216 protein-coding genes, 1 tRNA gene and 5 pseudogenes (2 of these 222 running past the window's edge) are annotated in these 223,703 nt (G+C 72.1%); 122 read left to right on the top strand and 100 right to left on the bottom strand.

Features of this window, described 5'->3' with window-relative positions:
* The 8 genes from ACZ466_RS13930 to ACZ466_RS13895 form a co-directional block, all read left to right on the top strand.
* Nucleotides 1-8,677, top strand: partial view of a WXG100-like domain-containing protein gene (locus ACZ466_RS13930; RefSeq protein WP_378280776.1) — the 3' portion only. 3,050 nt of this gene lie to the left of the window's left edge; 8,677 of the gene's 11,727 nt are visible here — the last part of the coding sequence; the start codon falls outside the window, past its left edge; its stop codon occupies nt 8,675-8,677.
* Nucleotides 8,674-9,156, top strand: a complete 483-nt coding sequence (locus ACZ466_RS13925; protein ID WP_378280777.1) for a DUF6301 family protein — start codon at nt 8,674-8,676, stop codon at nt 9,154-9,156. Before ACZ466_RS13930 ends, ACZ466_RS13925 begins: the two co-directional genes overlap by 4 nt.
* Nucleotides 9,157-9,591: a TY-Chap domain-containing protein gene (locus tag ACZ466_RS13920; RefSeq protein WP_378280778.1), complete on the top strand. Its 435-nt coding sequence runs from the start codon at nt 9,157-9,159 to the stop codon at nt 9,589-9,591.
* Nucleotides 9,592-9,653: 62 nt separating this feature from the next.
* Entirely contained in the window at nt 9,654-10,064 is a 411-nt protein-coding gene (locus ACZ466_RS13915) for a hypothetical protein (RefSeq protein ID WP_378280779.1), read from the top strand.
* A gap of 11 nt (nt 10,065-10,075) precedes the next feature.
* Entirely contained in the window at nt 10,076-11,506 is a 1,431-nt protein-coding gene (locus ACZ466_RS13910; RefSeq protein ID WP_378280780.1) for a glycohydrolase toxin TNT-related protein, read from the top strand.
* A gap of 32 nt (nt 11,507-11,538) precedes the next feature.
* Nucleotides 11,539-12,030 (top strand): hypothetical protein, encoded by a 492-nt coding sequence (locus ACZ466_RS13905; protein ID WP_378280781.1) that lies wholly within the window; start codon nt 11,539-11,541, stop codon nt 12,028-12,030.
* Nucleotides 12,027-12,848 (top strand): hypothetical protein, encoded by an 822-nt coding sequence (locus ACZ466_RS13900; RefSeq protein WP_378280782.1) that lies wholly within the window; start codon nt 12,027-12,029, stop codon nt 12,846-12,848. The genes ACZ466_RS13905 and ACZ466_RS13900 overlap by 4 nt, the downstream gene beginning before the upstream one ends.
* A 10-nt stretch (nt 12,849-12,858) precedes the next feature.
* Nucleotides 12,859-14,079, top strand: a complete 1,221-nt coding sequence (locus ACZ466_RS13895) for a hypothetical protein (protein ID WP_378280783.1) — start codon at nt 12,859-12,861, stop codon at nt 14,077-14,079.
* A gap of 1 nt (nt 14,080) precedes the next feature.
* On the opposite strand, the gene ACZ466_RS13890 is transcribed toward ACZ466_RS13895, so the two are convergent.
* The 4 genes and pseudogenes from ACZ466_RS13890 to ACZ466_RS13875 all read right to left on the bottom strand — a co-directional run bounded on the left by ACZ466_RS13890 (nt 14,081) and on the right by ACZ466_RS13875 (nt 17,567).
* Nucleotides 14,081-14,953, bottom strand: a complete 873-nt coding sequence (locus ACZ466_RS13890; RefSeq protein WP_378280784.1) for an immunity 49 family protein — start codon at nt 14,951-14,953, stop codon at nt 14,081-14,083.
* Between the two features lie 327 nt (nt 14,954-15,280).
* Nucleotides 15,281-15,714: pseudogene (locus ACZ466_RS13885) on the bottom strand (IS5 family transposase); the annotation flags it as partial.
* 250 nt (nt 15,715-15,964) lie between these two features.
* Nucleotides 15,965-16,699 (bottom strand): transporter substrate-binding domain-containing protein, encoded by a 735-nt coding sequence (locus tag ACZ466_RS13880; RefSeq protein ID WP_378280785.1) that lies wholly within the window; start codon nt 16,697-16,699, stop codon nt 15,965-15,967.
* 184 nt (nt 16,700-16,883) lie between these two features.
* Complete coding sequence (locus tag ACZ466_RS13875) at nt 16,884-17,567, bottom strand: hypothetical protein (RefSeq protein WP_378280786.1); 684 nt, start codon at nt 17,565-17,567, stop codon at nt 16,884-16,886.
* A 406-nt stretch (nt 17,568-17,973) separates the two neighbouring features.
* Here ACZ466_RS13875 and ACZ466_RS13870 point away from each other — a divergent pair, with 406 nt between their 5' ends.
* Together ACZ466_RS13870 and ACZ466_RS13865 are read left to right on the top strand one after the other, a co-directional pair.
* Nucleotides 17,974-18,162, top strand: a complete 189-nt coding sequence (locus tag ACZ466_RS13870) for a hypothetical protein (RefSeq protein ID WP_378280787.1) — start codon at nt 17,974-17,976, stop codon at nt 18,160-18,162.
* A gap of 179 nt (nt 18,163-18,341) precedes the next feature.
* The gene (locus ACZ466_RS13865; protein ID WP_378280788.1) at nt 18,342-19,463 is read left to right on the top strand and encodes a rod shape-determining protein; all 1,122 of its coding nucleotides are present in this window, start codon (nt 18,342-18,344) and stop codon (nt 19,461-19,463) included.
* A gap of 10 nt (nt 19,464-19,473) precedes the next feature.
* Here ACZ466_RS13865 and ACZ466_RS13860 read toward each other — a convergent pair whose 3' ends face one another.
* Entirely contained in the window at nt 19,474-20,283 is an 810-nt protein-coding gene (locus ACZ466_RS13860; RefSeq protein ID WP_378280789.1) for a transporter substrate-binding domain-containing protein, read from the bottom strand.
* Between the two features lie 128 nt (nt 20,284-20,411).
* Between ACZ466_RS13860 and ACZ466_RS13855 the strand changes: the two genes are divergently transcribed.
* Nucleotides 20,412-20,711, top strand: coding sequence for a YiaA/YiaB family inner membrane protein (locus ACZ466_RS13855; protein ID WP_378280790.1), 300 nt, complete (start codon nt 20,412-20,414; stop codon nt 20,709-20,711).
* A 66-nt stretch (nt 20,712-20,777) separates the two neighbouring features.
* Here ACZ466_RS13855 and ACZ466_RS13850 read toward each other — a convergent pair whose 3' ends face one another.
* The 9 genes from ACZ466_RS13850 to ACZ466_RS13810 all read right to left on the bottom strand — a co-directional run bounded on the left by ACZ466_RS13850 (nt 20,778) and on the right by ACZ466_RS13810 (nt 31,375).
* Complete coding sequence (locus ACZ466_RS13850; RefSeq protein ID WP_378280791.1) at nt 20,778-21,731, bottom strand: LamG-like jellyroll fold domain-containing protein; 954 nt, start codon at nt 21,729-21,731, stop codon at nt 20,778-20,780.
* A gap of 94 nt (nt 21,732-21,825) precedes the next feature.
* The gene (locus tag ACZ466_RS13845; RefSeq protein WP_378280792.1) at nt 21,826-23,925 is read right to left on the bottom strand and encodes a PQQ-dependent sugar dehydrogenase; all 2,100 of its coding nucleotides are present in this window, start codon (nt 23,923-23,925) and stop codon (nt 21,826-21,828) included.
* Nucleotides 23,926-24,012: 87 nt separating this feature from the next.
* Entirely contained in the window at nt 24,013-25,458 is a 1,446-nt protein-coding gene (locus tag ACZ466_RS13840) for a purine-cytosine permease family protein (RefSeq protein ID WP_378280793.1), read from the bottom strand.
* Nucleotides 25,455-26,270, bottom strand: coding sequence for a sugar phosphate isomerase/epimerase family protein (locus ACZ466_RS13835; RefSeq protein ID WP_378280794.1), 816 nt, complete (start codon nt 26,268-26,270; stop codon nt 25,455-25,457). The genes ACZ466_RS13840 and ACZ466_RS13835 overlap by 4 nt, the downstream gene beginning before the upstream one ends.
* Complete coding sequence (locus tag ACZ466_RS13830) at nt 26,267-27,424, bottom strand: dihydrodipicolinate synthase family protein (protein ID WP_378280795.1); 1,158 nt, start codon at nt 27,422-27,424, stop codon at nt 26,267-26,269. Before ACZ466_RS13830 ends, ACZ466_RS13835 begins: the two co-directional genes overlap by 4 nt.
* A complete protein-coding gene (locus ACZ466_RS13825) occupies nt 27,421-28,569 on the bottom strand; it encodes a Gfo/Idh/MocA family protein (protein ID WP_378280796.1) in 1,149 nt (382 codons plus the stop codon). Before ACZ466_RS13825 ends, ACZ466_RS13830 begins: the two co-directional genes overlap by 4 nt.
* A gap of 47 nt (nt 28,570-28,616) precedes the next feature.
* Nucleotides 28,617-29,447, bottom strand: a complete 831-nt coding sequence (locus ACZ466_RS13820; RefSeq protein WP_378280797.1) for an ABC transporter ATP-binding protein — start codon at nt 29,445-29,447, stop codon at nt 28,617-28,619.
* A gap of 20 nt (nt 29,448-29,467) precedes the next feature.
* The gene (locus ACZ466_RS13815) at nt 29,468-30,490 is read right to left on the bottom strand and encodes an ABC transporter substrate-binding protein (protein ID WP_378280798.1); all 1,023 of its coding nucleotides are present in this window, start codon (nt 30,488-30,490) and stop codon (nt 29,468-29,470) included.
* Between the two features lie 15 nt (nt 30,491-30,505).
* Nucleotides 30,506-31,375, bottom strand: coding sequence for an ABC transporter permease (locus ACZ466_RS13810; RefSeq protein WP_378280799.1), 870 nt, complete (start codon nt 31,373-31,375; stop codon nt 30,506-30,508).
* A 155-nt stretch (nt 31,376-31,530) separates the two neighbouring features.
* Here ACZ466_RS13810 and ACZ466_RS13805 point away from each other — a divergent pair, with 155 nt between their 5' ends.
* On the top strand, nt 31,531-32,646 hold the full coding sequence (locus tag ACZ466_RS13805; RefSeq protein ID WP_378280800.1) for a LacI family DNA-binding transcriptional regulator: 1,116 nt from the start codon (nt 31,531-31,533) through the stop codon (nt 32,644-32,646).
* On the top strand, nt 32,643-33,803 hold the full coding sequence (locus tag ACZ466_RS13800; protein ID WP_378280801.1) for a mandelate racemase/muconate lactonizing enzyme family protein: 1,161 nt from the start codon (nt 32,643-32,645) through the stop codon (nt 33,801-33,803). The genes ACZ466_RS13805 and ACZ466_RS13800 overlap by 4 nt, the downstream gene beginning before the upstream one ends.
* Nucleotides 33,804-33,860: 57 nt before the next feature.
* Here the strand turns inward: ACZ466_RS13800 and ACZ466_RS13795 are convergent, their stop codons facing one another.
* Nucleotides 33,861-34,004 (bottom strand): hypothetical protein, encoded by a 144-nt coding sequence (locus tag ACZ466_RS13795; RefSeq protein ID WP_378280802.1) that lies wholly within the window; start codon nt 34,002-34,004, stop codon nt 33,861-33,863.
* 306 nt (nt 34,005-34,310) lie between these two features.
* Between ACZ466_RS13795 and ACZ466_RS13790 the strand changes: the two genes are divergently transcribed.
* On the top strand, nt 34,311-35,165 hold the full coding sequence (locus ACZ466_RS13790) for a DUF2637 domain-containing protein (RefSeq protein ID WP_378280803.1): 855 nt from the start codon (nt 34,311-34,313) through the stop codon (nt 35,163-35,165).
* A gap of 131 nt (nt 35,166-35,296) precedes the next feature.
* Nucleotides 35,297-36,436, top strand: a complete 1,140-nt coding sequence (locus ACZ466_RS13785; protein ID WP_378280804.1) for a hypothetical protein — start codon at nt 35,297-35,299, stop codon at nt 36,434-36,436.
* A gap of 8 nt (nt 36,437-36,444) precedes the next feature.
* Here ACZ466_RS13785 and ACZ466_RS13780 read toward each other — a convergent pair whose 3' ends face one another.
* On the bottom strand, nt 36,445-37,668 hold the full coding sequence (locus tag ACZ466_RS13780; RefSeq protein WP_378280805.1) for a PucR family transcriptional regulator: 1,224 nt from the start codon (nt 37,666-37,668) through the stop codon (nt 36,445-36,447).
* 146 nt (nt 37,669-37,814) lie between these two features.
* Here ACZ466_RS13780 and ACZ466_RS13775 point away from each other — a divergent pair, with 146 nt between their 5' ends.
* The 12 genes from ACZ466_RS13775 (at nt 37,815) to ACZ466_RS13720 (ending at nt 51,151) form a co-directional block, all read left to right on the top strand.
* Nucleotides 37,815-38,162: a phage holin family protein gene (locus ACZ466_RS13775; RefSeq protein WP_378280806.1), complete on the top strand. Its 348-nt coding sequence runs from the start codon at nt 37,815-37,817 to the stop codon at nt 38,160-38,162.
* A gap of 71 nt (nt 38,163-38,233) precedes the next feature.
* Nucleotides 38,234-38,845: a 2Fe-2S iron-sulfur cluster-binding protein gene (locus ACZ466_RS13770; protein WP_378280807.1), complete on the top strand. Its 612-nt coding sequence runs from the start codon at nt 38,234-38,236 to the stop codon at nt 38,843-38,845.
* A complete protein-coding gene (locus ACZ466_RS13765; protein ID WP_378280808.1) occupies nt 38,842-39,858 on the top strand; it encodes an FAD binding domain-containing protein in 1,017 nt (338 codons plus the stop codon). Before ACZ466_RS13770 ends, ACZ466_RS13765 begins: the two co-directional genes overlap by 4 nt.
* Nucleotides 39,855-41,915 (top strand): xanthine dehydrogenase family protein molybdopterin-binding subunit, encoded by a 2,061-nt coding sequence (locus ACZ466_RS13760; protein WP_378280809.1) that lies wholly within the window; start codon nt 39,855-39,857, stop codon nt 41,913-41,915. The genes ACZ466_RS13765 and ACZ466_RS13760 overlap by 4 nt, the downstream gene beginning before the upstream one ends.
* Nucleotides 41,916-41,988: 73 nt before the next feature.
* Nucleotides 41,989-42,888, top strand: coding sequence for an oxygenase MpaB family protein (locus ACZ466_RS13755; RefSeq protein WP_378280810.1), 900 nt, complete (start codon nt 41,989-41,991; stop codon nt 42,886-42,888).
* A 12-nt stretch (nt 42,889-42,900) separates the two neighbouring features.
* On the top strand, nt 42,901-43,593 hold the full coding sequence (locus ACZ466_RS13750; protein WP_378280811.1) for a TetR/AcrR family transcriptional regulator: 693 nt from the start codon (nt 42,901-42,903) through the stop codon (nt 43,591-43,593).
* 136 nt (nt 43,594-43,729) lie between these two features.
* The gene (locus ACZ466_RS13745; protein WP_378280812.1) at nt 43,730-44,209 is read left to right on the top strand and encodes an SCP2 sterol-binding domain-containing protein; all 480 of its coding nucleotides are present in this window, start codon (nt 43,730-43,732) and stop codon (nt 44,207-44,209) included.
* 113 nt (nt 44,210-44,322) lie between these two features.
* Entirely contained in the window at nt 44,323-47,580 is a 3,258-nt protein-coding gene (gene fdh, locus ACZ466_RS13740) for a formate dehydrogenase (protein WP_378280813.1), read from the top strand.
* Between the two features lie 71 nt (nt 47,581-47,651).
* Nucleotides 47,652-48,533: a 4Fe-4S dicluster domain-containing protein gene (locus ACZ466_RS13735; protein WP_378280856.1), complete on the top strand. Its 882-nt coding sequence runs from the start codon at nt 47,652-47,654 to the stop codon at nt 48,531-48,533.
* A complete protein-coding gene (gene nrfD, locus ACZ466_RS13730; RefSeq protein WP_378280814.1) occupies nt 48,530-49,651 on the top strand; it encodes an NrfD/PsrC family molybdoenzyme membrane anchor subunit in 1,122 nt (373 codons plus the stop codon). The genes ACZ466_RS13735 and nrfD overlap by 4 nt, the downstream gene beginning before the upstream one ends.
* A 100-nt stretch (nt 49,652-49,751) precedes the next feature.
* Nucleotides 49,752-50,519 (top strand): SDR family oxidoreductase, encoded by a 768-nt coding sequence (locus tag ACZ466_RS13725; RefSeq protein ID WP_378280815.1) that lies wholly within the window; start codon nt 49,752-49,754, stop codon nt 50,517-50,519.
* On the top strand, nt 50,516-51,151 hold the full coding sequence (locus ACZ466_RS13720) for a TetR/AcrR family transcriptional regulator (protein ID WP_378280816.1): 636 nt from the start codon (nt 50,516-50,518) through the stop codon (nt 51,149-51,151). The genes ACZ466_RS13725 and ACZ466_RS13720 overlap by 4 nt, the downstream gene beginning before the upstream one ends.
* Here ACZ466_RS13720 and ACZ466_RS13715 read toward each other — a convergent pair.
* From ACZ466_RS13715 to kdgD, 4 genes are all read right to left on the bottom strand, one after another.
* Nucleotides 51,105-52,070, bottom strand: coding sequence for a 2-hydroxyacid dehydrogenase (locus ACZ466_RS13715; RefSeq protein ID WP_378280817.1), 966 nt, complete (start codon nt 52,068-52,070; stop codon nt 51,105-51,107). The two genes, ACZ466_RS13720 and ACZ466_RS13715, sit on opposite strands and share 47 nt — an antisense overlap.
* 2 nt (nt 52,071-52,072) lie before the next feature.
* Nucleotides 52,073-53,398 (bottom strand): enolase C-terminal domain-like protein, encoded by a 1,326-nt coding sequence (locus tag ACZ466_RS13710; protein ID WP_378280818.1) that lies wholly within the window; start codon nt 53,396-53,398, stop codon nt 52,073-52,075.
* An 82-nt stretch (nt 53,399-53,480) separates the two neighbouring features.
* Complete coding sequence (locus tag ACZ466_RS13705; RefSeq protein WP_378280819.1) at nt 53,481-55,013, bottom strand: aldehyde dehydrogenase (NADP(+)); 1,533 nt, start codon at nt 55,011-55,013, stop codon at nt 53,481-53,483.
* A complete protein-coding gene (kdgD, locus tag ACZ466_RS13700; RefSeq protein WP_378280820.1) occupies nt 55,010-55,927 on the bottom strand; it encodes a 5-dehydro-4-deoxyglucarate dehydratase in 918 nt (305 codons plus the stop codon). The genes ACZ466_RS13705 and kdgD overlap by 4 nt, the downstream gene beginning before the upstream one ends.
* Before the next feature lie 106 nt (nt 55,928-56,033).
* On the opposite strand from kdgD, the gene ACZ466_RS13695 reads away from it, so the two are divergent.
* The 8 genes and pseudogenes from ACZ466_RS13695 to ACZ466_RS13660 all read left to right on the top strand — a co-directional run.
* A complete protein-coding gene (locus ACZ466_RS13695) occupies nt 56,034-56,942 on the top strand; it encodes a LysR family transcriptional regulator (protein WP_378280821.1) in 909 nt (302 codons plus the stop codon).
* A gap of 179 nt (nt 56,943-57,121) precedes the next feature.
* Nucleotides 57,122-58,696 carry an ABC transporter substrate-binding protein gene (locus tag ACZ466_RS13690; protein WP_378280822.1) on the top strand — a complete coding sequence of 525 codons (1,575 nt, stop codon included), beginning with the start codon at nt 57,122-57,124 and terminating at the stop codon, nt 58,694-58,696.
* Nucleotides 58,697-58,706: 10 nt separating this feature from the next.
* Nucleotides 58,707-59,636 carry an ABC transporter permease gene (locus ACZ466_RS13685; protein ID WP_378280823.1) on the top strand — a complete coding sequence of 310 codons (930 nt, stop codon included), beginning with the start codon at nt 58,707-58,709 and terminating at the stop codon, nt 59,634-59,636.
* Between the two features lie 14 nt (nt 59,637-59,650).
* Nucleotides 59,651-60,610, top strand: coding sequence for an ABC transporter permease (locus tag ACZ466_RS13680; protein ID WP_378280824.1), 960 nt, complete (start codon nt 59,651-59,653; stop codon nt 60,608-60,610).
* Nucleotides 60,607-61,602, top strand: a complete 996-nt coding sequence (locus ACZ466_RS13675) for an ABC transporter ATP-binding protein (protein WP_378280825.1) — start codon at nt 60,607-60,609, stop codon at nt 61,600-61,602. The genes ACZ466_RS13680 and ACZ466_RS13675 overlap by 4 nt, the downstream gene beginning before the upstream one ends.
* A complete protein-coding gene (locus ACZ466_RS13670) occupies nt 61,595-62,584 on the top strand; it encodes an ABC transporter ATP-binding protein (protein ID WP_378280826.1) in 990 nt (329 codons plus the stop codon). The genes ACZ466_RS13675 and ACZ466_RS13670 overlap by 8 nt, the downstream gene beginning before the upstream one ends.
* A 240-nt stretch (nt 62,585-62,824) precedes the next feature.
* Nucleotides 62,825-63,055, top strand: a complete 231-nt coding sequence (locus ACZ466_RS13665) for a hypothetical protein (RefSeq protein WP_378280827.1) — start codon at nt 62,825-62,827, stop codon at nt 63,053-63,055.
* Nucleotides 63,033-63,188, top strand: a pseudogene (locus ACZ466_RS13660) (dipeptide/oligopeptide/nickel ABC transporter ATP-binding protein); the annotation flags it as partial. The gene ACZ466_RS13665 and the pseudogene ACZ466_RS13660, both read left to right, overlap by 23 nt.
* Nucleotides 63,189-63,361: 173 nt before the next feature.
* Here the strand turns inward: ACZ466_RS13660 and ACZ466_RS13655 are convergent.
* From ACZ466_RS13655 to ACZ466_RS13645, 3 genes are read right to left on the bottom strand one after another with little or no spacing between them, the layout of a single operon-like run.
* On the bottom strand, nt 63,362-63,616 hold the full coding sequence (locus ACZ466_RS13655) for a hypothetical protein (protein ID WP_378280858.1): 255 nt from the start codon (nt 63,614-63,616) through the stop codon (nt 63,362-63,364).
* On the bottom strand, nt 63,613-63,927 hold the full coding sequence (locus ACZ466_RS13650; protein WP_378280828.1) for a hypothetical protein: 315 nt from the start codon (nt 63,925-63,927) through the stop codon (nt 63,613-63,615). Before ACZ466_RS13650 ends, ACZ466_RS13655 begins: the two co-directional genes overlap by 4 nt.
* Before the next feature lie 4 nt (nt 63,928-63,931).
* Nucleotides 63,932-64,171, bottom strand: coding sequence for a hypothetical protein (locus ACZ466_RS13645; protein ID WP_378280829.1), 240 nt, complete (start codon nt 64,169-64,171; stop codon nt 63,932-63,934).
* A 168-nt stretch (nt 64,172-64,339) separates the two neighbouring features.
* Here ACZ466_RS13645 and ACZ466_RS13640 point away from each other — a divergent pair, with 168 nt between their 5' ends.
* The 3 genes from ACZ466_RS13640 to ACZ466_RS13630 are packed head-to-tail and all read left to right on the top strand — an operon-like array spanning nt 64,340 to nt 65,710.
* Nucleotides 64,340-65,164 carry a helix-turn-helix domain-containing protein gene (locus tag ACZ466_RS13640; protein WP_378280830.1) on the top strand — a complete coding sequence of 275 codons (825 nt, stop codon included), beginning with the start codon at nt 64,340-64,342 and terminating at the stop codon, nt 65,162-65,164.
* Nucleotides 65,161-65,370 carry a DUF397 domain-containing protein gene (locus ACZ466_RS13635; RefSeq protein ID WP_378280831.1) on the top strand — a complete coding sequence of 70 codons (210 nt, stop codon included), beginning with the start codon at nt 65,161-65,163 and terminating at the stop codon, nt 65,368-65,370. The genes ACZ466_RS13640 and ACZ466_RS13635 overlap by 4 nt, the downstream gene beginning before the upstream one ends.
* Nucleotides 65,371-65,425: 55 nt before the next feature.
* Nucleotides 65,426-65,710, top strand: a complete 285-nt coding sequence (locus ACZ466_RS13630; protein WP_378280832.1) for a DUF397 domain-containing protein — start codon at nt 65,426-65,428, stop codon at nt 65,708-65,710.
* 274 nt (nt 65,711-65,984) lie between these two features.
* Here the strand turns inward: ACZ466_RS13630 and ACZ466_RS13625 are convergent, their stop codons facing one another.
* From ACZ466_RS13625 to ACZ466_RS13600, 6 genes are all read right to left on the bottom strand, one after another.
* Nucleotides 65,985-66,440 carry a hypothetical protein gene (locus ACZ466_RS13625; RefSeq protein WP_378280833.1) on the bottom strand — a complete coding sequence of 152 codons (456 nt, stop codon included), beginning with the start codon at nt 66,438-66,440 and terminating at the stop codon, nt 65,985-65,987.
* Nucleotides 66,441-66,829: 389 nt separating this feature from the next.
* The gene (locus ACZ466_RS13620) at nt 66,830-67,162 is read right to left on the bottom strand and encodes a helix-turn-helix domain-containing protein (RefSeq protein ID WP_378280834.1); all 333 of its coding nucleotides are present in this window, start codon (nt 67,160-67,162) and stop codon (nt 66,830-66,832) included.
* A gap of 139 nt (nt 67,163-67,301) precedes the next feature.
* Nucleotides 67,302-67,694, bottom strand: a complete 393-nt coding sequence (locus ACZ466_RS13615) for a hypothetical protein (protein ID WP_378280835.1) — start codon at nt 67,692-67,694, stop codon at nt 67,302-67,304.
* 78 nt (nt 67,695-67,772) lie between these two features.
* Entirely contained in the window at nt 67,773-68,756 is a 984-nt protein-coding gene (locus tag ACZ466_RS13610; RefSeq protein WP_378280836.1) for a 2-hydroxyacid dehydrogenase, read from the bottom strand.
* Nucleotides 68,753-70,075: a glucarate dehydratase family protein gene (locus ACZ466_RS13605; protein WP_378280837.1), complete on the bottom strand. Its 1,323-nt coding sequence runs from the start codon at nt 70,073-70,075 to the stop codon at nt 68,753-68,755. The genes ACZ466_RS13610 and ACZ466_RS13605 overlap by 4 nt, the downstream gene beginning before the upstream one ends.
* Nucleotides 70,076-70,214: 139 nt before the next feature.
* The gene (locus tag ACZ466_RS13600; protein WP_378280838.1) at nt 70,215-71,048 is read right to left on the bottom strand and encodes an IclR family transcriptional regulator; all 834 of its coding nucleotides are present in this window, start codon (nt 71,046-71,048) and stop codon (nt 70,215-70,217) included.
* A gap of 143 nt (nt 71,049-71,191) precedes the next feature.
* On the opposite strand from ACZ466_RS13600, the gene ACZ466_RS13595 reads away from it, so the two are divergent.
* A complete protein-coding gene (locus ACZ466_RS13595; protein WP_378280839.1) occupies nt 71,192-72,013 on the top strand; it encodes a hypothetical protein in 822 nt (273 codons plus the stop codon).
* Between the two features lie 43 nt (nt 72,014-72,056).
* Here ACZ466_RS13595 and ACZ466_RS13590 read toward each other — a convergent pair whose 3' ends face one another.
* Entirely contained in the window at nt 72,057-72,788 is a 732-nt protein-coding gene (locus tag ACZ466_RS13590; RefSeq protein ID WP_378280840.1) for a choice-of-anchor P family protein, read from the bottom strand.
* A gap of 83 nt (nt 72,789-72,871) precedes the next feature.
* A complete protein-coding gene (locus ACZ466_RS13585) occupies nt 72,872-73,657 on the bottom strand; it encodes a L,D-transpeptidase (RefSeq protein ID WP_378280841.1) in 786 nt (261 codons plus the stop codon).
* Between the two features lie 191 nt (nt 73,658-73,848).
* Here ACZ466_RS13585 and ACZ466_RS13580 point away from each other — a divergent pair, with 191 nt between their 5' ends.
* The 13 genes from ACZ466_RS13580 to ACZ466_RS13520 all read left to right on the top strand — a co-directional run bounded on the left by ACZ466_RS13580 (nt 73,849) and on the right by ACZ466_RS13520 (nt 87,117).
* Entirely contained in the window at nt 73,849-74,340 is a 492-nt protein-coding gene (locus ACZ466_RS13580; protein WP_378280842.1) for a phage holin family protein, read from the top strand.
* A complete protein-coding gene (locus ACZ466_RS13575) occupies nt 74,337-75,428 on the top strand; it encodes a DUF3618 domain-containing protein (protein ID WP_378280843.1) in 1,092 nt (363 codons plus the stop codon). Before ACZ466_RS13580 ends, ACZ466_RS13575 begins: the two co-directional genes overlap by 4 nt.
* On the top strand, nt 75,425-75,685 hold the full coding sequence (locus ACZ466_RS13570) for a DUF4235 domain-containing protein (protein WP_378280857.1): 261 nt from the start codon (nt 75,425-75,427) through the stop codon (nt 75,683-75,685). The genes ACZ466_RS13575 and ACZ466_RS13570 overlap by 4 nt, the downstream gene beginning before the upstream one ends.
* An 8-nt stretch (nt 75,686-75,693) precedes the next feature.
* Nucleotides 75,694-76,695, top strand: coding sequence for a YihY/virulence factor BrkB family protein (locus ACZ466_RS13565; protein WP_378280844.1), 1,002 nt, complete (start codon nt 75,694-75,696; stop codon nt 76,693-76,695).
* Between the two features lie 53 nt (nt 76,696-76,748).
* A complete protein-coding gene (locus ACZ466_RS13560) occupies nt 76,749-78,029 on the top strand; it encodes a HEAT repeat domain-containing protein (RefSeq protein ID WP_378280845.1) in 1,281 nt (426 codons plus the stop codon).
* Nucleotides 78,030-78,077: 48 nt separating this feature from the next.
* A tRNA-Arg gene (locus ACZ466_RS13555) sits at nt 78,078-78,149 on the top strand.
* A gap of 1 nt (nt 78,150) precedes the next feature.
* Complete coding sequence (locus ACZ466_RS13550; RefSeq protein ID WP_378280846.1) at nt 78,151-80,454, top strand: transcriptional regulator; 2,304 nt, start codon at nt 78,151-78,153, stop codon at nt 80,452-80,454.
* A gap of 104 nt (nt 80,455-80,558) precedes the next feature.
* Nucleotides 80,559-81,374 carry an SAM-dependent methyltransferase gene (locus tag ACZ466_RS13545; RefSeq protein ID WP_378280847.1) on the top strand — a complete coding sequence of 272 codons (816 nt, stop codon included), beginning with the start codon at nt 80,559-80,561 and terminating at the stop codon, nt 81,372-81,374.
* A 25-nt stretch (nt 81,375-81,399) separates the two neighbouring features.
* On the top strand, nt 81,400-82,632 hold the full coding sequence (locus ACZ466_RS13540) for an ADP-ribosylglycohydrolase family protein (RefSeq protein ID WP_378280848.1): 1,233 nt from the start codon (nt 81,400-81,402) through the stop codon (nt 82,630-82,632).
* 104 nt (nt 82,633-82,736) lie between these two features.
* On the top strand, nt 82,737-84,164 hold the full coding sequence (locus ACZ466_RS13535) for an SPFH domain-containing protein (RefSeq protein ID WP_378280849.1): 1,428 nt from the start codon (nt 82,737-82,739) through the stop codon (nt 84,162-84,164).
* Between the two features lie 58 nt (nt 84,165-84,222).
* The gene (locus tag ACZ466_RS13530; protein ID WP_378280850.1) at nt 84,223-85,233 is read left to right on the top strand and encodes a LacI family DNA-binding transcriptional regulator; all 1,011 of its coding nucleotides are present in this window, start codon (nt 84,223-84,225) and stop codon (nt 85,231-85,233) included.
* A 58-nt stretch (nt 85,234-85,291) separates the two neighbouring features.
* On the top strand, nt 85,292-86,212 hold the full coding sequence (locus ACZ466_RS13525) for a pseudouridine-5'-phosphate glycosidase (RefSeq protein ID WP_378280851.1): 921 nt from the start codon (nt 85,292-85,294) through the stop codon (nt 86,210-86,212).
* A complete protein-coding gene (locus ACZ466_RS13520) occupies nt 86,209-87,117 on the top strand; it encodes a carbohydrate kinase family protein (protein ID WP_378280852.1) in 909 nt (302 codons plus the stop codon). Before ACZ466_RS13525 ends, ACZ466_RS13520 begins: the two co-directional genes overlap by 4 nt.
* On the opposite strand, the gene ACZ466_RS13515 is transcribed toward ACZ466_RS13520, so the two are convergent.
* Nucleotides 87,083-88,030 (bottom strand): nucleoside hydrolase, encoded by a 948-nt coding sequence (locus ACZ466_RS13515; RefSeq protein ID WP_378280853.1) that lies wholly within the window; start codon nt 88,028-88,030, stop codon nt 87,083-87,085. The two genes, ACZ466_RS13520 and ACZ466_RS13515, sit on opposite strands and share 35 nt — an antisense overlap.
* A 139-nt stretch (nt 88,031-88,169) precedes the next feature.
* Here ACZ466_RS13515 and ACZ466_RS13510 point away from each other — a divergent pair, with 139 nt between their 5' ends.
* Nucleotides 88,170-88,610: a DoxX family protein gene (locus ACZ466_RS13510; RefSeq protein ID WP_378280854.1), complete on the top strand. Its 441-nt coding sequence runs from the start codon at nt 88,170-88,172 to the stop codon at nt 88,608-88,610.
* 54 nt (nt 88,611-88,664) lie between these two features.
* On the opposite strand, the gene ACZ466_RS13505 is transcribed toward ACZ466_RS13510, so the two are convergent.
* Genes ACZ466_RS13505 through ACZ466_RS13480 form a run of 6 tightly spaced genes read right to left on the bottom strand, consistent with a single transcriptional unit; the run spans nt 88,665 to nt 94,183 of the window.
* Nucleotides 88,665-89,906 carry a cytochrome P450 family protein gene (locus ACZ466_RS13505; protein WP_464043581.1) on the bottom strand — a complete coding sequence of 414 codons (1,242 nt, stop codon included), beginning with the start codon at nt 89,904-89,906 and terminating at the stop codon, nt 88,665-88,667.
* Nucleotides 89,903-91,126: a cytochrome P450 family protein gene (locus ACZ466_RS13500; RefSeq protein WP_378287556.1), complete on the bottom strand. Its 1,224-nt coding sequence runs from the start codon at nt 91,124-91,126 to the stop codon at nt 89,903-89,905. Before ACZ466_RS13500 ends, ACZ466_RS13505 begins: the two co-directional genes overlap by 4 nt.
* Entirely contained in the window at nt 91,123-91,797 is a 675-nt protein-coding gene (locus tag ACZ466_RS13495; RefSeq protein WP_378287557.1) for a GTP-binding protein, read from the bottom strand. The genes ACZ466_RS13500 and ACZ466_RS13495 overlap by 4 nt, the downstream gene beginning before the upstream one ends.
* Entirely contained in the window at nt 91,778-92,140 is a 363-nt protein-coding gene (locus ACZ466_RS13490; protein ID WP_378287558.1) for a DUF742 domain-containing protein, read from the bottom strand. Before ACZ466_RS13490 ends, ACZ466_RS13495 begins: the two co-directional genes overlap by 20 nt.
* 52 nt (nt 92,141-92,192) lie before the next feature.
* The gene (locus tag ACZ466_RS13485; RefSeq protein WP_378287559.1) at nt 92,193-92,591 is read right to left on the bottom strand and encodes a roadblock/LC7 domain-containing protein; all 399 of its coding nucleotides are present in this window, start codon (nt 92,589-92,591) and stop codon (nt 92,193-92,195) included.
* Nucleotides 92,588-94,183 carry an ATP-binding protein gene (locus ACZ466_RS13480; RefSeq protein WP_378287560.1) on the bottom strand — a complete coding sequence of 532 codons (1,596 nt, stop codon included), beginning with the start codon at nt 94,181-94,183 and terminating at the stop codon, nt 92,588-92,590. Before ACZ466_RS13480 ends, ACZ466_RS13485 begins: the two co-directional genes overlap by 4 nt.
* Before the next feature lie 644 nt (nt 94,184-94,827).
* Between ACZ466_RS13480 and ACZ466_RS13475 the strand changes: the two genes are divergently transcribed.
* From ACZ466_RS13475 to ACZ466_RS13460, 4 genes are all read left to right on the top strand, one after another.
* Nucleotides 94,828-95,427, top strand: a complete 600-nt coding sequence (locus tag ACZ466_RS13475) for a TMEM165/GDT1 family protein (protein ID WP_378287561.1) — start codon at nt 94,828-94,830, stop codon at nt 95,425-95,427.
* 53 nt (nt 95,428-95,480) lie between these two features.
* Entirely contained in the window at nt 95,481-96,764 is a 1,284-nt protein-coding gene (locus ACZ466_RS13470; protein ID WP_378287562.1) for a YibE/F family protein, read from the top strand.
* 83 nt (nt 96,765-96,847) lie between these two features.
* Nucleotides 96,848-98,725 (top strand): CASTOR/POLLUX-related putative ion channel, encoded by a 1,878-nt coding sequence (locus tag ACZ466_RS13465; protein ID WP_378287563.1) that lies wholly within the window; start codon nt 96,848-96,850, stop codon nt 98,723-98,725.
* Nucleotides 98,726-98,906: 181 nt separating this feature from the next.
* Nucleotides 98,907-100,139: an aspartyl protease family protein gene (locus tag ACZ466_RS13460; protein WP_378287565.1), complete on the top strand. Its 1,233-nt coding sequence runs from the start codon at nt 98,907-98,909 to the stop codon at nt 100,137-100,139.
* 20 nt (nt 100,140-100,159) lie between these two features.
* Here ACZ466_RS13460 and ACZ466_RS13455 read toward each other — a convergent pair whose 3' ends face one another.
* Complete coding sequence (locus ACZ466_RS13455; protein ID WP_378287566.1) at nt 100,160-101,032, bottom strand: diiron oxygenase; 873 nt, start codon at nt 101,030-101,032, stop codon at nt 100,160-100,162.
* Between the two features lie 89 nt (nt 101,033-101,121).
* Between ACZ466_RS13455 and ACZ466_RS13450 the strand changes: the two genes are divergently transcribed.
* The 4 genes from ACZ466_RS13450 to ACZ466_RS13435 all read left to right on the top strand — a co-directional run bounded on the left by ACZ466_RS13450 (nt 101,122) and on the right by ACZ466_RS13435 (nt 104,231).
* Nucleotides 101,122-101,715, top strand: coding sequence for a TetR/AcrR family transcriptional regulator (locus tag ACZ466_RS13450; protein ID WP_378287567.1), 594 nt, complete (start codon nt 101,122-101,124; stop codon nt 101,713-101,715).
* A gap of 65 nt (nt 101,716-101,780) precedes the next feature.
* A complete protein-coding gene (locus ACZ466_RS13445) occupies nt 101,781-103,589 on the top strand; it encodes an alkyl/aryl-sulfatase (RefSeq protein ID WP_378287568.1) in 1,809 nt (602 codons plus the stop codon).
* Nucleotides 103,590-103,649: 60 nt separating this feature from the next.
* Nucleotides 103,650-104,018: a Rossmann-fold NAD(P)-binding domain-containing protein gene (locus ACZ466_RS13440; RefSeq protein ID WP_378287569.1), complete on the top strand. Its 369-nt coding sequence runs from the start codon at nt 103,650-103,652 to the stop codon at nt 104,016-104,018.
* A 36-nt stretch (nt 104,019-104,054) separates the two neighbouring features.
* On the top strand, nt 104,055-104,231 hold the full coding sequence (locus ACZ466_RS13435) for a hypothetical protein (protein ID WP_378287571.1): 177 nt from the start codon (nt 104,055-104,057) through the stop codon (nt 104,229-104,231).
* A gap of 170 nt (nt 104,232-104,401) precedes the next feature.
* On the opposite strand, the gene ACZ466_RS13430 is transcribed toward ACZ466_RS13435, so the two are convergent.
* Both ACZ466_RS13430 and ACZ466_RS13425 read right to left on the bottom strand, forming a co-directional pair.
* Complete coding sequence (locus tag ACZ466_RS13430; RefSeq protein ID WP_378287572.1) at nt 104,402-105,991, bottom strand: hypothetical protein; 1,590 nt, start codon at nt 105,989-105,991, stop codon at nt 104,402-104,404.
* A 294-nt stretch (nt 105,992-106,285) separates the two neighbouring features.
* Complete coding sequence (locus tag ACZ466_RS13425) at nt 106,286-106,744, bottom strand: ATP-binding protein (protein ID WP_378287573.1); 459 nt, start codon at nt 106,742-106,744, stop codon at nt 106,286-106,288.
* Nucleotides 106,745-106,855: 111 nt separating this feature from the next.
* Between ACZ466_RS13425 and ACZ466_RS13420 the strand changes: the two genes are divergently transcribed.
* From ACZ466_RS13420 to ACZ466_RS13410, 3 genes are read left to right on the top strand one after another with little or no spacing between them, the layout of a single operon-like run.
* Nucleotides 106,856-107,689, top strand: a complete 834-nt coding sequence (locus ACZ466_RS13420) for a helix-turn-helix domain-containing protein (protein WP_378287574.1) — start codon at nt 106,856-106,858, stop codon at nt 107,687-107,689.
* A complete protein-coding gene (locus ACZ466_RS13415) occupies nt 107,682-107,876 on the top strand; it encodes a DUF397 domain-containing protein (RefSeq protein ID WP_378287575.1) in 195 nt (64 codons plus the stop codon). Before ACZ466_RS13420 ends, ACZ466_RS13415 begins: the two co-directional genes overlap by 8 nt.
* A gap of 18 nt (nt 107,877-107,894) precedes the next feature.
* Nucleotides 107,895-108,290 (top strand): DUF6924 domain-containing protein, encoded by a 396-nt coding sequence (locus tag ACZ466_RS13410; RefSeq protein ID WP_378287576.1) that lies wholly within the window; start codon nt 107,895-107,897, stop codon nt 108,288-108,290.
* 24 nt (nt 108,291-108,314) lie between these two features.
* On the opposite strand, the gene ACZ466_RS13405 is transcribed toward ACZ466_RS13410, so the two are convergent.
* Nucleotides 108,315-108,695: an SMI1/KNR4 family protein gene (locus ACZ466_RS13405; protein ID WP_378287577.1), complete on the bottom strand. Its 381-nt coding sequence runs from the start codon at nt 108,693-108,695 to the stop codon at nt 108,315-108,317.
* 115 nt (nt 108,696-108,810) lie between these two features.
* On the opposite strand from ACZ466_RS13405, the gene ACZ466_RS13400 reads away from it, so the two are divergent.
* Nucleotides 108,811-109,470, top strand: a complete 660-nt coding sequence (locus tag ACZ466_RS13400; protein ID WP_464043574.1) for a hypothetical protein — start codon at nt 108,811-108,813, stop codon at nt 109,468-109,470.
* 4 nt (nt 109,471-109,474) lie between these two features.
* Entirely contained in the window at nt 109,475-109,822 is a 348-nt protein-coding gene (locus tag ACZ466_RS13395; RefSeq protein ID WP_464043572.1) for a hypothetical protein, read from the top strand.
* A 75-nt stretch (nt 109,823-109,897) separates the two neighbouring features.
* Here the strand turns inward: ACZ466_RS13395 and ACZ466_RS13390 are convergent, their stop codons facing one another.
* A complete protein-coding gene (locus ACZ466_RS13390; protein ID WP_378287579.1) occupies nt 109,898-110,302 on the bottom strand; it encodes a (R)-mandelonitrile lyase in 405 nt (134 codons plus the stop codon).
* Between the two features lie 15 nt (nt 110,303-110,317).
* A complete protein-coding gene (locus tag ACZ466_RS13385; protein WP_378287580.1) occupies nt 110,318-112,225 on the bottom strand; it encodes an aldo/keto reductase in 1,908 nt (635 codons plus the stop codon).
* A 117-nt stretch (nt 112,226-112,342) separates the two neighbouring features.
* Here ACZ466_RS13385 and ACZ466_RS13380 point away from each other — a divergent pair, with 117 nt between their 5' ends.
* A complete protein-coding gene (locus tag ACZ466_RS13380; protein WP_378287581.1) occupies nt 112,343-113,227 on the top strand; it encodes a helix-turn-helix transcriptional regulator in 885 nt (294 codons plus the stop codon).
* On the opposite strand, the gene ACZ466_RS13375 is transcribed toward ACZ466_RS13380, so the two are convergent.
* Nucleotides 113,212-113,532, bottom strand: coding sequence for an Atu4866 domain-containing protein (locus ACZ466_RS13375; RefSeq protein ID WP_378287582.1), 321 nt, complete (start codon nt 113,530-113,532; stop codon nt 113,212-113,214). The genes ACZ466_RS13380 and ACZ466_RS13375 overlap by 16 nt on opposite strands.
* 566 nt (nt 113,533-114,098) lie before the next feature.
* Between ACZ466_RS13375 and ACZ466_RS13370 the strand changes: the two genes are divergently transcribed.
* The gene (locus ACZ466_RS13370; protein WP_378287583.1) at nt 114,099-114,809 is read left to right on the top strand and encodes a hypothetical protein; all 711 of its coding nucleotides are present in this window, start codon (nt 114,099-114,101) and stop codon (nt 114,807-114,809) included.
* 232 nt (nt 114,810-115,041) lie between these two features.
* Here ACZ466_RS13370 and ggh read toward each other — a convergent pair whose 3' ends face one another.
* From ggh to ACZ466_RS13330, 8 genes and pseudogenes are all read right to left on the bottom strand, one after another.
* Entirely contained in the window at nt 115,042-116,460 is a 1,419-nt protein-coding gene (gene ggh, locus ACZ466_RS13365) for a glucosylglycerate hydrolase (RefSeq protein WP_378287584.1), read from the bottom strand.
* A 225-nt stretch (nt 116,461-116,685) separates the two neighbouring features.
* On the bottom strand, nt 116,686-117,750 hold the full coding sequence (locus tag ACZ466_RS13360) for an ABC transporter ATP-binding protein (protein WP_378287585.1): 1,065 nt from the start codon (nt 117,748-117,750) through the stop codon (nt 116,686-116,688).
* 7 nt (nt 117,751-117,757) lie between these two features.
* A complete protein-coding gene (locus tag ACZ466_RS13355; RefSeq protein WP_378287586.1) occupies nt 117,758-118,618 on the bottom strand; it encodes a carbohydrate ABC transporter permease in 861 nt (286 codons plus the stop codon).
* Entirely contained in the window at nt 118,615-119,499 is an 885-nt protein-coding gene (locus tag ACZ466_RS13350; RefSeq protein ID WP_378287587.1) for a carbohydrate ABC transporter permease, read from the bottom strand. Before ACZ466_RS13350 ends, ACZ466_RS13355 begins: the two co-directional genes overlap by 4 nt.
* The gene (locus tag ACZ466_RS13345) at nt 119,499-120,809 is read right to left on the bottom strand and encodes an ABC transporter substrate-binding protein (RefSeq protein WP_378287588.1); all 1,311 of its coding nucleotides are present in this window, start codon (nt 120,807-120,809) and stop codon (nt 119,499-119,501) included. Before ACZ466_RS13345 ends, ACZ466_RS13350 begins: the two co-directional genes overlap by 1 nt.
* Before the next feature lie 114 nt (nt 120,810-120,923).
* On the bottom strand, nt 120,924-122,123 hold the full coding sequence (locus ACZ466_RS13340) for an ROK family transcriptional regulator (RefSeq protein ID WP_378287589.1): 1,200 nt from the start codon (nt 122,121-122,123) through the stop codon (nt 120,924-120,926).
* 306 nt (nt 122,124-122,429) lie between these two features.
* A pseudogene (locus tag ACZ466_RS13335) lies at nt 122,430-122,693 on the bottom strand (MFS transporter); the annotation flags it as partial.
* Nucleotides 122,694-122,781: 88 nt separating this feature from the next.
* Nucleotides 122,782-123,477, bottom strand: a pseudogene (locus tag ACZ466_RS13330) (MFS transporter); the annotation flags it as partial.
* 72 nt (nt 123,478-123,549) lie between these two features.
* Between ACZ466_RS13330 and ACZ466_RS13325 the strand changes: the two are divergent.
* Nucleotides 123,550-124,356: an SDR family NAD(P)-dependent oxidoreductase gene (locus ACZ466_RS13325; RefSeq protein WP_378287591.1), complete on the top strand. Its 807-nt coding sequence runs from the start codon at nt 123,550-123,552 to the stop codon at nt 124,354-124,356.
* Nucleotides 124,357-124,369: 13 nt separating this feature from the next.
* Here the strand turns inward: ACZ466_RS13325 and ACZ466_RS13320 are convergent, their stop codons facing one another.
* Nucleotides 124,370-125,866: a serine/threonine-protein kinase gene (locus ACZ466_RS13320; RefSeq protein WP_378287592.1), complete on the bottom strand. Its 1,497-nt coding sequence runs from the start codon at nt 125,864-125,866 to the stop codon at nt 124,370-124,372.
* A 246-nt stretch (nt 125,867-126,112) separates the two neighbouring features.
* On the opposite strand from ACZ466_RS13320, the gene ACZ466_RS13315 reads away from it, so the two are divergent.
* A complete protein-coding gene (locus tag ACZ466_RS13315; protein ID WP_378287593.1) occupies nt 126,113-126,745 on the top strand; it encodes a hypothetical protein in 633 nt (210 codons plus the stop codon).
* Nucleotides 126,746-126,770: 25 nt separating this feature from the next.
* On the opposite strand, the gene ACZ466_RS13310 is transcribed toward ACZ466_RS13315, so the two are convergent.
* From ACZ466_RS13310 to fxsT, 7 genes are all read right to left on the bottom strand, one after another.
* Nucleotides 126,771-127,586 carry a patatin-like phospholipase family protein gene (locus tag ACZ466_RS13310; RefSeq protein WP_378287594.1) on the bottom strand — a complete coding sequence of 272 codons (816 nt, stop codon included), beginning with the start codon at nt 127,584-127,586 and terminating at the stop codon, nt 126,771-126,773.
* Between the two features lie 49 nt (nt 127,587-127,635).
* Nucleotides 127,636-128,733, bottom strand: a complete 1,098-nt coding sequence (locus tag ACZ466_RS13305) for an acyl-CoA dehydrogenase family protein (RefSeq protein WP_378287595.1) — start codon at nt 128,731-128,733, stop codon at nt 127,636-127,638.
* A gap of 4 nt (nt 128,734-128,737) precedes the next feature.
* Nucleotides 128,738-129,676, bottom strand: coding sequence for a VOC family protein (locus ACZ466_RS13300; protein WP_378287596.1), 939 nt, complete (start codon nt 129,674-129,676; stop codon nt 128,738-128,740).
* 26 nt (nt 129,677-129,702) lie between these two features.
* Nucleotides 129,703-130,476: an enoyl-CoA hydratase/isomerase family protein gene (locus tag ACZ466_RS13295; protein WP_378287597.1), complete on the bottom strand. Its 774-nt coding sequence runs from the start codon at nt 130,474-130,476 to the stop codon at nt 129,703-129,705.
* A gap of 14 nt (nt 130,477-130,490) precedes the next feature.
* Entirely contained in the window at nt 130,491-131,783 is a 1,293-nt protein-coding gene (locus ACZ466_RS13290) for an acyl-CoA dehydrogenase family protein (RefSeq protein ID WP_378287598.1), read from the bottom strand.
* Nucleotides 131,780-133,417: an AMP-binding protein gene (locus ACZ466_RS13285; protein WP_378287599.1), complete on the bottom strand. Its 1,638-nt coding sequence runs from the start codon at nt 133,415-133,417 to the stop codon at nt 131,780-131,782. Before ACZ466_RS13285 ends, ACZ466_RS13290 begins: the two co-directional genes overlap by 4 nt.
* Nucleotides 133,418-133,813: 396 nt before the next feature.
* Nucleotides 133,814-136,342: an FxSxx-COOH system tetratricopeptide repeat protein gene (gene fxsT / locus ACZ466_RS13280; RefSeq protein ID WP_464043563.1), complete on the bottom strand. Its 2,529-nt coding sequence runs from the start codon at nt 136,340-136,342 to the stop codon at nt 133,814-133,816.
* 868 nt (nt 136,343-137,210) lie between these two features.
* On the opposite strand from fxsT, the gene ACZ466_RS13275 reads away from it, so the two are divergent.
* Nucleotides 137,211-137,912, top strand: a complete 702-nt coding sequence (locus tag ACZ466_RS13275; protein WP_378287601.1) for a hypothetical protein — start codon at nt 137,211-137,213, stop codon at nt 137,910-137,912.
* A 56-nt stretch (nt 137,913-137,968) separates the two neighbouring features.
* On the opposite strand, the gene ACZ466_RS13270 is transcribed toward ACZ466_RS13275, so the two are convergent.
* On the bottom strand, nt 137,969-138,865 hold the full coding sequence (locus tag ACZ466_RS13270; protein ID WP_378287603.1) for a C40 family peptidase: 897 nt from the start codon (nt 138,863-138,865) through the stop codon (nt 137,969-137,971).
* A 326-nt stretch (nt 138,866-139,191) separates the two neighbouring features.
* Here ACZ466_RS13270 and ACZ466_RS13265 point away from each other — a divergent pair, with 326 nt between their 5' ends.
* Complete coding sequence (locus ACZ466_RS13265) at nt 139,192-140,211, top strand: SMI1/KNR4 family protein (protein ID WP_378287604.1); 1,020 nt, start codon at nt 139,192-139,194, stop codon at nt 140,209-140,211.
* Nucleotides 140,212-140,214: 3 nt separating this feature from the next.
* Here the strand turns inward: ACZ466_RS13265 and ACZ466_RS13260 are convergent, their stop codons facing one another.
* Both ACZ466_RS13260 and ACZ466_RS13255 read right to left on the bottom strand, forming a co-directional pair.
* Entirely contained in the window at nt 140,215-141,444 is a 1,230-nt protein-coding gene (locus tag ACZ466_RS13260; RefSeq protein WP_378287606.1) for a pyridoxal phosphate-dependent aminotransferase, read from the bottom strand.
* A gap of 51 nt (nt 141,445-141,495) precedes the next feature.
* Nucleotides 141,496-141,984 (bottom strand): NUDIX domain-containing protein, encoded by a 489-nt coding sequence (locus ACZ466_RS13255; RefSeq protein WP_378287608.1) that lies wholly within the window; start codon nt 141,982-141,984, stop codon nt 141,496-141,498.
* 262 nt (nt 141,985-142,246) lie between these two features.
* On the opposite strand from ACZ466_RS13255, the gene ACZ466_RS13250 reads away from it, so the two are divergent.
* The 3 genes from ACZ466_RS13250 to ACZ466_RS13240 are packed head-to-tail and all read left to right on the top strand — an operon-like array spanning nt 142,247 to nt 143,705.
* Complete coding sequence (locus ACZ466_RS13250; RefSeq protein ID WP_378287609.1) at nt 142,247-142,924, top strand: hypothetical protein; 678 nt, start codon at nt 142,247-142,249, stop codon at nt 142,922-142,924.
* Between the two features lie 50 nt (nt 142,925-142,974).
* Complete coding sequence (locus ACZ466_RS13245) at nt 142,975-143,319, top strand: hypothetical protein (RefSeq protein WP_378287611.1); 345 nt, start codon at nt 142,975-142,977, stop codon at nt 143,317-143,319.
* Nucleotides 143,320-143,357: 38 nt separating this feature from the next.
* Nucleotides 143,358-143,705: a VOC family protein gene (locus ACZ466_RS13240; RefSeq protein WP_378287613.1), complete on the top strand. Its 348-nt coding sequence runs from the start codon at nt 143,358-143,360 to the stop codon at nt 143,703-143,705.
* On the opposite strand, the gene ACZ466_RS13235 is transcribed toward ACZ466_RS13240, so the two are convergent.
* Together ACZ466_RS13235 and ACZ466_RS13230 are read right to left on the bottom strand one after the other, a co-directional pair.
* Nucleotides 143,695-144,522 (bottom strand): hypothetical protein, encoded by an 828-nt coding sequence (locus ACZ466_RS13235; protein ID WP_378287615.1) that lies wholly within the window; start codon nt 144,520-144,522, stop codon nt 143,695-143,697. The genes ACZ466_RS13240 and ACZ466_RS13235 overlap by 11 nt on opposite strands.
* A gap of 77 nt (nt 144,523-144,599) precedes the next feature.
* A complete protein-coding gene (locus ACZ466_RS13230) occupies nt 144,600-144,962 on the bottom strand; it encodes a hypothetical protein (protein WP_378287617.1) in 363 nt (120 codons plus the stop codon).
* Nucleotides 144,963-145,172: 210 nt separating this feature from the next.
* On the opposite strand from ACZ466_RS13230, the gene ACZ466_RS13225 reads away from it, so the two are divergent.
* Entirely contained in the window at nt 145,173-145,760 is a 588-nt protein-coding gene (locus tag ACZ466_RS13225; RefSeq protein ID WP_378287619.1) for a hypothetical protein, read from the top strand.
* Here the strand turns inward: ACZ466_RS13225 and ACZ466_RS13220 are convergent.
* The 3 genes from ACZ466_RS13220 to ACZ466_RS13210 are packed head-to-tail and all read right to left on the bottom strand — an operon-like array spanning nt 145,752 to nt 150,797.
* Nucleotides 145,752-148,742, bottom strand: coding sequence for a right-handed parallel beta-helix repeat-containing protein (locus ACZ466_RS13220; protein WP_464043558.1), 2,991 nt, complete (start codon nt 148,740-148,742; stop codon nt 145,752-145,754). The genes ACZ466_RS13225 and ACZ466_RS13220 overlap by 9 nt on opposite strands.
* Before the next feature lie 49 nt (nt 148,743-148,791).
* Nucleotides 148,792-150,144, bottom strand: coding sequence for a sensor histidine kinase (locus ACZ466_RS13215; protein ID WP_378286359.1), 1,353 nt, complete (start codon nt 150,142-150,144; stop codon nt 148,792-148,794).
* On the bottom strand, nt 150,141-150,797 hold the full coding sequence (locus tag ACZ466_RS13210; RefSeq protein ID WP_378286358.1) for a response regulator transcription factor: 657 nt from the start codon (nt 150,795-150,797) through the stop codon (nt 150,141-150,143). Before ACZ466_RS13210 ends, ACZ466_RS13215 begins: the two co-directional genes overlap by 4 nt.
* A gap of 206 nt (nt 150,798-151,003) precedes the next feature.
* On the opposite strand from ACZ466_RS13210, the gene ACZ466_RS13205 reads away from it, so the two are divergent.
* Genes ACZ466_RS13205 through ACZ466_RS13190 form a run of 4 tightly spaced genes read left to right on the top strand, consistent with a single transcriptional unit; the run spans nt 151,004 to nt 154,638 of the window.
* On the top strand, nt 151,004-151,552 hold the full coding sequence (locus tag ACZ466_RS13205; RefSeq protein WP_378286357.1) for a hypothetical protein: 549 nt from the start codon (nt 151,004-151,006) through the stop codon (nt 151,550-151,552).
* Nucleotides 151,549-152,688: an efflux RND transporter periplasmic adaptor subunit gene (locus ACZ466_RS13200; protein WP_378286356.1), complete on the top strand. Its 1,140-nt coding sequence runs from the start codon at nt 151,549-151,551 to the stop codon at nt 152,686-152,688. Before ACZ466_RS13205 ends, ACZ466_RS13200 begins: the two co-directional genes overlap by 4 nt.
* Before the next feature lie 31 nt (nt 152,689-152,719).
* Entirely contained in the window at nt 152,720-153,415 is a 696-nt protein-coding gene (locus tag ACZ466_RS13195; RefSeq protein ID WP_378286355.1) for an ABC transporter ATP-binding protein, read from the top strand.
* Entirely contained in the window at nt 153,415-154,638 is a 1,224-nt protein-coding gene (locus tag ACZ466_RS13190) for an ABC transporter permease (RefSeq protein ID WP_378286354.1), read from the top strand. The genes ACZ466_RS13195 and ACZ466_RS13190 overlap by 1 nt, the downstream gene beginning before the upstream one ends.
* Nucleotides 154,639-154,722: 84 nt before the next feature.
* Here the strand turns inward: ACZ466_RS13190 and ACZ466_RS13185 are convergent, their stop codons facing one another.
* The 3 genes from ACZ466_RS13185 to ACZ466_RS13175 all read right to left on the bottom strand — a co-directional run bounded on the left by ACZ466_RS13185 (nt 154,723) and on the right by ACZ466_RS13175 (nt 158,210).
* Nucleotides 154,723-156,369: an amidase gene (locus ACZ466_RS13185; protein WP_378286353.1), complete on the bottom strand. Its 1,647-nt coding sequence runs from the start codon at nt 156,367-156,369 to the stop codon at nt 154,723-154,725.
* Nucleotides 156,362-156,619, bottom strand: a complete 258-nt coding sequence (locus tag ACZ466_RS13180) for a hypothetical protein (RefSeq protein ID WP_378286352.1) — start codon at nt 156,617-156,619, stop codon at nt 156,362-156,364. Before ACZ466_RS13180 ends, ACZ466_RS13185 begins: the two co-directional genes overlap by 8 nt.
* 226 nt (nt 156,620-156,845) lie before the next feature.
* Nucleotides 156,846-158,210: an MFS transporter gene (locus ACZ466_RS13175; protein ID WP_378286351.1), complete on the bottom strand. Its 1,365-nt coding sequence runs from the start codon at nt 158,208-158,210 to the stop codon at nt 156,846-156,848.
* A gap of 218 nt (nt 158,211-158,428) precedes the next feature.
* Between ACZ466_RS13175 and ACZ466_RS13170 the strand changes: the two genes are divergently transcribed.
* Together ACZ466_RS13170 and ACZ466_RS13165 are read left to right on the top strand one after the other, a co-directional pair.
* Nucleotides 158,429-159,079 carry a HemK2/MTQ2 family protein methyltransferase gene (locus ACZ466_RS13170; protein WP_378286350.1) on the top strand — a complete coding sequence of 217 codons (651 nt, stop codon included), beginning with the start codon at nt 158,429-158,431 and terminating at the stop codon, nt 159,077-159,079.
* Nucleotides 159,069-159,281 (top strand): CDGSH iron-sulfur domain-containing protein, encoded by a 213-nt coding sequence (locus ACZ466_RS13165; protein ID WP_378286349.1) that lies wholly within the window; start codon nt 159,069-159,071, stop codon nt 159,279-159,281. Before ACZ466_RS13170 ends, ACZ466_RS13165 begins: the two co-directional genes overlap by 11 nt.
* Here ACZ466_RS13165 and ACZ466_RS13160 read toward each other — a convergent pair.
* Together ACZ466_RS13160 and ACZ466_RS13155 are read right to left on the bottom strand one after the other, a co-directional pair.
* The gene (locus ACZ466_RS13160; RefSeq protein WP_378286348.1) at nt 159,278-160,336 is read right to left on the bottom strand and encodes an iron-containing redox enzyme family protein; all 1,059 of its coding nucleotides are present in this window, start codon (nt 160,334-160,336) and stop codon (nt 159,278-159,280) included. The genes ACZ466_RS13165 and ACZ466_RS13160 overlap by 4 nt on opposite strands.
* Nucleotides 160,333-161,475 (bottom strand): carboxylate-amine ligase, encoded by a 1,143-nt coding sequence (locus ACZ466_RS13155; protein ID WP_464043550.1) that lies wholly within the window; start codon nt 161,473-161,475, stop codon nt 160,333-160,335. Before ACZ466_RS13155 ends, ACZ466_RS13160 begins: the two co-directional genes overlap by 4 nt.
* 186 nt (nt 161,476-161,661) lie before the next feature.
* Between ACZ466_RS13155 and ACZ466_RS13150 the strand changes: the two genes are divergently transcribed.
* A complete protein-coding gene (locus tag ACZ466_RS13150) occupies nt 161,662-163,173 on the top strand; it encodes an FAD-dependent oxidoreductase (protein ID WP_378286346.1) in 1,512 nt (503 codons plus the stop codon).
* A gap of 95 nt (nt 163,174-163,268) precedes the next feature.
* Nucleotides 163,269-165,491, top strand: coding sequence for a hypothetical protein (locus tag ACZ466_RS13145; protein ID WP_378286345.1), 2,223 nt, complete (start codon nt 163,269-163,271; stop codon nt 165,489-165,491).
* A 4-nt stretch (nt 165,492-165,495) separates the two neighbouring features.
* On the opposite strand, the gene ACZ466_RS13140 is transcribed toward ACZ466_RS13145, so the two are convergent.
* The gene (locus ACZ466_RS13140) at nt 165,496-166,377 is read right to left on the bottom strand and encodes an alpha/beta hydrolase (RefSeq protein ID WP_464043547.1); all 882 of its coding nucleotides are present in this window, start codon (nt 166,375-166,377) and stop codon (nt 165,496-165,498) included.
* Between the two features lie 61 nt (nt 166,378-166,438).
* Entirely contained in the window at nt 166,439-166,843 is a 405-nt protein-coding gene (locus tag ACZ466_RS13135) for an ATP-binding protein (protein ID WP_378286343.1), read from the bottom strand.
* Nucleotides 166,844-167,008: 165 nt separating this feature from the next.
* On the opposite strand from ACZ466_RS13135, the gene ACZ466_RS13130 reads away from it, so the two are divergent.
* From ACZ466_RS13130 to ACZ466_RS13110, 5 genes are all read left to right on the top strand, one after another.
* On the top strand, nt 167,009-167,803 hold the full coding sequence (locus tag ACZ466_RS13130; protein WP_378286342.1) for a helix-turn-helix domain-containing protein: 795 nt from the start codon (nt 167,009-167,011) through the stop codon (nt 167,801-167,803).
* Nucleotides 167,740-167,973: a DUF397 domain-containing protein gene (locus ACZ466_RS13125; protein WP_378286341.1), complete on the top strand. Its 234-nt coding sequence runs from the start codon at nt 167,740-167,742 to the stop codon at nt 167,971-167,973. Before ACZ466_RS13130 ends, ACZ466_RS13125 begins: the two co-directional genes overlap by 64 nt.
* Nucleotides 167,974-168,095: 122 nt before the next feature.
* A complete protein-coding gene (locus ACZ466_RS13120) occupies nt 168,096-168,281 on the top strand; it encodes a DUF397 domain-containing protein (RefSeq protein WP_378286340.1) in 186 nt (61 codons plus the stop codon).
* Between the two features lie 169 nt (nt 168,282-168,450).
* The gene (gene cutA / locus ACZ466_RS13115; RefSeq protein WP_378286339.1) at nt 168,451-168,783 is read left to right on the top strand and encodes a divalent cation tolerance protein CutA; all 333 of its coding nucleotides are present in this window, start codon (nt 168,451-168,453) and stop codon (nt 168,781-168,783) included.
* The gene (locus ACZ466_RS13110) at nt 168,783-170,291 is read left to right on the top strand and encodes a hypothetical protein (protein ID WP_378286338.1); all 1,509 of its coding nucleotides are present in this window, start codon (nt 168,783-168,785) and stop codon (nt 170,289-170,291) included. Before cutA ends, ACZ466_RS13110 begins: the two co-directional genes overlap by 1 nt.
* 1 nt (nt 170,292) lies before the next feature.
* Here ACZ466_RS13110 and ACZ466_RS13105 read toward each other — a convergent pair whose 3' ends face one another.
* On the bottom strand, nt 170,293-170,769 hold the full coding sequence (locus ACZ466_RS13105) for a MarR family winged helix-turn-helix transcriptional regulator (RefSeq protein ID WP_378286337.1): 477 nt from the start codon (nt 170,767-170,769) through the stop codon (nt 170,293-170,295).
* 111 nt (nt 170,770-170,880) lie between these two features.
* On the opposite strand from ACZ466_RS13105, the gene ACZ466_RS13100 reads away from it, so the two are divergent.
* A complete protein-coding gene (locus ACZ466_RS13100) occupies nt 170,881-172,014 on the top strand; it encodes an SGNH/GDSL hydrolase family protein (protein ID WP_378286336.1) in 1,134 nt (377 codons plus the stop codon).
* On the opposite strand, the gene ACZ466_RS13095 is transcribed toward ACZ466_RS13100, so the two are convergent.
* Nucleotides 172,009-172,569, bottom strand: a complete 561-nt coding sequence (locus ACZ466_RS13095; RefSeq protein ID WP_378286335.1) for a GNAT family N-acetyltransferase — start codon at nt 172,567-172,569, stop codon at nt 172,009-172,011. The two genes, ACZ466_RS13100 and ACZ466_RS13095, sit on opposite strands and share 6 nt — an antisense overlap.
* Before the next feature lie 124 nt (nt 172,570-172,693).
* On the opposite strand from ACZ466_RS13095, the gene ACZ466_RS13090 reads away from it, so the two are divergent.
* Nucleotides 172,694-172,846, top strand: coding sequence for a hypothetical protein (locus ACZ466_RS13090; protein WP_378286334.1), 153 nt, complete (start codon nt 172,694-172,696; stop codon nt 172,844-172,846).
* Between the two features lie 7 nt (nt 172,847-172,853).
* On the opposite strand, the gene ACZ466_RS13085 is transcribed toward ACZ466_RS13090, so the two are convergent.
* Entirely contained in the window at nt 172,854-173,639 is a 786-nt protein-coding gene (locus ACZ466_RS13085) for a glucose 1-dehydrogenase (RefSeq protein ID WP_378286333.1), read from the bottom strand.
* A 108-nt stretch (nt 173,640-173,747) separates the two neighbouring features.
* Here ACZ466_RS13085 and ACZ466_RS13080 point away from each other — a divergent pair, with 108 nt between their 5' ends.
* The gene (locus tag ACZ466_RS13080) at nt 173,748-174,395 is read left to right on the top strand and encodes a TetR/AcrR family transcriptional regulator (RefSeq protein ID WP_378286332.1); all 648 of its coding nucleotides are present in this window, start codon (nt 173,748-173,750) and stop codon (nt 174,393-174,395) included.
* A 50-nt stretch (nt 174,396-174,445) separates the two neighbouring features.
* Here the strand turns inward: ACZ466_RS13080 and ACZ466_RS13075 are convergent, their stop codons facing one another.
* Complete coding sequence (locus tag ACZ466_RS13075) at nt 174,446-175,210, bottom strand: peptidoglycan recognition protein family protein (RefSeq protein WP_378286331.1); 765 nt, start codon at nt 175,208-175,210, stop codon at nt 174,446-174,448.
* Between the two features lie 178 nt (nt 175,211-175,388).
* Nucleotides 175,389-175,781 (bottom strand): nuclear transport factor 2 family protein, encoded by a 393-nt coding sequence (locus ACZ466_RS13070; RefSeq protein WP_378286330.1) that lies wholly within the window; start codon nt 175,779-175,781, stop codon nt 175,389-175,391.
* 69 nt (nt 175,782-175,850) lie between these two features.
* On the opposite strand from ACZ466_RS13070, the gene ACZ466_RS13065 reads away from it, so the two are divergent.
* The 4 genes from ACZ466_RS13065 to ACZ466_RS13050 all read left to right on the top strand — a co-directional run bounded on the left by ACZ466_RS13065 (nt 175,851) and on the right by ACZ466_RS13050 (nt 179,430).
* Entirely contained in the window at nt 175,851-176,426 is a 576-nt protein-coding gene (locus ACZ466_RS13065) for a PadR family transcriptional regulator (RefSeq protein ID WP_378286329.1), read from the top strand.
* Nucleotides 176,427-176,572: 146 nt separating this feature from the next.
* Nucleotides 176,573-177,205, top strand: a complete 633-nt coding sequence (locus tag ACZ466_RS13060; RefSeq protein ID WP_378286328.1) for a helix-turn-helix domain-containing protein — start codon at nt 176,573-176,575, stop codon at nt 177,203-177,205.
* A gap of 173 nt (nt 177,206-177,378) precedes the next feature.
* Complete coding sequence (locus ACZ466_RS13055; RefSeq protein ID WP_378286327.1) at nt 177,379-177,801, top strand: hypothetical protein; 423 nt, start codon at nt 177,379-177,381, stop codon at nt 177,799-177,801.
* Nucleotides 177,802-177,891: 90 nt separating this feature from the next.
* Nucleotides 177,892-179,430, top strand: a complete 1,539-nt coding sequence (locus tag ACZ466_RS13050; RefSeq protein WP_378286326.1) for an FAD-binding oxidoreductase — start codon at nt 177,892-177,894, stop codon at nt 179,428-179,430.
* On the opposite strand, the gene ACZ466_RS13045 is transcribed toward ACZ466_RS13050, so the two are convergent.
* Together ACZ466_RS13045 and ACZ466_RS13040 are read right to left on the bottom strand one after the other, a co-directional pair.
* Nucleotides 179,417-180,403 carry a LysR family transcriptional regulator gene (locus tag ACZ466_RS13045; protein ID WP_378286325.1) on the bottom strand — a complete coding sequence of 329 codons (987 nt, stop codon included), beginning with the start codon at nt 180,401-180,403 and terminating at the stop codon, nt 179,417-179,419. The genes ACZ466_RS13050 and ACZ466_RS13045 overlap by 14 nt on opposite strands.
* A gap of 84 nt (nt 180,404-180,487) precedes the next feature.
* On the bottom strand, nt 180,488-181,084 hold the full coding sequence (locus ACZ466_RS13040) for an ArsR/SmtB family transcription factor (RefSeq protein WP_378286324.1): 597 nt from the start codon (nt 181,082-181,084) through the stop codon (nt 180,488-180,490).
* A gap of 198 nt (nt 181,085-181,282) precedes the next feature.
* Here ACZ466_RS13040 and ACZ466_RS13035 point away from each other — a divergent pair, with 198 nt between their 5' ends.
* Nucleotides 181,283-181,519, top strand: a complete 237-nt coding sequence (locus ACZ466_RS13035; protein WP_378286323.1) for a hypothetical protein — start codon at nt 181,283-181,285, stop codon at nt 181,517-181,519.
* Between the two features lie 252 nt (nt 181,520-181,771).
* Here the strand turns inward: ACZ466_RS13035 and ACZ466_RS13030 are convergent, their stop codons facing one another.
* The 4 genes from ACZ466_RS13030 to ACZ466_RS13015 form a co-directional block, all read right to left on the bottom strand.
* On the bottom strand, nt 181,772-182,530 hold the full coding sequence (locus tag ACZ466_RS13030; protein WP_378286322.1) for a class I SAM-dependent methyltransferase: 759 nt from the start codon (nt 182,528-182,530) through the stop codon (nt 181,772-181,774).
* Nucleotides 182,531-182,603: 73 nt separating this feature from the next.
* Entirely contained in the window at nt 182,604-183,650 is a 1,047-nt protein-coding gene (locus ACZ466_RS13025; protein WP_378286321.1) for a hypothetical protein, read from the bottom strand.
* Nucleotides 183,651-183,908: 258 nt separating this feature from the next.
* The gene (locus ACZ466_RS13020) at nt 183,909-184,823 is read right to left on the bottom strand and encodes an SAM-dependent methyltransferase (RefSeq protein ID WP_378286320.1); all 915 of its coding nucleotides are present in this window, start codon (nt 184,821-184,823) and stop codon (nt 183,909-183,911) included.
* Nucleotides 184,796-185,398 carry an ATP-binding protein gene (locus ACZ466_RS13015; protein ID WP_378286319.1) on the bottom strand — a complete coding sequence of 201 codons (603 nt, stop codon included), beginning with the start codon at nt 185,396-185,398 and terminating at the stop codon, nt 184,796-184,798. The genes ACZ466_RS13020 and ACZ466_RS13015 overlap by 28 nt, the downstream gene beginning before the upstream one ends.
* Before the next feature lie 276 nt (nt 185,399-185,674).
* On the opposite strand from ACZ466_RS13015, the gene ACZ466_RS13010 reads away from it, so the two are divergent.
* The 17 genes from ACZ466_RS13010 to ACZ466_RS12930 all read left to right on the top strand — a co-directional run bounded on the left by ACZ466_RS13010 (nt 185,675) and on the right by ACZ466_RS12930 (nt 201,884).
* Nucleotides 185,675-186,244 (top strand): hypothetical protein, encoded by a 570-nt coding sequence (locus ACZ466_RS13010; RefSeq protein WP_378286318.1) that lies wholly within the window; start codon nt 185,675-185,677, stop codon nt 186,242-186,244.
* A gap of 106 nt (nt 186,245-186,350) precedes the next feature.
* The gene (locus ACZ466_RS13005; RefSeq protein WP_378286317.1) at nt 186,351-187,862 is read left to right on the top strand and encodes a phytoene desaturase family protein; all 1,512 of its coding nucleotides are present in this window, start codon (nt 186,351-186,353) and stop codon (nt 187,860-187,862) included.
* Nucleotides 187,859-188,392 carry a fatty acid desaturase gene (locus tag ACZ466_RS13000; protein WP_378286316.1) on the top strand — a complete coding sequence of 178 codons (534 nt, stop codon included), beginning with the start codon at nt 187,859-187,861 and terminating at the stop codon, nt 188,390-188,392. Before ACZ466_RS13005 ends, ACZ466_RS13000 begins: the two co-directional genes overlap by 4 nt.
* A gap of 5 nt (nt 188,393-188,397) precedes the next feature.
* On the top strand, nt 188,398-189,135 hold the full coding sequence (locus ACZ466_RS12995; protein ID WP_378286315.1) for a TetR family transcriptional regulator: 738 nt from the start codon (nt 188,398-188,400) through the stop codon (nt 189,133-189,135).
* 571 nt (nt 189,136-189,706) lie between these two features.
* Nucleotides 189,707-189,964 carry an acyl carrier protein gene (locus tag ACZ466_RS12990; RefSeq protein WP_378286314.1) on the top strand — a complete coding sequence of 86 codons (258 nt, stop codon included), beginning with the start codon at nt 189,707-189,709 and terminating at the stop codon, nt 189,962-189,964.
* Nucleotides 189,964-190,611, top strand: coding sequence for an SGNH/GDSL hydrolase family protein (locus ACZ466_RS12985; RefSeq protein WP_378286313.1), 648 nt, complete (start codon nt 189,964-189,966; stop codon nt 190,609-190,611). Before ACZ466_RS12990 ends, ACZ466_RS12985 begins: the two co-directional genes overlap by 1 nt.
* Before the next feature lie 18 nt (nt 190,612-190,629).
* Nucleotides 190,630-191,589: an SGNH/GDSL hydrolase family protein gene (locus ACZ466_RS12980; RefSeq protein WP_378286312.1), complete on the top strand. Its 960-nt coding sequence runs from the start codon at nt 190,630-190,632 to the stop codon at nt 191,587-191,589.
* Nucleotides 191,586-192,002, top strand: a complete 417-nt coding sequence (locus ACZ466_RS12975) for a nuclear transport factor 2 family protein (protein ID WP_378286311.1) — start codon at nt 191,586-191,588, stop codon at nt 192,000-192,002. Before ACZ466_RS12980 ends, ACZ466_RS12975 begins: the two co-directional genes overlap by 4 nt.
* 235 nt (nt 192,003-192,237) lie before the next feature.
* Entirely contained in the window at nt 192,238-194,025 is a 1,788-nt protein-coding gene (locus ACZ466_RS12970) for an acyl-CoA dehydrogenase family protein (protein WP_378286310.1), read from the top strand.
* Between the two features lie 5 nt (nt 194,026-194,030).
* Nucleotides 194,031-195,809 carry a fatty acyl-AMP ligase gene (locus ACZ466_RS12965; protein ID WP_378286309.1) on the top strand — a complete coding sequence of 593 codons (1,779 nt, stop codon included), beginning with the start codon at nt 194,031-194,033 and terminating at the stop codon, nt 195,807-195,809.
* 194 nt (nt 195,810-196,003) lie between these two features.
* Nucleotides 196,004-196,585: a PadR family transcriptional regulator gene (locus ACZ466_RS12960; protein ID WP_378286308.1), complete on the top strand. Its 582-nt coding sequence runs from the start codon at nt 196,004-196,006 to the stop codon at nt 196,583-196,585.
* A 180-nt stretch (nt 196,586-196,765) separates the two neighbouring features.
* Nucleotides 196,766-197,305, top strand: a complete 540-nt coding sequence (locus ACZ466_RS12955) for an ATP-binding protein (RefSeq protein ID WP_378286307.1) — start codon at nt 196,766-196,768, stop codon at nt 197,303-197,305.
* Nucleotides 197,306-197,336: 31 nt separating this feature from the next.
* A complete protein-coding gene (locus tag ACZ466_RS12950; RefSeq protein WP_378286306.1) occupies nt 197,337-197,684 on the top strand; it encodes a hypothetical protein in 348 nt (115 codons plus the stop codon).
* A gap of 54 nt (nt 197,685-197,738) precedes the next feature.
* On the top strand, nt 197,739-200,441 hold the full coding sequence (locus ACZ466_RS12945; protein ID WP_378286305.1) for a sensor histidine kinase: 2,703 nt from the start codon (nt 197,739-197,741) through the stop codon (nt 200,439-200,441).
* The gene (locus ACZ466_RS12940) at nt 200,438-200,854 is read left to right on the top strand and encodes a roadblock/LC7 domain-containing protein (RefSeq protein WP_378286303.1); all 417 of its coding nucleotides are present in this window, start codon (nt 200,438-200,440) and stop codon (nt 200,852-200,854) included. Before ACZ466_RS12945 ends, ACZ466_RS12940 begins: the two co-directional genes overlap by 4 nt.
* A gap of 6 nt (nt 200,855-200,860) precedes the next feature.
* A complete protein-coding gene (locus tag ACZ466_RS12935) occupies nt 200,861-201,265 on the top strand; it encodes a DUF742 domain-containing protein (RefSeq protein WP_378286302.1) in 405 nt (134 codons plus the stop codon).
* Nucleotides 201,246-201,884 (top strand): GTP-binding protein, encoded by a 639-nt coding sequence (locus ACZ466_RS12930; protein ID WP_378286301.1) that lies wholly within the window; start codon nt 201,246-201,248, stop codon nt 201,882-201,884. Before ACZ466_RS12935 ends, ACZ466_RS12930 begins: the two co-directional genes overlap by 20 nt.
* Here the strand turns inward: ACZ466_RS12930 and ACZ466_RS12925 are convergent.
* Nucleotides 201,881-203,689: a class I SAM-dependent methyltransferase gene (locus ACZ466_RS12925; RefSeq protein ID WP_378286300.1), complete on the bottom strand. Its 1,809-nt coding sequence runs from the start codon at nt 203,687-203,689 to the stop codon at nt 201,881-201,883. The two genes, ACZ466_RS12930 and ACZ466_RS12925, sit on opposite strands and share 4 nt — an antisense overlap.
* Nucleotides 203,690-203,824: 135 nt before the next feature.
* Between ACZ466_RS12925 and ACZ466_RS12920 the strand changes: the two genes are divergently transcribed.
* Nucleotides 203,825-204,070, top strand: coding sequence for a DUF2630 family protein (locus ACZ466_RS12920; RefSeq protein ID WP_378286299.1), 246 nt, complete (start codon nt 203,825-203,827; stop codon nt 204,068-204,070).
* Between the two features lie 26 nt (nt 204,071-204,096).
* On the opposite strand, the gene ACZ466_RS12915 is transcribed toward ACZ466_RS12920, so the two are convergent.
* The 3 genes from ACZ466_RS12915 to ACZ466_RS12905 form a co-directional block, all read right to left on the bottom strand.
* The gene (locus ACZ466_RS12915) at nt 204,097-204,612 is read right to left on the bottom strand and encodes a hypothetical protein (protein WP_464043531.1); all 516 of its coding nucleotides are present in this window, start codon (nt 204,610-204,612) and stop codon (nt 204,097-204,099) included.
* A 103-nt stretch (nt 204,613-204,715) separates the two neighbouring features.
* Nucleotides 204,716-205,276, bottom strand: a complete 561-nt coding sequence (locus ACZ466_RS12910; RefSeq protein WP_378286297.1) for a hypothetical protein — start codon at nt 205,274-205,276, stop codon at nt 204,716-204,718.
* 373 nt (nt 205,277-205,649) lie between these two features.
* Nucleotides 205,650-206,933, bottom strand: coding sequence for an alpha/beta fold hydrolase (locus tag ACZ466_RS12905; protein ID WP_464043529.1), 1,284 nt, complete (start codon nt 206,931-206,933; stop codon nt 205,650-205,652).
* A gap of 133 nt (nt 206,934-207,066) precedes the next feature.
* Here ACZ466_RS12905 and ACZ466_RS12900 point away from each other — a divergent pair, with 133 nt between their 5' ends.
* Together ACZ466_RS12900 and ACZ466_RS12895 are read left to right on the top strand one after the other, a co-directional pair.
* Entirely contained in the window at nt 207,067-208,176 is a 1,110-nt protein-coding gene (locus tag ACZ466_RS12900) for a sensor histidine kinase (RefSeq protein ID WP_378286295.1), read from the top strand.
* Complete coding sequence (locus tag ACZ466_RS12895) at nt 208,173-208,835, top strand: response regulator transcription factor (RefSeq protein WP_378286294.1); 663 nt, start codon at nt 208,173-208,175, stop codon at nt 208,833-208,835. Before ACZ466_RS12900 ends, ACZ466_RS12895 begins: the two co-directional genes overlap by 4 nt.
* A gap of 54 nt (nt 208,836-208,889) precedes the next feature.
* Here the strand turns inward: ACZ466_RS12895 and ACZ466_RS12890 are convergent, their stop codons facing one another.
* Together ACZ466_RS12890 and ACZ466_RS12885 are read right to left on the bottom strand one after the other, a co-directional pair.
* Entirely contained in the window at nt 208,890-210,104 is a 1,215-nt protein-coding gene (locus ACZ466_RS12890; protein WP_378286293.1) for a cytochrome P450 family protein, read from the bottom strand.
* A 44-nt stretch (nt 210,105-210,148) separates the two neighbouring features.
* Nucleotides 210,149-210,898, bottom strand: coding sequence for a class I SAM-dependent methyltransferase (locus ACZ466_RS12885; RefSeq protein WP_378286292.1), 750 nt, complete (start codon nt 210,896-210,898; stop codon nt 210,149-210,151).
* A gap of 423 nt (nt 210,899-211,321) precedes the next feature.
* Here ACZ466_RS12885 and ACZ466_RS12880 point away from each other — a divergent pair, with 423 nt between their 5' ends.
* Nucleotides 211,322-212,746, top strand: a complete 1,425-nt coding sequence (locus ACZ466_RS12880) for an MFS transporter (RefSeq protein WP_378286291.1) — start codon at nt 211,322-211,324, stop codon at nt 212,744-212,746.
* Between the two features lie 482 nt (nt 212,747-213,228).
* Here the strand turns inward: ACZ466_RS12880 and ACZ466_RS12875 are convergent, their stop codons facing one another.
* Both ACZ466_RS12875 and ACZ466_RS12870 read right to left on the bottom strand, forming a co-directional pair.
* On the bottom strand, nt 213,229-213,741 hold the full coding sequence (locus ACZ466_RS12875; protein WP_378286290.1) for a hypothetical protein: 513 nt from the start codon (nt 213,739-213,741) through the stop codon (nt 213,229-213,231).
* Between the two features lie 344 nt (nt 213,742-214,085).
* Nucleotides 214,086-217,043: a DUF4132 domain-containing protein gene (locus ACZ466_RS12870; RefSeq protein ID WP_378286289.1), complete on the bottom strand. Its 2,958-nt coding sequence runs from the start codon at nt 217,041-217,043 to the stop codon at nt 214,086-214,088.
* Between the two features lie 109 nt (nt 217,044-217,152).
* Between ACZ466_RS12870 and ACZ466_RS12865 the strand changes: the two genes are divergently transcribed.
* Nucleotides 217,153-218,256 carry a hypothetical protein gene (locus ACZ466_RS12865; protein ID WP_378286287.1) on the top strand — a complete coding sequence of 368 codons (1,104 nt, stop codon included), beginning with the start codon at nt 217,153-217,155 and terminating at the stop codon, nt 218,254-218,256.
* On the opposite strand, the gene ACZ466_RS12860 is transcribed toward ACZ466_RS12865, so the two are convergent.
* The gene (locus tag ACZ466_RS12860; RefSeq protein ID WP_378286285.1) at nt 218,253-218,585 is read right to left on the bottom strand and encodes a hypothetical protein; all 333 of its coding nucleotides are present in this window, start codon (nt 218,583-218,585) and stop codon (nt 218,253-218,255) included. The two genes, ACZ466_RS12865 and ACZ466_RS12860, sit on opposite strands and share 4 nt — an antisense overlap.
* A gap of 59 nt (nt 218,586-218,644) precedes the next feature.
* Here ACZ466_RS12860 and ACZ466_RS12855 point away from each other — a divergent pair, with 59 nt between their 5' ends.
* Nucleotides 218,645-219,250 (top strand): hypothetical protein, encoded by a 606-nt coding sequence (locus tag ACZ466_RS12855; protein WP_378286284.1) that lies wholly within the window; start codon nt 218,645-218,647, stop codon nt 219,248-219,250.
* A 279-nt stretch (nt 219,251-219,529) separates the two neighbouring features.
* Here the strand turns inward: ACZ466_RS12855 and ACZ466_RS12850 are convergent, their stop codons facing one another.
* Nucleotides 219,530-220,171 carry a class I SAM-dependent methyltransferase gene (locus ACZ466_RS12850; RefSeq protein ID WP_378286283.1) on the bottom strand — a complete coding sequence of 214 codons (642 nt, stop codon included), beginning with the start codon at nt 220,169-220,171 and terminating at the stop codon, nt 219,530-219,532.
* A gap of 105 nt (nt 220,172-220,276) precedes the next feature.
* Nucleotides 220,277-220,930, bottom strand: a pseudogene (locus ACZ466_RS12845) (transposase); the annotation flags it as partial.
* 302 nt (nt 220,931-221,232) lie between these two features.
* Between ACZ466_RS12845 and ACZ466_RS12840 the strand changes: the two are divergent.
* On the top strand, nt 221,233-222,147 hold the full coding sequence (locus tag ACZ466_RS12840) for an IS982 family transposase (RefSeq protein ID WP_378293641.1): 915 nt from the start codon (nt 221,233-221,235) through the stop codon (nt 222,145-222,147).
* A 29-nt stretch (nt 222,148-222,176) separates the two neighbouring features.
* Here the strand turns inward: ACZ466_RS12840 and ACZ466_RS12835 are convergent, their stop codons facing one another.
* Both ACZ466_RS12835 and ACZ466_RS12830 read right to left on the bottom strand, forming a co-directional pair.
* Complete coding sequence (locus ACZ466_RS12835; protein WP_378292644.1) at nt 222,177-222,362, bottom strand: DUF397 domain-containing protein; 186 nt, start codon at nt 222,360-222,362, stop codon at nt 222,177-222,179.
* On the bottom strand, nt 222,353-223,159 hold the full coding sequence (locus ACZ466_RS12830) for a helix-turn-helix domain-containing protein (protein WP_378292642.1): 807 nt from the start codon (nt 223,157-223,159) through the stop codon (nt 222,353-222,355). Before ACZ466_RS12830 ends, ACZ466_RS12835 begins: the two co-directional genes overlap by 10 nt.
* Nucleotides 223,160-223,343: 184 nt before the next feature.
* Here ACZ466_RS12830 and ACZ466_RS12825 point away from each other — a divergent pair, with 184 nt between their 5' ends.
* A protein-coding gene (locus ACZ466_RS12825; RefSeq protein ID WP_378292640.1) for an ATP-binding protein crosses the window boundary here: on the top strand, nt 223,344-223,703 show its 5' portion. The gene runs 27 nt beyond the window's last position; 360 of the gene's 387 nt are visible here — the first part of the coding sequence; it begins with the start codon at nt 223,344-223,346; its stop codon lies beyond the right edge, outside the window.

The raw sequence follows: 223,703 nt of genomic DNA, 5'->3' as shown, positions 1-223,703 counted from the left end.
CGGACGCGACTCCGCTCCACCGGAAGCCGGCCCGGCTCCGCGTGCCCGCGGCGACGACGGCGACGGCACGCCACAGGACCCGCCGCGCCGCCCGGGCGACTCCGTCCGCGACAGCCCCGAGACCCGCGAACGCAAGCGCCAGGCCCTCGACTGGAGCAACTACTACCTGCGCGAAGGGCAGGCCGTCCGTCGCACGACCGCGCCGGACGCCGACGGCAACGTCAACCCTCCGCTGCGCTGGAACGACCAGCAGGGCCAGTGGGACGCGCTGCCCGACACCCCGGTGCGGCGCGCCGACTACGTCGAGGAGCGCCCCGTACCGGCCTCGGTCCTGCCCGAACGCCGCCAGGAGCTCCAGGACCTCATCAACCAGCGCTCCGACGCCATCGACCGGGTCAGGGACGCGGTCGAGAACTACAAGAGCGACCCGACGCCCGAGAACCGCGAGGAGCGGCGCCAGGCGTTCGAGGAGCAGACCGGCTACGGGGAGCAGCTCGGCGAGCACGCCGCCGACGACGCGTTCCAGGCCATCCTCCAGGAGCGGTTCGGGCCGCGCACCGACCTCGAGATCGAGCAGCTGTTCCCGCGTCCCACGGCCGACGGGGAGGCGCCGCAGAGCGCCCGCAGCGGGGAGTTCGACCAGGTCTACCGCGTCCACGACCCCGTCACCGGGCAGGACCACCACTTCGTCATCGAGGCCAAGGGGCCGTCCGCGCAGCTCGGCTCCCGCCAGGGCGAGGACGGCCACCAGTACCAGCAGGGCCACCGCGAGTACGTCAAGAGCATCCTGAACGCGATGGAGGAGCGGGGCGGCGCCGACGCCGACCTCGCCGCCGACCTCCGCGACGCGCTCGACGACGGGACGCTCGAATACCACTACGCGCGCGCCCAGGTCGGCGTGGACGCCAACGGGAACCCGTACTACTCGGGGTTCGAGCGGCGCCAGTTCGACCTCGACCCGACCACGGGTTCCGGCGGTGACGCCCCACCGCCGTCCGACGGGGACGGCCCCCCGCCGCCCGACGACGGCCCCCGCCACCGCGAAGCCACCGACACGGACACGACGGACGGCGCCGAGACCCCCGACCAACCAGACGACGCGTCCGGCCAGATCCCCGACGGCCTCCCGGCGGACCTGCACGACGTCTACCGCAACAGCGAGTCCACGCCTGCGGGCCGCTCCTTCTACGGGGCCGACGACGCCCCCATGCGAGACCTCGCCCAGCGCGTCCCGGCCGACCCGAACCGGTTCGTGGTCGACTCCCACGGCGACGCCGACGGCATGATCGTCGACAGCCGTCGCCTCGGCGTCGACGAGGTCGCCGACCTGATCCGCAACGACCCGAACTGGGACGGCCGCGAGGTCATGCTGCTGTCGTGCGACACCGCGGGCGGCCCGTTCGCCCAGCAGCTCGCCGAGCGCCTGGGCGTCCCGGTCACGGCGCCGCACGGCCTCGCCTGGTCCGACACCGACGGCAACGTCTACGCGTCTTCCGGGACCACCGGCCCCGACGGCCGCAAGGAACCGGACATGCCGCCCAACGGTGGCTGGACCACCCACCAGCCCAACGGCGACACCGCGCCCGCGGGCCAGAACGGCCACGCCCCCGGCCACCCCGCGACCACCACCCCCCGAGGCTCCGACCAGCCCGCGGCCGCCCGAGGAAACGACCCTCCGCCCACAGACCCGCGCACCCAAGCCGACCAGAACGCAGCCACCGACCCACGCCCGTCGGCTACCCCCGCCGCCACGGGCACACCGTCGTCCGACCCGCGCGCCGCGACACCTTCGCGCCCGCCCGCCACCACCAACACCCCCGCCGGGCCCGCCACGTCCGCAGACCCGCGCTCGCCTGCCGATTCGGGTACGCCCGGGGACCCGCGTGCGACGACGGACCCGCGTTCCTCTGCCGATCCGCGTGCTGCCGCTGATCCGCGCACGCCTGCGGATCCGCGTTCGTCGACTGCGTCCAGTACGCCTGCCGATCCCCGCGCGACCACGGACCCGCGTTCGTCTGCCGGTTCGGGGACGCCCGGGGACCCGCGTGGGACGACGGATCCGCGTTCGTCTGCCGATCCGCGTGCTGCCGCTGATCCGCGTACGCCTGCGGATCCGCGTTCGTCGACTGCGTCCAGTACGCCTGCGGATTCGCGTGCCGTTGCTGATCCGCGTGCCATCGCAGACCCGCGCGCTGCTGCTGGGCCCAGTACGGCCGGGGATCCGCGCGTGACCGCGGACCCGCGTTCGTCTGCCGGTTCGGGGACGCCCGGGGACCCGCGTGCGACGACGGATTCGCGTTCGTCTGCCGATCCGCGTGCTGCCGCTGATCCGCGTACGCCTGCGGATCCGCGGGGTTCTACGGATTTGAGTTCTTCCGATCCTCGGGGTGGGGCTCCGGCTGGACGGGCGGATGCCGAGGGCTCCGGGCCTGGGCGGACGCCAGGGGCGGACGACGGGACGGGGGCTCCTCCGCCCGGATCCGGGCGGCCGCGGCACGGTGGGGAGGCAACCCCCGCCGGGCGGTCGTTGCACGATGATCCGGCGGCGCGGGATCGGTCACGGCGGATACCCGCGGATCCCCGGCGGTTCGTGGTCGACGGGCTCGCTCCGGGCGGGCGGCGGCTCGGGCCGGACGAGGTCGCCGATCTGATCCGCAATGACCCGAACTGGAACGGCCGCGAGGTGATGATCCTCGCCGACCGCGCCGGTGCGGGGGACTTCGGTACGCGGTTGGCGGAGAACCTCGGTGTACGGGTCGTCACGCCCACGGGCCGGGTGGACGTCGACGAGCACGGGCAGGTGTCGTCCAGCGGCTGGGACGTCGCGGACCCCTCGCCGCCGCGCGATTCCCGGCCCGGTGACGTGGGGCCGGACGGCGTCCGGCGGTTCGGCACCGACGACGAGGGCGAGGCGTACGGCGAGGGGCATCTGGGGGACGTCTACGACGGGCTGCCGCCCCATCTGCGGCAGGCGCTGCACTGGTACACGGTGCAGTCGATGCCGAACCAGTTCCTGCGTCCCGGCGCGGACCTGCCCGGGTTCCTGAACCGCATGGAGTCCGAGCACCGGGCGCTGTGGGACCTGGCGAACATGAACGGCGGCTACCTGCCGAGGACGCCCGACCTGCACCGCATGTGGGCGAACCCGAATCTCACCCCGCAGCAGCGGGGGCTGCTCCAGCACGTGCTGTCGTTCCCGAACCCCGAGCAGCGGGTCGCGCAGATGGTGCAGACCTCGCAGCAGCGGGACTTCCTGCACCAGTACTTCGGCGGGCCGCCGACCGTGGCGGCGTTCAACCAGCGGATCGCCGAGCTCGACCAGGCTCTGGACCAGCCGCTTCCCGAGCCGGTCCAGGTGGAGCGCGGGCTGCACGACGTGTCGTTCATGCGGCTCGCCGACGGCACTCCGCTGGGGAACCGCAGCCCGGAGCTGCTGGTGGGTTCCACGCAGACCGAGCCCGCCTACATGTCGACGTCGCTGGGACGCGATCCGGCGGTCGTGGACGGCAACCCGTTCAACTATCGGATCCACATCGACCTTCCGGCCGGGTCGCGCGGCGTGTGGATGGGCCAGGACAGCGCGTACCCGAACCAGCGGGAGCTGGTGCTGCCGCGCGGCACCCGGTACGAGATCACCGATGTGCAGTACCAGGGCCGGGGTCCGGACGGCAGGCCCGTCTACGAGGTCCGCGCGACCGCGATCCCGCCGGGTGCGCCGAGTCCGGGGCACGCGGCCGCGCCGGGGACGTCCGCGCCGCATGATCCAGGTGACGCACGGCCGCGTTCGGCCCTGGACGATCCGCAAAGCGAGGTCGACGGCGGCCGTGTGGACGAGCAGCCGCCCGCGGGCCTGGACGACGTCTACCGCGGGAGCGACCAGACTCCGGCCGGACGGTCCTTCTACGGCCCCGAGGACGGGCCTATGCGGGATCTCGCGCAGCGCGTCCCGGTGGATCCGGACCGGTTCGTGGTGGACGGCCACGGTGACCGGGACGGGATGCGGGTCGGCGACCGCCGTCTCAGCGCGGACGATGTGGCCGACCTGATTCGCCGCGATCCGAACTGGAACGGCCGCGAGGTCATGCTGCTGTCCTGCGGCACCGGGGACGGTGACTTCGCCGCGCAGCTGGCCTCGCGCCTGGGCGTGCCGGTGACCGCGCCTAGCGGCCTGGCCTGGTCCGATGACGGCGGGAACGTGTACGCCTCGTCCGGGCATCGCGGGCCCGACGGGCGCATGCACCCGGACATACCGCCCAACGGCGGCTGGACGACGCATCACCCGGGCGGCGGCACCAGCCCGGCCGGACGCGACGGTCACGCCCCCGGGCATCCGGTGGACACCACGGGGCAGGACGCGTCCCCGCGGGGGAGGTCGCCGCACGAGCAGGCGGACTGGAACCCGTCCCACCAGCGCGAGGACAGCGTCACGGTCGGGCCGGCCGACCGCGTCGCCGACCGCCGCGACCTCGACCCGCACACGCGCTACGAGGTCCGGCAGCGGACGCCGGACGGCACGGTCGTCCGGACGATCGCGTACACGGGGCCGCCCGAGCCGCCGAACGGCCACGGCAGGGTCACGCACGTCTCCACGCCCCCGCGGCCGGCGGTCGACCCCAACACCAACCCGGACCTGACGCAGCCCGAGCCGGGCGTGGTGCACCGGGTGGACCTGGGGGTCGGGGATCCGCACGTGTTCCGCGGGGGTGATGACCGGCTGTCGCCGCCCGCCGCGCCGTTCGACCCGCCGACGCACATCCCCGGCACGGATCCGGCGCAGCCGATCCACCGGCGGGAGATGGAGCACGACCCGGCGTCGCCGCCGTTCAGCACGCGGACCGACCTGGACGCCCACACCCGCTACGAGGTCCGCACGCCGGCGCCGGAGAGCCGGCTGCACGGCGTCTTCTACACCGGCGGCGACCGGCAGGTGCAGTGGGTGCGGACGTGGTACGGGGACGCCGAGGGCGGCTACAACCCCGAGCTCGGCACCCAGGAGACCGCGGACGGCGGCGTCCGCGTCCCGCGGCCGAACACCAACTACATGATCGAGCCGCGGGACCGGTTCGAGAACCTGTCGTCGGACGACCTCGACCCGCCGCCGGCCGTCCGCACCGGGAACCTGGGGGACGACGACGTCGAGCCCGCCACGTTCCTCTACCACACCGACGAGAACGGCCAGGCGGACAGCGCGACGGGCAGGCCGGAGTACGGCGGCGACCACGACCGTTACGAGTCGGTGCAGCGCGCGGCGGGCGCGACCGGCCGCGGGGAGTACCCGCCGTACCGGCTGTTCGACGGCGGCCACATCTTCGGCCACGCCGGGCACGGACCGGGCGAGGCGATCAACTACTTCCCGCAGTGGCGGGTGGAGAACCAGGGCTGGAACCGGGACGGGACGACCCGTCCCACCAGCTGGTACCAGCTGGAACAGGATCTGAGGGCCCGGCAGGAGGACGCCTCCAACAACGTCGAGGTGGACAGGTTCGAGTTCTTCGCGGAGCCGAACCTGCCCGGCCGCACGCCGCAGGTGGTGCACGCGCGGTGGGTGGAGACCGATCACAACCAGGCGCCGCCGGTCAGCACCGTCCACTACCGGAGCTTCTTCAACCTGCCGCCGACCCTGCGCGGCACCGCGCCGCAGCCGCCCGCGCCGGCTCCGTCGGCTCCCGCGGCGACGATCCCCGCTCCGGCGTTCGCGGCGGCACGCGGCGGCGACCTCGCCTCCGCGCCCGACGACGGCGGCGCGGCACCGCGTTCCACCGGTGACGGCGACGTCCGGCCGCCGGGGGCGGACGCGCCGCCCGCCGACCCGGCGCCGCCGCGCGCGTCCGAGGAGACGATGCGGCGGATCCAGGACGATCCGCGCGTCCAGCGGATGCTGGAGCAGGCCGGCGAACCCCTGGGCGACCGCCTCCGCGCGCGCATCGAGGAGACGCTGCCGAACCATCCCGAGCTGGCCCGCATCATCGCCGGGGACGGCCTGAGCGATCTGGAGACGTCCCTCCGCGACTCGCTGCTGTCACGTCCGAAGACCCTCGACAGCCTGCTGAGCCACCCTGAGGCGGTCGGGATCCTCGAGCAGTCCGTGGCCGACGTCGAGCGGCGCGGCCCGGACGCGTTCCTGGACGGGACCGGCCCGAGGGCCGAGCCCACGCCGCTCACCGACGAGCAGCGGCAGGTCAGCGAGCGGCTGTCCCGCTCGATCGAGGAGAACCGGCGGCCCGGCGAGGACCCCCGCCCGCGGGTCGCCCCGTCCCAGCCCGATTTCGACGGCGAGCCCGCCGCGGACAGGTCCGACCCGCACCTCAACGAGTACCTCGACGGCCTGTACCAGAGCATGCGGGACTCGGTGCCGGTCCTGCGGGCCCTGGTCGAGGACCCCGCGATCCGGGCGCTGGGCGGCGAGCCGCACCTGCGCCCGGGGGAGAAGGACCGGGTCCGCGCCCTCGACAAGATCATGGGCGACTACGACGGGGACCCGAGCCGGCTGAACGACCTGCTCGGCGCCAAGATCCAGTTCGACACGGTCGCGGACCTGTACCGGGCGCTGGCCGACATCCAGTCGATCGCGGCCCGGCACGGCGTGGAGATCGTCTCGTTCAAGGACCGGATGCAGAACCCGGTGCCGAGCGGTTACCGCGACGCGCAGCTGACCGTCCGGATGCCGAACGGCCACATCGGCGAGCTGCGCCTGCACCTGCGGTCGATCGACGACGTCGCCGCGTACGAGCACTCCCTGTACGAGGCGCGCCGCGACCTGCCCAACGCCGCCGAGGAGCAGAACCGCCCGATGACCCGCGAGGAGGAGGCGCTCGACCGCGCCATCAACCAGCGGGTCATAGGACGCTTCCAGGAGGCCCTGAACCAGGCCCTCCAGGACCCGCGGCCCCCAGAAGGCCCCGCGACCGACCTGAGCAGCCGCACGGCCAGACCGGACGCGGCCTCCCACTACGGCTGGTACCAGGACACGCCCTCCGGCCACGACGGCGCGCCACCGCCGCCCCAGGACACCGCCCCTCCGCCGCCCGACGGCGTCCCGGCGGACCTCCCGTCCCACCTGCGCGACGTCTACCGCGACAGCGAGTCCACCCCCGCGGGCCGCGCCTTCTACGGCCCGGACGAGGAGGGCATGCGCGACCTGGCCCGGCGCGTCCCGGCCGACCCGCAGCGGTTCGTGGTGGACGGCCACGGCGACCCGGACGGCGTGCGCGTCGGCACGCGCCGCCTGAGCGTGGACGATCTGGCGGCGCTGATCCGCAACGACCCGAACTGGAACGGGCGCGAGGTCATGCTGCTGTCCTGCCGGACGGGCGAGGGCGATTTCGCCGCCGAGCTCTCCCGCAGGCTCGGCGTCCCCGTCCTCGCCCCGAGCGGCCCGGCCTGGTCCGACACCGACGGCAACGTGTTCGCGTCCACGTCCGAGCCCGGCCCCGACGGCCGGCCCCGCCCCACCTGGCCGCCGAACGGCTCGTGGACGTCCCACCACCCCAACGGCACCGCGAATCCGACCGGCCAGAACGGCTTCGCCCCCGGCCACGACGGGAACCGCGACGCGCCAGGCCCCCAAGGCGAGACAGCCGCCCGAGGTCCCTCCGAGGACACCCCGTCCTCCGACCTCGCCGGCACCCCCACCTCACGCGACGACCCGCCACCGCTGATCACAGGGGAGGACGGGCGGCTGCATCGCGCCGACGACCCCGAGGGCACCTACCGCACACCGGACCGCAAGCTCCACTTCGACGGGGACCCGCCGGACACCTACCGCCACGACCTGACGCAGCGCCTGCACGACAAGAACGGCAGGTTCGCCAAGGACCCGTTCCGCGAGCGCCCGTTCGACTTCGAGCACAAGCTCGCCGAGGGCCCGAAAGAGTACACGCCGAGCCCCCGCGTGCAGGAGCAGATCAAGGACCTGGTCGAGCGGCGTGACGAGATCGTCAGGGAGAGGGCGAATCTCGCGAGGCAGATCCGGGCGCTTCCGGGCGTGAACGGTTTTGCCGAAGGAAATCCCTATGGGCTCAAGAGCATCCATGCTTTGAGCAAGAGCAATCTGGATGACTCCCTGATGTCGGCCGCGAACAATGTAGAGGCCGGCGGCGGGCTGAGTCCGCGACAGCGGGACGCGCTGCTCGATGAATTGGACGACATGGAGGAATGGGCGCGGGATTACGCGAAGAAGGGTGAGGAACTCGTACGCCTCAGTGAAAAGCTCGGAATGATCGCGGCCAAGGACTACGCGGCCCATGCGGCCGGGGCGGGGGTCCTTCTGACTCCGCTGGACGACAAGCCGGGAACCTCCGGGACCCTGGACGTGACCTCGCTGGTGACGGGGGCTCCGCCGACCTTGAAGATCGTCGAGGCCAAGGGCGGCGGAGCCGACCTGGGCGGCCGGCTCGTCGACGGCGGCAAGAAGGCCGAGCAGGGCACCCCCGAGTATCTCGCCTGGGTCATGGCGCGGGACCCGGATCTCGCGAAGGCCCTCGAAGCGAATCCCGAACTGCGGAAGGTTCTGCAGGACGCCTTCGACAACGGAACCCTTCAGATCGAATACCATCGCGTGCACACCGACGAGAAGGGCGTGGTGCGCTGGTCGCGATTCGATTTGGCGAGAGACGATGCGCCGTTCGTGCCGCAGCGAATCTCGGGGCTGGAGGCGCCCGCTAGGATGCGGTCATGACCGACCTTGAGAGGCTCTCGGATCAGGAGATCGCCGAGGCCGCCCGTAGGTTGCGCGATCTGGAATGGCCGCGTGACCGGGCCGATGTCGACAAGATCGCGGATGTCTTCGGATGGCGGGTCGAGTCGCGCCGGGAGACGGTCGCCAGGCTGGGGACCCGGTTCGGCAGGGCGACCGGTCGGTTCACCTTCGAGGAAGGCCGTGCGGTACGAGTGACGGCGGCCGTCTCCTCGTTCGTCGATGAGGAGTCGGCCGAGGAGCGGGCCCGGCTCCAGGACGCCTTCGCCGGTATGACGGCGGCCGTGTCGGGCGCGCTGGGGGAGCCGACGCGGCGGCTGCCGGGCGGCAACCCGGAGGTCCGCTGGCGTGGCGAGCGTTCGACGGTGTCCCTCCACCGGCTGTCGCGCATCGTGAACATCGCCCTCGCGACGAACGAGCATGTGGACGAGCACGACTGGGCCGTGAGCCAGGGGTTGTAGGTGGACTGGGACGAATTCGCCCGCGGGCTGGCCGAGGAGTTCGCCGTGCTCCCGGCCGGCGCGCTGCTGGTGCTGTCGGAGCCGGGAGAGTCCGGGCGGTACGCGCAGTTCGCCCAGGGCCCGGACGAGTTGGTCGCCTATGTGGTCGCCGATTCCTTTCTCAGCGAGCGGGCCCGTGCGACGCCGGAGGGGGCGCGGGCGATCGCCCGTGCGGGCTGGCGGGAGCCCGATCCGTCCGCCGGGCACGAGAACTGGTGGCAGGTCCTGCCCTGGCCGGCGTCCTCGCGGCAGTACCGCGCCCTCGCCGAGAGCGTCGCCGCCGCGCTCCGGGACGGCTACGGCATCTCCACGCCCGGCGGCTGGTCCTACCAGGCGTGGAACGAGACGACGGGCGAGGACCTCGAACTCCGCCACCTCCGTCTTTCGCCCGCTTGAGAGCTCCCCGGGCGTCGGCGGTGAGGGCCCATGATGGGGTGGTGTGAGGAGGAGGTGAGGGGATGAGTGGTGTGTTGCCGGAGTACTACGTGTACGAGGGGCGGCCGGTTGTTTTCGTGGAGCCGGACGGGGGCGGGCTGGACTGCCTGGTTCTCTCGCCGGAGAACGGTGAGTTCCTTCGCGACATGAGCTACGTCCGGAAGATCAGGGGCGGGACGCACGCCGATATCGAGACGTTGTCGCGCGCCGAGTTCGTGCAGCGGGTGGAGGAGTATCGCGGGCGCCGTCTCAAGGGGGACGGGGCCGTGTTCGCCCTGTACGAGACCGTCAACGGGCTGGAGGACGTCGCCAGGGGCGAGGGGCGGGCGCTGACGGGTGAGGAGGCGGCGCTGGTGCGTTCGCTCCGGGGCCGTACGCACGGGCTGTTCGAGGACGGGCTGCGGGCTCGCGGGCGCGGGTACCTGCCCGGCTGAGGGGGCGCGTGGTGGAGCGTGAACGGGAGGACCGGCTGCTGTCGGACATCGCGACGCTGCTGGTGCACCTCTTCCCGGGCGGGTGGGAGAAGGCCGAGGTCACCTATCGCGCGGTGGGACGGTCGTACGAGCGGATCTCCGTCGGCGGCGGCCTGGTCAACCCCAAGCACCTGAAGCGGCACAGCACCAGGACGGCCACGGCGTTCATTCCGGCGGAGGAGTTGCTTCCGGCGTCGGGGGTGTTCGATCTGCTGCGGCGGCTCCGTTCGGAGATGTACGAGGCGCGGCGCGGCACGTGGGTGCAGGTGGGCGTCGGTGTGTACTGCGCGATCGGCGGCAGGCCGCAGTGGGGCGTCACCTACAAGCGGGCGGACGAGGTCGCCTGGGGGGCCGAGGTGCCCGCGGCGGCGTGCGTCGAGGAGTTGCGGGCGTTTCCCAGGGAGGACGTCCCGGAGTGGATGAGTCGCGCGGCCGGGGCGCAGGCCGCGGCGGACGCCGTCGATCCGGGGGTCGTGCAGGAGGAGCGGGAGCTCGTCGCGGCGCTGCCCGCCGGGCTGGAGCACCTGTTCGTCCGGGCGCGGGACCTGGTGCGGGACGTGGCGCCGCGGGCGTCGGGCCGGTTCCTGGCCGGACGGGTCGCGGACGGGCGCTGGTCCGTGGTGCGCGCCCCCGGGGAGGGCGGCTGGGCCGTGGTGGGCGGCGGTGGGGCGGTTCCCTTTGAGCATGTGCGGGAGGCGGTCGCGTACGCGGTCGGCGGGGTGCTGGCCGGGGCGGGCGCCGAGGTGAACAGTGCGGTCCTCGAACTCGCCGGGCTGCTGCACAGGCGGACCGAGCCCGATTCCGGCCGGGACGCGTGGATGCTGACCGCCGAGGGCGGGCGGGTCGGGGCGCGGACGCGCGGGCTGCCTCGCCCGGAGTCGGGGGCCTTCGTCGCGCTGGGGCCTATCCACAACCGGCCGGTAGGTTGTGGATATTTCGCGTGCGAGACCGGTCCGCCGCCGGAAAGGGGCGGGTTCGTCAGTACTCATGAGGTGTTCGAACGGCTCGCCGGGCAGATGCTGCCGCATCCCGCGCCCGAGCCGGAAGCGCCGGAGGCGGCGCCAGTCGAGGTGCTCCCCCCGGGCACCGAGCTCGACGCGTACGGTGGCACCGACCGGCCCTTCCTGTTCGAGATCGGCACGCCGTTCTCGGTCCGGGGCCTGTACGGCACCGCGGACGCCCACCCCTACCGCGTGTACCGGGTGGAACGGCCGCTGCGCGTCCACCCCGGCCTGTTCGCCGGGACGGCCATCTTCCCGACCGGTGAGGAACTGCGGAATCCGCCCGAGGAGCCGGGCCGCGGCTACTACCTGGTGGATTCGATCGCCGACCTGGTCGCGTCGGGCCTGCTGACCGAGATCACGCGTCCCGGCGGGACGCCTGTGCGACGAACCGGGCAATAGACTCGCCCGGTGAGGAGAGGAGCGCTCACCCGATGACCCAGCCGCCTTCCGAGGCCCCGGCGCCCCGCCAGGAGCCGCGGCCGTACGACCGGCAGCGGTACGAGCAGCTCACCCAGCGGACGGGCGCGCTGCTGGTCCAGCTGGCCCCGCCGGACTGGCGGCGGATCGACCTCAAGATCCTGATGACCGCCGGAGCCGCCGACCTGAGGCTCACGGTGATCATGAAGGACGGGTCCTCGCCGCCGGTGGAGCCCGTGCCGGAGCTCACCCACATCGCGGCCGAGCTGCGGTCGATGATGTACCGGCCCGGTGAGGGCACCTGGTTCGGGATGCGCTACATGATGGATCCGCCCGGCGCGTACTGGGTCAGCTTCAACAGCGACTTCGACCCGCTGTGGGATCCGCCCCTCCCCGGCGAGTTCTTCGCCCAGGATCTGGCGGTGTTCCCGCGCGCGGACGAGCATGTGCCGCGGTGGCTGCACGACCGGATCCAGCAGCCGGCCGGGGACGGAGGTGCCCGATGAGCGAGCAGCCGCCCGGCCCGGCCGCCCAGCAGCGGATGCTGGAGCGGATCACGCTGCTGCTGGCGCACGCCCTGCCCGCCGGGTGGGAGGAGAGCACCGTCGTCCACCGGGCGGTGGGCGGGCACACCGAGACGCTGATGCAGGTCCGGATGGTGTCGCAGCGGTTCCCGACGCTGGTCGAGCCGCATCCCGAGCTGGCCGGGCTGTTCCAGGAGCTCCGCTCGGCGATGTACCGGCCGGGCGTGGGCACGTGGTTCTCGGCCATCTTCCGGCTGACCTTCCCGTTCTCGTTCGACGCCAACTACGACAACCGGGAGGAGCCCGACTGGCGCGACGCCCGGCCTCCGGCCGCCGCGTACGAGGAGGAGCTGCGGCTGTTCCCGCGCGAGCCGGGCAACGTCCCCGGCTGGCTCGCCGCCGCGACCGGCGCGGCCGAGGCGGACGACGGGCTGCGCATGGCGAAGCCGTTCGACTCGATGGCGCCCGACGGCGCGCCCGTGGTGCAGCGTGCCCCGGTCCCGGACGGCGACCGTGACGCGGTCGTGCGGTACCTGCAGCAGGCGCCGATCGTGCTGGCCGCGCGGAGCTTCGACACCGACCTCCTGGATCCGCAGCGCGCGTCCAGCGTGCCGCTGACCTATCACACGGACGGCACGTGGATCTGGCCGGGCGCCGTGGGCTACTACCTCAAGAAGCACGGCCTGCCGCCGGAGCCCGACCTGGTCGCCCACATCAGGGCCGCCGGTTTCCAGCTTCCCGAGGTGAGCGAGGACGCGCGCAAGGAAGCCGTCAACGTCATCACCAGCCCCTCCGGATGAGGAGGCCGTCGTGAACCAGCCTCCGCCTCCGCCGTCCGGGGTGCCCTCCTTCCGGGAGCCGCCCCCGGAGACCTACGAGATGTTCACCCGGAAGCCGGTCATCTACCTGCCGGTGCTGCTGAACGGCGGCCGCATCGGCTTCCTGTGGGCGTCGGTGACCGATCGGGCCGCGGGGTTCCTGCGGAGCCGCGAGTTCCTCCAGGAGGCCTGGGACGCCCCGATGGTCTGGAACGAACGGCTCCAGCGCTCGTACGCGCAGGGCCTGCCCGCACGCGAGGCCATCCGCGCCTGGATCGGGGAGCCGGAAGACCCGAGGGGCGGGGGAGTGCCGTCCGGGGTACGCGAGAGGGTGGCGGACGCCCTCACCGAGGTCGAGGCCCTGGCCGACCCCACGCGTCCCCCGGGGCCGGGCCCCCTCATCCAGGACGGCGAGCTCCCCGACGGCACGCCCGTGGACAGGTCCAAGGGCTGGGGGCCGCTGCACTTCGAGGTGCCCCCCAGCTACGACCTGGAGACCGACGGGCCCGTCCGCTACTTTCCCGTCGTCAAGGGCTCGGTGCTGCTGGGCTACCTGTGGGCGTCCGTGGCGGGGAACGCCGCGTTCTACATGGAACGCAAGGACTCGGGCATGGACGGTGTGAACGCGGGCGGCCCCTGGATCGTCCGTCTCCGCGAGCTGTACGGCCAAGGGGTCCCCGCGATCGAGGCGCTGGCGCGTTGCCGGGCCGAGCCGTCGCCTGGAGGCGGTGACCGGGCCGGGGCCGTCCCACCGGACGCGCGCGAAGAGGAGCTCCCGAGCCTCGAAGCACTGGCACGCCTGGCGTCCCGTTACGAGCAGTCGCTGCCCATCGCCTTCAACCCGGCCCCGGACGACACGACGGTGCTGAGGCGCCCTCCCGTACCGGACCATGAGCGGGAGGCCCTGGTCCGCTACCTGGAGCAGGCCCCGGTCGTATGGGACGACGGCGAGCCCCTCGTGGACGCCTACGACCTCCGCCGTCCGGCCAACGTGCCGAACACCTACCATACCGATGGCACGTGGGTCTGGCTCGGCGGCGTTCCGTACCACCTCCACGCGCACGGCGTGGCGCCCGCCCCCGACCTCGTCGAGCACGTCCGCGCACGCGGCTTCCGCCTGCCCGAGGTAGGCGCCGACGCCCTCGCGGAGGCCAGGCGCACCCTGGAGTGGAACGGGCTCCTGCTCGGCCCCCCGCCCCCAGCCGCGCTCTGACTCAGGTGGGGAACTCGCCGACCCAGGTGCCGTCCACGAGCGCCTGGGGCAGGTAGTCCGACCGCACGTCGACGGTGAAGCCGAGCTCCCTGGCCACGCAGGTCAGGGCGAGCGGTTCGAGGGCGACGTAGGCGGCGGGCTTGGCGGCGCGCTCGTCGTCCCTCGTCCAGTAGGTCTGGTGCAGTTCGAGGGCTTGGTAGAGCGCGTTGTTGAAGGCGTCCTGGTCGTTCTCGACGAGGGCCGTGAACATCTTCATGCGCGGGAACGCCAGCAGCGCGATGTGCTCGGCGGCGTCCCGGCCGAGACCGGGCGCGTCCGGGTCGGCCTGGCGCACGGCCTCCACGAGGTGGTCGTAGTAGTCGGGCTCCTGCCGCCACCACCCGCGCAGCGCACGCCCCCAGGGCGCCATGTAGGCGTAGGGCACGCCCCCTGCCTCCGAGGCCCGGAAGAGCTCTTCGGGGACGGCGCACAGGAAGTCGGTGCGCTCCCGCTCCCGGCAGACCATCGCGAAGGACAGGGCCTGCAGCCAGACGCCCTCGTTCGTCCACGACATCGGGCCGGTCGCGGGGATCGTCACCGTCTCCGCGCCGATCTGGCAGTCCACGGTGCCCTCGGCCTGCTGCGCGACCGTGAACACCCCCACCCCGGCCTGCAGGGCCAGCGTGGTGCTCTCCCAGGTCGCCGCCTCGTGGGCGCCCGGGTCGGACGCCGTCCGGTAGGCCAGCTCGCCGCGCGCGTGGCCGAGCAGGTCGTTCAGCCGCTCCGGGAACCGGGGAAGCCTGGGGATGTCGCTCGCGGTGGCCCGCCTGTGGAACCTCTGGGCCTGGTCGGCCGCGAACACCAGGTCGAGCTCGTGTCGCTGTACGACGCGCACGTCATTCCCTCCGGGCCCCGGGTACGAAGGTTACGGATCTATCGAGCAACCGTATCCAGCCCCGGCGTGTACGGGCCACTCGCCCGTGACGCCCCCGACCGTACAGGCACGTTCAAGGCACGCCGTTTGCCATACCGGCCATTTCGGAGCGTCCGGCCAGATCGGAAGGAGCCGACCGGGGTCGCTCAGCTCACCTGACGCTCTGAGGCGGTCCTGCGAGATCGTGAAGGGCCGGGCCAACTTAGGCTGTGTCTCTAAGAGGTGCAAACAGAATCAGCGGACGAGGTGTCGCCGACAGATGGTGCCGCAGCCAGGGCCGTGAAGGCCGCCGGTCAACGCCAGGGCCAGCGGGATTCCGTGGCCTTCGGTCAGGACGTGGTGTTCGGAGCCCGGCCGTCCGTGGTCGACCGGGCTCGGCCCGGTTTTGGGCCGCCCTTGAGCGCCCGGACGTGCGAGCTGTCGATCACCGCCCTGGACCAGTCCAGCTGCCCGGCGGCGTGCAACTCCTCCAGCAGCAGCCGGTGCAGCCGCTCCCATACGCCGGCCTCGTGCCACTCGGCCAGCCGCCGCCGGCACGTCATCCCCGACCCGAACCCCAGCTCCTGGGGCAGGAACTCCCATCGGATACCGGTGTGCAGCACGAACAGGATCCCGCAGAGCACCTTGCGGTCGTCCGGCCGCTTGCGGCCGGCATGGCGCTTGCGGCGCTCGGCCTTCGGCAGCAGCGGCTCTATCCGCTCCCACAGGCCGTCGCGCACGATCCAGGGAGGTTGCTCACCCTTGCGCACCGCCCCACAACACACCCGACCGTCACGACACGTGGCCTTAAATGCACATTTGTTATGACCTCTAAGTCCCGGCCTACGGCGCTCGCCTGGCGGCTCGCCCCTCACCGGGACTTGGCGAGCGCGGCATCGCTTCGCGATCTGGCCGGTGACGCTCGTCTCCGGCGTCGCGCCACCGACCGGGTAACGCGCTCGCGCGGTACCTGAGGCCACTTCGAGACAGACCCTAGGTCCAACACCTCACTGTTTCGGGTGCAGGCTTTGCTCTGTTCTCGAAATCCGTTTCCGCCTTGGTCATGGCGTGTAGATGAGACCGTATCTGATCCCGCCACCGTTCGCTCTTGATGAAATCGCGAAGCACTTTTGCTACTCGAGCGCAGTCGTCCTTATGTCCCGGTGGAAGTCCGATCATGTACCGGCTGAGTTCTCCGAGCCTTGCACCGCGGACCACCTTCACCTCGGCTGGATGGCGTTGCTGGAAGCCATAGAGGATGCTTTCGTCGGTGCTGACCGCAGCGATATCACCCTTGCGGAGCGCCCGTACGCAGGAGCTGTACTCCGGCTCCTCCCTGTACGCAATACCGTAAGCCGGCTTCTTGATCTCTGTCAGCGAGGTTGATCCCGTGGCAGCGCAGACCGTCTTTCCCTTGAGATCCTTGACGGTGTGGATCTCGTCATTATCCGACCGCACCAGAATGCCCTGGCTGGTGATCATGTAGGGTCCGGCCATCTCAATTTTTGTGACGAGCGCATCGGTATACGAGAGAGTGGCAAGCACCAGGTCGGCTTCTCCGTTCCGGAGAACGGTGTCACGGCGGTCTGAGGAAACCCCGAGAGGGACTTTCGTTATTTTGAACTGTGTTGCCAAATATTCACCCAGATCGTATTCGAATCCCGCCCACTTTCCGCCAGATGTGCTGTGGGACAATCCCGGCTGGTCGTCCTTGAATGCGATCGTCATGCGCGGTTTGGAGAAGATTGATGTGGGGTTGGGTGACGTTGTCCGAGCGGGAGGGCCGCTGGGCGCGGATGTATCAGTGTTGAGATGCCAGGCCAGCGCGCCTACCACGGCCACCGTGACCAGCCCCGCGATCGCGGCCAGTAGCTTTCTGCGCCTCCGGTGAGACGTTGTCGCGGCCCTGTGGTTATCTGTGCGCCTTGGCGTATTTGACATAAAGAGTCCCGAGACATCGCGAATCTGCTGAATCCAACCGCACCTGCACCTCGGCGCTTTTGCGGGCGGAGCCGAGGTCGATCTTGATTGCGTCCTTGATTCCGTGCATCTTAATGGGAGATCGCGGGTATCCGTAGTGCCCGAAAAATGTCAGTTCCGCATCGACCCCGCATCCTCCGAGTTCTGGATTTGCATCTTTCCAGCCGAAGGTGATTGTTATATATCTACGTGGAGACGGAATTTCTGTGCGCAGGGGGACGGAATCGCCGGGCCCCAACTGCTGCTGGGGCAGCCTCACGTCGGACGTAACCGTGAGTGAACGATAATTGTACGCCACTGCTTTGTAGCCGAGGAACGCCAGTCCGATGATAGTGAAGATGATGAGGAGATTGTTGGCGATTTGCAGCATCCGTCTTTTGTCGTCTGGTGTGAGCACTAGGGCCGCTACGACCCCAAAGCCCGTGAGGATCACTCCCACGATCGCTAGGATGGTGCCCTGTGTCTGTGCGCCGACGACGAATAGAACGCCGGCGAGAACGGCGAGTACCACCAGTAATCCACAGGTGATGGCACCATTGCCCGTTCGAGGCGTCGCCCGTGCGGCCTGATCCGATGGGGGTGTGTCCTGCTGACCGCCGAGATCGGATTCTGGCACTACAGGCCCCCTTTCGCATATCCCCGTCAATCTGATTCCAGGAAGTGTGCGGGCGATAGTGCCGAGTGCTCCTCACCGATCAGACGACTCTACCAGCGCCTACTGCTCGGCCCAGTCCTGCCTTACGAAGCCGCTGGTGGCGCGTCTTTTGCACCTCACCCTGCCTGGTCCCGTTCTGGCCCATGATGCACCATCTCCTACCGCTTGATGGCTGGTTTTGAACGAGCGTCGCCGATCGATGTGGCCCGCTTGCTCTACCTGGATGATCGTTGCCGCGGTTGGGTGACGTTCGTGATCTCTGAGGATGCTTTGTCGGCGGCGAATTAAAGATCATTACTTACGGGCCGAATCGTCGCCCGGCGTCGCCGTGAGCAGGGTTCGCGGTTCCCTGATCTGTGGCTCTGACGTGAGAGCCGACGTCAGCGATCACGGCATCCCCGTCCAGAGGATCGCCGATCTTGTCGGCCACACCACCACCAACACCACCGAGACCGTCTACCGGCATCAACTCAAGCCCGTGATCAAGGGCGGGGCTGAGGTCATGGACGAGATCTTCCGTACCGGGTCCGAGACGACAGGCAGCAAGTCCGCCTGAGTTGGCTCCCCGGTCGGCTCCTTCCAAGCGAAAGCTTGTACCTGACCAGGGCACTCCGTTTGCCATACCGGGAGAGCTCGGTGGTGTTAGGGCAAACCGGCCACGGTGAGGAGATAAGAGGAACCACCCGACACGCCAGCCGATCCTGGCGTGACGACCGAACACAAGGGGGCAGCAGGATGGCTCACCATGGCCGCAGACGCCTGAGCGACTTCCCGTGCCGCGCCACCGCCGTCGACCTCGGCAGCGCCACGGTGCGGATGCATGTGCACGGCCGCGGCATCGTGGTCTCCCAGCCCTCCGCGATCGCCCGCAGTACCCGCACCGGGCGGATGCTGGCCACCGGAACCTCCGCGCTGACCCTGGCGAGCAACGAGCGCGGCGTCACGCTCGTCCACCCGATCCGCGACGGCGTCCCGGCGGACGTGGACGAGACCGAGAGCCTGCTGCGCTTCCTGCTGCGCGCCCACCACCGGATGCGGCACATGGCCAAGCCGGACATGGCCATCGCCGTGCCCAGCGCCATCAACCAGGTGCATCAGGGCGCGGTGCGGGCGGCGGCGTTCAACGCCGGCGCCCGGCGCCTGCTGCTCGTCCCGGTGCCGGTCGCGGCGGCGTTCGGGGCGGGGCTGCCCGGGTCCGGCGAGGACGTCGCGATCATCGCCGACGTCGGCGCGCAGGTCACCGATGTCGGGGTGCTGCTCGGCGGCGAGCTGGTCGGCTCGCACACGGCGCTGGTCGGCGGCGCCGCCATGGACCAGGCCGTCATGGCCCGCGCCCGCTGGGGCTACGGCCTGCACATCGGGCCGGTGACGGCCGAGGCCGCCAAGCTGGAGCTGGGCACCGCGACGCCGGACCGGACGCCCGACCGGGTGACCGTCGTGCACGGCAAGGACCGGCACAGCGACCTGCCGTGCCGGGCGGTGATGTCGTCCGCCGACGTCCACGACGCGATCGCGCCCGCGCTGCGCGCGATCGTGCGGGCGGTCCGGACCGCGGTCGCCGCCGCGCCGCCGGAGATGGCGCGGGACTTCCTTTCGGTGGGCGTCACGCTCACCGGGGGCGCCGCGCGGCTGCACGGCCTGGACGAGCTGATCCGCCGGGAGACCGGACTGCGCGCGCAGGTGGCGCCGAACGCGGCCGAGGCGGTCGTCCTCGGCGCGGCCGAGATGCTGCGCCCCGTCCATCAGCGGCCCACCGCCGGGCCCGCCCTCGACCGCGTCCGCACCGGTGCGGAGGAGCCGCGCATCGCCGTGCACGCCCCCGCCGAGGAGCCTCTGCGCGTGGCCGAGACCCCGTGACCCGGTCGCGTCAGTCGCAGCCCTCGAACTGGGGGACCTCGACGATCGCCCGGTCCAGCCCGGTGCCGCCGAACCACTTGGCGAACAGGGCGTCGGCGGTGCGGTCCTGGTACATCCGCGTGATGGCCGTGTTGAGCGCCTCGCAGCCGTCCGGGTCGCCGCGCCGGATCCCGATGCCGGTGTTCTGCTCGCTGATCCTGGCGTTGACGAGCCGGTTGGCGCGCCCGCCCTCGCTCCTGATGAGCCCGGCCAGGATCACGTCGTTGGTGGTGACGGCGTCGATCGTCCGGGACCGCATCATCGCCATGCACTCGCCGTAGTTCTTCGCCGGGACGAGCCGCGCCGTCATCCCGTGCAGCGCCAGCAGCCGCGTCGTCGGGTCGGCGCCCTCGACCGCGCAGAACCTGCGGTCCTTCAGGTCGCGGACGTCGTCGACGTCCCGCTCGTCCGAGCGCACCATGACGTCCTGGTAGGAGTTGTAGTACGGGCCCGCGAAGGCGATCTGCGTCTTGCGGTCGGGGGTGACGGACAGGGTGGCCAGGACCAGGTCCGCGCGTCCGTCCCGCAGCACCTCGATCCGGTCCTTCGCGAGGACCGGCACGAACCTGATGTCCGCGCCCAGCTGCCGCGCCATGTAGCGCGCGACGTCGATGTCGAACCCCTCGAACGTCCCGTCGGGCCGTCTGAAACCCAGCGAGGGAAGGTCCGGGCGGACGCCGACGACCAGGGTCTCCTTGTCGAGGATCGACCCCGTCCGGGCGTCCCCGCAGCCCGCCGTCACCAGTCCGGCCACCAGGACGATCGCCGCGAGCAGCCGCATCCCGCCTCCCCCGACGCCTGTGATCAACCGACATCATCCCGACCCCGCCGACACCCGCACAAGCCCCGGGGGCATTTGAGTAGCCGTACTCAGGCGCGGGGCGGGGAGCGGCCGCACACTCTGGAGGCATGACGACTCCCACCGCGGTCAAGTCCTCGGCCACCACCACGGCGTTCTTCGTCCAGTCGGTGATCTCGTTCGCCGCGTCCAGCGCCGGAGTGGCGCTCGGCGTCGTCTACATGCCGGTGGACGCCTGGATGCGGGCGTTCCTCGCGCTGGGCCTGCTGTACGTCATCACGTCCACCTTCACGCTCGCCAAGTGCGTGCGGGACAGGCAGGAGAGCCAGTCCATCACCACCCGCGTGGACCAGGCCCGGCTGGACAAGCTGCTGGCCGAACACGACCCCTTCCGCAATCCGACACCGTAGGCGCCCCCGGAAAGGGAGGCGCGCCCCGCCCGGGAGGTAGGCGGGGCGCGCGTGGCCTGTCGGCGGTCAGCGGCGGAACTGGTGGCGGACCTCGGCGGCGGTCGCCGGGCGGTCCAGGAACAGCAGCGTGTCCATCCGGCAGTTGCACGGGTTCTGCTCGCGGGTGTTCTGCGGGAAGCTCCCGCCGATCTTGATCCCGGCGGGGTCGGACGCGGTGGTCACGTCCGGCTCCGGCGGCCCCTCGATCGCCCACGGGTCGTCGGCGCGGGTGTAGAAGCCCGGCAGCGCCTCGCCGTTCTTGTAGAGGGCCATCGTGCCGGTGTCGAAGTCGAACGTCGCGGCCAGGTGCACCCACTCGTTCAGCGGCAGGACGCTCTGCCAGTCCTGGGACGCGGCGAACGTCTGGGAGTTGCCGCCGTCGACGCGGCGGCCGAGGGCGACCACCTTCAGCTCGCCGTTGACGTTGATCAGCTCCAGCAGGGCCCGCACGTCGTGCCCCTGCGAGGTGCCGGTCAGCACGCCCGCCAGCCCGATCGCGTTGTACAGGTCGTTCGGGTCCGCGGTGTTGGAGTTGGGGCTGGGGTTGGTGCCGGTCATCTTGAACCAGCCCATGATGGTGGCGCCCTTGGCGGCGTTGTAGGCGCGCAGCGACGGCACGCCGGTGGGCGAGTAGATCCCGGCCTTCCAGTCGTCGTTGCCCGCCGTGCCCGGGTTGACCTGCCCGAACTGGACGGCGTTCCCGCTCCGGCGGTGGGCCCGGTCGGGGACGCGCATCGCGGCGCCGCCGTTCACCAGGTCGATGTCGGTGCCGGACCGGCCGAGGTCGCGCTCCTTGGCGGGGTTGCCCCGGACGGGATGGTCGAAGTCGTAGTAGGCGACCAGGTCGCGCTTGAGGCTGGGGAAGACGTCCGGGCCGTGGAGGCCGCCGCCGGGCTGCGCCTGGGCCGGGCCGGCGGCGGCCAGCAGCGAGGCTCCGATCGTGGCGGCCAGCAGCGCCGCCGGGACACGACGAACGATCATCGTCGGCTCCTAAGGGAAAAGGGGGTGGGGCCGGGCCGTGGCGCGCTCCTGCGTACGCGCCACGGCCCGGTGCAGGGGGGTTACCGAGCGGGGACTACTGGGCGGGGGTGCCGGTGACGGTCAGGTCGCGCAGGCGCCCGACGTTGTCGAACGAGCCGAAGCCCACCCGGCCGGAGCCGAACGTGGTGTCCACGGCCGTCATGATCGGCTTGCGGCCGCCGTCCACGTACACCGCGATCTCGCCGGTGCCGGCGCAGTGCTCGACCTGGACGTCGTGCCAGGCGGCGTCCTTGATCGCGGGCGGCGCGCCCTTCGGCGCCTGCCGGTTCCCGTTCCACTGCCCGTCGATGCGCAGCCGGTCCGCGTTGTTCACCACGAAGATCCCGTTGTGCGGGTAGATCGTGTTGTCGCTGGACAGGTGGGCGTAGTAGAACTCGGTGTCCGACTTATAGCCGAAGACGATGATCACGTCGCGGTTGCTGACCTCGACCGGGGTGTCCAGCCTGACCTTGGCGTCGATCCGGCTGGAGCCGACCGCCGGGCCCTTCTGGAGCACCGCGTACTCGAACGGGCGGCGCGGTCCGGGCCGCTCGGCGCCGGCCTCGGCCAGGACGACCTGCCCGTTCTCGAACCGCCACTTGGACGGGGTGACCGGCGTCCAGTCACCGGCCCTGGTCGCGTGGCTCACCCGTACCGGACCGGTCTTGCAGTCGGCGAACGTCCGGGTCCCGACGATCTTCCAGATCTTGCCGTTGGCCTTGGCGAGCAGGTACGGCTCGCCCTTGGCGTCCATGCCGAACCGCAGGTCGACCCGGTTGTCCCCGGCGAGCTGCCGCATCGTGACGGGGTTGCCGGCGGTGTCGTAGGCGGCCAGCTGGTAGATCTGCGCGCGCTTCTGCCCGGTGGGGTCGCGCCGCATGTCCCGCTCCTCGGTGTAGAGGAGCCGGCCGTCGACGATGTCGGTGAACAGGTACTTGCCGCGCAGCGCGGGCAGGTGGCCGCCGCGGTAGACGTAGCCGCCGGAGATGGCGTGGCCGCTGTCGGACGTGCACGAGTGGCCGACCGGCGGGTCGTGGTCGTAGGCGGCCAGCGGGTACTCGTAGCCGTTCTTGATGTCGTCGGCGGGCAGCGGGTAGAGGAAGCAGCGGTCCGCCTTGTCGAAGCGGAACGCGCCCTCACGCTCGCTCCAGCCCAGGTTGCTGCCGGGCGAGATCTGGTGGATCGACTCGATGGCGTGCTCGCCGATGTGCGCCAGGAACATCCGCTTGGAGCCCTTGGTGTCCCAGCTGAAGCGGTGCGGGTCGCGCATGCCGTGGGCGTAGATCTCGCCGACCTTGCCCGCCTGGCCCGCGTACGGGTTGTCGGCGGGAATGCCGTACTTGCCGTTGGCGCTGTCGTTCCCGGCCGGGTCGATGCGCAGGATCTTGCCCTGCGGGACGCCGAGGTTCTGCGGGTCGCCGCCGTTGTCGCCGACGTTGCCGTTGCCGCCGTCGCCGACCGCCATGTAGAGCTTGCCGTAGTCGGCGTCGCCGGGCCGGGCGTTGGGGCTGAAGTCGATCTGCTGGATGCCGTGGATGCGTCCGGAGAACCCGACGCGCAGCAGCTCCCGACGGGTGCCCTGGAAGGTGTCGGAGGACGGGTCGGTGGCCGTCCACTCGTCCACGACGCCGTGGTAGGCGGTCCTGGGCTGCGGCGTGAGGTCGGGCGTCTTGGTCTTCAGCGCCTCGCCGGCCTCGACGTGGACGGTGTAGAACTTGCCGTTCTTCTTGAACTCGGGGTGGAAGGCCGTGAAGCCGAAGCCCTGGCCGAGCCCCTGGGCGGAGAAGAAGTCCGGCGCGAAGGTGGCCCCGACGTCCAGGTAGACCTTCTGCTCCTTGGTCTTACCGTCGAGGAAGTACAGCTTTCCGTTGAGGTCGGGGACGAACAGCCGTCCCGAGCCGTCGGGGATCTCGCCCACGTAGTTGATGCGGTTGTGCCGCTTCAGCCGCGGGTCGGTCACCAGCTCGGGCGGAGTCGGCTCGGACTTGGGCAACTGGGCGACTTCCTGGAGGACGAGGCCCATCCCGGCGGGCGCCGGGTCGTCCGGGATCGGATCCTTGATCGGGCCGTCGTCGCGCGCCGTGGCGGGCGGCACCGCCAGCAGCGACGCCGCGAGGGCGAGGATCGTCGGTACGGACCATCTCAGTCTGGTCATTCCGGCCGTCCAAAGGGGGGTGGCGAGTTGGCTGGAAAGCGCTTTCTGGAAGCGCTTTCATGAACGTACGAGGAACCTTCCGGCCCGTCAAGAACGAATTCGGCGTGTTCCGCGCGCTCGTGTGAGCGTGCTGTGCGCGACCGTGGCCAGCGACGACACCGCCAGCCCGGCCGGCGCCGCCGCCGTGAACCCGGCCAGCGTCAGGCCGAGCGCCAGGGCCGCCCCCGGCGCCCACAACCACGTCGACACGTACCGCCGCGCCCCGCCCGCCGGCGGTGCGTCCGCCGAACGCGCGACCGCGCCGTCCGCGCCGTCCGTGTCCGGAGGCGTCGCGTTCGCGGGCGGAGCGTGCGCCGTCGCCCGCACCCGCCGCCGCGCTCCGCGTGAGGGCGCCCCGCCACGCTCCCCGGCGGGCACGTCCGTGTTGGCGGCCCCGTCGGTGCTGCGCTCTGGGTATGGGCGCGGGTCCGTGCGGGGAGGCGCCCCTTCGCTGAGGGCGCGGCGGGCGCGGTGGCGGCGGAGGGCCTCGGCGGTCATGGGCGGGATCAGGGCCGGGAGGACGGCGGCCAGGATCGTGAGCCAGGTCAGCAGCAGCCGGTCCACCCGGACGGCCGCCAGCACGGTCCCCGGCACGGCCAGCACGAGCACCGCCGCCCAGTCCGGCAGCCGCGGCGAGAACCGGCGCACCGCGAAGACGCCCGAGTGCACCGCGGCCAGCGTCGGCGCGATCACCGAGGCCGCCACGAACAGGTTCGCGACCGGCAGTCCCTCCGGACCGGCCAGCACCGCGACCACGTCGGTGGAGCCGCTGGAGGCCGCCAGCCCCGCCCCGACGACGGTCGCCGCCAGCGCCGGGCCGACCAGCAGCCCCACGCACCACCACAGGTCGCCGCGGCCGCGCAGCCCCACGGTGAAGTCGGGCGCGCGCACCGCGAACACCGACACGTAGCCGATGTACCCGGCCAGGTCGGCGGCCAGGACGAGCGGCGAGCCGCCCGGGGACAGCGTCACCGGCGGGGACGGCGGCGCGAGCCGTACCGCCACCACCGCGATCAGCGCGATCGCGATCAGCGTGGTCGCCAGCGCGACGGCGTTCCACCGGCCGCCCCCGGCCAGCAGCACCGCCACGATCGGCACCGTCAGCACCAGCACGCCCGCGACGTCGGGAACGCCGGTCAGCGCGGCGACCGCCCCGCCGCCCAGCCCGACGTTGAACCCGAACCAGCCGATCATGGCGAGGGCCAGCAGCCCGGTGACCGCGCGGTCGGTGACGGGCGGCAGGTAGCGCGGCGACAGCTCGGCGAGCGTGGCGTTCTCGCCCTCGGGAGGGCGCAGCCCGCGCCGGCCCTGGGCGGCCAGCAGCGCGCACATGACGATCCCGCCCGCCACCAGCACCACCAGCGGCAGGGCGCCGTCGTGCCGCCCGCCGACCTGGGCGCCCAGCACCAGCGTGCCGGGCGCGGTGCCGATGCCGAGCCACGCCCCGGCCGAGTTCCGCCAGCTCCGGCCCTCCGCCGCCGCCGTGCCGGTCACACCACGTGCTCCGCGAAGCGGTCCAGGGTGAGGGTGAGGGCGTCGGGGCCGGGCATCGCCCACAGTTCCTCGTTGAAGATCTCGACCTCGATGGGGCCGGTGTAGCCGGTGGCCTCCACCGCCTCGCGGAAGCGGCGCAGCTCGACGCAGCCGTCGCCGAGCATGCCGCGTCCCGTCAGCACGCCCTCGGGCAGCGGCGTGACCCAGTCGGCCACCTGGAAGACGGCCAGCCGGTCCTCGGCCCCGGCGCGGGCGATGTCGTCGTAGGCGGCCGTGTCCCACCACAGGTGGTAGGTGTCGATGACGACGCCGACCTGCTCCGGGGGGTGCGGGGCGGCGAGGTCGAGCGCCTGGCCGAGGGTGGAGACGACGCACCGGTCCGACGCGTACATCGGGTGCAGGGGCTCGATGGCCAACTGGACGTTGTGGCTTCCCGCGTAGGGCGCCAGCTCCGCCAGACACTCGGCCACCCGTGCACGCGCAGCGTCGATGTCGCGTGAACCCTCGGGCAGGCCACCGCTCACCAGGACGAGCACAGGAGTGCCCAGTTCGGCGGCCTCCTCGATGGCGCGGCGGTTCTCGGCGATGGCGTCCTTCTCCTGGAAGAACCCTCCGCGGCACAGGGACGTGACGGTCAGCCCCTCGTCGCCCATCAGTTTCGCCGTACGGGCCAGGCCGTACTCCGCGACGGGCTCCCGCCACAGGCCCACGCCACGGACGCCCCTGGCGACGCAGCCGGACACGAGGTCGGGGATAGGCCAGTGCCGTGTCGTCCACTGGTTGAGGCTGAATCGCGGATCGGGAACGGTCACTGGGGCACCCCCTGGACGGTCAGCCAGGCCCGCATGCGGGACGCGGCGAGTTCGGGGTCGGGCAGCAGACCGGCGGCGTCGGCGAGCTGGAACAGGCGCACCAGATGCGGGACGGACCGCGCGCTCTCCAGGCCGCCCACCATGCGGAAGTGCCGCTGGTGGCCCGCCAGCCACGCCAGGAACACCACACCGGTCTTGTAGTAGTAGGTCGGGGTCTCGAAGATGTGGCGCGCGAGCGGCAGCGTGGGGGAGAAGACCTCCTCGTACGTGGCGAGGTCGCCTTCGTCCAGCGCGTGCAGGGCCGTCGCGGCCGCGGGGGCGATCGGGTCGAAGATGCCCAGGAGGGCGTCGCTGTGGCCCTGGTCGTCACCGCGGATGAGGTCCGGGTAGTTGAAGTCGTCACCCGTGTAGAGGCGCACGGACGCGGGCAGGCGGCGCCGGATGGCGATCTCGCGGTCCGCGTCCAGCAGCGAGACCTTGATGCCGTCCACCTTCGACTCGTGCTCCGCGATGATCGACAGGACGGCGTCGGCGGCCGCGTCGAGATCGGCCGCGCCCCAGTAGCCCTCCAGCGCCGGATCGAACATCGGGCCGAGCCAGTGCAGGATCGCCGGGCGGTCGAGCTGGCCCAGCAGCCGCCCGTACACCTTCGCGTAGTCCTCCGGGCCCGTGGCCGAGGCCGTGAGCTGGCGGCTGGCCATGAGGATCGGCACCGCGCCGGCTTCCGCCACCACCGCGAGCTGCTCCTCGTACGCGGCGGCCACCCGGTCCAGGGACGTCGGCCCCGGCTCCAGCTGGTCGGTGCCCGCGCCGCAGGCGATCAGCCCGCCGTGCGCCCGCGCCTCCGCCCCGCTGCGCCTGATCAGCTCCTTCGTGGTCTCCCACTCCAGGCCCATCCCGCGCTGCGCGGTGTCCATCGCCTCCGCCACGCCGAGCCCGTACGACCACAGGTGGCGGCGGAACGCCAGCGTCGTGTCCCAGTCCAGCGAGGAGCGTTCCGAGAACGGGTCCGGGACGACGTGCGCCGCCGCGAACGCCGCCCGCGACCGGGCCGGACCCGCCGGCCGCGCGAACGCCCGCGGCTCCCCCAGCGCGTACGGGACCAGCGACCCGTCCGCCGCCGGCAGGTCCAGCTTGACCGCCGCCGATGTCATCGGGTCAGCTCCGGCACCTCGAGCCGCCGCCCCTCGCGCCACGCCTTCAGCCCCAGCTCGGCCAGCTGCACGCCCCGCGCGCCCGCGTAGAAGTCCCACGGGAACTCCCCGTCGTCGGCGACATGCCGCAGGAACATCTCCCACTGCACCTTGAAGCCGTTGTCGAACTCCTCGTTGTCGGGGACCTCCTGCCACTGGCCGCGGAAGTCGTGCGTGGCGGGCAGGTCGGGGTTCCACACCGGCTTGGGCGTCATCGAACGGTGCTGGACGCGGCAGCGCCGCAGGCCCGCCACGGCGCTGCCCTCGGTCCCGTCCACCTGGAACTCCACCAGCTCGTCCCGGAACACCCGGGTCGTCCAGGAGGAGTTGATCTGCGCGACGATCCCGCCCTCCAGCTCGAAGATCCCGTACGCGGCGTCGTCGGCGGTGGCCTCGTACGGCTTGCCGTGCTCGTCCACCCGCTCGGGGATGTGCGTGGCGCCCAGCGCCTGCACCGACCGGACCGGCGCGATCGCGTCCAGCACGTACCGCCAGTGGGCGAACATGTCGAGGATGATGCCGCCGCCGTCCTCGGCCCGGTAGTTCCAGCTCGGCCGCTGCGCCTCCTGCCAGTCGCCCTCGAACACCCAGTAGCCGAACTCGCCCCGCACCGACAGCACGCGGCCGAAGAACCCGCCGTCCATCAGGCGCTTCAGCTTGCGCAGCCCCGGCAGGAACAGCTTGTCCTGGACGACGCCGTGCCGGATGCCAGCCGCGTCGGCCAGCCGGGCCAGCTCCAGCGCCTCATCCAGGTCCTCGGCCAGCGGCTTCTCGGTGTAGACGTGCTTGCCCGCCTCGATCGCCGCGCGGATCGCCGGGACCCGGGCCGAGGTGATCTGGGCGTCGAAGTAGATCTCGACGCCGGGCCGTGCCAGGGCCTCGGCCAGATCGGTCGTGAAGGCGTCCAGCCCGTGCTTCTCGGCCAGCGTGCGCAGCTTGTCCTCGCTGCGCCCGACCAGCACCGGCTCCGGCCACAGCAGGGTGCCGTCGGCCAGCGGCAGCCCGCCCTGTTCCCGGATCGCCAGGATCGAGCGGAGTAGATGCTGGCGGTACCCCATGCGGCCGGTGACGCCGTTCATGACGATCCCGATGGACCTGCGTGCCATCCCGTTCCTTCTTTCGTATGTGTGCGGGGAGCCGTCGGCGGGCGCGTCTATTCGACGGCCGCGCCGGCCCCCAGAAGCTCGCGGATGCGGCCCGCGACGCTCGCGAACTCCGGCATGGCCAGGGTGGCGGCGTACTCGCGCTCGGCGGGCAGGTCGACGTCGATGATCTCCCTGATGGTGCCCGGCCGGTCGCTCATCACCACCACCCGGTTGGCCAGGAAGACCGCCTCCGGGATCGAGTGCGTGACCAGCAGCACGGTGGTGCGGGTGGTCCGCCAGATCCGGTTCATCTCGATGTTGAGCTGCTCGCGGGTGAGGGCGTCCAGCGCGCCGAACGGCTCGTCCATCAGCAGCACCGGCGGCTCGTGCAGCAGTGCGCGGCACAGCGCCACCCGCTGCTGCATGCCGCCCGACAGCTCGTGCGGCAGGGCGTCCTCGAAGCCGGACAGCCCGGTCATCTCGATCAGCTCGGCGGTGCGGCGCCGGGCCTGCTCGCCCGGCATCCTGCGCATCTCCGCCTGGAGCAGGATGTTGCGGCGGGCGCTGCGCCACTCCAGCAGCGCGGCGCGCTGGAACACGTACCCGATGTCGTGCCGCGGCCCGGCCACCTTCTCGCCGTTCAGCCGCACCGTGCCGGTGGTGGGCTTGAGCAGCCCGGCCACCATCTTCAGCAGCGTCGACTTGCCGCAGCCGGACGGGCCGACGATCGCGACGAACTCGCCCATCGGCACGTCCAGCGACACCTCGCGCAGCGCCGTGACGTCGCGCTTGCGGGTGCGGAAGCGCACGGCCACCTCGTCGATGCGGACGGCGGCCTGCTCCGCGGGCCCGGGGTCGCGCCCGGACGCGGTCGTGGAATCGGTCTCCGGCTTGCTCATGATCCTCATCGCTGGTCCCGTCAGCCCTGGGGCGCGGAGTCCGCCTGCCAGTACGTGGCGGGCGGCTGCGCCTTGCCGATGAGGCCGGTCTGGTGGAAGAGGTCGATCGTGCTCTTCCAGTCGGCCTCGGTGTTGACGCCGGGCGTCTTGCCCTGGGTGGCGTCGGTGTGCAGCAGCGTGAGCGTGGTCTTGAACTGCTCGGTGATGACCGGCACCGGCGGCAGCTGGTCGGAGGCTCCGGCCATGGAGGCGACCGCGCCGGCCTCGTCCTTCTGGGCCGCGGTCCAGGACTCGCTGGTGGCGGCGACCATCTTCTTGACCAGGTCGGCGTCGCTCTTGAGCTTGCGCTCGGAGACCATCAGGCCGTTGGAGTAGAAGTTCAGGCCGAACTCGGAGAACCGCAGCGCCGACACCGGCTTCTTGGCCTTGTCCTGCATGATCGGGCCCTGGTCGCTGGCGTAGCCGAGGAGCCCGTCGGCCTTGCCGGAGATGACCGCGGCCATCTTCCCGGCCGGGTCGGTGTTCTGGATCTGGACGTCGCTCTCCGACATGCCGTTCTTCTTCAGGAACGCCGGGAAGGTGCGCGACAGCGCGTCGCCCGCGGTGCCGGCGATCTTCTTGCCCTTGAGGTCGGCCGGCTTCTTGATGTTGGTGGCGTCGAACGCCTGCACCGAGGCCGGGGTGGTCTGGAGGAAGACGCCGATGCTCTTGATCGGCATGCCCTTGTCGACCGCGGCCAGCAGCGCCGGGGTGTCGGCCCAGCCGAAGTCGGTCTGGCCCGCTCCGGTGGCCTGGACGGTCTTCTGCGAGCCCTGCCCGGCCTTGATCTCCAGGTCGATGCCGTGCTTCTCGTAGATCTTCTGCTTGACCCCGTAGTAGAACGGCGCGTGCTCGCCGTAGGGGTACCAGTTCAGGGTCAGCGAGACCTTGGTGAGCTTCTTGCCGTCGGCGCCGGTGGTCTCCTCGGAGCCCCCGCCGCACGCGGTGAGCGCGAGGAGGGGCAGCAGCGCGGTGGTGACGGTCGCGAAGGTGCGGAGTTTCATGGGGTGGTCTCTCCGTCAGTAGGTGGTGGTGACGGCGTCGCCGCGACGGCTGGCGTGCCAGGGGAGAAGGAGGTGCTCGGCCAGTTCGACCAGGACGAACAGGACGACGCCGATCAGTGACATGACCAGCAGGCCGGCGAACAGCATCGGGGTGTCGACGTTGCCGTTGGCCTGCAGGATCACGTAGCCCAGGCCCTCGTTGGCGCCGACGAACTCGCCGACGACGGCGCCGGTGACCGCCAGGGTCACCGCCACCTTGAGCCCGGAGAACAGGTACGGCAGCGAGGCCGGGAAGCGGATCTTGGCGAAGGTCTGCATCGGCCCGGCGCCCATCGTGGCCGACAGCTGGATCATCTCCGGGTCGACCGCCTTCAGGCCGGTGACCATGGAGATGACCACCGGGAAGAACGCGATGAGCACCGCCACCACGATCTTGGGCGTGATGCCGAAGCCCAGCCACACCACGAACAGCGGCGCGATGGCGATCTTCGGGATGACCTGCGCGAACAGCAGGACGGGGTAGAGCGTCTTCTCGACCGTGGTGGAGTACACCATGACCACGGCGGCGGCGATGCCGATGATGACGGCGATCGCGAAGCCGAGCAGGGTCTCGTAGGTGGTGACCCAGGTGTGGTGCGAGAGGTAGGACCACTTCTCGGCCATCAGCGACAGCGTGCTGCCGGGGGACGGCACGAGGTAGGGCTCGACCAGCTCGGCGGCGGTGACCGCCCACCAGGCGGCCAGGCAGGCCAGCAGCAGGCCGACCGGCCGCCAGGACCGTTCGAGCAGGTCGCGGGTGCGCTCGCCCGCGGTGGGGCCGCCGCGCTCGGCGACCCCGGCGGCCGCCGGTCTGGCCGGCGGCGCGGTTGTGGTGCCCTGACTCACCTTGGTACCTCCGTGGTCGGGGACGCGGTCTCACTCGGAAAGCGCATTCTGAAAGCGCTTTCTGATGTACCGTAAGAACGACGAACGGCGCGGTCAAGAGGGCGACCCACCCCAATTGACCGGGAGCGGCGGCTCGAGGCGACGAGGGGGCGGCGATGACGGCGGACGGTGTACGGTCGCCCGACCGGCGGCACGAGCGGCAGAACGACCGGCCGAACGACCGGCAGCACGTCACGCTCCAGGACGTGGCCCGGCAGGCCGGCGTCTCCCTGGCCACCGCCTCCCGCGTCCTCAACGGCACCGCCCAGGTCCGCGCCGACCTCCGCGAGCGCGTGCTGGCCGCCGCGGGCGAGCTGGCCTACACCCCCAACGCGCACGCCCAGGCCCTGGCCAGCTCCAACAGCAAGGTCATCGGCGTCATCTGCCACGACGTCAGCGACCCCTACTTCGCCGCCATCGCCCGCGGCGTCATGCGCACCGCCGCCGACCACGAGCTGCTGGTCATGCTGGCCAGCACCTTCCGCGACCCGGCCCGCGAGATCGAGTACATCGCGACGCTGCGCGCCCAGCGGGCCCGCGCCATCCTGCTGATCGGCTCCGGCTTCGAGGACCGCGACTGGGAGCGCTCGATGGGCGCCGAACTGGACCCCTACCAGCGCGCCGGCGGCCGGGTCGCCGTGGTCAGCCGGCACCGCAGCCTCAAGGTCGACACCGTCCTGCCGCAGAACCGGGAGGGCGCGGCGGCGCTGGCCCGCGCGCTGCTCGACCTGGGCCACCGCGACTTCGCCGTCCTCACCGGGCCCCGCGCGCTCACCACCGTCGCCGACCGGTTCGGCGGGTTCGCCGCCGCGCTCGCCGAGGCCGGGGTGCCGCTGCCCCCCGAACGGATCGTCGAGGCCGGCTTCACCCGCGACGGCGGCTACGCCGCGGCCACCGAGCTGATCCGCCGCGGCACCCTGCCGACCTGCGTCTTCGCCGTCACCGACGTGATGGCGATCGGCGCCCTGGCCGCCTTCCGCGACTCCGGCGTGGACGTCCCCGGCGAGGTGTCGCTGGCCGGGTTCGACGACATCCCGATCGTCCGCGACCTCACCCCGCCGCTCACCACCGTGGCGCTGCCGCTCGACCTGATGGGCGAGCGGGTCATGGAGCTGGCCGTGCGCGAGCCCGCGCCGCGGCGCAGCCGGGTGGAGCGGATGGCGGGCGAGGTCGTCCTGCGCACCAGCACCGCCGCACCGCGCGGCGCCCGAACCGGCGGGAGTCCCCAGTGACCTTGAGCGACCTGAAGATCGAACGCGTCGAGACCTTCGCCGTGGCGCTGCCGACCCGCCGCTCGTTCGGCGTCTCCGGCGGCGCGGTGGCCGTCGCCGGGCGGCCCAGCCTGCGCGTCCTGGTCAAGGTCAGCGCGGACGGCGTGAGCGGCTGGGGCGAGGCCACCCCGATCCCCGCCTGGACGTACGAGACCGCCGAGTCGATCGTCACCACCATCGACCGCTACCTGGCGCCCGCCGTCGCGGGCCGTCCCGCCTGGGATCTGGACGGCGCCTGCGCCGCGGTCGAGCGGGCGGTCAACCGGGGCTTCAGCATCGGCGCGCCGCTGGCCAAGAGCGCCCTGGACACCGCCCTGCACGACCTGCTCGGACGGGCCGCGGGCGTGCCGCTGGGCGTGCTGTGGGGCGCCCGCCGCGCCGAGCGGATCGAGCTGGGCTGGATCGTGTCCGGCCAGTCGCCCGCCGAGGTCGGCGACAGCGTGGCCGAGGGCCGCGGGCTCGGCTACGGCGCGTTCAAGGTCAAGATCGGCCTGCACGACGAGGCGACCGACGCGGCCGTGGTGGAGGCCGTGCGCGAGCACGCGGGCGACACCGCGCCGCTGTGGGTGGACGCCAACCAGGGCTACACCGTGCACGCCGCGCTGCGCATGGCCCGCCGCCTGCACGACGTGGGCGTCACCGCGTTCGAGCAGCCGCTGCCGTCCAACGACGTCGCCGGGCTGCGGCGGCTGCGCGAGACCTGCCCGATCCCGGTCGCGCTGGACGAGAGCCTGCGGCACCCGTCCGATCTGGCGACGTTCGTCCGGCTGGAGGCGATCGACATCGCCATCGCCAAGGTGCAGCGCAGCGGCGGGCTCACGCTCTCCCGCCGCCTGTGCGCGCTGGCCGAGGACTGCGGCGTCCAGCTGATGGGGTCCGGGCTGACCGACTCCGACCTCGGGCTGGCCGCGTCGCTGCACCTGTTCGCCGCGCACGGGATCGACACCCCGGTCGACCTGAACGGCCGCCAGTTCGTGGAGTCGCCGTACGCGGGCCCGACCGTGCGGGTCGAGGGCGGCACCGCCCACGTCCCCGAGGGGCCGGGGCTGGGCGTGGAGGTCGACGAGAAGACCGTCCGGCGCCTCGCCGTGGACGTCCTCACCACCGGCCTGCCGTAACCACCGGGCGAGGGGCCGCGGAGACCGCCGAGGGGGGCGGTTTCCGCGGCCCCCGCATCACTGTCCCGTGCCCTGGTCGTCGGCCGCGGACGCGGTGGAGTCGGCGGGTACGACGGGCCGCTCCTGTTCCGGGTGCTCCGTGGCCTGCGTGGGCCAGGAGGCGAGCTGGGTACGACGGGGATTGGCGAGAGAGGTGCTCACGGTGGTCGCCGTCCTCCTTAGAAAGATGGGCGCGCGTGGTATGCGCTCTCCGGTCAACGCTCCGGAGGAGTAGATCTTCCCGGATACCCCGCCCCTTTCCGCAAAATGGTCTAGACCGCTGGCCCGGAGCCCTGCCGGGGACGGCTCCGGCGCGGGTGGCGTGATGGGGGTCTCAGTCCTGATTTATGGTGATGAGTTCATTACATTATGGAATTACTGACTGGTAGCGGCTTGATCAACATGTCGCATGGGGAGCGGCGCCCTACCGGACCGGTCCAGTGAACTCCAGAAAGGGATATCCCCGACATGAGTCCCGCTTCCACCCCCGTGAACGACATTCGCCGGGGGTACCCGGCGTTGTGGATGCTCGGCCTGATCGTCATGGCCGCGAGCGTCACCGCCTTCGCGGAGTCGTACAACGGCCTGCGCAAGTGGGCCGAGCAGCACCGGGTGACCGGGGTGTGGGCGGACATCTGGCCGCTCCAGGTGGACGCGTTCATCGCGGCCGGGGAGCTCACCCTGCTGCTGTCGGCGCTGTACCTGTGGCCGATCCGGGTCCGGGTGCTGGCCTGGACGGTCAGCCTGACCGGGCTCAGCGTCTCGGTGCTGTGCAACGCGGGCCATGTCGGCGAGCGCGCGAGCGTGGCCGACCACCTGACCGCCGCGCTGCCGCCGGTGGCGGCGATCGCCGGGCTGGTCATCTCGCTCAGCGTGATCAAGCAGGTCACCCTCATGAACCCGAACAGCACGCGCGGCCGGGAGCGGGCCGCCCAGGGGCGGCGCGGCAAGCGCGGGCGCGACGAGGCCGGCGCCGCCGAGCCGGCGGGGGCCGGGTCGGTGACCGTGGAGCAGGTGGCGGCGGAGCCGTCCGCGGTGGAGGCGCCCGCCGAGCCGCCCGCGGTGGAGCGCGCCGCGGAGGAGCGGCCGGTGGAGGCCCTGCCCGCCGGGTGGTGGTCGCGGCGCGGCGCCCAGCGTGGTGCCCGGCAGGGCGCGGAGCAGGGCGCGGAGCAGGGCGGGGAGCAGAGCGCGGAACCGGTCGCGGCGGCCGGCGGGGCCGGGGCGCCGCTGGAGCCCGCGCTGCCGAACGGCGCCGCGGTCGACCCCTCGCCCCAGCCCGACGCGCTCCGCAACCGCTACGACCGTCTCTTCGGCGGCTCCTGACGGCCGGGGGCGGGCCCCGCCCGGCGGCTGGCCGGGTGTGGTCGGCTCCCTCGTCCCACTAACCTCGCCAGCATATTCTGGCGAGGTTTGGTGTTCCGGGGGGCCTGCCGCAACGCACCGAGGAGCCGTCCGTGGCCGACCGACCGAGCACGCCCCGTTCCCCCCTCACCCGCAGGCGCGCGCTCGGCGTGGCGCTGGGCACCGGTGCCGCGCTGGCCGGCGCCGAGACCTTCGCCGGATCCGCCGCGGGCGCCGCACCCCCGCCCGGGACCTGGACGAACGTGCCCCTCCCCGACGGCACCACCCCGCACATGTGGGCCGTGTCCGCCCCGACCCGCCGTACCGCGTTCGCCATCGGCCAGCACTCCTGGGCGCCGGTCGACGTCACCGGCGTCCTGCACTGGGACGGCCGCGCTTGGCGCACCGAGCCCGTCCCGCCGATGCGGTGGAGCTGGTACATGGACCTGGCCGCGGCGCACCCGCGGGCGGCCTGGATCGTCGGGATGGGCCTGGCCGACCAGGTCCCCGCCTCGCTGTACTGGAACGGAGCGCGCTGGCGGACCGCGCCGCTCCCCGTCCAGGGGGCGACCCAGGGATGGCCGGGCGTCGCCGCCGAGCCCGGCGGTACGGCCTGGGCCTACGTGAACGGCCCGTACGCCGTGCCGGATGCGAACGCCCTGCTGCGCTTCGAGCGCGGTGCGTGGGCGCGCAAGCCCTCACCGATCGCGGACGGCGACATCTTCCTCGCGATCGCGGTCCGTTCGCCCCGGGACGTCTGGCTCGGCGCGGTGCCCACCAGCGGCGGCATCGCCTACACCATGCACTGGAACGGCCGGGCATGGCAGCGGTACGACATCCCCGGCTCCTTCTCCCTGGGGAAGATGAGCCTCCTCCCGATCTCGCGGTCGAGCGCTTGGGGCTACTACGCCGAACAGCTGTGGCACTGGGACGGCACCGCATGGTCGAGGGTCGGCCAGGTTCCCCGGTACGGGATGCTCCCCTTCCCGTACGCGGGATCGCTGGTGTCCGACGGGCAGGGCGGCGTCTGGCTGGGCCACCTGGCCGAGGCGACCTCCGGTCGCGCGGGCTACCTGCACTGGGACGGTGCCACGTGGACGACCTTCCTCGGCCCGGCCCGGACGTACCAGGGGCAGACGGTGCAGGCGCAGGTCACCGACATGGCCCCCATCCCCGGAACCAGGTCGATGTGGGCGGTCGGCTACGAGGGCACCGGCCTGCGCCCGTTCATCGAGCGTTTCGACCGGGCCTGAGCCGGCGGTCAGTCGCTGCCGGCCGCGCGGTGCGTGGCGAGCCAGGCGTGCAGGAGCATGTGGAACTCCAGCCGCTGCGCCGGGTCGTAGATGTCGTCGCCGAAGAAGGTCTCCAGCTGCCGCACCCGGTAGCGGATCGTCTGCGCGTGGACCTGGAGCCGGATGGACACCTGCGTGGCGTTGAACCCGCACTCCAGCGAGACCAGGAGCGTCTGGGCGAGCCGGTAGCGCTGCGCCGGGCGCAGCTTCATCAGCGGCGCCAGCCGCCGGGACGCGGCGCGATCCAGCAGCTCCCGGTCCTGCATCATCACCAGGATCGGGATGTGCCGTTCGGCCAGCACCAGCCCGTCGTGGGCGATGACGCCGGCCGCCGCCAGGTCGAGGGCCTGCCGGGCCCACCGCAGCGACTTGGCCAGCTCGGTCAGCGCGACCGTGGGGCCCAGCGCGCCCGCCCGGTCGCGCAGCCCGGAGCGCAGCAGCTGGTGACGTCCGGGCCCGGCCGGGTCCGGGACGACCAGGCAGGGCCGCTCCAGGTGCAGTCCCGGCAGGATCTCGTCGGGCAGCGAGGGCGGGTGCGCGTCGGGGTGCGGTTCCCCAAGGGCGACCGCGGCGACGGTGCGGGGCAGCTGCCACTCGGCGCGGCGGGCGGGTTCGCGGAGGTCGGCCAGCCGCGGCGCGGGTTCGGCGATCAGCAGTTCCAGCAGGGCGCGGCGGCGGTTCTGCCGCTCGCCGACCGCGCGCGCCGCCACCTCGGCGTGGCCCTCGGCGACCACCGCGGCCAGCCGGTCCAGGTAGGACAGCACCGCCTGCGCCACCTGGGCGATCATGCTGGCGGTGACGGGGTGGGCGGAGCGCTCGGACGCCTCGGTGAGCCGCCGCACCGCCACCCCGGCGCCGGTGCGCAGCGCGGCCTGCAGCGGGTCGAGGCTGCGGCCCTCCCGGGCCTCGCCGACCCCGATCTCCCGGAAGAACTCCATGATCTCGGCGGAGGAGGTCCCGGGCTCGGCGATCAGGTCGACGAAATGCCCGATCGACAGCTCGGTGGCGTGGGCCAGCACCTCGGAGTAGCGGGCGTCGTGCGGGCGGGCGTACTCGGGGATCCCGCGCTCGATCTCCGCGACCGCCTCCTTGACGATCTCCGGGACGTGCTTGCGCAGCGACCGGGCCAGGGCGGGCGTGGCGCCCTCGGGGAAGCGCGTCCGGATGTCCAGCAACTGGTCGGATACCTCCATGACCCCGCCTTCTCCGACAACATCCCTCGAATCACTTGTAACTCATCTCACACCTGATTATCGGTCACGCCACCGAAGTCGGTGGTTTGTGGTCCAAGGGTGGGCTTGGTGGTGTTCATCCGTTTCTCCGGGGTAAAGGGCGGGGCATGGCCGAGTCAGCCGAGGAAACGCTGGTCCTCGCCCGATCCGTGATGGACGCCGCCCAGCGAGAGATGTGGTCCAAGGCGCGGCAGCGCGTGCCCGCCGTCCGGTTCGGCGCGCTGGCGGGGACCCTGGGCGTCCTCGCGACGGCCGCCACGTACCGGTTCAACGTGCTGCTGCTGGAGCGCAAGCTGCCGCCCGAGGCCGCCGCGTTCGTCGCCGCCGCCGCGTACGCGGGCGGTGCCGGCTGCGCCGCGGTGGTGGCCGCGCGGCGCTGGCGCGGCCTGCCCGCCCCGCTGCCCACCGAGACCGCCCGCCAGGTCGCCGAGATCCTCGCCGACAGCACCGACTGACCCCGCCGACAGCACCGACTGACCCCGCCCGCGCCCGGGTTACCTGGTCGATCGCGGGTAGGGACGCGTCCATGGAGAGCCCTGAGCAGCCGGGCCCGCCCCGGCCGGTGGTCGCGCGCCCCGTGTCCGCCGAGATCACCTTGACCGTGAACGGCCGCGAGCACCGGATCGCCGTCGACACCCGCTCGTCCCTGCTGGACGTGCTGCGCGAACGGCTCGGCCTGACCGGCGCCAAGAAGGGATGCGACCACGGCCAGTGCGGCGCGTGCACCGTCCTGCTGGACGGGCGGCGCGTCAACGGCTGCCTGGCCCTGGCCGTGGCGCACGACGGCGCCGAGATCGTGACCGTCGAGGGCCTGGCCGCCGAGGGCGACCGGCTCGGGCCACTGCAGGAGGCGTTCGCGGAGTGCGACGCCTTCCAGTGCGGCTACTGCACGCCCGGCCAGCTGTGCTCGGCGACCGGGATGCTGGAGGAGATCGCCGAGGGCGCGCCCAGCGTGGTCACCGGGGATCTTTCGGCCGACGCGGAGCCGACCGACGCCGAGATCCGCGAGCGGATGAGCGGCAACCTGTGCCGCTGCGGCGCGTACGTCAACATCGTCGCGGCGATCCGGCAGGTGGCCGGGGCCCGCGGCGCCGCCAGAGCCGCCGGTGACCGGGAGGAAGCGGGGGTGCCGTCATGAGGCCGTTCGCGTACGAGCGGGCGGGCACCGCCGAGGACGCCGTGGCCCTGCACGGTGACGACGCCCTCTACCTGGGCGGCGGCACCAATCTGGTGGACCTGATGCGGCTGGGCGTGGCCGAGCCGGGCCGGCTGGTGGACGTGACGGGCCTGCCGTACGACCAGGTCCGGGAACGGCCGGCCGGTGACGGCGGGCTGCTCATCGGGGCCGCGGTCCGCAACGGCGACCTGGCGTCCCACCGCGCCGTCCGCGAGCGGTTCCCGATGCTCGCGCAGGCCGTGCTGGCCGGGGCGTCCGGGCAGATCCGCAACGCGGCCACGGTCGGCGGCAACCTGCTGCAGCGCACGCGGTGCTCCTACTTCCAGGACATCGCCAAGCCGTGCAACAAGCGCCGTCCGGGCACGGGCTGCCCGGCCCGGGAGGGCGAGCACCACAACCTGGCGATCCTGGGGCATTCGCCGGAGTGCGTGGCGACGCACCCCTCCGACATGGCGGTCGCGCTGGCCGCCCTGGACGCGCGGGTCCGCGTCAAGGACCGCGTGGGCGAACGGGAGCTTCCGCTGGTGGACGAGGGCGCCCGGTCGCTCTACCGGCTGCCCGGCTCCGAGCCGCAGCGGGACACGACGCTGGACCCCGGCGACCTGATCACCGAGGTGGAGGTGCCGCCGCTCGGCATGCCGTCGCGGTACCGCAAGGTCCGGGAGCGGGCGTCGTTCGCGTTCGCGCTGGTGTCGATCGCGGCGGCCGTGGACGTGGCGGCCGACGGCTCGGTCCGGGACTGCCGGATCGCGCTGGGCGGCGTCGCCCACAAGCCGTGGCGGGCGTGGCGGGCCGAGGAGCGGCTGCGCGGCGGGCCCGCGACCGAGGAGCGCTTCCTCCGCGCCGCCGAGGCCGAGCTGGAGGCCGCCGAGCCGCTGCGCGACAACGGCTACAAGGTGCTGCTGGCGCGCAACCTGATCGCACGGACGCTGGCCGAACTGGCCGAGCCGCAGGGGGAGGGGGAGGGCGCATGACGGCGCTGGACCGGATCGAGGCCCACGACAAGCTGACCGGCCGGGCCCGCTACGCGTTCGAGTACCCGGTGGAGGGCGTGGCCTACGCCTACGCCGTGCAGGCGAACGTCGGCAAGGGCCGGGTGAGGTCCGTGGCGGCGGGGGAGGCGCTGGGGCTGCCGGGGGTCCTGGCCGTGCTGTCGTGCGAGAACGCGCCCGCGCTCAAGCCGGTCGATGACGGCGAGCTGGCGCTGTTCCAGTCCCGCGCGGTGTCCTACCGCGGGCAGCTCGTCGCCGCCGTCGTGGCCGAGACCCTGGAGACGGCGCAGGAGGCCGCGCGCCTCCTGCGCGTCGAGTACGACCCCGAGCCGCACGACGTGCGGATCAGCACCGGCCATCCGACGCTCTACAAGCCGGACAAGGTGAACCCGGCGTTCCCGGCCGACACCGAGCAGGGCGATCCGCTGGGCGCGTTCTCGGCGTGCGCGGTGCAGGTGGACGCGACGTACACGACCCCGGCGCAGCACAACAACCCCATGGAGCCGCACACCTCGCTGGCCCTGTGGGGCGACGACGGCCGCCTGGTGGTCTACGACTCCAACCAGGGCGCCTCGATGGTGCGCGACACCCTCGCCCGGCTGTTCGACCTCGATTCCTCCCGGGTGCGCGTGGTGTCGCCGCACGTGGGCGGCGGTTTCGGGTCGAAGGGGACGCCGCGGCCGAACGTCGTCCTGGCCGCGATGGCGGCGCGGGTGACGGGCCGTCCGGTGAAGTACGCGGTCACGCGGCAGCAGATGTTCGCGACGACCGGCTACCGCACGCCGACGATCCAGCGGCTGCGGCTGGGGGCCGACGCGGAGGGCCGCCTGGGCGCGGTCCTGCACGAGGTGGTCGAGCAGACCTCGACCGTGCGGGAGTTCGCGGAGCAGACCGCGACGCCGACCCGGGTGATGTACGGGGCGCCGAACATGCTCACCTCGCACCGCCTCAACCGCCTGGACGTGCCGTCGCCGTCGTGGATGCGCGCCCCCGGGGAGACCCCCGGCATGTACGCGCTGGAATGCGCGATGGACGAGTTGGCGTACGCCACCGGAATCGACCCGATCGAGCTGCGGATCCGCAACGAGCCCGAGACCGAGCCGATCAGCGGCCTGCCGTTCAGCTCCCGCAACCTGGTGGCCTGCCTGCGGGAGGGCGCCGCCCGCTTCGGCTGGGCGGACCGCGTGCCGATGCCGCACGCGCCCACGGAACGGCGGGGGCCGCGGGGCCGCAAGCTGGTCGGCATGGGCGTGGCCGCGTCCACCTATCCCGGCTACCGCAGCCCCAACCGGGCCTCGGCGAGGCGCGACCCGGACGGCCGCTTCACGGTGCGGATCGCCGCCGCCGACATCGGCACCGGCGCCCGCACCACGCTGACGATCATCGCCGCGGAGGCGCTGGGCGTGGAGCCGTCCCGGGTCACCGTGGAGATCGGGGACAGCGACCTGCCCAGGGCGACGGTCGCGGGCGGGTCGGGCGGCACCGCCGGGTGGGGGACGGCGGTCGTCCGGGCGTGCGAGGCGGTGCTGACGGCGCCCGAGGGAGTCGAGGTGTCGGTGGACACGGCCGAGGAGGTGCGGGCGCAGGAGAAGTACGCCCGGCACGCGTTCGGCGCGCAGTTCGCCGAGGTCGAGGTGGACGCCGACACGGCCGAGATCCGGGTGCGGCGCATGCTGGGCGTCTTCGCGGCGGGCCGGATCATCAACCCGAAGACGGCGCGCTCGCAGTTCATCGGCGGGATGACGATGGGGCTCGGCATGGCGTTGATGGAGGAGAGCGTCATGGACGGCGAGTTCGGCGACTTCGTCAACCGCGACCTCGCCCAGTACCACGTGGCCGCGTGCGCGGACGTGCTCGACATCGAGGCGGCGTGGATCGAGGAGGACGATCCGCACCTCAATCCGATGGGGTCCAAGGGCATCGGGGAGATCGGCATCGTGGGCGCGGCGGCGGCCGTCGCCAACGCCGTCCACCACGCCACCGGCGTCCGGGTGCGGGATCTGCCCATCACCCCGGCAAGGCTGCTGCCCGCGCTCTGACCCTGGACGCGTACGTCCCGCCATGAGATGGTGATACGAAATTCGTGTAAACGTCTCACGGTGGTGATCCGGAATGACCGACCTCGACGTGCGCGACCTCCCGGCGGACGGCCCCGCGGACGGCCCGCGCCGCGCCGCCGGGAGCATCCCCGGCCCCGGCTCCCTCACCTGGCGGTACGCGGGCGACTGGCGCGGCGGGCTCACCGCCCGCGCCACGCTGCTCCTCCAGGTGGCCCATCCCGTGGTGGGCGCGGGCGTCGCCGACCACTCCGGCTTCCTGGAGGACCGCTGGGGGCGCCTGATCCGCACCATGGAGTCCACCTTCGACTTCCTCGGCTACCGGGGCGACGAGCGCGGCCGCGGCGAGGCCGCCCGGCTCCGCGAGATCCACAAGGACATCAAGGGCGTCGACGCGCAGGGCCGCCGCTACCACGCCCTCAACCCCGAGGCGTACCTGTGGGTCCACGCCACCCTCTTCCACGGCATGGTGCAGACCCAGGAGCTGTTCGGGCGGCGGCCCCTCACGCCCGACCGCGAGCGGGCGCTGTTCGCCGAGTGGCGGGAGCTCGCCCTGGCCCTCGGCATCACCGAGCGCCACCTCCCCGCCGGCCCGGACGCCTTCCGCGAGTACTTCGACGCGATGGTGGAGGAGCGGCTGGAGTACAACGACACCGTCCGGCTGCTCATCGACCTCGACCGCAAGCCGCTGCCGCCCCCGCCGCGCTGGCCGCTTCCGGTCTTCGCCTGGTCGGGGATCGCGGTGCCGCCGACCGTGCTGCTCCGCAGGGTCGGCGTGGGTGCGCTGCCGCCCGTCCTGCGGGAACGGTTCCAGCTGCGCTGGACGGCCGCAGACGACCTGCGCTTCCGCGCGTTCGCCCGGTCGATGCGGGCGGCCGACACCGTGATGATCGACGGCCTCCGCCAGTCGCCGATCGCGTCCCGTGCGACGCGCAGGGCCCGGCGCGGCCGCTAGGGTCGGGACGTCATGACCCGAGAACCCGACGCCCCGGACCAGGACCCGGGCCAGGCCCCGGACGAGGGGGAGCGGCCCGTCGAGGTCCTGCTGCGCGGGCTGCTGGCCGGCCCGCCCGGTCAGGACGGCCCCGAGGAGTCCGGGCCGCAGGCCGACCGGATCCTGGACGCGGCGCTGGAGCTGTTCGCGACCTTCGGGCTGCGCCGGACCACCATGGACGACGTCGCCCGCGCCTCCGGCCTCGGCCGCGCCACCATCTACCGGCGCTTCCCCGGCAAGAACGACCTGGTCACCGGGGTGCTGCTGCGCGAGGCCCGGCGCTTCTTCGGCGAGCTCGACCGCTCGGTGGCGGCGTTCACGACGCTGGAGGAGCGCCTGGTCGAGGGGTTCGTGACCACGCTGCGGATCAGCCGCGAGCAGCGGCTGGTGAACCGGCTCATGGTGCTGGAGCCCGAGCTGCTGCTCCCGCACGCGACGGACCGGGCCGGGCCGCTGCTGGCCGCCGCCCGCGGCTACCTGTCCCGGCGCCTGCGCGCCGCGCAGCGCCAGGGCGACGCGGGGCGGCACTTCGACCCCGAGGTGGTCGCCGAGATCCTGGTCCGGCTGACGCACTCCCTGCTGCTCACCCCGGCCGGGCACATTCCGCTGGACGACGAGGGCGCCCGCGCGTTCGCCCGCCGCTACCTGACCCCGATGATCACCTAGCGGGCGGTTCTGTGGGCGACTGCTAAAGCAGCGCCGGACTTCTTGATTCCCGCCCGTTACGGCCGCCCGGTGTCGTGGGCGACAGTCGATCAGGTCTTTCCGTTTCCTGTTCGCCTGCGACACCGAGGGACAGCCAGTGAACGAGACCGCCCTGCCCGACCTCGACGACGCCGAGGCCGTCCGGAGGTTCATCGACCGCATCGACGGCCCCGAGCGGCTGCGGGCGCTGCTGGACGCGCCCGGCATGGACGACGACGCCCGGATCGAGGAGGTCGTGGCCGCCGCCGGGGCGCCGGAGATCCTCGACCGGGTCTTCCAGATCATGGGCGAGCGGTTCGTCCCCGAGCGGGCGGGGGACGCCGCGGGCGCCGTCCAGTGGGGCGTGCGGACCCCGACCGGCGTCTACACCTACCACGTGGTGATCTCCGGCGGGCGGGCGCGGGGCGAGCGCGGCGCGCTGTCGGGCGCCGCGCTCTCCCTCAAGATCGCCGCGCCGGACCTGCTGCGGGTGTGCGCCGGGCGGCTGAACGCCGTCACCGCCTTCACCAGCGGGAAGATCAAGCTTGAGGGCGACATGATGTTCGGCGCGAAGATGTCGGCCTGGTTCGACTACTGACCCGCCCTCTTCCTCCCTGTTTATCCCCCTTCGTCCCGCCGCGCATGTTTGAAGCCCGCGCGGCGGGTAGTGGCCCGATCACCGTCCGGATCGGGTCCTGTGGGGAGGCTGCTGTGGGTGTGCGGACGTGGATCGAAGGCTGGCCCGTCTACCGGCAGCTGACCGGCGCCGACCGGCTGGGCCGCGGGGCCGCCGCCGAGTCGGCGCGGACGGCGGGCCTGGAGCCCAGGACCGCCACGGCCGACCGCGTGGTCAAGTCGGTCTGCCCGTACTGCGCCGTGGGCTGCGGCCAGCAGGTGTACGTCAAGGACGAGAAGGTCGTCCAGATCGAGGGCGACCCCGACTCGCCCATCAGCAGGGGACGGCTGTGCCCCAAGGGATCGGCGAGCCTCCAGTTGACCACCGGCTCCTCCCGCGAGCATGAGGTCCTCTACAGGCGCCCCTACGCGAAGGACTGGGAGCGCCTGGACCTCGGCACCGCCATGGAGATGGTCGCCGACCGCGTTCTGGAGACCCGTGCGCGGACCTGGGAATGGGAGGTCGAGGACAACCGCGTCAGGCGGACCCTGGGCATCGCCAGCCTCGGCGGGGCGACCCTGGACAACGAGGAGAACTACCTCATCAAGAAGCTCCTCACCGCGCTGGGCGTGGTGCAGGTGGAGAACCAGGCGCGGGTCTGCCACAGCTCCACGGTCGCCGGTCTGGGGACGTCGTTCGGACGCGGCGGGGCGACGACGTTCATGCAGGACCTCCAGCACTCGGACTGCATCGTCATCCAGGGGTCGAACTACGCCGAGGCGCATCCGGTGGGGTTCCAGTGGGTGATGGAGGCGAAGGCCAGGGGCGCCACGATCATCCACGTCGATCCCCGGTTCACCCGGACGAGCGCGGTCAGCGACATCTACGTGCCGCTGCGGGCGGGCTCGGACATCGCCTTCCTGGGCGGCATCGTCAACCACGTGCTGAGCACGGAGTCGTACTTCCGCGAGTACGTGCTCGCCTACACCAACGCCTCGACGATCCTGCGGGAGGACTTCCGCGACACCGAGGACCTGGACGGCCTCTTCTCCGGCCTGAACGCGGAGACGCGGCACTACGACTTCGACACCTGGCGGTACGAGGGCCTGGACGTGGTGGCCGCCGCCGGGGAACGCGACGACGATTACGAGCGCCGCATCGGATGGGGCCCCGCCATACGCGAGGCCGGACGCGGCGAGAGCCATGGCGCCGGAGGCGCCGCGCTGGGCAAGGGCAAGCCGCGCACGGACGAGACCCTCACCCACCCCCGGTGCGTGTTCCAGGTGCTGAAGCGGCACTACTCCCGCTACACGCCGGAGATGGTCGAGCGCGTGTGCGGCGTCCCGCCCGAGCTGTTCGCCAAGGTGTGCGACGCGCTGGTCCGCAACTCGGGGCGCGACCGTACGAGCTCCTTCGCCTACGCGGTGGGCTGGACGCAGCACACCATGGGCTCGCAGTACATCCGCACGGCCAGCATCCTGCAGCTGCTGCTCGGCAACATCGGCCGCCCCGGCGGGGGCATCCAGGCGCTGCGGGGGCACGCGAGCATCCAGGGGTCCAGCGACATCCCCACCCTGTTCGACCTGCTCCCCGGCTACATCCCCATGCCGCACGCCCACCACCACGAGACCCTGGACGACTTCGTCAGGGCGGACTCGGCGCGCAAGGGCTACTGGGGCAACATGCGCGCGTACACGGTCAGCCTCCTGAAGGCCTGGTGGGGCGAGAACGCCACCGTGGACAACGACTACTGCTTCGGCTACCTGCCGCGCCTGACCGGCACCCACAGCACCTACGAAACGGCCCTCGCCATGATGGAGGGCGCGTGCAAGGGCTACTTCCTCATGGGGGAGAACCCGGCCGTGGGCTCGGCCAACGCCAAGGTGCAGCGGCTCGGCATGGCCAACCTGGAGTGGCTGGTGGTGCGGGACTTCTCCCTGATCGAGAGCGCCACCTGGTGGAAGGACGGCCCGGAGGTGGAGACCGGGGAACTCCGCACCGAGGACAACGCGACCGAGGTCTTCTTCTTCCCGGCCGCCGCGCACACCGAGAAGGAGGGCACCTTCACCAACACCAACCGGACGCTCCAGTGGCACCACACCGCCGTGCAGCCGGACGGCGACGCCCGCAGCGACCTGTGGTTCATGTACCACCTGGGCCGCATCATCCGGGAGAAGCTCGACGGGTCCACGCAGGAGCGCGACCGGCCGGTGCTGGACCTCACCTGGGACTACCCGGTGGAGGGGCCGCACGACGAGCCGTCCGCGTCCGCGGTCCTCGCCGAGATCAACGGGTACGACGCCGACGGCGCGCACCTGTCGACCTACAGGCAGCTGAAGGACGACGGGTCCACCTCCTGCGGCTGCTGGATCTACTGCGGCGTGTACGCCGACGGGGTGAACCAGGCCGCGCGCCGCAGGCCGGGCCAGGAACAGGACTGGATCGCCGCCGAGTGGGCCTGGACGTGGCCGGCCAACCGGCACATCATCTACAACCGCGCCTCCGCCGACCCCGACGGCGTGCCGTGGAGCGAACGCAAGGCGCTCGTCTGGTGGGACGCGGAGCAGCGCCGGTGGACCGGGCACGACGTGCCCGACTTCCCGCTCGACAAGGAGCCCTCGTTCCGTCCCGACGAGGACGCCGTGGGCCCGGCCGCGCTGGCCGGCGACGACCCGTTCATCCTGCAGGCCGACGGCAAGGGGTGGCTGTTCGCCCCCGCCGGGCTCGTGGACGGCCCGCTCCCGACGCACTACGAGCCGCAGGACTCGCCGTTCGACAACCCGCTGTACGGGCAGCAGCGCAACCCCGTCCGGCAGCTCCTCCCCGACCCGCACAACCGGCTCCACCCGAGCGGTTCCGAGCCCGGCGCGGAGGTGTTCCCCTACGTCGTCACGACCTACCGGCTCACCGAGCACTTCACCGCGGGCGGGATGAGCCGCTGGACGCCCTACCTGGCCGAGCTGCAGCCGGAGTTCTTCTGCGAGGTGTCGCCGGAGCTGGCGGCCGAGCGGGACCTGACGCACGGGGGCTGGGCGACGATCGTGACCGCCCGCAACGCCATCGAGGCGCGGGTGCTGGTGACGGACAGGATCGCGCCGCTGCGGGTGCAGGGCCGTACCGTCCACCAGATCGGGCTGCCCTTCCACTGGGGGCCCAACGGCTACAGCAAGGGCGACGCCGCCAACGAGCTGGCCTCGATCGCGCTCGACCCGAACGTGCACATCCAGGAGGTCAAGGCGCTGTCGGCCGACATCCGTCCCGGGCGCCGTCCCCGGGGGCCGGCGCTACCGGAACTGGTGCTCGACTACCAGCGCAGGGCGGGGATCACCGCGGACACGGGCATGGGGGTGTGACGATGGGCAGGTTGGCGGGGCCGCTGGCCGATGTCGCGGGCGAGGCGGGTCACCGGGACCATCCGCCCCGCATGGGGTTCTTCACCGACACCTCGGTGTGCATCGGCTGCAAGGCGTGCGAGGTCGCCTGTAAGGAGTGGAACGCCATCCCCGAGGACGGCCTCACGTTCACGGGGATGTCCTACGACAACACTCGGGGGCTCAGCGCGGACACCTGGCGGCACGTGGCGTTCATCGAGCAGCGCAAGCCGCTGGGCTTCCAGGACCCGGGGGTGGAGCACGGCGACTACAGCGACGTGGACCTGCTCGGCCTGACCGCGGAGGCGGCCGCCCGCGCCCCGGTGGACGGCCCCGCGACCCTGGACGGGGAGGACCGGGGCGAGTTCCGCTGGCTGATGGCCTCGGACGTGTGCAAGCACTGCACGCACGCGGCCTGCCTGGACGTGTGCCCCACCGGCTCCCTCTTCCGCACCGAGTACGGGACGGTGGTCGTCCAGGAGGACATCTGCAACGGCTGCGGCTACTGCGTGCCCGCCTGCCCGTACGGCGTCATCGACCAGCGCGAGGACGACGGCCGGGTGTGGAAGTGCACGCTGTGCTACGACCGCATCTCCGACGGCATGGAACCCGCGTGCGCCAAGGCGTGCCCCACCGATTCCATCCAGTACGGCCCTCTGGACGAGCTGCGTGAACGCGCCTCCGCGAGGGTGGAGCACCTGCACGAGGCCGGGGTCGAGGACGCCCGCCTCTACGGCCACGACCCCGGCGACGGCGTCGGAGGCGACGGCGCCTTCTTCCTGCTCCTGGACGAACCCGAGGTGTACGGGCTGCCGCCCGACCCCGTCGTCACCACCCGGGACCTGGGGTCGATGTGGCGGCACGCGGGCGTCGCGGCCCTGACCTTCCTGGGCGGTATCGCGGCGGCGAACCTCATCACGAGGAGGCGGGGATGAGCGAGGCCGAGGTCACGCGCGAGGGCGAGCGGGGGCGGCGTCCCGGCCGGGAGGCCGTGCCCGGGGAGCGCGGCGGGTACGAGCGTCCCGGCCCGCGGCGCCGCCGGAAGGGGGAGCGGACCGTCGTGCCGGAGGCCGAGTTCGGCTCGTACTACGGCAGGCCGATCATCAAGGAGCCGCCCTGGGCCGCCGTCGACATCGCCGGGTACCTGTTCTTCGGCGGGCTGGCGGGGGGCTCCTCGGCGCTGGCCGCCGGGGCGGAGCTGACCGGCCGCCCGGCGCTGGCCAGGGCCGGGAAGATCGGGGCGCTGGCGGCGATCTCGCTGTCCACGGCCGCGCTGATCCACGACCTCGGCCGCCCGGCGCGGTTCCTCAACATGCTGCGGGTCGTCAAGCCGACCTCGCCGATGAGCATGGGCTCCTGGATCCTGATCGCCTACGGTCCCGCCACGGGGGTCGCCGCCGTCACCGACGTGACCGGGCTGCTTCTTCGTGGGGGGACGACCCCCCACACCCCCCGGAAAGGCAAACCGTCCCGGCTCCCTCCGCTCCGCTGGCGCTCCGCTACGGGAACCGGGACGGTCCCCCGGATCGGCCGCGCCGCCACCATATGGGCGGGGCTGTCGGGCGCCGGGGTGGCGTCCTACACCTCCGTGCTGATCGCGAACACGGCCGTGCCGGCCTGGCACGAGGCGCACCGCGAGATGCCGTTCATGTTCGTCGGGTCGGGGACGATCGCCGCCTCCGGGCTGGGCCTGCTCGCGGCCCCGGTGCACGAGAACGCCCCGGCGCGGGCGTCCGCGGTGTTCGGGGCGGTGCTGGAACTGGCGGCCGGGCACCGGATGCGCCGGCGGCTGGGGTTGCTGGCCGAGCCGTACCGCAAAGGCAGGGGCGGCGCGCTGATGCGCGCGGCGCAGGCCCTCACCGTGGCGGGCACCGCCGGAGCGGCATTCGCCGCGGGACGGTCCCGGCTCGGCGCGGCCCTCGCCGGAGGGGCGCTGCTCGCCGGCTCCGCCTGCACCCGCTTCGGCGTCTTCGAGGCGGGACGGGCCAGCGCCCGCGACCCGCACTACACCGTCGCCGCGCAGCGCTCAGGGCACGCGCCCGCGGTGGAATGACGCCGGGATTTCCCGAAACGGCCCGTTGACATGGTCCGCCGGCCCCGCCTAGGTTGAGCGCGCTCGCTAAGCGGACGCTTAATGGCCGGGGAGGCCCACGATGACGGACCTGTTCAGCCTCACCGGCAAGACCGCCTTGGTCACCGGCGGCACGCGCGGCATCGGCCTGATGATCGCCCGGGGCCTGCTGCAGGCCGGCGCCGCCCGGGTCTACGTCAGCTCCCGCAAGGCCGACGCGTGCGAGCGGGCGGCCGAGGAGCTCGCCGAGTACGGCGAGGCCGTCCCGCTGCCCGCCAACGTCGGCACCGAGGAGGGCTGCACCGGCCTCGCCGAGCAGATCGCGGCACGCGAGGACGCGCTGCACATCCTCGTGAACAACGCCGGAGCCACCTGGGGCGCCCCGCTGGAGGAGTTCCCCGCCCACGCCTGGGACAAGGTCGTCGACCTCAACCTCAAGGCCCCGTTCTTCCTGACCAGGGCGCTGCTGCCGCAACTGCTCAAGGCCGCCGACCCCGACGACCCCGCCCGCGTCATCAACATCGGGTCGATCGACGGCATCAACACCCCCGGCGAGCGCTACTCCTACACCTCCAGCAAGGCCGGGCTGCACCAGCTCACCCGCGTCCTGGCCAAGGAGCTCGGCCCGCGGGCGATCACGGTGAACGCGGTCGCGCCCGGCCCCTTCGAGTCCAAGATGATGGCCGCCACGCTGGACGCGTTCGGCGAGACGATCGCGGCCACCGCCCCGCTGCGCCGCATCGGCCGCCCCGACGACATGGCCGGGATCGCCGTCTACCTGTCCAGCCGCGCCGGCGCCTACGTCACCGGAGCGGTCATCCCGGTCGACGGCGGCTTCACCGTCCTTTGACCGGCCGTGCCGGGGAGGTCTGGTCGGACCGTCCCGAAAGCGCCCGGCGGCTGCTGCACGCCGCGATCGAGGTGATCGGCGAGCACGGCTTCCACGGCACCTCCACCCGAGCCGTCGCCGCCCGCGCCGGCCTCAGCCCCGCCGCGATGTACATGCACTTCCCCACCAAGGAGGACCTGCTCTACCAGATCAGCCTGGCCGGGCACGAGCTGACCCTGGACCTGGTCGAGGAGGCGTCCGCGGCCTCGCACGACCCCGTGGAACGCGTCCACGCCATCGTCACCGGGCTGGTCCGCTGGCACGCCGAGCACTCCACCATCGCCCGGATCATCCAGTACGAGCACGCGTCCCTGGCGCCCGGCCACCGCCGCGAGATGATCGAACTGCGCCGCCGCGTCGAGGACGTGCTGCGCCGGGCCGTGGACGACGGCGTCCGCACCGGCCGGTTCGACTCGGCGGCCGTCCCCACCGGGGTGCTGGCCATCATGTCCCTGACCATCGACGTCGCCCGCTGGTACCCGGTGCAGACGCGCCGCAAGCCCGAGCAGATCGCCCGCGCCTACGCCGACCTCGCCCTGCGCATCCTCAACTGGAACGGCGGCCCTGAGGTGATGGAGCCGGGACCGGGGTGACCAGCCTGCCCTCCTCCAGGAAGCGGCGCAGGTTGAGCAGCGCCAGATCGCCCATCGCCTCGCGCGTCTCGTGCGTGGCGGAGGCGATGTGCGGCAGCAGGACGACCGAGTCGAGGTCCAGCAGGGCGGGCGGCACGTTCGGCTCGTCCGCGAACACGTCCAGCGCCGCGCCCGCGAGCCGTCCCCCGGTCAGCGCCGCCACCAGGGCGGGCTCGTCCACGACGCTGCCGCGGGCGATGTTCACCAGGTAGCCGTCCGGGCCGAGCGCCTCCAGGACCTCCGCCGACACCAGCCCGCGCGTCCCCGCGCCGCCCGACGTGGCCACGATCAGCGCGTCGCTCCAGGCGGCCAGCTTCTCCGGCGACTCCGCGTAGGCGTAGGACACGCCCTCCACCGGGCGCCGCGAGTGGTAGGAGATCTCGGTGTCGAAGCCCTGCAGGCGGTGCGCGATGGCCCGCCCGATCCGGCCCAGGCCGAGGATCCCGATCCGCTTCCCGCTCACCTTCGCGGCCAGCGGGAACGGGCCGCGCGTCCAGTCGCCCCGCCGCACGAACCGGTCGGCCGCCGAGAACCGCCGCATCACGTCGATCAGCCCGCCCACGGCGGTGTCGGCCACGCAGTCGGTGAGCACGTCGGGCGTGTTGCTGACGGCGATCCCCCGCTCGGCCGCCGCCACGACATCGGTCGTGTCGTACCCGACCCCGAAGTTCACGATCACTCGCAGCCCGGGCAGCCGGTCCATCAGCGCCCGGTCCACCCCGACCCGCGCCGTGGTCACCACGGCCGCGAACTCCGCCCCGTGCCGGTCGAGGAAGCCGTCGTCCTGCCCGTCGAGGAGCACGGCGTCGTACCGCTCCCGCAGATTCCGCTCAAGCGACGGCAGGAGCGGCCCCACCTGCAACACACGATCACTGTTCAAGGTCAGCTCCGATCCAGAGCTGGACGCTTCGGATCGAAGGTCCAGCCGGGGAGTAGGTATTGCATGGCGGCGGCGTCGTCTCGGGCGCCGAGACCCTCGGCAAGGTACAGGCGGTGGGCCTCGTCCAGCCTGTCGGGGTCGATCTCCACGCCCAGGCCGGGGCGGTCGGGGACGGTCAGGTGGCCGTCGGCGATCTCGAACGGGGCGGTGGTGAGCCGCTGGCCGTCCTGCCAGATCCAGTGCGTGTCGACCGCCGTGATCTCGCCGGGCGCGGCGGCGGCGACGTGGGTGAACATGGCCAGCGACACGTCGAAGTGGTTGTTGGAGTGCGAGCCCCAGGTCAGGCCCCAGGCGTCGCAGAGCTGGGCGACGCGGACCGAGCCGTCCATCGTCCAGAAGTGCGGGTCGGCGAGCGGGACGTCGACCGCGCCCGCCTTGATCGCGTGGCCCAGCTCCCGCCAGTCCGTCGCGATCATGTTGGTGGCGGTGCGCAGGCCGGTCGCGCGGCGGAACTCGGCCATGACCTCGCGGCCGGAGTAGCCGTTCTCGGCGCCGCACGGGTCCTCGGCGTAGGCGAGGACGTCCCGGAGCCCGCCGTCGCGGGCCAGCTCGACCGCCTGGGCGAGCGACCAGGCGCCGTTGGGGTCCAGGGTGACGCGGGCGCGGGGGAAGCGCTCGGCGAGGGCGGTGACGGCGGCGGCCTCCTCCGGGCCGGGCAGGACGCCGCCCTTCAGCTTGAAGTCGGCGAAGCCGTACCGGGCCTGGGCGGCCTCGGCGAGCGCGACGATCGCCTCGGGGGTGACCGCCTCCTCGTTCCGCAGCCGGAACCAGTCGTCGTCCTTCTCACCGGCGCGGTAGTCCAGGCCGGTGCGGGTCCGGTCGCCGATGAAGAAGAGGTAGCCGAGCACCGGGACGCGGTCGCGCCGCCGCCCGCCCCCGAGCAGGTCGGCGACCGGCACCTCCAGGTACTGCCCGAGCAGGTCGAGCAGCGCCGACTCGAAGGCGGTGACGGCGTGGACGGTGGTGCGCAGGTCGAAGGTCTGGGCGCCGCGCCCGCCCGCGTCGCGGTGGGCGAAGCGCCGCCGCACGGTCTCCAGGACGGCGTTGTACGCGGCGACCGGGCGGCCCACGACCAGGTCGCGGGACTCCTCCAGGGTGCGGGTGATCGCCTCCCCGCCCGGGACCTCGCCCACGCCGGTGCGGCCGTCGGAGTCGGTCAGCAGGACGATGTTGCGGGTGAAGAAGGGGGCGTGCGCGCCGCTGAGGTTGAGCAGCATGCTGTCGCGCCCGGCGACCGGCACGACGCGCAGCCCGGTGACCGTGGGCACGGCCGCGCGAGTGCCCGGAGGGCGGCCGTGCGCTCTTGCCGGGGGGTGTGGGGGGTCGTCCCCCCACCGGGGCATGTCCATGTCAGTCCCTTCGGCCGTCGACGCGGCGCGGGACGCCGAGCGGGTTGTCCTCGCGCAGTTCCTCGGGCAGCAGGGCGTCGGGGACGTTCTGGTAGGCGACCGGGCGGAGGAAGCGCTCGATCGCGCGGGTGCCGACCGAGGTGGTGGCGGGCGCGGAGGTGGCGGGGTAGGGGCCGCCGTGCACGACCGCGTGGCCGACCTCGACGCCGGTGGGCCAGCCGTTGACGAGCACGCGGCCCGCGAGCAGTTCCAGTTCGGGGAGCAGTTCGGCGGCGAGGGCGTGGTCCTCGGGGGTGAGGTGGAGGGTGGCGGTGAGCTGGCCTTCGAGGGACGCGATGATCGCCTTGAGCCGTTCGGTGTCGCGGACCCGCACGATCAGGGACGCGGCGCCGAAGATCTCGTCCTGGAGGGACGGTTCGGCGAGGAAGGTCTCGTCGTCGGTGAGGTACAGCCCGGCGCGGCACGCGACGGCGATGTCGGCGCCGGCGAGGCCGCGCGCGAGCGTCCTGACGCCCTGGGTGGCGGCCAGGCGCTCGGTGCCGCCGTCGAAGGCGGCGCGGATCCCGTCGGTGAGCATCGGCGCGGCGGGGGCGGCGGCCACGGCGGCGAGGGCGGCGTCCGCGAACGCCTCGAAGCCGTCGCCGTCCAGGGCGAAGACGAGGCCGGGGCTGGTGCACAGCTGCCCGGCGCCGGTGGTGAGGGAGGCGACGAAGGCCCCGCCGAGGTCGGCGCCGGAGTCGCGGAGCGCTCCGGGCAGCACGAACACCGGGTTCACGCTGGACATCTCCGCGTACACCGGGATCGGCACGGGCCGGGCGGCGGCCGCGGCGACCAGCGACAGCCCGCCGCCGCGCGAGCCGGTGAAGCCGACGGCCCGGATGCGCGGGTCGGTGACCAGCCGGGTGCCGAGGTCGTGGCCGTGGCCGAGGAGGACCGAGAAGGTCCCCTCGGGCAGCCCGTGCTCCTGGACGGCCTCGCGGACGGCGCGGCCGACCAGCTCGCTCGTCCCGGGGTGCGCCGAGTGGGCCTTGACCACGACGGGGGCGCCGGCGGCGAGCGCGGAGGCGGTGTCGCCGCCCGCGACGGAGAAGGCGAGCGGGAAGTTGCTGGCCGCGAACACCGCGACCGGGCCCAGCGGGACGCGGCGCTGCCGCAGGTCGGGGCGCGGCAGCGGGGTGCGGTCGGGGAGGGCGGGGTCGACGCGGGCGCCGAGCCAGTCGCCGTCGCGGACGACGGAGGCGAACAGCCGCAGCTGCCCGGTGGTGCGGGCGCGTTCGCTCTCGGCGCGGGCGCGGGGGAGCCCGGTCTCGGCCATGACGAGGTCGGTGAGGGTGTCGCCGAGGGCGTCGATGCGGTCGGCGGCGGTGTCCAGGAACGCGGCGCGGGCCTTCAGGCTCGTCTGGCGGTAGGTGCCGAACGCCTCCCAGGCCAGGGCGAGGGCGCGCTCGATGTCGTCCGGGGTGGCGATGGGATGGGCGGGTTCGAGCCGCTCGCCGGTGCGCGGGTCGTGCGCGTACAGCTCGGCGGCGCTCATCGGGCGGCCTTCTCGATCAGGGCGGCGAGGTCGGCCAGCTCGCCCTCGGTGAGGTCGGTGAGCGGCGGCCGGACCGGTCCGGCGGGACGGCCGATGGCGTGCATCCCCGCCTTGACGATGGACACCGCGTACCCGGCGCACCGGTTGCGGATGTCGAGGTAGGGGAGCACGAAGTCGGCGAGCCTGCCGTAGACCTCCGCCCGGTCCCGCGCCTGCACGGCGTCGTAGAAGGCGAGCGCGAAGTCCGGGACGAAGTTGAACATCGCCGAGGAGTAGGTGGTCACGCCCAGTTCGAGGTAGGGCAGCGCGAACGTCTCGGCGGTGGGGAGCCCGCCGACGTACAGCAGCGAGTCGCCGAGGGTGGCGTACAGCTTGGACATCAGCTCGATGTCGCCGACGCCGTCCTTGAAGCCGATCAGGTTGGGGCAGTCCTCGGCGAGCCGCGCGACGGTCTCCACGGTGAGCTGGGCGTTGGCCCGGTGGTAGACGATCACGCCGAGGGAGGTGGCCGCGCACACCGCGCGGACGTGCGCGGCCAGGCCCTCCTGGCCCGCCTCGGTGAGGTAGGGCGGCAGCAGCAGGACCGCGTCCGCGCCGGCCTGCTCGGCGTCGGCGGCCAGCTCGCGGGCCAGCGCGGTGCCGTACCCGGCGGGCGCGATGATCGGGGTGCCCTCGGGGGCCTCGGCGACGGCCGCGCGCACGACCCGTCCGACCTCGGCGGGGGTGAGGGAGAAGAACTCGCCGGTGCCGCCCGCGGCGAACAGGCCCGCGGCCGGGTACCCGCCGAGCCAGCCGATGTGCTCGCGGTAGGCGGGCTCGTCGAAGTCGAGCCCGCCGGTCATGTGCGTCACCGGGAAGGACAGGAGCCCGGCCCCGAGCACGGACTTCAGCTCGTCGTGGGTGAATCTCGTCATCTGCTCTGAACTCCAGGGTCGGGGGCGGGGAGCGACGCGCTCAGGCTAAGGACCGGGCATGATGCCTGTCCAAGTTGTATTTGGCATGCGCTGATACCTTTCGTGCATGTACACGCTTGACCAGCTCCGGGGCTTCGTCGCGGTCGCCGAAGAAGGCCATTTCGGCCGGGCCGCCGAGCGGCTGCGCATGACCCAGCCGCCGCTCAGCCGGCAGATCCAGAAGCTGGAGCGGGCCGTGGGCGTCACGCTGCTGGAGCGCACCCCGCACGGCGCCGCCCCGACCCCCGCCGGCCGGGCGTTCCTCACCGAGGCGCGGCGGCTGCTCAGCCAGGCCGAGGCGGCGGTGCTGGCGGCGCGGCGCAGCGCGCAGGGCACCAGCGGCACGCTGCGGATCGGATTCACCGCCGTGTCGGCGCTGGCCGTGCTCGGGCAGTGGATCGCCGCCGCCCGCGCGCACCTTCCCGGCGTGGACCTGGTGCTGTCGGAGATGGTCACCCGCGTCCAGGTGGACGCGCTGCTGGCCGGGGAGATCGACGTGGGGCTGGCGCGTGGGGTGCCCCGGTCGGACGTGCTGAGCGCGCGGCTGGTGTTCGCCGAGCCGCTGGTGCTGGCGGTGCCGCGCGGGCACCCGCTGACCGGACTGGGCCGCACGCCGCGGCTGGCCGACATCGCCGCGCACGACCTGGTCACCTACGCGGCGGTCGAGGCCCGCTACCTGTACGAGCTGGTGATCACCGTGTTCCGGGACGCGGGGGTGGCGCCGCGCTACGTCCAGCAGATGGGGCAGGTGCACAGCCTGCTGGCGCTGGTGGACGCGGGCGTCGGGGCGGCGCTGGTGCCGCGCTCGGCGTCGGTGCTGCGGCTGCCGAACCTGGAGTTCCTCGCCATCGACGGCCTCGCGCCCGACCTGGTGGAGGTGCACAGCGTGTGGCGGACGGGCAACGAGGATCCGGCGCTGCGGGCGCTGCTGCGCCTGGTGGGCCGCCGGGACGGGCCGTCGCACCCGGGTCCGTAAGCGACCCTTGACGACGGAAGAGAGAGGACTCTAAGGTCCGTCTACCCATAGAGACGACTTTCCTCCTCGTAGACGATCGTTCGGAAAACGCGCCCGGTGCTCCGGGCGCGCCCGCTGCCCGCCCGTCCGCGGCCGCCCGCACGTCTCCGCGCTCTCGGCACGTCCTGTCTGGAGAGGCAATGTCCGCAATCCCACCCTGTCCCCCACCGCGCGCCCCCTCCCGGCGCACGGCGGTCGCCGCGGCGGTCCTCCTGGCCGGCCTGGTGGCCGGAACCGGCTGCACCGTCGCCAACAGCGACTCCCTGACCGGGGGCGCCGACGGCGCGCTGCAGATCGTGCTGCAGCAGGAACCGCCCACCCTCGAACCCTGCGAGTCCTCGCTCACCTCCACCGGTGTGGTCGTCCGCTCCAACGTCACCGAGCCGCTGATCGAGCGCGACCCGACCAGCGGCGCGCTCAAGCCGCTGCTGTCCACCGGGTGGAAGGCCACCGACGACCGCACCTGGACGTTCACCGTCCGGGACGGCGTCCGCTTCCACGACGGCTCGGCCTTCGACGCCAAGGACGCCGCGTACTCCATCACCCGCGCGGTCGGCTCCAAGCTCGGCTGCAACGTCGACGGCTACGTCTTCGCCGACAGCAAGCTGGAGGTGTCGGCGCCCGACGCCCGCACCCTCACCGTCAAGACCGCCGAGCCCGACCCGATCCTGCCGCTGCGGCTGTCGTTCCTGGAGATCGTCCCGGAGGGCACGAACCTCAAGGCCAAGGTGCGCGAGCCCGTCGGCACCGGCCCGTACAAGATCGAGGACTGGGACACCGGCATCAGCCTGCGGCTCGGCCGCTTCCCCGGCTACTGGGGCACCAAGCCCGACTACCCGGCCGTCCGGTACGTGTGGCGGGCCGAGAACAGCATCCGCGCCGCCATGGTCACCAGTGGCGAGGCCGGGATCGCCACCGGCCTCGGCCCCGAGGACGGCGCCGGCGACCTCGGCGTCCCCTTCCCCAACAACGAGACCACCGCGCTGCGGATGGACGCCAACGTCGCGCCGCTCAACGACGTCCGGGTCCGCCGCGCGATCAACTACGCCATCGACAAGAGCGGCATCGTCCAGTCGCTGTTCCTCAAGCTCGGCGAGCCCGCCGGGCAGCTGGTCGCCAACGGCGTCGTCGGCCACGACCCGGCGATCAAGCCCTGGCCGTACGACCCGGCCCGCGCCAAGGCCCTGGTCGCCGAGGCCCGCGCCGCCGGGACACCGGTGCAGACCCCGATCACCCTGATCGCCCGGAACGCCCAGTTCCCCAAGGTCGCCGAGACCGCCGAGGTGATCCAGGAGGCGCTCGGCCAGGCCGGGCTGAACGTGAAGATCAAGATGCTGGACACCGCCGCGCACCTGGAGTACCAGCTGCGGCCGTTCGTCCGCGACGCCGGCCCCACCCTGCTGCTGATCATGCACGGCAACCAGGCCGGCGACGCCGCGTTCACCACCAGCCAGTACCTGGCGAGCGACGGCCCGCAGAGCCAGTACGGCACGCCCGCGCTGGACGCCATGATCGCCCAGGCCGGGCAGAAGACCGGAGCCGAGCGCGCCAAGGCCTTCGGGCAGGTGCTCGCCTACCAGAACGAGAACATCGTGCAGTACGCCCACATCGCCCACATGCGCGGCCTGCTCGGCATCGCCCGCGACGTCCGCTACAAGCCGGACTCGGCGACCACCGACGAGCTGCGGCTCGCCGACGTCCACCGGGCCAAGTGAGGGAGCAGGGATGCTGACCTTCGTCCGCAAGCGCGTGGTCTCCAGCGCGCTTCCCCTGGTCGTGGTGATCCTGGGCGTGTTCTGCCTGGCCCGGCTCACCGGCGACCCGGCCAAGCTGTACCTGCCGCTCAGCGCCACCCCGCAGATGCGGGAGGACTTCCTGGCCCGCAACGGGTTCGACCGGCCGCTGTGGGAGCAGCTGCTGGACTACCTCGGCGGGGTGTTCACGCTCGACTTCGGCGAGTCGCTCCGCACCGGGCAGGACGCGGCCGGGATGGCGCTGCGCGCCTTCCCCGCCACCCTCCAGCTCGCCGGGGCGACCATGCTGCTGGCCATCATCGGCGCGGTGATCATCGGCAGCTGGGCCGCCTACAAGCCCAACTCGCTCGCCGACCGGCTCTCCGGCTTCCTGTCCATGACCGCCGCCAGCATGCCCGACTTCTGGTTCGCGATCATGGGCGTGCTGGTCTTCGCGGTCACGCTGGGCTGGCTGCCCACCTCCGGCGTCGTCGGCGGCCCCGAGGTGTGGGTGCTGCCGCTGCTCACGCTGCTGATCCGCCCGTTCGGCGTGCTGGTGCAGGTGGTGCGCGGCTCGATGGTGTCGGCGCTGTCGGCGCCGTACGTGAAGGTCGCGCGGAGCAAGGGGGCCAGCGAGCCCCGGGTGGTGTTCGGGCACGCGCTGCGCAATGCCGCCCCGCCCGCCCTGACCGTCGCCGGGGACCTCACGGTCGGCCTGGTGAACGGCGCCGTGGTGGTCGAGACGATCTTCGGCTGGCCGGGCATCGGCAAGCTGATGATCGACTCCATCCTGCAGCGCGACTTCGCCGTCCTGCAGGCGGCCGTCCTGGTCACCGCGGTGACGATCTTCGCGCTCAACATCCTCATCGACCTCGTCCACGCGCTCCTGGACGCCCGCGTCCGGCAGCCCGTCGCGGCATGAAAGAAGGTGACGTCATGACGGCGACCCTCGACACCGCGGCGAAGCCCGCGGGCGCCGCGCCGCCGCGCCGCGTCCGGTGGTGGAAGCTGCTGCTGCGCGACCGGGTGGCCACGGCCGCCGCCGCCGTGCTGCTGCTGGTGGTGCTGGCCACCACCGTCGGCCGGATCCTCATCGGCGACCTCGACACCCGGCAGAACCTGCGCGCCACCAACACCCCGCCGTTCAGCCTCGACCACGGCTGGGAGTTCATCCTCGGCAGCGACGCCCTCGGCCGCAGCGTCCTGGCCCGGCTGATCGTCGCGGGCGGCACCACCCTGTCGGTCGCCGTCCCGGCCGTGCTGATCTCGCTGGTCGTCGGCGGGGCCTGGGGCATGTGGGCGGGCTACCACCGCGGCTGGCGCGAGAACGTGTCGATGCGGATCGCCGACATCATCCTCAGCTTCCCGTCGCTGCTGATGGCCGTGGTGGTGCTGTACATCTTCTCGCCCAGCGCCGCCAACATCGTCGCGGTGCTCGCGATCGCCCGCATCCCGGTCTACCTGCGCACCGCCCGCGCCGAGGCGGCCGAGCTGCGCGGGCGGCTGTTCGTGGACGCGGCGCGCACGTTCGGCACCCGGTCCGGGGCGGTGATCGTCCGGCACATCGCGCCGGTCGTCGCCCCGACCCTGCTGACCGTCGCCACCGTCGACTTCTGCTTCGTCATGCTGGCCGAGTCGTCGCTGAGCTTCCTCGGCATCGGCATCCAGCCCCCCGACGTCAGCTGGGGGCTGATGGTCGCGCAGGGCCGCCAGTACCTGCAGACCGCCTGGTGGACGGCCGTGTTCCCGGGCGTCGCCATCGTCGTCACCACGGTCTCGGCCACCCTGCTGGCCGCCTGGTTCCGGCTGGCCACCGACCCCGCCCAGCGCTGGCGGCTGGCCCTGCCCCGCGGCCGCCGCGGCCGCCGGTCCGCCCTCCCGGAGGTGCCCCAGTGACTTCTTCCACCACCGCTCCGGCCCTGGAGGTCGAGGGCCTGTCCGTCGACCTGCGCACCCAGCACGGCACGGTGCGCGCCGTCGACGGCGCCGGCTTCGCGGTGCGGTCGGGGGAGACCCTGGCGCTGCTCGGCGAGTCCGGCTGCGGCAAGTCCATGACCGCGCAGGCGATCGTCGGCCTGCTCGACCCGGTCGCGAGCGTGACCGGCGGCGCGGTCCGCCTCGCCGGCGACGACATCCTGAAAATGGACCGCGCCGCCCGCCGCAAGATCGCCGGCCCCCGGCTGTCGATCGTGTTCCAGGACGCGCTGACCGCCCTCAACCCGGTGCAGACCGTCGGCGCCCAGCTCGCCGAGCCGTTCCGGATCCACCGCAAACTGTCGCGCCGCGCCGCGCTCGCCAAGGCCGCCGAGCTGATGGAACGGGTCGGCATCCCCGACCCGAAAGCACGCCTGTCGGCCTACCCGCACCAGTTCTCCGGCGGCATGCGGCAGCGCCTTCTCATCGCGATGGCCGTCGCCCTGGACCCCGACGTGCTCCTGGCCGACGAGCCGACCACCGCGCTGGACGTGACCGTCCAGGCGCAGATCATGGAGCTGCTGCGGGAGCTGCGCACCGAACGGGACATGGCCGTCGTCCTCATCACCCACGACCTGGCCGTCGTGGCCGAGCACGCCGACCACGTCGCGGTCATGTACGCGGGACGGGTCGTGGAGACCGGCCCGGTCGCCGAGGTCTTCGCCGACCCCCGCCACCCGTACACGCGCGGGCTGCTGGAGTCCGTCCCGGCGAAGGTCGGGCGCGGCGAGGAACTGCACTCGATCAAGGGCGGGCCGCCGGAGCTGCACGCCATCCCGAAGGGGTGCGCGTTCCAGGCCCGCTGCCCGGCGGTCGAGGACGTGTGCCGCACCGAACGCCCCGGCCTAGCGGTCACCGCGCCGCGCCGCGCCGCCGCCTGCCACTTCGCGAACAAGGAGCCGGCCCATGCCTGACCTCCCCACCAATGTGATCGAGGCGCGGGGCGTGGCCAAGACGTTCCACGTCCCGAAGAACAAGGACGGCAAGAACCGGCTGCGCGCCCTCGACGGCATCGACCTCACCCTAGGGCGCGGCGAGACCCTCGGCCTGGTCGGCGAGTCCGGCTGCGGCAAGTCCACGCTGGCCCGCGTCCTGCTGATGCTGGAGCGCCCGGACGAGGGCACGCTCAGCTTCGACGGCGTCGACCCGTTCACCCTCAAGGGCAAGGAGTTGCTGGCCTGGCGGCGCCGCGTCCAGATGGTCTTCCAGGACCCGTTCGCCTCCCTCAACCCGAGGATGACCGCGGCCGAGATCATCGCCGAGCCGTGGCGGACCCACAAGGACGTGCTGCCGTCCCGCCAGGACCGGCAGGCACGCGTCAAGGAACTGCTCGACCTGGTCGGGCTGCGCCCCGGGGACGCCGACCGCTACCCGCAGGAGTTCTCCGGTGGCCAGCGGCAGCGCATCGGCATAGCCCGCGCGCTGGCGCTCAACCCCGAGGTGATCGTCTGCGACGAGCCGGTGTCGGCGCTGGACCTGTCGGTGCAGGCCCAGGTGCTCAACCTGCTGGACGAGCTGCAGCGCGAGCTCGGCGTGTCGTACGTGTTCATCTCGCACGACCTGTCGGTGGTCCGGCACGTCGCCGACCGGGTCGCGGTGATGTACCTGGGCCGGATCGTGGAGTACGGCACGGCCGAGGAGGTCTTCGAGTCGCCGCGCCACCCGTACACGGCGGCGCTCCTGTCGGCCGCGCCCGAACTGGGCGACAGCCGACGGAAGCGGATCCTGCTGGAGGGCGAGGTCCCCTCACCCCTGGACCCGCCGTCCGGCTGCCGCTTCCGCACCCGCTGCTGGAAAGCGGCGGACAAGTGCGCCACGACCGTCCCGACCGCCCCCGAAGCCGACGCCCACCAGGCCGCCTGCCACTTCCCCCTGGCCCCGGCCGCCAGCCGATGATCGCGACCCCTCGGCCTTGACCGGCCGGGGGGCCGCCCAGTTGCCAGCTTGGCCCAGAACCCTCAGGGGTGGTGATCCGCCTTCCCTCCGGGCCGGGGAAGGCGTTGACGCCAGGTAACTGCCTGCTCACGGGTTGGTCGGCTAGGTCACGCCTTCGGATGCCTTGCCGGGCGGAGCCGGTGGGGCAAGGCTGGGGCCATGCCCGTGCCTGGTGCCTTCGGGCACACAAGGAGGATGACGATGGCTCTAGAGTTCCTGGGCGCGGACCCGACGTCGGAGGTAGGAGGGTCCCCGTCCGTATGGCGCGACACGGAGACAGGTGACTACGTCCTGCGCGGGTGGGTCATCTCCGATTCGGAGACCCGCGCACAGATCGGGCAGGACCCGGCGGGCGAGATCAGCATCCGGTTCCCGCAGCGCATGATGCAGTTCTTCCCGGAGGTGGACAGTGGCGGCGGAACCGACGTTTGACGACGTCTGTGGCCGTCCGGGCCGCGGCCCGTACACGGGGGCGCTGCTGTCGGCTGCCCCGGAGTTGGGCACCGCGGACGACCGGCGGGAGCGGATCCTGCTGGAGGGCGAGGTGCCCTCGCCGCTGGACTCGCCGTCCGGCTGCCGCTTCCGCACGCGCTGCTGGAAGGCGTCGGACAAGTGCGCCACGGGTGCCGGTCGCCCCCGAAGCCGACGCCCGCCAGGCCGCCTGCCACTCCCCGCTGGAGCCGGCCGTCAGCACCTGAGGGACGGCACGGCCGATGCCCATCGGCCGTGCCGTCATGCTCAGTCCCGGAGGGCCAGCACCCGCGCGATGGACGCGAGTGCCGTAGGAATGTCGTCGGCGCGACAGATGCGCTCACCCCACGACCACAGCAGCCAGCACACGCCGTCGCGGTCGCGTTCCGCGCCGATGTCCTCGACCAGACGCGCGGCCCCCGTTCGGCCGACGTGCAACGCGGTGGGGTGCTCGATGAGCCGGACGGTGTAGTCCCCGGTGGCTTCCAGAGCTTCACCGAGACGCTGTAGGTAGGGGGTCACCCGCCCACCCCGCCGAGTTCGCGCTCGATCGCCTTGACCGCCCCCGTGATGTCGTCCGCCGGAGCGATCGCCGTGCCGTCGGCCGACCGCACGAACCACCATGCGCCGTCGCGGAAGTCGCACCCGATGGCGAACGTCCGGCGCGGCGACCCGAGGTCCAGCCACGTCACGCCGCGCCGCTCGACGAGCCCGCACCCGATGCCGGGGCGCGCCTCGACGGCCGCCCGCAACTCGTTCAGGTGCTCGCGCCGGTCGTTGTGCGGCCTGGGCGTGCTGATGGTCGCCGCGTGCCGTCCCCTGGCGAAGCTCATTCCCTCACCTCTCTCGCTCGCTGCCGTTCCGTGCGCGCTCGGCTTCTTCGACCAGCGCCGCACGCAACGCCTCCGCTGTCGGACACATCACGGTCGGATCGACCCCCGCACGCGGATCGTGCAATGTCGCGACCCATTCACCGAGAAGCCCGTCACGACGAACCGACCGCCAAATTCGATAACCACCGAAATCAGCACGAAGCCGGGCAAGCTCCCAATCCTCGGGATGCGTGCGCGTGTCCATCACGGGCCCCTTCCGGCCTGGTCGCCTGCGTGAATCTCGTGGTAAGCGTCACAGCTCCGGACTACGCTCAGCTACATAGCGAGCACCCCCCGAACACCCCCCGAACCACCCCCCCCACGAGGGATGAGAACCGCCCCTGATCCGTCCGCGACGCACTCTGGAGCCGTGATGCCACAGAACCAAGGCGACTTCACGCGAGACCCGCTCATTCGCGCATTCGGCGCGGTCCTTCGCGCCCATCGTGAAGCCGCAGGGCTTTCACGCCCTCAGCTCGCCGAGTCGCTTGGCTGCAAGCCCGGATGGATCGAGAAGATGGAGACCGGAACGAAGCCGTCCATTCTCTCGGCGATCGATCTCGATACGTTCTTCCAGATCAAAGAGAAGACGTTTCAGACGATGGCCGAGGAGATCGAGCAGACCGGAAAGCACACTGCCCCGCCGCCCGGGTTCAAGGAGTACGCGAAACGGGAAGCGAAGGCGAGCGAGATCAGGGGGTTCAGCGGCCTGCTGATCAACGGGCTGTTCCAGTCGGAGGGCTACGCCCGTACGATCTTGGAATCGATCGAGCATGGCGCCGACATCGATACTGCCCTGGCCGAGCGCATGGAACGCAAGGCGATCCTCGCCGGTGACGCCCCGCCGCGCGTCTGGCACACCCTCGACGAAGGGGCGTTGCGCCGGATCGTGGGCAGCAGGGAGATCATGCGTGAGCAGTTGCAGGCTCTTCTCGACGTGTCCGAGCACCCGCGAGCGATGATCCAGGTCGTTCCCCTCAGCGCGGGATATCACGCGGGGCTCGGTGGCGAATTCACCATTCTCGGATTCGAGGGCGGCGCGAGCACCGGCTACACCGAGTCGGCCGGAGTCGGGGTCCTGATCGAGCAGCCCGCCGGAGTCGCGGGGCTCCAGGTACGGTATGACTTGCTCAAGGGTCACGCGCTACCCGTCGGGGAGTCGCGTGCCTTGATCAGGACCGTGATGGAGGAGATATGAGCACGATGGACCTGGCGGCCGCTCAGTGGCGCAAGAGCAGCCGCAGCGACCATCAGGGCGGACAATGCGTCGAGGTCGCAGGGATCGCCCCCGTGATCGCGGTGCGGGACTCCAAAAACCCCGACGGCCCTAAACTGATCCTCGATGCTGCCGACTGGCGTGCGCTTACGCGTCAGATCAAGGCGAGCGAGCACGACCTGGCCTGACGGCCCCGCAGGGGGTCATATGGGACTGGAACTCGTCCGATATCAGGAGAGTCGCATGAACACGGACCTCTCGGTCGCCCGGTGGCGGAAGTCCAGCCGAAGCGACGAGCACGGTGGGTCGTGCGTGCAGGTCGCAGGGGTCGACCCCATGGACGCTCAGTGGCGCAAGAGCAGTCGCAGCGGTGGCCAGGGGGGCGAGTGTGTAGAGATCGCCAACCTCGCCTTCGTCATCGCTGTTCGGGACAGCAAGGACCCGGAGTGTCCCAAGCTGATCCTCGATGCTGCCGACTGGCGTGCGCTCGCGCGCCGGATCAAGGCGTGCGAGCACGACCTGGCCTGATCCCCCACCCTCCCGGCGAGCCCTCGGCCTGTGCCCCAGGTCGGGGGCTCTTTTTAGCGGATGGCGTGGAGGGGGGCGGTTCTCGGTCAGGGCTGTGAGGTTGGCGGCGATGTCGTGGCTGCGGCGCTCGAACGTCTTGGTCGTGTGACCGGAGTTGTGCGGCGTCAGCACGACGCTCTCCAGCTTCTCGAAGGGCATCGTGCTGCCGCCGCGGGCCTTGCCGTCGGTGGCGAGGCATGCCGGGGAGTGCGGCCCATCGGCTTCTCCGTCCGCATCACTTCTGCCGGGCGAAGAACTCGTTCGCATCGGGAAGGAACATGAACACCACGGCAGGGATGGTCAAGCACCAGCTGATCAACTGAAGGAGGCCCATCATGATGCCGAAGTCGCCTCCGGAGAAGTAGGTGCCGAGGTCGCCGAGGCGGATCACCAGGCCCAGCACCGCCAATACAGCCAGAGTGATTCGCGCCCAGTTCTTGCCTTTGCGCATCTTGGAGACGAACCAGAACCAGAGGGCGAGAAGCATCGACCCGAGAAACAGGCCACCGATCAAAGCACCCTGGACAAGGTCCCGATCTTCTGCGGTGAGGCCGTCTTCGCGGAGAGCGTTGTCCACCAGGGTGTCCATGAACATCAGGCTGACCAGGGCACCGATCAACCCGACGACGATGCCGGCGATCCAGAGTTTGAAGGAGGTCTCCACAGACTTCGACTCGGATTCGGTAGTCATACGTGACACCGTGCCGAGAACGCTCTCGCTCGCAACATAAGGTTTGTTGGGCTGCTTCCCGCCGGGCTGGGGCCAGGGTCGGGCTGCGAGACGGGACGGGCCGCACGGTAGCCGCGTTAGCCGCGCCGCGTGGCATAGAGGCGGTCGGCCCAGGTAAGTCGGTCATCGCCAACGTCTGAGAGGAATCCGGCGTTGACCTGTTGGAGAGAATTTGGTTCGGTGAATTCCTGCAGAGCAGTTCAGGCCCTGATCCCCGGCGCAGGGTGCGGACCCTGCCGCCGTGGGCTCCTGGACGGCACGTTGATCTGGAACCGGCGGTACTTGCTCCACGCGTTCCGCGAGTCCATCCCGCAGGCTTGAGGTGGACGGCCAAGGTACGGCGTGCGCGGTCAGGCGACCCGCCAGGTGCGGTCGCCGAGGGTGGCGACGAGGTCGAGGTGGCCGCCGAGGGCGGCGACGTAGTCGCGTACGACCTCGATGCCGGATACCTCACCATGCTCGATCTTGGAGATGCGGGCTTGGCTGACGCCGAGGAGGTCGGCGAGTTCGGCTTGAGTGACTCCAGCGGCCTTACGGATCTCCGCGAGTTGGAATCCACGGACGTAAGCTTCGCGCCGTTCACGGGCTGCGGTTTCTCCGGCGGCGCGTTCGGCATCACTGCGCGGGCCGAGGGCAGCCGCTTTCGCCTTGACACCGGACCACGTGCCGTATCCGGTACCCATCACCCCTCCTGTTCTTCTTTGAGCGCGATCAGATGCTCGGTGGGCCGGGGCGGCCTGGGGAACGAAAACGCCGTCGTGCCGCCACCTTCACCGACGCCCAGCCACGAACAAGAGAACCCGATCAATGACCGCTCTGCGCTTAATCGAGTGCATCGCCCTGGCCAAGCGCCGTGCGGACGGCCAGGCGTCCAGCTCGCCGGAAGCCGCGTTCGCCGGAATCGACTTCGTGCCAACGGGCGTCAGTAAGCGCGACCTGAACGGCCAAAGCGTCGGGGCCTGCCTGCGGCAGCGGCTTCTCCCACTCGTAGTCGACGTCGCCGAGCAGTTCACGTCTGATGCCGTCGGCCACGGCCTCGGCGAACTCGGGTGGAAGATCCGCCTCGTCGACAAGATTGACGAAGTCGAATTCGGTCACGCCGTCCGGCAATGGTTCGAAGTCGACGGTGATGACGGCGAACGGCCCGCAGGCTCCGATGTTCTTGATGTAGCGGACGTGCACATCGCGCACCGCATCCACGAACAGGCTGGCCATCGACGTCCTTCTTCCACTCACTACAGCGCGATGAAGACCCTGTCCCGAACGGGCAGGGTTACCGCGCTTGCACCGAGGCTAACCGGTCTTACCCCGGAAAAGGACGACGTTGTGGAGGGGGCGGTTCTCGGCCAGGGCTGTGAGGTTGGCGGCGATGTCGCGGGCTCGGCGCTCGAATGTCTCGGTCGTGTGACCGGAGTTGTGGGGTGTCAGGACGACGTTCTCGAGCTTGTCGAACGGCATCGTGCTGCCGCCGCGGGCTTTGCCGTCGGTGGGCCACCACACGTCGATGCCCGCTCCGGCGATGCGGTCGGCGGCGAGCGCTTCGTAGAGGGCGTGCTCGTCGATGACCGGGCCGCGTGCCACGTTGATCAGGAGCGCGGTGGGACGCATCAGGTTCAGCTCGGCGGCGCCGATCATGCCCCGGGTGTGCTCGTTCAGCGGGACGGTCACCACGACGATGTCCGAGGTCGCGAGGAGTTCGGGCAGCTGGTCGGAGGGCAGGACGCGGTCTAGGTGGAGGCCGTCTTCCAGGGGTGAGGCCGGGTCACGTCGTGTCGCTTGGACGCGCAGGCCGAACGCCTGCGCGAGGCGCGCCACCTCGCGTCCTGTTTCACCTAGGCCGAGGAGCCCTAGTGTTCGTCCGGCCAAGGTGTCGCCCAGGGGGAGAGCGGGGTCTGCGGAGACCGACTCCCAGACACCCTTACGCACCAGCCGGTCGCGCCGCAGCACCTTCCGGGACAGCATGAGCGCGACCATCACGACGTGCTCGGCGATGGAGCGGCCGTGGTGGAAGGTGTTGCAGACGGCTGTGCCGGGCGGGAGCGCGTCCAGGGCGATGCGCTCGTATCCGGCCCCGGTGCACTGGACGAGCCGCAGGCCCGGCCCGGCGGCGCGGGCCATGTCCTCGGTTAGGCGAGAGCAGACGATTATCTCGGTGCCGGGCAGGGCGGCGAGGAGCTCCTCCTCGGGGAGATCGGCGGCGAGTACGATTTCGTGCCCGCCGCCTTGCAGGATCGGCGCGAAGCGGGCGGTGATCGGGTCGGTGACCAGGACCTTCACCAGCGGGGCTTCTTCAGTTCGTAGGAGGGGTCGACGCGCTTCATGTAGCCGGTGTCGTCGCGGTCGCGGATTCCGCACTTCACGTACTGCTCGTGCAGTGCGGCCAGCCGGTCGCGGTCGAGTGTGACGCCGAGGCCGGGCGCGGTCGGGACGGCCAGGGCCCCCTCGCTGAACATCAGCGCGCCGTCGGCGATGACGTCCTCGCCCGGGTCCTTCCACGGCCAGTGGGTGTCGCAGGCGTAGGTGAGGGCCGGGGACGCGGCCGCCAGGTGCGTCATCGCGGCCAGGCTGATGCCGAGATGGGAGTTGGAGTGCATCGACAGTCCGAGCCCGAATGTCTCGCAGATCCCGGCGAGCAGGCGCGACCGGGTGAGGCCGCCCCAGAAGTGGTGGTCGGACAGCACGACCCCGACCGCGTCCCGCTTCACGGCGGGCTCGATGTCGGCGAAGCTCACCACGCACATGTTGGTGGCCAGCGGCATCGGCACCTTCCGCGCGACCTCGGCCATCCCCTCGACGCCCTCGGTCGGGTCCTCCAGGTACTCCAGGACGCCGTCCAGCTCCTGCCCGACCCGGATGGACGTCTCGACCGTCCAGGCGCCGTTCGGGTCGATGCGGAGGGGGTGGTCGGGGAACGCGGCGCGCAGGGCCCGGATCGCGGCGATCTCCTCGTCCGGCGGGAACACCCCGCCCTTCAGCTTGATCGCGGAGAAGCCGTAGCCGTCGATCATGCGGCGGGCCTGGGCGACGATGCCGTCGGGGTCGAGGGCGGCGCCCCAGGCGTCCGGCTCCTGGCCGGGGTGAGCGTCCCACTTGTAGAACAGGTACGCCGAGTAGTCGACCCGGTCGCGGACGGCGCCGCCGAGCAGCGCGCTGACCGGCAGCCCGACCGCCTGCCCCTGGATGTCCAGGCAGGCCACCTCGAACGGGGAGAGCACGGCGTCGGCGGTGCTGCTGTTGGTGACCATCCCGGCCATGCCGTGCCCGCCCGTCCCGGTGTCGCCGGCCAGGCTCGCCCGGACGCCGCGGGCCAGCGCGTTGAGGTCCCAGACGTCAGTGCCGGTGATCTCCTCGGCGGCGCGGCGCAGCCGGGCCAGGTGGGCGGTGTCGGCGTAGGTCTCGCCGAGGCCGGTGAGGCCCTCGTCGGTGCGGACCTCGACGATCGCGCGGATGGCGTACGGCTCGTGCACGCCCACGGTGTTGAGCAGCGGCAGGTCGCGGAACGCGACCGGGGTGACCGTGATCGCGGCGATCCGCTGGCGGGTCCGCGGTCCGGGAGCGGCGGCCTCGGGTGACGGATTCGGGGGCGGCTTGGGCATGGGGGCGGCACCTCACAACACCGATCGGCTCCAATGTCCGGCTACGTTAGCAGACTGCGTTTTTATATGTAGACGACGGTCCGGTATGTGGGCATGACGGAACCCCGGGCCGCGTGACCCGGGTTTCGGCCGTCCGGGGTCAGACTTCCCAGGAGTCCTCGGTGATCGGCGGGGCGCTCCGCTCGATCCGCTCCCGCGCCTCCCGCATCGCCGCGACGATCTCGGCCTCCCGCTCCGGGGTCAGCCGGGCCATCGGCACCGAGCAGCTGATCGCGTCCCGGGGCGGGCGGCCCTCCGGCGCGTACCGCAGCGCGAAACCGAAGCAGTGCAGGCCGAGGCTGTTCTCCTCGACGTCGACCGCGTGGCCGCGCTCCCGCGTCCGCTCCAGGTCGGCGTCCAGCGCGCCCCGGTCGGTGATAGTGCGGGCGGTCGAGGCGACCAGCTCCGCCGGCACGTGCCGGTCGAGTTCCCCGCCGTCCCGCTCGGCCAGTAGCGCCTTGCCCAGCGCCGTGCAGAACGCGGGCAGCCGCCGGCCCACCCGGCTGTAGGGGCGCAGGTACTGGCTCGACTCGCGGGTGGCCAGGTAGACCACGTCGAACCCGTCCAGCCGCCCGAAGTGGAAGGTCTCGTCGAGCTTCTCGCCCAGCTCGTCCAGCACCGGCTTGACGATCCGCAGGTGCGGGTCGGTGTCCAGGTAGCTGGTGCCGACCAGCAGCGCGCGGATGCCGATCCCGTACATCGTCCCGGAGGCGTCGGTGCGCACCCAGCCGTGCTTGGTGAGCGTGCGCAGCAGCGCGTACAGGCTGCTGCGCGGCACGTTCAGCGCCTCGGTGAGCTCGCGCAGCCGGGCGGGGCGGTTCTGCCGGGACGCCAGCAGCTCCAGCAGCTCCAGGGTCCGCGCCGCGGACTTGACCTCGCGCACGCCGGAGGTCCTGTCGTCGATGCCCGGTGACTCGTCGGACGAAGCGGCCATGGTGCGGGCCTCCAGAGATCCAGCGGAACGGATACTTGGGACGTGGTGGATGGAACCCGTTATAGAGCCGGGGGTCGCGCCAGCCTAATAGATGGGGAGGCGCTGTCTACATTCGGAGAAGCTCCGGAGGAGGGTGGGACACGATGGACGATCTTCCGGGCGGAGGGGTTCGGTTCGAGGTCCACGATCCCGCGCCGCCGCGGCTCCGGGTCGAGATCGCGGCGCCCGGCCGGTTCTGGCTCCGTCAGGACGACCGTCCCGTGCTGCTCGCCCACGTCGAACGCTCGCACTACGGCGTGCACTACATGCGCCTGGACGGCCACACCCCCGTACTGCCGCCCCTGACCGCAGCCGAGGCGCGCAGGGAGCCCTCCTGGCCGCACCACTACGTCACCTGGCTCGCCCAGGGACCCGGCCCCCTGCACCCCGGATGGTGGACGCTCCAACCCTGGCGCCCGCCCGGTCCACTGGAACTGGCGGCCGAGCACCCGTCGGGCTATCTGGACTGGTTCGCGGGCTGGAACGGGATCGTCCCCCTGCGTCCTCTGCCCGAGCCCGGGAACGGCCGCGTCAAGGCCCACCGCAAGCTCGTCCGGGACGGCCTGCTGCCGCCGATCCTGCTCTGGTGGGTCAGCGGCCTGGACGGCTGGGTCCTCCTGGACGGACACGCCCGCCTCGCCGCCGCCCTGGCCGAGGACACGATTCCGCCCGCCCTGGCCCTCGCCCTGGGGCCGTCCCCGTCCCAGGTGGACGAGATGGTGGAGTACGCGCAGCGCGGCCAAGCCCTGGTCGAGGCCCAACTCGACAAGGAAAGTGCCAGGCGCGCAAAGCAATGGCACTTCGCCGACGTGTACGCGGGCATCCCCGGGGAGAGGCTGCGCACCCGCGCGTGGCCCCTGCCCGAAGGCGGCTCCGAAGCCTGGCAACGGGCCGCACCGCCGGGCTGGCCACCGCCCGACGACTGAAAAGGGGCCCGCGCCGGACGGCGCGGGCCCCTCGAACCGAACGTCAGCCGGTCACCGGCAGGTCACCCGGAACGGGCGTCGGCGCCGGGGCCTGGCCGGGCGGGGTCGCCGACGGCGGGGTGGACGGCGACGGCGCCGGCTGCTCCGGCTTGCCCGGGTCCGACGGGCCGTCCGCGCCCTTGCCGCAGGTGGCCGAGGCGATGCTGATGGTCTCGGTCTTGCCCGGGCCGAGCGGTAGCGTCAGCTCGATCGCGGTCACGTTGAGGCGGCCGTCGGGGGTGCGGGTCTGCTTGTTCAGCACCAGCGAGGCCGTGCCCAGCGTGTCCAGGTTCACCGACACGCCGCTGTTGGGCTTCGCCGCCGCATTGATCGTCTTGCCGTTCAGCTGCACCTTCACCAGCTGGGACCGGCCCTCGCCCTTCACGCACTTGGCGGTGACCAGGCTGGCCGTCAGGTGCGCCTTGGGCACCTTCAGGTCGACGACCGACGCGCGGGCGTGCGCCTTCCCGGCGGAGGCGTTCAGCACCCGGGCCTGCAGCACCGGGTTGGCCGGCACTTCGGCGACGCTGCGGCTCAGCGTGGACGGGCCGGCGGAGGTCACCGACGGGGTCGCCGGGATGGCCACCGGACCGGACGCGGCGAGGGCGAACGCCTGGCTGGGCGGGGTGGTGGCCTGGGCGGACGGCAGCGCCCCCGCCAGTGGCAGGGCTCCGGCCAGCGGCAGGACGGCGGCGCCGGCGATCACGGCGGCACGGGCAAGGTGCTTCACGCGCATGCATGTCTCCTTCGACAGGGGGCGGAGGGCCCCCGAGGGATGGGTAAAGCGGGGCGTTGCAGCGGGGAGGGCGGGGAGTCCCGTCAGTCGACGATCTCGACCGGGGTGCCGAGCGGAGCCTTGGACAGCCGGGTCAGCGCGTCCGCGGGCACCCGGACGCACCCGTGCGTGACGGCCTTGCCGAACACGTCCTTCTTCGGCCACCCGTGGAAGGCGACCGTCCCGGGGCCGCCGCCGAAGGTGTCCAGGGTGTCCGAGTGGGCGCCGACCGGAAGGATCAGCGGGCTGTAGGTGGCCTTCGGCGGAGCCAGCAGCGCCATCAGGAACGTCCGCCCCGTCGGGGTGGGCGTCTTGGCCTCGCCGACCGCGACCGTCCACGAGCCGACCTTGCGGCCCGACTCGGTGAGCGTCAGAAGGCGGTCGCTCACGTCGACCTTGACCGCGTGGGTGCTGCGCGCGGTCTCCACCTTGTCGGCCGCGCCGGGGATCCAGCCGGTGACGCGGTTGGGCCGGCTGGGCAGCAGGACCCGGTTCCACCCAGGCTTGCTCTCCACGACCGGCACCCACGTGGGCCCGCCCAGCTGCTTGTCCGGCAGCGTCGCCAGCGCGGGCCCGCCCGGCTGCGCCGACACGGGGAGCGGCGCCTTCGGGCGGACCACGGTGCCGTCGGTCTTGCCGAACGGCTCCTGGTCCTGCGGCAGACCCTTCAGGGTCGTGTACGTGGTGGCCTCCGGCAGTTTCCCGCCGCCCCCTTGGGGGCCGGCGCCGGACGCGGTGGTCGTCTTCTCACCCCCGCCGCATCCGGCCGCGAGCACGGCCGCGGCCGAGGCGGCCGTGGCGGCCACCGTGATCCTGCGTACAGGCGTCATCTCCAGCCCTTTCTCTCCCGCCGAGCCTTTCTGTGCCGACACATACGCACGAGGTGCGACGGGGGTTGCACGCTTCTCAAGAACTCTTCAAAGCGGCCCCCACGGGTTTAGGGCGGGTACAGGGGGAACGGGCTGAAAAGGTCCCGGATAACGCGCCGACCTCGGGCAAGACCACGGGAGGGGCTGGTTCGATGAGCACGGTACGGCCGCAGGAGAGCGGCGAGCGGACGGCCGGAGACACCGTCTACACGGCGCCCGCGCAACGCGTCCCCGAAGACGCGCCCGTCAGGGCCGCCCGCGGAGGCGAGGGCGTGGGCGAACTGGTGTCCCGCGCCAGCCAGCAGGTCTCCGAGCTGGTCCGGGCCGAACTGCGCCTGGCCGTGATGGAGCTCAAGGACAAGGGCAAGCACGCCGGAACCGGCGCCGGTCTGTACGGCGGCGCCGGACTGGTCGCCTTGTACGGCGTCGGCGCGCTCATCGCCGCGGTGATCGCGGCGCTGGCACTGGTGCTGCCGGTGTGGGCCAGCGCGCTCATCGTCGGCGCGGTCCTGCTGGTGATCGCGGCGGTGCTGGCGGCGATGGGCCGCAGCCAGACCAAGCGGGCCGTCCCGCCCAAACCCGAACAGGCCATGGACAGCGCGCGCCGCGATGTGGCGGAGATCAAGGAAAGGGCCCACCGATGACCCAGCAGCGCTCGCGTGACGCGGCCGCGCCGCCGTCCCCTGCCGGCCACCGTGCGCCGTCGGGGACCGAGGAACTGCGCGCCGAGATCGAGCAGACCCGCCGCGACCTGGGCGACACGGTGGAGGCCCTGGCGGCCAAGACCGACGTCAAGGCCCGTGCCAGGGAAACCGCGGACCGCATGAGGACGGACATGTCCGCCCGCGCCCGCCGGATGACGCGCCGAACCGGCCCAGGGGAGGATGCCGGTACCGCCGGAAAGGGCACGGCGGGCCGCCGGGCCGGCGCCGTCGCCGTGGGCGCGGCGGGCATCGCGGTCACCGTCCTGGTCGTCCGGCGGAGCCAGGCCCGGCAGCCTTCGCCGTGGCAGCGCATGATGACGACGCGCGGCCGCCGAAGCCTTGCCACCCGCGCCCGCGCCGCCGCCTTGGCCGCCATGGGCGCGATGGCGGCCAAGGGCGCCCTGTCCACCCGGGCAGGCCGCAGGGGCGGAAAGCATCGCATGGGCGCCTACATGGGGCGCTCGTCCACACACGCCCGCACGGGCGGTCGGCGCGGCACTCGCATGGGCGCGATGCCGAGCATGGCTTGGCGGGCTTACAGGGCGCGCCCACACACACGCGGTCGCGCCCGCACAGGCGGCCCGTTCGGTATGAGCGGGCGCGCTTACATGGGGCGGCCGTACACGTGGGCGCGTGCGCGCACGGGCGGCCCGTTTGGAGGCGCCCGCACGGGCGGTCGGCGCGGTATGCGCGGTGCTCGCATGAGCGCGATGCCAGGCATGGCTCAGATGGGATGGCCGTACATGCGCGGCGGCGCCCGCGCGGGCGGTCGGCGCGGTATGCGCGGCGGTCGCATGGGCGCGATGCCGGTCATGGCCGGGCGGGCTCAGAAGGGACGGCCGTACACGCGCGGCGGCGCCCGTATGAGCGGGCCGTTCGTCGTGAGGGGCGGCGGCGCGATGCCCGGCATGGGCGGGCGTGCCCGTACGGGCGGCCTGCCGGGCATGGCGGAGCGCATGCGCCGCAACCGGCGGCTGCGCGCCATGCTGGCGGGCAGGGCCCGCACCCGAGGCGGCCGGTGGCGATGACGCTGCTCTACAAGCCGCTGTCGCTGCTGATCAGCATGCTCGGCGGCATGCTCGCGGGCGTGGCGTTCAAGCAGCTGTGGAAGGTGGCCTCGGGGAAGGACGACGCTCCCGACGCGGACGACTTCGACCGCACCTGGCGCGAGGTCCTCGTCGCCGCCGCCGTTCAGGGCGCCGTCTTCGGCCTGGTCAAGGCGGCCACCCAGCGTGCGGGGGCGCGCGGCCTGCGCAGGCTGACCGGCCGGTGGCCCGGCGACTGAGCGCGCCGATGGCCGCCGGGAGGCTGCACGGTCCGCGGCTCTGGCGGCGGCACCGCGCGGGTGACGCCGGTACCGAGACCCCGGCCGGTACGTGGCCCGAGTCGTGGTGGGACGCGGGCAGGCGGACGCTGGGCGAGTTCAAGAAGGACGAGCTGAGCGACCGGGCCGCCGCGCTCACCTACTACAGCGTCCTGTCGATCTTCCCCGCGATGCTGGTGATCGTGTCGCTGGTGGGGCTGGGCGGCCGGTCGGTGTCGCAGTCCCTGCTCTCCAACGTGGGCGATCTGGCGCCGGGCGCGGTCCGCCAGGTGCTGGTGACCGCGCTGGACGAGCTCCAGGGGAGCCGCGGCAGCGCCGGCGTGGTCGCCGTGGTGAGCCTGGTCGCCGCGCTGTGGTCGGCCTCGGGGTACGTCGCCGCGTTCATGCGAGCGTCCAACGTCGTCTACGACGTCCCGGAGGGGCGGCCGATCTGGAAGACGCTGCCGATCCGCGTCGCGGTCACGGTGGTCACGCTGGTGCTGCTGGCCGCCTCGGCCATCGCGGTGGTGGTGTCCGGGCCGCTGGCGCAGCGGGCCGGTGACGCTCTGGGTCTGGGCGCGACCGCCGTGGCGGTCTGGAACGTCGCCAAGTGGCCGGTGCTGCCGGTGGTGGCCGCGTTCCTGGTCTCGCTGCTGTACTGGGCGGCTCCGAACGCCCGGCACGGGTTCCGCTGGGTGACGCCGGGCGGGGTCCTGGCGATCGTGCTGTGGCTGGCCGCGTCGGCCGGGTTCGCGTTCTACGTGTCGGGGTTCGCCTCGTACAACAAGACCTACGGCAGCCTCGCCGGGGTGATCGTCTTCCTGGTGTGGCTGTGGATCACCAACATCGCCATCCTGCTGGGCTGCGAGCTGAACGCCGAGCTGGAGCGGGGCCGTGCCATGGCCGCCGGTCATCCGGCCGGGGACGAGCCGTACGTGGAGCCGCGCGACACCCGCACCCTCGGCAAAGGGGGCGGACCCGAGGCGGCCTGACCCGGGCAACCTCCGGAGCAGCATGGACGTCTCCCCTGCGAGGGGGAGATGCGATGGGCACAGAGAAGCGGATCGAGTCCCTGGTGCGCGAGCTGGCCTCCGGGGACCCGTCACGGCGCGCCGCCGCGGCGAAAGGGCTCGGACGGATCGGTCGCCCGGAGCATGCCGCGGTCCTCGCGGCGGCGGCCCGGGACGAGGACGCCGGAGTCCGTGCGGCGGCGGCCATCGGGCTCGGCAGGCTGGCGGCGCCTGCGGCCGGGGACGTCCTGTTCGAGCTGCTGGACGATCCCGACGCGCAGGTGCGCCGCCGGGCCGTGCTCGCCGCCGACCGGCTGGCCCTGGACGGTCCCGCCTTCACCGCCGCGCTGGGACGCCTGCTGCGTGATGAGGAGTACCACGTCAGGCTGAACGCGCTGGCGGCCCTGGACCGGCTGCGGGAGCCCGGCGACCTCCCGTCGCTGGTGGAGCTGCTCGACGACCCCGTCCAGAAGGTGCGGGAGTGGGCGGGCGTTCTGATCCGCGTGTTGCACTACCGAGGCGGGCACGCGGACGCGCTCGCGCCCCTGCTGGCACGTACCGCGCGATCCGGCCCCGGAAGGGCGCGCGCGGTTGCCATGACCTTGATCCCCGAGGATGAGCGGCCCGGTGTGGCGGTCGCCGGGCTCACCGCCGCCGAGCCCGAGGTGCGGGTGGCCGCGGTCGGTCTGCTGTCCAGAAGCGGTCGGCCTGACGTGCCCGAACGCCTGCTGGCGGCGCTCGACGCGGAACGCGATCCTGTGGCGGCCGGCGTCCTGATCGGCGCCCTGGGTTGGATCGGGGAACGCCGCGTTGTCGCGGGGGCCGTCCGATGGCTGTACGACCCGCACGCGGGGTTCACGGCCGCGTGGGCGCTGGGCGTGGTCGGCACGCCGGACGCGCTCCGGCGGCTCCGGACGCTTGTCGCACCGGGGAGCGCGCCGCCGCCGGGGGTCCGCGGCTCGGCCGCCACCGCACTGGGGGCGGCGGGCGACCGGCGCGACGCCGCGGCTCTGGCCGCCCTGCTCGTGGAGCCGGACAGCGACGTCCGGAGGGGGGCGCTGCAGGGCCTGGCCTCGCTGGACATCGTGGGGCCGCGGTCACGCCGCGAGCGCGCCGTCGTCCTCGAAGCGGTGCTGGGCCTGTGGGAGGCGGAACTGATGTCGGACCGGCTTCTGCCCATGTACGCCGCCATGGCCTTGCGCGGTTACCCCGAGCTGCGCCGCCCCGATGTGCGGGCGCGGCTGCGGCGGCTGGTCGACGAGTCGTTGGACGCGTCCCGGTCGGCGGCGGCCGAGCTCCTGGAGGGCACCGGCTGAAATGGCGTTGCACGGGGCTTTGGGCGGCTCGTACTGTTTGCGGCGCGGCAGCGTGTAGCTCAGCAGCAGAGCACCGGGCTTCGGACCCGGAGGGCGCGGGGGCAGAACCCGCCACGCTGGCATGGACGGTGAGAGCGCGGGCGACGCGACGGTGAAGGTGAACGTGCACTACCCGCACGCCCAGCTGGCCAAGGCGTTCACGACGGCCCTGACGCACGAGGACGAGGCCACCCGGCGGCGCGCCGAGGAGCGGTTCGAGCGCTGGCACCTGGTGTTGCAGGGCATGGCCGACGGGACGCTCACGATCGGTTCGCGCGAGCCCGTGTCCGGGCTGCCCGCGTGGGTGACGCCGAAGGTCGTGCGGGGCGGGTTCGCGACGGGGCAGGCCGCCGCAGAGGGGCCGCTGGAGCCGTACGAGACCGAGGCCGCCCGGCGCGCGGGCATTGCCGCCGAGCGCCGCGCGTTGTTTAACTACTACCTGACGGACGCGGGTCTGGCGGAGCTGTGCGCGTACCTGGACGAGGGCCGGTACGACGTCGCCCTGCCGGAGGAGGGCGCGCTGCTGGTGGTGGCGTGGCTGCTGCGCGCGGGCGACTCGGCCGCGGCGGTCGCCGTGCTGGAGGCGATCGAGCCGTTCGCCGACCGGCTGCGGTTCGCGCCGCGTCCGAGGCCGGCCGGTCCGCCGGGGTCCGGCGCGGGGGCGGAGGTCGTGCACCGGGCGAGCGTCGGCGACGTGCGGCAGGCGCTCGGACGGCGCGCCCCCAACCCGGCGGTCGCCGCGATGAACGAGGCGCTGGCGGTGTGGAACCCGTTCGCCGACGAGTTGCTGGCGCACTGGCTGGAGACCGCGGACCCGGAGACGGGACGGGTCGCGAGCCGCGTGCCGGACGATGGCTGGCGGGCGCGCGGCGAGGCGCTGCTGGTGCGCTACCGGGCGCTGAAGGCCGAGCACACCCTGTGCCGCAAGCACCGCAGGCCCAGGGAGAACCTGGCGATCCTTCGGTCGGCCCTGGAGCAGGTCGTGGAGGGACGCGGCGCGCCGGAGCGTCCGGGGCTGCTCCAGCACGCGGTGGACGCGATGGTGCGGCGCCGCGGCGCGCCGGGCACGGCCGTGCACGCGGCGCTGCGCGAGCAGCAGGCGGGGATCGCGGCACGGCCCACGCACCACGCGCTGGCGCAGGTCCTGGTCGGGCGGTTGGCGGAGTTGCCGGCGGACGGCGGTCTGGCGGATCCCGACCGGCTCACCGGTCCTGTTACGGCGGACGAGGCGCGCCGGTCGCGCGGTCTCGTCGCGGGTGCGGCGGTGCCGCCGTCGCTGCGCGCGGCGGTGGAGACGGCGACGGCCGCGCCCATCGGGACGCTGGTCGAGCGCGGCGTGGTGCCGTCCGCCGAGGTGATGGCGCAGCTGGTGCCGCAGCTGGTGGCGTGGACGACCGCGCAGTCGTACGTGGACGAGCCGCTGCGCGTCCTGATGGCGGGCGTCTACCGCGCGTTCCGTAACCGGCGCTCGCTGCTGCTGCTGAACCTGGAGCACCAGGTGCAGCTGACCGAGCTGCCGTGGGTGCGGGCGGTGCACGGGCACCGGAGCCCCGGCGGCGGCTTCGCCGACGGCGCCCGTACCGCGCTGGTACGGCTCGGGGAGCTGGCGCTGCAGGGCTTCCCGGGCACCGTCCTGCCGAACCCGCTGCTCAAGGAGCTGGGGGCGCTGGCGAGGGCGGCGGGCATCGATGTCCCGCTGGTGGAGGAGCTGGCCGCCGACATCTTCATGGGCGCCTTCTCCGGCAAGTTCCTGCGGGCGGCGCAGCTGGCCGGGGAGCTGCTGGAGGGGTCGCTGTACGCGCGGTACTACGGCATCGACTACGGCGCGATCCAGGGCGTCCAGGACACCACGTGGGTGCGCGGGTTCAGCGCGAACACGTCGGCGTCCTTCGCGGACCTGTGCGTCGCGCGGGCCGGGGCGCGCGGCCTCGGGGACTCGCCCGCGGTCAACGGCATGGTGATCGAGCAGGCGCAGATCCTCACCACGCACAATCTGGCGGCGCTGGTGCACCCGATCGGGGTGGACCCGTCCCCGGGCTGGGACGACCTGGCGCGCCGCGCGTTCGTGACGGCGTGCCGCCTGACCGGCCGCCTGCACAACAACCCGCGGCCGCTGGGCACGGTCAAGGACGCCGCGTACGCGTGGCGGCAGGCGGTGTTCTTCCTGGCGCTGTGCGGGCTGGAGGAGCAGATCGCCGTCGTCGCGTGGATGCGGGAGGAGACCGCGCGCCACCCGGCGCACGTCGGCGCGCGGCTCGCGCCCGCGCTGTCCGGGCTGCGGCACGTCCTGACCGGCGGAACCCTGGACGGCGACGCCCCGCCCGGCGCCCGCCGTTTCCTGGGGTGGAAGGGCGGCCGGCGGCACTGGATTCTGACACCGGCCTGATCGATTTGTGAGTTTTATTCAGATATCGACGCCTTCTCGGACTAGGCTGACCCCCGATTTTCCGGGGTGATCCCGGACCAACCCGTGACCGCGAGGGACCGCCGATGACCGAGGACAGGCCCGGCTGGCCGCCGCCGGAGCTGGACTTCAGCAAGCCGACGATCGCCCGCGCCTACGACGCGCTGCTGGGCGGCAAGGACAACTTCGCCGCCGACCGCGCCCTGGCCGACCACGCCTGCGAGCACATCCCGGGCCTGCGCGACTCCGCGGTGGAGAACCGCAAGGTGCTGGTACGGGGCGTGCGGTGGCTCGCCCGCGAGGCGGGGATCGACCAGTTCCTCGACCTGGGCAGCGGCCTGCCCACGGTCACCAACACCCACGAGGTCGCGAAGGCGGAGAACCCCGCCGCCCGCACCGTCTACGTGGACATCGACCCGCTCGTGCTGGTGCACGGCCGCGCGCTCCTCGCCGAGAACCCCGAGACGAGGGTGATCGTCGGCGACGTCCGGGAGCCGGATGCCGTACTCGGGCACGAGGAGGTGACCGGGCACCTGGACTTCGGCCGGCCGATGGCGCTGATGCTGGTCGGGATGCTGCACTACCTCTCGCCCGACATCGGGGACCGGGTCGTCGCCACGCTGCGGGACGCCCTCGCCCCGGGCAGCTACCTGTTCATGACCTCGCTGGTCGACACGGGGCTGCCGGCGCAGCAGGAGCTGGCGCGGATCACCCGGGAGAGCCTGGAGGAGGGCTGGGCCCGGACGCCGGAGGAGATCGAGCGGCACTTCGGCGATTTCGAGCTGGTCGACCCGGGCGTGGTCTACACGGCGCTGTGGCGTCCGGACGGGCCGGTGGACCCCGGCGCCCTCACCCCGGGCGAGCAGCTCGGCATGGCCGGGATCGCCCTCAAGAAGTCCTGACGGGCCCGGCCGTTAGGGTGGGCGCGTGGCCGCTCCGACCTATTCCCCCGACCACGGCCGGCTGTTGGGCTGCCTGCTCGGCGGGGCCATCGGCGGCGCCCTGGGCGCCCCGATCGAAGGCCGTTCCCTGGACGCGATTCGGGCCGAGTACGGCCCCGACGGCCTGACCGAGTACGCCGAGGGGAAGCACGGCCAAGGCACCATCACGGGCGAGACGCAGCTGATGATGCGGACCGCCCGGGCCGTCGTCCAGGCGTCGGTGCGGGCGCGCGCGAAGGGCATCGGCGGGGCCGTCGTCGGGCTGCTGCAGGCGGGCTACCTGCGGTGGCTGGCCGAGCCGGAGTTCACCGGCGTCCCGCCCCTGCCGCCGCTGCCTCCGCCCGGCACGCCGCCGCCCCCGCCTCTTCCGCCGCCTTCAGGGCCGCTGCCGTCGACCGGCCCGCCGCCGCTGCCGCCGTCCTTCACCGAGGCGCGGCGCAGCGTCGGCCGCAGCACGCTGGACGCGCTGCGCAAGGCCGAGGCGCGAGGCAAGCCCGGCCACCCGCTCGGCACGATGGACGACCCCATCAACGACTCCAAGGGATCCGGCGGCGTCGTACGGGTCGCCCCGTGCGGGTTCGGGGTGAGCAACGCGGAGGCGGCGTTCGAGCTCGGCTGCAGGGCCGCCGCGCTCACCCACGGGCACCCCAGCGGCTACCTGCCCGCGGGCGTCCACGCCGCCACCGTGTGGGGCCTGGTGCACGGCCTGGAGTTCGGCGAGGCGCTCGCGCTGGCACGCGAGCAACTGGCCGGACACGAGCACCACCAGGAGACCTCCGAGGCCCTCGACGCCGCGGCCCGGCTCGCCTCGGAAGGCCCCGCGACGCCCGAACGGGTGGAGACGCTCGGCCGCGGCTTCACCGCCCCCGAGGCCCTGGCGATCGCGGTCTACGTCATGCTGCGTGCCGCCGACGGCGTCCCGGAGGGCCACTGGGCGCCCTGGAAGCGGGACACGCTCTCCGGGCGCCACGCGCTGCTGCGCGCCGTCAACCACTCCGGCGACAGCGACTCCACCGGCGCCCTGGCGGGCAACCTGCTCGGCGCCCGGTACGGCGCCGCCGCGTTCCCCGGGCACTGGCAGGTGAAGCTGGAGATCCGCCGCGAGATCATCGACCTGGCGGCCGACTGCGCGCTGGAGTTCAGCCCCGACCCGCCGACCGAGCCGGACGGCTACGGCACGCCGTCGACGGGCTGGCTGATGCGTTACCCGGACGCCTGAACGAAATCACCGGATCCCCGACGTGCCAGGGCAAACCGGTTGCACGCTCCTCCGGGCGTCGGCAGACTCAGCGACGGTCGCGCGGCGACCGCGAGGAGGAGCCGATGAGCGGGCCGGACAACACCTATCTCCGCCAGGTCGTGGAGCAGCAGGCGGTGCTCGAGGACGACCTCAAGTCCCGGCGGGCCGCGGCCCCAGCCGCGGCACCCGCGCCCGGCGGCGCGGCGCCCGCGCGCGGCAGGCAGACGGCCCTGCGCAAGCGGGAGCGGGCCCTGGGCGGCGGAGGCCCGGGGCAGGCCGGGGGCCCCGCCGACCGGACCGCGCCCGGCCCCGTGGACGTGCGGATCAGCGGGTTCTGGCGGTGGAAGAACGTGCTCGTCCCGCCGAACGCGTTCGTCGTCCACACCCGGCGCGGCCGGGAGAAGCCGCTGCACATCGGGCTGGGCGTCTCGTTCCGGTTCAACCCCTCGACCGATTCGTTCCTGGTCGTGCCCGGCGCGACCCAGACCATCCTGATCAACGCGTACTGCATCTGCCGGGAGCTGCAGGGCGTCCTGGTGCAGGGCTACGTCCAGTGGATCATCCAGGACTTCGGCGTCGCCTACCGCAAGCTGGACTTCGGCGACGACGAGGACCCGATGCGGCTGGTGAACCTGCAGCTCAAGGAGCAGGCCGAGGCCGCGATCAAGGACAAGGTCTCCACCATGGGCGTGCGCGACGTGCTGAGCGACAAGCAGCCCATCATCGAGGAGCTCACCGCCCGGCTGCGCGCGGTCGCCGAGGGCGAGGAGACCGGCGACCAGGGCCTCGGGCTGCGGATCGTCACGGTGCAGATCAAGGAGGCCGTGGTCAGCTCGTCCCGGCTCTGGGAGAACCTGCAGAAGCCCTACCGGTCCGAGCAGGCGCAGATCGCCCGGCTGGCCGAGCTGCAGGCCGAGGAGGCGATCGGGCAGCGCGAGATGGCGGCCGGCCGGCTCAAGGAGACCCAGCGGCTGGAGTACGAGCGGGAGCTGGCCGAGCTGCGCTCCCGCAACGAGGCCGAGCGGTTCGACACCGACACCGCCGAGCGGCTCCGCCGCACCCGGCGCGAGCAGGAGAACGCCCGCGAGGTCGCCGAGCTGAACACCGAGACCACCCGGCACGCGCTGCGGATGGAGCGCGAGCGGCACGCCGAGGAGGCCGAGACCGGCCGCCTCCGCCTCGAACGCGAGCAGGAACTCAAGCGCCTCGAACTGGACGGCGACCTGTCCAGGGCCCGCGCCCGCGCGGAGGCCCACCACCAGGAGGCGCTCCTGGAGGTGGAACGGGCCCGCGCCCACGCCGCCATCGAGAACGAGCGCACCCCCGCCAGCGTCCAGGCCGAGCTGATCGGCGCCCTCCCGGAGATCGTGGAGAAGCTGCCGACCCCCGCCGAGGTCCGCTCGGTGAACCTCACCGGCACCGACCCGGGCAGCGTGGCCGGGCTGCTCGCCCAGCTCACCGCCGTGGTCGGGGCGCTGCGCGAGGCCGCCGGCGACGGCCGCGACCGCTGACCGGCCGCCGCCCGCGCGGCTATCATCACCGCAGGACAGAGGGCTGACGGAGGGTGTGATGGACGGCGCGGGACGGCGGGTCACCGCGGTCGACGTGGCGCGCCTGGCCCAGGTCTCCACCGCCACCGTCTCCCTGGTCGTGAACGGCAAGGCGCGCGGCCGGGTCTCGCCCGCCACCCGCGAACGGGTGCTGGCCGCCGTGGACGAGCTGGGCTACCGGGTCGACCCGGTGGCCCGCGAACTGGCCACCGGCCGCCGGCACAGCGTGGCCCTGGTCGTCCCCGACATCGCCAACCCCTACTTCTCCCAGCTGACCAAGGGCGTCGCGGACCGGCTCGGCTGCGGCTACCGGCTCTGCCTGATCATCGCGGACCCGTCCCGCGCCGGGCTGGACCGGATCGTGACGGAACGCGTGGACGGGATGCTGGCCGAGGCGCCCGCCGTCGACGTGATCCGCGAGCTGGACGGCCGGACCCCGCTGGTGGTGCTCGACCGGCCCGCCCCCGGCACCGACCACCCGTACGTGGGTTTCGCCCTGGCCGACGGCGCCACCGAGCTGGCCGACCACCTGCTCGACCTGGGACACACCCGGATCGGCTACCTCGACGCCGACATCGGCACGCCCACCTTCGAGTTCCGGCGGGCCCGCATGGACGAACGGCTGCACGCCGCCGTCGGGCACGGGTTCACGGGCCCGCTCGTCCGCTCCAGGACCGACATCGACGCCGCGGCCGAGGCGTTCACCGCGGCCTGGGACGACTGGCGCGCGGCAGGCGTGACCGCGGTCGTCTGCGCGGCCGACGTGCACGCGTACGGGGTCCTGCGCGCGGCGGCGAGGCTGGGCGTCCACGTCCCGGGTGACCTCTCGGTGGCCTCCTTCGACGACCTGCCCTTCTCGGCTCTGACCGACCCGCCGCTGACCACGGTGCGCCTGTCAGCGGGGGACCTGGGCTTCCACGCCGCCGAGCTCCTCCTCACCCTCATGCAGGGCACCCCGGCCGGCCCTCCGCCCCTCCTCCCCGCCACCCTCCAGATCCGCTCCACCACCACCCCGCCCAAGACCACCTGACCATCATGACCCGTTAAGCGCTTTACTTGACCGTGCTCGTCGGGCTAGCGTGCGGCCGGTGAGCCGCTCTACTTCCGTGATCGTGTCCGCCGAGGTCGCCGAGGCGCTGGCCGCCGGCCGCCCGGTCGTCGCGCTGGAGTCCACGATCATCGCGCACGGCCTGCCCCGCCCCCGCAACCTGGAGGTGGCGCTGGAGCTGGAGGACGGGCTGCGCGCCGCGGGCGTGATGCCGGCCACGGTCGGCGTGGTGGACGGTGATCTGATGGTCGGCCTCTCCGGGGCCGCGCTGGAGCGGATGGCGACCGGGGACGGCATCGCCAAGGCGAGCGTCCGCGATCTGCCGGCCGCGGTGGCGACCAAGTCCAGTGCCGCGACCACGGTCGCCGCCACCGCGTTCCTCGCCCGCCGCGCCGGGGTCCGCGTGTTCGCGACCGGCGGGCTCGGGGGCGTCCACCGGGGCGCGGGGGCCAGCTTCGACGAGTCCGCGGACCTGCACACGCTCGCCCGCACGCCGATCACCGTGGTCTGCGCCGGGGTCAAGTCGATCCTGGACGTCGCCGCCACGCTGGAGCGGCTGGAGACCCTCGGCGTCACCGTCGTCGGGTACGGCACCGACCGGTTCCCCGGCTTCTACCTGTCGGAGTCCGGGCACACCGTGGACTGGCAGGCGGACGACCCCGGGACGGTCGCGGAGATGATGGCCGCCGCCGACGGCCTGGGCCTCGACTCGGCCATCGTCGTCGCCAACCCGCTGCCCGCCGCCGAGCAGCTCGACCCGGAGCTGCACGACCGGATCCTTGAGGAGGCGCTGGCCGAGGCCGCCCGCGAGGGCCTGCACGGCAAGCCCGTCACGCCGTTCCTCCTCGACTACTTCCAGCGGGCGTCGGCGGGCGCCAGCCTGGAGGCCAACATCCGCGCCGTGCGGTCCAACGTCGCGCTGGCGGGGCGGATCGCGCGGGCGTGGTCGCCGGGCCGATGACGGTGCTGGTGGTCGGCGACGTCGTGGACGACATCGTCGTCCGGCCGCTGACCCCGGACGCCGCCGACAGCGACACCCCGTCCACGATCAGCGCCTGCCCCGGCGGGTCGGCCGCCAACCAGGCGGCGTGGCTGGGCGCGCTCGGCACCCCGGTGCGGTTCGCCGGACGCGCCGGGGCCGCCAACGCCGAGGAGCACGCGGCGGCGCTGGCGGCCTGCGGCGTGGACGCCCGGCTGGCGGCCGACCCGGGCGCGCCCACCGGCCGGATCGTGGTGCTGGCCCGCGGCGGGCGCCGCGACATGTACACCGACCGGGGCGCCAACCTCAACCTCGTGCCCGCCGATCTCCCGGACGCCCTCCTCGACGGGGTCGGGCTGCTGCACGTCTCCGGCTACTCGCTGTTCCATCCGGGCGTCGCCGCGGCGGTCGGCGACCTGATGCGGCGGGCCCGGGAGCGGGGCGTCGACACGTCCGTGGACCCGGCGTCGGCCGCGTTCCTGGCCCGCACGGGCGCCGCCGCGTTCCGCTCCTGGGCGCGCGGGGCCCGGCTGGTGTTCCCGAACCTGGACGAGGGCCGCCTGCTCACCGGCGAACACGCCCCCGCCGCCGTCGCGGACGCGCTGGTGGCCGACCACCCGGTGGTCGCGCTCAAGCTCGGCGCGGGCGGCGCGCTGGTCGCGGCACGGGACGGGACGCGGCTGCGCCTCCCCAGCGTCCCGGCCGAGGTGGTCGACCCGACCGGCGCGGGCGACGCGTTCTGCGCAGGTTTCCTGGCCGCGTGGGCGGACGGGCGGCCCCTGGACGACTGCGCCCGGTCCGCCCTCGGCACCGCCGCCCGCGCCGTGGCGTCCGTCGGCGCCCGTCCCCCGGCTACCGCGACAGAGTACGGATCGCGTCCAGCATGAGGTCCCAGAACCGTTCGGCGTCCAGGTGCATGGCGACCCGGGCGTTGGGGGCCGCGCCGGTCACGCGGTGCAGGTCGACGACGGTGGCGCCGCGCGTGTGCGTGCCGTCCAGCTCGACGGCCACCGGCGCCTCCACGGTCGTCACCACGCCCGGCTCGATGATCGCCGCGATGGCGACGGGGTCGTGGACGGGCGGGTCGGGCATCCCGTACACCTCGTCGTAGGCGCGCGCGAAGAACCGCAGCAGCCCCTCGCACGTCGCGGGCAGCGTCCCGCCGATGGCGCGCAGCCGCTCGAACACCTCGGGCGTGGCCAGCGCCTGGTGGGTGACGTCCAGCCCGCACATCAGCAGCGGCAGCCCGCAGCGCAGCACGCGGTCGGCGGCCTCGGGGTCGACGTACACGTTGAACTCGGCGAGGGGACGGGTGTTGCCGCGGCCCGCGGCGCCGCCCATGAACACGATCCGCTCGATCCGCTGGGTGAGGTCGGGCCGCCGGTCGAGCAGCGTGGCGACGTTGGTGAGCGGCCCGGTCGCCGCGATGGTCACGGGACGGTCGGCCTTCTCCAGCAGCCGCGCCATCACGGCCACCGCGCCGTCCTCCGCGAGCGGGACGGCGGGTTCGGGGAGGTCCGCCCCGTCCAGCGCGCTCTCGCCGTGGATGTCGGGCGCCGTGCGCTGCCCGCCGCGCAGCGCCCGGTCGGCGCCCGCCGCCACCGTGACGCCGTCGAGCCCGGCGAGCGTGCAGATCCGCCGCGCGTTCTCCGTCACCGCCTCCAGCGGCCCGTTCCCCGCGACCGTCGTGACGGCCAGCAGCTCCACCCGCGGGTGCGCGGCGGCCAGCAGGATCGCGAACATGTCGTCGTGCCCGGGATCGCAGTCCAAGATGACGGGAACCGCCCGAAGATCAGCCATAGGCCCATTGTGACCTGGGTGAACGGGGGGCGGAAAAAATCTTGAAGAAAAGTCCGGGGGATGTCGATCCGGGCGGGGGCCGCTCGACGCGTAGGTGAAAGCGCGCGACAGCGACCTACGCGAACCGGAGGACAGAACGATGACCGCTCTCACCCACACCACCGCCGCCGCCACCACCGACGTCCCCACCACCGGCCGCCGCCGTGCCGTGAACAGGGCGATGTGGACGGCGCAGATCCTGCTGGGGGCGTTCCTGCTGTTCGCCTCGGCGCTGCCGAAGTTCTTCGGGGAGGCCAACGCGATCGAGACGTTCGAGCTGATCGGCTGGGGCGACTGGTTCCGGTACGTCACCGGGGTCGTGGAGGCCGCCGGGGCGATCGGGCTGGTGGTGCCGCGGCTGGCCGGGGCCGCCGCGACCGCGCTGATCGGGCTGATGGCCGGGGCCGCGCTCACCCAGATCCTGGTGATCGAGCCGGCGTGGGCGGCGATGCCGGTGGCCATGGGCGTGATCTTCGGCCTGATCGCCTGGGCGCGGCGCGGCGAGACCAGGGCCCTGGTGCGCAGCCTCACCGGGCGCTGAACCCCGGAACGCCCGAGGACCCCGTGGACGATCCACGGGGTCCTCGGGCGTTTCTCAGCCGAGCCGTACCGGGAGGCTGGACGCGGAGTTGGTGAACAGGCTCGCGACCGGGGGGAGGCCGGCGGGGTCGGCGGCCAGTTCCAGGCGGGGGTGGCGGGCGAAGAGCGCCTTCAGGGCGATCCGCGTTTCGAGGCGGGCCAGGTGCGGGCCGAGGCAGACGTGCGGGCCGTCGCCGAACGCCAGGTGCTTGGCGCGCGGCTCGCGGGAGATGTCGAACAGGTGCGCGTCCGGGCCGTGCTGCTCGGGGTCGCGCGCGACCGCCGTGTACGGGGCCATGATCGCGTCCCCGGCCGGGATGGTGACGCCCGCGAACTCCAGGTCCTCCAGGGGGTAGCGGGCCAGGAAGTTGCCGATCGGCGGGTCCCAGCGCAGCACCTCCTCCACGACCCGCGCCCAGTCGTCGTCGGTGCCGTCCAGGACGGCGGCGAGCTGGGCGGGGTGGGTGAGCAGCGCGCGGACGGCGTTGGTGATCAGCCCGATGGTGGTCTCGTGCCCGGCGGTGAGCAGCACCCAGAGCGTCCCGGCCAGCTCCTCGCCCGACAGGCCGCTCGGGTCGGCCACGAGGGCGCTGGTGAGGTCGTCGCCGGGCTCGCGGGTGCGCAGTGCGATCAGCTCGCCGAGGAACCGCGGGATGTCCTCCTGGACGGCGGTGACCTGCTCCGGCGTGGTGTCGGTGCGGAAGATCGTGTCCACCAGGTGGCGCAGCCGCGCCTGCTGGTCGTCCGGGACGCCGAGCAGCTCGCAGATCACCCGCATCGGCAGCGGGACGGACAGGTGCGCCCGCAGGTCCACCACGCCCGAGGCGTCGGCGTGCGCGGGCAGGGCGTCCAGCAGCTCGGCGGCGGTCGCCTCGATGCCGGGCCCGAGGGCCTGGACGCGGCGCGAGGTGAACGTGCGGGTGACCGGGCGGCGCAGCCGGTGGTGCTCGGCGCCGTTGGCGGTCACCATGTTGGTCACCTTGATCATCCCGATGATCGGGTTGTCGTCGGTGAGCTCCCCGGTCTTCACCGCCGTCCAGTCCCGCCAGTCCTTGCTCACCCGCTCGTGCCGCACCAGCTCGCCGACCAGGGCGTGCGTGGTGAGCGCCCAGGCGTGCAGGCCGCCCGGCAGGACGACCCGCACCACCGGCCCGGCGGCGCGCAGCCGCGCGGCCTCGCCCATGTGGTCGGCGCCGGTCGGGTCGAGGGTGACGACCGGGACGTCCCCGGTGGACGGCGCGGTGCTCGGCGTGGTCAAGGGCGGCCTCCGGGGGCTTCGTGGGTGGCGGTGAACGAGACCGGCAGCGAGGCGGGGCAGCGCGTCCACGGGGACGGCTCGAACTCCAGCCCGGCCGGGTCCACGGTCAGCCGCAGGTCGCGCAGGTAGTGCAGCGCGGTCGCGACCGCCGTGCGGGCGATGGTGCGCGCCGGGTCGCGGGCCGGGCAGGCGTGCGGCCCGGCGCTCCAGGCCAGGTGCGCCCGGTTGCCGCTCTGCCAGAACGCCCGGCCGCCGTGCGCGCGGTGGTCGTGCGCGACCCCGGCCAGCCCGAGGATCAGCGCGTCGCCGCGGGCGATGGCGCGGCCGCCCAGCTCGGTGTCGCGCAGCGCGTACCGGGCCGGCATGTTGATCATCGGCGGGGCGACGGACAGCACCTCGTCCAGCGCGTCGTCCAGGCCCAGCCGCCCGCCCCGCACCCGGCCGGCGAACCGCGGGTCGGTCAGCACCAGCCGCAGCGTCTGCGCGATCCAGCTGATGGTGGTGTGGTTGCCCGCCGACACCAGCACCACGATCGACTGGAGGACCTCGGCCTCGGTGCGCAGGTCCGGGTGGCCGAGCAGGAGGCTGGTCAGGTCGTCGCGCGGGTCGGCGCGGCGCGACTCGGCCAGGCCGAACAGCAGCGCCTCGAAGCGCCGGTTGCCGTCCTGGGAGTCCTCCTGGGAGCCGAACAGGGCGCGCATCGCGTCCAGCAGCTCGCGGCTCTGCCCGGGGTCCAGGCCGATCAGGTTCCCGATCGTCAGCAGCGGGACGGCCGCGGCGTACTCGGCGACCAGGTCGGCGGTGCCGCGCCCGGCGAACCCGCCGATCAGGTCCGCGCACACCGACTCGACGGTACGGCGCAGCCTGCGGTGGTCGACGGAGGCGATCGCGTCCTCCAGCGGGCGCCGCAGCCTGCGGTGCTCCTCGCCGTCGTAGCCGATCACGTTGTCGCGGAAGAACATCATCGGGCCGAGCGGCGAGTCGGGTGGGACCGTTCCGTCCTGGAACGCCTTCCAGTCCCGGGCGTCGCGGGAGAACAGGTCCGGGGTGCCGGTGAGCGCCTTCAGCTCCTCGTACCCCATGACGAGCCAGGCGTGCACGCCCGGCTCCAGCTCCACCGGCGCGACCGGGCCGTGCTCGCTCCACAGCCCGTCGAAGACCGGGCCCAGGTCGGGGCAGGTGGTGGTGGCCGTCAGCGGGAGGGGCGCGGTGGTGGTCATCGCGGGCGGTCCTTCCGGTCCTTCCGTCCGTGGACGGCGATGGCATGGCCGGTCAGCGCCGCCAGGGCGCGGATCGAGGACGTGCGCTCCAGCGCGTTGCAGTCCACGATCGGGGTCTCCGGCAGCAGGTCCAGCGCCTGGCGGAGCTCGTCATGAGTGTGCTGGGGCGTGTCGGGGAAGTGGTTGACGGCGACGGCGAACGGCGCGGGCACGTGCGACTCGATCTGGTCCAGGACGTCGAAGCTGCCCGCCAGCCGCCGCGCGTCGACCAGCACCAGCACGCCGACCGCGCCTTCGGCCAGGCCCGCCCACATGCTCCAGAAGCGGCGCTGGCCGGGCGTGCCGAACAGGTACAGCGCCGTCCGGTGGTTCAGGGTGACGCGGCCGAAGTCCATCGCGACCGTGGTGGTGGTCTTGCCGGTGAGGCCGTCCAGGTCGTCCACGCCGGCGCTGGCCTGGGTGATCGGCTCCTCGGTGCGCAGCGGTTCGATCTCGCTGACCGAGCCGATCAGGCTGGTCTTGCCGACGCCGAAGTCGCCGACGACCAGGATCTTGGCGGTGCGCGCGACCGTGCCGGGCAGGTAGGGGATCCGCTCGACCGGTTCGGGCGGTTCGCCGTCCTCGTAGCCGGCGGCGGGCCCGGACCCTGGGTCAAAGGTCGCGAAGGCCATCGAGCACCTCTTTCAGCAGTTCGAGGCCGGGATCGGTGAAGGCGCCGGCGTGCGTCCGCAGCCGTCCGGCGGCGACCAGGTCGCCGACCAGGATCCGGACGACGCTGATCGGCAGGTCCAGGTGGGCGGCGGCCTCGGCCACCGACAGCACCCCGCCGCCGCACACCCGCAGCAGCGCCCGCTGCTGCGGCGAGGCGGTGGCGGGCAGCGGGCTCTCGGCGGGGGTGGCGGTCAGCAGCGTGTCGACGCCGACCCGTGAGCCGGACGGGGCCGCGCGGCCCCCGGTGAGCACGTAGGACCGCAGCGGCGTGTCCCGGTAGCCGCGCCCCTCCGGTTCGCTCATGCGACCATCCCCGCCCGCCGCCGGGGCGCCCGCGGGCGCCCCCCGGGGCCGCTCATGGCTCGCTCGTGCCGCGGGCCGGCGTGGCCAGCGTCTCCTCGCCCAGCTTGAGCACCATCGCCTGCATCTCCTGGGCGATCAGCGCGGCGTTGATCACCGGCTCGGTGACCACCGCCAGGCAGGACCGGGCCGCGGCGCTGCGGACGAACAGGTAGCCGCCCTCGTGCCCCACCATGAGCTGGTAGAGGGCCCGGTCGCCGGTGCCGAACTCGCCGGCCTGGTCGCGGGCCAGCGACAGCAGCCCGCTGCAGCGCGCGGCCAGCCGGTCGGCCTCCTCCTGCCCGGTGCCCTCGGACCTGGCCCGCAGCAGGCCGTCCACGGAGCACACGATGGCGTGCCGCACGCCCTGGACGTGTGCGAGCCTGCCGACCACCCAGTCCTGATCAGCCGTCATCGGCCTTCGTCTCCCGTTCGGTTCGCGTCGTCGTCACGGTCATCGGGCGCGGTCGCGGGCGGGGGGTGGGGGACGGCCGCGGCGCCCTCGAACAGCGCGCCCATCAGCTCGCCCGCCTCCTGCGGAGTCTCGGGCGACGGCGCGGTCATGGGCGGGGCGGAGGGCGGCGGGACGCTCCGGTTCCGGCGCGAGACCCGCTGCGGCAGGCCGCGCCCGAGGCCGCCGTCCGGCTCCGATTCCGGCTCCGGGACGGGGGCGGGGGCGGGGGCGGGGGCGGACGGAGCGGGCGGCAGCGGGTCGGCCGGAGCGGGCGCGGAGGAGGGGTGGGGGAACGCGGCGGGAGCGGGGGCCAGCGCGACCAGGTCGCGGGGGACGAGCACGACCGCCTGCAGGCCGCCGTAGGGAGACTCGTCCAGCGTGATCTTGAGCCGGTGGCGGCGGACGTAGCGCGCGACGACCGGGAACCCCATCCGCGGGACCTCGCCCATGTCGGCCAGGCTCACCGTGCGGGTGCCGTCCAGCACCGCCCGCGCCTGCGACATGCGGGGCTCCTCCAGCCCGGCGCCGTGGTCGTCGATCCGGAACACCGCGCCCTGCGCCGCGGTCGTGACCCGGACCGTGACCGGGGTGGCCGTCGGCGAGGACTCGGTGGCGTTGGCGAGCAGCTCGGCCAGCACGTGGATCACCGACTCCAGCGCCACCGGCGCGATCGCGGTGTCGGGGTCGCCCTCGACGCCGACCCGCCGGTAGTCCTCGATCCGGGCCTGCGCGGCCTGGACGACCTCGGCGAGCCGCATCGGGGCGTCCCACTGCTGGCCCTCCCAGGTGCCGGACGCCACCGCCAGGCCCTGGGCGAGCCGCGCCGACTGCGCCGCCAGATGGTCGATGACCTGGCACGTCACGTACAGCTCGGGCAGGTCGCGGTAACGCTCGGCGGCGGTCGCGGCCTCCTCCTGGACGCGGTGCATCGCCGACTGCACGCGCCGCGCCAGCGCCACCAGCGTGAGCTGCTGGGACTCCAGGACGTCCGCGTGGTCGCGGTGCACCTCGGCCGCCGCGTCGAGCACGGTGGCGCGCAGCTTGGCCAGCCCGGGATCGAGGGACTCGTCCGCGATCTCCGCCGGCGGCACGTCCCGGCCCTGCCAGGCGGCGGGGAGCTGCGCGGACAGCAGCCGCTCCATCGCGGCGGCGACGGCCTCGTTGCGCGCGGCGAGGTCGCCCGCGTGCGCCTGCCACGCCTGCTCGCGATGCGCCTGCTCCTGCTGGAAGCGGTGGAGGGCGGCGGCCTGCGCCTCGGCCTGGGCGCGGTAGTGGGCCATGCCGTCCCGCGCGGTGGCGTGCCCCCGGTACGTCCACCAGGCCCCGGCCGCGGCGGTGGCCACGAGCAGGTCGGCCAGGACCGCAAGCGCCCACCCCGCCGGGTTCGACCCGTCCAGGAACGGCAGCGGCACGGCCACGACGGCCACCACCGCGCAGAGGGCGAGGATCGGCACCGCCGGCCGGAGCAGCCGCCCGGCGGCCCGCTCTCCTCCCGCGGGCGCGAGGGCCGCCGGAGGCCCCGCGGCGGGCGGGTCAGGCGGGGTAGCAGTCATGATCGCTTTCGTTGCGTGGGGGTCATGGGCCCGGTGCCGCGGACGAGCGCGCGCTCCGCCTGGGGACGCGGGCGCGGCGCGGGCGCGGGCGCCGATCAGCAAATCGCCTACGCGATCGATCGTCAAGGTGGTGATCACTCACACGGGGCCCGTTGTACCCGTTCCGACCTGGGTCTTTTCTCCGGTTCACTCGCGTGACCAGGGGAGATGATCGTTCACCTGGAATTTTCGGATCGCCGGGACGGGTCGCGGCGGGTGCGCGGAGCTATGCGGGTGCTTGCCGTATCTAGCGGTCTTTTATGCCTTTCGCGCGATATGTAGGGAATTGTTGGGAAATGTACCGGGCGGGGGGACGGGAGGGGGCGCCGCGGCCCGATCCTTGACGGCTCAGGTACAGTGGGAGCGGCGAAGGGGAGTAGTCCCGATCCGCTGAGTGGTCGACATACTGGCGCAAGCCCGGCCCTCAGGCCGCGTCCCGCCCGTCCGGCGGGCCCGCGGTGGACGAGACCTTCGGTCTGGCAAGGCGTGCCCGGTACCCACCGGGCGCATCCGTCGTGCCGGGCCGAGCGGTCCTCTCCTCCCTCCGGGTGGCGCGCCACAGGGCCGTCGAGGCCCGGCCCTGAGGGGAAGGCCCCCGAGACCCCATGTCGTTCGACCTGTCCTTCGATCTGGCCACGTTCGCCACCGCGTTCGCCGTGATCTTCCTGGCCGAGCTGCCCGACAAGACCATGTTCGCCTCGCTGGCCATGGGCACCCGGATGCGGCCGCTCTACGTCTGGTTCGGCACCTCCAGCGCGTTCCTGGTGCACGTGCTGGTCGCGACCGCCGCCGGGAGCGCGTTCTCGCTGCTGCCCAAGCCGCTGGTGCAGGTGGTCGCGGCGGCGCTGTTCGCGTTCGGCGCGTACACGCTGCTGCGCGGCGGGGACGACGACGAGGACGAGGACGGCGCCCCCGCCAAGCGCGTCACCGGCCTGTGGCCCACCTACCTGACCGCCTTCACCGTGGTCTTCATCAGCGAGTGGGGCGACCTCACCCAGATCACCACGGCCAACCTCGCCGCCACCCGCGGCCCGCTGGCGGTCGCCCTCGGCTCGCTGCTGGCGCTGATGACGGTGTCCGCGCTGGCCCTGGTCGCCGGCCGCTTCATCGCCGACCGCGTCCCGCTGCGGGTCGTGCAGCGGATCGGCGGTCTGGTCATGGTGGCCTTGGCCGTATGGTCGCTGGCCGAGGCGGTCTTCGGATGAGCCGTCCCCGGACGAGGGGCCGCCCGCACCCACACGGACAGGGACACGGGCACATGCATGCACACGCGCACGGGCACTCCCACGGCGGACCCTCCGATCCCACCGTCGTACGGGCGGTCCTGGCGGTCATCGTCCCGCTCGCGGTGGCCACGCTGGCCGCGCTCCTCTGGATGTGGCCGGGCGAGGTGAAGGCGGGCGGCACGGGGGCCGAGGGCATGACCAAGGTCGGCGGCACGATCGTCGACATCGACCTCAAGCCGTGCCCGCGCCCGGCCGCCCCGCCCGGTGCCTGGCCCGCGGCCGAGCCGGGGGCCGCGCCGCGTCCCACCGACCCGCGCCGCTGCGGGAACGCCCACGTCAGGATGGAGGACGGCGCCCAGGCCGGACGGGTCGTCACCGTCGCCCTGCCCGACGGCCCAGGCACGCAGACGTTCGCGACCGGCGACGACGTCGTCCTGCTGCACCTGCCCGGCGGCGGCCCCGGCGCGGAACCGGGCCCCGAGGGGAGCAGCCCGTACCAGCTGTCCGACCACGACCGGTCCACCGGACTGTGGCTGATCGGCGCCGCGTTCGCGCTGGCGGTGGTCGCGTTCGGCCGCTGGCGCGGGCTGACCGCGCTGGTCGGGCTGGCGGTGACGTTCGGGCTGCTGCTGACGTTCCTGATCCCCGCGATCCTGAACGGCTCCCCGCCGCTGGCCGTCGCCATCGTCTGCGCGGCCGCGATCATGCTGGCGGTGCTGTACCTCACCCACGGGTTCAGCGTCGCCACCTCGATCGCGGTGATCGGCACGCTGGCCAGCCTGGCGCTGACCGGGCTGCTGGCCTGGCTGTCGATCCGGCTGACGCACCTGAGCGGCATCACCGACGACAGCTCGCTGAACCTGGACCTCGGCTACCAGATCAGCACCCAGGGGCTGCTGCTGGCCAGCATCATCATCGGCTCGCTGGGCGTGCTGGACGACGTGACCGTCACCCAGTCGGTCACCGTCACCGAACTGGCCCGCGCCAACCCCTCCTACGGGTTCGGCCGGCTCTACCGGGCCGCGGCCCGGGTCGGCCGGGCGCACATCGCCTCGGTCATCAACACGATCATCCTGGCGTACGCGGGCGCGTCGCTGCCGCTGATGCTGCTGTTCACCGTGGGACGGCAGCCGCTGGGCGAGGTGGTCACCGGCCCGATCATCGCGCAGGAGATCGTGCGCGGCGCGGCCGGGACGGTCGGGCTGATCGCCGCCGTGCCGATCACCACCGCGCTGGCGGCCTTCGCCGTCTCCCGCCGGGCCGCACGCGACGCCGAAGCGCCCGCGGTGCCTCAACCGGCCGGTTCCGGCATGTGAGACATCACCCGGGCCCCGCCCGTACCGGAGGAGTTTCCGGCAAGATGTCGGCCCAGTGGGGCTCGGTACGGGGGAGGTCCGGGTTGGCGCGCATCAGCCTGCGTGATCGGATGCGGTACTGGTTCGACAACACCATGTCGAGGGGGACCCCCGCGCTGATCGGCTGGCTGGGCCTGGCCTCGGGCGCGCTCATCCTGGTCGTGGCCACGCTGGCGGTGGTGCTGGCGCCGGGCGACTCCGAGCAGAACGGGCGCTGGCCCGGGGTCGTCTGGCGCAGCCTGCTGCGCACCCTGGACCCGGGCACGATGGGCGACGACGAGGGCACCGCGCCCTTCCTCGCCCTGATGCTGCTGGCCACGGTCGGCGGGATCTTCATCGTCAGCGCCCTGATCGGCGTGCTCACCACCGGCCTCGAAGGCAAGATCGCCGAGCTGCGCAAGGGCCGGTCGCGGATCGTGGAGCGAGACCACACCATCGTGCTGGGCTGGTCCGACCAGGTGTTCACGGTGATCGCCGAGCTGGTGGAGGCCAACCAGAGCCGCCGCCGGTCGTGCGTGGCGATCCTCGCCGACCGCGACAAGGTGGACATGGAGGAGGCGATCCGGGCGCGGGTCGGCGACACCGGGCGGACCCGGGTGGTGTGCCGGCGCGGCGACCCGCTCAAGGTCGCGGACCTGGAGCTGGTCAGCCCGGGCACGGCCCGTTCGATCATGGTGGTGTCGCCGCCGCTCGCCGACGCCGACAACCACGTGATCAAGGTGCTGCTGTCGCTGGGCGCCCGCGCCTGGGACGACACGCGCCCGCACGTGGTCGCCGCCGTGCACGACTCGGCCAACCTCCCCGCGGCCCGGCTGGCGGGCGGCGAGGAGGCGCACGTGATCGACGCCGACGACATCGCGATCCAGCTGATCGTCCAGTCCCACCGGCAGTCCGGGCTGTCCACCGTGTGCACCGACCTGCTCAACTACCGGGGCCACGAGTTCTACATGCTTCCCGAGCCGGCGCTGACCGGCTCCACCTACGGCGAGGCCCTGAGCGCCTACGAGCTGGGCGTCCCGGTGGGACTGCGCCGCGCCGGCGGGACGGTCGCGGTCAACCCGCCCGGCGACACCGTCATCGGGCCCGACGACGAGGTCATCGTGCTGGCCGAGGACGACCTGCTGATCCGGCTGGCGCAGCACCCGGTGCCGGTGGAGGAGGCGGCGATCACCACGGCGGCGCACCGGGAGCGGGAGCCCGAGCGCACCCTGCTGGCCGGCTGGAACGATCGGGCCCCGAAGATCATCCGACTCCTGGACTCCTTCGTGGAGCCCGGCTCCGAACTGGTGGTCGCGGCCCGCTGCGACCGCGACCCGAGTGGCGACTTCGCGGACCTGGACAACATCAAGGTCCACTTCGTCCACTGCGACCCCACCGACCGGACCCGGCTGGAGGCCCTGGACGTCGGCTCCTTCCAGAAGATCATCGTGCTGGGCGACGCCACCCGCGACCCCCAGCACGCCGACGCCCGCACCCTGGTCACCCTCCTGCACCTGCGCGACATGGAGGAGAGCCTGGGCGACCCGTTCTCCATCGTCAGCGAGATCAACGACGACGCCAACCGCGAGGTCGCGCAGGTCACCAAGGCCGACGACTTCGTGGTCAGCGACAAGCTGATCAGCCTGATGCTCACCCAGCTCAGCGAGAACCGGCACCTGCAGGACGTGTTCACCGACCTGCTCGACCCGGAGGGCTCCGAGCTCTACCTCAAGCCCGCCTCCGGCTACCTGCGCCCGGGTGCCGCCGCCAACTTCGCCACGGTCATCGAGGCCGCCCGCCGCCGCGGCGAGACGGCCCTCGGCTACCGCCTGCGCGACCACCACCACGAGCCGCCGTCGTACGGCGTCGTCCTCAACCCCGACAAGGCCGCCCCCCTCACCCTGTCCGCCGAAGACCACGTCATCGTCCTCGCCGAGGACTAGTCCCTTGACATTTCCCGGACGGAGCGGGGACCGCGGTCACACCCGGGTCACAGCTTTCCGCACCGTGCTGTGACCCCTCGGCCGTTAGAAAGATCGCGACGAGGGATCCGCACGGAAAGGGAGCACATTGGCTGTGGACAAGGAATGGGAACGGCGTTCGGTCCTTCGGGGTGTGGCCGTGATGGCCGGTGCCGCCGCGACCGTGCCCCTCCTGGGCAGGACGGCCATGGCAGAGCCCCGCAGCGGTGACGCGGACGCGCTGTTCAAGGCCGGGAACTTCGAGCAGGCCGGCCGCGCCTACGAGGAGATCCTGAAAAAGGACCCCGAGAACGTGCACGCGGCACGCCAGCGCGGCTATGTAGGGCTACTGGCCAACAAGTTCCCCGAGGCCGAGAAATACCTCACGATGGCCCTCGGACTGGCACCCGACGACAAGCAGACCAACCAGTTCCTGGGGGACTGCTACATCCGGCAGGACAAATTCGCCCTCTCCGTCCCGCGCTGGCAAGCGGCCGGCAAGGACGTCTACGCCAAGTGGTTCGCGGCGGTCAGCGGCGAGCCGTACCAGATCCATGGCGACACCGCGCGGCTGCCATGGCAGCAGATGGATCCGTTTCCGCTGGTGGAGGGTTCGGTCAACGGCGGACCGCCGAAGCGCTTCCTGCCCTACACCGGTGCCTCGTGGCTGGGCATGTCCGCGAAGGTGGCCGAGGAGGCCGGGCTGCGCGCCGTGGCCAGCCAGAAGATCGATTACCTGGACGGCACCGCGTGGCAGTACTTCGGGGTGCTGGAGTCCTTCAAGATGGGCGGCATCGAGCTGCGCAACATCCCCGTGGTGTGGACGGAAACGGATATGCCCGAGGAGGACAGGGACGGCGTCATCGGCACGTGGATCTTCTACCACCTGCTGACCACCTTCGACTACGCGGGCCGGTCGCTGATCCTGCGCCGCCGGACTCCCGAAACGGCCAGGAAGGCACGCGCCGACGCGGCCCGTGCGGGCGCCAAGCCCCTGCCGCTGTGGCTGGCCCGTGAGCAGATGCTGCACAGCACGGGCAGCATCGCCGGCTCCGGCCCACGGGTGGTGGGCCTGTCCATCGGCGGAAGCACCGAGAGCGCCGCGATCATGCCCGAGGCAACGGTCAAGGAGTTGCAGATCCGCACCGACTACGACCGCCCGCTCGAGACTTTCGGCCACAGCCACCCGCAGATCGTCTACCCCTGCTACCCGAAGGAGCTCCGCCTCGGCGACGCCGTCGCCGAAGGGGCCTACAGCGGAACGAACCCGAAGATGCCGGTCGCCCCCTACGGGTTCGACGTGCCGGCCACCCTCTTCCACCCCTTCTACAAGCCCTACAACCTCACCCTCGACTTCACCGACATGAACCTCTACATCGCCCGCGGCAACGCCTGACGATCCTCTCTCGCTCGTCGTCATGTGACGCGCCGCCACAGGGGCGGCGCGGCGCCGGGCCGGACGACGCCCGCGTCGGTGAGGGCCTTGAGGACCGCGCGGGCGCACTCGCGGCGCAGTTCGGCGCGCTGCCGCCGCACGGCCCGCCAGGTGCGCCAGGGCGGGAGGCCGACGGTCTCGTACACGTACGGCTGGATCATCAGGTCGAACATCACCACGACCGCCACCGGGACGATCCAGCGGACCGCGAAGCGGTCGGACCAGGTCGTCGCGGCGTAGTGCTCGCCGAGCGTGGTGCGGGCGAAGGCGAGGTGCCGGGCCTCCTCGGCACGGTGGTAGCGGCTGACCGCGGCGATGTAGGGGTCGGTCTCGGGATGCTCGGCGAGCCGCTTCTGCAGCAGGTCGGGGACCTCCTCCCCGGCCAGCACGAAGGCGTCGAGGGTGGCCGGTCGTTTGATCAGCTTCGGCAGGGCGAGCCGGTAGAGCCGGGTGGCCCAGCGCCCGCCGATGAACGGGTTGCGCTGCTCGGGTGCGAGCTGCCGGAACAGCCGGACGAACAGCCGCGAGTGCCGGGTCTCCTCCCCGATCTCGTGGAGCGCGTAGGTGAAGCGCGGATCGGTGATGTCGGCGCCCAGGGCCATCTGGTAGGCGAACCCGGCCATCAGCACCGCCTCGAACATGATCCCGTTGTGGAAGATCGACGCGAGTTCCTCGCGGGCCAGCCGCGCCCGCTGCTCCGGGCCGAGCTCCAGGTCCAGCCCGGCCACCGACAGCAGCTCGTCGGGGACGATCTGCTCCTGGGTCGGCTCGCCGGCGACCTCGACATCGGGTTCGATGACCCGGCGCAGCGAGGCCCTGTTGAGCCGCTCGACGCGCACCGCGTTGCTGATCATGACGGAGGCCCTCCTTGATGATCGCTCACTCCCAAAGTAGACGATTTCAGTGATTCACTCAATCTCTCAATTTTGAGTAGAGTGAAGCGGTGAGCGCAGCCATGACGAAGAGCGAGCGGACTCGCCAGGCCCTGCTCGAAGCGGCCATCACCCGGTTCGGGCGGGACGGATACCGCCGGACCTCGGTCGCCGAGATCGCCCGGACCGCCGGGCTGAGCGGCACGGCCCCGTACGCCTACTTCGCCGGCAAGGAGGACCTGTTCATCGCCGCCGTCGACGCGGACGCGGCACCCGTCATCGAGGAGGGACTGGCCGGACTCACCGGTGACATCTCCATCGACCACTGGCGCGCCTCGCTGATCATCGCCCTCCTGGACGCGCTGGAACGGCACCCGCTCGCCCGCCGCATCGTCGCCGGTCTCGAACCCGAGTACACCGTGCGGCTCATGACCATCCCCGCCCTGGACCAGTTGCGCGCCGAGACCGCGCGGCGACTGCGCGTCCAGCAGAAGGCGGGGCAGGTCCGCGCGGACATCGACCCCGACCAGTTCGCCCGAGGTCTGGTCCCCATCGTGATGTCGCTGCTGATGGCGCTGCTCCAGACCCGCTCCGACCCCGCCACCCTGCTCGGTCCCGACGTGGCGGCCATCTTCGACGCGGCCGTCCTGCCCCCCACCACCTGAGCCCTCCACGAGCTCTTGCCCTCCGACTGGTGCTCAATTGGGGATAAGCCGGGAATGGACAAGCCGTGGACGTTCAGCCGCAGCCCGATGACCGGACCGACTTCGAGAACGCCGACAAGGGCTTCATCGGTACGGCGTCGAATCCCGCGATCCGGGACGCCTCCGGCCGGACCGTCTGGGACCTGGCCGCCTACGACTTCCTCGGACCCGACTGCCCGGAGACGGCGAACCCGAGCCTGTGGCGGCAGTCCCTGCTGAACGCCAGGCACGGCCTGTTCCAGGTGGCCGTCGGGGTCTACCAGGTGCGCGGCTTCGACCTGTCGAACATCTCCTTCATCGAGGGCGACGAGGGCGTCGTCGTCGTGGACCCGCTGCTGTCCACCGAATGCGCCGAGGCCGCGCTGGCGCTCTACCGCGAGCACCGGGGCGACCGACCGGTGAAGGCGGTGATCTACACCCATTCGCACGCCGACCACTTCGGCGGCGTACGCGGAGTCGTGCCCGAAGGTGCGGAGATCCCCATCATCGCCCCGGCCGGATTCCTGGAGCACGCCGTCGCCGAGAACGTCTACGCCGGGACCGCCATGAACCGGCGCGCCATCTTCATGTACGGGACGGAGCTGCCCAGGGGCGCCGCCGGCCAGATCGGCGCCGGACTCGGCCAGAACACCTCGACCGGCACGATCTCGCTGATCGAACCCACGCTGTCCATCACCGAGACCGGCCAGGAGGAGGTGGTCGACGGTGTCCGCCTCGTGTTCCAGATGACTCCGGGCACCGAGGCCCCCGCCGAGATGAACTTCCTCGTCCCCGACCGCCGCGCCCTGTGCATGGCCGAGAACGCCACCCACAACCTGCACAACCTGCTGACGCTGCGCGGCGCGCTCGTCCGCGACCCGCGCGTGTGGGCCCGCTACCTCACCGAGGCGATCGAACTGTTCGCCGACCGCGCCGACGTCCTGTTCGCCTCCCATCACTGGCCGACGTGGGGCACCCGCGAGCTCACCACGTTCCTGACCCAGCAGCGCGACCTGTACGCCTACCTGCACGACCAGACCCTGCGGATGATTAACAAGGGCTACACCGGCAACGAGATCGCCGAGCTGATCCAGATGCCGCCCGCGCTGGAACGGGCCTGGCACGCCCACGGCTACTACGGCTCGGTCTCCCACAACGTCAAGGCCATCTACCAGCGCTACCTCGGATGGTTCGACGGCAACCCCGCCCACCTGTGGGAACTGCCGCCCGAGGAGTCGGCGAAGAAGCACGTGGAGTACATGGGCGGCGCCGACGCCGCCCTGGCCAAGGCCGCGACCGCCGTCGAGGACGGCGAATGGCGCTGGGCCGCACAGGTCCTCAACTACGTCGTCTTCGCCGACCCGGACAACACCACCGCCTGCGAACTCCTCGCCCAGGTCTACGACAGGCTCGGCCACGGCAGCGAGAACGGCACCTGGCGGAACTTCTACCTGCAGGGCGCCGAGGAACTGCGAGGCAACAAGGCCCCCACCGCCGTCGACACCGCCGCGCCGGACGTCATGGCCGCCCTCAGCGTCGACCAGGTCTTCGACTCCCTCGCCATCCGGGTCGACGGCCCGCGCGCCTGGGACACCCGCCTCACCATCGACTGGAACTTCACCGACCTGAAGCAGGAGATGAGGCTCACCCTCGCCAACGGCGTCCTCACCCGGACCCGCGTCCACGACGGCTCCCCGGCCGACCTCACCCTGACCCTCACCAAACCGCAACTGCTCCAACTCGTCGCGACCGGCGACCTCGACGGCATCCAGACCGAGGGCTACCCCAGCGCGCTCAACACGCTGATCGGCCTTCTCGACGATGTCGACCGCGACTTCGACATCGTCACCCCGTGAGGGTCCCGCCCGCCGAACAAGCGACATGAGGCCCGCGCGGGCGCGGGACCGCTCGTCCCGGTGGCGCAACGGCGGACCCTCGCCCGTCGGGCCGAGAGGACGCCGCCCTCGCCCTGGCCCGCGCGGGCGTCCCGACCTGGGCCACCGCCCGCCGCGCTCGCCGAGGGGGGCTGCCGCACCCTGGAGTTGGACGTCACCGACGACGCGTCCTGCGTCCGGGCCGTCAAGGCCGAGCACAACGTCGCCGGCGCGCTGGTCAACAACGCGGGCTACGCCCTCGGCGGCGTGGCCGAGGAACTGTCGGTGGGCGACCTGCGCAGCCAGTTCGAGACCAACGTGTTCGGGCCGGTCAGGCTGCCCCCACCCTGCGCGGGCTCGTCCCTCCGCCTGTGGGACCGCATCATGCTCCGCATGGTCCCCTTCGAGTGATGTGGACGTGGACAACCGGGCGGGTAGGGGCCGGGTATGAGTAAGACGCCGATGGACAAGGACGCCGCGGCGCGGATCCAGTCAGCCGCGGCGCATGATCCGCACAGCGATTCAGCGCAGGACGACTTCGACCGGCGGGCACAATCCGCCGCCGACCGACACGAAGACGACGACGATCGCGGCACCGGCCAGGACGCCGACAGCGACCGGTGAGGCTCCTCCCAGGCGGCAACGGCCCGGTGGTCGGCGGTGTCGGCCGGTACGAAGGCCCGCTCTGCCCAGTGCGCCCGGCAGCGGCGCGGCCAAGCCCTGGCCGGGGCAGCCGAACCACCTTCTTGTGAGGGCGTCCAGCCGGACGGGCTTGTGAGCGACTGTTTGAGGGCTCAGCTCTCAGGCGGGACGCCGCACGGCGCCGACTGCGGCTGCTCGTTTCCGCCGGTCACCGCGATCGCCTGAAGATCACTGAGTCGCTGGGGCAGCCCGTCCTTGGGGAACGTGGCGGTGTTGCCCGCCGTGGACCGGACGCGGCCGCTCGCGGGGTCGAACAGGCGAATCTCGCGGGCGTTCTTCGGTCCGATCACTCTGACCCGGTCACCGTCGGGCAGGCAGGCCACGTCCCTGGTCCGCCGCGGCCTGGAATCGTTGGTGGATCGGGACGCCGCGGTGACGTCCTGGCTGCCGGTCAGCACACGGTAGTCCGGGTAGCGGACGTCCATCTGCACGTCGGTGTCGACGGCGACGACGGTGTGGAGGGTGGACGACGCGCGGCGGCCCGTGATGAGAGTGAGGTCCTCGCTGAGAACCGTCTTCCGCCGGCCCTCGTCGCCGCCCGTCTCACCCTGCCACAGCTCCCGCCAGGTCACTTCCACGGGAATGTCGCCGCCAGAGATCGCCTCGTCGCACAGCAGTGCGCCCGCGGCGTAGCGGATGTGCAGCCGGTCCAGCGCCGCGACGTCGTGCTGCCCTTTCCGAGCCGCCTCGGGCGTCGGGTAGTAGGTCAGCTCGATGGGATAGGGAAAACCCGGTTTGTAGAGGTAGGTCACCTGGCGGACCCCATCGGGACCGGACCGGTCGTCGGCACGCAGCAGGACGGCCTCGCCGCACCCGTCGTGGGGGTTCCTGGGGCCCTCGTCCTTCTCCTCGCCGGACGAAGGGTCGATCTCAACCTGCGGCGGCACCGTCGCCGTACCGCCTTCCTGAGTCTTCGCCGGATGCCAGGCGAGGGGGTCTCCTCCGGCGGGGACATTGCCGAGGCTGGAAAAGCGCAGGTTGGTCAGCCAGGGCGGCATGACGAGCGTGACGTCCCCCGATGAATAGGAATAGTAAGGATCATCCGGAGCGTCCCAGACGAGCGACACGGGCGGGCCTTCGCCGGTCGGCCGGGCGCCCATGCTGGGATGCGGCGGCGCGGTGAGGACCGTCCCGTTTCCGTTGCGCACAGGGTTGTACATCAGCAGGTAGCGGTTCGACGTCATCAGGGAGACCCACCCGGGACGAGGGCCTTCGGGCTTGCCCGGCGAGTAGAGGTCTTTCCGGTGGCCGCCGTCGGTGACCGTCCCGGAGAACAGCAGTCGGGAGTGCTCGACGTCGTCGGGGGAGTCCACGTCCGTGGGGTAGGCGCCGCCCAACGCACGCACCTTGGTGCCGGGGGAGGTGCCGTGGTCGACCAGGATTCCCAGCGCCTCCCGGGCCTGGGCACGGTCGTTGCTCCGGTTGCCGAGGGTGGGCCAGCCGCGATACCCGTACGACGAGCGGACCTGGTCGAGCGAGGTGACACCCGGCGCCGCGTCCGGAAGGTCGGGGGTGGAGCCGTCACCGGGCGCGGGCGCGGTGCCGCGGCCGACCAGAAAGCTCGCGAACATCGCGGCTACGCCGACGGAGGCCACGATCATCACCGGCCTGGACGTGGCCGACCTGAGGGACGGACGGCTGGTGCGCACCTGGGCGTCAGCCTCCTCCTGTGCGTTCGTCATGTGATCAACTCCCCTTCTTCCCCTGTGAGCCGAGCGGGCGGAGTTAAGAGAGTCGGGCCTCCGGCCCACCCGACGGGCGCCGTCGCCGAACCAGGTACATCGTGTGGCTCTACTGGCTGTGCATGACCGTCCGCATCGAGTGGCCACGTGCAACCCATTCGGGTGTGGCCGGCACCCGCACGGCAGGACGGCGCTGGTGGCCGAATTTTCCGGGGCCTTCGTCCACGGCTGCCTCGCGTCGGCCGCGAGGCCAAGGGCGCCCCCACGCTGCGCCGGATCGCCTCCGGGACCGCATCATGCTTCGCAAGGTCCCCTTCGGGTGATGTCGATCGCCGCGCACACCCACTTGCACCCCGGCTCGTCCGCCGCCTCGACCCAGAACCGGTCCGCGTAGTGCCGCGCCAGGCGCAACCCCCACCCCCCGAAATCGGCACCGGAGGCATCCAGGTCCTCCACCGACCCGACGACCTCCCGGAGCACGGGCCGGACCCCGCCCGCCCCGTCCCGAACCCCGAGCCAGAGCTCCCCTTCCCGACGGCTCAGGTGGACCCGCACGGTCTCGCCCGGCGCCGAGACTTCCACCGCGTTCGTGGCGAGCTCGCTGATGATCGCCACCGCCGCCTCTTCGTAACGCTCCAACCCCCACCCCCGGAGCGTCCCGGTGACGAACCTCCGAGCCACCCCCACCGAGGCCCGAGCCGCCAGCAGATCCCGCTGCTCCACCGCCCCAGATGCGACCGTCCCAGACACCATCTCGACCTCCCCGCTCGATTCATGTGATCTAGCCCACAGGATTCTCTACAGCGAGTAACTTGTCGTGTGTACAGCGTAGTTACGGGAAAAGCTGGGACAGGAGAAGGAACGATGGCGACCAAGCGCACCCCCGATCAGCTCCCCAACCCCAAGTCGAGCATGTGGGCCTTCATCGCCTTCTACCTGCGCTTTCGTCGTAACCAGGCTGGCCTGTCAGGCGAAGCCATGGGACGCATCATGAAGGTCGGCAAGTCCAAGGTGTCCCGCATCGAGATCGGCCAGGAGCGGCTCGATTGGCAGGAGGCCGAGATGATCGACAAAGAATGGGACACCGGAGGCCTTTTCGGCCTCCTGGTCTGGTACGCCAGCCTCGGCCACGACCCCCAGTGGTTCGCCCAATACCTGGATCTGGAAGTGCGTGCAGGAGTCATCAGCGCCTTTGAGGCGCAGGTCGTTCCGGGCTTGCTGCAGACAGAGGATTATGCGCGAGCCTTGCTGATCTCAGGTGACGCCAACCTTGCTGATCAATTGCTGCGGGAGCGCATTGAACGTCAACTGATCTTTAACAGGGTATCCCCTCCGCACTTCACCACGATCCTCTCGCAGAACGCGCTGGAGTGGCCGATCGGAAGCCCTGAGATCATGCGAGCCCAGCTCGCTCGCCTCCTGGAATGCGCGGAACTGTCGAACTTCGTGGTCCGGGTGGTCCCTCGGAGCTGGCAGACGGGGGCCTGCCCTGGGCTGGATGGCAGTTTTGTCCGTATGTCGGGGGATGATTTCGGTGAGGTGGCCTACGCTGAGTCTCCCGAGGGTGGTCGGCTGGTCTCCGCGCCTCCTGACGTGAGAAAATTTCACGTGCGGTACGACCGGATCAGCGCGAAGGCCCTGCCCGAGGGGCCGTCAAGGGATCTGATCCGACAGGTGATGGAGGCGCTAAGTGAGTGAGTTGGTGTGGCGCAAGTCCAGCCGCAGTGGGACGCAGCAGGGAAATTGTGTCGAGCTGGCGGATCTGGAAAGCAAGGCTGTTGGTGTCCGGGACAGCAAGGCTCAGGAGGTCGGCCACCTTGCTCTTGCCCCGGCTTGCTTCAGCGATCTTGTGACGCAGATCAAGGACGGCGCGTTGGACGTCTGACCGGGTTCGGAGGCCGTCATGTTGGTGATTCGCACGGACTTTTCGGATGAGGGCCGCTGGAAGGCCGTCCGGACGGCGATCGACGAGCCCGGCGAGATCGGGTACATGTACCCGCCGGAGTTCTGGGAGCGCAGGACGTACGAAGACGCGTCGGTGGAGGGTGTCCTCGCCCGGCTCCCCGAGGCCATCGAAGACCCGTTCGTCGCCGTGGTGGACCGCACGACGATCTCATCGGTCGAGATGCCGATCCTGCTCGTGGACCTGCGGGAGTCGGACGGCCGGACGTTCCGGGTGATCCCGAGCGAGCTGCCGTCGATCGAGGTCAACCTTTCGCTGGCGAACATGGACTTCTTCGAGTTCGCCGACAGCGCCGACGGCGACGGTGTTTTCCGGGGCTTCTCCGGCCAGCGGTGAGCGCGAACCGTCCAAGGGGACGGGTCAGTTCGGCGGTGCCGGGTGGAGGGGGCGGCCGTGCAGCTCGGTCTCACCGGCGAACGTCCACCACAGCTCGCGGCCGCCGATGAGGTACGGGTGCCACACCCGTACGGCCCCGCCGGTCTCCAGCGCGTCCGCGGTCTCGGTCAGGTAGGCGCCGAGGCTGGGCCACGCGTTCGCGACGTTCCCGGCGTCGTCATGCGCTGCCGAGCCGAGCCGCCCGTATCCCGGACCCGGCCGCAGATCGATGATCTGCGAGTCACCGTCCAACTCGGCGAACGGCAGCCACAGCGGGTGCCACCATGGCTCGTCGCCCTCGTCCAGGAACTCGTCCTCCTCCACCTCCCCACAGCACATCTCCCAGTGGGCGACGATCTTGGCCACGGGCAGCGGACCGGTGTCCTGTCGTATCCGACTGTGTTGTATTCGGGGTGCGCAGGATGCACGCTAGGGTCTGCGGGGATGAACTCGGCGAGTCGGTCCTTTGTGGAGGACGCTGGTGGTGCGGTCGTCGATAGGTGGCAGAGAAGAAGAACAACGACGTCCCGACCCCGGGGACTTCTTTCCGGGAGGAAACGAGCAGCGCAAGACCAGGCTCGCCGATGCGATGCACAGAACGCTTCAAGTATCCGACCCCGAAGTCCCCAGGGCGCTTGCACGTGAAGTACTTAACGTGCTCACCGACGAGCTGGGAAGGCTGGACGGTGCCCGCGAACAGTGGGTTCGCGTCGAGAGCGACATCGTCGGGCTCACCAAGGAGATCGACGAGGAACGCGGACGTGATTTCGGTGTCGCGTTCAGCGGAACGGGCCGTGGGCTGGCAGATGCACTCCAGGCGGAGGCCCGCGCTGCTCTGGACAGGGCAAAACCTGTCCACCCAAGGTTCATCGAGGGCTATGAGGCCGGTGTGCGAGCCTTTGGTGAACGTTTGGAAGGACGCGTCGCCGAGATCCGGCGGGACGGCAGCAACGCGTTGTTTCCCACACCTGCGGACTCTGCAAGTTCGGCCCTTGGGTTCAGTAAGCCCAGCATTGAGTTGAGGCGGCTGCTCGAACTCCGCGATTCCATAGGCGATGATCGGGACGCCTGGCACATGGCGCTGGCCAAAAGGGCCGCCTCCGTCCTAGAGCATTGGGGGGGCCTACAGCGGCGTCCGTGACGGGATGCCGACGGCCATCAGGCTCATCCTCCAACTCCCAGAGCTGAATCTGCTGGATGCGGTCGTGGATTATCTCGGCGCAGCGGAGGATGAGCGCCGTGAACTCCAGCAGCGCATCGCTCACGCATGGTCTAGCGCGAGCATCGCCAAGGAGGAGATTGACTGGCGCAACGCACTCGCGAAGGAACTGCGTGACCAGGCAAGATTCACCTCGGGCGGTTCCGGGCGCGTCGGTGGTGATTTCGTCTCCGGGTTCAACCTGGCCTGCAACCGGATCACCGCGGCCCTCAACGAGCGAGCCCACCAGGTCACCGTCCCCGATTACCTGTTTCCTAACCAAGAGCAGCCCTGACGGTTTGCATTCGCGCTAGAAGAGGATCACCAGAAAGGGCGGCGATCTTTCGAGACACGGCCTCGGACCGGGGCGTCAGGCGGGGGCGTTGTACTCGGCGTCGGTGACGTGGTCGCCCCATTCGGTTTCGGGGACGCCTGGTTCGGCGGGGCCCTCCCACATGGCCAGGTGGGCCATGAAGTGGTCCGGGGCGGCGCCGTGCCAGTGCCATTCGCCGGGCGGGGTGTGGACGGTGTCGCCCGGCCGCATCACGACGATCTCGCCACCCCGGGACTGGACCAGGCCGATGCCCTCGGTGACGTGCAGGGTCTGCCCGACGGCATGGCGGTGCCAGGCGGTACGTGAGCCGGGGGCGAAGCGGACGAGGTTGACCCGCATGCGGGACGGTTCGTTACCGGCGTAGATGACGTCGAACCAGACATCGCCGGTGAACCACTCGGACGGGCCCTTGCTGGACGGGCGCTTCTGCAGGACTTCCATGGCGGATTCCTCCATTCAGCGTTCGATCATCTGCATCTGTTCCTCGTTGTGGTCGTCGCCCGCGGCCGGGGGCAGGTTATCGAGGCTGTGGATCTGGTCGGGGGTCAGCTCGACGCCGTCGGCGGCGACGTTCTCCTCCACGCGGGAGACCCGCTTGGTGCCGGGGATCGGGACGATGTGCTCGCCCTTGGCCAGTAGCCAGGCCAGGGCGACCTGCGCGGGCGTGCGGCCCGCCTCGGCGGCGATGGCCTGCACCTGGTCGGCGAGGGCCAGGTTGCGCTCGAAGTTCTCGCCCGTGAAGCGCGGGCTCGTCCTGCGCCAGTCGGTCTCGTCGAACTGCTCGGGCGAGCGGATCTGCCCGGTGAGGAAGCCGTGGCCCAGAGGTGAGTAGGGGACGAAGCCGATGCCCAGCTCGCGAACCACCGGAATCACGCGCTCCTCCACGTCCCGGGTCCACAGCGAGTACTCCGACTGGACAGCCGTGACCGGGTGGACGGCGTGGGCGCGGCGGATCGTGTCGGGCCCCGCCTCCGACAGGCCGATGTGGCCGATCTTGCCCTGCTCCACCAGCTCGGCCAGGGCGCCGACGGTCTCCTCGATCGGCGTGCCCGGGTCCACGCGGTGCTGGTAGTACAGGTCGATGTGGTCGGTGCCCAGCCGCGCGAGCGAGCCCTCGACGGCCCTGCGGACGTTGGCCGGGCTGCTGTCCAGGCGTCCCAGCTCGCCGTGCGCGTGGGAGATCATGCCGAACTTGGTGGCCAGCACGACCTGGTCGCGGCGGCCCTTGAGGGCGCGGGCGAGGAGTTCCTCGTTGAGGTAGGGCCCGTAGACCTCGGCGGTGTCGAGGAAGGTGACACCCAGCTCCAGCGCCCTGTGGATGGTGCGGATGGACTCGGCGTCGTCGCTGCCCGCCCCGGTGTAGCCGAAGGACATGCCCATGGTGCCGAGGCCGATGCGGGAGACGTCCAGGTCTCCCAGGGTGGTGTGCTTCATGGTGCGCCTCTTTTCGTCAGGAGGACTTTGAGGGCCTGGCGGCCGGCCATCACGCGGTAGCCGTCGGGCACCTGGTCCAGGCCGATCGTGGTGTCGAACACCCGGCCCGGCTCGATCCGGCCGTCCAGGATGTCGGGCAGCAGCTCCTCGATGTACGCGCGGGCCGGGGCCACCCCGCCGGTCAGGGTGATGTTGCGCAGGAGGAAAGCCCATCGGTACGGCGGGGCGCCGACCCGGCTGACCATGCCGCACCGCGCCGAACACCGTCTCGATCGCCTGCTCCAGCCCGACGCGCTCCAGCACGGTGTGCGTGCCGTCCCCGCCGGTCAGCTCCCGGACCCGCTCGACGCCCTCGGCGACCACGTCGGTCGCGCCGAAGTCACGACCCCGGCCGGTGCGGTCCTTGTGCCGTCCCATCAGGATGATCCGCTCGGCACCCGGCACCGCCGACAGGCCGACCGCGCCGTCCCCGATCACCGTGACGGTGGCGCGCGGGTTCACCCCGGCGGTCACCGCGCAGTGGTGGCCGGTGGGGAACACCTCCGACAGGGTCGGCAGCGCCGAGTCCTCGCCGACCGGCAGTTTCACCAGCGTGCCCTCGGCCTGCGGGACCCGGACCGCCTCGCCCTGGCCGCCGTCCACCCCCGGCGCGCCCCACTGGCCGCCGTGCCGGCAGGACGTCTGCAGCCCCGCACGGCAGAAATCGCAGGTGTTGTCGGCCCACACGAACGGCGCGACGACCACGTCGCCCCGTTCGAGGCCGGACACCCGCGACCCGGTGTCCTTGACCACGCCGGACGGCCACAGGTCGCTGCCGCGGATGCACGAGCGCAGCACCCGCACCAGCGCGTCGGTCGGTTCGCGCAGCACCGGGTCGGGCACGTCCTCCACCCGAACGTCACCGGCGCCGTAGATCAACGTCGCACGCAATGGACAACTCCCCTCGACCTCCACACTGCCGCGCGTGCCCGTTCGGTGACAGGCCGGGCTGTTCGGGGGTGTGAGAGGGCCCCTCACGGCCCGTCCGGTGGGTATAAGACTGGGGTCATGGCAGGTGAGAAGCACGGCGGGACGGAGCTGGGACGGTTCCTGCGGGCCCGCCGCGAGGAGGTCACGCCCGACCAGGCCGGCCTCACCGTCGGCCCCGGGCTACGCCGCACCCCTGGGCTGCGCCGCGAGGAGATCGCGACCCTCGCCGGCGTGAGCGTCGACTACTACACCCGGCTTGAACGCGGCCGCGAGGCCCGGCCCAGCCCCGCCGTCGTGGACGCCCTCGCCCGCGCCCTGCAGCTGGGCGAGCCCGAGCACGAACACCTGCTCGAACTGGCCGTCCGCGCCGCCCGCCACCTCCCCGAACGCCCGTCCGCCCCCAGCCGTACCGTCAAACCCGGCGTCAAGCTGCTGCTGGAGGGCTTGCGCCCGCATCCGACCCTCGTCCTCAGCCGCACCATGGACGTCCTGGCCGCCAACCCCGCCGGGCTGCGCCTGTACGCGGGGATGGGGGACTGGCCCGCCAAACACCGCAACCTGGCCCGCTACACCTTCCTGCACCCCACGGCCCGCACCCTGTTCGATTCCTGGAACACCCAGGTCCGGGGCTGCGTCGCCCGCCTGCGCGCCCTGGCCGGCACCGACCCCGACGCCCCCGACCTGGCCGCCCTTGTCGGCGAACTCCTCCTCAAGAGCCCCGAGTTCGCCAAGCTCTGGGAACGCTACGACGTCCGCCCCCACACCACCGGCACCAAGACCCTCCACCACCCCGACGTGGGAGACCTCACCCTCGGCTACCAGGGCATGATCCTTGAGGGCACCCCCGGCCACCGCCTCAGCGTCTACCACGCCGAGCCCGGCACCCCCGACCACGACGCCATGATCCTGCTCGACATGACCGTCGAGGACGCCGCCGAGGTCCGCTCTCATCGCTCCCGGTAGAAGACGTAACCGCCGTGGTGCAGGGTGTTCAGGTCGGCGAAGTCGCCGTCGGCCGTGAAACCGGTGTCGTCCCGGTACTCGATGTGACTGCCGTGCACCGTGTAGCTCCCGGTGTACGCGCTGCGGCGCTCCCCGCGCGCCTCGTCGTAACGCCCGTCGGGACGGAGCTCCTGGCGGATGTGCCCGTCCTTGGTCACCCACATCCCGACGTAGGGGTGCGTGTTTTGCGGGCCCGGCTTGGATGAGGCGCAGGCGGTCACCAGGACCAATCCGGCCGCCACCGTCAGCGAAGTTCTCAACGTCATGCCCCGACCCTCGCCCAACGGGAGTAGGCCAACCAGGCAGCAACGTTCCAGGGAGCGCCACACCCAGTGTCGGCATCGAGTGGCCGCGCCACTATCGCGGAGAGCCCCAGATGTACGTCCGTATGCTCATGCTCCATTCTGGATAAAACTCGCCCAAACAATTGGGCCATTGAGGTGGCGCCGCGCATCAGATGTGCCGTTTTGTCGGCAACGAGGTTACTGAAGTCCTGGTCAGGGGATGAGGAGCGCGCGGGACGGCGATGACCCTATTGTGCGCCGTCCGCGAAGCAGGTGAGGGCTGCATGCAATGACGGAAACACCGGAAAGCGGCGGCGGATCGGACGATCCACGAGAGCCGGACAGGCCTCTCAGGCCCAAGAGAGGCGCATTCCCGAGCCCCCAGTCGGAAATTGACAGGGCAGAGCCGTACATCCCGGACGGTGGCGAGGAAGACGCCGAGGAAGGGGAACCCGACACGTCGCCGGAGAGCGACAGCGAAAAGGACGAGTGACCTGGCCTGAGGCCTTCGCATCTAGCGAACTCAACTCAAGGTAAGGAGAACCCGCATGCCGAATCAAGCACTGAAACGCGGTGCGATCCCGTCGCCCCGGAGCGCGCTCGCGGCCGCGGTACCCCATGCCGCCCGCATCGGGGCGCCCCCGAACATCATGATGTATCCCCAGAAGATCTCGATGTGGGGCAACGATACGCACGGCGACTGCGTCACGGCCGAAGAAGCGTTCGCCAAGGCGTGCAACGACCCTGAGATCTTCATCTCGGACGACGAGGTCATCAGATGGGCGAAGGCACACGGTGTTCTTGAGGGCGCCACTCTCGTCGAAGTCCTGAAGGCGATGCAGGACGACGGATTCGCCGGCGCCGGCGTGACCTACGATGACGGCCCCTACTATTCCGTCGATTGGACGGATTCCCGGATCCTGCAGAGCGCCATCGCCGCGGGCCCCGTCAAGATCGCCATCGCGGCGGACCAGATCGAAGCCGCCTGGCACAGCACACACGGCGCGACGGGATGGTTCGCCACCGGGTTCAAGGAAGATGTGCACCTGGATCACTGCGTCTCGCTGTGCGGCTACGGCTCCCTTTCCTGGCTGGCGCAACAGCTCAATGTCGACGTCCCCGCGGGAATCGACGGGTCGAAGCCGGGCTATGGAATGTTCACGTGGAACTCGATCGGGATCATCGACCAGCCTTCCCTGAGCGCCATCACGGGCGAGGCGTGGCTCCGGCAGCCCACCACGGTGACGAAGTCCGGCTGAACCATCGTGCAGCCGAGGAGCAGTGCCGCGGCACGTTCGCGGCACTGCTTCTTGCGGAGGCTTCAGGACCGCTGTGATCACGGCACGAGCCAGAGCGCCTGCGACCGCAAGGACGGCGAGTTGCAGCGGCGCGGCGTGGCAGGCTGACCCGGCCGGGGCCATCGCCGCCTTCCGGATCGCCGGACCTGGCACAGATCCGGGAGTCGCTCGACGAGGTCAGGGCCGTGGTTGGTCAGTCGGCTAGGGCCAGGTCCAGGGCTACGGCGGCCGTCCAGGACTGGGGGCGGGCGCCCAGGGGCTCGCCCGTGAAGGGGTGGTAGTACTCGGCGAACAGGCCGTCGGAGAGCTGGTCGAGGGCGGAGGCGCGCAGGACGGCCGCGGCCTCGGGCTCGCCGGAGCGTTCGAGGCCCCAGATCAGCAGCCAGGTCATCGGGGGCCACTGCGGGCCGCGCCAGTAGCGGGCCGGGTCGAACGCGGGCGAGGACGGGCTGGTGCTGGGCGGCAGCGCCACCGCCAGGCCGGGGTGGCCGCACCAGTCGGGGGAGAACAGCGCGTTCACGAGGCCGCGGCGCCGGGATTCCGAGAGGCCGCCGCACAGCAGCGGGGCGAAGCCCGCGATGGTCTTGGTGCGCAGGACGCGGCCGGTGCGCAGGTCGAGGTCGGTGGCGAAGCCGTCGTCGCCGATGGTCGAGGCGACGCCGCGGCGGAACCGCTCGGCCTGGGCGATCAGCTCGTCGCCGCCGGGCAGCGCGAGCTCGTCGGCCACGGAGGCCAGTTCCCCGGCCGCGGCGGCGAAGATCGCGCTGGCGAACACGTCGGCGACCAGGAAGCTCAGCGTCTCGCGGGCGCGGGCGTCGTCGTAGCGGGCCTGCCGCAGTTCCTCGATCAGCCACTGGTAGCGGGCGTAGTCGCCGTCGGTGGGACGCTGCGCGGCGGCGCCGCCGACCGAGTCGAGCGCGTGCACGTCCGCACGCCGGAACGGGACGAACGCCTTGGCCGGGACGACGGCCGCGTAGGGGACGTCCCAGCGGGGCGAGTTGTCCAGCCCGCTCTCCCAGCCGTGGTAGATCGTCAGCAGCCCGCGGCGGTCGGGGTCGCGGTACTCGGCCAGGTAGCGGTGCCAGGCCAGCAGCCGGGGCCACAGGGCGCGGATCCGGTCGGCGGCGGCGCGCCGCTCGACCGGGCCGGCGCGGCGGGCCGAGTCGAGCACGCGGCGCACCGCGATGCCGTGGATCGGCGGCTGCATCAGGCCGCTGGTGGCCGGGCCCCCGGGGGCGTCGGCGGAGATCTCGCCGCAGGCCCACCGCTTGGGGCCCGGCTCGTAGGAGGCGTCCCCGTCGGAGAAGACGATGTGCGGGATCTTCCCGTTGCGCCACTGGGCGGAGAGCAGCGTCTCCAGCTCGGTCAGTGCGCGGTCGGTGGACAGCCGGGCCAGGCCGATGGCGATGAACGCGGCGTCCCAGCTCCACATGTGCGGGTAAAGGCCCGGGGCGGCGACGGTGAGGCGGCCGCGGTCGTTGCCGCGCAGCGCGTAGGCCGCCCTGGCCGCGGTCTCGACGTTGGTGAGCGCGCGAGGCTGCGGCCTGGCGACCCTCTGCAGCTGTGGTCGAGGGCCGAGGTGAGGGACCTCGGTCGAGGGGGTTGCAGTCACGAAACTCCTACTTCGTCCGTAGAATCGGACACTTTGTCCGCGACGACGGACATAGTCTCGCGTACGGGTCCCCGGGTGCAAGGGCAGGGACCGTAACCCGGACGTAACACCTATGCAACATACCTGCCAGGGAGGGCCGCGGACAGGGGTGGCGGAGGCCGGTGACGCGAGTCTTGCCCAATAGTTGGCAAAGCCAGTGTGACCTGCGGCTTCATCGGGGTAGGACTAGGAGATCACCCGGCCGGTGCGGGGGTCGTACAGGCTCATCCGGTCGGGGCGGGGCCGCAGCCGGATCCGGTCACCCGTCGCGATCCTGAAATCGGCCGGGACCTGCACCTTGAGCCGCTGCCCGCCCACCAGCGCGGTGATCAAAGTGGCGCTGCCGAGCGGCTCGACCACCTCGGCGGTCGCCTGGAGCGCGCCCTCTCCGGTGCCGGTCTCCGCGGTGATCGTCTCGGCCCGGACGCCGACCAGGACCTGCCCGGACGGCTCCCACGACGGGGGCGCCGCGATCCGCTGCCCCTCGATCACGATGCCGTCCCCGTCCAGGACGGCCTCCAGGAAGTTCATCGGCGGGCTGCCGAGGAAGCCGCCCACGAACACCGAGGCGGGCGCGTCGTACACCTCCAGCGGGGCCCCGGCCTGGACGATCTCGCCCTCGTTCATGACCGCGACCCGTTCCCCCAGCGACAGCGCCTCCACCTGGTCGTGCGTCACGTACACGCAGGTGGTGCCCAGGTCCGAGAGCAGCTTCTTCAGCTCGGCCCGGAACTGGAGCCGCAGGAGCGCGTCCAGGTTGGACAGCGGCTCGTCCATGAGCAGCACGTCCGGCTCCATCACGATCGCGCGGGCGACCGCGACGCGCTGCCGCTGCCCGCCCGACAGCTGGGCGGGGTAGCGGTCCAGGAGGTCCTCCAGGCGGAGCAGCCCGGCGGCCCACTTCACCTTGGACTCGATCTCCGGCTTGGCCGCTTTGCGCATCGCGAGACCGAAACCGATGTTCTGGGCGACCGTGCGGTGCGGGAAGACGGCGTAGGACTGGAACACCATCGACAGGTTCCGCTCGCGGGGCGGCCGGTCGGTGATGTCGGCGCCGCCGATCCTGATCGTGCCCGCGTCCGGGGACTCCAGGCCCGCGATCATCCGCAGCAGCGTCGTCTTGCCGCACCCGGAGGGCCCCAGCAGCACCAGCAGCTCCCCGTCCGCCACGGTCGCGGAGACCGCCCGGACGGCGGGACGCCCGCCGCCGGGATAGGTCTTCTCCAGCCCGGTGATCTCGACCTCGGCCATGATCCCCCTAACGGAGCGTGGTGCCCCACATGTTCAGCAGGTAGCGGCGCATGACGAAGATGAACAGCAGGGCCGGGACGACCAGCGCGAACCCCCCGGCGAAGCGGAAGGCCAGCGGGCTCCACTGGAGCGACCCGAGCACCTGCGCGGGCAGCGTCCGGTGGGTCAGGGTCAGCACGGCGGCGCCCAGGATCTCGTTCCACGACAGGACGAAGGTGAACACGGCCGCCGCGGCCATCCCCGGCAGCGCCAGCGGCGCCACGACCTGCCGGAACGCCTGGAGCGGCGTGCAGCCGAACACCAGCGCCGCCTCCTCCACGTCCTGCGGCACCGAGACGAAGATGCTCGCCGTGATCAGGACGGTGGTCGGCAGCGCCAGCGCCGTGTGCAGCAGCGTCACCGCCAGGACGGTGTCCGACACGTTGATCGTGATGAACAGCCGGGCCAGCGGCACCGACAGCACCACGATCGGCAGCGCCCGCGTGAACAGCAGGAACAGCTGGTAGGAGTCGCGGCCCCCGAAGACGAACCGGGCCAGCGCGTACCCGGCCGGGACGCCCAGCGCCAGCGACAGCAGCACCGTGAACAGGCCGACGAGCAAGCTGTTGAGCAGCGCCGGCACCACGCCGGTGCTGGTCAGGAACGCGTTCATCGTCTCCGTCGACACGCTGGTCGGCAGGAACGACTTCGGGTACTCGTTCAGCGCGGCCGGGGACGAGAACGCGGCGAGGGTGATCAGGTACATCGGCGCGACCATGAACAGCGAGATCGCGACGCACGCCGCCTGCACCAGGGCGCGGTTCCGGCGGGCGCGGCGGCCGCGCCGGGCGGGCCGGGCCGGTGGCGGGCGCTCCCGCGCGGCCGTCACCGGGCGCCCCGGACGACGTCGGGCTGCCGCAGCGTCCGCAGGTACACCACGGCCGTGAACATCGACACCACCAGGATCACCAGGCCCACCGCCGCGGCGACGTAGGGGTTCTGCAGGTTGACGTACCACTCGTAGGTCTCGCCGATCAGCAGCGGGAAGCCGCGCCCGGTGAGGGCCTGCGCCACCGCGAACGCCTGGAGCGCCAGGATCGTCCGCAGGATCAGCGCGACCTGGATGCTGGGGCGCAGCAGCGGCAGCGTGACGTGCCGCAGCCGCTGCCACGGCGTCGCGCCGAAGACCTGCGCGGCCTCGTCGTACTCCTTGGGGATCACGCTGAGCCCGCCGACCAGGATCACGAACACCAGCGAGGTCGCCCGCCACAGCTCGGCCAGCACGACCGCCAGCAGCATCGTCCCCGGGTTCCGGTACGACAGCCAGCCGTGGCCCGTGCCGCCGAGCGCCTCGATCGCGGAGTTGAGGTACCCCTGGTCGGCGAAGACGGCCAGCCACACCAGCCCGGCCGCCAGGTCGGAGATCGCCAGCGGCACGGCCCACAGGTAGAAGTACAGGCCGGACAGGCGGGGCCGCTCGCGCAGCAGCAGCGCCATCGCGATCGCCAGCGCGAACTGCACGGGCAGGACGATCACGATGAGCAGGACGGTGTTGCGGACGGCGGGCCAGAAGGCCGGGTCCTCGACCATCCGGCGGAAGCTCTCCAGGCCGAACCCCGTGCCGGTGGACGGGTCGCGCAGCGCCGTCGCGACGCCCTGCACCAGCGGCCAGGCGAACAGCGCCAGCATGAACAGCGCGGACGGGACGAGCAGCAGGTAGGGCGTGGGCAGCCGCGGGAACCGGCCCGGGGTCTCGGCGCGACCCGCCATCACGCGACCCGGCACGTGCGGCCGCCGCTGTCGGGGTCGGGGCGCCAGCAGGGGGCCCGCGCGCCGTCCAGCAGCTCCTGGATCACCTTCGCCTGCTTGCCGAGGGTGGCGCGGATGTCGTCCCCGTCCAGCACGATGCTGGTGAAGGTGTTGCGGAACGCGGCGCTCATCTCACCGTCCTGGGTGCCGAGCCGGGCCGGGGGCAGGGCCAGCAGGCCGTGCCGCTGCTGGAGGTCGACCGCGCGGGCCTCGAGCCGCACCCCGATGGGCAGGTCGCGGGGGATCGGGGTCTTCACGGCGGGGAAGAAGGCGTTCTGGCGCAGCACGTCGAGCTGGACCTCGGGCCTGGAGAGGGCCTCGATGAGCTTCTTGCCCTCGGACCGCCTGGGGGCGCCCTTGGGGATGGCCAGGCCCGCCAGGACGCTCATGTACCCGCGTCCCTTGGGGCCCGCGGGGCTGGGGACCATCAGGTAGTCGTTCGGGGCGGCGGCCGGGGCGCCCGCCAGCCGGGCGACGTGGTCCCAGGCGACCTGCACCTGTCCTGAGGTGAGGGGCTCCTGCATGAACTCGAACGTGGTGCTGGCCGGGACCATGTACGTCCACAGCTCCCGGACGTACTCCCACATCCGCACCGCGTCGTCGCTGCGGAAGGTGGTGATCTGGCCGCCGGTGAAGGACGGGTAGAGGTGCCCTTGGACGAACCGGTGCAGCAGCCCTTTCGGCCCGCCCGGCAGCCCGAACACGGGCCTGCCGTTCTTCGCGCGGGCCTCCTTGGCCCAGGCGAGGAACTGGTCGTAGGTGAGGTTGTTGACGTCCGCGCCAGGGGGAAGGTGCTCCAGGGCCTTCTTGTTGACCGCGAGGATGTAGGTGGCCTGCATCCAGGGGATGAAGTACGTCTTGTCCGTACCGAACCTGGCCAGCTCCAGCATGTCGCGCGTGTAGCCGTTGCCGGAGAGTCTGGCGGCCACGTCGGACAGGTCTTCCAGGCGGTCGGGCGCGAACTGCGCCAGCTCCCCGTAGAGCGCCCCGATGACCCCCGTGCCGACCCGCCCGCTCTCTACCTCCGTGGACACCCGGGTGGCGAACGCGGACGGCTCGGCCGGGACGAACGACGCCCCGGGCGCGGCCTTCCGCAGCACGCTCCGGAACCGCTGCGCCTCCTCCACGGCGATGAACTGGCTGGAGAGGAACACCAGCTTGCCGCCGCCGCCCCCGGTGGTGTCGAACCCGAAGCACCCCGACAGCAGCGGGGCGGCTCCGGCCGCCGCACCGGTCACGAGACCGGCGCGCAGCACGGATCGGCGGGTCATGGCACCGCCGGTCGGGGTCGGGGGCGGGGTCGAAGGAGTGGACGCATGGTCGGGAGCCGCGGCCATGGAGATCGTCGTACCCCGGCGCGGCGGGTCGTACGCCCCGTCCGGGCGTCAACCGGAGGGGAGCCGCCGCTCCGCGATCCGGGCGTCGACCGCCTCGGCCGCCAGCACCCGGTCCACCACCATCGACGCCGCGCCGATCACCCCGGCCCGCTCGCCCAGCCGGCCCTCGGAGATCCGCAGCCCGCGGGTGGAGCGGTACTGGGCGACCTGGTAGACGACCTCCCGGATGCCCGACAGCAGATGCTCCCCGGTGCGGGCCAGCCCGCCCGAGATCACCAGCACCCCGGGATTGGTCACGCTCACCAGCGTGGCGAGGACCTCGCCGAGCACCCGCCCGGCCTCCCGCGTGCGGTGGACGGCCGCCGGGTCGCCGGCCTCGACCAGCCGGACGACGTCGGCGGTCTCCCGCACCGGGCCCGCCGCCTCGCCCAGCTCGCGCGCCAGCTCCCGGGCCAGCGCGGCGCCGCTGGCGACGGCGGCCAGGCAGCCGCGCGAGCCGCACACGCAGACGACCTCGTCGTACCCGCGCAGCCGGATGTGCCCGATCTCGCCGGCCGCGCCGCCCGCGCCGTGCAGCACCCGGCCCTCCTCCACGATCCCGGCGCCGATGCCGGTGCCGACCTTGACCAGCACCAGCGTGGAGGAGTCGTCGTCGATCGCGGTGAACTCGCCGAGCGCCATCATGTTGGCGTCGTTGTCGGCCACGACCGGGCCGGGGAACTGCCCGGCCAGCGCCGCCACGATGTCGTGGTCGTGCCAGCCCGCCAGGATCGGGGTGGGGATCACCCGCCCGGTGCGCCGGTCGATCGGGCAGGGCAGGCCGACGCCGACGCCGCACACCTCCGCGGTCGACCGTCCCGCCTCGGCCAGCAGCGTGTGGAACCGGGACGTCGCCCAGGCCAGCGTGGGCTCCGGGCCGTCGGCCACGTTCAGCCGCCCGGCGGACTCGGCGAGGGTGCGGCCGGCCAGGTCGACGACGGCGGCGCGGCCGTGCGTGGCGCCCAGGTGCGCGGCCAGCACCACCGCCGAGCCCTCGTCGATCCGCAGCAGGTTGGGCCGCCGCCCGCCGGTGGAGACGTCGACCCCGCCCTCCCGCAGGTAGCCGGCGCTGACCAGCTGCTCGACCCGCTGCGCGACGGTGGACCGGGCCATCCCGGTGAGCTCCATGAGGTCACGGCGGGTCCGGGCCCGCCCCTGCCGGACCAGTTGCAGCAGCTGCCCGGCCGAGGGTGCGCTGACCTGCGGCATATCGCCCACTCCACTTCCTCCAATGATCGCCGCGCGGCCCGGTCCGGCGGCTGGGGTGGGTGCACGACATCGTACGGGGGGACGCGCCCCGGCGGGCGGGACCGGGCATCCCCACCGAGGATCATGAGCCCGGCCCGGACGGCAGGCGCCGGGCGGCGACACCGGCCCAGCCGAGGCCGAGCGCGGACGCGAACAGCACCCCGCCCGCCCCGGTGCCCGCCGCCGGCAGCCCCGCCACGCTCGGATGAGGATCTGGCCGGTCCGGTTGCCCGCCAGCCGCAGCGACATCGCCCGCCCGCGCAGCCCCGGCGGCGCCGACTCCGCCAGCCACGAAATGGTGAGCGGCTGTCCCGCGCCCATCCCGAACCCGACCGCGACCAGCAGCGCGCCGATCGCCCACGCGGGCAGCGGGACCGCCACCAGCGCCAGCGCGACCGCCGCGCCCGTCGTGCTCGTGACGAGCACCGCCCGCCGCCCGAACGCGGCGGTGAGCCGTCCCAGGAAGAACCGCGACCCCATCGACGCCAGCCCGCGGACGGTCAGGAACGCCCCGACCGTCCCCGACGACAGGCCCCGCTCGGCGCCCAGCGCGGGCAGGTAAGCGCTGGGCGCGGCGGCACAGCGTGATGTCCAGCGTGGCGAGGACGACGCAGCTGGTCAGCAGTGCCCGCCGCAGGCCGGGGGTCCGCAGGAGGGTCCGCACCCCGCCCTCGGCGGCGCGGGAGCCTCCGGTCCGCGCGTGGCCGCTGCCCGCCAGCAGCGCGCTCAGCACCACCAGCGCCGCGGCGATCCCGGTCGTCCAGGCGAAGATCGCGGTGGTGTCCGGGATCGCCCGCGCCCCGCCGAACAGCGCGATCAGCGCGGGCCCGGCGGCCTGCCCGAGCGAGGCCGCGAAGGTGTAGTGGCCGAAGGCGGTGTCGTACGACCCGCGCCCCGCCGTGTTGGCCACCAGCGCCTGCTGCCCCACCACGCAGCCCAGATGGCCGGTGCCGAGCAGCATGCTCGCCGCCAGCAGGCCGCCGACCGTGCCGCCGAGCACCAGGAACGCCAGCGAGGCGGCGGTCAGCAGCAGCGCGCCGCCGACCATGACCCGACGCTCGCCGACCCGGTCCACCAGCCGTCCCGCGGGCAGCGCCAGCACCAGCGGCGCGATCGCGAAGCTCGCCGCCAGCGCCCCCAGCACCGCGGGCGGCACCTGCAACTCCAGCGCCCGGTAGGTCATCGTGGGCCGCAGCACGAACGTGAGCAGCTGCGTGATCACCGAATGCGCCAGCAGGATCGCCGTCCGCGCCCGCGGCCCGCGCGGGACCGGCACCACCTCGCACCTCCCTCGTTGCCGGACAAAACGGATCATGCCCATCGCAACCTCCGCCGCGGTGCCGGGGTTCAGCGCGGTGAGATCGTCCCCGAGAGAAAAGAGCCGACCATGGACCTGCGTCTCACCGGCAAGGTCGCCGTCGTCACCGGAGCCTCCAAGGGCATCGGGCTGGCCGTCGCCCGCACCCTCCTGGACGAGGGCGCCCGAGTCGCCGCCGCGTCCCGCACCACCGGGCCCGGCCTGGACGCCCTCGCCGGCCCCGGCCTGCTGCACGTCCCCGTCGACCTCATGGACCCCGCCGCGCCCGGCCAGGTCGTCGAACGCGCCGTCCAGCACTTCGGCGGCCTCGACATCCTGGTCAACAACGCCGGCGGCCCCCCGCCCGGCGCCACCCTGCCCCGCTTCGGATTCATGACGCCCACCGACGACGACTGGCGGGACATGTTCGAGTTCAACCTGTTCTCGGCCGTCCGCGCCATCCGCGCCGCCATTCCCCACCTGCTCGCCCGCGGCGGCGGCTCCATCATCAACGTCTCCAGCGTCAACGCCCGCCACCCCGCCCCGATGAACGTCGACTACAACGCCGCCAAGGCCGGCATGAACAACCTCACCAAGGGGCTGTCGGAGGAGTACGGACCGCAGGGCATCCGCGTCAACAGCGTCTCGCCCGGCCCCGTCCGCACCGACTGGTGGACCAAGGACGGGGGCGCCGCCGACATCATCGGCGCCCAGGCCGGCGCCGGCCGCGCCGCCGTCATCGACAAGGTCGCCCCGGAGATGATGGCGCTCACCACCGGCCGCCTGGCCGACCCCCAGGAGATCGCCGACGCCGTCGCCCTGCTGGCCTCCCCGCGCTCCGCCAGCACCACCGGCGCCGACATCGTCGTCGACTCCGGGTTCCTCAAGGAGCTGTGAACCCCCGCCGAGGTCACTTCTGGCGGGTCAGGCGGCCCTTGGTGTGGACGGCGCCGGTCAGCACCTCGTAGTCGAGGGCGCCGTCCTTGCGGCGGGTGAGCTGTACGGGGACGGAGACGCACTTGGAGTGTCCCTCGATGATCCGCTCCCGCGCCTTGAGGCGTGTCGGCGTCGCGGTCTCCAGCTTCAGCCCGCCGGAGCATCCGAGGCCCGGGTACCGGGTCGTGCCGACGGTGTTGCCGACCCCTCCTCCGGCGCGGATCTCGACCCGCATCTCGTACTTGCTCCTGGGCTTCCCGTTCGGCCTGTACTCGGTGACGATGCCGCTCCACTCTCCGACGAAGCGCTTGTCGACGGACGGGGACGGGGACGCCGAGGCGGAGGCACGGGCGGACTGGCCCGCCTCCACGCGGTCGCCGATCGTCCGCCAGATGTCGGGGGTGAATGACAACCCGTACATCACCGCCACGAAGGCCACGACCCCGACGACCAGCCCGGTCAGGACGCGGAGCGGCGAACGGCGGCGCCGGCGGGCGGCGTACGGCGGAGGCGTGGCACCGCCAGGGCGGGGGTAGACGGGCGGGCGCGGGAGGGGCGGCCGGGTCGAGAGAGGGGCGGGCGGCCTGGTGCCCGGGGGGATCGACGGCCCGGCCACGGTCGGCAGGATCCGGGTCGCCGGGTTCGCGGCCTCGGTCTCCCCGCCGAGGCTGGCGGCGAAGCCGGTGAGCAGCTCGGAGACGGTCGGCCGCAGCTCGGGGCGCTTGTTCAGCGCCCGCTCGACCACGTCCCGCAGCAGCGGGTCGAGACCGTCCAGGTCGGGCGGGTGCGAGCCGACCTTGTTGAGCACCTCGTGCAGGCTCCGCCCGTCGAACGGCGGCCGCCCCGTCCCGGCGAACGCGACCACGCCGCCCCACGAGAACACGTCCGCCGCCGGGGTCAGCGGGCGGCCGTCGATCAGCTCCGGCGCGATGTAGGCGGGGGTGCCGACGATCTGGCCGTGCGCGGTGATCCGGGTGGCCTCGTCCACCGCCCGCGAGATGCCGAAGTCGATGACGCGCGGACCGGTCGGCGACAGCAGCACGTTGGACGGCTTCAGGTCGCGGTGCACCAGCCCGGCCTCGTGGATCGCCCGCAGCGCGGTCGCGACCCCCACCGCGAACTGCTCCAGGGACGAGCCGCGCAGCGGGCCCCGCTCGGCGACCGCCGACTCCAGGTCGGGGCCGTCGATGTACTCGATCGCGACGTAGAGGGGGTCCTCGTCCAGCGACGCCTCCAGCACCGGGGCGGTGGAGTGCGACCGGACCCGGCGGGCCGCGCCGACCTCGCGCCGGAACCGCGCGCGGAAGGCGGCGTCGGCGGCGTACTCGTGGTTGATGAGCTTGATGGCGACCGGGGGCGCGTCGTCGGCCTCGCCGAGGTACACCGTTCCCATCCCGCCGCGCCCGAGCCGGGCGGTCACCCGGTAAGGGCCGATGGTCTCCGGATCGTCCGGTCCCGGCGGCTCCCGCATGGTCGGCCCAATTCTCTCGATCGGCGGTGCACCGATCCTAGACCCGGCGCGGCGGGTTGCGGCATGGGTTCTCTTCCGGACGGTTCCCCGGGAGGGGAACCCGGCGGGCGTCTCGATCATCCAAGGGCGGTGATGTAACCCATATATCGGGTGCCCGGAAAAGCGTTGACGAGAATATCTCGACACTGAGACATTCTGTCCCGTAGCCAAAACAAGATCGTTCCAAAGGAGAATCCCATCAACCGCATGCAGATCGCGTCGCTGGGCGTCGCGGGGGTGGCCGTAGCGGGGCTGCTCTCGGGATGCGGCGGCTCCGACTCCGACTCCGCCGGCCAGGTCTCGGCCACGCCGCCCTCGCCGCCGCCCGCCGCCGCTCCCCCCGAGCAGCCCGCGCCCGGCGCGGGGGCGGGCAACGCGCAGGTGACCGCGCCCGGCACGTCCCTCAAGATCGGCCAGCGCGCCGTGGTGCCGCTCAAGCGGGCCTCGACCACCGGCACCCTCGGCATCACCGTCACCGCCATCGAACCCGGCGACCAGGCCGCCTTCACGCAGCAGTTCGGAAGCCGGGGCCAGGGCATGACGCCCTACTACATCCGGTACACCGTCACCAACGTGGGCGGCACCGACCTGTCGCGCACCACCGCGCCGCTGCTCAACGCCGTCGGGCCCAACGGAGGGTCGACCGGCGCCACCGTCATCTTCACCGGCGCCCTGCCGGGCTGCGAACGCGGCCGTCCCGACGCCTCGTTCGCCTCGGCCGGCGCCACGTACCAGCACTGCCGGCTCCAGGTCGCCCGCCAGGGCGTCCCGGTGACCGGCGCCGAGTACGACGACCGCGAAGGCGGCTACAACGACGGCCCGCTCGTCTGGACCAGATGACCGGTCGCACGGCGGTGCGCGGCGCTCACCAGAGGGGGCGTATCCGTGCGGCGGCGTCCGGGGCCTGGCGGGCACCGGCCAGATAGGCCGGCCCCCAGGCCCCGCGGTCGCCCAGGTCGCCACCGAACGCCCGCACGGACGCCGCGTCCGGGACGATCCGGGCGACGGCCGTCCCCACGGGCGAGGCCGACGGGAGCGGGAACAGGTGCGCCAGCGGCTCCACGAGCACGAGCGCGTCCGCGTTCCCGGCCAGGCCGGCGTGCGAGCCGCCCGCCAGCGCGCCGTCCATGTACCGGCGCCCGCCGATCGCGATCGGCGGGTACACGCCCGGCATCGCGCAGCTCGACGCGACGGCGGCGTGCAGCGGGACGCCGCTGTCCCGATCCCACACGCGGAGCGCGCCCTCCTCGACGTCCACGGCGGGGACGAGCAGGCGCCGCTCCGGCCAGTCCGTCGTTCCGAGCAGCGCCTCCATGCGCGCGACGTGTACCTCCCCGGGGACGGTCGCGGCGGCCTGCGCCATCCGCCCGGCCCGGCGCAGGGCCTCCGCGGGCTCCAGCGCCGGATCCTGGAGGACGGCGAAGACGTCCGCAGCCCCGCCGCCCCTACCTCCCGGGGCGTCGTCGGACGGCGCGTCCGGCAGCACGGCGTGGCGGGACGGATCGCCCCCGGTGGCCAGCACCGCACCCGCGATCGCGCCCGCCGACGTGCCGACGATCAGATCCGCCGCGGCCAGGTCCACGCCCTCCCGGCGCAGCCCAGCGGCCAGGCCGAGCAGCCACGCCGTGCCGGGAAGCCCGCCGGGGCCAAGGACCAGCGCCCTGTCCGTAGTCGAGGTCATGCGGGCGATTCTTCGACCTCAAGCCCGGTCGAGGTCAAGCCCGCCCGGGTCAGGCGAGCCCGAGGCCGTCCGCGAGGCGTTCCAGATGGTGGTCGTCGTCGCCGAAGGCCAGCGCGGTCGCCATCGCGTGCCGCGAGTACAGGTGCAGATCGTGCTCCCAGGTGAACCCGATCGCGCCGTGCACCTGGTGGCCGAGCGCGCACACCCGTTCGTACGCCCCGCTCACCCACGCCTTGGCCATCGACACCTCCTCGGCGGCCTCCCGCCCCGCCGACAGCCGCCAGATCGCCTCGTAGGCGATGAACCGCGACCCCAGCACGTCGATGGCCATGTCCGCGCAGTGGTGCTGGACGGCCTGGAACGCGCCGACGGGCTTGCCGAACTGCTCCCGCTCCGTCGCGTACGCGATCGTCACGTCCAGCACGCGCTGCGCCGCCCCGACCATCTCCGCGCACGTCGCCGCCGCGCCGTACGCCGACATCGCGTCCACGGCGGCCCGGTCGTCGCCCAGCACGCGGTCCGGCGGGACGCGCACGCCCGCGAACGCGACCCGGCACGGGCGGTCGAAGCCCACCGTGCCCGCCGCCGGCTCGACGGTGACACCGGGGGAGTCCGCGTCCACCAGGAACGCGCGCGGCTCCCCGTCCAGCACGGCCGCGACGAGGAACGCCTCCGCCGACGCCGCGTACGGCACGAACAGCGCCGCCCCGTCGAGCGTGAAGCCGTCCCCGGACGCGGCCGCCACCGGGCCCTCGCCCGGACGGTCCCACGCCACGGGCGTGTGGCTCACCACCCGGCCACGCGCGATCGCGCCGAGCCACTCGTCCTGCTGGCCCGCCGTCCCGTACCGCGCGATCGGCAGCGCGCAGCACGCCACCGACGGCAGCAGCGGGCTCGGCACCAGCGCGTACCCGAGCTGCTCGAACAGCAGGCACACCTCCAGGAACCCGCCGCCGACCCCGCCCCGCTCCTCCGGGACGGCCAGCCCGGTCCAGCCGAGCTCGACCATCTCCTTCCACAGCTCCGCGGAATACCCGGCCGGGTCGCCGTCCATCGCCCGCGCCCCGGCCGACCCCGCCCGCGACTCCAGCACCTCGCGGGCGGTGGAGGCGATCAGCTCCTGGTCCTCGGTGAGCGTCAGATCCATGACATCAGGCCTGGGGCGCCGGGATCTTGTCCGAGCGCACCCACACGCCCGGCCGCTCCTCCCAGAACAGCTGCACGAGCACGCCCCCGGTGTGCTTGGGGTGGATGAACGCGTCCCGCCAGGCCGCGCCGTCCGTGCTGCCCTCGTTCTCCCCGAACGTGGGCGTGTCGTGCTCGCCGCACGCCGCCAGCGCCCGGTCCCAGTCGGCGACCTCGAACGTGACATGGTGCGCGGCGGCGCCGTTGCGCTCCCAGAACCGCTCGATGAACGAGTCCTCCCCGCGCGGCATGATGATCTCCCAGCAGATCGCCGACCCGGGGATGTTCATCACCAGGTCCGCCATGTCGGGATGCTCCTCCAGCGGCGTCCGCCACACCGGGACGAACCCGGCCAGGTCCGCGTACCAGCGGGCCAGCTCGTCGCGGTCGGGGAACGCCTGGCACACGTGGTCGAGCCCCACGATGCCCAGCGACGACCCGCCCCCGGCGCCCGGCGGGGCGGGCACCGCGTCCTCGTCCCCGCACATCCCCAGCGCACCCGGCCCGCGCATCCGGAACAGCACCCCCGGCCCGTGCTCGGGCGGCGACAGCGACGCCTCCAGCCACGTGCCCCGCGCCCCCGCCGTCGTCTTGACGCCGCGCGTCTCCAGGTCGGCGCGGACGGCGTCGAGGTCGGGCACCTCCGCGCCCACATGATGCAGCCCGGCACGGCCGCCGTGGTCGTCCAGCCACGCCTGCAGCGGCGAGCCCTCACCCGTCGGCGCCAGCACCTCCCACGCCTGGCCCCAGCTCCCCGGCACCTCCAGCCGCACGCCGCGAGTCCCCTCGTCCGGGCTGTCCCAGCTCCGCACGGGCCGGAACCCGAACAATCCCTCCAGCAGCGCGACCTGCCCGTCGAGATCGGGCGTCACCTGAGCGACATGATCGATCCGGTAGATCAGCACTCTCTCTCCCTTCTACGTGGGCCGGTTCAGCTGGGGTGGGGTTCGATCCAGTCGTAGCCCTGGGTGACGAGTTCCTTGACCAGGCGCAGGTTGTAGCGGTTCATGGCGGCGATGCGCTCGGCCAGTTCGGCCACCCCCTTGTCGAACTCGTCCACGGGGAAGACCTCGTTGACCAGGCCCAGTTCCAGGGCGCGTTCGGCGTCGACGCGGGCGCCGGTGAACAGGAGCTGCTTGGCGCGGGCCTTGCCGATGCGTTCGGGGAGCCGCTTGACGCCGCCCCAGCCGGGCGCGTTGCCGCCGAACTCGGGCTGGTCGGGGTCGCCGTCCTCGGTCATCTTCGGCCGGTACGGGGGACGCGCCGACAGGGTGATCTCGACCAGGCCCATCTTGGCGTTGTCGGCGGCCACGATGAAGTCGGCGGCCAGCGCCAGCTCCAGGCCGCCGCCCACCGCGTACCCGTGCACGGCGGCGATGACCGGGAGGGACAGGCGCTCCATCATGGCGAACGTCTTCTCGCCGAGGCGGCCCTGCTCGATCCGGTCCCTCTTGGTGAGCGACTCCGACCATTTCAGGTCCATGCCGGCGCAGAAGGCGCGCTCGCCCGCGCCGCGCAGCACGACCACGCAGACGTCCTCGTCGTCGTCGACCGCGGTGAAGAAGTTCCGCAGCTCGGCCATCGTGGTCGGGGTGAGCGCGTTGAGCTTCTCCGGGCGGTTCAGCGTCAGCCACGCCACCCGTTCCTCGATCTTCAGGTCGACGGTCTCGTAGGGGCCGTAGCCGGTGTCGGCGTTCGCGGGCATGAAGGATGTCCTCCTTAGCGGGGCAGGTTCAGGCCCCGGGTGGCGATGACGTTGCGCTGGATCTCGGAGGTGCCGCCGAGGAAGGTGGCGGCGATGGAGTCGCGGCGCATGTGGGTGAACGCGGCGTTCAGCGGCGAGCCCCCCTGATAGGCGGCGGAGCCGTTCGGGGGGTCTGGGGGATCGCCCCCAGGAACGACATTGCCGCGGTCCCAGAGCGCGCCGGCCCGGCCGAACGCCCTGGCCCCGGTACGGGCCAGCCGCTGGTGCAGCTCGGCGCCGAACAGCTGGTTGACCGACGCCTCGAAGCCGGGTTCCTCGCCCGCCGCCTGCTTGGAGACGGTGTAGCGGGCCAGGTTGTACAGCACCCGGATCTCGGTGTGCCGCCGCGCGATCTCCTTGCGGTAGGCGTCCCGGTCGGCGCGCGCGAAGCCGCGGCCCTCCGCCGAGCGCAGGTAGCCCACCAGGTCGTGCAGCGCCTGCTCGTACTTGATGGTCGCGCCGATCCCGGCCCGTTCGAAGCCGAGCGCGGACATGGCGACGTACCAGCCGCGGTTCTCCTCGCCGACCCGGTCGGCCACCGGCACCCGCACGCCCTCGAAGAAGATCTCGCAGAACGGCGCCGCGCCGCGCAGGTCGGTGATGGGCCGGACCGTCACGCCGGGCGCGGCGGTGTCGACGAGCAGGAAGGTGATGCCGCGGTGCTTGGGCTCGGCGCCGGGGTCGGTCCTGACCAGGACGAACAGCCAGTCGGCGTACTGGCCCAGGGACGTCCACACCTTCTGCCCGTCGACCACGTAGTCGTCGCCGTCGCGGACGGCGCGGGTGCGGATCGAGGCCAGGTCCGAACCCGACCCCGGTTCGGAGAAGCCCTGCGCCCAGGTCGTCTCGCCGCGCGCGATGCCGGGCAGGTGCCGGGCCTTCTGCTCCTCGGTGCCGTGCACGAGGAGGGTCGGGCCGAGCAGGAACGCGCCGATGCCGTTCACCGTCGGTACCCGCGCCCGCATCAGCTCCTCCTGGAGGATGAACTCCTCCTTCGCCGACAGCCCGGCGCCGCCGTACTCGGCGGGCCAGTGCGGCGTGATCCAGCCGCGCCCGGCGAGGGCCCGCGCCCAGGCGCGCGCGCCGTCCCGGCGGTCCGGGTCGTCGCTGGCGCGGTCCTCGGCCCAGTTGTAGCCGCGCACGTCCTCCGGCTCCAGGCTCTGCTCGCCCTCGGGGTCGGGACGGTAGGAGGGCGGGAAGTTCTCCTGGACGAAGGCCCTGACCTCCTCGCGGAAGGCGGCCTCCTCCGGCGTGTCGTCCCAGTTCATGCCGTGCCCTCCCGTTCGTGGGACTCGCGGTCCCAGGTGTCGGGGGTGAGGCCGTGGTCGCCCTCGGCCCGCAGCCGGTACTTGGCGACCTTGTCGGTGGGGGTGCGCGGGAGGGCGTCGACGAACTCCACGTACCGGGGGACCATCGAGTGCGGCAGCCGCTCCTCGCAGAACGCGACGAGCTCGGCCGGATCCAGCGGATCCGACCCGGGCCGCACGACGACGCTCACCTTGATGTCCTCGTCCTCCAGTTCCGAGGGCACGCCGATCGCGGCGCACTCCAGCACCTCCGGATGCAGGTTGATCTCGCACTCCAGGTCGAAGGCCGAGATGTTCTCCCCGCGACGCCTGATGGCGTCCTTCATCCGGTCCAGGAAGTAGTAGTAGCCGTCGTCATCCCGCCATACCCGGTCTCCGGTGTGGAACCACATGTTCCGGAAGCAGCGGGTCGTCGCCTCCCAGTCGCCGTAGTACCCGGTGGTGAGCACGAACGGCTGCTTCGGCCGCAGCACGAGCTCGCCCGGTTCGCCGGGGCCGACCTCGCGGTCGTGCTCGTCGACCACGGCGACCTCGAACCGCTCGTCGTGCGCCGTCCCGCACGACCCGGTGCGCCATTCGCCGTACGGGCTGCCCGTCGCGATCCCGGCCTCGGTGCTGGTGTAGGTCTCCACGGAACGCACCCCGAAACGTTCCCGCAGCGGCTCGTCCAGGCTCGACTTGCCCATGTAGAAGGTCTCCATGGGGTGGTCGCGGTCGTCCGGTGCGGGCGGGCGGCTCAGCAGGATCGGGATCATGGAGAACACGCTCATCGTGACCTGGGCGTCGAAGCGGCGCACGTCGTCCCAGAACCGGGAGGCGCTGAACCGGTCGACGATGGCGATGGATCCGCCGCCCAGCAGCGCCGACAGCATCCCGTCCCACAGCGCGGCGGCGTGGAACAGCGGCAGCGGGCAGTAGATCGTCTTGCCCCAGCGGTCGAGGAAGTCCAGCGAGTCGTACGCGCAGGCGAGCGCCAGCGCGTGCGGCACCATCGCGCCCTTGGACGGCCCGGTCGTCCCGGAGGTGTACATGATCGCCTGGAGGTCGGAGAAGGTCACGCCGGCCTCGACCTCGCCGGTGCCGTTGGCGCGCGCCGACAGCGCCGACATGTCGACGGCGGGCTTGCCGAGCGCCTGCAGGGGCACCCCGGCGGCGGTGCCGTCCCGGACGATGACCAGGCCCAGGTCCGGGAGCCGCCCGGCCACGCCGGGGATCCGCTCGGCGTACGGGGCGTCCGCGATCAGCCAGCGCGAGTTCGAACTGGCGAGCACGTGGCGCAGCAGTTCGCCCTTGTAGGCGGGGTTGATGGGCACGGCGACGGCGCCGAGCCGGGCCAGCGCGAAGATGAGGGGGACGAAGTCGGCGCAGTTGGGGAGCATGACGCCGACGTGGTGGCCGCGGCCGACGCCGAGCGCGGCGAGCCCGCGGGCCATCCGGTCCGCGGCCGCGTCCACCTCTCCGTAGGTGATCTCGCCGTCCCGGAACTTGAGGAAGGGGTCGGCCCGGTGGGCCCTGGCCTGCGCCCGGAGGACGTCCCCGAGGACGAAGCTCTCCAGCGTGGCAGTGCGCAATTCCGTGCGCAGCCGATCGCGCATCCGAACCTCCGCTGCCGCCAGGGGCGGCGTTGTGGGTGCGGGTGGGGTGGGTCGGTAACAGGACACTGACCTGAATATCCGAACACGAATGAATAAAAGGGGCAATAGAGACATGAGGGATTAAAACGGTCACCCCAGGGTTGCATGGTGCTGCCGTGACCCCTGGGACGGCCACGACGAACTGGTGCCCGCCCCGCGCGAAGGCATCGGGCAGAACCGCCCGCTCCGCAAGGCAGTGCCCGCCGGCCTCTCCGCCCCCCGCTTCCACCCCCGATGACCCCCTCCCCACCAGGAGCTTTACCCCCGAGAAGGGAAACGAGCCACCGCGAATCGGATCGCGGTGGCCCGTCGCCGTCCGAGACGATCCAGCAGCGCCCGGCGGACGGACCAGGCCCGTCAGACGTAGTCAGGCTCGACGTCGAGATCGATCCGCAGATGCTGCGCGACCTCACGCGTCTCCGGATGGTGGGGCCCCAGCTTCTCCCGGTACTGCGCGAGAGTCCGCCGGTGCAGCTCCGACGCAAGCTCCCCCTCGCCCGCGGCCCGGTGGTCGAGCGCCAGATTCGCCGCCGTGGCCAGCGTGAACGGATGGTCCTCCCCGCGCACCCCGCGCCCGAGGCCGAGCGTCCGCTCGCCGAGTTCCACGGCCTCGCCCACCGCCCCGCAGGCCGCGAGATCACTCGCCAGATTGGCGCTGACCGTGAGGCAGTGCGGATGCTCCTCACCGAAGATCTCGCACAGCTTCGCCCGAGCCCGGGCGCTCGCCTCCCGCGCCTCCTCGGGCCTCCCCTGAAGCCGCAGTACGACGGCCAGGTTCGCCACGGCCGCGAGCGTGTTGGGATGGTCGCCGCCCACCACGTCCGTCCAGACCCGCACGGTTCTCTCACCCAGGCTCAGCGCGCCCGCCAGGTCCTTGGCCAGCCGACGGTCGTTGACGAGATTGGTCGCGACGCCGAGAGAGTGCCGGTGCTGCGCCCCCACCAGAGCGAGGTGGCGGTTGAGGACGGCCTCCAGGTGGTTCAGCGCCTCCTTGCGGTCACCGGTGCGGCGCAGCGCGACGCCGAGGTCCATCGAGTACATCAGGGCCGGGAGGCGTAGAGGCTCACCCCGCTGCTCCACGGTCCTGTTGATCTGGATCAGCTCGTCCAGGGAGTCCTCGTACCGGCCCAGCCGCCGCAGATCGCGGGCGAGGGCGAACTGCGAGTCCAGCGTGCGCAGATGAGTCTCCCCGATCGTGCGCACCCTTTCGTCGTGCGTTCGCCGGTCGTTCTTGAGCGCCTCCTCGTAGCGCCCCAGGCAGCGCAGGTTGATGGCGATGTCGCTGAGGACGTCCAACGTCTGGAAGTGATCCCAGCCGAACACTTGGACGTACAGCGGCAACCACTGTTCGTCCCATTCCAGCGCCTCGCGGTACTGACCGAACGCGCGCAGGCCGGTGCTGTAACTGCGGGCGCAGGCGAGGAACACATCGTTCTCCACGCCGTACTCACCGCGCAGCAGGGTCATCGTCTCGGTGTTGAGCTGGAGCGCCTCTTCGCCATGCCCGAGCCGCTGGAGCGCGACTCCGAGTTCGGTCGCCAGTGCGAGCGTCTGCAGGTGCTCGGGGCCGAGCTTGCGCCGCCAGCTCTGCAGCGCGAACGCGGCCAGGCCCGCGGCCTCGCTGTAACGGGCGCGGAGATGGAGCCGACGCACCTGGTTGATCACGAGTGCGCGCACCGGCGCGTAGTCGCTGGTGAGCGCACCCGAGGGGATCAGGTGGGGGCGCGACATCTCGTAGACGGCGTCGTTCTCCTCCCGTTCCGGGCCCTCGGGATCGGTGCCCGCGAGCAGCACGTGCACGGCATGCCGGTGCCGCTCCTCCGCGCGGGGCCCCTCCAGGCCCAGCCCGCCCTGCACGATCGCTTTCACGATCCGGTGGATCTGCGTCTCGTTGCGGACGCCGTCGAAACGCACCAACGAGAAGCGCGCGAGCTCCCGCACGGCGTTCCTGAGCCGCAGGGTGCTCGAGAGCACCGCGCGCAGATCCTCCGGCAGCTCGTCCAGCAGGTCGGGCTGCACCAGAAGATCACCGGAGACGGGCTCCGGTGAGATCATCGCCAGCGTCCGCAGCAGCGCCAGGGCCTGGCGTGCCAGCGCGTTCTGGGAGAGGACGCAGCACACGGCGACGGCGTGCGGGTATTCGGCGTCCGGAATGAAGAACTCTTCGGAGACCCGTCGGAATCGCTCCAGGTAGGTGCCGACGGTCACCTCCGTCTCGTTCAGGTAGGCGGCCGCGTGCTCGACCGCCAGCGGCAGCCCGTCGAGCGCGGAGGCCAGTTCGACCGCCTCGGTCCGCCGTCTCTCCTCATCGGCCGTGGCCGTGATCCGCCGGTCCTCCTTCTCCGTCATGGCGAGGAGCGGCACACGGTGCCGGAGGAACTCGACGGCCTCCGCCAGGTCGAACTCCAGGACGTTGAGGGTCTCCGCGGGCAGCGTGCCCCGCCAGCCCAGGTACTGCGTCGTGATCAGCACATGGGACCCGCCCTCGGGGAGGTAGCGGGAGATGATCTCCGGCCGGATGGCGTTGTCGAAGATCAGTAGTGATCTCCGGTAGGGGACGCCCGTGCGCAGCGCGCCGAGGGTCGACTGGATGAGGTGGTCGCTGTCGCTGCCGCGCAGGTCGTGGAGTTCCAGGTGGCGGCCCAGTTCGATCAGGGCGTCCCTGATGAGGTCCTCCTGCTCGGCGCGGATCCACCAGACCACGTCGTAGTAGTCGCGGTAGCGGTGCGCGTACTCCAGCGCGATCTCCGTCTTGCCTATGCCGCCGGGGCCGTAGAGCACCTGTGCGAGCGGGCCGTGCGGAGCGTCACCGTGCTGCCGCCACCGGTCGCGCAACGTCGCCAGCTCCGCGCGGCGCGCCGTGAAGTGCCCATTGCGGGGAGGCACCACCGGGCCCCAGAGCGCGCGGCTCCCTCCGGTCGGGGACGGCGGGGCGGGCGGTGCACCGGGCCGGCCGGGGGCGGCCGGGGCGGGTACGGGCCCCGGAGCGCGTACCTGGTCGGTCAAGGACGACGGAGCGGGAGCGGACGCCTGAAGGGGCGCGGACGCGTGAGGAGCGATGGCGATGGGAACGGCCGGCCCGGCGCGGGGGGGGTCGGTTCTGCACCGCCTGCTCGGCGCGCCGCGCCGCGTACCACAGTGGCTGATACTCGGTGACGTTCCCGCCGAGCTGCTCCACGATCAGCTCCAGAAAGCCCCAGGCGGGGACGCGCGGGCCGCTGAGCGCGTTGTAGACGGTCGACGCGCTGACGGTTCCCTCGCCGATCCCGCGCGCTATCTGGCGGACGGACGGTTCGCCCGCGCGAAAGTGCAGTTCGTTGAGGCGGTCGAACAGTTCGGTGATCGGCCCCGGGGGCGTGAGGCTACGCCTGATCGACCCCATCGGCGGCCCCCTCGCACGAGAAACGATTGTTCAAATATGTCAAAAACTGTGCATCGGGACCAGAATCTTCTCAGCATCACTCCATGGTCGCGCAATGACCGAACATCTGTTCCTGTGAAGCCGACGTAATGGTGGGGCGTCCATGCTTGCGACGTGCGAATCGGAAGTCCTGAGAACGGCGCATCCGAGCGTTCAACGACACCGGTGAACACCGATGCCCGAGCGCCGCCGTGCACGCCCACGGGCGCCACGTACAAACTTGTCCATCCCGCTCGTAAACCGTGCACCTGCGGCCATGCACAGTGAAGCCGGGTCAGGCTGGAGATGTGAGCTCACCACGACGTCCACCACATCTCGCCTGAGGAGGCGGTCTTGACCATCGCCGAAGTCACGTCCCTCGACGTTCCGCCGCCGGCCGGCCGGGCCCGGACGGCCCGCGCGGCCGGAGCCCGCCGGGAGCCGGTCCCCGCTCCCTGCTTGCCGGTGCACCGCGCGATCGTCGCCCTCGACATGGAGAAGTCGACGCTTCGCACGAATCCCGTGAAGGAGGAACTGCGGCGTCGTACGTACCTCGTCCTCGATGAGGCGCTGCGGAAGGCCGGGATCCGCGAGCAGCACCTGGATCGGCTCACCGATCGCGGAGACGGTGTCCTCGCACTGGTGAGGCCCGTCGACGAGGTGCCCAAGACGCTGCTGCTGAACGCCTTCACCCCCGTGCTGTGCTCCCTGCTGGAGGACTGGAACGCCGGCGTGACCGGTGACCCGGCGCGGCTCCTGCGGTTGCGCATGGTGATCCACGCCGGTGAGGTCCACGACGACGGGCAGGGCTTCTTCGGCGAGGATCTCGACGTCGCGTTCCGGCTGCTCGACGCGCCGCGCGTGAAGCGCACCCTCGCGCGGGCGGACGGCGCGCTGGCGGTGGTCGTCTCGGACGAGATCTACCGCTCGATCGTGCTGCACGGGTACGGAGGGATCGACGCCGGGGGCTACGACACGGGCGTGCGCGTCCGGGTGCGCGGCAGGCAGCGGCACGGCTGGGTGCACGTCCCAGGCCCGCCGGTACCGCAGACGTGATTCCCGGTGGGCCGCCGGTTTCGTTCGTTGGGCGGCCCGCCGGGAACCGATGACGGTCAGTCCCCTTTTCGGTCGGCGTCGGTGTCGGTGCCGGGCTCGGTGGTGCGGGCGGACTGGGCGAAGCCCGGGTCGAAGTCGCCCACGGCGAAGTCTTCGGACTTGGGCGGGGTCATGGCCGGCAGGTCGTGGCCCGGCAGGGCCCTGGACGGCGCGGGCGCGGCGGGCGGCGCCTCCGCCTCGGTGCGGCCCGCGGGCTCGGTCCGCTCGAGCTGGCGGGCCAGTCGCGGGATCGAGGCGGGGAACTTCTTCGGCTGCGGGGCGCCGGGCCGGACCGCCCCCGCGAACTGCCTTGTGCGGAATCCGGAAAGCCGGTCGATGCGTATCCGGGACCCGCTGTTCGGCGCGTGGATGTACCGATTCTTCGACACGTACATGCCGACGTGCGCACGGCCGCGGAAAAAGACCAGATCGCCCGGTCGCAGCGATTTTATGCCCACTTTCCGGCGGACCGCGCTGTACTGCGAATAGGAAACCCGCGGCAGCCGCACCCCGCCCTTCCGCCAGGACCTCATGACCAGCCCCGAGCAGTCGTAGGCCCGCGGCCCGGCGGCGCCCCAGCGATACGGCTTGCCGATCTGCTCGCGGGCGAACCGGAGCGCGGCGCGGGCGCTTTTCTCCTGCCGGGTGATCTTGCGGCGGTACGTCGTGTACGCGCGGACCTTGCGCAGCGTCCTGGCGTCCAGGCCGAACCGCTGGGCGGAGGTGGGCTTCGGCTTGACCGCCTCCGCGGCCTGCGCGGGCGCCTCGGCCGGGACGGTCACTAACATCGTCGCGGCGAGCAGGCACGAGGCGGTCTGCGGCACCAGCCGCGCCGCCCGTTTGGAACGGGTACGCGGTTTTCCACCGCGATGATGCGGCGGGAATGCCTTCGGGCCGTGCGATGCGATGTCCATAGGGCGTCCTCTGTTGGCGGGCGTCGAGTGTAGCGTTTTCCGAATAACCGACTACCCGCGTGCGTTGCCCCGCTATTCGGCGAGCCGTCAGACTTTAGATGATCATGGTGGTGCCATGGAAATGTCATGCGCGCCGATTGACGGCCGCGCCGCTAGGTGCGCAACAGAACGACCATGAAAGTCATCCCGCTCGAAATGGTCACACCCCGCGTTAATGGCGGTCTCGGGCGGTGTGTTCTTTGGGGCGGATTCCCGCGGCGCTTCCGTCATGGGCGGCATGGCGTCCGCGGTGCCGATGTCGGACGGTGGCGCTAGCGTCTGACGGCATGAACGATGCCTATCCCACGGTGGAGGGACTCCGGGAGGCGGGCCGGAGACTCGCGGCGACGCTCCGCGGCGTGCCCGAGGGAAGCCGTGAGCCGCGGTTCCCGGGCGGGACCTTCCCGGCGGACTACGTCGAGCTGCTCTCCCGGACGGGCCCGGGGACGCTCGCGGGCGTCCTCCGGCTCCTCACCCCCGGGGACGGCGACGGGCACCTGCCGCCGCACGAGGACGCGCTGCTCTGGGGCGTGTTCGCCGGAGGGGAGACGTGCTGGTGGCTGCCGTTCGGCGACGACCCCGGCCGGTGGCTGGTCGCGCTGAACGGCCACGGGCACCAGCAGCTCAACCTCACCACCACCGAGTTCCTCGACGAGTGGCTCGACGGCCGCCTCGACCTGCCGGTCCTTTCCCTGCCGCCCGTGCCGCGCGAGCGGACCTTCACCCCGCCCGGCCACCCGGTCACCGCGCCGCCCGCGGGCGAGACCGCCCGCGACTCGCTGGCCCAGCTGCGGACCATCGTTGGCCCCGGCACACCGGCCACCTTCGACTGGGAGGCCGCCGAACGCCGGCTGGGCGTCCCCGGGCTGCCGTCCGACTACAAGCGCCTGTACGAGGAGTACGGCGGCCACGGCCACTGGATCGTCTTCAACGGCATCTTCATCGAGACCCCGCAGGGGATCGCCGCCGAGCATCCCGACCAGGCCGACATTCTCCGGGACGACCTGGACGTCCTCCCATCCGCGGCCCCGGGACGCCGCTACACGCTGCACCCCGAACCCGGCGGTCTGCTGTACTGCGGCAGCACCGAGGGCCGCGACACCCTGTTCTGGGACACCCACGACGCCGACCCCGACAGGTGGCCCGTCGTGAACGCGGGCTACGGCGAGGCGCAGAAGTTCGGCCCGCTCGTCGAACTCCTCGTCGCGGAGCTCACCGGGGTCGGCCTCGGCATGACCAACAGTTCGCTCGGCGACCCCTACGGATCTGCGTGGCCCTTCTACGGCCCGCGGCTCCGCCGAACCTGACGATTACCCGGCGCGGGTGCGGTAGACGTCCTCGACCGGGGTGGCGTGGAGCCGGGGCGGCTGCTCGTAGGCGCCGGCCTCAGGAGGCATCACGGTGTTGATGAGGTGCGCCTTCTCCGTCCCGTACAGGAACGACCCCAGCCCCGTCAGCAGCCGGTGCACGTCTTGCGGCGGACGCACCACCAGGCGCAGGAACCGGCTGGTGCTGCCCAGCTTGTTCCCGCACTCCCGGACGAACACGCCGTGCTCGCTGAGCAGGTAGTCCCGCAGCCGCACGCCGTCCTTGTCGTCGGGCAGCTTGATCAGGATGAAGTTGCCCTGGGACGCGAACACCCGCAGCCCCGGCAGTGACGCCAGCTGGCGCGCCATCGACCGGCGGTCCAGCGCCAGCCGGGACAGGCTCGCCTGGTACTCGGCGCGGTGCTCCTTCAGGAGGAACACCACGATCTCGGCGAAGGAGTTCAGGTTCCACTTCGGCAGCGCCTTCCTGATCCGGCCCGCCAGTGCCGGGTTGGCCACCAGGTACCCGAACCGGATGCCGTGCAGCCCGAAGTTCTTGCCGAGGCTCTTCAGCACGACCACGTTGGGCCGGATCGCGGCCTCGTCGGCGACGCTGGTGTGCGGCTCGGCGTCCACGAAGTCGATGAACGACTCGTCCACCACGACCAGGTCCAGGTCCACCAGCGCGTCCAGCATCCGGAGCACGTCCCGGCGCGGGACGTAGCCGCCGTCGGGGTTGTTCGGGTTGCAGATCACCGCGACGCGGGACCGGCGCTCGCGCAGGAAGCCGACGAAGGCGTCCAGGTCCAGGGCGAAGTCCCGGCTCTCCGGCAGCGGGAACATGTCGACCCGCTTGCCGGTCTCCAGCGGCTGGTCCGTCCAGCGCCCGAACGTGGGGATCGGCGTGCACAGGCTCTCCCGCACCAGCAGGTGGTCGATCCAGGTGATGAGCTCGGTGGAGCCGTTGCCCATCGCCACCGTCTGCGGGTTGAGGCCCAGCGTGGCGCACAGCTCGGCGGTGATCGTGTCGGCGTCGCTGGGGTAGTACTTGAGGATCGTCTCCAGGTTGTCCCGCAGCCGTCCGAACATCTCGGGCGTCGGGAAGTACGGGTTGCACGGGATGCAGAAGTCGACCAGTTCGGTCCCGTGCCCGCCGTCCGCGCGGTTGAGCGCGAAGAAGGACGGGCTGTGCGCGTTCTGCCGCAGCAGGTTCGCGTCGATGGATCCGGCCACCTCGTACCTCCAAGGGCTGGGCACTGAGAGGAGATACGAGCCCGCGCGCGATCAGGTTCGACCGGCGCCCGGAAGGTAGACCGTGCGGCCCCGCTCGCGGGCCTCCCGCGCGGCCGGGATCCGCGGCGCCAGCAGCGGGGAGAGGAGCTTGGCGGCCTCGTCCCACGGGTAGAACCGGGCGTCGTCCAGTTCCTCCTCCTGGAGGCGGATCGAGGCGCCGTCCTCGACGCGGCCGCCGTCCCAGACGAACGCCAGGAACGGGCGGAGCTGCTCGCCGTTCGCGGGGATCCACTGGACGACCAGGAGCGCGTCGAGCGTCACGCGCAGGCCGACCTCCTCGGCGATCTCGCGCACCGCGCACTCGTGCGGGCCCTCGCCCTCGTCGGCGACCCCGCCGGGGATCGCCCAGTGGTCGCGGTAGTTCTGCTTGACCAGCAGCACGTTGTCGTCGCGGTCGGTCAGCACGACGTTCGACGCCACGCACACCGAGGGCAGCGACGCGAACCACTGCTCCGGCGGCACCCAGTCCTGTCGTCCCACCCGCCCCACGCTAGCCCACCCGCCGTCGATGCCCCGTAGGCACCAGAACTCTCGCCCGCCGCCTTGAAGGCGTCCGGCGATTTCGCACGAGTGCTTCGGGCGGGGGCCGGGGGATGGTGAGCGTATAGAGTTGTGATCATGTGCATGTCAGCCTGATACCGCATGCCCCCCGCACATCTCCGGCGGTCGGGTGGCGCCCCCCGCGGGCGTTCACCATGCCTGCCGGCCTCCCGCATTGCCCGAGCACGAAGGAGCACGTCGGGTGAGCAATGTACTGACCATGAGAGTCTCCCGGGAAAGAGCCCGCGACGCCGCTGCGCCGACCAGGGCCCTGGTCTACCTCACCGAAGAATCGGGACCGACCCAGGTGGTCGCGTACGCGGAGCGCGAGCTGCCGCCGGGCGGCCTGCCCGCATACCTCGCGGCCCGCGGCAGCGGCGCTCGGTCCTTCGTCCTGTGGGCCGACGCGCACCGTCAGAAGCGGGCGGCCACCGTGGTGACCCTGTCGGCCGCCGGCGGTGTCGCGACGTTCCAGGTGTTCGGTGCGCACAATGAGCTCATCGGCACGCTCGTGCGCGAGAAGGCGCTCCGTGGCAGGGGCCTGCGCACCCGCTGGACCGTGACACAGGCCGGCGGCCCCGAGGCGGTGGGCTTCAAGGGCCGGATCTTGTGGTGGTGCCTGTGGTGGTCGTCGTTGCCCCTGCAGGTGCTGATCCTCGTGTTCACCATTTTCGACAGCATCCCCGGCAATGAGGCCGGTGTCGCGCGCGGCCCTCGGCGCATCAGGTGGCGTGCGGGCGGGCAGATGCCGCTGGAGTTCAGATCCAGAGGCGACAAGCTGCATCTGCACGCGCCGGGACTGGACTGGCGGCTTGGGGCCGCGCTGGTCGTCCTGCTGCGCAGCTTCGGCCTCGGTTCGTGGGACGCCGGCAAGAAGTGACTGTCGGTCGCAGCGGCGGTGAGGGCGGTGTCTCGGGTAGAACTGGCACCATGCCTGACCAGCAGCCAGTCCCTTACCCGGCCCAGATGCCCGTTGCGCCCCATGCCTACGCGCCACCGCAAACCAGGGGGGTCAGCACCGGCTACCGGCTATGGGCCGGCATTCTCCTCTGGCTTGCGGTCATCATCGCGGTCCTCGTGGTGGTCGCGTTCGTGGCGAGCATTGTCCTCCTTGCACAGGCGGACAAGGATGTGGCGAACGCCGCCTACGGTTACCTCGCCATTTTTCTCTGGTTCGGGATCGCCGCCGCGGTCCCGGTCCTGTTCGCGGTCGCCATCCCGGGTGCGCTCATGACGCGGCGTGTGCGGCGGGAGCGGCAGGCGGGGATCCTCTGAAGGCGTAGCGGCGGCTCGGGCGTCCTTATGATCGCGGCATGGCACTCGACTTGTTCGCCGGCATCGCGGTCGTCGACTACGCGGCGGCCCTGGCGTGGTACGAACGGCTGCTGGGGTCGCCGCCCACGTACGTGGTGAGCGACACCGAGGCCCTGTGGGAGCTGGCCGAACACCGGTCGCTGGTCGTCGAGGAGCGGCCCGAGCGGGCCGGGCGCGCCTTCCACACGGTGTTCGTCGACGACTTCGACGAGCGCGTCGCGGCGATGGCCGCGCGGGGGATCGAGCCCGCGGAGCGCGAGACCTACTCCAACGGCGTGCGCAAGGCGATCTACCGCGATCCGGAAGGGAACGAGATCGGGTTCGGCGGCCCCCCGGTCAGCGGTTGAGGACGTTCGCGGCGTTGGCCAGGCGCCGGGTGAGGGCGGTGCGGAGGGCGTCGAACGCGGCGCGGTTCCTCGCGATCGCCCGGTCCTGGTAGGCCGTCTCCACCCCGGCCCAGACGTTGACGACGCCGGTTTCCCTTTTGCAGCGGGCGTCGGCGACGGCGGTGCCGATCTCGGCGGGGCCGGGCGTGTGGTGCGCGTCGTCGAGGAAGCGCTTGTCGCGTACGGCGTCGGGCGGTGTCGCGTACCGGTGGCCCGACTTCTTCATGCAGGCGCTCCAGCGGGCGAAGACGGCGCGCACGCGGCTGTCGCGCAGGGCGAGCTCGTAGGCCCCGAACGCGGCCCGGTCGAGCGTCCTGCGCTGCGCGGTCAGATCGGGGACGCCCGCGCGGAGCGTGCGGCCGGCCTCGTCGTCGCAGCCGCCGTCGCCGCGGACGGCGCGCCTGATCTCGTCCGGCATCCTGGGGTGCGGGGCGCGCTTGCTGATCTCGGGGACGCTGTAGCCGAGCGTGCGGGCGCGGGCCTCGTCGACGATGCCGTACCGGCGGGCGTTGCGGCCGGACACCGCGGGGTGCGGGTCGGGCACGTCGGCGTCCAGGCCGCGGCGCTCCAGGCAGCGCGCCACGAGGGTCTTCTCGGCCGCGAGCAGCGTGTTCTGCTGCGCCGGGGCGGGCGTGTACGCGTCCAGCGGCAACGTGAAGGTGTTCATGTCGCGGACGTTCAGGGGCCGGACGGGGGGTTCCGCGCCCTGGGGCGCGGCGCATCCCGCGAGGAGGACGCCGGCGCCCAGGAGCAGCCCCGCCGTCGGATGGCGGTTCACCACAGGACTCCTTGGTTCGGGCGCGCCGGGTCCGCACGGGAGGGAGCGGACCCGGCGCTCACGCGGGGTGGGTCAGGCTAGGCGGCGTCGTAGGAGGCGAGCCTGTTGTTGAGGTCCCCGTTCAGGTCGCCGACGGACTCGTCCTCCAGCTCCTGGGAGGCGCCGGTGTAGTTGGCCCCGTTGTAGACGACCTCGTTCCACGACCAGTTGAGGTTCTGCCACGAGCTGGCGTTCCTCATCGGCTCCCCGTTGGGGAAGGTGTGGTTCGTGAAGCTCTTGACGTTGACGTTGTAGCAGCGCTTGGAGCCGGTCTGCCCGAACTCGGTCCAGAAGCAGCTCTCGGCCTGGGCCGGAGCCGCCAGCCCGAGAGCGCCGAGTCCGACCCCGCCCGCCAGGGCGAGCGTGCCGAGCCGGCGCCTGGTGATGATCGTGCCGCGCATGCGTTGTCCTCTCTGGAAAAGGGACCCATCGGCCCCGCGAACCGATGCCCAATTCTGTGTTCGATCGATTACGCAGCGCAATGTACCTGTGGATGAACTGGGGTGTTTCCAAGGAGTGAGCGGGAAGTCGTCCGCGAGGAGGATGCGTGGATCGGTCCACCCGTGCTGCCCTGTGGGGCGGACTGCGGACGGCGAAAGGGAGCGGTGGACGTGGGCGGGCTGGCAGAGGTCGAGGCGAAGCTGGAATTGGTCAGGCGGGTCGAGGCCGAGCACCGTTTCGGAGTCGTCATCGGAGAGCCGCGAGAACTGGAGCCCATTCCCGGGATTCCCGAGGGCGTCATCGAGGTCTTCAGCCTTTTCGACCGGTTGCGCGGTGACGGCTTCGTCTTCCGGCGGCCGGCCGAGATCGAGAGCCCGGAGGCGTGGGAGGCGAGGGATGTCAATCCCCACTGCCCGCTGGGAAGTCCGCTGGTCATCGGGTCCGAACTCGGCGGGCCCGACAAGGTCGAGGCCGCGCCCGTGAACCTGGACCTCGACGACGGGAGCGTGTACTACTGCGACCCCGACGAGTACGTCTTCGCCTACAAGAACGTCGAGGTGGAGGAGGTCGAGATCGAGGAGTTCGCGCCCGGCATCGTGACGTTCTTCGACGAGTTCGTGCTGGGCGAGCGCTATCCGCGGCTCGTCGAGGTCGTGCTGGGGAGCGCCCCCGTCACGCGCCGCGACCGGAAGGGACGCCCCCGGGACGCGTGGATGCGCCTCCTCCTGCAGAGCGGACTGGTCCCGGCGTCAGAGTGAGGGGACGTCCTCGGGCAGGATGAGCCGCAGGTCGTCGAGCGTGACCTCCGCGCCGCCGCGTTCGAGGCGGGCGATGCGGCGGGCGTGCGCGGTCTTCAGGGCCTCGAAGAGCTTGCGGATCTCCCGGCCGTTGCCCTGCGCGTACACCTCGGCGGCGGCGCCGAGATGGGCGCGGACGGCCCCGGCCGTCTCCTCCGCCAGTACGAACCCGGACGTCTCGGTCTGCGCCGCCAGGATCGCCAGCAGCTCGTCCGGGCCGTAGGCGGGGAAGGTGATGGTGGCCGAGAAGCGGGAGGCGAGCCCGGGGTTGGCGGCGAGGAACCCGGCCATCTCCCCGGTGTAGCCCGCCGCGATGACGATCACCTCGTCGCGGTGGTCCTCCATCAGCTTGACCAGCGTGTCGATCGCCTCCTGCCCGAAGTCGTGGCCGGTGTTCGACGGGCGGGCCAGGGTGTAGGCCTCGTCGATGAACAGGACGCCGCCGCGGGCCCGTTCGAAGACCTGCGCGGTCTGGACGGCGGTGTGCCCCACGTACCGGCCCACCAGATCGGCCCGCGCGGCCTCCACCACCTGGCCGCGGGCCAGCACGCCCAGCGCCGCCAGCAGCTCCCCGTACAGGCGTGCGACGGTGGTCTTGCCGGTGCCGGGCGGTCCGGAGAAGACCAGGTGGCCGGGCATCGGGTCGGCGGGCAGCCCGGCCTTCTCGCGGCGGCGGGTCGCCTCGATGACGGCGAGCAGGTCGTGGATGCGCTCCTTGACCTCGGCCAGGCCGACCATCGCCTCCAGCCGCTCCATGATCGACTGGAGCTGGCCGGGGTCGCGGGCGTCGCCGTAGCGGACGCCGAGCCCGCGGTCCACGACCCCGTCGAGGTCCTCGGCGAGCAGCAGCGACAGGTCGGCGGCCGAGGGGTCGTCCAGGTCGGCCAGCCGGAGCGCCTGCTGTTCGAGGGCGGCCTCGAAGATGCGGCGGGCCTCGCGGCCGTTGCCGAAGCCCTCGCCGCGGCGGACGTTCTGGAAGTGCCGCTGGACGGCCTCCTCGGCGGCCGGGTCGAGCCGGAACCCGTACTGGTCGGCCAGGCCGCGGACGATCGCGGCGAGCTCGGCGGGCCCGTGGTCCTCGAACTGGATCGTGCGGGAGATCCGCGACCGCAGCCCGGGGTTGGCGTCGAGGAACTCCCGCATCTCCGCCGCGTACCCGGCGAAGACGACCACGACCTCGTCGCGGTGGTCCTCCATCAGCTTGACCAGCGCGTCGATGGCCTCCTGCCCGAAGTCCGTGCCCGACCCGAAGCGGCGGGACAGGGTGTAGGCCTCGTCGATGAACAGGACGCCGCCGCGCGCCTTCCGGAAGACGGCGGTGGTCTTCTGCGTCGTCTCGCCGAGCGCCTTGCCGACCAGGTCGGCGCGGGACACCTCGGTGAAGCGGCCGTCCGGGACGGCGCCGAGCGCCGCCAGCAGCCGCCCGTACAGGCGTGCGATGGTGGTCTTGCCGGTGCCGGGGGCGCCGGACAGGACCAGGTGGCGGCCGATCGCCGGGCCGGCCGGCAGCCCGGCCGCGCGCCGCCGCTCGACCACCCGCAGGAACTTCACCAGCTTCCCGATCTCGTCCTTGACCTCCTGGAGGCCGACCAGGGAGTCGAGCTCGGCCAGGATCGTCTCGACGCTGTCCGGTCCGCCGGGAGCCGCCTGCTCCTGGACGGGCCGCTCCGGCGGCGCGGGCGGGGCCGGGGCGGGCGCGGGCGGCTCGGGCGCCTCCGCGGCGGCGGGCCCGGCCGCCGGCGCGGGCTCCGGGGCGCCCTTGCCCTTGATCTCGATGTCGAGCATGTCGTCGGAGGCGTTGTCGTGTGACGAGGTGCCCTCGACGTGCACCCGCGACCCCTGCGAGGTCACCAGTCCCGGGCCGTCGTTGCCGGTGAGGGCGCAGTCGAGCAGGAGCAGTTCGGTGTCCGGGTCGGCGAGGACCCCGGCGCCGTTGCCGGTGACCCGGGTGCCGCGCAGTATCAGCTTGCCCCCGGTCGAGACCGCCGCGCCGTTGTCGCACGAGGTCAGCGCGCCGCGCTCGAACGTGCCGGTGCCGCCGCCCAGCACGATGAGCCCGTACCGCAGCGCCTCGACGACCTCGCAGTCGGTGAACTGGCCGCTGGCGCGCTGGTCGACGGCGACGCCGTTGTCGCGGGCGCCGCGGACCACGGCCCCGGTCGCGGTCAGCTTCGACGACCCGACGGTGGCGATGCCGACCAGCCCGGAGCGCTCCACCTCCAGCCGCTCGACCACGGCCTCCGAGCTGTCGCGGACGGTCACGCCGTTCTGCCCGGTGCGGCGGACCGCGCCGCCGCGGATCGCGGCGGACGAGCGGTGCTGCACCAGGATCCCGCCGGCCTTGGCGTCCTCGACCGTGCAGTCCTCGATCAGCGGGGCCGAGCCGGAGTTCACCCAGACGCCGTGCTCCCCGGCGTCCCGGACCCGCACCCGGCGCAGCGTCACCCGGCTGCCGCCGTGCAGCGCCACGCCGCACTGCGCGGGCCCGACCACCTCGGTGTCCTCGACCATCCCCTCCGAGTCGGAGTAGACGATCCCGCCGTCGCGGACGGTGCAGCCGCGCATGAACAGCTTCGCCCCGTTCCACGCGCTGATCGTCTTGTTCGAGGCGCTGATGAACTCCGACCGTTCCGCCCGGCAGGTGCCGCCCGCGACCCGCAGCGCCGAGCCGGACTCGTGCCAGTTGCGCAGCGTCAGGCCCTGCAGCGTCACGTCCCCCTCGACCTGCAGGTCGTGCTCGCCGGCGCCGTCGATGACGACCGTCCCGGGGCCCTGCGCGGCGGTGATGATGGCGGTGCCCCAGTACTTGCACGCCTCCATCCGGTACTGGCCGGGTTCTATGACGATGTGCCGTCCGAGGCCCTGCGGGAGGGGTGTCTCGAACGCCTCCAGGATCGTCCGGAAGGCTCTCGGGGCGGTCGGGGACACCACCAGGCGGCGCACAAGGGCCTCCTTCGGATCGGCTGCATCGCCCCTGTATTATCCGGCGCGATCAGACGACCCGTGACGGCGGCCGCGGGGAAGACCGCGACGGGGGCTCCGGTTCCGGCTCGAACGCGTAGTTCTCCGGGCACGCGGGCAGCGTCACCGTCACCGCCAGGCCGCCCTCCTCGCGGGGACGCGCGGTGACGTCGCCGCCGTGCGCGCGCGCCACCGACCGGACGATCGACAGCCCCAGCCCGGCCCCCTTCGCGGTGATCACCCGGTCCGGGCCGAGCCGCCGGAACGGCTCGAACAACGCGGGGACCTCGTACGGCGCCACCCGCGGCCCCGAGTTGGTCACCACCAGTTCGATGAGCTCCCCGCCCGGGCGGGTGCGGCTGGCGACACGGACCCAGCCGCCCTCCCCGGTGTTGTGCCGGATGCCGTTCTCCACCAGGTTCTGCACGAGCCGTTCCAGCAGCATCGCGTCACCGGAGGTGGGCGCCTCGCCGGGCTCGTCGTGGACGGTGATCCCGGCCCGGCCCGCCTCCATCGCGGTCTGCGCGGCGACATGGCCGACGATGTCGGCGAGGTCGACCGGCGCCGGGTCGGTGACCTCGCGTTCGGAGCCGGCGAGCAGCAGCAGCCCGGTGATGAGCCGCTCGTGCCGCAGGTTGATGTCCAGCAGGTTCTGCCCGAGCTGCCGGACGTCGGGGGACGCCGAGGGGCGGTGCATCGCCATCTCGACCAGGGCGCGGCCCACGGTGAGCGGGGTGCGCAGTTCGTGCGAGGCGTTGGCGACGAAGCGGCGCTGGCCGTCGAAGGAGCGGTCGAGCCGTTCGAGCATCGTGTCGAAGGTGTCGGCGAGCTCCTTGACCTCGTCGTGCGGGCCGTCCAGCGCGATCCGCTCGTGCAGGCCCTTGTCGGCGGCGGGCGCCCCGGCGATCCGGCGGGCGGTGTCGGTGACGCGGTGCAGCGGCGCCAGCATCTGCCCGGCGATCAGCCAGCCGAGCCCGGCGGCGACCCCGCCGACGACGGCGAGCGCGATGGCGCCCTGGGTGATCAGAGAGGTGGTGGCGGCCTCGCGCAGCTCCCGCTGCTGGCCGAGCATCCACCGCTCGGCCTCGGGGCCGGTGAGGACCTTGCCGTCCTGGGTGAGGGCGAAGGTGCGGTTCTGCAGCTCGGCTCCCGGCCCGGCCGTGGCGCTCGAACCGGCGGGGGCGGACGGGGACGCGGACGCGGCGGCGGGCGGCGGCCCGATGCGGGCGAGGACCTTCGTGTGCTGCCTGCCGATCTGCTGGCTGAACAGCGCGTAGGTGACGCCGAGCAGCACCACGCCCGCGAGCAGGAACAGGACGGCGTAGGTCAGGGTCAGCCGGGCGCGCAGCGGCATCCGGCGGGGGAGAAGCGTCCTGGTCTTCATGGGATGCGGTACCCCACTCCGGTCACGGTCTCGACGACCGGCGGGTCGCCGAGCTTGCGGCGCAGCTTCAGGATGGTGAGCCGGACGGCCCCGGTGAACGGGTCGGCGTGCTCGTCCCACGCCTTCTCCAGGAGGCGTTCCGCCGAGACCACGGCCCCCTCGGCGAGCAGCAGCTCGTTCAGGACGGCGAACTGCTGCTTGGGCAGCGGGACGTAGCGGCCGTCCCGGAACACCTCGCGCCGGGCCGGGTCCAGCGTGATGCCGGCGCGGCGCAGCACCGGCGGCGCGGCCGGGCGGCTGCGCCGGCCCAGCGCCAGCACGCGGGCGGCCAGCTCGGGGAACGCGAACGGCTTGGTGAGGTAGTCGTCGGCGCCCAGGCCGAGCCCGTCGACCCGGTCGGTGACCTCGGCGGCGGCGGTGAGCATCAGCACGCGCGCGTCCGGGCCGTCCGCGGTGATCCACCGGCAGACCTCGTCGCCGTGCACCACGGGCAGGTCCCGGTCGAGGACGACCACGTCGTAGTCGTTGACGGCCAGGCGCTCCAGCCCGGCGCCGCCGTCGTAGGCGACGTCGACCGCGTGCGCCTCGTTCCGCAGCCATTCGGCGATCGCGTCGGCGAGCAACGGCTCGTCCTCCACCACCAGCACTCGCATCGGCCCGGCCTCCCTTTCCGTCCCGGAACGGCTCCCGGCGGAATGATCCCTGATCGCGTGTTTCCTTTCCGTTAGTGATCGCGCGGGACGCGCCGGGATTCTGCGGCGGCTCGCGGACGGAAACACCGGGGAAACGGGCGCCCGAGTTGCATCGCTTCCCGTCGGCCGGAACAGGTCCGGTCCGTACGAGGAGAGAAGAGAACGCGATGCGACTGCGTACGCGGAGCGCGCTGGCGGCGTTGCCGCTGGTGCTGGCCCTTTCCCTGGCCGGCTGCGGCGGCGAGGAGAAGCAGAGCGGGATCCCCCAGGGCGGCAACGGCGGGGCGGGCGGCGGCAACACCGCCGGGGCGAAGCTGAGCCCCGACGAGATGGGCGTGAAGTTCGCCGAGTGCATGCGCAAGAACGGCGTGGACATGGAGGACCCCAAGCCCGGCCAGGGCATCCAGTTCAGGGTGAACCCGGAGAACAAGGACAAGATGGAGAAGGCGCAGGAGGCGTGCCGCCAGTTCAACCCGATGGCGCAGAGCGACGGCAAGCCCGATCCTGAGGCCGACGAGCGCGGGCGCAAGTTCGCCGAGTGCATGCGCAAGAACGGCGTGGAGTCGTTCCCCGACCCCAAACCGGGCCAGCGCGGCATCCGCATCACGGGTGAGACCGGCAAGGACCCGGACATGGACGCGGCGATGGAGAAGTGCCGCAAGGAGTTCGGCCCGATGGGCCCCGGCGGCGGCCCCGGCGGCGGAGCCCAGCAGTGACCGGTGAGGCCACGGTGGAGGACAGGATCGAGCAGCCGGCGCCGGAGGAGCGCCGCCCCCGCCGCAAGCGGCGCTCGCGCCGCCGGATGGCCCTCGCGGTCGCGGCGGTCGTCGCGGCGGGCGGCGTGGCCGCCGTCGCCACGCTGGGCCTCGGCGGCGGTTCGGGCGGCGGCGCGCCCACCACGAACCTGCCGCCGAACACCGCCCAGGTGACCAAGCAGACGCTCAAGGACACCCAGGACGCCGACGGCGAACTCGGCTACGGGCCGGCCAGCAACGCCACCAGCCGGCTCTCGGGCACCGTCACCGCCGTGCCCGACAGCGGCGCCACCGTCACCCGGGGCCACTCGCTCTACCAGGTGGACGACCGGCCGGTGACGCTGATGTACGGCTCCAAGCCCGCGTACCGCCCGATGCGGGAGGGCACCGAGGGCGAGGACGTCGAGCAGCTGGAGAAGAACCTCAGCGCCCTCGGCTACGACGGGTTCACGGTGGACGACGAGTACACCTCCGGCACCGCCGCCGCCGTCATGGAGTGGCAGGACGACCGCGGCCTGGAGGAGACCGGCACCGTCGAGCTGGGCCGGGTGGTGTTCGCACCGGGCGCGGTGCGGATCGACAGCGTCGAGGCGGGGGAGGGCGACCCGACCGCGCCCGGCAAGAAGATCCTCACCTACACCGGCACCGACAAGGCCGTGACGGTGCGGCTGGACACCTCTGACCAGCGGCTGGCGAAGAAGGGCGCCGAGGTCGAGATCACGCTGCCCGGCGACGACACCGTCAAGGGGAGGATCGACGAGGTCTCCACCGTGATCGAGCCGGGCTCGCAGGGCGAGGACCCCACCACCAAGGTCGAGGTGGTGGTGTGGCTGACCGACGGCGAGGCCCGGGAGGCCGCCAAGAACCTGTCGCTGGCCTCGGTGAGCGTGGCGTTCACCGCCGAGACCCGCCGGGACGTGCTGACCGTTCCGGTGACCGCGCTGCTGGCGATGCAGGAGGGCGGCTTCGGCGTGGAGGTGGTCAAGGGCGGCGCGACCTCCTACGTCCCGGTCACCACCGGCCTGTTCGCCGCGGGCAAGGTGGAGATCAAGGGGACCGGCATCGCCGAGGGGACGGTCGTGGGGGTGCCGAAGTGAGCCTGGGGACCGTGGCCGCGGAGGTGCCGTCGTGATCTCCCTCCGGAACGTGACGAAGGTGTACTCGGGCGGCGTCACCGCCCTCGGCGGGGTGTCGCTGGACATCGCCGCCGGGGAACTGGTGGCGATCGTGGGCCCGTCCGGGTCCGGGAAGTCGACGATGCTGAACGTGCTGGGCACGCTGGACCGTCCGACCGAGGGCGAGGTCCGCATCGACGGTCACGACGCCGGGACGCTGTCGGACGCCAAGCTGTCGGCGCTGCGCGCGAGCCGGATCGGGTTCGTCTTCCAGCACTTCCACCTGGCCGCCGGGACCGCGGCGGTGGAGAACGTCGCCGACGGGCTCCTCTACACCGGCCTGCGCTCGGGGGAGCGGGTCCGCCGCGCCGAGGCCGCGCTCAGGCGGGTGGGGCTCGGGCACCGGATGGACCACGAGCCGCACGAGCTGTCGGGCGGCGAGAAGCAGCGCGTGGCGATCGCGCGGGCGGTGGCCGGGGAGCCGCCGCTGCTGCTGGCCGACGAGCCGACCGGGGCGCTGGACTCGGCGTCCGGCGCCGGGGTGATGGAGTTGCTGCGCGAACTGCACGCGGCCGGCACCACCGTGGTGATCATCACCCATGACCGGGAGATCGCCGCGGCGCTGCCCCGGCAGGTGTCGATGCGCGACGGGATGATCGTCGACGACGTCCGCACCGCCATCGGAACCGCAGTGGCGGGGGTGGGCTGATGGCCGCCGTCGCACGGGCGCCGGGGGATGGCCTGCGGCCGGCCCGGATGTGGCCGCGGGACGTGCTCAAGGTCGGCGCGGTGGGCCTGCGGACGCGGCCGATGCGGGCGTTCCTGTCCGCGCTGGGCATCGCCATCGGGATCGCCGCGATGGTGGCCGTGGTCGGGATCTCCTCGTCCTCGCGCGCCGAGCTGGACCGGACGCTGGCCGCGCTGGGCACCAACCTGCTCACCGTGTCGCCCGGCAGCACGATGACGGGGGAGGAGGCGCAGCTTCCGCACGAGGCCGAGGCGATGGTGGGGCGGATCGCGCCGGTGCACACGGTGTCGGCGGTCGGCCTGGTCGACGACGCCAAGGTGTACCGCAGCGACAAGATCCCCGAGACCGAGACCGGCGGGCTGTCGGCCTACGCCGTCCGCACCGGCCTGCGCGAGGCCGTGGGCGCCGAGCTGGCGAGCGGGAGCTGGCTGAACGAGGCGACCGGGTCGTTCCCCGCCACGGTGCTGGGCTCCCGGGCCGCCGAGCGGCTCGGGATCGGCCACGCCGGGCCCGGCACGCAGGTCTACATCGGCGGCCGCTGGTTCACCGTGATCGGCATCCTGAAGCCGGCCGCGCTGGCGCCGGAGCTGGACAGCGGCGCGCTGGTCGGCTGGCCGGCGGCGGAGCAGGAGCTGTCGTTCGACGGGCATCCGACGACGATCTACACGCGGTCGGACGAGGCGAACGTCGAGGCGGTCCGGGATGTGCTGGGCGCCACCGCCAACCCGGAGTCGCCGAACGAGGTCGAGGTGTCGCGCCCGTCGGACGCGCTGGCCGCCAAGCAGGCGGCGGGCGAGGCGTTCACCGGGCTGCTGCTCGGGCTGGGCGCGGTCGCGCTGCTGGTCGGCGGGGTCGGGGTGGCCAACACGATGGTGATCTCGGTGCTGGAGCGGCGCTCGGAGATCGGCCTGCGCCGGTCGCTGGGCGCGACCCGCGGGCAGATCCGCACCCAGTTCCTGGCCGAGTCGCTGCTGCTGTCGGCGCTGGGCGGTGCGGGGGGCGCGTTCATCGGGACGGTCGTCACCTTCGTCTACGCCTTCTCGCAGGACTGGCCGACGGTCGTCCCGCTGTGGGCGGTGTTCGGCGGCATCGGGGCGACGCTGCTGATCGGCGCGCTGGCCGGGCTCTACCCGGCGATCCGCGCCTCCCGCCTGTCGCCCACGGAGGCGCTGGCCGCACAGTAAGGCCGCGCAGTAAGAGAAGGGCCACCGGCCGGGGACGCCCACGTCCCCCACAAGTGGGGCGTCCCCGGCCGGTCTCGTCCGTGCTCAGAGCAGTCCGGCGGCCACCACCTCGTCGGCCGTCACGCGCGGACGCTCCTGGCGGGCCAGCGGCCGGGCCGCGGACGGCTCGGGCGGGCGGCGCGTGTGCCAGGACGTCGAAGCCTGGTAGGTGGCCGCCAGCCCCAGCAGCCGCTGCTCGCCGTACGGCAGCCCGCCGACCAGCGCGCCGATCGGCACCTCCAGCCCGGCGGCGTTGCGGTCGAAGCCGATCGGGAAGCCGATCAGCGGGCAGCCGACCAGGTCGAACGGGGTGACCGAGGTCTGCACCACCAGGTCGACGCCCTTGAACAGCTCGAACAGGATCTTCTCCAGCAGCAGCATCCGCAGCCGCAGCCAGGACACGTAGTCGTGGCCGGGCACGAACAGCGACCGCAGCCAGCTGTTCAGCGACACCCCGAACTGCCGGACGTCGCCGCGCAGGTACTCCATGAACGTCTCGCAGCGCTCGGCGGCGCTGGCGGTGGTGATGGCGGAGCCGGTGAGGAAGTCCCACTCGGCGGGCAGCTTCACCTGGACGATCCGGACCCCGGCGTCGGCGAGGGTGTCGAGCATCGCGGCGCGGGCCTTGGCGGTCGCGGACGTCCCGTCGGCGTAGCCGGGCAGCACGCCCAGCCTGATCGGGAACGGCGGCCGCACCCGGCCGCCGCCCGAGCGCGGCACCCGCGTCGCCGCCACGTAGTCGGGGACCTTGGGCAGCCCGCCGGTCCGCGGGTCGTGCGGGTCGCCGCCGGCCAGCGCCTGGAGCATGATCGCGGCGTCCACGGCGTCCCGGGCGATCGGGCCGGTGTGGTCGCGGGTGTAGGTCAGCGGGATGACCCCGTACACGCTGCACCGGCCGAGCGTGGGCTTGAGGCCGGTCATGTTCTGCGCGTTGGCCGGGTTGGTGATGGAGCCGCCGGTCTGGGTGCCGATCGAGGAGGTGACGAGCCGTCCCGCGACGGCGGTGGCCGAGCCGGTGGACGACCCGCCCGGGTTGGTGCGCGGGTCGCCGGGCGTCCAGGCGTTGACGGAGGTGACGACGCCGTACGGGTCGGTGGCGCGGGTGGTGGCCAGCGGCCCCATCTGCGTCTTGCCGAGCACGATGCCGCCGCTCGCCTTCAGCCGCGCGACGCAGGTGGCGTCGTAGTCGGGCACGAAGTCCTTGAAGATGAGCGAGTTCGCGGTCGTCTTGACGCCGTCGGTGTAGTAGTTGTCCTTGATGCCCAGCGGGATGCCGTGCAGGGCGTTCCGCGAGGACTTCCGTGCCAGCTCCCGCGCGCGCTTGCGGGCGGCGTCGGCGAGCACCGTGTTGAAGGCCTGGTAGGTCGGTTCGTGCTTCTCGATGCGTTCCAGGTAGGCGTCCACCAGGTCGACCGGGCTGAGCTTGCGGGCCCGGATCAGCGCGGCGGCCTGCGCGACGGTGAGTTCGGTGAGGTCGCCGCCGACCTTGGCGTCCTCGGTGCCGGGCAGCGGGCCGGTGAGCGGGCCCGGGTGCGGTTCGGCGGCCGTGGCGGGGGTCGCGGTGGCGAGAACGGCGCCGCCGGTCGCGGCGGCGGCGGTGATCGAGCCCATGTACGCCAGGAAGCGCCGCCGCGCGGGGCCCTCGTCGGCCAGTTCGACCGGGCGCTGCGCGGCCTCCAGGGGCTCACTCACCGCTGAACCCCGTCCACTCCGAGTGCGGCGCCGGGTAGAGGATCGGCGCGTACCGCTGCGCGTCCAGCCGGTACGCGGTGACCGGCGCGACGTCGGCGAGCGCGGAGCGGCACGCGGCCAGCGCCCGCGCCCGGTCGGCGGGGGCCGACGGGTCGTTCTCCGGCAGCACCGACAGATCGATTCCGATCATCCGCAGCCGGGTGGTGATGAAGGTGTCGATCTCTGCTTCCGTCGGCGGTGTGGGCGCCACGGGACCTCCCGGGTTCACAGGTCGGATCACCGCGGATCAGGAGGATCCCGGTGCCGGATCAAGGTCGCCCCGGCCCGTGAAGGGCGCGTTTCGCCGCGAACAAATCTGTGTTTCGGCCGTTCCGCATGTACGCGTCGTCGCTGGTCGGAGCCGCAGCGTGAGCCGCGGACACCCGTTGCGAGGCCCGGCCCGGCGGCGCGACGAGCACCACCGGGCCGGGCGGTGTTCAGGCGGGGACGGGAGCCGGCTCGTCCGGGCGGCCGCACTTGTCGATCGGGACCCGCGCCGTCTCCTTCAGCAGCAGGATCGGCCCCAGCGCGATCACGCCCGCCAGGATCAGGTAGTAGGCGGGGATGTAGTTGGTGCCGGTGGTCTTGATCAGCTTCTCGATCACCAGCGCGGCCGTGCCGCCGAAGATCGAGGTGGAGATGTTGTAGCCGATCGCGAACGCGCCGTACCGCACCTGGGTGGGGAACATCGCCGGGAACGTCGAGCCGATGACCGCCAGCATCAGCACCAGCAGCCCGCCCATCAGCGCGAACCCGCCGGCCACCGCGAACGCCCCCTTGGTCTGCATCAGCGCGATCGCCGGCCAGCTCACCACGATGAACCCGATCGCCGACGTCAGCAGCAGCGGCTTGCGGCCGACCCGGTCCGACAGGGCGCCCAGCGGGACGATCACGGCGATCATCGCCAGCTCCACGCCGATGGTGATGAGCGACGCCTCGGTGTCGCCGATGTCGAGGTTCTGCGACAGGTACGACGGCATGAACGTCAGCAGCGTGTAGTGGCCGACGTTCAGGAGGACGACGATCCCGATCAGGTTGAGGATCATCCGCCAGTTGTGCAGGAGGGTGTCCTTCAGCGGGGAGCGGGACGTCTCGCCCGCCTGCTCCATCCGCTGGAACTCGGGGGTGTCCTCCAGGCGGGAGCGGATGTAGAGCCCGATCAGGCCGAGCGGCAGCGCGATCAGGAACGGGATCCGCCAGCCCCAGGAGTGCAGGGCCTCGTCGCTGAGCATCAGGTCGACGCCCAGCACCAGGGCGGCGCCGAGGACGTAGCCCGACAGGGTGCCCAGTTCGAGGAAGCTGCCGAAGAAGCCGCGCCGCTTGGTGGGCGCGTACTCGGCGATGACGGTGGCGGCGCCGCCGTACTCGCCGCCGGTGGAGAAGCCCTGCACGAGCCGTACCGCCAGCAGCAGCAGCGGCGCGGCGATGCCGATGGTGTCGTAGCTGGGGAGCACGCCGATGAGGAAGGTCGAGCCCGACATCAGCATGATGGTGATGGCCAGCACGGTCTTGCGGCCCAGCCGGTCGCCGAGCGGGCCGAAGAACATGCCGCCGAACGGGCGGGCCACGAACGCGGCGGCGATGAGCGCGAACGAGCGCAGCGCCGCCGAGCCGCCGTCGTCGGGCGGGAAGAACACCGTCCCGACGATGGCGGTCATCACACCGGCGCTGAACACGCCGAAGTCGAACCACTCGATGCAGTTGCCGATGGCCGAGGCGGTGACGGCCTTGCGCACCGTCGCCTTGTCGGGTCCTTCCCCTACTTCTTCGTCCAGGTCCGGCACGGTCTGCTCGGAAGTCATATGCCGTCGATGCCTCCATATAGACGTCAGCAGGCGGGCGACCTTACCGAAGGAAGGGGTCAGAAGAAAACAAAGTCTCCGTCCTCCGGTAAACCGATCGCCCGCCTCAGGCGTCTACCCCTTTTTTGGTGAAGCGTGCCTAAAAGGCTGTGACCTCGGGCGACTCCCATCCCGCGCATGTCAGGTTTCATCCGGTTTTGTGGCGGTACGGGAAGCGCATGATGGTCCTGAGGCCACCGGGGGTGTATCCGCCTCAAGGGGACACCGCGCTGCTGTGCGAGGTGGCGCGCCGTACCGACGCGCTGCTCGGGGCCCGCGTACTGGACGTGGGCACCGGAACGGGCACGGTGGCGCTGGCCGCCGCCCGGTGCGGTGCGGCCCGGGTGACCGCGGTGGACGTGTCCGCGCGCGCCGTCCTGGCGGCACGGGCCAACGCGCTGGTGCGCGGGCTGCGGCTGAGGGTGCTGCGCGGCGATCTGTTCAGGCCCGTGGCCGGGGAGGTCTTCGACGTCATCCTGGCCAACCCGCCGTACGTCGCCGGGGGCAGGGGAGAGCTCGTTCCGCGTCACGGCACGGCGCGGGCCTGGGACGGGGGCCCGGACGGGCGGCTGCTCCTGGACCGCATCTTCGCCCAGGCACCCGCCCATCTGGCGCCGGGCGGGACGCTGCTGGTCGTCCACTCGGCGCTCAGCGGGGTCGAGGCCAGCCTGCGCGCGCTGCGCCGGTCCGGGCTGCGTGCCGCGGTGGTGGCGCGGCGCTCCGAGGCGTTCGGCCCGGTGATGCTGTCCAGGGCCGAGGCCCTGGAGGCGCGCGGGGTGATCGGCGCCGGTCAGCGATCCGAGGAACTGGTGGTCATCCGTGCCGTCTGAACCCACCCGCGTCACGATGGTCCGGGGCGGGCCGGTCCTGGTGGAGGGGCCGGTCGAGATCGTCCTGGAGGACGGGTCCGTGGTGACCTCAGACCGCTTCCTCGTGGCCCTGTGCGCGTGCGGGCGCAGCGGACGCTACCCCTTCTGCGACACCAGCCACCGCGCCGCCCCCTGCGCCCAGGAAAGCCAGGACAAGGACTAGACGGCGGAAAGGGGACGCCGCAGCGAGGTGCGCGGGACGTCCGCCTGCCAGCAGTCCAGCAGGTGGTCCTCAAGGTGCTGCTCCAGGAGCCCCGTGGCCTGCACGCCCAGCACGACGTCGGCGGCCAGATGCGGATCGGTGGCGAGCAGATTTCCCACCACGTCCCGGCGGAGCACCTGCTCGTGGACGGCGTCGGCCTCGATGTGCTCGGTGAAGAACCGGGTCCCGCGCTCGCCGACCCCGAAGTGCCGCAGCACCCGGGCGAACCGCCGGGCGCTGGGCGCGGTGGTGATCTCCGCGGCGGCGAAGTGGCCGACCAGCGCGCCGCGCAGCGAACGGTGCAGCCCGAACAGCGACATCATGTTGGTGATCGCGAGCATGGGCGCGGTGACCACGTCCGCATAGGCGCCGTAGGCGGGGTCGAGCCCGGCCTCCTCCATCAGGTCGGCGAACAGCCGCGAGTGCATGCGCTCGGCCCGTCCGCCGCCGAACTCGTCGAACTCCACCGCGACCAGCGCCGCCTTGGCCCGCCCGCGCAGCCGCGGCAGCACCCAGGCGTGCGGATCGGCCTCCTTGAGGTGGTAGATCGAGCGGTGGACGAGGTACTCGCGCAGCTGCCACCACTCGCCCGACCGCCGCAGCTGGCGGGGCACCGCACCGGCGTCGGCCGGTTCGGTCAGCAGATCGTCGAGAACGGCGTCCACATCACCGCCGCCGGGCGTCCCGTCGCGGAGCGCGGTGACGAACGTGCGTTCCAGCCCCCCGCGGAGTTCGAGGAGCGAGGGGTCCCACTCCCACGCCGGGTCCACGTCCTCGAAACCCTGGTAGTGCAGTTCGTAGCAGACGTGCAGGGCGAGGTGCAGATCGTCGCCGAACGGGTCGGCGCCGCGGGCGGCGGCCAGCGGTCCGGTGAACGTCCAGCTCGGCGACGGGCTCCGCGCCAGCATGGTGACGATGGCCTCGGACACCTGGCCGCGCGGCTCCGGCAGTGCGGGCCCGGCCGCGGGTGGCGCGGCCGGATGCGGCGCGGTCTCCGAGACGGCGCTGTCGGTCATGAGCTCCGGCTTCCTTTCGTTTTCAATACTCGGTGAGCGCTCGCCGGCTCGGACGGCGCGGTGGTCTGCCGGGCGAGCAGGCCGACCGCCGCCCGGAGCCCTCCCGTCGCGGCCGCCTCACGCTGCCGCCGCGCGCCCGATCCCGTGCGCCGCAGCCGGGCCAGCAGCGCCTCCGCCGCCGCCAGGTCCCCGGCCTCTTCGAGGGACGGGGCGGCGCGGCGCATCAGCCCGCCGATCAGGACGTCCACCGGCACCCGCCGTTCCTCGAACGGATGCACCGCGGGCCCCTCCAGGCCGTACCGCGCCGCGCTCCACACCGCCGCCGCCGACACGCCGGGGTCGACCGGGGGAGCCTCGCGTCCGGCGTCCAGGTCGGCGAGCGCGGCGGCGACCAGCGCCCGCGTGAGCGCCGCCTGCAGCACGGCCTCCCCGGCGGTCACGACGGCGTCCGCCGCCCTGACCTCGACCGTCGGGTAGCGCGGCGAGAGGCGGGCGAGCCAGAACGACATCGCCGGATCGGCGATCACGCCGCAGTCCACCAGCCGGTCCACGCCGCGGTCGTAGTCGGCGGCGGAGGCGAAGAACGGCGGCACGCCCGACCCCGGGAACCGGGACTGCTCGACCATGCGCCAGCTCGCGTGGCCCGAGTCGCGGCCGTGGTCGTACGGCGAGTTGGCCGACAGCGCCAGCAGCGCGGGGAGCCAGGGCCGCAGGTGGGCCAGGACGGCCACCGCGGTGTCGCGGTCGGCCACGCCGGTGTGCACGTGGCATCCGCAGACCTGGTAGCCGGTTACGACGCCCGCGTACAGGGCGGCGATGGCGCGGTAGCGGTCGTCGCCCTCGGAGACGGGCGCCCGGCCCGCCAGGACCGGCGTCCCGGACGACAGCAGCAGCAGTCCCTCCCGGGTCGCCGCCGCGCTCAGCGCCGCGCGCGCTTCCTGGATCTGGCGGTGCAGGCCGTCGAGCGTCCGGCACACCCCCGTGGCGGCCTCGACCTGGGAGGCCAGGAGCTCGCGGTGGTACCGGCCGCCGGACGCGGGGAAGGGGTGGTCACCCGCCCTGAGCAGCAGCTTTTCCGCCCCCGCCACGGTCGCGCCCGACACGGGGTCGGCCAGCAGGAACTCCTCCTCGACGCCCACGCTGAGACATCCGGCCGCTTCTCCGGTCACCGCGCCCCTCTCGTTCACCCGGTCGAAGGGGCCTTACCCGCCCCGCACAGGTCATGCGTCAAAGCCGGACCAATCCGATCTATCGGGCCGATTCGGTGCCCTCCCCTCGGGTACAGCCGGGGCAAAGTTTCACAGAGCGCAACGAGGTGATGACCGGTGATCGAGGGAACCGCGCAGTCGTACTGGATGGCGTCGTCGGACCCGACCTCCTACCCCGCCCTGACCGGGTCCGCCGAGGTGGACGTCGCGGTCGTCGGCGGCGGCATCGCCGGGCTCAGCACCGCCTGGGAGCTGGCCCGCGCGGGCAGATCACCCGTGGTGCTGGAGGCGGACCGGATCGCGGCGGGCGTCACCGGCTTCACCACCGGACGGCTCTCGGCCGCCCATCCGTGGATCTACAAGCCGCTGCGCGACTCGCTCGGCCCGGACACCGCGTGCCTGTACGCCCGCTCGCAGCAGGAGGCCGTCGAACACGTCGAGCGCACCGCCCGCGACCTGGGCGTCGACTGCGACCTGGAGCGGCGGCCCTCCCACATCTACGTCGAGTCCCCCGACCGGGTCGACGAGCTCAAGGAGGAGGCCGAGGCGGTACGGGAGGCGGGCCTGCCCGCCTCGTTCGTCACCGACACCGACCTCCCTTACCCGGTCGCGGGGGCGCTGCGCGTCGAGCACCAGGTGCAGTTCCACCCGCGCCGCTACCTGCTCGCCCTCGCGGAGGACCTGGTCCGGCGCGGCGGGCGCGTCCACGAGCGGACCCGCGTCGTCGACCTCACCGAGGGAGCCGGGGACCGCCCGCACCGGCTCACCACCGCCGGGGGCGCCGTCGTCACCGCCCGCGAGGTCGTCATCGCCACCCTCTTCCCGATCGTCGAGCACGCGCTGATGTCCTTCCGCCTCACCCCGCTCCGCGAACTGGTCGTGGCCGCGCCCATCGACGAGGACGCCGACCCCGGCGCCATGTACATCACCCGCCAGGAGAACACCCGCTCGGTCCGGACCGCCCCGTACGGGGACGGGCGGCGGCTGCTCCTCATCACCGGCGAGTCGTTCGCCCCCGGCGACGGCGACCTCGCCCGGCACCACCGCGACCTGGTCGCCTGGGCCCGCGAGCACTTCAAGATCGGCGAGATCGCGTACTGGTGGTCGGCGCAGGACCTCGACACCGCCGACACCGTCCCCTACGTCGGCCGGATCTCCGACCGCGTGCACGTCGCGACCGGCTTCGCCCGCTCCGGCATGAGCCACGGCGTCATGTCGGGACGGCTGCTGGCCGGGCTCATCACCGGTAACGAGCCCGAGTGGGCGCACCTGTACGACCCGCGCCGCGCCCGCCCCCACCGCGAGGCCGGGTCCGTCCTGGGCACGGGCATGACGAACATGCGGCGCTTCGTCGAGGACCGGGTCCGCTCCCGCGCCGGGACCCTGGACGACATCCGGCCCGGAACGGGCGCCGTCATCCGGCACCGCGGGCGGCACTGCGCCGCGTACCGGGACGAGGAAGGCGAACCGCACGTCGTCTCGGCGCGCTGCACGCACCTGGCCTGCCTGGTCGCCTTCAACGACGTCGAGCGCGTGTGGGAGTGCCCGTGCCACGGCTCCCGCTTCGGGGTGGACGGCACCGTCCTGCAGGGCCCCGCAACCACGAGCCTGGAACCGGTCGACCCCTGAAAGCAGTGGGCAGGCGGTGAACGTCGCGGACGGTGGGACTCGTGGAGGCACGCGCCTCCACGAGACCTCGCCGGCTCCCCGAAGGATTGCGCGACGTGGAAGAAACGAGAACCGCCGAGGAGACGGGCGGCGAACCCGACCGGCTCCCCAGGGTCGAAGCCGCCACCCTCGACGCGATGATCAAGCTGATCGCGCGGCTGCTCCGCGGGAACCCGATCACGCTCGCGCCGGCTACTTTGATCACGGCCGCGCTCACCGTGCCGGGCTTCATGATCATCCTGCTGAACCTGGACGGCCAGGCGATCATCGTCAACGGGGAGTTGCGCCCCGCCGACCCGAAACGGGCCACGCTCATCACGGGCTTCGTGGTCTCGGCCGTCCTCCTGGCGGCCCACCTGGTCACGGTGGCGACGGTCGCGGTCATGGCGGCGGGCGCCCTTCTGGAGCGTCGCGTGCGCCCTGGACAGGCCCTGCGGTACGCGCTGCGCCGATCCGGCCCGTTCCTGGTGCTCCTGCCCGTGACCGGCGGCGCCGTGCTCGCCGTGGGCGCGGTCATGGCCTGCACACCCATCGCCACGCGAACGTGGCTGTTCGTCTCGCTGGTGCTCGCGCTCCTCGCGCTGGCCACAAGCTGGCTCCTGCTCACCGTGCCCGTCGTGGTGCTGGAGCACGCGGGGCCGTTCCGGGCACTGTCCCGCCTGTGGAAGCTCACGAAGGCCCGCCGGACCTCCGCCATCTGGAGCACACTGCTCATCGGCATCCTGTTCCCGGTACTGCTGGGAATGGCCGTGCGCTGGCTGGTCGCGCAACCGTTCTCCGGCGTCGCGCAGACCGCGGCGGAGGCAGTGGTGACGACCGTCATGGGCGTGTTCACGGTGCTCGTCCAAGGAGCGACCGTCGCCGCGGTGACACTGAACCAGCTGGTACCGCGCCAGCACGAGAACCTTCACTCAATGGGCTTGTGGGATCGGCCTCCCCATCCCATGAAGCCGGCCGAGGTGGCCGCCCGGCTTCCGTCACCCGTGTCAGCAAGGGGGCGGGCAAGGTGGGCGATCGCCCTCGCCGTGGTCACGTCACTGGTGGCGCCGGGACTGCTGTACGGCGGATACCTCCAGGCCAACCCCCTGAGCCTGCCGTCCATCACCGACCGGCCCGTGAGGGCCGGAGAGTCCCACAACGAGCTCCTGCTCCTGGACGGGCGAAGCCCGGCGATAATCACCGAGGCGCGCGACGATTCGGATGAACCCGAGTGGTACAACGTCCAGGCGTGCGCCGACACGGAATGCCGCAGAAGCTCCTCTTACAGATTTCCCTATCGGGGAAGGGAGGATGTACTGCGTTCAGTGCCGCTCCCGGACGGATCCATGGCCATTGCATGGTCCCACGGGCGCGAAATCCGGCTCATGCAGTGCACGGCCGAGGGCTGTCCAAACGGCCGAAACGTCGAGTCGTACCCGGTCATCGCGGAAACCGACTTCCCGTGGATCGGCTACTCTGGGGACAACTCCTGGGACATCGCCCCCTCCGGCCGGGGAATCGTGGCCGCCGCCCTGTCCGCGGCCCCGAGGGGCGGCAAGGACGATGCCGATGAGGAACGCGACCTCCGGCGTCTCACCATGCAGATCGTCCAATGCGCCGACATGCGGTGCGCGAGACCCCGCACGCTGGCGACCGTCCCCTTCGAGGCATCGGAATGGACGGACCAGCCTCGGGTCACGATCGCGACGGGCGCCGGAGACCGTCCGGTCGTGGTGTTCGAGAACTCCTTCGGCAACGATGTCGCCATCATCACCTGCGATGACGCGGCATGCCGCAATCCGACGACACGAAGGTACAAGCCGGTCCGGAGCTTCGGCTTCGCCAGGGCAGGTGTCCACCGGCTCGCCGTCCCTGTGGACGATCGTCCGGTGCTCGCCTATCGGGACCGGGAGTACGGAGAGCTTCGCCTGCTGCGGTGCCGCACCCCCGACTGCGCGGGGATCGACCAGGTCACCCTCGCCGAGCCCGACGGCTGGAGCTCGTACTTGTCTCCGGATCTGGCCGTGGGACCGGGCGGGCTGCCCTGGATCGCCACCTTCGACACCACCCGGCGCAAAATCGCTCTGCACGCCTGCGAGGTGGCCGACTGCACTCGCCGGACCACCGTCCCCCTCCTCGCCGACGTCGACCCCGTAGGAACACTCCAGTTGGCGATGACCCGGGACGGGCGACCGCAGGTGCTCTGGTCGTACGAGGACCAGGGCGAAGAGCAGGGCTCCGCCGACGATGTTTCCGTGAACCGCCTGCTCACCTGCCGCGACCCCCGCTGTGGTACGTGAAGCGTCAGGCGAGGTGCCGCCCCAGGAAGGCGAGCTGGGCCGGGAGCCGGGACTTCCAGAACGCGCCGTCGTGGCAGCCCCGGCCCATCCCGCCCTCAGGACGCAGCCGCGCCCTGAGCTTGCGCACCATCGGCGCGAACGCGTCGCCGTCCCCGCAGTCGATCCGCACCGGGACGCCCCGGAGCCGGTCCAGCCGCCGGAACACGTCGTGCCGCGCGAAGTCGTCGGCGTCGTCGAACGCGAGCCGGTTGGTGGACCGGGCGTCCTCGTACGACGCGAAGACCGCGGGCGACGAACCGACCACCGCCGCCACGCGCGGCAGCCCCACCGTCTGCCCGAGCACCAGCGCCCCGTACCCGCCCATCGACCACCCGATAGCCCCGAACCGGTCGATCCGCGCGCCCTGCCGTCCGAGCCAGGGGAGCAGCTCTTCCACGACCATCGCCAGGGGATCCTCGCCCCTGCGCGGATGCCAGTAGGAGTCGGCGCCGCCGTCCACCGCCACCAGCGCGAACGGCCGCACACCCCGCGCCACCGCGCCGGTCAGGTACCGGTCGAGCGCCAGCCCCGACACCGCTGAGGGCCCGGTGCCGCCGTTCCCGTGCAGCGCGACCGCCACCCGCAGCCCCCGCACCGACCGCACGCCCGCAGGAAGGACGACCGCCACCGCGACGTCCCGTCCCCGATGCCGCGACCGCAACGTGTGAGAGCGCACCACCCCCGGCACTGGCGGCGCCACGGGCATGTCGCCGCACCGCCCCGTCATCCGATAGAGCCGGACCCGGCCCGGCAGGACGTCCCGCTCGACCAGCGCGGCCCCGCCCCCGGCCACCGCCAGGCCGCCCAGCGCGACCACCCCACCCCCGATGAAGGCCCGCCGCGACACCACAGCATTCCCTCCCCACCAACGGTGACGAGGCTTTGGACGCCCGGCGGCCGAAGGGAGTTCACAGCGGCACGCACTCGATTTCCGCCCAGACGACCTTTCCGCCTTCGCTGAGCGGCCGCACTCCCCACCGGACGACGAGCTGGTCCATGAGCAGAAGCCCCCGCCCGGATTCGGCGGTGTGATTCTCCGGCTGGAGCTCGGGCGATTCCACCCCGCGATCCCACACCTCGATCACCGCGTGCGTCTCGTCCCGCCGGAACACCCGCACCACGACGACGTCGCCTTCCCGCGCCCCGTGGCGGATCGCGTTCGTGGCGAGTTCGGAGACCACGACCCGCGCCACGAAATCCTCGACCCCCCACCCCCCGAACACCAGCGCGACAAAATCCCGCGCCTCCTTCACCGCCTCCGGACACGCCTTGATGACGAGTGTCGGCGGTTCGCATGACGAGCGATTCGGCATCGAGATCACCTTCCGGCGGTCGTGTGCGGCGATGTGAAGTTCCGCACACAATCGTGAGGGTCGAGCACTACGCTCTGTAGCAACCTGACAACTGCGAGGAATCTGGTGCGGACGACGGTCAACATGCTTGGGGGCCGCTTTCGCGCCGGTTGAGGGGAGCCCGGCATGACCCGGCAGAAGCGCGCGAACGTGTCCCCCATGCTGCTGGCCTTCGGGAAGCAGCTGCGCAGGTACCGGGAGGCGAAGGGCCTCTCGCAGGAGGCCGCGGGTCAGCGGGTGCCCGTGACCGGCCAGTACGTGGGGCTCGTAGAGAAGGGCAAGAGCCGCTGCACGCGCGAGTTCGCCGCCACCATGGACCACGAACTGGAGGCGGGCGGCACCCTCCTCGCCCTGTGGGACGACCTCGTCAAGAGTCCGGCCTGGCCGACCTGGTTCGACTGGCACGCGATCGAGGGCGAGGCCCTCATGCTCGTCTCGTACAGCCTGTCTCTGGTGCACGGCCTGTTGCAGACCCCCGAATACGCCGCCGCGATGCTGAAGGGCGACCGGGACGCGGTGGAGGCACGCATGTCCCGGCAACAGATCCTGATGCGTGAGGACCCACCACCTCCGGACTGCGTGTTCCTGATCGACTCGTGCGCCCTCCACCGAGAGGTCGGCTCTCCCGAGATCATGCGAGGCCAGCTCCAGCACCTCATCGCCTTGATCGAAAAGGGCGTCCCCATCCAGGTCGTCCCGTCAGAGGGCACGCACATGGGGAATATGGGTTCGTTCACGCTCGCCACCTTGGAAGACCTGCAAGAGGTCGTGTACGTAGAGACGGCCGCGCGGGGCTTCACTATGGCTGATCCGGAGGATCTTGTAGCCTTTCGAAAGGCTCTCCAGGAGATCCAGGCATGCGCATTGCCTGTGAGGCAATCGATCGACGAGCTTGCGAGGACGGTCGAGAAATGGAAGTAATCAACTGGCGTAAGTCGAGTCACAGCGGCCCCACCGGTGGTGAGTGCGTTGAACTGGCGTCAATGCCCCGCGCCATCGCCATCCGAGACAGCAAGGACCCCGACGGCCCCGTGCTCGCGCTAGACCGGAGCGACTTCGGCGCGTTCCTTGCGCGGGTCAAGCAGCACTAGCCCTCCGTCCAGCACCAGGCCCCGGTCCATTGGTCCGGGGCTTTGTGTATGTCGCGTGTGGCAGTAAGGACCAGCGTGCGGGGGCATTGCCGTATGAGGGCGGTGCGGAGATCGTTGGGGGCATGGAGTTGAGCGCGGTCACGTGGCGGAAGTCGAGCCAGAGCACCTCAACTGGCGGTGAGTGCGTTGAGGTCGGAGACCTTCACGGAGCGATCGCCGTGCGGGACAGCAAGGATCCTGACGGTCCCGTGCTCGCGGTAGATCGGGATGTCTTCGGCGGGTTCCTTGCGCGGGTCAAGCAGCGCTAGCCCCGTCCAGCGCCAGGCCGCTTAGCGCGACTACCTCGCCCCCGATACGCCGCGACACCACAACAATCCCTTCCCGCTGAACGGCGCTGGGCCTTTGGCGTCCAGAAGCCTCAGGGAAGTTCACACCGGTACACACCCGATGTTCACGGGACGATCTAGGCTGTGGCCCGTGATCGATCTCATCGAGCCGTATCGGGACGCGGCCTCCCGCCCGGTCGAAGTCCGCGTCCGGGTCGGTTACGAGCACTACGCCAAACAGCTCGTCCGGTTCGTTCTGGAGCGGGAACTGGCCGACGACGTCACGATGTGGCTCGCGGCGACCCCCTTCCTGAAGGGGGAGCGGGTCAAGACCGGGGACGCCGGCTACGCGGTGGTCCTGCGGACGACCGAGGACCGGATGGGAGCGATCGTCGAAGGCGTCCGTTCCCTGCACGCGGACGCGCGGCCCGAGATCGTGGCCGTCCCCGTGCTGGCGGTGTGGAGCACCAGGGCGAACGGGTGATGGACGAACAGCTCAAGCAGCCGGGCGCCTCGCCCGCGGTGGTCGTCCGGCGGCTCGGGTGGAGGCCCGTGCGCGGGCTCGTGATCGCGCTCGGGCTGCTGGGCGGGGTGATGGTGGCGCTCAGCGGGGTCTCGCCAGGTTTCCCGGTGGTTGCGCTGGTGGCGCTGGTCGCCGTCGGTTTCCTGGTCGCGGTGACGGTGCGGGCGCGTACCGAGATCGGGCCGGACGGCATCCGCAACCGCCCCTTCCGTAAGGAGGTCTTCATCCCCTGGGACGACATCACCGATGTCGTGGGGACGGAGAGCACGCCCAGGATCATTACGGTCGTGCGGGCCGGGAAGGAGCCGGTGACGCTGGCCGCGGTCCGTGATGACGGGTCCGCGCCGGACGGTATCGGCTTCGACGACCTGGTCGCGCTGATACGCGAGCGGGCGCGGGGTGGCGAGCCGGAGGATGCGCGCGAGCCCGCGCCGCCCGCGCGGCCGCTGTCGCTTCGCCCGTCGCGGAAGCCGCTGATCTGGCTGCTGCCGGTGTTCGCGGTGCTCGCCTGGCAGTTCACGAGGTCCTTCGGCGGCTCGACCTTCTCGTTCGCCTTCGGGTACCTCATCGCGGTGCCGTTCGTGCAGGCGCTGCTGATCCTCAAACTCCTGCGCGGGTCCACCAAGGCCGACGAGTCCGGGCTTCGCAACCGCCTGATCCTCAGGACCAGGACGGTGGCGTGGGGTGATGTCGTCCGGTTCTCGGTGATGCCCACGCTGTTCGGCCGGATCGTCCAGGTGGAGGTCAGGGAAGGGAAGGGGTTCTTCCTGGCGGCGCCCCGTGAGGGGCTGCTCGGCCGCGACCGCGGGATGGACGCCGCCCTTGAGACGATGCGGGCGCTGGCGGGGCATGGGCGGCTGACGGTCGTCCCGAATCCGGTGCGGGCGGTCCGCACCGCGCTGTGGGTGGCGGTCGTGTTCGCGCTGTGCGTCGCCGCGGCCATCGGCAGGCCGTGGCTGGAGCCCTGGTTCCCGGGACGGGACGAGGCCGACACGATCCCGCGCGCCTGCTCCGTCATCGACCCCGCGACCCGGCAGCGCATGCTGCCCGGCCCCGCCGTCCAGAACAGCTCGGCCACGAACGACACCTTCTCGGACTACTCCTACTCGGCGGTCTCCCGCTGCCTCCGCGCCGACGATGACGGCAACACGCTGCTGCTGGACCTCGACCTGTCGGGCAGGGGCGCCTTCGAGAGCGCGACGGGCAGGGCCCGCGAGGATATGGCCATGGAGCGGGGGTTCCTGGAGCGGGTTCCGGCCGGGCAGCCCCGTCCGGCGGCCGTGCCCGGGCTCGGCGACGAGGCGTGGCGGACGGTGTCGACCGAGGACGGGGAGACCGAGGTCGATCTCCTCGTCCGGCACGCCAATGTGGTGATCAAGGTGGACTACGAGGCCGCACGCCCCGCCGCGCAGGTGGAGGCCGACGCGATCGCGCTGGTCCGCGCGACGATCGCGCGGATCGGCACCTGACTCACCGGCCCTCGGAGGTGTGGGCGGTGGCCTCGGGGTTGACCGCGTCGCGGAGTACGCGGAGACCTGCGAGGAAGGTTTCGAGTTGCTCGGGGGAGAACGGGCCGGCGAACCAGCGGTCGATGACGGCGAGGTAGTCGGGCAGGGTCTGCTCCAGCCGTTGCGCGCCTTCGGGGGTGAGGGCCGCGTAGGTGGTGCGCCGGTCGTCGGGTGAGGCCTCGCGTCGGACGAGGCCAGCGCGCTCCAGGCGGTCCACCAGCCGGGTCACACCGCTGGTGGACAGCGAGGTCTGGGCGGCCAGGTCGCTCATGCGCATCCGCCGCCCGTGCGAGCGGCTCAGCCGCGTCAGGGCGTTGAGGTCGAGCCCGGACACGCCGTGGGCCTTCAGGACGGGCTGCAGCTTGGCCAGCAGCCCCTCATGCGCCTCGAAGAGCAGGCCCGACATCGTGAGGCGGGGGTCGGCGAACAGGTCGGTCACCCCCTCACCCTACCCGCATTATTTGCGAGGCGGATAGTTGACATGAGGAATATTGTGTGAGCAGTATCAGGGTACCAGATATTCCTCGCGTCAACTAATGGGAGTGAGACGATGACGGAGCGATGGGCGGCGGGCTTCCGCAGCGCGGTGATCAGCCCGTACGAAAAGATCAAGCTCAGCGAGCCGCGGGGGTTCGCCGGTCAGACGGTCCGGCAGGTGCTGCGACCGGCCGGCGGCGGCGAGCGGCTGCGCGTCCGGCTGACCAACCTGTACGGGCGGGAGCCGCTGACGATCGGCGCGGCCCGGATCGCGGTGGGCAAGGCAGGCGATGAGATCGTCCCGGAGACCGACACCGCGCTGCGGTTCGCGGGCTCCGAGCAGGTGACGATCCCGGCGGGCGGCGAGCTGGACAGCGACCCGGTCGACCTGGCCGTGGCGGCGGGCACCGACCTGGCGCTGAGCCTTTACCTGCCGCATGAGACCGGCCTGGCGACCTACTCACACATGCCGATGCGGACCGCCTACGTGGCGGACGGGAACCTCGCGTCCGCCACCGGGCTGCCCGGGGCCGAGCGCGTCGAGGCGAGGTTCTACGTGACGGGGATCGACGTGCTCGCGCCGGAGGGGTCCGCGGTCGCCGTCGCGTTCGGGGACTCGTGGTTCGAGGGCGTCGGCAGCACCATGGACGCCGACCGCCGCTCGGTCGACGCGCTCAACGAACGGCTCGACCGCGGCTGGGTCGTCAACCAGGGGATCGCCGGGAACCGGCTGCTGACCGACGAGATCGGCCGGCACGCCCTGGCGCGCTTCGACCGGGACGTCCTGGCGGTGCCCGGCGCGACGCACGTACTGGTCCACTTCGGCATCAACGACCTCGGGCTGCCCGGCATGGCGGGCCTGCCGCCCGCGACGGCCGAGCAGCTCATCGACGGCTTCACCGAGCTGGCCCGGCGCGCGCACGAGGCGGGCCTGACGATCCTCGCCGGCACCATCGGCCCGTACGGCGGCGCCGTCTACCCCGGGGTCAGCACCCCCGAAGGGCTCGCCGTCCGGCGCCGCGTGAACGAGTGGATCCGCACCGGCGGCCCCTTCGACGCGGTCTTCGACGTCGCGCGGGCGGTGGAGAACCCCGACGACCCCGACTTCATCCGGCCCGAGTTCGACAGCGGCGACGGCATGCACCTCAACGACGCCGGCGCCCGCGCCATGGCCGAATCCGTCGACCTCCGGGCGCTCGCCCTATAGCCGCGCCCGCCACTCGTCTTCGAGCATCGCGTAGACGACCTCGTCCGCCCATTCGCCCTTGACGATCTGGTTCTGCCTCAGGTGCGCCTCACGGCGCATGCCGAGCCGCTCCAGAACTCGGGCGGACGCGGCGTTGCGCCCATTGAGGCGGCCGACGATGCGGTGCAGCCCGAGTTCCTCGAATCCCAGCCGCATCATCACCCGGGCCGCCTCGGTGGCGTATCCCTGACCGCCGTGGTCCGGATGGAAGATGTAGCCGATCTCGCCCTGCCGGTGCTCGCGGCTCGTCCACGTGAGCATGAGGTCCCCGATCACCCTGCGGGAATCCCGCAGGGTCACCGCCAGGGTGAGGGTGTCGCCTTCGGCCTCCAGCCCCGTCGACCGGATCCGCTCCTCCAGCGACCCCCGCACCTGATCGCGGTCGCGGACGTCGAACAGGAGGTAGCGCGTCACCTCGGGCCGGGACTGGATGTCGTACAGATCATCGAGGTCGCTCTCGTCGTAGGGCCGGAGCGTGAGGCGGGCGGACTCGATCGGGTAGCCGGGTCTCAGCATCGGGCGATCATAAAGGTCGCGGGCTCGGCCAGGACTGCGTGGACAACGAGCAGTGGCGGGACGCATAGGGAATCAATCACCGCAAACCGGGTACCACGCCGTCGCACACGGTGGAGGTGGCAGCATGCGACTGTTCAGGCGGAAGGCGACGACGGGTCGGCGGCCCACGCGGCGTGAGCGCAGGGCGGCGGCTCGCACGGCCAGGGCGGAACGGGAGTTGCGGCAGACCGAGCAGAAGATCCACGACCTCGCCGCGGAGGTCCGCGGCCGCCGCTGAGCGGCGGTCAGGCAGCGGTCGGCTCGGGCTGGAGGGCGGGGCCGAGCAGCAGCCCGCCGTCCAGGACGTACTCCGAGCCGGTGGCGAACGACGCGTCGGCGGAGGTGAGGAACAGCAGCAGGCGGGTGACGTCCTCCGGCTCGGCCAGCCGCGGGACGGCGAACGGCTCGGGCGAGTAGAAGTCGCCGATGGCGGGTGCGCCCGGCGCGGCCGGCTCGTTGATCAGCGGGGTGGAGACGACCCCGGGGTGGATCGCGTTGACCCGGATGCCGTCGCGGCCCAGTTCCAGTGCGGCGCTCCGGGTGAGACCGCGCACCGCCCACTTGCTGGCGACGTAGGGGGCGTACAGCGCGGTTCCGCCGTGGGCCATGGTGGAGCCGATGTTGACGATCACCCCGCCGCCGCCCGCGCGCATGGACGGCGCCACGGCCCTGATGCCGAGGAACTGGCCGGTGACGTTCACGGCGAACGTGCGGTCCCAGGTGTCGCGGCCGGTGTCCTCGGCGAGGGCGGCGGCGTTCTGGATCCCGGCGTTGTTGACCAGGATCGAGACCGGTCCGAAGCGGTTCTCGGTCTCCTGGACGGCGGCGGCCCACTGGTCCTCGTCGGTGACGTCCAGGTGGACGTGCAGCGCGCGGTCGCCCAGTTCGGCCGCGAGGGCGCGGCCGCGGTCGTCCGCGAGGGCGGCGATGACGACGCCGGCGCCCTCCCGGTGGTAGGCGCGGACGTGGGCGGCGCCCATGCCGCCGGTGCCGCCGGTGACGATCACGGTCTGGCCGTCGAAGCGTCCCATGAGGTGGTCCCTTCCCCGAGGTGAGTGGTGAGTCGAGTGGCTCACCTCGGGGAAGGGTAGGCGGCGTCGCGGTGGCGAGTCAAGTGACTCACCTCGCCATCGGGCATAATGGGCCGCGTGACGACCGAGCCCTCGGCCTACCACCGCCGCATGGCGGAGCAGAAGCGGAGCGCCATCATCGACGCCGCGACCGGCCTGTTCCTGGATTCGGGCTACGACGGGACGTCGCTGGCGCGGATCGCCGAGGCCGCCGGAGTGTCCAGGGCCACCCTGTTCAAGCAGTTCCCCACCAAGGCGGCCCTGTTCGACGCGATCGTCACCGAGTACTGGAAGGTCGAGGGCGAAGGCGGCCTCGACCTGCGGCCGGGCGACCTGCGCGCCGGGCTGACCGCGGTCGGGCGCCGGTACGTGGCCCTGCTGACCCGTCCCCGGATGGTGGCCCTGTTCCGCATCGTCATCGCCGAGGCGCCGCGCTTCCCCGAGCTCGGGCAGACCCAGTTCAAGCGGGGGAAGATGCCGTACTTCACTTCGGTCCGGCGCTACCTGGAGGCCGAGCACGAGGCCGGGACCGTTCGGCTCGACGACCCCGAGCTCGCGACCACCCAGTTCCTCGGCATGATCGCCGACTATGTCTTCTGGCCGCGGATGCTCCTGGTGGACTGGTCGCCGGACGAGGCGTCCATGGCGCGCGCCGTGGACGAGGCCGTCCTCACCATCGAGGCCAGGTACGCGACGTCCTCGGCCCGTCCCGCGTAGTCACGGCGGTGGGGCGGCCCGCTTCGGCGTGAAGCGGGCCGCCCCACCGGTCAGCGGGTGGGGTCGCCCGGGCCGAGGGCGGGGCCGTGGTCGAAGGTGTGGCGCGGCCCGGGGTACGGCGCCGGCGCCGGGGTGGTGGTGCGGCGGGTCTGGGCCGTGCCGAGCAGGCCGGCGACCTGGTTGCGGAGGTCGGGGAGCCTGGCGTACAGGCGGTCGCCGGGGCAGGCCGTGGCGTTGTAGTCGCGGTGGCCGACGATCGCGCCGTGGGGGTCGAGGCCGTAGACGTCGCACAGCCACGCGCATGTCTCGACCAGCTTGGCCCAGAGCGCGGCCGTGGGCCCCACCGTCATGTAGAGGCCCTCGTTCTCGATGCCGATCGTGTGGTCGTTGTGGCTCGCGGTGTGCGCGCCGACGACGTGGTCGCCCGCCTGGATCGCCTGGAGGCTGCGGTTGCGGCCCTCCATCAGGTGGCCGCCGCGGCTGATGGTGAGCTGCTGCCCGGTGTCGGCCCAGCCGTTGGAGTCCATGTGGAAGTTCTGGATCGAGCGGGACAGCGCGTACGCGGCGGCCAGCGAGTAGTCGGTCTGGTTCGCCGACGCGGTGTGGTGGACGACGATGTGGTCGGGGGCGCGGTCGAGCACGCTCGCCGCGGACTTGGGCGGGCGCGCGTTCCATTGGGAGCGGGTGTGGACGGTCGGCGCCGCGAGCGCGGAGGCGGGGAGCGCGGTGGCGGTGACGCCGAGCATCGTGCCGCCGGCGACGGTCGCGGCGCCGCGCAGCAGGGTCCGGCGGTCGAGGGGGCTGTCTCCGAACATGAGCGGGAGCTCCTTGCAGGGGTAGCGATCGGTCGACAGGGATCTCGCGCCGGACCGTATTAGAGAAGCTCCGTGAGAAATAGCCACCCATGGGGTTTTTGGGGTATCTGATGCATGAACGGTCTGGGATTTGTCGGTGTCTGCCCGTATCGATCCCGGTGCCGTGCCGTTCGCCCGGTCAGACCAGGCCGGTCTCGCGGCCGATCCGCGCGAACTGCTTCCCCATCTCCTCGGCGAGCGCGTTGGCGGCCGACAGCGGGCGCACCATGACGCAGAACTCGTCGATCAGCCCGTCGTCGTCGTGGTGGACGAAGTCGCAGCCGTGGATCTCGCGGTCGCCGACCCGGGCCCGGAAGACCAGCGCGTGGTCGCGGCCCCCGGGCTCGCCGATCTCGTTGACGTAGCGGAAGTCCTCGAAGACGTGGAAGGCGCCGCGCAGGATCTCGGCGACCAGCGACCGCCCGCTGTAGGGCGCGAACGCCACCGGGCTGACGAAGGTGACGTTCTCGGCCAGCAGTCCGGGCACGGACTCCAGGTCCTCGTTCTCGACGGCCTGGCGGAACGGATGCATCCGGCTTACCTTCCTACTCAACTTGTTGAATAGGTGTGTACGTTAATAGGGCGCTGGTACGTTGTCCAGGTGGCCCTGAGGTACGCGGTGCTCGCGGCGCTCCTGGAAGGGGAGGCGTCCGGCTACGAGCTGGCCAAGCGGTTCGACGCCTCGGTGGCCAACTTCTGGACGGCGACGCCGCAGCAGCTCTACCGCGAGCTCGACCGCCTGGCGGGCGAGGGGCTGCTGGCCGCGCGGGTCGTGGAGCAGCGGCGCCGTCCCAACAAGCGGATGTTCCAGGTCACCGAGGCCGGGCGCCGGGCGCTGCACGAGTTCACGGCCGCGCCGGTGCGGCCGGTGGCCGTCCGCGACGACCTGCTGGTGAAGGTGCAGTCGGCGGACGCGGGGGACGTCGCCGCGGTGATGGCGGCCGTCCAGGAGCGGATGGCCTGGTCGCGGGCGAAGCTCGCCCGGTACGACCGGCTGCGCGCGCGCATCCTCGGCGGCCGTGACGAGGAGGAGTACCTGCGCACGGCCGAGAGGGTCGGCCCGTACCTCACTCTCATGCGCGGCCGTGCGCTGGAACGGGAGAACCTGCGCTGGGGCGAGGCGGTGCTCGCCACCCTCGCCGAACGCGCGGCGGTCAGGGACACCGGCGGCCGTTAGATCCGGATGCCCTGATCCACGACCGACCGGAACTCGGTGGTCACGGCGGAGGGGGACCGAAGGCGTCCGTCGTGCGCTGAAGATCGTTGCGTGGTCGGAGGGTTCGGCCCTGCCCGTGCGGGGGTGGTTTCTGGCATTGTTGATTCGTGGACCCGACAACAGAGAACCGGCACGAACTCGGCGTCCGCGTGCGGCAGAGGCGGCTGCGCTTGGGCCTCAGCATCGGCAAGGCCGCCAAGGAGGCGCCGATGAGCCCCACGACCTGGAGCAGGGTGGAGCACGGCGGCACGGTGCGCGAACTGGCCTACAGCTCTATCGACGCGGTGCTCAAGTGGCGCGAGGGCGCGTGCGAGAGGTACCTGCGCGATGGCGAGGAGCCGGAGGCCGCGGAGGCCGCCGAGACCGGGGCCGCCGGGGGTGAGGTGTCCCCGCGGCAGAAGCCGGGCGGGGCGCCGCCGGCCCGCGCGACCGCTGCCAAGGGCGGTCCGCACAAGCTCCCGGGGCGGCGGGCCGGGGCCTCGCTGTCCGTGAGCGAGATCCGCGAATGGCGCACCGTGCCGACGTCCGTTCCCGACTCCGAAGAGACGACGATCGTGTTCTGGAGCGGTCCGGCGAACGTGGACATGGACGAGGTCGGCCGTGCGTTCGACGAGCTGCGCCACCGCCGGACGCCCGCCAGGGAGGCCGCGGCGATCGCCGAGCAGGACCGGTGGGAGGCGATCATCGCACGCGAGAAGGCCGACGCGGCCCGTGCCGCGAACGGTGATAGGGAAGAATAGAAGCGGATGGCCCGGGCGCTGAATACGTGCCACCCGTTGCCGACCATCCGGTGTTCACCGACAATATGGGGTCAGTCCTGAACAGGTGCAACCTGGCGAAGTAACCTCTGATCCACGGGAATCCCGTGTCGAGGTGCCGGCTCCCAGGGGAACAGCACGCGAGGAGACAGTCGATGACGAAGGGGTCGTACGATTCCACGCCCGCGCGGTTCCGCATGGTGCCGATCCGCGAGCGGCTGCCGATGGGGCAGCTCATGGCCCAGACCTTCCGGTCGGACGGGGTGATCTTCGTTCACGTCAGTCCCGAGGTCCGCACCATCGAGGATCTGTGCAAGGTCTTCACCGAGATCGGCACCAAGGCGATGAACAGCCCCTTCTGGTCGCACGCGAGTGCCCGCGGTTGGCTGTCCAACGAATTCATCGCCAATCGGAACCTGCCCGAGCCGGTGGTCTACCACGAGCTGAGCGGCCCCGCCATCGTCGAGATCCGTTCCGACCTCAGCGTGGACGAAGCGCTCGCGCGGCTGATGCCGCTGTTCAACGACGAGATCAACAAGCGCTGGAAGCTGTCCCTGTCCGACGGGCAGGTCGCATAACGCGCGTAACGGCCGACGCATCCCTTACCCCGCCGCCAACCCTTCGTATTTGATCGCTTGCGCTGGGTCGGCAGGGGGAGGGATAGCCGCATGACCGACGCTCCCGCTCCGCCCTCCACGAAAGTCACCCCCGACGACAAGCGCTATCCCGCGCTCAGCCGCGGCTTCAACCAGCGGTGGATCGCGCGGCCCGAGTACGTGCGGCTGGTCCGCACCGGCCAGGAGGTCTGCGCGGCGCTCGCCGAGGCGCTGGCGGGCCGTCCCGAGGACGACCCGAAGCGGATCACGGTCCGCTCCGGCGGCCACTGCTACGAGGACTTCGTCTGCGGCGACGACGTGCGCGTGATCCTGGACATCAGCCCGATGTGCGGGATCTCCTACGACGCCGCCATGGGCGCCTACTGCGTCGAGGCGGGCGCGACGAACTGGCATGTCTACAGCCATCTCTACCCGCTCAGCGGCCGGGCCCTGCCGGGCGGCTCCTGCTACTCGGTGGGTCTGGGCGGCCACATCACCGGCGGCGGTTTCGGGCTGCTCTCCCGGCAGCACGGGCTGACGGTCGACTACCTCTACGCCGTGGAGGTGGCGGTGGTCGACGGGAACCGCCAGGTCAAGCTGGTCACCGCCAAACGCGACGACGACGACGAGGACCTCCGCGACCTGCTCTGGGCCCACACGGGAGGCGGCGGGGGCAACTTCGGCGTCGTCACGCGGTTCTGGTTCCGCGACCTTCCCGAGCCGCCGAAACAGGTGCTGCTGGCCGGTCTCGCCTGGGACTGGGACGACTTCACCAAGCAGGACTTCGCCGACCTGGTCACCGCGTACGGCGACTACTTCCGCGAGCACCAGGACCCGGGGACGGCCGCCGGCAAGCTCTTCGCGATGCTGAAGCTCAACCACGTCAGCAACGGCCAGATCGGGCTGCTGGCGCAGGTCGACGTCGACGACCTGGAGGGCGCGGAGGCCATGAAGGACTTCCTGGACGCGGTCGACGGCCGGATCGGCCCGAAGTCCAGGGCGATGACGGCCCCGATGGGCGAGCATCCGGCCATCGCCCACCTGGACATCCCGCGGGTCATGCCCTGGCTGACCGCCACCCAGGCGCTGAACGCCAGCGGCGAGAACCGCTGCGGCAAGTACAAGTCGGCGTACCTGCGCAAGCCGTTCACCGAGAAGCAGATCGACGCGATGTGGGCCTATCTGGGGAAGGAGAAGTACCGGGACTACGTGAACAAGCAGGCCCTCATCCAGGTGGACTCCTACGGCGGTGCCGTCAACAGGGCGCCGCGCCCGACCGCCGTGCCGCAGCGCGACTCCATCCTCAAGCTCCAGTTCCAGGTCTACTGGACCCAGCACGACGCCTACGAGGACGAGCACATCGCCTGGATCCGCGACATCTACAAGGGGACGTTCGCCGAGACCAAGGGTGTCCCGACGATCGACGGGCAGACCGACGGCTGCTACATCTGCTACCCCGACGCCGACCTGAACGACCCCGAGTGGAACGGGTCGGGCCAGAAGTACTGGACGCTGTACTACAAGGGGGCGTACGGCAGGCTCCAGGCCGTCAAGCGGCGCTGGGACCCGCACGACGTCTTCCGGCACCGCCAGTCCGTCAGGCCGTTCTGACCTGGGCCCGGTCCGGGCCGTCCGCCCATTCCACGGGGGCGCCGTCCAGCCACTCCACGGCGGCGGGGGCGCGGCCGGCCCGTCCGGCGATCCGCAGCAGCGCCTCGGCCTGGGCGGACGGCGCGCAGCTGCGCCGCCACACCGCGCGCAGCCGCCGGTCGAGGTCGACGCCGGTCACCGGGACGCGGGCGAGCCGTCCGGTGGCCAGTTCCCGCCGGACGGCCAGGGCGCTGAGCACGGCGACGCCCGCGCCGGCGGCCACCGCGTCCTTGATCGCCGCGGTGGAGGACAGCTCCAGGTGGCCGCCGCCGTCCCGCAGCTCGCGGACGCCCCGGTGCAGGGCCTCGCGGGGGCCCGAGCCGCGCTCGCGCAGGACGAGCCGTCCGGACGCGAGCTGGGCGCCGGTCACCGGGGCGCCGGCGCGGGCCCACGGATGGCCGGGGGAGGCCACCACGACCAGTTCGTCGTCGGCGATCACCCGGTCGCGCAGGTCGGGGTGCGCCGACGGGTCCTCGACGAAGCCCAGGTCGACCTCTTCGTCCCGGAGCAGCCGTTCGACGTCGTGCGAGGTCTCCGTGCGCAGCGCGACGGTCAGGTCGGGCAGCTCGCGGCGCAGCTCGACCAGCCAGCGGGGCATGAGGAACTCGGCCACCGTCGTGCTGGCGGCGATCCGGAGCCGGCCGTCGCCGGCGGCGCACAGCACGGCGGCGCCGGTCAGCAGGCGCCCGGTCGCGGCGACGACGTCGCGGGCCCATTCGGCCACGCCGGCGCCCGCGGGGGTCAGCCGGCAGCCCGTTGGGGAACGTTCCAAAAGCACCAGTCCGAGACGGCTCTCGAGCGTCCGCATGCGGTCGTTCGCCGAGGGCTGGGAGATTCCGTGCTCGCGGGCGGCACGGCCCAGGCTGCCCAGCCGCTCGACCGAGAGCAGCAGGTCGAGGTCGGCGAGTTCGGGGGTGGTGGGGGGGAGAGGCACCCGTCCACAGTGCCATGCCCGCAGGTAGAACGTCTATGGCCGTTCGGGCAGCGCCGTGTGGCGGCAGGGTGATCCGGGTGACGGTCAGTCCTCGTCGGCGGGGAGGGTGAAGAGGCGCAGGTGGACGGGACGGGCGTCCGGCGGCGCGTCCTCGGGGCCGAAGCCGTGCTCGCGCAGGAGCCGGAGGTAGCCCTCGAAGAACTCCGCCAGGCCCTCCCGGGTCATGTGGGTGAAGCCGCGGGAGAGGCGCGCCCACTCCCGGTCCCGCTCGTACTCCTCGGGCAGCCGGCTGAGCAGGGCCATGTCCTCGGCGTGCCCCAGCCGCAGGACCTCGGCGAGGACGGGACGGTCCGCGGCGGCCAGCGACCCGGCCGCGGGCATCCGGACGTCGCGCGGCCCGCGGGTGGGCCGCCACCAGCGCTCGCGCCCGGCCGAGCGCTCCGGGATCTCCTCGACGAACCCGTACTTCTCCAGCTGCCGCAGGTGGTAGCTGGTCGTGCCGGTGTTCTCGCCCAGGGCCTCGCCGATGGTGGTGGACGTGGCGGGGCCGTGCGCGGCCAGGCGCCGCAGGATCTTCCGGCGCAGCGGATGGCTCAGCGCCTTGAGCCGCTCCGGATCGGCCGTCTCGGCGGCGCCGGCGGCGGCGTCGGCGCCCTCACCCTCGCGTTCCCCGGGCTCCATGGGGGGAGTCTAGCCCTGTGCAGAGAACTCTCTGCAATAGGCGCGGCGCGATGGGCGAGATCGGGGCGGATTCGGGTGGGTTGCCCAGTACGGCGGGAACCTTGGTGATCTCGTTGCCTTAGGCGAGCGATCTGCGGGGATCGTGATCAATGTCGATGACCTTGGGAAAGGTCCGAACCACGCAGAAAGGAACCTGGGATGGCCAAGTCGAGCGGGGGCAAGAAGTCGGCACGCCGCAACGGGGCGCCGTCACCCGGCGAGAAGATGCGTATGCAGGGCCACGGCGCCGACGCGGCGGCCATGGACGCCGACCTCGCGGAGGGGGCGGAGGCCGCCGCGCCCCGGGAGGGCATGCGGGACGCGGACGACCGCGCCGCCGGCAAGGCCGCCGCGTACCGTCCGGCATCTCCGGAGAACCTGAAGAAGCGCCGGTGACGTCCTAGGGCCGGTCTCGACGTGGCCCTAGGTACCGCGCGAGCGTGTTACCTGGCCGGTGAGGCGACGCCGGAGGCGAGCCTTACCGGCCAGATCGCGGAGCGATGCCGCGCTCGCCAAGGCCCGGTTAGGGGCGAGCCGCCAGGCGAGCGCCGTAGGCCGGGACTTTGAGACACAGCCCAGCCCCGGTGGAGAGGGTTCGGGCCCCTTCCGACAATGGCGTCGGAGGGGGCCCGAGCCGCGCGCCCCAGGTCAGCGGCGTTCGGCGATCAGGAGCATGAACAGGGCGATCGGGAAGCCGCGGCGCCACCACGGGTCGTCGCGCAACTGCTCCTCGGTCGGATGCGGCTCCCGCAGGTCCGCGATCACGAACCCGGCGTCTCGGAGCGTTCCAGAGTAGTACTCCAGCGGACGCAGCCAGGAGGTGATCTCCGAGGGCGACTCCAGCCCGTCCACCAGGAAGCGCTGGTCGATCCCGCGCGGGCTGAAGTAGCGCGCGGCGGGCACGGCCGTCCGCGCGCCCTGCTCGGCGTCGGCGATGTAGAAGCACGGGTGCAGGGTCAGCACGACCAGCCGGCCGCCGCTCCTGAGCACCCGCGCGAACTCCCCGACCGCGTCCGCCGGATCCTGCAGGTGGCTGAACAGGTGGTTGCAGACCACCAGGTCGAAGCTCGCGTCCTCCACCGGCATCGCGTCGACGCTGGCCCGGTGGTACGACACCGCGCGGCCGTCCGGATGGGCGCTGGCCGCGTCGATCAGCCCCTGGGCGGCGTCGATCCCGACGACCTCGGCGCCGCGCGCCGACAGCGTCCGCGACAGGTAGCCCTCGCCGCAGCCCGCGTCCAGGACCCGCAGCCCCGCGCACGGGCCGATCGCGTCCAGCACGGCCTGGTCGGTGAGCTCGGTGCGGTACCGGTCACGGCCCTCCCGGATGATCTTCACCCAGTACTCGGCATTGGCCTCCCAACGTTCCCGCGTGAGCTGCGCGACCGTCCGCGTCGTCTCGTCCACCGGCCCCCCATTCCTTTCGCACGCCGCATTCAGGGCGCGTCGTACCGCGTGTTCCGCCAAGGGCCCGCATGGCTCAGGCCATGCCCTTGATCTGTCTCACCAGGGCGCCGCAGGCGTCCCTGACCGTCCTGTCCCGGCATCCGGAGCCGCGCCGTTCCAGCGTCCGCACCAGATCGCCGATCCGCCCGCCGAACGTCGGATCGCGTTGCAGCGCGAGCGGGATGTACGTCGACACCAGGTAGTAGAGGTAGGCGTCGTTGTAGCTGCCGATCTCCCGCAGCACCTCGCGCGCCGTGTTGCGCAGCAGCAGGGAGCTGGGCAGCGTGAAATCGGAGCTGATCCGGCCGTCCCTCATGTAGGTGGGGAACGACCACTCCTCCAGCGCCGCGTAGACGGGCGTCCGCTGGAGCTCGCGGTGGTAGCGCTCGGCCAGTTCCAGGTCGTCGGAGCCGATGAGCGAGCCCATCACCACCCCGCGCATCATGAACGCGCTCTGCCGCCCCGGGACCGGCGGCTCCAGCTCCGCGCTCAGCGACCCGGTCACCTTGCTGACCTGGTGCGTCAGGATGTTCAGCGCGAGGATCGAGTGGAAGGAGTAGGACTTGCGGTTCAGCCGGGGGGCCAGGTCGATGGACGCGTCGAACAGCTTGTGCGGGTCGTCCAGCAGCCCCTCGCCGGGGGTCGGCGAGTAGAGGACCTCCATCGCGCGGTCCTGCTCGCGCCCCCAGAAGCGCGCGATGTAGGACGACACCCGCTGGGTGGCGTGCCCGCGCATGATGTGCAGGGCCGCCTCCAGCGCGTTCAGGAGGTGCTGCTGGGGGACGGTCGACTCCTTCAGGACCTGGAGGTCGACCGTGAGCCCCTGGTCGGCCAGGTCGTCGACCAGCGCGTCGCGCCGCCGCCGCAGAGAGTGCGCCATGGAGTACTCGGCGATCCCCGGAATGGAGGAGATGAGGCTCTGCAGCGAGCGCCCGCTGATCCGGTCGAGCCAGGCGGTGTTGTCCCACAGCCGGGAGACGGTGCTCTCGTCGAGTCCGGAGAACATCGCCACGTCGGACATGTTCAGGCCGAGGGCCCTGGTGAGCTCGGAGAGGGACTTCGGCTCATCGTCGGCGGTCATCGCTCGCCCTAGGAGTGGCACGTGCTGGCGAGTCGATCGTATCGGGGCAATTGGGGGCGACACGGACTCTTGGCGCGATCCGGCGGCGGTGCATCCGCGCCGGGCGGTGCCGTCCCGGCCCCTCCGGCCCCCGGCCGGCTTCGTGCGGAACCGCCCCGACCTGGGCGTCCTCTCGGGCAGTGGGGGCACCGTCCGGAAGGTGCTGATCGTCTCGGGCGCCGTCATCGATGTCCTCGGGGGGTGGATAGGGGCGGTGCTCTATCGGGGTTTGCGGCCGACGAAGCAGGCGAGGGGCATCGGGTCGGACTCAAGGCCGGCGGACCGCGGGAACCGGTCCGGGACGGGCGCGGGCACGGACACGGGGAGCGGGGGCCCGGCGGGGAACGCCTCGACCGGTTCCAGCCCCCGGCACAGCTCGGCGATCGCCTCCCGGGTCCTGGGCGTGAACGGGACGTCCGCCTCGTCCCGGTAGAGGGCGGCCACCGCGTCCAGTTCCGGGGTCCGCGCCGCGTGGGAGATCGCGACGTGGCTGCCCGGCGGCAGGCCCGCCAGCAGACCGTCCATGATCGCGCGGGGATCCTCGGCGTCGGTGACGAAGTGCAGCACGCTCAGCAGCAGCACCGCCACCGGCTCGTCGAAGTCGATCAGCCGCCGCGGCGCGGGATGGCCCAGCAGCGCCTCCGGATCGCGCAGGTCGCCGCCGAACGCGTCGGTGAGGTCGTCCACCGCCAGCAGCGCGCGGGCGTGGCTGAGCACCATCGGGTCGTTGTCGGCGTAGGCGACCCGGCAGGACGGGTCCACCGCGCGGGCCAGGCCGTTCACGTTCTCGAGCGCGGGCAGGCCGCAGCCGATGTCGAGGAACTGCCGCATCCCCGCGCTCTCGGCGAGGAATCGGACCGACCGGCGCAGGAACGCCCGGTTCGCGCGGGCCACCAGCGGCACGACCGGTGCCGCGTCCACGACCCGGCCGGCCAGCTCGCGGTCGACGGCGTAGTTGTCCTTGCCGCCGAGGTAGTAGTCGTACATCCGGGCCGCGTTGGGCTCCGGGGCGGTCTCGGGCACGGGGCGTCCGCGGCGGCCGCCGGCGCGCCGGCCGGGCAGGGCGGCGGGGTCCCGCGCGTCCATGCTCAGCACCGGCCCGGAGGTCACGGCATCACCCAGCCGCCGAGCCACCGTTCCGGCTCCTCCAGGGGCGAGGCGTCCGGCGCGTCGCCCGGAAGCTCCTCGCCCGGGTGGGCGTCGACCGCGACCTCGAACCAGAACGTGGCCGTGCCGTCGGTGTTGTGATGCCTGCCGTGCTCCACGGCGAGCGCCTGGACCAGCCGCAGCCCGCGCCCGCGCGCGGCGAGCGGGTCGTCCGCGGGCCCGGGACCGCCCGGCATCGGGCCGCCGTCGGTGATCTCGACCCGGACGTGCCGGTCGACGTGCAGGACGGCCAGCATGATCATGCCGTCGATCAGCGGCGCCGCGTGCACCACGGCGTTGGTCACGGTCTCGCTGGTGAGCAGTTCGAGGTCCTCGAGGACGGCCGCGCCCGCCCCGAAGAACTCGCCCGCGAGCTCGCGCACGTAGGAGCGGGCGAGCCGTACGGCGGCCGGGGTGGCGGCGAGGTCGATCTCGCCGAGCAGGCCCTCGGCGGCCAGGGCGCCGGGCGCCCAGCCCGCGGGCGTGCCGAGCTCCAGCGAGGGCTCGGAGAAGGGGTCTGAGATGAACGCCGGCGATCCGGCCCAAGCGTCGAGTGCGTCCATGGCGTCGGCGGTTCCACGTATCCGTGTAGGGCTGTAACCGAACATGCGCGTGCCAGGGGAAGTCGGGGGACGGTGGATGTCGGGTTCCCGTGGGAAGTCGGATGGCGGGTTCGGGCGAGCCGGCGGGCCGCCCGCACAACAGACACTCTGACGCGACGGGGCGGGCGGAGTCACCGGGGCTTGCACGCATGCAAAGCCCTTGCGCCACGCTGGGAAAAGTCGGCCGCGACCTCGAGTGGAACGCTCTAGCCGCCCGAGGGTGTAGGGATAGGGGACATGAAGGGGTTCGCGCGGCGGGAGTTCCAGCTCGTCCTGCTCCGGCGGATGGCCGACTACCAGCCCGACCTGGTGGCGCAGGCCGCCAGGTCGCTGGACGCCTCGCGCACCGAGATGCGCGAGGTGAACGCCCGCTGGCAGCGCATGGTGCGGTCACGGTCGTTCCCGGACGGGCGGCGCCGGCTCGCCGCCGTCCTCGGCCCGCCGTCCGAGACCGGGGAGCGGCGGCTCGGCGACGTCGGGTGCACCGTCGAGCGGTGGCCGCTGTGGCTGTGGCCGGAGCTGCGGTACGAGACGCTGACCGGCCCTGAGGGGACGATCCTCCAGGAGTGGCTGGTCAGGGCCGCGGACTCGCCCGTCCCCGAGCTCGCGTCGGTCGACGACCTGGTCCCGTGGTCGTGCGTGGTGGGCGACCTCGACCTGCGCTTCGGCGGCGCGGGGACGCTCCGGCACCAGGCGGGAGAAGTGCCGAGCCGCTGGCACGTGACGTTCACCCGCGAGGAGAACGGCGGCGGCACGTACGTGGCGCACTTCGTCTGGGGACTGCTCCAGACCGTCGTGGCGGTCTAGAGCCCGCTGCCGGTAGGGGCAGTTTGTTCTTACCTTCCTTGACCCGTGCCGGGCACGCGCAGATTTTGAACTCATGTTCAGAACAGACGTTCAGGAGAGACGGCGCGTGGCGGCGCCGCGGTTTCCGGTGTCGTGCCGGGTGGCGGTGCTCGGCGGCGGGCTCGCCGGGATGGCGACCGCGGCGCGGCTCCAGGCGGCCGGCCTGTCCACCGCGGTGATCGAGGCGCACGGCCACGTGGGCGGCTGCGCGGGCTACTACCGGCGGCGCGGTTTCTCGTTCGACGTGGGCGCCACGACGATGGTCGACTTCGAGCCCGGAGGGGTCGGCGCCGAACTCCTCGACGGCATCGGCATGGCCCCCGTCCCCGGCGAGGCGCTGCCGGGGTACGCGGCGTGGCTGCCCGACCGCACCGTCACCCTCCACCGCGACACGGCGGCATGGCACAGGGAGCGGCTGCGGGCCCTCGGCGGCACCCCGCGGCACAGGGCGTTCTGGGCGGGGCTCGACCGCATCGCGCAGGTGTTCTGGGACGCGAGCCGCGCCGGTGTACGGCTGCCCCTGCGACGGCCCTCTGACGCCGTGCACAACCTCCGGGCGCTGGGCCCGCGCAACCTTCCGCTGGTCCGGCACATGAACGCCACGCTCGGGGACGCCCTCGTCCGGCACGGTCTGCGCGGCGACGACCCGCTGGTGGGCTTGCTGTCGATGCTGGTGGAGGACACGGTGCACAGCACGGTCGACAGGGCCCCGCTCATCAACGCGGCCCTGGGCGTGACCATCCGCGGGGCCGGGCTCACCCGGGCCGACGGCGGCATGCGCGGCTTCTGGCGCCGCTTCACCGCCCACTACAGGGGGATGGGCGGGCAGCTGCGCGTGGGTTGCGAGGTGGAACGGGTGCGCGGCCAGGCCGGTGCCTTCGAGGTCCACACCAAGAGGGGGGTCGTCCACGCGGAGCAGGTCGTGAGCGCGCTACCCGTGGAGACGACCGCCCGCGTTGTCCCCGCCCTGGCGGCACGGCTTCGGCCCTACCTCGAACGGGACGCGGACGACCTCGGTGGCGCGATCGTCGTCTTCTTGGGCGTTCCAGAGGACGAGGTCGTGGGCCAGGACTTCACCCACCACCAGTTGCTGCAGGACTACGGCCGTCCCCTGGGCGACGGCAACAACATGTTCGTCTCGGTCTCCGCACCCGGCGACACCGAGAGCGCCCCGCCCGGACATCGCGCCGTGATGGTCTCCACCCACACCGAGCTCGCGGCCTGGGAAGGGCTGACGGACGCCGCGTACGAGGCGCGCAAGCATGAGATGGGGGAGCGGCTCCTGGGGCTGGCGCGCCGCGTCCACCCGAACCTGGGCGAACGGGCCGTCGTGTTGGACGTGGGCACACCCCGCTCGTACGAGCGCTTCGCGTTCCGGCCGCGCGGTGCCGTCGGGGGTGCGCGCCAGACTCCCGGCAACGCCAACCAGAACGCCGTCCCGCACTCCCTGGGCGTCCCGGGCCTCTGGCTGGCGGGCGACTCGACCTGGCCTGGGCTGGGCACGGTCGCCTGCGCGCTCGGCAGCCGCATCGTCGCCGACGCCGTGCTGAGAACGGCCGGACGGGTGGCCGCGCGATGAGAACGCACCCGATCCCCCGGCTGTCCGAACTCGGCCACGACCTCCTGGTGACCACCCGCCGCCGCAGGACGCTCACGCTCTCCCTGCCCTACCTGGGCGTCGCGCTGTTCGCCGGGGCCGCCGCGGCGGGCTGGTGGTGGACGACGCCGCTCATCGCGTTCGGGATCTTCGTGGCGGTGGTGACGGCCACGCACGACGTCGTCCACCGCTCGCTGGGCCTCGGCCGCACCGCGACCGAGGCCGCGCTGTTCTGGCGGGGACTGCTCGTCTACGCCACGATGATGATCGCGGGCAGCTGGGTCTACCCGCTGCTGACCGTCCACCTGCCGCACCGCCACTACGGGGAGGATCCGCTGACCCAGACGCACACGCTGCGCGGGCGCGTGGTCCCGGCGCTGTTCCTGGAGCTGACCTACCACCTGGAGCACCACCTCTATCCCCAGGTGCCGAGCCACCACCTGGCCAGGCTGGCCCGGCGGCTCGACCCCTTCCTGGACGCGGCGGGCGTCCGTCCGCGGAGAGTGATCTGACCCCGATGCCCCTATCCCGGCCCCGGACGTCCCGGCCGCGCGCCCGGCGTGAGGAGGCCCGGGAGCGGCTCCTCCAGGCGGCCGTCCGCACCCTCGCGACCGAGGGGTACGGCGGTACGACCGCGCGCTCGATCGCCCGCACCGGCGGGTTCGCGCCGGGCGTCATCTACTACCACTTCGAGGATCTGGAGGATCTGCTCCTGGCCGCTTTGCGCCACACCGGCCGGAAGCGGATGGAGACGTACCAGGAGGCGCTGGGGTCGTGCGACAGCGCGGTGGAGCTGCTGGACCGGCTGCGCGGCCTGTACGCCGAGGACATGGCGGAGGAGGGCCACATCGCGGCGGTGCAGGAGCTGTTCACCGCCGCGGCGACGTCCCCGCGGCTGCGCGAGGAGCTGCTGGCCCATGTGGGCCCGTGGTCGGAGTTCGCCGCCGCGGCCGTCCGCCGGCTGGTCGCGGGCACCGCGCTGGAGGACGTGGTCCCGTCGCGGGAGCTGGGCTCGATCGCGATCGCGGCGTTCCTGGGCGTGCAGACGCTGACCCATCTGGACGGCGACCGCTCCCGGGTGGAGGAGCTGTTCCGGGTGGCGGGCCCGGCCGCGTTCCTCTGGGACGGTTTCGCGGGCCGAACGCCAGAACCGGATGACTCGGATGGTTCGGATATCTCAGGCAACTCGGGCGTCTCACGCGCAGATGGAACGGACAACCCGGACTTTCCGAGCGGTGCGCCTCACGCCGGGTGACGGCCGGCGTCATCGGCGGTGACGGAGTGTCGCTGTGGACCGATACACAGCGCACCGACCGTCGTCGCGACGCTCACGGGGCCGCCGACGTGTGCGTGAGGCACGGGCGGGAACCGTCGATGCTCGGGTGGTCATTTTCGCGTTCGGCGCTGTCCCAAAATCCCCGGGTGGCACGGTGTGCCCGGTCGTCGCGCCTCGTCCCGCGTGTCGGATCCGGTGCAACTCTCACGTTCTGTCCGGATCCCACCCGGTATGCGGGCAGGTGAACCGGGGGGAGGGAAGAAAAGGATCTTTCTGCGCGCCCGGATGATCTCTTTCTCCGGCCCGGCCCGGACCCGTCCATTGATCACGGTCCGCCAGGACTTAGGTCCGCCCCATTTACCGGCTCGCTGACTCAATTTACAGCGCAGAAAATAGATTGTTTCCAATAGTTCACAGGTCACTGTGCCGTCTGATACGGTCACGGCGGTAATCTTCGTTGCGCCCCGATAGGAGAAGCCCGATAGCGGGGGAAATCGCGTTGAACTCGGGGGGACTCGGTAAAAAATCACCTCTACAGAAGGGGAACGCGGTGAACGAAACGGAGACCATATCTCGCGGTGGGCTGCAAACCTGGCTCCTCGACCGGATCGCGTTCTATCTCGACAAGCCGGCCGACAGCATCGACCCCACGGTCGAGCTGGCCCGCTACGGCGTCGACTCGGTCTACGCCATCAGCATCATCAGCGACATCGAGGACCACCTGCAGGTCGAGGTCGACGTGGCGGAGGCGCGCCGCCGCGGGACGGTCGACACCCTGACCGACTACCTGCTCGAGCTGGTCCGCTGATGCGGGAACGGGCAATGCCGCCCGCTCCCGCTCCCGTAAGGCTGGTCGTGCTCGGGGACAGCCTGGCCGAAGGCCGCGACGACCCCGATCCGGCCGGCGGCTGGCTCGGCTGGGCCGGCCGGCTGGCCGGCAACCTCGACCTGACCCGCGACCGCGTCGCCAACCTCGGCGGGGCGGGCGCGACCGTGGCGGAGGTGACCCGGGCCCAGCTGCCCGAGGTCCGCCGCCTGACCCCGGGGCTGGTGGTGCTGAACTGCGGAATGAACGACGTCGTCAACGGATTCGAGAGGACGGAGGCGGCCGGGCATCTGGGAGAGATATTCGGCTGGACCCGGTCGGTCGGCGCGGTGGGCGTCGCGGCACCGGTCCCCCGTCCGCCACTGCTGGAACGATCTATCATCTCCGACTTCCGAAGAAAACGCATACTCGAACGTATTCAAGGGTTCAACGCGGAACTGCGGCACAGTGCACGTGCACATGCAATGGAATTCATCGAGCCGGACGCCGTGCCGCGCGTGGCCGACCCGTCGCTGTGGGCCTTCGACGGGATCCACCTCAACTCCGCGGGACACGCCTACGTGGCGGAGATCATCACCGGAATCGTAAGAAACCTACTGGGGGAACACGTCCTCTCGTCATCGGGATAGCCACACTCTGGGGTAGAGATGCAGAGACCAGCCTCTTTCACCCGTGCCGACAGCTACACCGACACCGACATCCGCCCGGACGCCACCGCCGACCCCGGCACCCCACGCGTCCCCGACTCTCGCGACGCCACCGGCACCGGCGGCGTCCCTGACACGCGCGCGGCCTCCGACGCCGCGCCCCCGCCTCCCCGCCGTACGGGGAAAGCCTCCCGCGCCGCCCGGATACCGCGCGTGCTGGCGGGTGTTCCGCACGCGGCCATGGCGCTGGTCCTCGCGCCCGTTCTGCTCGTCCAGGGTCGGCGGACCGTTCGCCGGACCCCGCGGCTCGACCCCGCCTCCGGCGCCGACCGGGGCACGGTCGCCGGCGCGGTCCCGCTCCTGCGGCTCGTCGTCATCGGTGAGTCCACCGCGGCGGGAGTGGGCGCCGCCGAGCACGAGCGGGCCCTGCCCGGCTTCCTCGCGGGGGCGCTCCAGCGGCGCCTGCGCCGCGGGGTGGCCTGGGTCGTGTCCGGCAAGAACGGCGCCACCGCCCGGCGGATCGGCACCGATCTCGTCCCGGCCCTGGACGCGGATCAGGACGGAGCCCCGCCCGACATCGTGGTGGTGACCGTCGGCATCAACGATCTGATGAGACGGCGCCCGCTGAAGACCTGGACCGCCGACCTGACCGACCTGCTCGGGGCGCTGCGCGGCCGGTACCGCGACGCCGAGGTGATCGTCGCCGGGATGCCCCCGGTGCACCGGTTCCCGGCGCTGCCCCAGCCGCTGCGCCTGGTCATGGGCGGCCGGGCGCGGGCGATGGACCGGATCATGCGGGAGGTGGCGCGGGCCAACGGCGCCGTGCACGTCCCGATGGATCCGGACATGGCCGCCGACCGCACGCTGTTCGCCTCCGACGGCTTCCACCCGTCGCCGGACGGCTACCGGGCCTGGGCGAACGACCTGGCCGAGGCCGTGGGAACGGAACGGGCGGCGTGAGCGCCCCGCCCGGATCGTTCCGCGCGGCGGTGGAGTCCAAGGACCTCGCCGCGATCACCCGGACCCTCGCGCCGGACATCGAGTTCCACAGCCCGGTGATGGTGAAGCCGTACCGGGGCGCCGACTCCGTCACCGGTCTGCTCAGCGTGCTGCTGGAGGTCTTCGAGGACTTCTCGTACACGCACGATCTGGCCGGCCGGGACCCCGCCGGGAACGGCGGCGCCCCGCCGGTGCAGGCGCTGGTCTTCACCGCCAAGGTCATGGGCACGCGGGTCCAGGGACTGGACCTGATCACCTTCGACGGGAAGGGGCTGGTCCGCGACCTGACGGTCATGGTCCGGCCGCTGCCCGCCGCGATGACCCTGGCCCGGGCGGTCGGACGGCGCATGCAGGAGATCGAGGAGTCCGCCTGAAACCGTCGCGCGTCCCCGGCTCCCCGGAGCGCCCGGCCACCTTGCCGACTGACGACCGTTTGACCGCCTGACGGCCGGCCCCCGCCGCCGTATCCCCCTGGCCACCGCACGCGCGGCCGCCCGGCCCGCCCGGTGCCGTCCACCCAGGACGGCACCGGGCGGGGGTGCGACCGTGCCCCCGCCCCGCCGTGCCCTGCGAACGACGTCTCGCCACGCGAGAAGAGGGAACCCAACGATGACCAGTAGCCAAGTCTCCCCGCGCGCAGAGTTGTCCCCGGCGCACCGGATCGCCGCCGATCTGGACGCCCTTCTCGGCGACCCCCTGGACGACGCCGCCGGGCCCTTCTCCTACAAGTCGATCGTCGAGGCCGAGGAGCGCGACGAGCTGCCCGAGGGCGCCGTGGAGACGGTCCGCGCCTGGGGCTTCCCCGGATATCTGGTGCCGCGCCACCTCGGCGGGCGGCTGACCACCTTGGAAGAGCTGTTCTTCGTCACGCGCGGCATCTCGCGGCGCAGCCTCACCGTCGCCGTGATGTACGGGTCGGGCCTGCTGGCGGTGAACCCGGTGTGGCTGTGGGGCGACCCGCGCCAGCAGAAGGCCGTGGCCGAGGGCGTCCTGGACGGCGACCTGGCCTGCTTCGGCGTCTCGGAGGCCGACCACGGCAGCGATGTGATGGCCTGCGAGGCGCAGGCGGTCCCCAAGGCCCACGATGGCGATCTGGTGCTGACCGGCACCAAGTGGCCGGTGGGCAACGCCACCCGCGGCCGGTTCGTCACCGCCTACGCCAAGACGGGCCCGCGCGACTTCTCCCTGATCCTGGTGGACAAGCAGGACCTGGACCCGGGCGAGTGGTCGGTGCTGCCGCCGGTCAGGACGGTGGGGCTGCGCGGCCACGACCTGTCGGGGGTCGTGTTCGAGGGGGCGCGGGTGCCCGCCGACGCCATCATCGGGCGGCCGGGCTCCGGGCTCGTCCAGACGCTCAAGACCCTGCAGATCACCCGGACCGCGATCGCGGCGCTGTCGATCGGGACGATGGACGCGGTGGTGCGCATCGGGATGGAGTACGCGCGGGCCCGCAAGCTGTACGGCGCGGACATCTACCAGATCCCGGTGATCCGCGACCATCTCGTCAAGGCGCATCTGGACCTGCTGATCGCCGAGTGCGTGGCGATCCCGGTGGCGCGGACGCTGACGGTGGCGCCGGGGCGGCTGAGCCTGTGGTCGTCCATCGTGAAGTACTTCGTGCCCGTGCAGGGCGAGGAGGTGGTGGCCAGCATCGGGGCGGTGCTCGCGGCGCGCGGCTACCTGCGCGAGGGCGTGGCGCACGGGGTGTTCCAGAAGCTGCAGCGCGACCACGCCATCGCGAGCATCTTCGAGGGCACCACGCACGTGAACCTGGCCAACGTCGCCGGGCAACTCCCGTTCCTGGTCGGCGACCAGCCCGAGGCGGAGGCGTCCGGGGAGTTGCTGGCCGACCTGTTCAGCTGGACGCGGACGCCGCCGGAGTGGCGCCCGGACGGCCGGCTGCTGCAGCTGACGAACGAGGGGCACGACGAGATCGGCCGCCAGTACGAGGCGACGGTGGAGACGCTGCTGGCGACCGCCCGGGTGTTCGCCGCGCCGGACGTGGCCAACGACCTGGCGGCGCTGGTGGCGCGGATCGGCGATCTGCGGTCGGAGCTGCACGCGCAGGTGCGGGCGGACCCGTCCGACACCACCTCGGCGGAGGCGCTGCGGCGGGCGCGGCGGCACTGCGAGATCCACGCGATGGTCTCGTGCATGCTCACCTGGATCCACAACCACGCGGAGTTCGGCGGCTCGTTCGCCGACGGCGCGTGGCTGGTGCTCGTGCTGGAGCGGCTGCTGCAGCGCGCGCGGCCCGACACGGCGCTGTCGGAGCAGTACCTGCCGTCGCTGGAGGAGACGATGTTCCGCTGCTTCGGGGAGGGCCGCTGGTTCACGCTGCTGGGCCTGGCCGACGGCGGGCGCTCGGTCTCGGTGCCGCTCCCGGCGGCGGGGTGATCGCGGTGGAATCGGCGCGGGAGTTCAAGGACGCCAAGGACTTCGTCGCGGTCGTCCGGGAGAACGTCCGGCGGCACGGCGACGGCCGCTCCTTCACCTTCGTGAGCGAGGAGCGCGGGCCGGGGCGCCGCTACCGGGAGGACGAGCTGGGGTTCGCCGAGCTGGACCGGCGGGCCCGCGCGGTGGCGGCGCGGCTGAACGCCCTCGGGCTGCGCGACCGGGCCGTGCTGCTCCTCTACCCGGAGGGCCTGGAGTTCCTGGTGGCCTTCCTCGGCTGCCTGTACGCGCGGGCGATCGCGGTTCCGGCGCCGCTGCCCGCGCTGGACGCGGGACGCGCGGACCGCACCTACGGGATCATCGGCGACGCCGACATCACCTGGATCCTCACCGACGAGGCGCGCCGCGGCATGATCGGCGAATGGCTGGACGGCGCCGGCCTGGCGGAACACGTCGGCCGCCTGGCCACCGACACCGATGTGAGGGACGACCCGGACGGCTGGACGGCCCCCGAGTTCACCCCCGACACCCCCGCCTTCCTCCAGTACACCTCCGGCTCGACCAGCGATCCCAAGGGCGTCATCGTCACGCACGGGAACCTCCTCTACAACGCCGAGGAGATCAAGCGGCGGATCGACGGGTCCGCGGACACCGTCGGGGTCGGCTGGGTGCCGCACTACCACGACATGGGGCTGGTCGGGCAGTTCCTGGAGCCGCTGTACCTGGGCTGCCGGTACGTGTTCACCTCGCCGATCACGTTCATCAAGCGCCCGGTGCTGTGGCTGGAGCTGATCAGCCGGCATCGCGGCACCATCACCGTGGCGCCCGACTTCGGGTACCAGCTGGTGCTGCGCCGCGTCACCGACGCCCAGCTCGAGGGGCTGGACCTGTCCAGCCTGCGGACGGCCAAGAACGGCGCCGAGCCGGTGCGGGCCGACACGCTGGAGCGGATGGTGGAGCGGTTCGGGAAGGCCGGGTTCCGGGCCGGGGCGTGGATGCCGTGTTACGGGATGGCCGAGACGACGCTGCTGGTCACGGGCGCCCCGCTGGGAACGGGCGCGGTCGTCCGCGAATTCGACGCCGAGGCGCTGAGCCGTCACGAGGCCGTCGTCCGTACACCGGGGAAACGGCTGGTGAGCAGCGGCCGTCCGGTCAGGCTGGACGTCCGCGTCGTCGATCCGGACACCCGGGCCGTGCTGCCGGACGGGCGGGTCGGCGAGATCTGGGTCGCGGGCGGCAGCGTCGCCCGGGGCTACTGGCGGCGGCCCGACCGCACCCGCGCGGACTTCCAGGCCCGGACCGCCGACGGGCGGGGGCCCTACCTGCGCACCGGCGACCTGGGGTTCCGGGTCGACGGGGAGCTGTACATCACCGGAAGGATCAAGGACCTGATCATCGTCAACGGGCACAACATCTACGCCCACGACCTGGAGGAGGCCGCGATGGCGGCCCATCCGGCGGCCCGGACCACCGCCGCGTTCGCCCTCGACCCGGCCGGTTCCGCGCCGGGGGCCGAGCACGTGGTGATCGTGCAGGAGTTCGCCGCCGCGGCGGCGGGGGAGCGGTCGCCGGACGAGCTGGCCGCGCTGACCCGGGACACGGTCGCCCGCGCGTTCGGGCTGACCGCGGTGAGCGTGGTGCTGGCCGGCCGGGGCGCGGTCCGCCGCACCACCAGCGGCAAGATCCAGCGCCCGCTGACCCGCGAGGACTTCCTGGAGGGGAGGATCAGGCGGCTGGGCGGCGATCTCGATCCGGCCGCCGCCGCGCCGCGCCGCGCGGGCACCTGACGTTCTCGGCGTCGGACGAGTCAGGAAGGGAGGTACCGAGGGTCCCGGCGGGCGGCCGTCTCCGTTGCGAGGGAGGCCGCCCGTTCGTCCGATGCTGCGAAGAATCTGCCCTTTTTAGTTGAAGTCCTTACTAGTCATGTTTTTGACTAGTAAGCTCTGACACTACCCTGAACCAACCGGGGAGAGGGCGATCCATGGCGCTACGCCACGCGGTGCTCGCGGCACTGCTCGACGGTGAGTACAGCGGTTACCAGCTGGCCAAGATCTTCGACGTGGCGGTCTCCAACTTCTGGCACGCGGTCCCTCAGCAGCTCTACACCGAGCTGAGCAGGCTGGAGTCGGAAGGGCTCATCTCCGGACGCCAGGTCATCCAGCACGACCGGCCCAACAAGCGGGTCTACACCGTCACACCGGCCGGGATCGAGGAGCTGGAGCGGTTCGCCACCGTGCCCGCCAAGCCCGGGCTCATCCGCGAGGACCTGCTGGTCATGGTGCAGGCCGTGGACCACATCCAGGTCCCCGCGGTGATCGCCCAGCTGGAGGAGCGCGCGCTGGCCGCCGCGGCCAAGGTCGCGCTGTTCGACCGCACCCTGGAACGGCTGCGCGGGGATCTCGACGAGGAGACCTTCCTGCGGCAGGGCGAACCGATCGGACCGTACCTCACCTGCCTCCGGGGGCGGCGGTTCGAGCAGGAGAACCACGACTGGTTCAGGAGCACCGCACAGCTGCTGCGCGAGCGCGCGGCCGCGCACGCCGAGGGGTCCGACCCGTCATGAGGGCCGTCGTCACGACACCCGCCATGACCCGTCCCGGCCGCCCGGCTCCCCCCTCACCGATCATCTTCCCGCCGCGCGTCCACGCGGCATCGGTGCCCACATCCGGTGATCCGCGGATTCCGGCGTGCCCTCCGCGCCGGACGCCCCGGTCACTGCGCCCCTTCCGAGGAGGCGTCCCCCATGTCGGCCGAACCCCCCACCATCGCCAGGACTGACCAGGCGAAACAGACCCCCGACCCCCTCATCCCCGACCCCCGGGACCCGGCGGCGTCCCCGGCCCCGAGCCCGGCTCCGGCGCCCGGCCCGTCCAGGCTCAGACCCCTGGACGAGCTCGAACTGCCGGCCGTGCACGCCTCCGTCCCCCGGGCCCGCGCGTTCATGCGGGCGCTGGTGACGGCGCGCGCCGTCCAGCACGTCCGCGAGGACGCCGAGGTGCTGGTCTCCGAGCTGGTCACCAACGCGGTGCGGCACGCCGCCACGCCCAGGTCCACGCTCCGCCTCACGGTGCTCCGCGCCGGGCCCCGGCTGCGCATCGAGGTGCACGACCCGAGCCCGTTCCCGCCCAGGGTCAGGCGCGTCGACCTGATGGACGAGACCGGCCGCGGCTGGTTCCTCGTGGCGGCCATCGCCGACCGCCACGGCACCGACCAGACCGTGTCGGGCAAGTGCGTGTGGTGCGAGCTGACCGCGTGGCCCGCACCCGGGCCGCCCGTTCCCTGAAAGCCCTTCTCCCTTCTTCCTGGGGATGGTCATGGCCGTGGACTGGTACCGCGCGGACGGTGGGCGCGCCACCTCGGACGAGGCTCAGCGGCTGCTGCTCGACATAGGGGCGCGCCTCCTGGCGCAGGACGTCATCCATGTCGGGACCGAGGTGGTCGTGGTCTCCACCTGGTTCACCGTCGTCGATCAGGGATTCGCCTCGAACGGAAGGCCCTTGCTATGGCAGACCATCGTCTCCGATCTGACGACGCACGCCGACATCGGGCAGTACACGACGCGCGAGCAGGCCGGGCGGGGGCACGCCGAGGCGGTCGTGCTGATCTCCAAGCGGCTGCGTCACCTGGCCTCCCGTCCGCGCGGCGAGGAGGACCCGCCATGACCCCGTCCCCACCGACCCCGTCCCCATCGACCCCATCCCCGAGGACGTGATGAGATGGCCAGCCGACATCACCAGGAAAGGCCGCCGGGCAAGCGCCCGCGCAGGCGCCCGATACGGCTGCGGATCACCGCGCTGCTGCTGGTCCCGCTGCTGTCGCTGATCGGGCTGTGGGGGTTCGCGGCGAGCATCACGCTCGGCGACGCGCTCGACAAGTACGACTTCTCCGACACCTACGAGAAGATCAGCCTGCCCGGCATCTACCTGGTGAACCAGCTCCAGCAGGAACGGCAGCTGAGCGTGGTCGCGCTCAGCACCGGCGGCCGCGCCGGCGGCGACGGGCAGGAGCGGCAGCGGCTGGAGGCGCAGCGCAAGCGGGCGGACGGCGTCCAGGCGTCGTTCCGCCGCACCGCGCTGTCGGCCGAGGCCCGCGACGCCGCCGACGCCCGCAGCGAGCAGCGGCTGGCCGCGGCGCTCAAGCGGCTGGACACGCTGCCCGCGCTGCGCGCCCAGGTCGACTCGGGCGGTGCCGAGACGCTCCAGATCATCGACGCCTACAGCCTGATGCTGGACAGCATCATCCAGGTCTTCAGCGGCCTGGTGATCGTCAACGATCTGGCCATCTTCGAGCAGGGCCGCGCGCTGATCAGCCTGGGCAACGCCCGCGCGTTCATGCTGCGCGAGGACGCGCTGGTGACCGCGGCGCTGGCCAGGGACGGCCGGTTCACTCCGGCCGAGCACCTGGCGTTCGTGCAGTCGGTCGCCCTCGGGCGCCGCGAGTGGCAGGCCGGGATGAACGACCTGGACGACGAGCTGCGCGCGCCCCTGGAACGGCTCGCCGCGTCCCAGGGCTTCAAGGACGTCCGGGCGATGGAGGGCGCGATCGCCGCCGCCCCGGGCAACCGGCTGCCGGGCGAGGCGGCGAACTGGCCGGCGACCACGCCGCGGCTGTCGCAGGCGTGGGAGCAGGCCGTCACCCAGACCAGCCTGTCGCTGAACGAGATGGCGCAGCCGATCGGTGAGCGGATCGTGCTGCGGCTGGCGCTGGCCGGCGGGTTCGGGCTGCTGGCCGTGGTGGCGTCGGTGATCCTGTCGCTGCTGGCCGCCCGCAGCCTGTCCCGCGAGCTGCGCGGGCTGCAGCGGGCCGCGCTGAACCTGGCCGAGGACCGGCTGCCGGGGGTGGTCGCCCGGCTGCGGCGCGGTGAGGAGGTGGACGTGGCGGCCGAGGCCCCGCCGCTGGAGGTCGGGAAGACGACCGAGGTGGCGCGGGTCGGCGAGGCGTTCAACCGGGTGCAGCGCACCGCGATCGAGACCGCCGTCAGCGAGTCGCATCTGCGCAAGGGCATCAGCCGGGTGTTCCTCAACGTCGCCTGGCGCAGCCAGTCGCTGCTGCACCGCCAGCTCAGCATGCTGGACGAGATGGAGCGCGGCGCCTCCGACCCCAAGGCGCTGGAGGACCTGTTCCGGCTGGACCACCTCACCACCCGCATGCGCCGGCACGCGGAGGGCCTGGTCATCCTGTCCGGGGCGTCGCCCGGCCGCGGCTGGAGCCGTCCGGTGCACGTGGACGACGTGCTGCGCGCCGCCGTCGCCGAGGTGGAGGACTACACCCGGGTCGAGGTCGTGGTGGTGTCCGCGCAGGCCGCGGTGATCGGCGAGGTGGTGGCCGACATCATCCACCTGCTGGCCGAGCTGATCGAGAACGCCACGGTGTTCTCGCCGCCGCCGACGGAGGTGCTGGTGCGCGGGGAGATGGGCGCCAACGGCTTCGCGATCGACATCGTGGACCGCGGCATCGGCCTGGAGCCGGCCGAGATGGACGCGCTGAACATGCGGCTGGCCCGCCCGCCGGAGTTCGACCTGGCCGACAGCGACCGGCTCGGCCTGTTCGTGGTGTCCCGGCTCGCCGCCCGGCACGGCGTCAAGGTCGCGCTCCAGCCGTCGTTGTACGGCGGCATCAGCGCGGTCGTGCTGGTGCCGCGCGAGCTGATCGTGGACGTGGAGGGCCCCGAGGACGACGCGCCGCGGCGTCCCGAGCGCGCCCCGATCGCCCGGCCGCAGGACCCCGGCCGCCCGCCGGCGATCCAGGCGCCGGGCGGGCGGAACGGCGTGCCGAACCCGGCGCAGACGATCGAGGCCGAGGTCTGGCGGAACCCCTCGCCGGGCCCCGGCAACAACGCCGAGCTGTCGGCGCCCGTCCCCGACCGCCCGGTGCTGCCGGGGCCGCGCCCGTCCCCCGAGGCCTCGCCGGGCCCGGTGGCCGGGATCACCGACATCCCGGTCGCCGGCGCCACCGGCGCCCCGGCCCACGACTTCCCGGCCCCCGACGTCCCGGTCGCCGGGATCTCCGACGGCTCGGGCTCGTGGACGCCCGAGTCGTGGACCAGGCCGCTGCCCGAGCCGGAGGACCGGCACCCGTACGTGCCGCCGCCGATGTCGCCGCCGCAGGTGACCGGCACCGGCAGCGGCCGCACCCCGCTGCCGCGCCGCGTCCGGCAGGCGAGCCTGGCACCGGAGCTGCGCAACGTCGCGCCGCCGCAGCCGCCCGGCGCGACCCCGCCGGAGGGGACCCGCATCCCCTTCGCCGAGGACCGCTCGGCGGAGGCGTCCCGCGACCTGTTCGCCTCGCTGCAGGCGGGCTGGCTCCGCGGCCGCGAGGAGGACGAGGGCCCGGCCGGACGCGCCGGGTTCACAGGGGAGGGCTTCCCCGGAGACGGTTTCACTGGAAACGGGTTCACTGCAGATGGGAGACCGTCATGAGCGCTCCATCGGACGGAACGGCAGGGCTCGCCTGGCTCTTGGACGATCTGGTCGGCCGGGTGCCCCAGGTGCGCAAGGTCGTCGTCCTGTCCCGGGACGGCCTGGTGATGGGGGCCTCCAGCGAGGTCGCCCGCGAGGACGCCGAGTATCTGGCCGCGCTGGCCGCCGGGTTCCACAGCCTGGCGATCGGGGCGCAGCCGCACCTGGACTCGGGTGAGATCCGGCAGACGATCGTGGAGATGGAGAAGGGCCTGTTCTTCGTGGTCGCGGCCGGGAGCAACAGCTGCCTGGCGCTGCTGAGCGATATCGGCGCCAACGCGGGCCTGGTCGCCTACGAGATGACGATGCTGGTGAAGCGGGTGCATCGGCAACTGTCGACCGGGCTGAGACCGAGCGGATCGGGTTCCGGGTGACCCCGCATGGAAGGAAGCACCACCGGGGGTCCTCCCCAGGGGCCGGGACGGGAGCGGTGGCTGGACGAGGCCGCCGGTCCCATCGTCCGCCCGTACGCGATGACGCGCGGCCGGACCGTCCCGGCCGGAGAACCGCTGGACATCGTGGCCATCATCGTGGCGACCGGCCACGCGCCCGCCGACCTGACCCGGCTGTCGCGCGAGCAGCGGCGGATGCTGGCGGCGTGCCGGCGGCCGTACACGCTCGCGGACCTGGCCTCCGAACTGGACCTGCCGCTCGGCGTGATCCGGGTGCTGGCCGGGGACCTGCTCGCCCAGGGCCTGCTCGCGGTGCAGCAGTGGGAGCCGCCGACCGCGCAGGTCGACCAGAACCTGCTCAGAAGGGTGCTCGATGAGCTACGCGCGCTCTGATCCCGCCCCCGCCGCGGCTCCCGATCCGGGTGCCGCGGACGGGCCGCGGGTGGCGCTGAAGATATTGGTGGCCGGCGGCTTCGGGGTCGGCAAGACCACGCTGGTCGGCGCGGTCAGCGAGATCCGGCCGCTGCGCACCGAGGAGAAGCTGACCAACGCCGGTGTCGGCGTGGACGACATCGAGGGCGTGGCCGCCAAGCGCACCACGACCGTGGCGATGGACTTCGGCCGCATCACGCTGCGGGACGGCGTGGCGATCTACCTGTTCGGGACGCCGGGCCAGGAGCGGTTCTGGTTCATGTGGAACGAGCTGTCGCGCGGCGCGCTGGGCGCGGTGGTGCTGGCCGACACGCGGCGGCTGCCGGCCAGCTTCGCCTCCATCGACTACTTCGAGCGGCGCGGGACGCCGTTCGTCATCGCCGTGAACTGCTTCGACGACGCCGAACGCTACGACGGACCGGAGATCCGGGCCGCGCTGGACGTGGACCCGCAGGTCCCGATCATCCTGTGCGACGCGCGCCGTCCCGGGTCGGCCAAGGAGGTGCTGGTGGGGCTGATCGAGCACGCGCTGCGCTCGGCGTCCCACACCGGGAACGGGGGCGCGGTCCCGGCCCGCTAACCGGTCTTGCGGGCGAGGACGCGGTAGGCGTTGGCGCCGCCGGTCCTGGCGATGACGGCGCTGGCGAGCTGGTCGGCGGCGAAGGCGGCGGCGAGCGGCGGCAGCGCGGCCAGGTAGGCGGCGGTGCGGACGGCGACGCGGAGGCGGCGCCGTCCGGCGGGCCGCCAGGGCCGGTCCGGGTCGGGGACGAGCCGGTTGAGCATCACCATCAGGGCGGGGAGCGCGTCGGCGCGCTGGTGGGCGGTGCCCCGGTCGACGGCCACGACCTCCAGGCCGCGCTCGTGCAGGGCCTGGACGAGGTTGCCGAACGGGATGAGGTGCAGGTGCTGGGGCTGGAGCCAGTTGTGCCACCAGCGTCCGGCCAGCCGCCCGAACGGCGACTGCGGGTCGGGCACCTCGACGAGCAGGTGGCCGCCCGCCGGGAGGACCTTAGCGGCGGCGTCCAGTTCGGCGGCCGGGTCGAGGGTGTGCTCCAGGTAGTGGTGCATGCTGACGACGTCGTACCGCCCGGCGAGTTCGGCTGCCTTGTCGATGAAGAAGCCCCGGTGCGCGCGGTCGACCCAGCCCTGCTTCTCCGCCTGGACGATGCCCGCGCCCATGTCGAGGGCGTCGAATCGGGTGTCCGGCCAGATGTCGCGGGCGTAGGAGCAGAAATGGCCGAGGCCGCCGCCGACGTCCAGCCACGCCTTGGGAACGGCGTGGCCTCTCACCATCGTGGCGCGTCCCTTGTAGGAGTGGCCGCTGACGCGGAACGCGTCCTCGACCTCTTCCGCGCCCAGGCCGTCGTAGTAGTCGCGGTAATAGAAGTCGAGGCCCTCGGTGCTGAGCCGGGGGTTCTGGAAGACGTGGCCGCAGGATCGGCACGTGTCGAGGCGGAAGGTGCCCGGCTTGTTCCGCTGGTACTCGCCGCTGGTCAGGAGCTTGCGGAGGTCGGTGCCGGCGCACCAGGGGCAGGCGGTCGCGGCGGGCAGGAGGAAGCGTTCGACGCCTTCGGCGATGTCGGCGGCGTATCCGTCCCGGGCCCGTTCGATCCGCGGGTCGGGGTGTTCCGGGGCGATGGCGACGCGGGCCCAGCGGTAGGGCGCGGCGACCGGCCGGGTCAGGGAGAACCGGGCGCGGTCGTGCGGGCGCAGCGGCGTGCACAGGGTGGCCAGGTACGGCTGGGCGCAGGCGGCGGCGAGCACGGCGGCGCCCCAGCGGGGACGGCGCGCCGCGAGCGCGCCCAGCCCGCCGAGCGCGAGGAGGTTGCCGGTCAGGTACGTCGGCAGGTGCGACAGCCAGCGCCGCCGCAGCACGGCCCGCCGCTCGGCGGGCGTGCACGGCACGGGCGCCAGGCCGGGGACGATCACCGCGTCGGTGGTGACCGGGGCGTACCTGCGGAGCCTGATCGCGAGCTCGTCCATCTCGTTGTAGGTGAGCGCGTCGCCGGTCACCTCGGCGCGGCGGTGGACGTCGGCGGAGACCAGCAGCGCGTGCCCGGCGGTCGCGCCGCGCGCCATCCGGTTCGCCCGCCGGGGCGCCAGGAGCAGCAGTTCGAGCGCGCGGGCGGTGTCGAGGCGGGCGGGGACCAGGTCGAGGACGTCCAGTCCCTGGTCGGCGGCGTGGGCGCGGGCGGCGCGCAGGTCGGGCTCGGGAACCCGCACCCCGGCCGCGCGGACCAGCCGGTACGCGCCCTCGGGGGTGTCGGGCGCGGCCGACGGCGCGGTCGCCAGGGACCTGGCCCGGGTGCGGCGCCACAGCGCGTCCGCGACGAATCCCACCGCGGCGGCCCCGAGCAGCAGGCCGCTTGTCCTCGCTCCGCGCATCCCCGCCCCCAGCACGCTCTCCTGTCAGCCTGCTGACAAGAGTAAAGATCCTTAGCGACCGATTTCGGGAAAGCTCTGAGATCCAGGGATAATTCGGTGGTGCAGGTGACCGGTGGTCACGGAACGGAGGGGCCGATGGACGAGAAGGACATCCTCGAACGCATCCGCGCGTTCGTCGACGAGGAGCGCGAGCTGCGGGCCCGCCACGAGCACGAGAGCCCGTCCGACGCCGAGGAGCACCGGCGCCTCAAGGAGCTGGAGGTGGCCCTCGACCAGTGCTGGGACCTCCTCCGCCAGCGCCGCGCCCGCGTCCAGGCGGGCCAGAATCCCGATGACGCCCAGGTCAGGCCCGCCTCGCAGGTGGAGAACTACCGCCAATAGCGAGCTTCTCGGGGATCTCGCGATCGCTACTGGGTCTGCTCGGTGAGCCCGAGCGAGCCGTCATAGACGCTGATCTTGACGGCGACCGTGCGGGCGGCGTTCCCGGAGTCGCGGCCGAAGGCCCGATCGCTCAGCGTCGGCTTGACGTAGCAGCGGCCCGGCAGCACCGCCCGCGGCGCCGCGCGCTGGCGCTCGGGGAAGGCGTCGCACCTGATCGCGGTGGCGCGGGGCGAGTACGTGCGCCACACCGCGGCCTGGATCCCGGTGCGCGTGACGACCATCGCGTCCGCCTGGGCCTTCCAGGTGAAGGAGTTCGTCCCCCGGGCCTCGGTGGTCACGCGGTAGGTGACGACCTCGTCCATGAAGGTGACGCGGCAGGTGAACGACGGCGTGGCCACGGTGGTGTCGCAGTCGGACTTGAGCGGACGGACCAGCCCCGCCGTCGCCGCCACGCGCCCCTCCAGCGCGACCCGCAGCCCGTCCACCCCGACGACCGACGCGTCGGGGGAGCGGGTCGGCTGCGGCTCGTTCGGAACGGGCACCGCCGCCCCGCGCGTCGCCCAGGCGTCTGCGTCGCCGCCCCCGCACCCCGCGACACAAAGGACGAAGGCGAGCCCCGCGCCGCGCCATCCGACGGCCACCGGATCAGATCCTTTCCAGGACGCCGCGCAGCAGCACGACGAGCTTGTCCTTGGGATCGCCCGGGAAGCGGCAGCTGAACGTGATCGTCCGCATCTGGGGGCCTTCCGCCCGGGTGACCACCATGGTCTGGCCGCCGGGCCCGTTCTGGTAGTACGCGGCGTCCCCCACCCCGGAGACCTTCACCAGCGACCCGCTGTAGCGCCGGATGACGCGGGAGGCCATCTCGTCGGCCGTGCCGTTGGCGGGCTCGGTCCCGACGATCAGGAACATCCCGCCGCTGGTGGACACGTACCGGCAGGTGCGCGCCAGGGGACCGCCCGGGTCCTCGTGCGGCTTCGGATCGCGGGCACCCAGCACCGAGACCAGCCGCCCCGGCGGCAGCAGCGGGCACGCCGCCTTCAGTTCGGGACCGGGCGTCCGGGTGCTGGACGGGGGCGGGGCCATCGGACTGACCTCCGACAGCGGCGGCGCCTCGGACTCGGCGGCGCCCGGCGACCCGCCGCCCCCGCACGCGGCGAGCGGGAGCAGGGACGCGGCCGAGAGGGCGACAAGGAACCGGCGCACGCTGCGAGCCTCCGTCTTGGAGCAGGGAGGCACGAGGGCGCTCCACCCGATCCCCCGATCGCGACGCCAACATAACAGCACACCCGGGCGAGGACATATCCAGGGCATTCACCCCGGCAGGTGAACTGCAGGCAGGGGGACGGCCTTCAAAGGACGGCACCAGCGGCCTGCGGACATGCCCGAACGTCCCCGCGGACTGCCTCTACTCGATCAATTCGGCTCCCAACTGGGTCACCGTCAGCGTCCGGGACCGCAACCGGACCGTCACGGGCACGCTCCAGGCCGCGGCCGGGGGCGGGCCGGTGTCGCAGATGTCGGACACCCAGGTGACGGTGTTGGGCAAGGCTCTCGCCGCGGTGCCCTGACTCGTCGGTCATGGGAGGCCGTATCCGGTGTGCGGGGCCAGCGGCAGCGGCCCGCCGGTGAGGAACGCGGTGATCGCGTCGCGGTGGAGCGCAGGCTGCTCGGCCTCGATCACATGGCCCGCACCCCGCACGTACAGGAGCTTCGCGCCCGGCAGGGTGTCCCGGTACTCGCGGGCGATCTCCCACCGCTTGTAGTCGCACTGGCCGCGCAGGACGAGCGCGGGCGTCCGGTCGCGCCTCAGGACGGGCCGCGGATCCGGCACGGTGAGCGCGTCGGCCGAGGTCATCTGGTTGGCGTAGAAGCCCGACCGGGACGACGGCTCGGCGAAGGGCCGTCCGGGACGGCAGGTCGCGGCCGATCCGACCGTGGCCAGCAGCCGGTCGAACAGCGGGTCGATCTCCTCGTCCGGCATCAGGTCGTGCGCCGCCCGCGGGTTGGCCTCCGTGAGCAGCGACCAGGCGATCAGCTTGGGGCGGGCCTCCAGCGCGTCCATGGCCGCGCGCTGGGCGGGGGTGAGCCGGTCCCAGATCTCGCCCTCGCCGGACCTCTCCCATTCCGGCGCCCACAGCGCGCCGGGGGAGACGAACACGGCACGGGCGGTGCGGCCGGGGTGCGCGGCCATGTAGCGGGCGGCGAGCGTGGCGCCCCACGAGCCGCCCACCAGGATCAGCCGCGGCACGCCGATCCGCTGCCGGATCGCCTCCAGGTCTGCGACCTGCCGGGCCACGGTGTAGCCGGTCGGGTCGTCCAGCCGCTGGGACCGTCCGGAGCCCAGCTGGTCGTAGGTGTAGACGTCGAAGCCTTCGGCGGCCAGGTGCCGGTCGAGGTCGTCCGGACCGGTGCCCGGCGTTCCGGGGCCGCCGTGCAGCCGGACGACCGGTTCCGGCCGCCGCGTCCCGGTGCCGAGCGTCAGCGTGTAGGCGATCCGCGAACCCGTGGACAGCCCCCAATACCGGGTGTCCTGGGAGGGAAGTGGACCGGCCGCGACGCCGAGCGGCCGGAAGACGGTCAGCGCGGAGCCGAGGACCACGGCGGCCACGATGCCGCCGGTCACGAGCGCGGCGGCGAGCCGCCGTCGCCGCCGCAGCGCCAGCCGGGCGCCGAGGCGGGCGGCCGGCCCGCACACCAGGACGGTGGCGGCCAGCGCGAGCACGGCGCTCGGCACCAGCCCGGCCCGGACCGCCGCGGCCAGCAGGAACGCGGCGGCCGCCAGCGGCAGGCCGAGCACGACGGTCAGGAGGAGAAGCGACCAGCCGGCGACGCGGCGGCCCGTGGAAGGGGAGTTCGTCATGCCGCGACGCTAGGAACGGGACGGCTCGCGGATCGTCCCCCGGCCGGGATCGGATCCGTCCCCCCGCAGGGGGACGAAGCGCCCGCCTCCGGTGTGATTCCGCAGATCACCGACCTTCCGTACGCTGACCGTCATGGACCTCACCCGGTGGCGGCCGGACCGTCGGGCCGATCGCCGGTGGCGCTGGGTGGCGATCGACGTCCTGGTGGCCTACACGTCGGCGACCATCCCGATCGGCGAGTCCGACGCCACCGCGTCGGTGCTGCACGGGCCGCCCGTGGCGCGGGCCGCCGCGGTCGTCTGGTTCGCGGCGATCGCGGGCCGCCGGTTCGCCCCGGCCGCCGCCCTGTGGGGCGCCGCCGGTGCGACCGCCGCCGTGGCGCTGGCGGACCTCCCGCTGACCAACCTGTCGGCGGCGTCCGCGCTGGCCCTGACGATGGTCGCGCAGACCCGCCCCCATGCGGTCGCGCTGTCGGTGCCGCCCGTCCTGGTCGCCCTCGCCGCACTCGCTTTCCAGAACATGGAGGCGCTCGTCCTGGGCGCGGTGCTGCACGGCGTCGCGTGGACGGTGGGGGCCTCCAACCGTTCCCGCTGGGAGACGGCACGCGTGCTGCGCGCACACGAGGAGGAACGGGCGGCGGCCTCGCGCGAGCGCGCGCTCGCCGACGAGCGTGCACGCCTGGCACGCGAACTCCACGACGCGGTCGGCCACGCCGTCACCGTCATGGTGACGCACGCGGGCGCCGCCCGTCTCGCGCTGGGCGGCGAGCACCCCGACGTCCGGTCGTCGCTGCGCCGCATCGAGGACACCGGGCGCGCCGCCATGGCCGACCTCGACCAGGTCTTGGGCCTGCTCGCCGCCGACGGCCCGCCCCCCGACCTGGCGGACGCGCTGCGAACCCTCGTGGACGGCCTGCCCACCGGCCTCACGGCCGAACTGTCCGTCGACGGCACACCCCTTGACGAACCCGTCCGCCGCGCCCTGTACCGCGCCGCGCAGGAGGCGCTGACCAACGTCGTCCGGCACGCGTCCGCCACGAAAGTCCGGATCACCCTGTCGTACCACCAGGAGGAGATCACCCTGCGCGTCACCGACAACGGAACCCCCGCGCCGCACGTCCCCGGACGCGGCCTGACCGGCATGCGCGAGCGCGTCGAACGGCTCGGCGGGACCTGCGACGCGGGCCCGGCGCCCGCCGGCGGCTGGCGCGTGGAAGTCCGAGTCCCGGGACGGTCCACGTGATCAAGGTGCTGCTCGCCGACGACGAGGAGCTGATGCGCGGCGGGCTGCGCATGATGCTCCAGACCCAGCCCGACATCACCGTCACGGGCGAGGCGTCCGACGGCGCCCTGGCCGTGCGGCTGGCGCGCGACCTGGCCCCCGACGTCGTCCTCATGGACGTGCGCATGCCCGTCATGGACGGCGTGACCGCCACCCGCGAGATCACCGCGCGCGGCCCGGAACCCCGCGTCCTGGTGCTCACCACCTTCGAGCTCGACGAGTACGTCTTCGCCGCCGTCCGCGCCGGGGCCAGCGGCTTCCTCCTCAAACGGTCCCCGCCGGAGACGCTGATCGAAGGCGTGCGGACGGTCGCCGCGGGCGAGGGACTGCTCGGCCCGTCGGTCACCCGCCGCCTGCTGGACGAGTTCGCCCGCACCTCGCCCGCCCCGCCGGACGAACCGACCCGCCGCCGCCTGGACCGCCTCACCGACCGCGAACGCGAAGTACTCCTGCTACTCGCGCGCGGCCTGTCCAACGGCGAGATCTCCCGCGCCCTGCACGTCGGCGAGGCCACCACCAAAACGCACGTGAAGCGCATCCTCGCCAAGCTGGACCTGCGCGACCGCATCCAGGCCGTCGTCTTCGCCTACGACCACGGCCTCGTCCGCCCGAACCCGTGACCCGGTAGCGCCGCGGCGGCGTCCGGCGAGGGCGCGTGAAGGAAGCGCAGCTTCTCAGCTGAGCAGGACCGGCAGCTCCGTGTGCCCGTTGGACAGGAACGTGGGCGTCGTCCTGAGCTCGGACGCCGGGATCGCCAGCCGCAGGTCCGGGAACCGCTCGAACAGCGCCGGCAGCGCGATCTGCGCCTCCAACCGCGCCAGCGGCGCCCCGATGCAGTAATGGGCGCCGTTCCCGAACGTCAGGTGCTGCTTCGTCTCCCGGCCGCTGTCGAACTCGTCCGCCCGGTCGCCGTACTTCTCCGCATCGCGGCCGGCGGCGCTGTACGCCGCCAGGATCGGCTCGCCCTTCCGGATCGTCACCCCGTCCACGTCGATGTCCTCGACCGCGTACCGCAACGGCAGGTAGGGCACCGGTGCCTGCCACCGCAACGTCTCCTCGGTGACATCACTCCACGACAGCTCTCCCGACCGCACCTGCTCGAGCTGGTCCGGATGGGTGAGCAGCGCCGCGATCGCGTGATCGATGAGATTGACCGTCGTCTCCTGCCCCGCCGACAGCATCCCGATCAGCGTGTCGATCAGTTCGGTCTCGCTCATCGCTCCCGGCTGATCCTCCATCGCCGCGATCAACGCGCTGGTCAGGTCGTCCGCCGGTGCCGCTCGCTTCAGCTCCACCAGGTTCGCGAACCACTCGTGACTCGCGACGGTGTTCGCCTCCCTCTCCTCGGCGGTGATGGCGCTGTCGAACAGCGCGTCCACCTTCGAGCGCAGCTCCCCGCGCTGCTCCTCGGGCACCCCGAACAGGTGACAGATCACCTGGATCGGCACCGGGAACGCGTACCTGTCCCGCAGGTCCACCGACTCCCCGGCCGGTGTCCGCGCGATGTCGTCCAGCAGCCGTCCCGTGATCGCCTCCACCACCGGCCTCAGCTCGGCCGTCCGCCGCGCCGTGAACGCCGACGACAGCAGCGACCTCAGCCGTTTGTGGTCGTCCCCGTGGGCCGTGGACATGTTCCGTTCCGACACCCAGTTGCTCAACGGCCAGTCGTGCGTCACCTCCCCCGAGATCCAGGCACCCCAGTGCTTGTACGCGTCCTTCGACACGTGCGGATCCGCCAGCACCCGCCGGAGGGTTTCGTAACGGCTGACCGCCCACGCGCGCACCCCGCCTGGCAACTCCACCAGCACGGCCGGCCCGCGCCGCCGCAGTTCCGCCCCCTCCCCGTCGATATCCGTGCCTGCGTCGTCCAGCCGAACGATCTCAGACATCCTCACGCCTCCTCCATCTCTCTCGAAGAACAGGGGTTACTTCGTCACGCATAGGCCTCCACCAGGTGAATGGAGGGAATGGCGAGGAAGCGTTCCCAGTGCGCGGCGCCGTGCTTCTCGATGCCTTCCGGGGACACCTGCCAGTCATGCCAGCGGAGCGTGGTGAACCCGGCCGCATGCAGAGCGGCCGCATAGGTCTCGGGCCGCCACAGATAGAAGTTGAGCGCGATGTGCTCGCCGCCCATCGTCGTCTCGACCAGCGCCTTGGTCCCCTCCTCGCGGTCGGCCGGCACGGTGCAGGTGAGCCCATAGGGCCGGTAGTACTCGGTGTCGTCGGGCATGTCCCAGTTCGCGCAGGTCGCTACGAAACGGCCGCCGGGCCGCAGCGCGCTCCGGGCCGTGCCGCACATGCCGGCGACCTCGTCCCGGCTGGAGCTGTAGTGAAGGACGTTGATGGCGGTGACCAGGTCGAAGCCGCCCGCCAGGCCGCCCGCCAAGCCCTGCGAGACATCGGCCACGTGGTAGGTGATGCCGAGCGGTTCCTCGCGCTCCTTGTCCCGGGCGGTGTCGACCATGGGAGCGGAGACCTCCACGCCCTCGACACGGCCGGCTCCGGCCTGCTTGATCCGGCGGGTCCAGATGCCGGTACCCGACCCGAGATCCAGGACGTCGCGTCCTCGCACGTCCCCGATGACCGCCGTGTACGTCGGCTCCTCGACATAGGCGGGGTAGGTGAGGACGTTGAGGCTGTCCTCGTAGACACCGGCGGTCTTGTCGTACTGCGTCCCTGTCACGAGTCCTCCATTCTTCGCGTCACTCGTTGACGGGGACACATAACCGACAAATGGGCAACTAACCCGATGTGAGAGAATTGTCAGATCTGGCGGGGTTTGGTGCTGTCCCAAATGGTTAACCGCTGCGCAACCGGATCCGGGATCCGTCCCCGCAACCGTGACCCGGACAGCGCCTCCGGCTCGGACGAACCCGACAAGGCCCCGCGCGGAAGCGGCCGGCGCGTCCTTCGTTTTCCGGCTCGTCACGGCGGTAGATGTACTCGGGTGTCGACAGTCCGCGGACCGGCTCCAGCGTGTCGGGCGCGGGCGTCGTCCAACGTCCTCCTCGCGCCCAGCGTCACTATCGTCTTAGTCTTGATGGTGACGGCCTAGGGCGCACACCGATCGTCACGCTTTCGATGGCACGAGAGAGGAAGCTTCTCGATGACCCAGGCAAGCGACACCGTCGACGGCACGGAGGCCGGCCCGGCCGCGTTGCCCATGCTGGGCCTGCTGGTGATCTGTGCCGCGCAGTTCCTGGTGGCACTGGACCTGTCCATCGTCAACGTCGCCGTGCCGGCCATGACCGGGGAACTGGGCTTCGACCCCGGCTCGGTGGGCTGGGTGTTGTCGGCGTACGCGCTGGCCTTCGCCGCGATGCTCCTGCTGGCCGGGCGCATCGCGGACCTCTACGGGCGCAGGCGGGTGTTCGTCGTCAGCCTGCTGGTGCTGGGCGCGGCGTCGATGCTGGCCGGCGCCGCGTGGAACCCGGCCGTCCTGGTCGCCGGCCGTGTCCTGCAGGGACTGGCCGCCGGATTCATCGCGCCGTCGGCCCTCGGCCTGCTGACCGCCACCATTCCCGAGGGGCCGCAACGCGAGCGGGCCCTGGGGATCTACGGCGCGATCCTGTCCACCGGGTTCGTCAGCGGCATGATCGGCGGGGGCCTGCTCACCGAGTTCCTGGGCTGGCGCTGGACGATCTTCATCAACGTGCCCATCGTGATCGGCGCGGCGGCGCTGGCCGTGCGCCGCCTCCCCGAGAGCCGGGTCCACGACGGCAGCAGGAAGCTGGACATCCCCGGCGGCCTGCTGTCAGCCGGGGCGATGGCGTGCATCGTCTACACCCTCGAGGAGGCCGGGCCCGAGAGGTCCTGGGGGTACACGGCGTCGCTGCTGGTGGTCGGCGCCGGCCTCGCGCTGCTGTTCGTACTGCGTGAACGCCGCAGCTCCTCACCTCTGCTGCCGCTGTCGCTGTTCCGGACCGGAGCCGTGGGCGGGGCGAACCTCACCGCCATGGCGATGGGCGCCGCCCACGGCGGCATGCTCATCGTCCTGACGCTGTACCTGCAGGAGGTCCTGGGCCTCGGGGCGCTGGCCACCGGCCTGGCGTTCTCCCTCTCGGGCGCCGTCGCCGTCCTGACCGGCACGCTCACCGACAGGTTCCTGAAGCGCTGGTCCCCGGACCGCGTGCTGCTGTTCGGCATCGCCGCCACGGCGCTCGGCATGCTGGCCCTGGCCGTCCTGCCCGAGCGCGGAGGGCTGTGGCTCGTGCTCGGGGCCACCTCGCTCAACTCGTTCGGGCACATCATCGTGGTGGTGGTCGCCAGCATCGCCGCCAACAACGGCGTGCCCGCCGATCACAAGGCCGTCGCGGGGGCCGTGCTGAACACCGCGCAGCAACTGGGCATCGCCCTGGGGGTGGCGATGCTGACCTCCCTGGCCGTCGCTGTCACCGCCGCCCAAGGGGGTCCCGACACCCCGGGAGCGATGGTCGACGGCTGGAGGTGGGCCCTGGTGCTGAGCACGGTCATCATCCTGTCGACCGCCCCCTTGGCCGTAGCGATGCGAAGGAGGCTGCAGACGGCGTGAGCGACCAGGGGCCCCGCCCGGCGACGGCGTGATCTGGACATGATCACGTGGGGCGACGACGTGGCAGGCCCGCTGGCAGGCGCCCATCGACCAGCCGATGTTCTTCACGCGGCGGCGTTGTGCATGGCCGAGGAGTTCCGGCCTGACGGGTTTCGATGGATCAAGTCCCGGCGCTGCTTCGAGAGACGAGGCCATGGTGGCCGCGTCGAACGGATGACGCTGGAGCCGAGCCGTCACAACAGGGCCGGCTCGTCGGTCGGGTTCGCGGTGGCGCACCTGAATGTCGACGAGCCCGACCTGGGAGACTGGCGCACGGCCAACCACCTCCTGACGGTGATCCGCCCAGATGGCGCGCTGGACGTCCTGTGCGCCACCAGCTGCTATGACCTGGCGCGAGTCGGATTCCGCAACACCGTTGCGCTGAGCCGGGGGCCCGGCGGACTGCGCGTCGGTTCAAGCCGGAACGAGCGTTGCCGGGGTAGCTACTCCTCGGCGGGGTGTGCGGGGCGGCGCAGGCCTTTGCCGCACAGGTCGGTCTGTTTGAGCACGTGCAGCGGCAGGTAGGGAGCCGACCAGATCTGGAAGAGATAGACCTCTTGTGATCGCGACTCGCATCCGTCGTAGGCGATGTCGCGGCCGCGAGCGTGTGCGCGGACCCGGTAGGGGCCTGGCCCGGCCGGAGTGAGCACCGGCAGGTCCGGCGGATCTTCCATCAGACAGCGCACCATGAGTGAGCCTTCTTCCACCTGCATGCTGGCCTCGGCGACCTCTTCCCAGTCCGCATCGTCCAAGGGCGGCTCGTGGTCGTGGATCTCGATGTGCACCGCGACGTTGCCGCCAGCGATTCCGGTGTGCACGATGACCGCCTCGCCTGTGGGGGAGATGAGCCGTCCGGCCTCCTCGGGCACGAAATCCTGATGCTCCGGTTCCATGAGGAAGAACTGGTGGTAGTCGATACGGGTCCACGCGGGACCGTGCTGGGCGATCAAGCTCATCGAGCTGTTCCTTTGCGGGTGGGGGTAACGGTTCCAGGTGCCGCCGGCGGCGGTGCGGGGCTGGGTGGTCTGGTCCAGGCGGCGGCTGCGGTCGCCGAGCCGGGGGCGGACGGTCGCTGCGGGCGAGGGACTGCTCGGCCCGTCCGTCGCCCGCCGCCGCCTGGACCGGCTCACCGACCGCGAACGCGAAGTACTCCTCCTACTCGCGCGGCCTGTCCAACGGCGAGGCCACCACCAAAACTCAAGCTGGACCTGCGCGACCGCATCCAGGCCGTCGTCTTCGCCTGTGACCACTGACCAGGTAGGGACGCGGCGGCGGCGTCCGTGGCAGGCGCGGGGCGGGGTCAGGGGGTGGTCAGCTCGACGAGATCGGCGAGGACTTCGGAAGCGGTGAGCGCGTCCAGTTCGGAGAACGGCAGGGGGCGGGACTCGGTCCGCCAGCTGAGGTGGGCGCCCTGGTTGAGCCAGACGCGGTCGATGCGCTGCTCGGGCCAGTAACCGATGTCACCGACGGCGATGCCCGGGTCGACGCTGATGACGAGGGCTCGTCCGCCGGGCAGTTCCCGGAGGACGCTGACCTGGATGCCGTTGTCCTCGGCGCTGCCTCGCTGCCAGCCGCGCCGTTCCATGCCGACCAGCGTGCCGACCGGCACGGTGATGCCGTGGAAGCGTTCCAGCTCGGTACCCGCGCGCTCCTCCTCGGTCAGCGCGTACGTGGGGCGGCTCAGCTGCGGGAAGGGCTGGGTGATCTCGTAGTCGTCGAACACCTTGGCCCAGTCCTCCAGCCTGCCGGACAGGTGGAGCGGGTGGGCCACCCGCACCCGGGTCGCCTCGGTCAGGGTCAGCTCGTCGTCCTGGAGGTCGGCGAGCGACCTGTCCTCGGCGACGCGCAGCGCGCGGCCGTCCTCGGTGATCCACACCAGCCGCCGGGCGACGTGCCACACCAGCGGGTGTTCGACGATCAGAGTCCGGAACTCCTCGGCGGTCCACCGGCGCTGGGTGACCATGGCCCGTTCGAAGCGCCGGAGCTGCTCGCCGGCCACGGTCCGGACGTCCTTCTTCAGCGCGGCGAACCGCTTGTGGGCGGCCGGGGCCAGCTCCTGGTCGTCGCGGACGCCCGGCTTGGGGAGGCTCGCGCGCCGCCGCCCGGTGTCGTCGACGACGTACGGCCGGAGCTGCTCGTCGAAGCCCACGGTGAAGCCGCGCGGCCCGTAGTCGAGGAAGATCCCGCCCGTCTCGTCCAGCGCGAAGTCGGGGACCAGCCGGTCGCCGAGCTGTTCGGCGCTCAACCCGAGTTCTTCGGCCAGGGCGTTGATCCGCTCCTGCGCCTTCGTCCTGATGCCCTTGTACTTGACCTTGGTGGCGATGCCGTGGAGGTGCATCAGCGCCACCTCGCTGCCGATCGCGAGCAGGGCGTCCAAGCCCCTGACCGCCTTGTGGTGGCCGCCGTCGCCCGGCCAGGCGCGGATCACCGGCGTGAGTCGGCGCACCGTCTCGTCGTCGCCGAACGACCCGAGGGCCGTCAGCACCCAGTTGCGGTCTTGCGAGCTGTAGGTCTGCCCGCGCAGGCCCGACAGCTCGAACAGCCGCCAGGCGAGTTCGGCGAGGGAGGCGGGGTCGCAGATCTCCTTGACGACCTCGAGGCCCGCGTACGGCTTGTCGGGCTCGGAGATGGAGAGCATGGCGACGATGTGGTCGAGCGCGTCGGCGGGAAGCGCCAGGCCGTTCTCCCGGAGGAGCACCTGGGGGAAAAGGTGCGGATCCTGCCAGACCTCCCGCCGGGGCATCGCGGCCGGAAGGTCGTCCAGGGGGTCGGCTGCGAGCAGCGTCCTGACCGCCTTCGCGGCCTTGGCGCCGTATTCACCGGCCACCTCAAGGACCACTTCCTCGGCGATGCGCCGAAGGGCGGCCTCCGCCTTGAAACGCTGCGGGCCGGTCTTGCCCAGCGCGATGGGAATGAGGGCGCGGGCCGCCGCTCGTTCCTCCGGCTCCCCTGGCACTTTGGTGGTCAGAGGTTGGAGTCCCTTGACGGTCACCCGCTTGAACCTGGGACGCTCGCGCGTCCACGGCGGCTCGATGAGCAGCCGTGGCAGGGGCTCCGCGCCGGTCACCGGCGCCCACCCGGCCGCCAGCTCGTCGATCGACTCGACGGCGTCGCGGACCGCGGCGGGCAGCCGCGGCAGAACGGCGGCGGTGACGTCGGGATGGGCCGCCACATGGTCGCGCAGCAGCCGGACGGCGTAGGCGGAGATCGACGCGGGACCCGACGCGGCCGCCTCGCCGAGCAGCCGCACCGCCCGCTCGGGAAAGCGGCGAGCCGTCTCGATCATGGCCTTGTGCACGCGCGGCCGGTCGAGGCGGTCCACCAGAAGCCGGAACGCCTCGTCCGTCGCCAGCACACCGAGCGCCCGCAACAACTCGTACGGGTCGCGTCCGGTCTCGGTCTCTTCGTCGGCGACGGTGGCCAGCGTCGAGGCCAGCGCCGGGCCGACGCCGTCGACGGCCGTGGAGAGCACGCCCGGCCTGCCGTCGAGCCAGTACCACCCGCGCTCACGGGCGAGCAGCGTGGCGAGATGGTCGGCCGACCCCATCGTGCGCAGCACCATCATCCATGTGTGCGGCTGCAACTGGGGCAGGGTCGCGCAGAGTTCGTCGACCCACGCGGTCTGCGTCGGCACCAGGTACGCGGCGGTCAGGCGTCGCATGCCGTCATGGCGGCGCTCGCCCAGTGCCTTGACGACGCGCTCGTACTCCGGCTCGTCGGCGGCCGCGAGGAAGGCGCGAACGCGGCCCGCGACCTCTTCGAGGCAGTCCAGACCGCGGTTGTAACCGGAGTCCTGCTTGTCCAGGCGGCGGTTCTTGAGATGGCGCCAGTGCTTCCGCTCCCGCCATTCGTAACCGTCGACGAAGACGCCGCTGAGTTCGACCGCGGCCTCGGCGGCGAACACCAGGCCGTACTCGGCGATCCACGCGTCCGCGAAGGTGGCGAAGGGTTCCTCGTCGTACTCGTAGTCGTCCTGCAGGGGCCACTCCGCGGCCAGGACGGCCGCGAGTACGGCGGCACCCTGCGGGTTCGCCTCGCCCCGCAGGTGCGCGCGGGCGGATCCGACCAGGTCCCCCCGACTCGGCCGGGCGCCGAGCAGATGGTCGATCTCGTCGCGCGACTCCTTCACCCACTGCTGAACGGTGGAGGCGGCGTCCGGGGCGAGTTCGAGCGGGGGGCCGGGAGTCCCGCCACGACGCGGATGGAGGGTGACGCGCCAATCATCAGGAAGAGTGAGAAGGTCCTCGTTCTGGGTCATGCGGGGCAACGTAGCCCCAACGCCCGACAAGATCATGCGTAACGCGTGCGGGACCGTGTGGCATGATCGGAATCATGCTCAGGCGAAAGGGCACTCAGGCCGCGCTCCGGTGAACGCCCCGGAATGGCGAACGCTCGGCGACCCCATCGGGGACGGGCCTTCCTACTACGAACACGTCAGGCACCTGCTGCGGTCGTCCGACTCCGGGCCGCCGCCGGGGGACGGCTTCCCCGGGCCCGACTCGCACACGGCGGATCGTCCGCGCTCACCGACCGGATCCGATCTCGACGCACTGCTCGGCGCCCTCAGCGGTGTGCTCACCGACTGGCCTCCCAGCCGCGAGATGCTCCTGCGGCTGGACGAACTGCTGCGGCAGCTGCATCTGATGCATGAGCGTGGCGAGCTGCGGGCGCGGATCCTGGCGCGCGACGACTTCTCCGAGGATCGCCTCCGAACGCTGGGACGATGGCTCGCCAGGACCGGGGCCCACATCGGCGCGGTCGAGCTGGGGCTACTGCTCCTGGGGATCGCCGGGAACGACGACGACCGGGACACCATCCTCACCTTGAGCCTCCTGGAGGGTCCTTGCTGCTGCGCCGCGGACGCTCTCGCCGGCTCGCAGTCCCGTCCCTACGAGGCGCTGTTCGAGATGGCCCGTAAGCGCACGGGATGGGCTCGGATCGACGCGATCACGCACATGCGCGGCGCCACGGTGGACCGGCACATCAAGGACTGGCTCGTCCGCGAGGCCTGCGAGGGGTCCTTCCTCGACGTCTACATCGCCGACATCGTCGCAGAGACCGGAGACCTGGCCGCCGCGCTCACCACCGCCCCCGCCGACGACGATGTGCTGAACGGTGCCGGCTGGATTCTGATCGCCATGTGCGACCGCGAGTTCCCTACAACCTCCATCCTCACCTTCTCCGCTGCCGAGACGATCCTGACCGCGTACGCCCAGCGCGTCCTCGCGCGGCCGCCCACGCTCAGGCGGCTGCAGACCCTGATGTTCGTGGACGATTTCCTGCGCAGCGACCAAGCCGAACGTGCCCAATGGAGCCACCGCCTGCCCGTCATCCGCGGTCTCTACCAGAGCGTGCTCTCCTCGCCGTTCGCCCACCAGGCGATCGCCATCGGACTGAAGGCGACCGACCCCGCAACCGCCGGCCTGGCGAGATCGCTCGCCGAACTCCTCGACCTGCCCGACGCCCCCTAGCGTCCCGAGTCATCGGTTCGCGTGGAGAACTCGTCATCGATCTGCCATGCCGGTCCGAGTTCCGTGCGTAGACGGCCAAGGGCCTGACGCACCGCCTCGTTGAACTGGCGCCACTCCCCTTCCCGCCACGGCCCCGGATCCGGTGGGTAGTCCCAGTTGAATGACGTGTCGTACCGCGCTACCAAGCTCTCCAGCTCCTCGCGGAGGGGTCGGCTGATCGGCAGCCGGTCCAGGTCGACCGGATATCCCCACACGTCGCGGTCTTCCGGCGTGATGGCCCACAAGACCCCGCCCGATCCCGCATCGAAGAAGAACCTGGCACTGGGCATGGCACACGAGGATAGGGCGTTAGCGGTAGGCGTCGACGGCGGCGAGGTAGAGGCTCAACGTGGTGCTGGCGGCGCTCGCCCCGACGAGGACGGCTCCCGGCGCGCCGTCGGCGCGGTGGGCGGCGAGGCCCGCGGTCGCGCTGCTGGGCGCCCTCCAGGAGGCAGGGGTGCGAACGGGCGATCGGAGTGCTGCTGACCCGGGAGCCCGGCCGCCGCGTGGTGCTCTCCGGCCCTGGGGGGAAAGGGGCATCTGGTCCGAGGCCGTCCGGCTGCTCGTCGCTCTCCTGGACGCGGGCGCGGAGGACGAGGCGAGGACGCTGGCCGATCGCATCGTTGACCAGATCCTCGTGCTTGACCACGACGACCTGCTGAACCGGCATCAGGAGGGACGGCACCGAGCGGTGAGTCTCCTGGCCGACGGCTACGCCCACAGAGCAGACCTCACACTGCTCAGCAACCGTTGCGTGGAGACGCTTCGGGAGGTCGGCGCCGACCAAGCAGCGGATGTGCTGCTCCAGCGGTATTGGAACACCGGAAGGTTCAGCGTGCGGACGCCGTTGCGGGACCACTACTCGCCCCTGCGCGTGGACGCCGGGCAATGGCGCTATGGCCGCGATGCGACCGGCGCGCCGTCGCCACCGTGGCACTGGCACCAGCTTCACTGAGCTGGCCTGGACCCGTCCCACGATCGCAGGACGGGTCCGGGTAAGCCCTAGTGCGGTGACCATGAACGTTCACCGGGTCGGGACACGCCGGTCGAGGTCCACGGTCGGGTCGTTGCTGGGCCTCACCCCCGATGGCGACGAGATCGCTGTTGAGGGTGAGGTGGTGGGGGTGGCTGAGCCGGTGCGGGCACGTCGGCTGACCGAGGATGAAGGCCGCAGGCTGCGGCAGATCGCGCGGCGGGGCACCTGGGTTTCACAGGTGCCGTCCTGTGGGTGCGGTCAGGCTTGGCTGCGCGCGAAGATGACGGCTCCCGGGCCGTCCTCGTCCGGCCCGATGACCAGTTCGGCCTCGATCGTGAACCCCGCGTCACGAAGCCAGCCCGCGATCTTGCTCGGCCGGCGGTGGTGACTGTCAACGTTGATCGGGCGACCCGTGTAGCCCTCGGACGTATGTCGTGTCTCGTCACCGACGTGAAAGCCGACCAGTAGCGGACCCCCTGGGCGCAACACTCGGCGGAACTGCTCGAACACGCCGGGCATGGCGTGGTCGGGCACGTGGATCACGGACCAGAACGCGAGTACGCCGGCGACTGAATCGTCCGCCAGGTCGAGGTCGGTCATCGTCCCGACCTCGAAGCGTAGGCCGGGGTAGTCGCGCCGCGCGATGGCGATCATTTCCGGCGAGATGTCGATGCCGAACGCGTCCACTTCGAGGTCGTGGAGGTAGCCGGTGACATAGCCCGGCCCGCAGCCGACATCGGCGACCGGCCCGCCTCCGGCACCGTGCACCAACTCGGCGAACAACGCCAGGCTCGTGCGTAGGTAAGGCCTCTCACCGAGCAGTCCACGCACCTTCTCGGCGTATCCGGAGGCGTCGGTGTCGTACGAGGAGCGGGTATCGGACAGCCAGGTGTCAGGCATGGGCGACACGGTAGCCAATCCGTCAACCTCCGGCGCGGGCCGGGGCTGTCGATCATGAAGATCGCCCCTACAAGTGCGATGACCATGAAGGTTCGCCAGGTGCGATCACGCGGCCTTGGGGTGTGGCCGGCCCCAGCGGTGCTGGCGTTCGCTGCGGACGCGGGCGCGTTCGCGGCGTTGGGCGGCCAGCACATCGGGATGACGGGCGTTGGTGTTGCGCCACCGCAGGTAGGCCCGCAACTCGCGGGCTAGGACGGGGTGGTTGGGATGGTTGGAGTTACCCGGCACGAAGATGCGCAGCGGGCCGAAGTGCGCCTCGATCGGGTTGGTCCACGACGCATACGTCGGGGTGAGACAGAGTTCGACGTTGTTGCGGGCCGCCCAGGCCCGGATGCTCTTGAGTGCGGCCAAGGTGTTGGCGCCGCTTTTGCCGCGGCGGGTGACGCCCCACAGGGTGTCGTCGCTCAGGGAATGGCAGCCGTGGAAGTACCGGACGCCGTGGGCGCGGGTGTAGGTGGTCGGCAGCCGGTCCGGCCGCCCCTCGTCGGCCCAGCCGGTGCCGTGGCAGGGCCGGATCGACAACGGCCCGAACTGGTCGAACGCGAAACACCGGTCCGGGAACCGGCTGGTCACGTGCTCGATCCGGTCGAGCTTGGCGTCGAAATCGGGGTCGGTGGAGGCCTTCCAGGTGCGGGTGCGCTGGAAGGTGATGCCATGAGCGTGCAGGATCTGCCGCAGCCGCTCCCGCCCGATCTCCACGGTGCGGTCGGCACCGTGTCCTCATGCGCGGCCACCAGGCGGGTGATCGCCGACGCCATGACGATCATGGCCCGGCGCACCCGGATCGACTCGTGCTTCCCCCGCCGCACGATCTGCTACAGCCTGCGCCCCTCACCCTCGACAACGACCACATCGCATCGAGGGTGAGGCCCAACAACGACAAGACCGTGGACGTCGACCGGCGTGTCACCAGACCCGGCGAACGTCCATGGTCATCGCACTAGACGGTTGATTCCAAGGGATCGCCTGCGGAAATGGGGCGAGGGTGTCCATGGTCGGTTGTGACCCCAGACCTGAACACCCTCGCCACCGCACTGTATGTGAGGATCGACGACTGGTTGCGGGCTTTCCCGGACCTGGCCCCCTGGCGCCCGGCCACCGGCATCCAGCCCAGGCTCAGTGACGCCGAGCTGGTCACCCTGGCGGTGATGTCGGCGCTGCTGGGCTTCACCTCCGAGCGGCGATGGCTGCGCTACGCCCGCACCGACCTGGCCGTGATGTTCCCCCGCCTGCCCGGGCAGTCCGGCTACAACAAGCGGCTGCGGGCGGCCTCGGTCCTGGTCGTGCACATGATCCAGATGCTGGGCCGGGACACCTCGCTGTGGAGCGATGACGTCTGGGTCGTCGACTCCACCCCGGTCGAGTGCGGCCGCTCCCGCGACACCACCCGGCGCAGCGAGCTGGCCGGATGGGCCGAATACGGCTACTGCGCCTCCCACTCGCGGTTCTTCTGGGGGCTGCGGCTGCATCTGCTGTGCACCCTGGGCGGGCTGCCGGTCGCCTTCGCGCTGACGGGTGCCAAGGCCGACGAGCGCGCCACACTGCTGGACATGCTGGGCGCCGACCCGGACCTGGCCGCCCGCCACCCGGGGCAGACGATCATCGGTGACCGCCACTACTACGGCCGCGCGTTCGAGCACGCTCTCACCGAGGGCGACCTGGTCCTGCTACGGCCCGCCCGCAAGGGCGAGCCCGAACGCCCCACCGTGCATCTGTTCAAGCCGCTGCGGCAGACCATCGAATCGATCAACCAGACCCTCAAGGGCCACCTCGACCTGGAACGTCACGGCGGACGCACCCCGGCCGGCGTCGCCGTCCGCATCGCGGTCCGGGTGCTGGCACTGACCGCAGCGATCTGGCACAACGACCACACCGGCCAACAGGTCAAACGATCACTCACCGCTTTTGATCACTGACCGCACCCAAACCCCTTGGAATCAACCGTCTAGACGCGCTTGATGGCGTCGGTGAAGCGACGGAATTCCTGGCGGCTGATGGGGAGTTTGGGCCCCTCGGGGTCCTTGCTGTCGCGAACGAGAACAGCGTTGGAGATCGAGGCGACCTCGATGCAGTGCCCCCCGTTGTTCGAGCTGCGTGATGACTTGCGCCATTGTGTGGTGCTCAGATCCATCTTTCTGTCGCCACTTTCCTGATGAGTTGGGCTGACTGGTTGAGGGGGTAAGCGAGAGCTTGAATTGACGCGAACTGATCGTTGAGGCTTCTGATGTCATCGCGATCTGCTGTGGTGTCCCCGCGAAGTGCGCCTTCTCTGTATGCTATCTCGCCGCCGTCCTTCAGGTTGCCGATGACGAAGGCGCCAGAGAGGCCCTCGTGGTTCACGCTGGGAACGATCTGTACCTTCACTCGCTTTGAGGAGATCGCGAGCAGGTGCTCTAGCTGGGCGGACATGATTGCCGGGCTTCCGATCTCGCGGTAGAGAACGGACTCGTCGATCACGCAGAGCAGGCTCGGCGGGGCCGGGTCCGTCCGGGTGAGGATGTCCTGCCGGGTGATGCGCGTTTCCGCCGCCCCTTCGTCACCTCCCAGCAATGCGCTCGCGTATTCGGGGGTCTGCAACAGGCCGTCGATGATGAGCGGCTGGAAGCTGCGGATGTGCGTGGTCTTGGGTTCGTGCTTGAACCAGTTGGTGAACCAGGTCGGGACGGCGCCGGACTTCTTGAAGAGGCCGTCCCAGAGGCGGGTGAGGGCGTCGCGGCTGTCGAGGGCGCGGTCTGACTCGACGGCCAGGGAGCGGTCGCAGCGTGATTCGCCACGTTCGGCCGCGCTGATGGTGCTCTTGGCGAACGGGATCTGGTCGGCGAGCTTGTCCAGGGAGAGCCCCGCGGCTTCGCGGTAATGCCGGAGTTCGCTTCCGAAAAGGGCTTCGGGGGATTCCCAGGGGCGGAGGTCGTTGGGCCGCTGCGGCATTTGTGTTGCTCCTTTCGGTACGCGGGGTGCTGATGACCGGCGATGGCCGGTGACGGCCGTCAATAACCGGTCGGGGTCTGTTCTTGGCCGTACTTTGGCTGGTCGGCGTGCGTTTCGGCGCATTGAGTGTGGCGCCGGGCACATCATTTCACCAGCCGGTCGGAAACGTTCCAAGGAGCCTTCCATGATCACCGAAGAAAGCGTGGAAACAGCCGTGTTCGAATCGTCGGACCGGGCACCGGGAGAGGCGCGGGCATTCGTGGCAGCGACCTTCGCTCGCTGGGGCATAACGGAGCACTACATGGCGCGCCTCGTAGTGTCGGAGCTGGTGACCAACGCCTACCGTTATGGTGAGGGTGGGATAGGAGTCCGACTCTGTCTGGGCGGGCAACATGGGCTTCCCGTGGTGGAAGTGTACGACAGAGGAAGCGAAATGCTCACCCTGCTGCCGGAGAATCATGCGGCGATCAATGGGCGCGGGCTGGCGACAATTGCGGACATCTGCGACGCATGGGGTGTACGGCCCGTGAAAGAGGGCGGAAAA

It is taken from the genome of Actinomadura rugatobispora, assembly GCF_055379765.1.
The sequence above is the reverse complement of the archived record's forward strand: the minus strand, read 5'-3'. Positions and strand labels throughout refer to the sequence as shown.

Bases quoted from the DNA above. Each gene is read 5' to 3' on its own strand.
- ACZ466_RS13685 (WP_378280823.1), top strand. From the start codon at position 58,707: ATGCTGACCTTCGTCCGCAAGCGCGTGGTCTCCAGCGCGCTTCCCCTG.
- ACZ466_RS13595 (WP_378280839.1), top strand. From the start codon at position 71,192: ATGGACGATCTTCCGGGCGGAGGGGTTCGGTTCGAGGTCCACGATCCC.
- ACZ466_RS13395 (WP_464043572.1), top strand. From the start codon at position 109,475: ATGCCGACGGCCATCAGGCTCATCCTCCAACTCCCAGAGCTGAATCTG.
- ACZ466_RS13305 (WP_378287595.1), bottom strand. From the start codon at position 128,733: ATGGATCTGACGCTCACCGAGGACCAGGAGCTGATCGCCTCCACCGCC.
- ACZ466_RS12995 (WP_378286315.1), top strand. From the start codon at position 188,398: ATGCCCCTATCCCGGCCCCGGACGTCCCGGCCGCGCGCCCGGCGTGAG.
- ACZ466_RS13340 (WP_378287589.1), bottom strand. From the start codon at position 122,123: ATGCCGCAGGTCAGCGCACCCTCGGCCGGGCAGCTGCTGCAACTGGTC.
- ACZ466_RS12950 (WP_378286306.1), top strand. From the start codon at position 197,337: ATGGCCGTGGACTGGTACCGCGCGGACGGTGGGCGCGCCACCTCGGAC.
- ACZ466_RS13590 (WP_378280840.1), bottom strand. From the start codon at position 72,788: ATGCGCGTGAAGCACCTTGCCCGTGCCGCCGTGATCGCCGGCGCCGCC.
- ACZ466_RS13880 (WP_378280785.1), bottom strand. From the start codon at position 16,699: ATGACGATCGCATTCAAGGACGACCAGCCGGGATTGTCCCACAGCACA.
- ACZ466_RS13520 (WP_378280852.1), top strand. From the start codon at position 86,209: ATGACGGTGCTGGTGGTCGGCGACGTCGTGGACGACATCGTCGTCCGG.
- ACZ466_RS12960 (WP_378286308.1), top strand. From the start codon at position 196,004: ATGGCGCTACGCCACGCGGTGCTCGCGGCACTGCTCGACGGTGAGTAC.
- ACZ466_RS13600 (WP_378280838.1), bottom strand. From the start codon at position 71,048: ATGGCCGCTTCGTCCGACGAGTCACCGGGCATCGACGACAGGACCTCC.
- ACZ466_RS13500 (WP_378287556.1), bottom strand. From the start codon at position 91,126: ATGACCACCACCGCGCCCCTCCCGCTGACGGCCACCACCACCTGCCCC.
- ACZ466_RS13670 (WP_378280826.1), top strand. From the start codon at position 61,595: ATGCCTGACCTCCCCACCAATGTGATCGAGGCGCGGGGCGTGGCCAAG.
- ACZ466_RS13605 (WP_378280837.1), bottom strand. From the start codon at position 70,075: ATGCCCAAGCCGCCCCCGAATCCGTCACCCGAGGCCGCCGCTCCCGGA.
- ACZ466_RS13205 (WP_378286357.1), top strand. From the start codon at position 151,004: ATGCGACTGCGTACGCGGAGCGCGCTGGCGGCGTTGCCGCTGGTGCTG.
- ACZ466_RS13350 (WP_378287587.1), bottom strand. From the start codon at position 119,499: ATGGCGGGTCGCGCCGAGACCCCGGGCCGGTTCCCGCGGCTGCCCACG.
- ACZ466_RS12905 (WP_464043529.1), bottom strand. From the start codon at position 206,933: ATGACGAACTCCCCTTCCACGGGCCGCCGCGTCGCCGGCTGGTCGCTT.
- ACZ466_RS13295 (WP_378287597.1), bottom strand. From the start codon at position 130,476: ATGCCCGCGAACGCCGACACCGGCTACGGCCCCTACGAGACCGTCGAC.
- ACZ466_RS13320 (WP_378287592.1), bottom strand. From the start codon at position 125,866: ATGCGGGAGCCGCCGGGACCGGACGATCCGGAGACCATCGGCCCTTAC.
- ACZ466_RS13425 (WP_378287573.1), bottom strand. From the start codon at position 106,744: ATGGTGTCTGGGACGGTCGCATCTGGGGCGGTGGAGCAGCGGGATCTG.
- ACZ466_RS13085 (WP_378286333.1), bottom strand. From the start codon at position 173,639: ATGGGACGCTTCGACGGCCAGACCGTGATCGTCACCGGCGGCACCGGC.
- ACZ466_RS13345 (WP_378287588.1), bottom strand. From the start codon at position 120,809: ATGACCCGCCGATCCGTGCTGCGCGCCGGTCTCGTGACCGGTGCGGCG.
- ACZ466_RS12830 (WP_378292642.1), bottom strand. From the start codon at position 223,159: ATGCCGCAGCGGCCCAACGACCTCCGCCCCTGGGAATCCCCCGAAGCC.
- ACZ466_RS12930 (WP_378286301.1), top strand. From the start codon at position 201,246: ATGAGCTACGCGCGCTCTGATCCCGCCCCCGCCGCGGCTCCCGATCCG.
- ACZ466_RS12945 (WP_378286305.1), top strand. From the start codon at position 197,739: ATGGCCAGCCGACATCACCAGGAAAGGCCGCCGGGCAAGCGCCCGCGC.
- ACZ466_RS13575 (WP_378280843.1), top strand. From the start codon at position 74,337: ATGACCCAGCAGCGCTCGCGTGACGCGGCCGCGCCGCCGTCCCCTGCC.
- ACZ466_RS13015 (WP_378286319.1), bottom strand. From the start codon at position 185,398: ATGGACGCACTCGACGCTTGGGCCGGATCGCCGGCGTTCATCTCAGAC.
- ACZ466_RS13650 (WP_378280828.1), bottom strand. From the start codon at position 63,927: ATGAGCTTCGCCAGGGGACGGCACGCGGCGACCATCAGCACGCCCAGG.
- ACZ466_RS13135 (WP_378286343.1), bottom strand. From the start codon at position 166,843: ATGCCGAATCGCTCGTCATGCGAACCGCCGACACTCGTCATCAAGGCG.
- ACZ466_RS13125 (WP_378286341.1), top strand. From the start codon at position 167,740: ATGCGCATTGCCTGTGAGGCAATCGATCGACGAGCTTGCGAGGACGGT.
- ACZ466_RS13000 (WP_378286316.1), top strand. From the start codon at position 187,859: ATGAGAACGCACCCGATCCCCCGGCTGTCCGAACTCGGCCACGACCTC.
- ACZ466_RS13375 (WP_378287582.1), bottom strand. From the start codon at position 113,532: ATGACGTTGAGAACTTCGCTGACGGTGGCGGCCGGATTGGTCCTGGTG.
- ACZ466_RS13490 (WP_378287558.1), bottom strand. From the start codon at position 92,140: ATGAGCGAACCGGAGGGGCGCGGCTACCGGGACACGCCGCTGCGGTCC.
- ACZ466_RS13460 (WP_378287565.1), top strand. From the start codon at position 98,907: ATGGCCGGTGCCGCCGCGACCGTGCCCCTCCTGGGCAGGACGGCCATG.
- ACZ466_RS13370 (WP_378287583.1), top strand. From the start codon at position 114,099: ATGCCGAATCAAGCACTGAAACGCGGTGCGATCCCGTCGCCCCGGAGC.
- ACZ466_RS12860 (WP_378286285.1), bottom strand. From the start codon at position 218,585: ATGCCCAGTGCCAGGTTCTTCTTCGATGCGGGATCGGGCGGGGTCTTG.
- ACZ466_RS13755 (WP_378280810.1), top strand. From the start codon at position 41,989: ATGACCGACCTCGACGTGCGCGACCTCCCGGCGGACGGCCCCGCGGAC.
- ACZ466_RS12880 (WP_378286291.1), top strand. From the start codon at position 211,322: ATGACCCAGGCAAGCGACACCGTCGACGGCACGGAGGCCGGCCCGGCC.
- ACZ466_RS12875 (WP_378286290.1), bottom strand. From the start codon at position 213,741: ATGAGCTTGATCGCCCAGCACGGTCCCGCGTGGACCCGTATCGACTAC.
- ACZ466_RS13095 (WP_378286335.1), bottom strand. From the start codon at position 172,569: ATGCTGAGACCCGGCTACCCGATCGAGTCCGCCCGCCTCACGCTCCGG.
- ACZ466_RS12920 (WP_378286299.1), top strand. From the start codon at position 203,825: ATGGACGAGAAGGACATCCTCGAACGCATCCGCGCGTTCGTCGACGAG.
- ACZ466_RS13760 (WP_378280809.1), top strand. From the start codon at position 39,855: ATGACGGCGCTGGACCGGATCGAGGCCCACGACAAGCTGACCGGCCGG.
- ACZ466_RS13780 (WP_378280805.1), bottom strand. From the start codon at position 37,668: ATGGAGGTATCCGACCAGTTGCTGGACATCCGGACGCGCTTCCCCGAG.
- ACZ466_RS12980 (WP_378286312.1), top strand. From the start codon at position 190,630: ATGCAGAGACCAGCCTCTTTCACCCGTGCCGACAGCTACACCGACACC.
- ACZ466_RS13040 (WP_378286324.1), bottom strand. From the start codon at position 181,084: ATGGAGCCCGGGGAACGCGAGGGTGAGGGCGCCGACGCCGCCGCCGGC.
- ACZ466_RS12890 (WP_378286293.1), bottom strand. From the start codon at position 210,104: ATGTCTGAGATCGTTCGGCTGGACGACGCAGGCACGGATATCGACGGG.
- ACZ466_RS13270 (WP_378287603.1), bottom strand. From the start codon at position 138,865: ATGGACATCGCATCGCACGGCCCGAAGGCATTCCCGCCGCATCATCGC.
- ACZ466_RS12985 (WP_378286313.1), top strand. From the start codon at position 189,964: ATGCGGGAACGGGCAATGCCGCCCGCTCCCGCTCCCGTAAGGCTGGTC.
- ACZ466_RS13900 (WP_378280782.1), top strand. From the start codon at position 12,027: ATGAGCGAGCAGCCGCCCGGCCCGGCCGCCCAGCAGCGGATGCTGGAG.
- ACZ466_RS13580 (WP_378280842.1), top strand. From the start codon at position 73,849: ATGAGCACGGTACGGCCGCAGGAGAGCGGCGAGCGGACGGCCGGAGAC.
- ACZ466_RS13475 (WP_378287561.1), top strand. From the start codon at position 94,828: ATGTCGTTCGACCTGTCCTTCGATCTGGCCACGTTCGCCACCGCGTTC.
- ACZ466_RS13470 (WP_378287562.1), top strand. From the start codon at position 95,481: ATGCATGCACACGCGCACGGGCACTCCCACGGCGGACCCTCCGATCCC.
- ACZ466_RS13210 (WP_378286358.1), bottom strand. From the start codon at position 150,797: ATGCGAGTGCTGGTGGTGGAGGACGAGCCGTTGCTCGCCGACGCGATC.
- ACZ466_RS13805 (WP_378280800.1), top strand. From the start codon at position 31,531: ATGACGGCGGACGGTGTACGGTCGCCCGACCGGCGGCACGAGCGGCAG.
- ACZ466_RS13495 (WP_378287557.1), bottom strand. From the start codon at position 91,797: ATGGCCTTCGCGACCTTTGACCCAGGGTCCGGGCCCGCCGCCGGCTAC.
- ACZ466_RS13035 (WP_378286323.1), top strand. From the start codon at position 181,283: ATGGCCAAGTCGAGCGGGGGCAAGAAGTCGGCACGCCGCAACGGGGCG.
- ACZ466_RS13695 (WP_378280821.1), top strand. From the start codon at position 56,034: ATGTACACGCTTGACCAGCTCCGGGGCTTCGTCGCGGTCGCCGAAGAA.
- ACZ466_RS13390 (WP_378287579.1), bottom strand. From the start codon at position 110,302: ATGGAAGTCCTGCAGAAGCGCCCGTCCAGCAAGGGCCCGTCCGAGTGG.
- ACZ466_RS13865 (WP_378280788.1), top strand. From the start codon at position 18,342: ATGGCTCACCATGGCCGCAGACGCCTGAGCGACTTCCCGTGCCGCGCC.
- ACZ466_RS13240 (WP_378287613.1), top strand. From the start codon at position 143,358: ATGGCACTCGACTTGTTCGCCGGCATCGCGGTCGTCGACTACGCGGCG.
- ACZ466_RS13640 (WP_378280830.1), top strand. From the start codon at position 64,340: ATGCCACAGAACCAAGGCGACTTCACGCGAGACCCGCTCATTCGCGCA.
- ACZ466_RS13265 (WP_378287604.1), top strand. From the start codon at position 139,192: ATGAACGATGCCTATCCCACGGTGGAGGGACTCCGGGAGGCGGGCCGG.
- ACZ466_RS13830 (WP_378280795.1), bottom strand. From the start codon at position 27,424: ATGACATCGGCGGCGGTCAAGCTGGACCTGCCGGCGGCGGACGGGTCG.
- ACZ466_RS13680 (WP_378280824.1), top strand. From the start codon at position 59,651: ATGACGGCGACCCTCGACACCGCGGCGAAGCCCGCGGGCGCCGCGCCG.
- ACZ466_RS12925 (WP_378286300.1), bottom strand. From the start codon at position 203,689: ATGCGCGGAGCGAGGACAAGCGGCCTGCTGCTCGGGGCCGCCGCGGTG.
- ACZ466_RS13630 (WP_378280832.1), top strand. From the start codon at position 65,426: ATGAACACGGACCTCTCGGTCGCCCGGTGGCGGAAGTCCAGCCGAAGC.
- ACZ466_RS13705 (WP_378280819.1), bottom strand. From the start codon at position 55,013: ATGAGCGCCGCCGAGCTGTACGCGCACGACCCGCGCACCGGCGAGCGG.
- ACZ466_RS13515 (WP_378280853.1), bottom strand. From the start codon at position 88,030: ATGGCTGATCTTCGGGCGGTTCCCGTCATCTTGGACTGCGATCCCGGG.
- ACZ466_RS13570 (WP_378280857.1), top strand. From the start codon at position 75,425: ATGACGCTGCTCTACAAGCCGCTGTCGCTGCTGATCAGCATGCTCGGC.
- ACZ466_RS13435 (WP_378287571.1), top strand. From the start codon at position 104,055: ATGAGTAAGACGCCGATGGACAAGGACGCCGCGGCGCGGATCCAGTCA.
- ACZ466_RS13825 (WP_378280796.1), bottom strand. From the start codon at position 28,569: ATGGCACGCAGGTCCATCGGGATCGTCATGAACGGCGTCACCGGCCGC.
- ACZ466_RS13485 (WP_378287559.1), bottom strand. From the start codon at position 92,591: ATGACGGCTGATCAGGACTGGGTGGTCGGCAGGCTCGCACACGTCCAG.
- ACZ466_RS12940 (WP_378286303.1), top strand. From the start codon at position 200,438: ATGAGCGCTCCATCGGACGGAACGGCAGGGCTCGCCTGGCTCTTGGAC.
- ACZ466_RS13635 (WP_378280831.1), top strand. From the start codon at position 65,161: ATGAGCACGATGGACCTGGCGGCCGCTCAGTGGCGCAAGAGCAGCCGC.
- ACZ466_RS13645 (WP_378280829.1), bottom strand. From the start codon at position 64,171: ATGGACACGCGCACGCATCCCGAGGATTGGGAGCTTGCCCGGCTTCGT.
- ACZ466_RS13230 (WP_378287617.1), bottom strand. From the start codon at position 144,962: ATGCGCGGCACGATCATCACCAGGCGCCGGCTCGGCACGCTCGCCCTG.
- ACZ466_RS13725 (WP_378280815.1), top strand. From the start codon at position 49,752: ATGACGGACCTGTTCAGCCTCACCGGCAAGACCGCCTTGGTCACCGGC.
- ACZ466_RS12900 (WP_378286295.1), top strand. From the start codon at position 207,067: ATGGACCTCACCCGGTGGCGGCCGGACCGTCGGGCCGATCGCCGGTGG.
- ACZ466_RS13100 (WP_378286336.1), top strand. From the start codon at position 170,881: ATGACGGAGCGATGGGCGGCGGGCTTCCGCAGCGCGGTGATCAGCCCG.
- ACZ466_RS13285 (WP_378287599.1), bottom strand. From the start codon at position 133,417: ATGCGCGATCGGCTGCGCACGGAATTGCGCACTGCCACGCTGGAGAGC.
- ACZ466_RS13090 (WP_378286334.1), top strand. From the start codon at position 172,694: ATGCGACTGTTCAGGCGGAAGGCGACGACGGGTCGGCGGCCCACGCGG.
- ACZ466_RS13550 (WP_378280846.1), top strand. From the start codon at position 78,151: ATGGACGGTGAGAGCGCGGGCGACGCGACGGTGAAGGTGAACGTGCAC.
- ACZ466_RS13750 (WP_378280811.1), top strand. From the start codon at position 42,901: ATGACCCGAGAACCCGACGCCCCGGACCAGGACCCGGGCCAGGCCCCG.
- ACZ466_RS13010 (WP_378286318.1), top strand. From the start codon at position 185,675: ATGAAGGGGTTCGCGCGGCGGGAGTTCCAGCTCGTCCTGCTCCGGCGG.
- ACZ466_RS13050 (WP_378286326.1), top strand. From the start codon at position 177,892: ATGACCGACGCTCCCGCTCCGCCCTCCACGAAAGTCACCCCCGACGAC.
- ACZ466_RS13080 (WP_378286332.1), top strand. From the start codon at position 173,748: ATGGGCCGCGTGACGACCGAGCCCTCGGCCTACCACCGCCGCATGGCG.
- ACZ466_RS13820 (WP_378280797.1), bottom strand. From the start codon at position 29,447: ATGAGCAAGCCGGAGACCGATTCCACGACCGCGTCCGGGCGCGACCCC.
- ACZ466_RS13455 (WP_378287566.1), bottom strand. From the start codon at position 101,032: ATGATCAGCAACGCGGTGCGCGTCGAGCGGCTCAACAGGGCCTCGCTG.
- ACZ466_RS12835 (WP_378292644.1), bottom strand. From the start codon at position 222,362: ATGGATCTGAGCACCACACAATGGCGCAAGTCATCACGCAGCTCGAAC.
- ACZ466_RS13905 (WP_378280781.1), top strand. From the start codon at position 11,539: ATGACCCAGCCGCCTTCCGAGGCCCCGGCGCCCCGCCAGGAGCCGCGG.
- ACZ466_RS13025 (WP_378286321.1), bottom strand. From the start codon at position 183,650: ATGACCGCCGACGATGAGCCGAAGTCCCTCTCCGAGCTCACCAGGGCC.
- ACZ466_RS13190 (WP_378286354.1), top strand. From the start codon at position 153,415: ATGGCCGCCGTCGCACGGGCGCCGGGGGATGGCCTGCGGCCGGCCCGG.
- ACZ466_RS13615 (WP_378280835.1), bottom strand. From the start codon at position 67,694: ATGGCCAGCCTGTTCGTGGATGCGGTGCGCGATGTGCACGTCCGCTAC.
- ACZ466_RS13620 (WP_378280834.1), bottom strand. From the start codon at position 67,162: ATGGGTACCGGATACGGCACGTGGTCCGGTGTCAAGGCGAAAGCGGCT.
- ACZ466_RS13815 (WP_378280798.1), bottom strand. From the start codon at position 30,490: ATGAAACTCCGCACCTTCGCGACCGTCACCACCGCGCTGCTGCCCCTC.
- ACZ466_RS13765 (WP_378280808.1), top strand. From the start codon at position 38,842: ATGAGGCCGTTCGCGTACGAGCGGGCGGGCACCGCCGAGGACGCCGTG.
- ACZ466_RS13845 (WP_378280792.1), bottom strand. From the start codon at position 23,925: ATGACCAGACTGAGATGGTCCGTACCGACGATCCTCGCCCTCGCGGCG.
- ACZ466_RS12935 (WP_378286302.1), top strand. From the start codon at position 200,861: ATGGAAGGAAGCACCACCGGGGGTCCTCCCCAGGGGCCGGGACGGGAG.
- kdgD (WP_378280820.1), bottom strand. From the start codon at position 55,927: ATGACGAGATTCACCCACGACGAGCTGAAGTCCGTGCTCGGGGCCGGG.
- ACZ466_RS13925 (WP_378280777.1), top strand. From the start codon at position 8,674: ATGACCGACCTTGAGAGGCTCTCGGATCAGGAGATCGCCGAGGCCGCC.
- ACZ466_RS13410 (WP_378287576.1), top strand. From the start codon at position 107,895: ATGTTGGTGATTCGCACGGACTTTTCGGATGAGGGCCGCTGGAAGGCC.
- ACZ466_RS13420 (WP_378287574.1), top strand. From the start codon at position 106,856: ATGGCGACCAAGCGCACCCCCGATCAGCTCCCCAACCCCAAGTCGAGC.
- ACZ466_RS13915 (WP_378280779.1), top strand. From the start codon at position 9,654: ATGAGTGGTGTGTTGCCGGAGTACTACGTGTACGAGGGGCGGCCGGTT.
- ACZ466_RS13665 (WP_378280827.1), top strand. From the start codon at position 62,825: ATGGCTCTAGAGTTCCTGGGCGCGGACCCGACGTCGGAGGTAGGAGGG.
- ACZ466_RS13360 (WP_378287585.1), bottom strand. From the start codon at position 117,750: ATGGCCGAGGTCGAGATCACCGGGCTGGAGAAGACCTATCCCGGCGGC.
- ACZ466_RS13735 (WP_378280856.1), top strand. From the start codon at position 47,652: ATGGGGTTCTTCACCGACACCTCGGTGTGCATCGGCTGCAAGGCGTGC.
- ACZ466_RS13290 (WP_378287598.1), bottom strand. From the start codon at position 131,783: ATGAACTGGGACGACACGCCGGAGGAGGCCGCCTTCCGCGAGGAGGTC.
- ACZ466_RS13585 (WP_378280841.1), bottom strand. From the start codon at position 73,657: ATGACGCCTGTACGCAGGATCACGGTGGCCGCCACGGCCGCCTCGGCC.
- nrfD (WP_378280814.1), top strand. From the start codon at position 48,530: ATGAGCGAGGCCGAGGTCACGCGCGAGGGCGAGCGGGGGCGGCGTCCC.
- ACZ466_RS13560 (WP_378280845.1), top strand. From the start codon at position 76,749: ATGGGCACAGAGAAGCGGATCGAGTCCCTGGTGCGCGAGCTGGCCTCC.
- ACZ466_RS12870 (WP_378286289.1), bottom strand. From the start codon at position 217,043: ATGACCCAGAACGAGGACCTTCTCACTCTTCCTGATGATTGGCGCGTC.
- ACZ466_RS13480 (WP_378287560.1), bottom strand. From the start codon at position 94,183: ATGACTGCTACCCCGCCTGACCCGCCCGCCGCGGGGCCTCCGGCGGCC.
- ACZ466_RS13130 (WP_378286342.1), top strand. From the start codon at position 167,009: ATGACCCGGCAGAAGCGCGCGAACGTGTCCCCCATGCTGCTGGCCTTC.
- ACZ466_RS12970 (WP_378286310.1), top strand. From the start codon at position 192,238: ATGACCAGTAGCCAAGTCTCCCCGCGCGCAGAGTTGTCCCCGGCGCAC.
- ACZ466_RS13530 (WP_378280850.1), top strand. From the start codon at position 84,223: ATGGACGGCGCGGGACGGCGGGTCACCGCGGTCGACGTGGCGCGCCTG.
- ACZ466_RS13325 (WP_378287591.1), top strand. From the start codon at position 123,550: ATGGACCTGCGTCTCACCGGCAAGGTCGCCGTCGTCACCGGAGCCTCC.
- ACZ466_RS13565 (WP_378280844.1), top strand. From the start codon at position 75,694: ATGGCCGCCGGGAGGCTGCACGGTCCGCGGCTCTGGCGGCGGCACCGC.
- ACZ466_RS13860 (WP_378280789.1), bottom strand. From the start codon at position 20,283: ATGCGGCTGCTCGCGGCGATCGTCCTGGTGGCCGGACTGGTGACGGCG.
- ACZ466_RS13850 (WP_378280791.1), bottom strand. From the start codon at position 21,731: ATGATCGTTCGTCGTGTCCCGGCGGCGCTGCTGGCCGCCACGATCGGA.
- ACZ466_RS13510 (WP_378280854.1), top strand. From the start codon at position 88,170: ATGACCGCTCTCACCCACACCACCGCCGCCGCCACCACCGACGTCCCC.
- ACZ466_RS12955 (WP_378286307.1), top strand. From the start codon at position 196,766: ATGTCGGCCGAACCCCCCACCATCGCCAGGACTGACCAGGCGAAACAG.
- ACZ466_RS13110 (WP_378286338.1), top strand. From the start codon at position 168,783: ATGGACGAACAGCTCAAGCAGCCGGGCGCCTCGCCCGCGGTGGTCGTC.
- ACZ466_RS13315 (WP_378287593.1), top strand. From the start codon at position 126,113: ATGCAGATCGCGTCGCTGGGCGTCGCGGGGGTGGCCGTAGCGGGGCTG.
- ACZ466_RS13245 (WP_378287611.1), top strand. From the start codon at position 142,975: ATGCCTGACCAGCAGCCAGTCCCTTACCCGGCCCAGATGCCCGTTGCG.
- ACZ466_RS13855 (WP_378280790.1), top strand. From the start codon at position 20,412: ATGACGACTCCCACCGCGGTCAAGTCCTCGGCCACCACCACGGCGTTC.
- ACZ466_RS13215 (WP_378286359.1), bottom strand. From the start codon at position 150,144: ATGAAGACCAGGACGCTTCTCCCCCGCCGGATGCCGCTGCGCGCCCGG.
- ACZ466_RS13535 (WP_378280849.1), top strand. From the start codon at position 82,737: ATGAGCGGGCCGGACAACACCTATCTCCGCCAGGTCGTGGAGCAGCAG.
- ACZ466_RS13175 (WP_378286351.1), bottom strand. From the start codon at position 158,210: ATGACTTCCGAGCAGACCGTGCCGGACCTGGACGAAGAAGTAGGGGAA.
- ACZ466_RS13775 (WP_378280806.1), top strand. From the start codon at position 37,815: ATGGCCGAGTCAGCCGAGGAAACGCTGGTCCTCGCCCGATCCGTGATG.
- ACZ466_RS13790 (WP_378280803.1), top strand. From the start codon at position 34,311: ATGAGTCCCGCTTCCACCCCCGTGAACGACATTCGCCGGGGGTACCCG.
- ACZ466_RS13380 (WP_378287581.1), top strand. From the start codon at position 112,343: ATGGCAGGTGAGAAGCACGGCGGGACGGAGCTGGGACGGTTCCTGCGG.
- ACZ466_RS13310 (WP_378287594.1), bottom strand. From the start codon at position 127,586: ATGACCTCGACTACGGACAGGGCGCTGGTCCTTGGCCCCGGCGGGCTT.
- ACZ466_RS13625 (WP_378280833.1), bottom strand. From the start codon at position 66,440: ATGACTACCGAATCCGAGTCGAAGTCTGTGGAGACCTCCTTCAAACTC.
- ACZ466_RS12850 (WP_378286283.1), bottom strand. From the start codon at position 220,171: ATGCCTGACACCTGGCTGTCCGATACCCGCTCCTCGTACGACACCGAC.
- ACZ466_RS13690 (WP_378280822.1), top strand. From the start codon at position 57,122: ATGTCCGCAATCCCACCCTGTCCCCCACCGCGCGCCCCCTCCCGGCGC.
- ACZ466_RS13430 (WP_378287572.1), bottom strand. From the start codon at position 105,991: ATGACGAACGCACAGGAGGAGGCTGACGCCCAGGTGCGCACCAGCCGT.
- ACZ466_RS13770 (WP_378280807.1), top strand. From the start codon at position 38,234: ATGGAGAGCCCTGAGCAGCCGGGCCCGCCCCGGCCGGTGGTCGCGCGC.
- ACZ466_RS13170 (WP_378286350.1), top strand. From the start codon at position 158,429: ATGATGGTCCTGAGGCCACCGGGGGTGTATCCGCCTCAAGGGGACACC.
- ACZ466_RS13160 (WP_378286348.1), bottom strand. From the start codon at position 160,336: ATGACCGACAGCGCCGTCTCGGAGACCGCGCCGCATCCGGCCGCGCCA.
- ACZ466_RS13055 (WP_378286327.1), top strand. From the start codon at position 177,379: ATGACGAAGGGGTCGTACGATTCCACGCCCGCGCGGTTCCGCATGGTG.
- ACZ466_RS13075 (WP_378286331.1), bottom strand. From the start codon at position 175,210: ATGTTCGGAGACAGCCCCCTCGACCGCCGGACCCTGCTGCGCGGCGCC.
- ACZ466_RS13120 (WP_378286340.1), top strand. From the start codon at position 168,096: ATGGAGTTGAGCGCGGTCACGTGGCGGAAGTCGAGCCAGAGCACCTCA.
- ACZ466_RS13545 (WP_378280847.1), top strand. From the start codon at position 80,559: ATGACCGAGGACAGGCCCGGCTGGCCGCCGCCGGAGCTGGACTTCAGC.
- ACZ466_RS13070 (WP_378286330.1), bottom strand. From the start codon at position 175,781: ATGCATCCGTTCCGCCAGGCCGTCGAGAACGAGGACCTGGAGTCCGTG.